General features: G+C 43.9%; 155 protein-coding genes, 7 tRNA genes, 2 rRNA genes, 1 pseudogene and 1 riboswitch (1 of these 166 cut by a window edge). Of the genes and pseudogenes, 70 read left to right on the forward strand and 95 right to left on the reverse strand.

What is annotated here, in order from left to right:
* The 3 genes from serA to F955_RS14480 all read left to right on the forward strand — a co-directional run.
* Positions 1-311, forward strand: partial view of a phosphoglycerate dehydrogenase gene (serA, locus tag F955_RS14470; protein ID WP_004809918.1) — the 3' portion only. It extends 922 nt beyond the left edge of the window; only the last 311 of its 1,233 coding nucleotides appear in the window; its start codon lies off the left edge, out of view; the stop codon is at positions 309-311.
* 123 nt (positions 312-434) lie between these two features.
* Complete coding sequence (locus F955_RS14475; protein WP_004896205.1) at positions 435-1,310, forward strand: EamA family transporter; 876 nt, start codon at positions 435-437, stop codon at positions 1,308-1,310.
* A gap of 245 nt (positions 1,311-1,555) precedes the next feature.
* A complete protein-coding gene (locus tag F955_RS14480) occupies positions 1,556-2,434 on the forward strand; it encodes an EamA family transporter (protein ID WP_004896206.1) in 879 nt (292 codons plus the stop codon).
* Positions 2,435-2,499: 65 nt separating this feature from the next.
* On the opposite strand, the gene F955_RS14485 is transcribed toward F955_RS14480, so the two are convergent.
* The 3 genes from F955_RS14485 to truB form a co-directional block, all read right to left on the reverse strand.
* Positions 2,500-2,967: a hemerythrin domain-containing protein gene (locus F955_RS14485; protein ID WP_004809925.1), complete on the reverse strand. Its 468-nt coding sequence runs from the start codon at positions 2,965-2,967 to the stop codon at positions 2,500-2,502.
* Positions 2,968-3,093: 126 nt separating this feature from the next.
* Complete coding sequence (locus F955_RS14490; RefSeq protein ID WP_004896209.1) at positions 3,094-3,861, reverse strand: sulfite exporter TauE/SafE family protein; 768 nt, start codon at positions 3,859-3,861, stop codon at positions 3,094-3,096.
* A gap of 22 nt (positions 3,862-3,883) precedes the next feature.
* Positions 3,884-4,789 carry a tRNA pseudouridine(55) synthase TruB gene (gene truB / locus F955_RS14495; RefSeq protein WP_004896210.1) on the reverse strand — a complete coding sequence of 302 codons (906 nt, stop codon included), beginning with the start codon at positions 4,787-4,789 and terminating at the stop codon, positions 3,884-3,886.
* Between the two features lie 156 nt (positions 4,790-4,945).
* Between truB and F955_RS14500 the strand changes: the two genes are divergently transcribed.
* The 7 genes from F955_RS14500 to F955_RS16905 all read left to right on the forward strand — a co-directional run bounded on the left by F955_RS14500 (position 4,946) and on the right by F955_RS16905 (position 9,663).
* On the forward strand, positions 4,946-5,977 hold the full coding sequence (locus F955_RS14500; RefSeq protein ID WP_004896211.1) for a lipase secretion chaperone: 1,032 nt from the start codon (positions 4,946-4,948) through the stop codon (positions 5,975-5,977).
* Between the two features lie 396 nt (positions 5,978-6,373).
* Positions 6,374-7,384, forward strand: a complete 1,011-nt coding sequence (locus F955_RS14505) for a lipase family alpha/beta hydrolase (RefSeq protein ID WP_004896212.1) — start codon at positions 6,374-6,376, stop codon at positions 7,382-7,384.
* Positions 7,385-7,650: 266 nt separating this feature from the next.
* Positions 7,651-8,619 (forward strand): esterase/lipase family protein, encoded by a 969-nt coding sequence (locus tag F955_RS14510; protein WP_005223425.1) that lies wholly within the window; start codon positions 7,651-7,653, stop codon positions 8,617-8,619.
* A 102-nt stretch (positions 8,620-8,721) separates the two neighbouring features.
* The gene (locus F955_RS16755) at positions 8,722-8,886 is read left to right on the forward strand and encodes a hypothetical protein (RefSeq protein ID WP_167539044.1); all 165 of its coding nucleotides are present in this window, start codon (positions 8,722-8,724) and stop codon (positions 8,884-8,886) included.
* A 28-nt stretch (positions 8,887-8,914) separates the two neighbouring features.
* A complete protein-coding gene (locus F955_RS14515) occupies positions 8,915-9,106 on the forward strand; it encodes a lipase family protein (RefSeq protein WP_004896215.1) in 192 nt (63 codons plus the stop codon).
* Between the two features lie 43 nt (positions 9,107-9,149).
* Positions 9,150-9,491 (forward strand): hypothetical protein, encoded by a 342-nt coding sequence (locus tag F955_RS16900; RefSeq protein WP_026056738.1) that lies wholly within the window; start codon positions 9,150-9,152, stop codon positions 9,489-9,491.
* Between the two features lie 13 nt (positions 9,492-9,504).
* On the forward strand, positions 9,505-9,663 hold the full coding sequence (locus F955_RS16905) for a hypothetical protein (protein ID WP_228127699.1): 159 nt from the start codon (positions 9,505-9,507) through the stop codon (positions 9,661-9,663).
* Between the two features lie 62 nt (positions 9,664-9,725).
* On the opposite strand, the gene rplS is transcribed toward F955_RS16905, so the two are convergent.
* From rplS to ispH, 12 genes are all read right to left on the reverse strand, one after another.
* Entirely contained in the window at positions 9,726-10,097 is a 372-nt protein-coding gene (rplS, locus tag F955_RS14525) for a 50S ribosomal protein L19 (protein ID WP_004787066.1), read from the reverse strand.
* 174 nt (positions 10,098-10,271) lie between these two features.
* Positions 10,272-11,021 (reverse strand): tRNA (guanosine(37)-N1)-methyltransferase TrmD, encoded by a 750-nt coding sequence (trmD, locus tag F955_RS14530; protein ID WP_004896218.1) that lies wholly within the window; start codon positions 11,019-11,021, stop codon positions 10,272-10,274.
* Positions 11,022-11,063: 42 nt separating this feature from the next.
* On the reverse strand, positions 11,064-11,612 hold the full coding sequence (rimM, locus tag F955_RS14535; protein ID WP_004896220.1) for a ribosome maturation factor RimM: 549 nt from the start codon (positions 11,610-11,612) through the stop codon (positions 11,064-11,066).
* Positions 11,613-11,640: 28 nt separating this feature from the next.
* Complete coding sequence (gene rpsP / locus F955_RS14540; protein WP_004809941.1) at positions 11,641-11,898, reverse strand: 30S ribosomal protein S16; 258 nt, start codon at positions 11,896-11,898, stop codon at positions 11,641-11,643.
* 138 nt (positions 11,899-12,036) lie between these two features.
* Positions 12,037-12,474: a type IV pilin protein gene (locus F955_RS14545; RefSeq protein ID WP_004896222.1), complete on the reverse strand. Its 438-nt coding sequence runs from the start codon at positions 12,472-12,474 to the stop codon at positions 12,037-12,039.
* A complete protein-coding gene (locus F955_RS14550; RefSeq protein WP_004896224.1) occupies positions 12,468-12,968 on the reverse strand; it encodes a type IV pilin protein in 501 nt (166 codons plus the stop codon). The genes F955_RS14545 and F955_RS14550 overlap by 7 nt, the downstream gene beginning before the upstream one ends.
* Positions 12,968-16,672, reverse strand: coding sequence for a pilus assembly protein (locus F955_RS14555; protein WP_004896226.1), 3,705 nt, complete (start codon positions 16,670-16,672; stop codon positions 12,968-12,970). Before F955_RS14555 ends, F955_RS14550 begins: the two co-directional genes overlap by 1 nt.
* Before the next feature lie 15 nt (positions 16,673-16,687).
* On the reverse strand, positions 16,688-17,431 hold the full coding sequence (locus F955_RS14560) for a hypothetical protein (protein ID WP_004896228.1): 744 nt from the start codon (positions 17,429-17,431) through the stop codon (positions 16,688-16,690).
* A 2-nt stretch (positions 17,432-17,433) separates the two neighbouring features.
* Positions 17,434-18,345, reverse strand: a complete 912-nt coding sequence (locus F955_RS14565; RefSeq protein WP_004896237.1) for a PilW family protein — start codon at positions 18,343-18,345, stop codon at positions 17,434-17,436.
* Positions 18,342-18,860, reverse strand: coding sequence for a type IV pilus modification protein PilV (gene pilV, locus F955_RS14570; RefSeq protein ID WP_004896239.1), 519 nt, complete (start codon positions 18,858-18,860; stop codon positions 18,342-18,344). The genes F955_RS14565 and pilV overlap by 4 nt, the downstream gene beginning before the upstream one ends.
* Positions 18,860-19,411, reverse strand: a complete 552-nt coding sequence (locus tag F955_RS14575) for a pilus assembly FimT family protein (RefSeq protein WP_004896241.1) — start codon at positions 19,409-19,411, stop codon at positions 18,860-18,862. Before F955_RS14575 ends, pilV begins: the two co-directional genes overlap by 1 nt.
* Before the next feature lie 163 nt (positions 19,412-19,574).
* On the reverse strand, positions 19,575-20,525 hold the full coding sequence (gene ispH / locus F955_RS14580) for a 4-hydroxy-3-methylbut-2-enyl diphosphate reductase (RefSeq protein ID WP_004896243.1): 951 nt from the start codon (positions 20,523-20,525) through the stop codon (positions 19,575-19,577).
* 133 nt (positions 20,526-20,658) lie between these two features.
* On the opposite strand from ispH, the gene gmk reads away from it, so the two are divergent.
* The 6 genes from gmk (at position 20,659) to bfr (ending at position 25,521) form a co-directional block, all read left to right on the forward strand.
* Positions 20,659-21,282: a guanylate kinase gene (gmk, locus tag F955_RS14585; RefSeq protein ID WP_004896246.1), complete on the forward strand. Its 624-nt coding sequence runs from the start codon at positions 20,659-20,661 to the stop codon at positions 21,280-21,282.
* A 74-nt stretch (positions 21,283-21,356) separates the two neighbouring features.
* Entirely contained in the window at positions 21,357-21,638 is a 282-nt protein-coding gene (rpoZ, locus tag F955_RS14590) for a DNA-directed RNA polymerase subunit omega (protein ID WP_004896248.1), read from the forward strand.
* 217 nt (positions 21,639-21,855) lie between these two features.
* Complete coding sequence (locus F955_RS14595; protein ID WP_004896249.1) at positions 21,856-23,961, forward strand: RelA/SpoT family protein; 2,106 nt, start codon at positions 21,856-21,858, stop codon at positions 23,959-23,961.
* 75 nt (positions 23,962-24,036) lie between these two features.
* Complete coding sequence (locus tag F955_RS14600) at positions 24,037-24,420, forward strand: RidA family protein (RefSeq protein WP_004896251.1); 384 nt, start codon at positions 24,037-24,039, stop codon at positions 24,418-24,420.
* 218 nt (positions 24,421-24,638) lie between these two features.
* The gene (locus tag F955_RS14605) at positions 24,639-24,833 is read left to right on the forward strand and encodes a bacterioferritin-associated ferredoxin (protein WP_004732422.1); all 195 of its coding nucleotides are present in this window, start codon (positions 24,639-24,641) and stop codon (positions 24,831-24,833) included.
* Between the two features lie 223 nt (positions 24,834-25,056).
* A complete protein-coding gene (gene bfr / locus F955_RS14610; RefSeq protein ID WP_004896252.1) occupies positions 25,057-25,521 on the forward strand; it encodes a heteropolymeric bacterioferritin subunit Bfr in 465 nt (154 codons plus the stop codon).
* Positions 25,522-25,568: 47 nt separating this feature from the next.
* Here bfr and F955_RS14615 read toward each other — a convergent pair whose 3' ends face one another.
* From F955_RS14615 to F955_RS14695, 17 genes and pseudogenes are all read right to left on the reverse strand, one after another.
* Entirely contained in the window at positions 25,569-27,206 is a 1,638-nt protein-coding gene (locus F955_RS14615; protein ID WP_004896254.1) for a PglL family O-oligosaccharyltransferase, read from the reverse strand.
* Positions 27,207-27,283: 77 nt separating this feature from the next.
* Positions 27,284-27,832: a hypothetical protein gene (locus F955_RS14620; RefSeq protein WP_004896256.1), complete on the reverse strand. Its 549-nt coding sequence runs from the start codon at positions 27,830-27,832 to the stop codon at positions 27,284-27,286.
* Between the two features lie 195 nt (positions 27,833-28,027).
* Positions 28,028-28,764: pseudogene (gene tfpZ / locus F955_RS14625) on the reverse strand (TfpX/TfpZ family type IV pilin accessory protein).
* A gap of 455 nt (positions 28,765-29,219) precedes the next feature.
* Positions 29,220-29,708 (reverse strand): pilin, encoded by a 489-nt coding sequence (locus F955_RS14630; RefSeq protein WP_004896259.1) that lies wholly within the window; start codon positions 29,706-29,708, stop codon positions 29,220-29,222.
* Between the two features lie 211 nt (positions 29,709-29,919).
* Entirely contained in the window at positions 29,920-30,480 is a 561-nt protein-coding gene (locus tag F955_RS14635; protein ID WP_004896260.1) for a TPM domain-containing protein, read from the reverse strand.
* On the reverse strand, positions 30,474-31,517 hold the full coding sequence (locus F955_RS14640; protein WP_004896263.1) for a TPM domain-containing protein: 1,044 nt from the start codon (positions 31,515-31,517) through the stop codon (positions 30,474-30,476). The genes F955_RS14635 and F955_RS14640 overlap by 7 nt, the downstream gene beginning before the upstream one ends.
* Before the next feature lie 30 nt (positions 31,518-31,547).
* Positions 31,548-32,138, reverse strand: a complete 591-nt coding sequence (locus tag F955_RS14645; RefSeq protein ID WP_004896266.1) for a LemA family protein — start codon at positions 32,136-32,138, stop codon at positions 31,548-31,550.
* A gap of 185 nt (positions 32,139-32,323) precedes the next feature.
* The gene (locus F955_RS14650; protein ID WP_004896267.1) at positions 32,324-33,745 is read right to left on the reverse strand and encodes an FAD-dependent oxidoreductase; all 1,422 of its coding nucleotides are present in this window, start codon (positions 33,743-33,745) and stop codon (positions 32,324-32,326) included.
* A 72-nt stretch (positions 33,746-33,817) separates the two neighbouring features.
* Positions 33,818-38,293 carry a glutamate synthase large subunit gene (gene gltB / locus F955_RS14655; RefSeq protein WP_171058628.1) on the reverse strand — a complete coding sequence of 1,492 codons (4,476 nt, stop codon included), beginning with the start codon at positions 38,291-38,293 and terminating at the stop codon, positions 33,818-33,820.
* Positions 38,294-38,755: 462 nt separating this feature from the next.
* Positions 38,756-39,574, reverse strand: a complete 819-nt coding sequence (locus F955_RS14660) for a hypothetical protein (RefSeq protein ID WP_004896269.1) — start codon at positions 39,572-39,574, stop codon at positions 38,756-38,758.
* 13 nt (positions 39,575-39,587) lie between these two features.
* Positions 39,588-40,667 carry a 3-dehydroquinate synthase gene (aroB, locus tag F955_RS14665; protein WP_004896270.1) on the reverse strand — a complete coding sequence of 360 codons (1,080 nt, stop codon included), beginning with the start codon at positions 40,665-40,667 and terminating at the stop codon, positions 39,588-39,590.
* A 27-nt stretch (positions 40,668-40,694) separates the two neighbouring features.
* On the reverse strand, positions 40,695-41,231 hold the full coding sequence (aroK, locus tag F955_RS16910; RefSeq protein WP_004896271.1) for a shikimate kinase AroK: 537 nt from the start codon (positions 41,229-41,231) through the stop codon (positions 40,695-40,697).
* A gap of 36 nt (positions 41,232-41,267) precedes the next feature.
* The gene (gene pilQ, locus F955_RS14675; RefSeq protein WP_004810005.1) at positions 41,268-43,433 is read right to left on the reverse strand and encodes a type IV pilus secretin PilQ; all 2,166 of its coding nucleotides are present in this window, start codon (positions 43,431-43,433) and stop codon (positions 41,268-41,270) included.
* Positions 43,434-43,449: 16 nt separating this feature from the next.
* Positions 43,450-43,977, reverse strand: a complete 528-nt coding sequence (locus F955_RS14680; protein ID WP_004810006.1) for a pilus assembly protein PilP — start codon at positions 43,975-43,977, stop codon at positions 43,450-43,452.
* A complete protein-coding gene (locus F955_RS14685; protein WP_026056744.1) occupies positions 43,977-44,696 on the reverse strand; it encodes a type IV pilus inner membrane component PilO in 720 nt (239 codons plus the stop codon). Before F955_RS14685 ends, F955_RS14680 begins: the two co-directional genes overlap by 1 nt.
* Positions 44,690-45,331 carry a PilN domain-containing protein gene (locus F955_RS14690; protein WP_004896273.1) on the reverse strand — a complete coding sequence of 214 codons (642 nt, stop codon included), beginning with the start codon at positions 45,329-45,331 and terminating at the stop codon, positions 44,690-44,692. The genes F955_RS14685 and F955_RS14690 overlap by 7 nt, the downstream gene beginning before the upstream one ends.
* Positions 45,331-46,389, reverse strand: a complete 1,059-nt coding sequence (locus F955_RS14695; protein WP_004810013.1) for a pilus assembly protein PilM — start codon at positions 46,387-46,389, stop codon at positions 45,331-45,333. The genes F955_RS14690 and F955_RS14695 overlap by 1 nt, the downstream gene beginning before the upstream one ends.
* A 169-nt stretch (positions 46,390-46,558) precedes the next feature.
* On the opposite strand from F955_RS14695, the gene ponA reads away from it, so the two are divergent.
* On the forward strand, positions 46,559-49,087 hold the full coding sequence (gene ponA, locus F955_RS14700) for a penicillin-binding protein PBP1a (RefSeq protein WP_034429812.1): 2,529 nt from the start codon (positions 46,559-46,561) through the stop codon (positions 49,085-49,087).
* Positions 49,088-49,158: 71 nt separating this feature from the next.
* On the opposite strand, the gene F955_RS14705 is transcribed toward ponA, so the two are convergent.
* From F955_RS14705 to F955_RS14745, 9 genes are all read right to left on the reverse strand, one after another.
* Entirely contained in the window at positions 49,159-49,962 is an 804-nt protein-coding gene (locus tag F955_RS14705) for a putative RNA methyltransferase (protein ID WP_004896278.1), read from the reverse strand.
* A 58-nt stretch (positions 49,963-50,020) separates the two neighbouring features.
* Positions 50,021-51,139 carry a phospho-N-acetylmuramoyl-pentapeptide-transferase gene (mraY, locus tag F955_RS14710; protein WP_004896280.1) on the reverse strand — a complete coding sequence of 373 codons (1,119 nt, stop codon included), beginning with the start codon at positions 51,137-51,139 and terminating at the stop codon, positions 50,021-50,023.
* Entirely contained in the window at positions 51,140-52,543 is a 1,404-nt protein-coding gene (locus F955_RS14715) for a UDP-N-acetylmuramoyl-tripeptide--D-alanyl-D-alanine ligase (protein ID WP_004896281.1), read from the reverse strand. It abuts the gene before it with no gap.
* Positions 52,544-52,555: 12 nt separating this feature from the next.
* A complete protein-coding gene (locus F955_RS14720) occupies positions 52,556-54,052 on the reverse strand; it encodes a UDP-N-acetylmuramoyl-L-alanyl-D-glutamate--2,6-diaminopimelate ligase (protein WP_004896282.1) in 1,497 nt (498 codons plus the stop codon).
* Between the two features lie 11 nt (positions 54,053-54,063).
* On the reverse strand, positions 54,064-55,887 hold the full coding sequence (ftsI, locus tag F955_RS14725; protein ID WP_004896283.1) for a penicillin-binding protein PBP3: 1,824 nt from the start codon (positions 55,885-55,887) through the stop codon (positions 54,064-54,066).
* 15 nt (positions 55,888-55,902) lie between these two features.
* On the reverse strand, positions 55,903-56,235 hold the full coding sequence (gene ftsL, locus F955_RS14730) for a cell division protein FtsL (RefSeq protein ID WP_004810026.1): 333 nt from the start codon (positions 56,233-56,235) through the stop codon (positions 55,903-55,905).
* A 10-nt stretch (positions 56,236-56,245) separates the two neighbouring features.
* Complete coding sequence (gene rsmH / locus F955_RS14735; RefSeq protein ID WP_004896284.1) at positions 56,246-57,157, reverse strand: 16S rRNA (cytosine(1402)-N(4))-methyltransferase RsmH; 912 nt, start codon at positions 57,155-57,157, stop codon at positions 56,246-56,248.
* Between the two features lie 190 nt (positions 57,158-57,347).
* Positions 57,348-58,367: a sulfate ABC transporter substrate-binding protein gene (locus F955_RS14740; RefSeq protein WP_004896285.1), complete on the reverse strand. Its 1,020-nt coding sequence runs from the start codon at positions 58,365-58,367 to the stop codon at positions 57,348-57,350.
* Positions 58,368-58,621: 254 nt separating this feature from the next.
* Positions 58,622-59,623 carry a sulfate ABC transporter substrate-binding protein gene (locus F955_RS14745; RefSeq protein WP_004896287.1) on the reverse strand — a complete coding sequence of 334 codons (1,002 nt, stop codon included), beginning with the start codon at positions 59,621-59,623 and terminating at the stop codon, positions 58,622-58,624.
* A gap of 388 nt (positions 59,624-60,011) precedes the next feature.
* On the opposite strand from F955_RS14745, the gene F955_RS14750 reads away from it, so the two are divergent.
* The 6 genes from F955_RS14750 to F955_RS14775 all read left to right on the forward strand — a co-directional run bounded on the left by F955_RS14750 (position 60,012) and on the right by F955_RS14775 (position 63,297).
* Entirely contained in the window at positions 60,012-60,341 is a 330-nt protein-coding gene (locus F955_RS14750; RefSeq protein ID WP_004896289.1) for a hypothetical protein, read from the forward strand.
* Positions 60,342-60,476: 135 nt separating this feature from the next.
* Complete coding sequence (gene gltX, locus F955_RS14755) at positions 60,477-61,985, forward strand: glutamate--tRNA ligase (RefSeq protein ID WP_004896292.1); 1,509 nt, start codon at positions 60,477-60,479, stop codon at positions 61,983-61,985.
* A gap of 57 nt (positions 61,986-62,042) precedes the next feature.
* Positions 62,043-62,118, forward strand: a tRNA-Ala gene (locus F955_RS14760).
* A gap of 34 nt (positions 62,119-62,152) precedes the next feature.
* Positions 62,153-62,228: transfer RNA gene (locus F955_RS14765), tRNA-Glu, on the forward strand.
* 165 nt (positions 62,229-62,393) lie between these two features.
* A complete protein-coding gene (locus F955_RS14770) occupies positions 62,394-62,735 on the forward strand; it encodes a hypothetical protein (RefSeq protein ID WP_004810038.1) in 342 nt (113 codons plus the stop codon).
* A gap of 175 nt (positions 62,736-62,910) precedes the next feature.
* Complete coding sequence (locus F955_RS14775) at positions 62,911-63,297, forward strand: SEL1-like repeat protein (protein WP_004896294.1); 387 nt, start codon at positions 62,911-62,913, stop codon at positions 63,295-63,297.
* 58 nt (positions 63,298-63,355) lie between these two features.
* Here the strand turns inward: F955_RS14775 and ettA are convergent, their stop codons facing one another.
* Positions 63,356-65,017, reverse strand: a complete 1,662-nt coding sequence (gene ettA / locus F955_RS14780; RefSeq protein ID WP_004810042.1) for an energy-dependent translational throttle protein EttA — start codon at positions 65,015-65,017, stop codon at positions 63,356-63,358.
* A gap of 317 nt (positions 65,018-65,334) precedes the next feature.
* Here ettA and F955_RS14785 point away from each other — a divergent pair, with 317 nt between their 5' ends.
* From F955_RS14785 to F955_RS14835, 11 genes are all read left to right on the forward strand, one after another.
* Positions 65,335-66,612, forward strand: a complete 1,278-nt coding sequence (locus F955_RS14785; RefSeq protein WP_004896295.1) for an O-acetylhomoserine aminocarboxypropyltransferase/cysteine synthase family protein — start codon at positions 65,335-65,337, stop codon at positions 66,610-66,612.
* 294 nt (positions 66,613-66,906) lie between these two features.
* Complete coding sequence (locus tag F955_RS14790; protein ID WP_004810045.1) at positions 66,907-67,794, forward strand: SDR family NAD(P)-dependent oxidoreductase; 888 nt, start codon at positions 66,907-66,909, stop codon at positions 67,792-67,794.
* Positions 67,795-68,011: 217 nt separating this feature from the next.
* On the forward strand, positions 68,012-68,794 hold the full coding sequence (gene hisIE / locus F955_RS14795; protein WP_004896299.1) for a bifunctional phosphoribosyl-AMP cyclohydrolase/phosphoribosyl-ATP diphosphatase HisIE: 783 nt from the start codon (positions 68,012-68,014) through the stop codon (positions 68,792-68,794).
* A 15-nt stretch (positions 68,795-68,809) separates the two neighbouring features.
* The gene (locus F955_RS14800; RefSeq protein WP_004896301.1) at positions 68,810-70,312 is read left to right on the forward strand and encodes a UvrD-helicase domain-containing protein; all 1,503 of its coding nucleotides are present in this window, start codon (positions 68,810-68,812) and stop codon (positions 70,310-70,312) included.
* A 37-nt stretch (positions 70,313-70,349) separates the two neighbouring features.
* Positions 70,350-71,732, forward strand: coding sequence for an AAA family ATPase (locus F955_RS14805; protein ID WP_004896302.1), 1,383 nt, complete (start codon positions 70,350-70,352; stop codon positions 71,730-71,732).
* A 423-nt stretch (positions 71,733-72,155) separates the two neighbouring features.
* The gene (locus tag F955_RS14810) at positions 72,156-74,993 is read left to right on the forward strand and encodes a monovalent cation/H+ antiporter subunit A (RefSeq protein WP_004896305.1); all 2,838 of its coding nucleotides are present in this window, start codon (positions 72,156-72,158) and stop codon (positions 74,991-74,993) included.
* A 4-nt stretch (positions 74,994-74,997) separates the two neighbouring features.
* A complete protein-coding gene (locus F955_RS14815; protein ID WP_004896306.1) occupies positions 74,998-75,363 on the forward strand; it encodes a Na+/H+ antiporter subunit C in 366 nt (121 codons plus the stop codon).
* Entirely contained in the window at positions 75,363-77,174 is a 1,812-nt protein-coding gene (locus F955_RS14820) for a monovalent cation/H+ antiporter subunit D (RefSeq protein WP_004896309.1), read from the forward strand. Before F955_RS14815 ends, F955_RS14820 begins: the two co-directional genes overlap by 1 nt.
* Entirely contained in the window at positions 77,174-77,692 is a 519-nt protein-coding gene (locus F955_RS14825) for a Na+/H+ antiporter subunit E (protein WP_004896311.1), read from the forward strand. The genes F955_RS14820 and F955_RS14825 overlap by 1 nt, the downstream gene beginning before the upstream one ends.
* Entirely contained in the window at positions 77,689-77,964 is a 276-nt protein-coding gene (locus F955_RS14830) for a monovalent cation/H+ antiporter subunit F (protein WP_004810060.1), read from the forward strand. The genes F955_RS14825 and F955_RS14830 overlap by 4 nt, the downstream gene beginning before the upstream one ends.
* Positions 77,965-77,974: 10 nt before the next feature.
* Positions 77,975-78,373, forward strand: coding sequence for a Na+/H+ antiporter subunit G (locus tag F955_RS14835; protein WP_004896320.1), 399 nt, complete (start codon positions 77,975-77,977; stop codon positions 78,371-78,373).
* 142 nt (positions 78,374-78,515) lie between these two features.
* On the opposite strand, the gene F955_RS14840 is transcribed toward F955_RS14835, so the two are convergent.
* The 11 genes from F955_RS14840 to tpiA form a co-directional block, all read right to left on the reverse strand.
* Positions 78,516-78,920 (reverse strand): ribosome-binding factor A, encoded by a 405-nt coding sequence (locus F955_RS14840; protein ID WP_004810065.1) that lies wholly within the window; start codon positions 78,918-78,920, stop codon positions 78,516-78,518.
* The gene (infB, locus tag F955_RS14845; protein ID WP_004896323.1) at positions 78,920-81,631 is read right to left on the reverse strand and encodes a translation initiation factor IF-2; all 2,712 of its coding nucleotides are present in this window, start codon (positions 81,629-81,631) and stop codon (positions 78,920-78,922) included. The genes F955_RS14840 and infB overlap by 1 nt, the downstream gene beginning before the upstream one ends.
* Before the next feature lie 10 nt (positions 81,632-81,641).
* Positions 81,642-83,126, reverse strand: coding sequence for a transcription termination factor NusA (gene nusA / locus F955_RS14850; RefSeq protein ID WP_004810069.1), 1,485 nt, complete (start codon positions 83,124-83,126; stop codon positions 81,642-81,644).
* Positions 83,127-83,161: 35 nt separating this feature from the next.
* The gene (gene rimP, locus F955_RS14855; protein ID WP_004896325.1) at positions 83,162-83,686 is read right to left on the reverse strand and encodes a ribosome maturation factor RimP; all 525 of its coding nucleotides are present in this window, start codon (positions 83,684-83,686) and stop codon (positions 83,162-83,164) included.
* 224 nt (positions 83,687-83,910) lie between these two features.
* A tRNA-Met gene (locus F955_RS14860) sits at positions 83,911-83,987 on the reverse strand.
* A gap of 196 nt (positions 83,988-84,183) precedes the next feature.
* Positions 84,184-84,260, reverse strand: a tRNA-Met gene (locus F955_RS14865).
* 62 nt (positions 84,261-84,322) lie between these two features.
* Positions 84,323-84,399, reverse strand: a tRNA-Met gene (locus F955_RS14870).
* 82 nt (positions 84,400-84,481) lie between these two features.
* A tRNA-Met gene (locus F955_RS14875) sits at positions 84,482-84,558 on the reverse strand.
* Positions 84,559-84,610: 52 nt separating this feature from the next.
* Positions 84,611-84,695: transfer RNA gene (locus tag F955_RS14880), tRNA-Leu, on the reverse strand.
* Between the two features lie 52 nt (positions 84,696-84,747).
* On the reverse strand, positions 84,748-85,077 hold the full coding sequence (gene secG / locus F955_RS14885; protein WP_004896327.1) for a preprotein translocase subunit SecG: 330 nt from the start codon (positions 85,075-85,077) through the stop codon (positions 84,748-84,750).
* Between the two features lie 13 nt (positions 85,078-85,090).
* The gene (tpiA, locus tag F955_RS14890; RefSeq protein ID WP_004896332.1) at positions 85,091-85,882 is read right to left on the reverse strand and encodes a triose-phosphate isomerase; all 792 of its coding nucleotides are present in this window, start codon (positions 85,880-85,882) and stop codon (positions 85,091-85,093) included.
* Positions 85,883-86,164: 282 nt separating this feature from the next.
* Here tpiA and pilB point away from each other — a divergent pair, with 282 nt between their 5' ends.
* Genes pilB through coaE form a run of 4 tightly spaced genes read left to right on the forward strand, consistent with a single transcriptional unit; the run spans position 86,165 to position 90,596 of the window.
* Positions 86,165-87,874 carry a type IV-A pilus assembly ATPase PilB gene (gene pilB, locus F955_RS14895; RefSeq protein WP_004896338.1) on the forward strand — a complete coding sequence of 570 codons (1,710 nt, stop codon included), beginning with the start codon at positions 86,165-86,167 and terminating at the stop codon, positions 87,872-87,874.
* 31 nt (positions 87,875-87,905) lie between these two features.
* The gene (locus tag F955_RS14900) at positions 87,906-89,135 is read left to right on the forward strand and encodes a type II secretion system F family protein (RefSeq protein WP_004896339.1); all 1,230 of its coding nucleotides are present in this window, start codon (positions 87,906-87,908) and stop codon (positions 89,133-89,135) included.
* A complete protein-coding gene (locus tag F955_RS17005) occupies positions 89,135-89,995 on the forward strand; it encodes a prepilin peptidase (RefSeq protein WP_004896340.1) in 861 nt (286 codons plus the stop codon). The genes F955_RS14900 and F955_RS17005 overlap by 1 nt, the downstream gene beginning before the upstream one ends.
* A gap of 1 nt (position 89,996) precedes the next feature.
* The gene (coaE, locus tag F955_RS14910; RefSeq protein ID WP_004896341.1) at positions 89,997-90,596 is read left to right on the forward strand and encodes a dephospho-CoA kinase; all 600 of its coding nucleotides are present in this window, start codon (positions 89,997-89,999) and stop codon (positions 90,594-90,596) included.
* A 14-nt stretch (positions 90,597-90,610) separates the two neighbouring features.
* Here coaE and F955_RS14915 read toward each other — a convergent pair whose 3' ends face one another.
* From F955_RS14915 to ppnP, 3 genes are all read right to left on the reverse strand, one after another.
* On the reverse strand, positions 90,611-91,534 hold the full coding sequence (locus F955_RS14915; RefSeq protein ID WP_026056745.1) for a DMT family transporter: 924 nt from the start codon (positions 91,532-91,534) through the stop codon (positions 90,611-90,613).
* 6 nt (positions 91,535-91,540) lie between these two features.
* The gene (gene rlmB, locus F955_RS14920) at positions 91,541-92,290 is read right to left on the reverse strand and encodes a 23S rRNA (guanosine(2251)-2'-O)-methyltransferase RlmB (RefSeq protein ID WP_004810085.1); all 750 of its coding nucleotides are present in this window, start codon (positions 92,288-92,290) and stop codon (positions 91,541-91,543) included.
* A 152-nt stretch (positions 92,291-92,442) separates the two neighbouring features.
* Positions 92,443-92,766 (reverse strand): pyrimidine/purine nucleoside phosphorylase, encoded by a 324-nt coding sequence (gene ppnP / locus F955_RS14925; protein WP_004810087.1) that lies wholly within the window; start codon positions 92,764-92,766, stop codon positions 92,443-92,445.
* A 418-nt stretch (positions 92,767-93,184) separates the two neighbouring features.
* On the opposite strand from ppnP, the gene recN reads away from it, so the two are divergent.
* The 3 genes from recN (at position 93,185) to ruvX (ending at position 95,952) form a co-directional block, all read left to right on the forward strand.
* Positions 93,185-94,846, forward strand: a complete 1,662-nt coding sequence (gene recN / locus F955_RS14930) for a DNA repair protein RecN (RefSeq protein ID WP_004896349.1) — start codon at positions 93,185-93,187, stop codon at positions 94,844-94,846.
* Between the two features lie 115 nt (positions 94,847-94,961).
* Entirely contained in the window at positions 94,962-95,516 is a 555-nt protein-coding gene (locus F955_RS14935; RefSeq protein WP_004810091.1) for a YqgE/AlgH family protein, read from the forward strand.
* Positions 95,509-95,952 carry a Holliday junction resolvase RuvX gene (ruvX, locus tag F955_RS14940; protein ID WP_004810094.1) on the forward strand — a complete coding sequence of 148 codons (444 nt, stop codon included), beginning with the start codon at positions 95,509-95,511 and terminating at the stop codon, positions 95,950-95,952. Before F955_RS14935 ends, ruvX begins: the two co-directional genes overlap by 8 nt.
* A gap of 93 nt (positions 95,953-96,045) precedes the next feature.
* Here ruvX and F955_RS14945 read toward each other — a convergent pair whose 3' ends face one another.
* Positions 96,046-96,669 carry an alpha-ketoglutarate-dependent dioxygenase AlkB family protein gene (locus tag F955_RS14945; protein WP_004896351.1) on the reverse strand — a complete coding sequence of 208 codons (624 nt, stop codon included), beginning with the start codon at positions 96,667-96,669 and terminating at the stop codon, positions 96,046-96,048.
* 150 nt (positions 96,670-96,819) lie between these two features.
* Between F955_RS14945 and F955_RS14950 the strand changes: the two genes are divergently transcribed.
* Positions 96,820-98,622: an ABC transporter ATP-binding protein gene (locus tag F955_RS14950; protein ID WP_004896352.1), complete on the forward strand. Its 1,803-nt coding sequence runs from the start codon at positions 96,820-96,822 to the stop codon at positions 98,620-98,622.
* A gap of 87 nt (positions 98,623-98,709) precedes the next feature.
* Here F955_RS14950 and F955_RS14955 read toward each other — a convergent pair whose 3' ends face one another.
* From F955_RS14955 to abuO, 4 genes are all read right to left on the reverse strand, one after another.
* Positions 98,710-99,666: a hypothetical protein gene (locus tag F955_RS14955; RefSeq protein ID WP_228127700.1), complete on the reverse strand. Its 957-nt coding sequence runs from the start codon at positions 99,664-99,666 to the stop codon at positions 98,710-98,712.
* A gap of 1 nt (position 99,667) precedes the next feature.
* A complete protein-coding gene (locus F955_RS14960) occupies positions 99,668-100,552 on the reverse strand; it encodes a glycosyltransferase family 2 protein (RefSeq protein ID WP_004896356.1) in 885 nt (294 codons plus the stop codon).
* 2 nt (positions 100,553-100,554) lie between these two features.
* Positions 100,555-101,004: a glycosyltransferase gene (locus F955_RS17010; protein ID WP_004896357.1), complete on the reverse strand. Its 450-nt coding sequence runs from the start codon at positions 101,002-101,004 to the stop codon at positions 100,555-100,557.
* A 483-nt stretch (positions 101,005-101,487) separates the two neighbouring features.
* Entirely contained in the window at positions 101,488-102,831 is a 1,344-nt protein-coding gene (gene abuO, locus F955_RS14970) for a multidrug efflux outer membrane protein AbuO (protein WP_004896359.1), read from the reverse strand.
* Between the two features lie 292 nt (positions 102,832-103,123).
* Here abuO and F955_RS14975 point away from each other — a divergent pair, with 292 nt between their 5' ends.
* The 7 genes from F955_RS14975 to F955_RS15005 all read left to right on the forward strand — a co-directional run bounded on the left by F955_RS14975 (position 103,124) and on the right by F955_RS15005 (position 109,884).
* Entirely contained in the window at positions 103,124-104,164 is a 1,041-nt protein-coding gene (locus F955_RS14975; RefSeq protein ID WP_004896362.1) for a hypothetical protein, read from the forward strand.
* A 92-nt stretch (positions 104,165-104,256) separates the two neighbouring features.
* Positions 104,257-104,387: riboswitch (TPP riboswitch) on the forward strand.
* Between the two features lie 86 nt (positions 104,388-104,473).
* A complete protein-coding gene (gene thiC, locus F955_RS14980) occupies positions 104,474-106,369 on the forward strand; it encodes a phosphomethylpyrimidine synthase ThiC (RefSeq protein WP_004896364.1) in 1,896 nt (631 codons plus the stop codon).
* 75 nt (positions 106,370-106,444) lie between these two features.
* On the forward strand, positions 106,445-107,068 hold the full coding sequence (locus F955_RS14985) for an NUDIX domain-containing protein (RefSeq protein ID WP_004896367.1): 624 nt from the start codon (positions 106,445-106,447) through the stop codon (positions 107,066-107,068).
* A gap of 5 nt (positions 107,069-107,073) precedes the next feature.
* A complete protein-coding gene (cpdA, locus tag F955_RS14990) occupies positions 107,074-107,886 on the forward strand; it encodes a 3',5'-cyclic-AMP phosphodiesterase (RefSeq protein ID WP_004896369.1) in 813 nt (270 codons plus the stop codon).
* A gap of 210 nt (positions 107,887-108,096) precedes the next feature.
* Positions 108,097-108,624, forward strand: coding sequence for an RNA polymerase-binding protein DksA (gene dksA / locus F955_RS14995; RefSeq protein ID WP_004810113.1), 528 nt, complete (start codon positions 108,097-108,099; stop codon positions 108,622-108,624).
* A gap of 2 nt (positions 108,625-108,626) precedes the next feature.
* On the forward strand, positions 108,627-109,574 hold the full coding sequence (gene gluQRS, locus F955_RS15000; RefSeq protein ID WP_004896370.1) for a tRNA glutamyl-Q(34) synthetase GluQRS: 948 nt from the start codon (positions 108,627-108,629) through the stop codon (positions 109,572-109,574).
* Between the two features lie 49 nt (positions 109,575-109,623).
* Positions 109,624-109,884 (forward strand): zinc ribbon domain-containing protein, encoded by a 261-nt coding sequence (locus F955_RS15005; RefSeq protein ID WP_004896373.1) that lies wholly within the window; start codon positions 109,624-109,626, stop codon positions 109,882-109,884.
* Here the strand turns inward: F955_RS15005 and ftsW are convergent.
* From ftsW to F955_RS15030, 5 genes are all read right to left on the reverse strand, one after another.
* Entirely contained in the window at positions 109,873-111,069 is a 1,197-nt protein-coding gene (gene ftsW / locus F955_RS15010; protein WP_004810120.1) for a putative lipid II flippase FtsW, read from the reverse strand. The two genes, F955_RS15005 and ftsW, sit on opposite strands and share 12 nt — an antisense overlap.
* Positions 111,070-111,089: 20 nt before the next feature.
* Positions 111,090-112,436 (reverse strand): UDP-N-acetylmuramoyl-L-alanine--D-glutamate ligase, encoded by a 1,347-nt coding sequence (murD, locus tag F955_RS15015; protein ID WP_004896375.1) that lies wholly within the window; start codon positions 112,434-112,436, stop codon positions 111,090-111,092.
* A 161-nt stretch (positions 112,437-112,597) separates the two neighbouring features.
* Complete coding sequence (locus F955_RS15020) at positions 112,598-112,849, reverse strand: DUF6587 family protein (RefSeq protein ID WP_004896377.1); 252 nt, start codon at positions 112,847-112,849, stop codon at positions 112,598-112,600.
* Between the two features lie 36 nt (positions 112,850-112,885).
* Positions 112,886-114,742, reverse strand: a complete 1,857-nt coding sequence (gene feoB, locus F955_RS15025; protein ID WP_004896379.1) for a ferrous iron transporter B — start codon at positions 114,740-114,742, stop codon at positions 112,886-112,888.
* Positions 114,739-114,999 carry a FeoA family protein gene (locus tag F955_RS15030; RefSeq protein WP_004810128.1) on the reverse strand — a complete coding sequence of 87 codons (261 nt, stop codon included), beginning with the start codon at positions 114,997-114,999 and terminating at the stop codon, positions 114,739-114,741. Before F955_RS15030 ends, feoB begins: the two co-directional genes overlap by 4 nt.
* A 174-nt stretch (positions 115,000-115,173) precedes the next feature.
* On the opposite strand from F955_RS15030, the gene xerD reads away from it, so the two are divergent.
* The 4 genes from xerD (at position 115,174) to thrC (ending at position 119,632) form a co-directional block, all read left to right on the forward strand.
* Entirely contained in the window at positions 115,174-116,091 is a 918-nt protein-coding gene (xerD, locus tag F955_RS15035; protein ID WP_004896382.1) for a site-specific tyrosine recombinase XerD, read from the forward strand.
* Positions 116,092-116,188: 97 nt separating this feature from the next.
* A complete protein-coding gene (locus F955_RS15040) occupies positions 116,189-117,004 on the forward strand; it encodes a DsbC family protein (RefSeq protein WP_004896384.1) in 816 nt (271 codons plus the stop codon).
* 127 nt (positions 117,005-117,131) lie between these two features.
* Positions 117,132-118,436 carry a homoserine dehydrogenase gene (locus F955_RS15045; protein ID WP_004810134.1) on the forward strand — a complete coding sequence of 435 codons (1,305 nt, stop codon included), beginning with the start codon at positions 117,132-117,134 and terminating at the stop codon, positions 118,434-118,436.
* A 56-nt stretch (positions 118,437-118,492) separates the two neighbouring features.
* Complete coding sequence (gene thrC, locus F955_RS15050; RefSeq protein ID WP_004896386.1) at positions 118,493-119,632, forward strand: threonine synthase; 1,140 nt, start codon at positions 118,493-118,495, stop codon at positions 119,630-119,632.
* Between the two features lie 64 nt (positions 119,633-119,696).
* Here thrC and F955_RS15055 read toward each other — a convergent pair whose 3' ends face one another.
* Entirely contained in the window at positions 119,697-120,752 is a 1,056-nt protein-coding gene (locus tag F955_RS15055; RefSeq protein ID WP_026056747.1) for a serine hydrolase, read from the reverse strand.
* Between the two features lie 222 nt (positions 120,753-120,974).
* Here F955_RS15055 and gacA point away from each other — a divergent pair, with 222 nt between their 5' ends.
* The 3 genes from gacA to F955_RS15070 all read left to right on the forward strand — a co-directional run bounded on the left by gacA (position 120,975) and on the right by F955_RS15070 (position 124,669).
* Complete coding sequence (gene gacA / locus F955_RS15060) at positions 120,975-121,610, forward strand: response regulator transcription factor GacA (RefSeq protein WP_004896390.1); 636 nt, start codon at positions 120,975-120,977, stop codon at positions 121,608-121,610.
* A 50-nt stretch (positions 121,611-121,660) separates the two neighbouring features.
* Positions 121,661-123,226, forward strand: coding sequence for a two-component system sensor histidine kinase NtrB (locus tag F955_RS15065; RefSeq protein ID WP_004896392.1), 1,566 nt, complete (start codon positions 121,661-121,663; stop codon positions 123,224-123,226).
* Positions 123,227-123,307: 81 nt separating this feature from the next.
* Entirely contained in the window at positions 123,308-124,669 is a 1,362-nt protein-coding gene (locus tag F955_RS15070) for a sigma-54-dependent transcriptional regulator (RefSeq protein WP_249297716.1), read from the forward strand.
* 26 nt (positions 124,670-124,695) lie between these two features.
* Here F955_RS15070 and F955_RS15075 read toward each other — a convergent pair whose 3' ends face one another.
* The 4 genes from F955_RS15075 to lptF form a co-directional block, all read right to left on the reverse strand.
* Entirely contained in the window at positions 124,696-125,868 is a 1,173-nt protein-coding gene (locus F955_RS15075) for a S41 family peptidase (protein ID WP_004810144.1), read from the reverse strand.
* 20 nt (positions 125,869-125,888) lie between these two features.
* A complete protein-coding gene (gene gpmI, locus F955_RS15080) occupies positions 125,889-127,439 on the reverse strand; it encodes a 2,3-bisphosphoglycerate-independent phosphoglycerate mutase (RefSeq protein ID WP_017401483.1) in 1,551 nt (516 codons plus the stop codon).
* Between the two features lie 124 nt (positions 127,440-127,563).
* Positions 127,564-128,634: an LPS export ABC transporter permease LptG gene (gene lptG, locus F955_RS15085; protein ID WP_004810149.1), complete on the reverse strand. Its 1,071-nt coding sequence runs from the start codon at positions 128,632-128,634 to the stop codon at positions 127,564-127,566.
* A gap of 2 nt (positions 128,635-128,636) precedes the next feature.
* Positions 128,637-129,737: an LPS export ABC transporter permease LptF gene (gene lptF / locus F955_RS15090; protein ID WP_004810151.1), complete on the reverse strand. Its 1,101-nt coding sequence runs from the start codon at positions 129,735-129,737 to the stop codon at positions 128,637-128,639.
* 162 nt (positions 129,738-129,899) lie between these two features.
* Between lptF and F955_RS15095 the strand changes: the two genes are divergently transcribed.
* Genes F955_RS15095 through blhA form a run of 3 tightly spaced genes read left to right on the forward strand, consistent with a single transcriptional unit; the run spans position 129,900 to position 132,368 of the window.
* Complete coding sequence (locus F955_RS15095) at positions 129,900-131,348, forward strand: leucyl aminopeptidase (protein ID WP_004896397.1); 1,449 nt, start codon at positions 129,900-129,902, stop codon at positions 131,346-131,348.
* Positions 131,341-131,748, forward strand: a complete 408-nt coding sequence (locus F955_RS15100) for a DNA polymerase III subunit chi (RefSeq protein ID WP_004896398.1) — start codon at positions 131,341-131,343, stop codon at positions 131,746-131,748. Before F955_RS15095 ends, F955_RS15100 begins: the two co-directional genes overlap by 8 nt.
* A 29-nt stretch (positions 131,749-131,777) precedes the next feature.
* The gene (gene blhA / locus F955_RS15105; protein WP_004896399.1) at positions 131,778-132,368 is read left to right on the forward strand and encodes a cell division protein BlhA; all 591 of its coding nucleotides are present in this window, start codon (positions 131,778-131,780) and stop codon (positions 132,366-132,368) included.
* A 59-nt stretch (positions 132,369-132,427) separates the two neighbouring features.
* Here the strand turns inward: blhA and F955_RS15110 are convergent, their stop codons facing one another.
* The 7 genes from F955_RS15110 to glnK form a co-directional block, all read right to left on the reverse strand.
* Positions 132,428-132,973, reverse strand: a complete 546-nt coding sequence (locus tag F955_RS15110) for a VTT domain-containing protein (RefSeq protein WP_004896401.1) — start codon at positions 132,971-132,973, stop codon at positions 132,428-132,430.
* A 109-nt stretch (positions 132,974-133,082) separates the two neighbouring features.
* The gene (locus F955_RS15115) at positions 133,083-133,742 is read right to left on the reverse strand and encodes a riboflavin synthase (RefSeq protein ID WP_004896402.1); all 660 of its coding nucleotides are present in this window, start codon (positions 133,740-133,742) and stop codon (positions 133,083-133,085) included.
* Between the two features lie 21 nt (positions 133,743-133,763).
* Positions 133,764-135,056, reverse strand: coding sequence for a DNA adenine methylase (locus tag F955_RS15120; protein ID WP_004810163.1), 1,293 nt, complete (start codon positions 135,054-135,056; stop codon positions 133,764-133,766).
* A complete protein-coding gene (gene ribD, locus F955_RS15125) occupies positions 135,053-136,141 on the reverse strand; it encodes a bifunctional diaminohydroxyphosphoribosylaminopyrimidine deaminase/5-amino-6-(5-phosphoribosylamino)uracil reductase RibD (protein WP_004896403.1) in 1,089 nt (362 codons plus the stop codon). The genes F955_RS15120 and ribD overlap by 4 nt, the downstream gene beginning before the upstream one ends.
* A gap of 2 nt (positions 136,142-136,143) precedes the next feature.
* Complete coding sequence (gene nrdR, locus F955_RS15130) at positions 136,144-136,611, reverse strand: transcriptional regulator NrdR (protein ID WP_004810168.1); 468 nt, start codon at positions 136,609-136,611, stop codon at positions 136,144-136,146.
* Between the two features lie 139 nt (positions 136,612-136,750).
* Entirely contained in the window at positions 136,751-138,160 is a 1,410-nt protein-coding gene (locus tag F955_RS15135) for an ammonium transporter (RefSeq protein WP_004896405.1), read from the reverse strand.
* A gap of 59 nt (positions 138,161-138,219) precedes the next feature.
* On the reverse strand, positions 138,220-138,558 hold the full coding sequence (gene glnK, locus F955_RS15140) for a P-II family nitrogen regulator (RefSeq protein WP_004281042.1): 339 nt from the start codon (positions 138,556-138,558) through the stop codon (positions 138,220-138,222).
* Positions 138,559-138,834: 276 nt separating this feature from the next.
* Between glnK and F955_RS15145 the strand changes: the two genes are divergently transcribed.
* Positions 138,835-139,062 carry an accessory factor UbiK family protein gene (locus tag F955_RS15145; RefSeq protein ID WP_004810171.1) on the forward strand — a complete coding sequence of 76 codons (228 nt, stop codon included), beginning with the start codon at positions 138,835-138,837 and terminating at the stop codon, positions 139,060-139,062.
* Positions 139,063-139,126: 64 nt separating this feature from the next.
* Positions 139,127-140,614, forward strand: coding sequence for a YifB family Mg chelatase-like AAA ATPase (locus F955_RS15150; protein WP_004896408.1), 1,488 nt, complete (start codon positions 139,127-139,129; stop codon positions 140,612-140,614).
* Between the two features lie 58 nt (positions 140,615-140,672).
* On the opposite strand, the gene F955_RS15155 is transcribed toward F955_RS15150, so the two are convergent.
* The 3 genes from F955_RS15155 to F955_RS15165 form a co-directional block, all read right to left on the reverse strand.
* Entirely contained in the window at positions 140,673-141,452 is a 780-nt protein-coding gene (locus F955_RS15155) for a TorF family putative porin (protein ID WP_004896410.1), read from the reverse strand.
* A gap of 372 nt (positions 141,453-141,824) precedes the next feature.
* Positions 141,825-142,163 carry a hypothetical protein gene (locus F955_RS15160; RefSeq protein ID WP_228127702.1) on the reverse strand — a complete coding sequence of 113 codons (339 nt, stop codon included), beginning with the start codon at positions 142,161-142,163 and terminating at the stop codon, positions 141,825-141,827.
* Between the two features lie 81 nt (positions 142,164-142,244).
* Positions 142,245-142,589: a TorF family putative porin gene (locus F955_RS15165; protein WP_004896420.1), complete on the reverse strand. Its 345-nt coding sequence runs from the start codon at positions 142,587-142,589 to the stop codon at positions 142,245-142,247.
* 506 nt (positions 142,590-143,095) lie between these two features.
* Here F955_RS15165 and F955_RS15170 point away from each other — a divergent pair.
* Complete coding sequence (locus F955_RS15170; protein WP_004810184.1) at positions 143,096-144,421, forward strand: OprD family outer membrane porin; 1,326 nt, start codon at positions 143,096-143,098, stop codon at positions 144,419-144,421.
* A 99-nt stretch (positions 144,422-144,520) separates the two neighbouring features.
* On the opposite strand, the gene ppa is transcribed toward F955_RS15170, so the two are convergent.
* The gene (gene ppa, locus F955_RS15175) at positions 144,521-145,057 is read right to left on the reverse strand and encodes an inorganic diphosphatase (RefSeq protein ID WP_004896422.1); all 537 of its coding nucleotides are present in this window, start codon (positions 145,055-145,057) and stop codon (positions 144,521-144,523) included.
* 120 nt (positions 145,058-145,177) lie between these two features.
* Positions 145,178-145,576, reverse strand: a complete 399-nt coding sequence (locus tag F955_RS15180; RefSeq protein ID WP_004810187.1) for an MAPEG family protein — start codon at positions 145,574-145,576, stop codon at positions 145,178-145,180.
* Positions 145,577-145,675: 99 nt separating this feature from the next.
* Between F955_RS15180 and F955_RS15185 the strand changes: the two genes are divergently transcribed.
* Positions 145,676-146,074: a hypothetical protein gene (locus tag F955_RS15185; protein WP_004810189.1), complete on the forward strand. Its 399-nt coding sequence runs from the start codon at positions 145,676-145,678 to the stop codon at positions 146,072-146,074.
* A gap of 51 nt (positions 146,075-146,125) precedes the next feature.
* Here the strand turns inward: F955_RS15185 and F955_RS15190 are convergent, their stop codons facing one another.
* The 6 genes from F955_RS15190 to F955_RS15215 form a co-directional block, all read right to left on the reverse strand.
* Positions 146,126-147,802 carry an AMP-binding protein gene (locus F955_RS15190; protein WP_008305159.1) on the reverse strand — a complete coding sequence of 559 codons (1,677 nt, stop codon included), beginning with the start codon at positions 147,800-147,802 and terminating at the stop codon, positions 146,126-146,128.
* 149 nt (positions 147,803-147,951) lie between these two features.
* Entirely contained in the window at positions 147,952-150,171 is a 2,220-nt protein-coding gene (gene parC / locus F955_RS15195) for a DNA topoisomerase IV subunit A (RefSeq protein WP_004896423.1), read from the reverse strand.
* Positions 150,172-150,336: 165 nt separating this feature from the next.
* Positions 150,337-151,656: a niacin transporter NiaP gene (gene niaP, locus F955_RS15200; RefSeq protein WP_004896424.1), complete on the reverse strand. Its 1,320-nt coding sequence runs from the start codon at positions 151,654-151,656 to the stop codon at positions 150,337-150,339.
* A 125-nt stretch (positions 151,657-151,781) separates the two neighbouring features.
* Positions 151,782-152,426, reverse strand: coding sequence for a trimeric intracellular cation channel family protein (locus F955_RS15205; protein WP_004810198.1), 645 nt, complete (start codon positions 152,424-152,426; stop codon positions 151,782-151,784).
* Positions 152,427-152,487: 61 nt separating this feature from the next.
* Entirely contained in the window at positions 152,488-152,964 is a 477-nt protein-coding gene (locus F955_RS15210; RefSeq protein WP_004896426.1) for a YchJ family protein, read from the reverse strand.
* Between the two features lie 74 nt (positions 152,965-153,038).
* A complete protein-coding gene (locus tag F955_RS15215) occupies positions 153,039-154,619 on the reverse strand; it encodes a TerC family protein (protein ID WP_004810201.1) in 1,581 nt (526 codons plus the stop codon).
* A 320-nt stretch (positions 154,620-154,939) separates the two neighbouring features.
* Here F955_RS15215 and F955_RS15220 point away from each other — a divergent pair, with 320 nt between their 5' ends.
* Positions 154,940-155,557 (forward strand): LOG family protein, encoded by a 618-nt coding sequence (locus F955_RS15220; protein WP_004810202.1) that lies wholly within the window; start codon positions 154,940-154,942, stop codon positions 155,555-155,557.
* Positions 155,558-155,614: 57 nt separating this feature from the next.
* On the opposite strand, the gene F955_RS15225 is transcribed toward F955_RS15220, so the two are convergent.
* The gene (locus F955_RS15225; protein ID WP_004810207.1) at positions 155,615-156,589 is read right to left on the reverse strand and encodes a hypothetical protein; all 975 of its coding nucleotides are present in this window, start codon (positions 156,587-156,589) and stop codon (positions 155,615-155,617) included.
* Positions 156,590-156,899: 310 nt separating this feature from the next.
* Between F955_RS15225 and mdtD the strand changes: the two genes are divergently transcribed.
* The 6 genes from mdtD to F955_RS15255 all read left to right on the forward strand — a co-directional run bounded on the left by mdtD (position 156,900) and on the right by F955_RS15255 (position 163,139).
* Entirely contained in the window at positions 156,900-158,291 is a 1,392-nt protein-coding gene (gene mdtD, locus F955_RS15230) for a multidrug transporter subunit MdtD (protein WP_004896427.1), read from the forward strand.
* Between the two features lie 62 nt (positions 158,292-158,353).
* Positions 158,354-159,127, forward strand: coding sequence for a glycoside hydrolase family 25 protein (locus F955_RS15235; RefSeq protein WP_004896429.1), 774 nt, complete (start codon positions 158,354-158,356; stop codon positions 159,125-159,127).
* Positions 159,128-159,170: 43 nt separating this feature from the next.
* Positions 159,171-160,187, forward strand: coding sequence for an MBL fold metallo-hydrolase (locus F955_RS15240; RefSeq protein ID WP_004896431.1), 1,017 nt, complete (start codon positions 159,171-159,173; stop codon positions 160,185-160,187).
* A gap of 18 nt (positions 160,188-160,205) precedes the next feature.
* Positions 160,206-161,261: a DNA polymerase IV gene (gene dinB / locus F955_RS15245; RefSeq protein ID WP_004896432.1), complete on the forward strand. Its 1,056-nt coding sequence runs from the start codon at positions 160,206-160,208 to the stop codon at positions 161,259-161,261.
* 221 nt (positions 161,262-161,482) lie between these two features.
* Positions 161,483-162,778: a shikimate transporter gene (shiA, locus tag F955_RS15250; RefSeq protein ID WP_004810221.1), complete on the forward strand. Its 1,296-nt coding sequence runs from the start codon at positions 161,483-161,485 to the stop codon at positions 162,776-162,778.
* 4 nt (positions 162,779-162,782) lie between these two features.
* Positions 162,783-163,139, forward strand: a complete 357-nt coding sequence (locus F955_RS15255) for a RidA family protein (RefSeq protein WP_004896434.1) — start codon at positions 162,783-162,785, stop codon at positions 163,137-163,139.
* A 70-nt stretch (positions 163,140-163,209) separates the two neighbouring features.
* Here the strand turns inward: F955_RS15255 and F955_RS15260 are convergent, their stop codons facing one another.
* The 5 genes from F955_RS15260 to F955_RS15280 form a co-directional block, all read right to left on the reverse strand.
* Positions 163,210-163,758 carry a DUF2726 domain-containing protein gene (locus tag F955_RS15260; protein WP_004896436.1) on the reverse strand — a complete coding sequence of 183 codons (549 nt, stop codon included), beginning with the start codon at positions 163,756-163,758 and terminating at the stop codon, positions 163,210-163,212.
* A gap of 397 nt (positions 163,759-164,155) precedes the next feature.
* Positions 164,156-166,552: a YgiQ family radical SAM protein gene (locus F955_RS15265; protein WP_026056748.1), complete on the reverse strand. Its 2,397-nt coding sequence runs from the start codon at positions 166,550-166,552 to the stop codon at positions 164,156-164,158.
* Positions 166,553-166,695: 143 nt separating this feature from the next.
* Positions 166,696-167,910 carry an MFS transporter gene (locus F955_RS15270; RefSeq protein WP_004896440.1) on the reverse strand — a complete coding sequence of 405 codons (1,215 nt, stop codon included), beginning with the start codon at positions 167,908-167,910 and terminating at the stop codon, positions 166,696-166,698.
* A gap of 159 nt (positions 167,911-168,069) precedes the next feature.
* Positions 168,070-168,184 (reverse strand): 5S ribosomal RNA (rrf, locus tag F955_RS15275).
* 206 nt (positions 168,185-168,390) lie between these two features.
* Positions 168,391-169,278, reverse strand: a 23S ribosomal RNA gene (locus F955_RS15280); the annotation flags it as partial.

A 169,278-nucleotide genomic window follows, 5' to 3' on the forward strand; every position in this document is an offset into this window, starting at 1 on the left:
AAGTTGCTGAAAAATTCGTGGCTTATTCTGACAAAGGTATGACACTTTCTGCGGTGAACTTCCCAGAAATTGCGCTTCCATTGACTGAAGGCAAACACCGTCTGCTTCACATCCACAAAAACATCCCGGGTGTTCTGTCTAAGATTAACAATCTGTTTGCTGAACACGGCATCAACATCTCTGGTCAGTCTTTAATGACCAAAGGTGATGTGGGTTACCTCGTGATGGATGTAGATGCGACTGCATCTAAAGAAGCACTTGATACGCTACACGAAGTTGAAGGCACAATTCGCGTACGCGTATTGTTCTAATTCAACTACTGAAAAAACCGCAGGCTTCGGTCTGCGGTTTTTTTATTTTTTAGGGATTTATTTTCCCTGAGTACAGTCCGCTCCTGTGCGCAGTATTCGATTACTTCGAAGCCAAATTTAGTCATGCCAGATTTTAAAATTGCACCGATGGTGCAAGCGCCACTGATTTTGCTGATCGCCATGATCAGCATGCAAAGCAGTGGCTCCTTTGCCAAATATCTGTTTGGCCAGTTTCCAATTCTGACGGTTTCCGCAATGCGCCTATTCTTAGGTGCAGCCGTGTTGGCGTTGATTTTTAAGATCTGGCAAATCAATTTCCGTCAGGTGAAATGGTCAGCGATTATCAGTTATGGCTTAGCTCTGGCTGGCATGAATATGCTGTTCTATCTGGCGATTGATCGCCTGCCACTCGGTATTGCAGTTTCTTTTGAATTTATTGGGCCACTCAGTGTGGCGCTATTTCATGCCCGGCAGAAATTTGATTTTATCTGGGTCGGGCTGGCAATTCTGGGACTGGTGCTGCTGTTTCCCTTTGATCAGGCCGCACAGCCACTTGATCCGATTGGTATTCTATTTGCCTTGAGTGCAGGTGCCTGCTGGGCACTGTATATCGTCGCGGGACAGAAGCCTTCCGGGGTTTCCGGCAACCATACCGTGTGCTTAGGCATGTTTGTCGGTATGCTGGTACTGATGCCAATTGCACTCTTTGCAGGAATGCCAGCTCATACTTTTGAACCAATCAGCCTGATGTACTTTTTAGCTCTGGCAATATTGGCCAGTGCACTGCCCTTTACCCTGGAAATGATTGCACTTAGAAATTTAACCGCTTTGAGTTTTGGAACCTTGATGAGTCTGGAACCTGCAATTGCAGCATTTTCCGGTTTTATCTTTTTGGGTGAAACTTTATTATGGACCGAATGGCTGGCATTAGGCACAATCATTAGCGCTTCAATTAGCTGTACGGTGACCATGCAAAAGCGCAAAAATAAAAATATTTAAATCATTGATCATTTTCTACTGTAGGAATTTTTAAATTCAAAGTTTTGCGCAGTGATTTTTACACTTTGAATTTAAAATTTTCTGGTCATTTATGGAGCTTAAAAATTTAAATTCATTTGCTTTAAATTTAAGGCAACTGTTCACAAAATATTCTCTCCGCCTACTCATCAAAAATTAACCAGTTTGCTATAATCTGCCTTTCTCCCTGACCTGAATTCTGTGCCTGCCTGGCATATCAAACTCCCATGCCAAACGCCCAACTCCTTGCTGTGTTGTACATGGTTTTATCCATGACTTCATACCAGATCAGTGCATCCTTTGCGAAGCAATTATTTACTGTACTGGACCCGCTGACAGTAACCATTTTGCGTCTATGTTTTGCCGCCATTATTGTCTGTGTGATGTTCCGTTCCTGGAAAATTATCTCGCGACTGCCCTATCTCAAATGGAAAGATTTACTCTGCTACAGCGCGGCACTTGGCCTGATGAATATCCTGTTTTATATGTCACTGGGCAGACTGCCTCAAGGGATTGCAGTCGGCCTGGAATTTGTAGGACCGCTAGGGCTGGCACTGTTATCGATTAAAAATCGCAGTGATTATATCTGGGTAATTCTGGCAATTTTAGGAATCGCATTGATGGTGCCATGGGGACAAGCTGCCAATCATCAGTTTGACCTGCTGGGTGCTGCCTGTGCATTAGGTGCTGGTCTATGCTGGGCCTTCTATATTTTCTTTGGTCAGCGTGTGGTACAGCAGAATATGGGTATGCATGCCCTGACCATTGCCATCAGTATTTCTGCGCTATGTTTACTTCCATTCGGACTATATCACAATGCTGCAGCAGTCCTCGATACCCAGCATTGGGGCAAAGCCATTACCATTGCAATTCTGGCAACAGCAATTCCCTATGCACTGGATCTGAAAGCACTTAAACAGCTGAACAAGATGAGCTATGGCACCCTGTCCAGCCTTTCTCCTGCGCTGGCAGCCTTAACCGGTTTTATCCTGCTTGGTGAACGTACCGGCGTATTACAATGGATTGCTTTGGCCTGTATTATGCTGGCTTCCGTCGGGGTCACATTGCGTGCTGCACGTCAGGCCAGAAAGGCAAAAACAGCTTAAATATCTCTTAAAAAAGATGGCTGAACAGCCATCTTTTTTTGCAATACAGTTTTTGAATTTAAAACTTAACTTTGTACCAGCATGTCTTTTTTCATGTCTTTATAACGCTGATATTCATTCTTGTACTGCACAGCTAAAGCGGTCTTTTGCTCTTCTCCAAGAATTTTACCTGCCTGCTGAAAGAAGCCATGTTCTTCTTCTTTTAAGTGATGATGAACCTTTTCTGAAAGTCTTTTGGCAATCGCAATCCAGCCCGGATTACTAAATTCGGTTGCAGTCAGCTCTTCAATCATCTCATCCATTTCATGATGTTCTGCCAAGGCATGACGGGTAATATTCAATCCCGAATCAGTCATCATCAATGGAATATAGAAATAGCGGTCTTCTGCAGTTTCATGGGCAAAGAGTTCGTTTTTAAGCTGCTTGAACAACTCACGGCGTTCTGCCGTATCCCCGGAAGTTTGTAATAGTTTTTCAGCGAGATCACGCTGAATTTCATGACTTTCCCTGAGTGCTTCAAAAATGGTGGTCATGTAATTTTTCTCCTGTTTTTGTCATGCCTTTTTGCATCATAAAGAGGAAATGGCAAGGGTTCAGGAGGTTTTATAAGTAGAAATTGTATAAAAAACTTTAATATCGAGAATGGTTTACATCTATTTTTAAATCAAAAACATCTGATAAGCCATCCGGCAGATCAGCAAACTGACCAATATGAGAAACAGAATCCGGATAAAACCACTGCCATATTTAAAGGCCAGTTTCACCCCAACAATCGAGCCTGCAATATTCGCCACCGCCATCATGGCACCGATCATAAACAGCACATGACCTGTTGGAATAAAGAAACTCAGTGCAGCCAGATTCGTAGTGAAATTGGCAATTTTCGAAAGTGCTGACGCATGTAAAAAATCCACGCTCAGATAACGGATAAAGAAAAATATAAAGAAACTGCCCGTGCCCGGACCAAAAATTCCGTCATAAAACCCGATCATCAAGCTACCAATGGCAGCGAACATCAGCATTTTCCGTGTCAATTTTTGCTCGACATGTACCCGGCCGAACTGTTTTTTCATGAAAGTATAGACCGCGATCACGATCAGCATGACCAGCACAAAAGGCTTGAGAATATCGACCGGAATTAGCGTGACGCTGGCCGCGCCAGCAAAAGAACTGATATAGCTACACAAGGCAACCACGCCGAGCAAAGCCCACGGCAATTTCACCTGTCGCAAATAGGAAAGTGCCGCGGAGGCTGTGCCGAAAATGGAAGCCAGCTTATTGGTACCGAACACGGTCGCTGGCTGCAGATACGGTAGGCTGCTCATAATCGCTGGAATCTGGATTAGACCACCACCACCGACGGCGGCATCAATTGCCCCTGCCATAAAGGCAAAGCCAATCAGACTGATGATGATCTCGATGTCCATATCAACTTTCTCTTAATATTTACTAGAGATTTAACACACGCTTCGGCACCAGACGCTTACGATCAGTAATTTCTGCCAGGCCCAGACATTTCTCACCCTCAAATACCAGCACTTGTGGCTCTGCCGGATGGTCAATATTACTTTCCATACCACGGCTAAAATATTCAGCACGGCCTTCTGGCGCTTGAACCTGCGGAAAATGCTGCACGGGCGCATAAGCCGGTAGCAATAAAGCTTCACGCTCTTCTTCGCTCAGGCTTTCCAGATATTCAATGGTATAACTTGGAATGATGTCAAAATGACCCGTTTGCGTACGATGCAAATAAGTCAGATGACCATAAGTACCCAATGCCTTGGCAATATCTTCACCCAGTACACGGATATACGTGCCTTTAGAACAGGTCACGTTCAGCGTGATGCTATTTTCAGTAAAAGATAAAAGTTCGATGGCATAAATGGTAATTGGACGCGCTTCACGCTCAATTTCAATACCTTTACGCGCCAGCTCATACAGCGGACGACCTTCTTTTTTCAGTGCTGAATACATCGGTGGTACTTGCTGGATTTCACCAACAAATTGGGCAATCGTATCCTTGATTAGCTGTTCATTCAGTTCAGGAACAGCTTGTTCAAGCAGGATTTCCCCCTCGACATCACCGGTAGTCGTGCTATGACCTAGAAAAATAGTCGTTTGATAACGCTTGGTTGAATCCAGCAGATAATGCGAAAACTTGGTCGCCTCTCCCAGACAGACTGGCAGTAAACCAGATGCCAGTGGATCCAGCGCACCTGTGTGTCCGGCTTTTTGCGCACGATATAGCCAGCGTACTTTTTGCAGTGCAGCATTTGAGCTGATGCCTAGAGGCTTATTTAACAGGAACACACCGCTGATATGACGACGCTGAATTTTAGGAGATGAAGATTTCATGGCAAAAAATCAGACAATTTTTAAGTTGGCGCAATGGTAAAACCCTGGTCAATGTTTTACAACTTTTCTATGCTATTCAATCTGTATTTATGGCATATTGAGCCGATTCATTTCTTGATAATAATTGAAGAAAAACAAAATAAAGGTGCATAGGACATGCAGAAATATAAAATATGGATCATTGTTGCTTTAGTGATCCTGTGTCTGGTCACGCTGTTACTGTGGCTTTCCCCTCAGGATGAAAAGCAGACTTCGAATGAACCAGGTAGCGCTCAGCCAGCCATACTAGATAGGGAAGCAAACGCCCTGAATGTCAGTGCCCAGAACAATACTTTTTTTGCCAGCGCCAGCCAGCAGGATACCGAAATCAACTGTCAGATGCAGCTGGATAGCAGTAATCGCCTGATCGTGAATGAACAGACCCGCAACTGTTTTGAATATTTCATTACCCAGTACGGTGAAAAAACTATTGAACAGATTCAGCAGGACTTTAAGACCTATATTTCTCAGAACCACAAAGAACCCGCCCTGTCCCAGATTCTGGATCTATGGGATCGCTATATGCAGTATCGTCAGAGTCTTGGTGAAATAACCCCACCTGCCGGTCTGAATCAGGAAGATCCTGCCTATTACCGCAGTATCTATACCAGTACCCAGAATCTGCGTAAACGATTTTTCTCTAATTATGAAATTGAAGGACTGTTTGGTACCGAAGATACTTATCATGAATATACGCTGGATCGTATGGCAGTTCTGGCAGATAAGAACTTAAGTGAAGCTGAAAAAGCACAGAAACTGAAAGAACTGTTTCAGCAGCTTCCAGAAGATTGGCAGGAAAATCTGGAGCAGCTCAATAAGCTAGAAGATCTACGCAAACTGACCGCAGATATTAAAGCGCGTGGTGGCTCGACTGAAGAAATCCGCCAGATGCGTTTAAATCTGGTGGGTCCTGAAGCCACACAGCGTCTGGAAAATCTGGATAGTAAACGCACGAGCTGGAAGTCCAGTGTGACCAGCTATTTAAATGAGCGTGATAGCATTATGCAAAGCGGCCTGAATGACAGTGCCAAGCAAAAAGCAGTTCAAGAGCTACGTGCGCAGCATTTCAAAAAACCGGAAGAACGTCTACGTGTAGAAACTTTTGAACAGGTACATGATCAGGGAGGTAAGCTACCCTTCGCAGATTAAGCCTAAAAGCCATCACCTGTTGATGGCTTTTTTATCACTGCCATTTGGACAATTTTGTATTTGAACTTCAAGGAGCTACTTCTATGATTGTTTCAAAATATTTTCTCTTACATAAATTTACTTAAGCAAATTATAAATATTTCAAAGACTTTTTATTTAAATACATGTGCATATAAAACATACACTTAAAATTAAACTTCCTTCTGTCAAACATGTCCCCAAATGACATGGTTTTAGACAGCTAAAATGAAAAAATACCGCTACTTACAAAGAAAAATGGCTCGGCCACTCAAGGCTAAGACTGTATTTTATTTTAAAACGTCTGATGGTGTGGGCTACATCACTCTAGAAAAGCAATGATTGCTTGAATAACGATAAAATTAAAAAGGGACGGTTATGCGTACTTTCAACAAGACAGCACAGTTACTGACTGTGACTTTAGCAGCGGCTTTGGGCTTAAGCTTTGCTGCACAAACCCAGGCAGCGGCAAGTGCCACACAAGTCATCGAAAAGACCAAGTCCGATTATGCCAAAACCAAATATCCGATCTTGATGGTACATGGCTGGCTAGGCTGGTCACGCATTGGTACCGATAGTATCGGACTGGATTACTGGTATCAGATTCTGCCGGATATGGCTCGTAATGGCTCGACCGTATTTGCTGCACAATTGTCTCCGGCAAACACAACGATGCACCGCGGTGAACAACTGATTCATCAGGTTGAAGATGTTCTGGCCATTACCGGCAAGAAAAAACTGAACTTGATTGGTCATTCCCATGGTGGGCCGACGGTACTCTATGTTGCAGCGACCCAACCGCAGTATATCGCTTCGATTACCGGCGTGGCAGGCACCTACCACGGTTCCAAAGTTGCAGATGATATCCAGAACAATAGCCTGAGCCGTACTGCCTTCAACATTCTAGGTGATTATATTGTTGGGCCTTTGATTGCACTCGGTCAGTTGAAGCCGGAACTGGAAATTGATTTTGATGCCTCCATGAAATCTCTGACCCAGACCGGTTCGAATACCTTTAATGCCACCGTGGCACAGCAAATGGTGAAAGATGGTGTACTGGCTTCGAACGAAAACTGTAATAAAAATTTAAAACAGAAAGACAGCAAAGGCATTCATTACTATTCCTGGACAGGCGTAGCCCAAGCTACCAATGCTCTGGATATTGATACGATCCTGATGCAGTTAAGTCCTTTATCATATGGCAATAAAGACAATGATGGCATGGTGTCACGTTGTAGCGCGTTCATGGGTAAAGTCATCCATGACCAGTACAAACTTAACCATACTGATCTGGCCAATATGATGTTTGGTCTGAAAGGAATGTTTGCACCAGATCCAGTTGCGCTCTATCGTCAGCACGCCAACCGACTCAAATTACAGGGCTTATAACGCGAGTGCCTATATTTCCAGTGAAATATAGGCTTTTTTTCTGATTCTTTTTTATTTGGCTTATCCGTGATCTAAAAGCTGTAATGGAAAAATAATAGATCACTTAAGTTTTTGCTGTGGGTTTCCCGATTGGCTGACCCTTATTTTTTAATCAAGTAGTACCTTTATAACCGTAACAGCATAGAAAACTGAGTTCCTGCGATAAGGGAACTTTGCACAACAGGATGAGGATCATCCGGTTAAAACAACAAAGTGAGGAAAATATGATGAAATGTGGAGTGTTAATCACTGGTCTACTGCTAGTGGGTACATGTCTCAGTACTCAGGCATCCACCCAAGCCAGTCAGGTCACTGCAAAAGCCAGTTCCAGCTATGCGAAAACCAAATATCCAATTGTTTTTGCACATGGCATGGCGGGCTTTATTCGGATTGGTACCGATCAGTTTGGCTTAGATTACTGGTACCAGATTCTGCCAGATCTGGCGCGTAACGGTGCCAATGTCTGGGCAACCCGTGTTTCACCATTCAATTCCTCCGAAATCCGCGGTGAACAACTTCAACATCAAGTTGAAGAAATTCTGGCGATTACCGGTGCAGAAAAAGTCAACTTGATTGGTCATTCTCACGGCGGTCCAACCATTCGCTATGTCGCAGGTGTAGCACCGGCGCTAGTTGCTTCTCTGACTTCAGTCGGCGCACCACATAAAGGTTCCCCTGTTGCAGACCTGATCCTGCAAGCAGAAGGAACACCTGTACAAGGTCCTTTAGTGGGAGGAATCAATCTGGTATCTAAAGCCATTACTTGGGCACAAGGTCTGGATCCAAACAGTTTCCCACATGACTCTCTGGCGGGTGGTAGCAGTCTAACCTTGGCAGGATCTGCGAAATTTAATCAGAAATATCCAATTGGTATGCCAACTACAGCTTGTGGTGAAGGTGCCTATCAACAGAAAGGCATTTACAACTATTCATTCACAGGTGTTGGTCAAGTCACGAACCTGCTTGATCCTGATTCAGCACTTAAAGTCACTGCCCTGCTCATTGATGGTGGCAAAGAAAATGATGGGCTGGTATCACGCTGTAGCGCCAAGTTCGGTAAAACCATTCGTGATAATTACAACTGGAACCATCTGGATGAAGTGAATATGGTGCTTGGCTTGAAAAACCTGTTTGCTCCAGATCCAGTGGATGTTTACCGTCAACATGCCAATCGGTTAAAACTACAAGGCTTATAAAGCAATTTGTATGATCAGCCCTAATCAACATGAGTAGGGCTTTCTCATATCTTCTTAAAATTGAATTTTATAAAACTTAATATTGCATTGATGCTGTTAGCCATGACATTAACCTTTAATGTTCAAACCAACACATCTCATCTCCAACAGGCAGAAACAAAATTCATCATATCAAGCTATGCAAAAACCCAATATCCGATTGTCTTTGCACATGGACTTCTCGGCTTTAATCGCTTAGCAACAGAAAATTTAGCAATGGATTATTGATATCAAATCCTGCCTGATTTGGCACGAAATGGTTCCACCGCTTTTGCAATACGTATGTCCCCATTTAAGCGAATTACGTGGCGAGCAATATGTGGCTCAACTTCATAAAGTCCTAGCCATTAGAAGTACGAAAAAACTTAATTTAATTGGGCATAGTCATGGTGCACATGCAGTACGTTATGCTGCGGGTGTGATGCCTAAAAAATTGCATCTGCACTAACGGTAGGCGATGCCAATCAAGGCACGGTTTTGCATCTGATGTGATGAAAATAGCGAATAGCACAGGCACTGCTGAACTACTGAATGTACTGATTAATCCCTTCGGAAATGTACTAATGTGGGGACAAAGGCTAGATGGGCAAACGTTCCCTCACAACGCATTGCCAGCCGGTCATAGTACCTCTATGGAAGGAACAGCCGAATTTAACCAACGTTTTAATACGGGACTATCTTTAAAGAAATGTGGTGAAGGTAAATATCAAGATCAAGGGATGGCGCTGTATTCAATCACCGGCAATCAGCCTGTAATCAATGCCTTAGATATCAGTGATGTGGCCATCAAAGCCTTAAATAGATTATCTGCCTATAAAAGAAGCTGCCAATGATGGCATCATATCGGTGTGTAGGGCAAAGTTTGGTAAAACTATCTGTGATGATTATCCATGGAATCATTTAGATGAAATTAATCTGATGTTTGGCATCAAAGGGACTTTTGCACCGGATCGTATCAATGTCTACCGCCAACATGCCAATCGTTTAAAGTTGCAAGGGCTATAAAATTCAAGTATAAAAAAATGCGCCAAGAGGCGCATTTTTTATGCTTTAAAGCAAGGCTAAAATTAACCTTGTTTACGAGCTGGCAACTTTTCACGAATACGTGCAGCTTTACCAGAAAGTTCACGTAGGTAGTAAAGTTTAGCACGACGAACATCACCACGACGTTTCACTTCAATCTTAGCAACGATTGGAGAGTGAGTTTGGAATACACGCTCAACGCCAACACCGCTAGAAATTTTACGTACTGTGAACGCAGAGTTCAGACCACGGTTTTTCTTAGCGATTACAACGCCTTCAAACGCCTGTAGACGTTCACGGTCGCCTTCTTTTACTTTTACTTGGACAACTACTGTGTCACCTGGTGCAAAAGCTGGGATGTCTTGTTTAAGCTGAGCATTTTCAACAGCTTGAACTAAAGGATGCTTACCGCTCATGGGGTATCTCCAATATTGTGGGTCAGAAGAGGTCTGAGATCCACTGGGGCTAGAGGCTAAAGCGCATAGACCCGATTGACTTTCCCTTTATGCTTGACCGCTTCAATGCATAAAGAGTCTATTTAAGTGTGGCAAAAAAGCGAAGCTTCTTGCCTTTTGCGCTCGGAGAATAAATTAAGATCTATTTCCTTGCAAATCTTTTAGCCATTTTTTTTGTTGCTTTGTCAGTTCGACTTGTTCGACCAATTCAGGTCGACGTTCAAGCGTACGCTGATAACGCTGCAAAAAACGCCATTTTTCAATATTGGCATGATGTCCCGATTTTAAAATGTCTGGCACATCCATACCCTCAAAATGGTCTGGCTTGGTATATTGTGGGCAATCTAAAAGACCATCCACAAATGAGTCTTGCACATGGGATTGTTCATCCGACATCGCACCCGGAAGTCTCCGGATAATACTGTCCAATAAAACCATCGCAGGGAGTTCACCACCCGACAATACGTAATCTCCAATCGACCATTCCTGATCAACATATTTCTGGATCAAACGCTCATCGACACCTTCATAACGTCCGCACAATACGATCAGTCCGTCATATTTAACGAAATCCTGTACCGCAGGTTCATTTAAGGTTTTTCCTTGCGGTGACATATACACCACAGGAACATGAACTGCACCCGCTTGCGCTGCAAGCTCTTTGGCACGATGAATTGCTTTCGCTAATGGCTCAGCCATCATCACCATACCTGGACCACCACCAAATGGACGTTCATCCACCCGTTTGTAATTCCCTTCAGCAAATTCGCGTGGATTGATGCAATGAATTTGCATCAAATCACGTTGTGCTGCGCGCCCGCTAATACCGAAACGTGTAATCGCTTCAAACATTTCAGGAAAAAGCGTAATGACTGCAAAAAACACCGCAGACTCCTCTATTTTCCTGCTCTGTGAATCCTGAAAGGATTAATAATCTACGCTCCAATTGACGTAGATGCGACCCGCTTCGAGATCAACACGTTGTACCACATCTTTATGCCATGGAATCATACGCTCTTCACCATCGACACTATCGGCAGTTGCGCGAACCACCATCACATCGTTAGCACCTGTTTCAAACAGCTCAAAAATTTGACCGAGGTTTACTTCTTGTTCGTCATCGTTCAGACCTAACACTGTTAGACCTTTTAAATCAGACCAATAATACTCGTCCACACCTGCTTGAGGCAGTTGCGCTTTTGAAATCCAGATATTTGCGCCAACCAAGTTGTCTGCTGCGGTACGATCACTCACACCTTTTAAGCTGACCACCAAGCCTTTGCCATGTGGTTTCCAACGTTTTACATCGACAGTTTGCCAACCTGCTTTGGTTTCAATGTACCAAGGCAGGTAGTCAAATATGTTGCTCATGGGTTCTGTATTGGAATAGACCCAGAGCCACCCATTTAATCCATAAGCTGAACGTAGCTGTCCAATCTGAATACGATCTTCGGGTACATTCTGTGTTGGTGTCATGGGCTACCTACTACTTAATTTGCAAAAATTATGCAGCAGCTGCAGCTTTCTTCGCTTGAGCAGCTAAAGAAGCAACACGTTCAGAAGGTTGAGCACCTTGCGCTACCCAGTGAGCAAAACGGTCAGCATCTAAACGAAGTTTTTCTGCTTTACCTTGAGCTGTTGGGTTGAAGAAACCGATACGTTCGATGAAACGACCGTCACGTGGATTGCGGCTATCAGTTACAACGATTTGATAGAATGGACGCTTTTTAGCACCACCGCGAGTAAGACGAATAACTACCATGATACAACCTTATAGTTTTTACGGATTATCCCTGTACCGACCATCGATACATTTCAAACCCCTTTCATAGAGGGCAGTATTTTACGTGAATTTCGCCCTGAATGAAAGATCAAATTTTAGGTTATCAACAGTTAGAATTTATTTATCGGACCAAGCAGAACAAGTATCTGTTAGCACAGGAGAATCTTTTCCTTTAAACCAGCATTGGCGCCCTGTAGAATCTATCGTCATAGCACCAGTCTTAGCTTGGGAACCAATAGGTTTAGCAGTCAATACCCAGTTATGGGTGGGATCTATTTCTGTACTTGATAATTCTAAGCTGTATGTTGCAGAACCAGATTTAGAAATACTACTACTGCCATACACCTTTGTTAAATTCGCTCCATAAAAAGAACCATTCGCTAATTTATAACTAGCCAATTTGTTCGCAATTTCCATTAGCTCAACTTGTGCTTCGACCCTCTTCGTTCTTTGCACATATTCCTGATATGAAGGGTAAGCAATAGCAGCTAAGATTGCAATAATTGCAACCACAATCATTAATTCAATTAAAGTAAAACCTTGTTTTTTTACCATTGTTCTACTCCACTTCCAGTACAAGCACTATACGACACATTTTCACTCGCCGTGGTTTTACAACGAACTCCCGTACTTGTTAACAATAATGTATATAGCTTTCCGTCTGATGAATCTAATGGAGTCGCTTTCATTGACCAAACCATTCCATTGTCTGTGGTCAGTAAATTTTCAGTAGTCGCGCGGCTAATATCTTTTAACTCAATTTTATATTTGGATGTGGCTACATTAAATATCCCTCCTGGTACAAATACTTCAGGCATAGCAACAGTCCCCGCATATAAATATTTGGGATCAAATTTTTTATAAGAGAAATTTTTAGCTTTATGTCTCTCTAATTGATCAGCTAATTTCAACATTTCTTGCTGAACTTGAGCCGTTAGATTTTTGCGAATAAAGCTTTGATAGCTTGGTATTGCTATCGCAGCTAAAATCGCAATAATCACCACTACGACCATTAACTCAATTAGAGTGAATCCAGATAATTTACGCATTACCCTCCCCCTTGCGCATATTTCTCATACCAACGATTTGGAATAAATTTTAAAGCACCGCCATAATTTTTGATTTGTCCTGATCCACTACCAGTGACACCGTCTTTTTTATCTTCATTTAATACAAAGATAGAGCGTTTATTTGGATCGCCATCACGACCACCACCAATAATAGGCTCACCAATACCTGCACCTAATGGAATATAAATATTGGTTTTACAAATACCGTATGGCAAACAAAAGCGCTGTAATGCTGTTTCTCCTGCTACACCTGCACTACAACTTCCCGTGGTACCAGGTTTAGAAGAATCAAAAACAGGAACATATAAATCACTTTCCATTGCAACTAATGAGCCCAAACTTTTTAAAATTTGCTTATTCTTAGTTGATGTTTCTGCTGTTCCAGTAGCACTAAGTGCCTCTTCCTTATTAAATAAATAGTACCAACCACCATTACCTAATGAAGAGTCTATTTTCGGACGTTTGCTATTAGTTAGCGAATCATTACTATCTACACGATTATCCAATAATTTTAACTGACTTATGGCTGTTGCATTGTTTGCACCTAAGGTACGAGTATCAAAAGCTGACGTAGGGTACTTACTTGAATAGACATCGTAGTCATAAATTGCAAACACGCCATCAAAATCATCAACTCCGGACACAGGTGTCGCATGTCCATGTAATGGTTGACTCTTATTACCAGAAGCAAAACTAACTACAGCAACCCCCTCCTTCGAATGAACCGTAAAAGTAGGAGCATTATAAAAACGCTTACGAGTCGCACTTAGATCTAATATTCGATTAACTTGTGATTTGAATCCACTTGTAGAGGGTGAAAAATCGACGCGGAATGCTTGGCCTCTTAAATCACCAAAATATAGATGATCAATTAAGCCATCATTATTACGGTCTACCGTTTTTATTTCACTAACGATACTGTAATTCATATTTACAGTACTACCATTACCAGCTAATTTCAGATTTTTTGTACCACTTGTAGTAGTAGCTGTATTATTACCACTTACCGACCAAAGTAAATCACCATTATCGGCATCAAACATATAGACCCCAGCACCAATTTTGTTGGTTTGGTCATAGTCCGCAGCTTCATAGCCACCATAACCATCACGCTTCTCTTTGACTAATTTATCACCAACTGTTTTTGTTTTATAAATTCCATCTCCATCAGCTTCTAAACCTGGTGTACTACCTGCATCATAGCCACCACCAACAATCATGACTAATTTTCGCTTACCAAACCAATTCACATACGCAAGCGTAGGCTTAGACCAGCTTTGCCCCATGTACTTCAATTCATCAATTGTTTTAGATTCAGTAGTACTTCCATCCAAATAGTGAACTTGTTTATTATTTGGATCAATGTGAAATTTAACTTTAGGTGAACTCATGTCTGTTAGGTCTAAAGAATAGTAACTTCTCCCCCCCATACGCAAACCACCATAAACCCATTGTTTTCCTTTAAGATTAATGGTTTCATCTTCACCAGCATCATTCTGAATTATGCGTGAGCCACCATCTACTGTAAGTTTCCCATTTGGGTCAGAAACATATACTGTATGTGCAGTCCATTCTCCATCTATACCGTAATACAGTTTATTTTTACCACCAGTATCAGCACCGCCATCAAGTAAAAAACCTTGATTCTGTAACTCAATCATTTCTTTAGGGACGAAAGCAAATACTTCATTACCTTTACCATTTTTAGCATCTAGCACATGCAATACACCTTGGGTGCTCCCAAACAAGATATAGTCATCTCGATTTGTTGTATCAATAGTTGCTGAAGTACTCGTTCCAGTAACTGTCGGTATGCCAGATTGGGTTAAAAGTACAGGTTTTGAATGTAATATTGCACCAATCTGCGGCAACTTACCTGTGATAGATTTAGTTGTTAAATCTTCACCTGCAACCGCACTCTCATAACCAAGAAGTCCCATCAATGCAGCACGATAAGGCGCAGAACTATTCAAATTGTAAGCTGTTGTAATTGCATTAAACTTAGTTTTTTTCTCAGAATCATCATACCAACTTAAATTTAAATTTTGAGAGACTTTTCCATTTTGATAACTAAAATCTGTAAGTAGGAGTCTTTCTTTTGGTGAACGGTCAGCAACATAGCCTTGAAGTAAATTACTTAAAGCCCCTCCTTGAAAAGCAGTTTCATTTGAAGTTGGTACATATGCCGAGTTCTTCCACAAGTCTGCTACATTCTTAATTTCGTTGTTTTGCATTACAGGATTTGAACCTGTAATCGTACCTGGATAAGATCCAGAGCGATTCCCATATAGTGACCCAAGAACAGCATGATATTTTTTTAAGTTGCCATACCAAGTCCGTTGTGATTCAGTTGTCGCAACTTTAGGTACAAATTGAGGAAAGTAACCGTATGGTTGGATCGCATTACTATTCAGTGCATCAATCGGTAAGGTAGCATTACCTGTGCTAATACCTGGTATATCTGTTTTGACAGTTGTTAAAAACTTTTTAAAACTCTCAACAACAGCTTTACTATCTAAGCCTGAGTAAGATCCTCCCTCTCCAAGCTCTCCCCACGACTTAGCATCCTTGACATCATCGCTCGGATCAGTAACTGCCGTATCGAAATCACGACCAAATCCTACAACGGCTGTTTTAATTTTAATACCTACGGGGTTTTTTTCAGGATCTAACAAGGCCTGATTAAATTTACCAGTACAATTCCAAGCATGCTGATCATCATAATATGAAGAAAGACGACCCAATACACTAGTTGCTGTTGCTTTACAGTCAAATAAACTCCCCTTTGTATCCAAAGCAGATTTCATTACTTTATACGCATCTCCACTTTTTCCATCATCCCCTGGTGCGGTACCATCAGGCTCTGGTCTACCATCCGTTAAAAAATAAATTCCTTGAGCACTACATTGTTTAGCAGTATCAGTCGTTTGAGCTGCGATAGATACTGGTTTTGAGTAATTAGTACTAGAATTACTGTAATTTCCTCCACCAGTTTTCGTACCCATTAATATTGCTGCAGCCTCTGCATATGCATATGGTGTGGGTGTACCTCCTGTAGCTGTTAAATCTAAGATTGTTTGTACTAAATTTGCTCTATGGGTATTATCTAACTTTTTTACATCTTGAATTTTCTGACCTTTATTGTCTGAAAAAACTGCTAAACCTATATAAAGATCTGGACTTAGAGGCTCTACAATATTATTAGGGTCTGATTTATCACCCAATAGTAACTGCAATAAGCCTATTTTTAATTGTGTTAAGCGTGTACTTTGACGATCAATTTCAGTTCCAAATGATGGGAATATTAGCCACCACGATGTAGTACCACGAATACATTCTTTATAACTTAGTGACTTTGTGCCATACCATTCACTTGCACCAAAGGTATGTACAATATTACTACTAGCTTGTTTATAAGAATACCCACCTGCGTCATTTGTATTGGAAGGACAGTTTTGCTTATCATAAGTAACAGTATTGCCATAGTCAGTAAAATTCATACTCCCCGATTTATCAAGCATGAATAATATTGTAGTTGCACCAGCACCAGTTGCTGGTGCCTTATATATATCAATATCACTTGCACCCACACTGCTACAAATCAGTGCTGTAATAGATGCCGAAAATATTGATAATCTTGCCTTAGCTAAGGCAGTATGATTTAAAATTTGCTTCATATTCATTTTATTTCTCCTACCTTAATTCACTTGGCGCAACTGATATTCCATTTCTTGACTACTATATGGAACATTCAATTTTGATAAACAATCAGCAACACTATCTTTGGTTACACCATCTACAACAACATTAAAACTTGGGTAATTCATCACACACTTATTAATTTCATCTGCAGACGCTGTAGATAAATTTGGTATAAAAGAAGTAGCATTTATAATAATGGTTCCGATATCTTTACCACCATAGGTCTCTGAGTCACTTCCTTCATACATATGACCCCAATCTTTACGTCCCTCGAGGATAGAACGCGCCCCGATACGAGTCACCACAGCACCACGATCTGAGGTAAAATCAGTAGCCTTATTCACCTTACAGTAACCATCCTGTCCCATCTCATTTTTTGAAATATTAGCCCCTTGCCAATAAACAAGACTCGCTTTCCCTAAATTATATTTATCGTCTTTTTCACTTTTTCTTAAACAATAAACCAACTCTTTGCCCTTATTTTCAGGTTTATTCACATATCCGATCATTCCGTTATCTAATTGAAGCTTTGCAATTTTAACTGCATGATCAGCATAAGATTCGAGCTGAAAAAATACAGCGTCCGAATTTTGTACCAATAAAGCTTGAGCCTGCGCATTCGTTGTAATATTAAGTGATGTTATTGCTCCACGAATAGCCCAAGTACCTATGATTGTGATGAGCAAAAGTATGATCAAAACAAAAATTAATGTATTTCCTGCTTGTTTATTTTTCATCATGTTCACTCCGCCCGATTTTCCACACCAAACCCATTGCGTAAAGCGACTGTTTGGGTAATAACTTGACGTAAATATTTACTTTTATCTGGATCAGTTAATAACTCTTTATTTTCCAAATCTAATAGCGTAAATTTAGTCAATTCTGTGCCATTTGCCACGGATTCAGGTGAGCGAACCAAAATACCCAATTGAATAGACACAATTTGTGGTTTATCAATTAGCTTTATATATTCAGATGGAGAAACATAAAGAAATTCATCCATCACACCATCTTTGACTGCATTATCGCGAGCAACCCCTAATAACACACGTAAATGATCGACATTTGGGATGAGCATTTCACCATCACCAGATAAATCTAAACTCGTAGCAGAATCACCTGTATATACCGTCGCTTTGCAACGCAATGAAAGTGGTCTATATTGACCAGCAGTTGCCGCTGCCTTTTCTTCCTTTAAAAAATAGCGTTGTACAACGAATTGATTTGGTAAAACTTTCACACCTTCACAATTAAATTGACTACCAATTGTATTTTTATATTGAATTACAATTTGATCACTCTTAAGGTTATTAAAATTACTAGGTCCAATGGAAGATTTAGTTAACAAAGCATTTATGGATTCAGCATCTGTCATTGTCGCCTTGCTTATATTTGTATTATTAAAAACAATACCACCATGCAATGTATCAACTGTCATAGCTGCACTATTTGAATCTATGTTCGCACGACGTAAATCTCTAACAATGTAATCCATACCAAATAATCCACTATTTTGAATATTCGCACTACTTTGTTGAAAGGCTAGGCTCTGATTTGCATTAATAAAAACTTGTATTGATGCCGCAACGATAAGTGAACCTAAAACCAAAGCGATCATTAATTCTATTAAGGTGAATCCTCGTTGAATATTCATGACCCATATGCCTCCATCACCAAACATTTAGCACCTGCAACATATACACCAGACACCATACAATTTGCCTGACTGGTCGCCGTAATCGCTGTGTCTCCCCAAGCGACATAAACACATTGACGATCCCCTCCGTGGCAATCGCTAATTATGATTGTCATATTCTTTTGTTTCGCTGCTCCTAATAATTGTCTAGCATCAAAAGTTGCCATTTCAGCTCGTGTACACATAGGTGTATTTGTAACAGAAGCACCACTATCATCCGCTCTTATGCAATTTTTAGTAGTCGCATTTCCAGGGGCATTAATTTCAGATTTATATTTACTAAGCTGTGTTCTATTTACGCGAATTTTTTCCGCAAGATCTCGTGCGAGTGTCATTGCTGCTGTCCTATCATTTGCTTCTTGTATCGCGTCGAGTGCTCTAAACTGTAAAGCAGCAAAGCCTAGAACAGCTATAGCTAAAATAACCAGGGAGACAAGAACTTCCATTAACCCAACGCCACGTTGACTTTTCATCACTTACACTCCCCAATGAGTGGTTTATTTTGAATACGATCAATCACTCCACTCTTAAAGATTTTTATAGATTTAATTTCTGTTAATTTTTCATGACAAACTTCAAAGACTAAATCTTCAGTATCTTCCCACTGCATAATTTGCTTTGGATTAGTCAATGGATCTTCGGGCAGATCCGCTTTATACCCTGGGTTATCAACTAATTTACGAATTGCTGTTGTGCGTTTTTTCGCCAAACCTGTTGGTGTAAAAGTAACCCCTTCTGGCAATCCTTTAGCAAGCACATGTACAGTTGACCTTGTCGTATCCCAATAGAACTTATCACCAGTATTTTCTTGATTCTTAAATTCTAAAGAAATATCTTTGCGAAGTGAAACGGCTGTTCCTCGAACATTTGACAATGTCATCGCCAAATCTCTTGCCTCTGTCTCTAACTGTTTCTTGTACACCAAAGGCATAAGATTCGGAGCCGCCATCATCGCGATAATCGCCAACACCGCAATGGTCACCATCAACTCAATTAAGGTGAACCCGTTTTCTTTTCTTTGCATACTCCCCCCAATACACAGACTTCGCCCTATTAAAAATAATAACCAACAACTTTACAAAACCCTCACACTTCAGGATAAAAGGCATAAAAAAGCAGATAATCGTTATTCAACGGTTATCTGCCTATTTTTCATCAATTTTTTAAAGTGTTATATGCTTCCAAGTTTAGGCCTGTGTTACAGGAATACGTAACTCTTTAGGCAAACTAAAGGTAATATTTTCTTCGCGGCCTGCCAGCTCTTCAGGTGCTTTAGCGCCCCAATCCTGCAAGCGTTGAATCACCTGTTTAATTAAAATTTCAGGTGCAGATGCACCCGCAGTCACACCAATTTTTGTATTTGCTTTAAACCATGCTTGCTCCAACTCGTCTGCATTATCCACCAAATAGGCGCGTTTCCCCATGCGTTCGGCTAACTCGCGTAAACGGTTAGAGTTAGATGAGTTTGGTGAACCGACCACCAACACCACATCACACTGACTGGCCAAGTCACGCACTGCATCCTGACGGTTTTGAGTGGCATAACAAATATCGTCTTTACGCGGTCCTTGAATGTTCGGATATTTTTGGCGTAAGGCATCAATCACTTTGGCAGTATCATCAATCGACAAAGTAGTTTGCGTCACAAAAGCCACTTTATCTGGATGCTGAACCGCAAGTGCAGCCACATCATCTTCATCTTCCACCAAATAAATTTCGCCACCATTTTTCTTGTCGTACTGTCCCATGGTTCCTTCAACTTCGGGGTGTCCTTCGTGACCAATTAAAATCGCCTCTGTGCCTTCACGGGCATATTTGGTGACTTCAATATGTACCTTAGTCACCAAGGGACAAGTCGCATCAAAAACCTTCAGACCACGACGCTCAGCTTCTTGCTGCACTGCTTTAGATACGCCATGTGCACTAAAAATCACAATATTGTCATCGGGCACTTCATCTAGCTCATCGACAAAAATTGCACCGCGTTGGCGCAAGTCATCGACCACAAATTTATTGTGTACCACTTCATGCCGCACATAAATCGGTGGGTTAAAGCATTCTAGGCCACGGTTCACGATCGCAATGGCACGATCTACACCAGCACAAAAACCACGCGGATTGGCTAAAACAATTTCCATAGAATCCTCAATACTCACACCATTTTTAGCGGTTCAATTGAAATAAATGTAAACAATCGACTGACAACTATTTAGTTTAAAGCCGCTCTACTCTAAAATAGAGAAGATATTTTATCATATCAGGAAAAATATCATGTCGGGTCTCTTGTTTGTCGTTTCTGCTGCGTCTGGAACAGGCAAAACATCCCTCGTTAAAGCATTACTTGAACGTGTCAACAATCTTCATGTTTCTGTTTCTCATACGACACGCGGTCAACGACCTGGCGAACTCGATGGTGTGCATTACCACTTCTCTACCAAAGAAGATTTTCTCAATCTGGTCAATGAAGGTGGCTTTATTGAATATGCTGAAGTCTTTGGTAACTATTATGGTACTGCGCAAGCGACTGTAAAAGAGCAACTGGCTAAAGGTCATGATGTCCTGCTCGAGATTGACTGGCAGGGTGCACAGCAGGTTCGTCGCTTATTTCCTGAATCTAAACAAATTTTCATTTTGCCGCCGAGCCAGTTTGACTTGCGTCAACGTCTATCTAACCGTGGTACAGACTCTGTTGATGTGATTGAGCATCGTTTGAGCTGCGCGGTAGAAGATATGCAGCAATATGTGAACTTTGATTATGTCATTATCAATGATGACTTCAACAAAGCGCTGCATGATCTGGAAGCCGTGATTATTGCCAACCGATTGGCACTTCATCAGCAAGCGAATCGTCATGAAAAACTGATTCAGGCTTTAATTACACCAAGCGAAGAGTGATTAAAACTTGAGTCTACAGGCAAAGCCTTTTATACTTCGCAGTCTGTTAAAATATTATTCAAACGAGAATTCTTATGGCACGCGTAACCGTTGAAGATTGTTTAGACCATGTAGACAACCGCTTTGAGCTTGTACTAGTGGCAAGCAAACGCGCGCGTCAATTGGCACGTCAAGGCATTGAACCAACTGTAGAATGGGACAATGACAAGCCAACCGTTGTTGCTCTACGTGAAATTGCAGTAGGTCATGTATCTAAAGACATCCTGAAACAACGTGACCAAGACTACCAGACTTCTAGTCTAGACCTTGCACTTTCAGCAAATAACCTGAATCTGGACGGTTTTTCTTTCCAGTAAGAAACCCTTCTTATAAAAAGCCTAGTTTTCAACTAGGCTTTTTTTGTTTTGTGACTTTTATATTCTGTCTAGAACGGTTATAACATAAGGTCGAGTTATCAAGTTTATGCAGTTTTTCCGTGAATAGAAACGGAATAAATTGACAAACTTTGCGATTTGCTTTTCATTAAAAGTATTCGCACATTTTTAGTAAAGAATTCAGTTTTAAAGGTGTTTTATGCCAGGCCCACAGGTCAGTCAAGCCAAGCAACAGCTTAATATCATCATCGACGCTTATTTGAGTGCCAGTGAAGTCGAGCGTGTGCTTGCCGCCTGTGATTATGCGGATATTGCCCATGATGGCATTACCCGTAAAAGTGGCGAACCCTATATCCTGCATCCGATCGCTGTGAGCAGTATTCTGGCGCATATGCGTTTAGATGCCGAAACTCTCATGGCAGCCTTACTCCATGATGTGATTGAAGATACGGATTTCAACAAGGACGACATTGCTGAAAAATTCGGCAAGACGGTAGCTGAACTGGTGGACGGCGTCACCAAACTAAGCCAATCCAGTGATAAGGAATATAATAAAGCCGCTTCTTTCCGGAAAATTCTTCAGGCTACCCTACAGGACCCACGTGTCATTATTGTGAAACTGGCAGACCGTTATCACAACATGACTACCTTAGATGCCTTACGCCCAGATAAACGTGCACGTATTGCCAAAGAGACTTTTGAAATTTTTGTACCAATGGCCCGGCTGGTTGGTATGAATGAGATGGCCGACAATCTGGAACATCTCTGTTACCAGAACCTGGATCTGGACATGTACAATAATGTCCAGACTGCCTTACAGCAAACCAAATCCAAACGCTGTGAATATCAGGCGATCTGGGAAAGAAAACTGAATGAATTACTCAATCAGTATAATATCCAGGGCCGAATCAAGAAGAAAAATAATAATATCGAGTTGCTACGTCACTTCGTTAAGAATGATATTAACCTGCAGGAATTGACCCATAGTCATGCCTTTGAAATCATTTTACAAAGCATTGCTGACTGTGACCGATTTGCAGAACTCCTGGAAGAGAGCTTCCAGGTGTTGAGTTTTGCCGATCATATTCGTCGCCCGTTGCCGGGTGGCAACCAGTCGCTGAGTATGCGTATCAAGGGTGAAAAGACGACACTTTCTCTGACCATTCAAACCGAACTGATGCGTAAGGCAGCACGTTTTGGTGTAGTACTGGGTGAAAATGCACCTCAAGCCTGCCGCTCTGCGATTCAGGCTTCCATGCAAAATCTGAATGTTCTGGTGGATGGTGATTGTGCCAAGACCACTTTTAATGAATTACTGGATTATCTGCATCAGGAAAAAATCTGGGTTTATACTCCTCATGGTCAGCTACATGAATTACCTCAAGGCGCGACTGTAGTGGATTTTGCTTATTCTGCCAGTCTATTTCTAGGTAATCACGCGATTGGTGCCAAAATTAATGGCGATACCAAACCGCTTTCTACACCTTTAAGTAGTGGTCAAGTCATTGAAGTGATCACCGATGTACTCGCCTCACCAAATCCAGACTGGCTCAGCTTTATTAATACCCAAAAAGCCCGTCGTGCGATTCAAAACATCCTGCGTGATCAGGATATTGACGAGCAGCGTATGGTCGGTGAACAGGCTTTAAATCGTGCTTTAAAATTATTTAATCGTTCTATTCAGGATTTAACTGACGCGGACTGGGCCAATATTCTGCAATGGCGTCATATTCCGACTCAGGAGCGTCTATATGAACAGATTGCAGTCGGTGATTTATTACCTCAATTGGTCGCCAATCACCTCTTTGCTCAAGATGCAGAAACTGGCTCCAACTCGACTCGTTTAATTCAGGGTACAGAAGGGGTCGATGTCAAATATGCGCACTGCTGCAATCCGGTACTGGGTGATCCGATTCAAGGTCATCTGACCCGCCGTGGTCTAATCGTACATCGTGCACGCTGCCATAACTTGCTACACGAACAAAATCTGCATCCAGAAAATATCATGCCATTGCAGTGGACCTCTGAGGACCTTGAAGATATCAGCTTTACCGCTTATCTCTGCATTGACCTGTCCATGGATGATGAACAGATTTCCGAACTGATCTATGAATGCCGCAAAGCCAAGTCTGGGGTAGAGTCGGTACGTAGTTATGAAGGTAAGACTTATGTCAACGTAGTCGTACATAACCGTAAGCAGATTGCCCAGCTGATTCGAGACTTGCGTATGCATTACGGCTTCCCGCGAATTATCCGCCTATCCCAGCCAATAAGCATTTCAGAAGCCACATCGAAGGCGAGTTAATCATTTAAAACGATAATGCTTTTGCCCATGGCAATGATCTAATATGATGTATGTTGATGATAAAAGGAGAAATTGATGTCCCGCCAAGTGATCCATACTGAAAATGCCCCTGCTGCGATCGGTACTTATTCGCAAGCGATTCTTGTTGGCAATACCTTGTATCTTTCAGGTCAAATTGGTCTAGATCCATACAGCATGGAACTGGTTGAAGGCATCGAGGCTCAGATTCGCCGTGTATTCGATAATTTAAAAGCCGTCTGCGAAGCGGCCGGTGGCTCTCTGGCAGACATCGCCAAACTGAATATTTATCTGACTGATTTATCGCACTTCCAGCTGGTGAACCAGATTATGGGTGAATATTTTGCCCAGCCTTATCCAGCACGTGCAGCACTCGGTGTTGCCAGCCTGCCAAAAGATGCTCTGGTCGAGATGGATGGCATTGTCATCATTCAGCAATAATTTTTAAAATTTATGTAACACCTAAGCTTCTATATTTCGTTTGCAATCATGAATCACTCAAGCAAAAACCCGAGCAATAATCGGATTTTTGCTTGAGTGATATTTTTTTATCTAAATCACCAATCACAATAAAAGCTATTTCAAATGATTTTTATTGACAAACGATAACAATTATCAATAATATTACTTATCTTATTTAAACACTGTGGTTGTGTCCTATGTACGTTTGTTTATGCCGTGGCATTACAGATCAAGACATTAAAGATGCTATTGCAAATGGCGCTGAAACGTATCGTGATGTGCGCGATATATTGGACTTGGGAACCTGCTGTGGCCGCTGTGCGCCAGAAGCCCGTATGATCATCAGTGATGAAGTTTCACAAATTGCGGCCCGTTTGGCTGTGGCCGCCTAAACCGAATAAAGATAATCATAAATCAATGATCTCAGATCATTCCTCCTCCCCCGCCTCTGACTCTGGCGGGTTTTTATTGCCGTTGATCTAAGCCTGGATCGATTTGATTGCGATTTTCATTTGCTGTTCTATAAATTACTCGCCATTGCCCCCTGACTTGCTTTACTATCATCCTTAGAGTGCTTTCTTAGAAAGATAAAACAGGTTCAAATGGAGTTATGTGATGAAAGGCAATCGTGATGTGATTAATCAGCTCAATCAGGTGTTGTATCACCACCTAACTGCAATTAACCAGTATTTCCTGCATTCACGCATGTTTAATGACTGGGGCATTGAGAAACTGGGCTCGGCAGAATATAAAGAATCGATTGTGCAGATGAAGCATGCTGATAAAATTATTGAACGGATTTTATTTTTAGAAGGTCTGCCGAATCTGCAACATCTGGGCAAACTGTATATCGGCCAGCATACTCAAGAAGTGCTGCATTGTGATGTACGTAAAGTTAAAGAAAACATTGAGACTATTCAGAAAGCTGTGGCACTGGCTGAAACGGAAATGGATTATGTGACCCGCGATCTGGTACAGGAAATTCTGGAAAAAGAAGAAAACTATCTGGACTGGACCACCACGCAAATTGATCTGATTGAAAGTGTAGGTATCGAAAACTATATTCAAAGTCAGCTCTAAGATTCGATTTAAAATCAAAAAGCCAGCAGATGCTGGCTTTTTTGTACTTATTGGCGTGGCATATCCCGAGTCACCTCTGCATAGCTCAGTTCAGTTTTCTGAATCGTATTTAAACGCTGCAGTCGATGCTGTGCTTCATCGACATAGCCGTTATACGCCAATAAACGAATATATTTTAAAAAGTTGTATTTGGTTGGATAGCTCACCACCAACTTTTCATATTGATGAATTTCATCTTCGCTCATCTTGCGATAAGGATTGACTCGAATCCAGTCAATGCGGTGATTAAACTCGGTCAGCAGATAGATAGGCTTTTCATTGGTGATGTTTTCAGGCTGCATTTCATAGCGAATACTTTCTCCGAGTTTTGGTACAGCAGTATCGTAATCTCGATAAATTACGACCAGCAAAAGCAATCCAAGACTGAAAGTCAGTTTCAGGCATATCGAAGGTAAAGTAATGGTTTTAATTTTTGGATTTTGCGCCAAGACCGTGCCCAAAATAAAACCGACTGGCAACAGAAAATAGGCATAATGTTGTGGAAACTCAAACATGGCATGTGTCACAAATGCCCCAATCATCAGAATCCCGATGACAGACTCTGGAGTATTGACCCAGCGTTGTAACTGATAACCCAAATAACCGAAATAGGCCAAGAAAGGCAGACCGATGAGCAGTCCATTCCAGATCAAAAAGTCCAGAATAAAATTATGCGCGCTACGAATCCAGACCGGACCTTGCACCGTATCGCTGATCGAAACAAAAGCCACACTGGTCTGATACCAGCCATAGCCAAACCATGGCTGCGCCTGAATTGCAGCCAGCATTTGTTGCCAGATCGCAAGACGCGACATATCTCCGGTGGCACGCGATACCACATCCCTGCTTTGTACGACGTCCGTGTCCATTGCCTGTGCAGCCAACTGACTGAGTAATGGAAAAGTGACAATACAGCAAATAAAGAAGATGAACCACGCGATACTGTAATGCCATTTCAGGCGGATAATGCCTTTATATTGGTAGAACGCCAGATACAGTATGATCGCGATCGCAGCAACCCACGCGGTACGTGACTGGCTTAAAGCCACACCAATCACAATCACAGCAGCGCAGGCAAATAACCATTTGCTCTGGATTTTTTTCTTTTCATACAGGTAGAGGCAGCTCATCAAGGCCATGACCAAGAAAGTCGCCATATTATTCGGTTGAGCAAAGTTGGCATAAGGTCGCTGGTTGCCGCTAATATTCACCATACCTGGCAATATTGCATCCAGATTTGTCCATTGGCAAATTGCGATAATGCCTGTGGCGGTACCTGAAGCCAGAAACACATAGCTCAGATTAATAAAGGTTTCTTCCCGGCTATAGTTTCCTGTTGAAAAGTTATAACCCAGTACACTGGCCAGCCAAAAACTAAATACGAAAATAAAGCCCATCATGGCGATGCTAAAGAAGAATACTTGTCCTGTCAGAAATTGAACAAGGGGAATAGAGGCAAGTAATAATAATGACAGACTGATCGCAGGAATTCTTACTTTTTCTTTTAAGCAAATTGCAGCCAAGGCGAATAGTGCAAAAAATGCGTATAGCTCACCGGTATAGGTCACCCACGGCCGATAATGAATCGGCATGAGCCACGCGAGGGAGATCAGGATTGCTGCGATAAGGGCAAGCGTGAATTTCATGGAAATATCAGGCGGTGGAAGTTTGGCACATGATAAACAAAAAGCAGTTTAAAGGGTAATCTGCTTTTTTTTGCATGCTATTTTTCAAATTCTTTATGACATATACATAAGAAGTTTTCAATTTCATAAGGTTCAAGATTTTCTCTGATCAACGATGGTAGCTGTTCCAGACTCACTCTTTTATTCTTCACCGTTAAGCCTAGTTTTTTTGCTCCTTCTTTGGAGCCAGATTGCACAATCAGCTCTTTAGGCAGGTAATTCAGTTTTGCGCCTATACGGAGTGCTGTATCAAAAATGAATAGATCGCCAATATCTTGAATAGATCTTAAATTTGAATCTAAAAGCTCATAAAGCTGTTCAAAATTTTGTGTTGCTTTTATTTCGGTTTTTATCTCGGTGAACTTTTTAAAAGCCTGTTCCGATGCCTGTTTCGGTAAGCGATATTGATGTGAGAATTTACGGCCATTTTTATTTTCTGCATAGGCTGCCTTTTTTAGAGCCTGATCAAAATCCATGTTTCTAAAATAGCTGAGTTCATTGTTTTTATCTTTACGATACTCGTTTTTATAGCCCTGCACTAAACTTGCTAACGAACCTGAAGTTTTAGGCTTGAATTGACACGACATTTTTCACCCCTTATTTATTAAAAAACATATAATTAGAAAATCTGAGTAAATCCATTTTATTCTAAATCATTTCATTATACTTTTTCTGTATATTTGTTTAATTTAATCAGGTGTTTAGTGTGATACTCTAGCAGACTATCCTCAAGAAGCAGACCATTGGCTAATCTGCTTTTTGACAATTTTTCTAAGACTGACTTAGTTCCACGGACGTAGATCGACGATTTTAATAACTTCAGCTGTTTCTTTATTAATTAAAACCACCATATCGACAGCATTGGCTTTTAAAGGCAACCAAGCATCTGCATTGGGATATTTTGCTAAAGTTTTATTAACTTCTGTTTTTGAGTTGTATTGTTCCAATTCTTCAACTGGCACTGCACGTTGTTGAATTTGGTTTTTGGCCTGAGTGAATTCTACATAGCGTTCTGGCTGTTGAGCAAGGGAAATACCACCCAATACCTCTGTAAACATGTCATCTTGACGTTGTTGTGTACTTGATGCTGATTTTACTGCAACAAACTGTGGTTTGCTCCATGAGACATGTTGAAATTGCGGCTGAGCTTGATCAATATTTTTCAAAATAATGTCATTTTTTCGTACTAATTCAAAACGGTCTGCATGAAGTACCAATCATGCTGGACAACCTTGCTCAATGCTAAATACACCATAACATAAAGCAGCAATTTGAATAATAATGATTACCGCAAGGTCAAATTTAAGCGTTTTTTTGCCTTCTTTATGACCAATAAATCGAAGACCGGCCCAACAATCATATCAACCGCCAGCATCATTAAAAAAAATTGGGTAACACCAACTGCGCTTGCAAGAGCGAATGGATACGAGATGAAAAATATAAGCCCACCTATGAATAAAACAATCAGAAATGAAATAGATAAATGGCTTAGGAAAAAAGGTGTTTGGACGTCTCTTATATCTACTGCTAAATCAATTAGATTCACAAAAAATTAAAGATCCTTTAACGGAAAGTATGTTTAGTTGAGTCAACAATTTTTTCTATTTTTCTAGCGTTAAAATCTTTGCAGCCGTATCATTGATAATTACAACTAGAGTTAACTTATTATTTTCTAACTTGTACTGAATACTAACTTTGAATTTATTTTTTATTTTATCTAAGCTATTGCACTCAAATGGTATATCAAATGAAATTTATTTTACAAAATCATTTCTTGAGAGAGAAAATATTCTTATCTTTGAGGACTTTCCAATTTTCTATAAAAATATTCTTTTTCCTATTTTTAAATTTTAACTTTAGTGATTACTCAAAAATTTCATTAAGGGTATTTAGTATAGGCATTCAATTTCCCCCGATATATTACTAATATATAAAAAAGACTGGTAAACCAGTCTTTTCTAATCTTAATATAAATTATCCGCGGCATGTACCTGGTAAATATTTAGCAGGAAGGCCGGCTGCACCAGCAGCAGGACCACACTTCCATGAAGCAATTACTGTACCACCATCTGTACGGGTAGTAATTGCCGCACCATTAGAATCAAGAGGTGTCATAATAATTGATTTACTTTGAGCAGCTGCTGGAAGAGATGGATCTGCTGTCGTTTTTACAGTGATAACACCTGTAGCTGATGTGGCAACAGACTGTACATATTTTGTTGAGGGAGTAGTGTTATCACCTACTTCACAACCCCATTGATTTGCACGTGGAAGTACTGAGCCAGATTGATACACTTCTGAAACAATAGTACGGCAGGTAGAGCCAGCCAACACTACTTCAGAAATTTTTGCCCGGACAGTATAATCTTGATAAGCAGGAAGGGCGACCGCAGCCAAAATACCAATAATTGCAACAACAATCATTAATTCAATAAGGGTAAAACCTTTCTGTACTGTATTCATAACATTCTCCACAAATGTTTTTTGTTTATTTATAAGCCTAAAGAAAAAGCTCATTTAGCTTAATTTTATATTTAGCACTAAGTGTGCCAAGTTTTATTATAATAAAATTGAGATAAAAAACAGCACTTTAAAAAAATATTTTTATTTTTGTAATTTATGTGTTTTATTTTGTGTAACTAACTGACAAATTTTGTCAGTTAGTTGACATAGTTCATCCCAGTATAATCGGTTTATTCCCTAATTCATTTTCTAAATCATCTATTTTACGATCGTAGTACTGATCTAATACTTCTCCAATCTGCTTTACACCCTCAATGACGCCCTCTTTAAACCTCTGCTGAGCCAGATTTTGAATGATGTTTTGACAGATTACATCCCAGACTTGCTGGGTCGTTGCATTCTTAATTCCCCGGTCAATCACAATTTCCACCTTGCGCTCGCACAGATTCAAATAGAGTAGTACTCCACTATTATATTCAGTATCCCAAACCCCAAGTTCAGCAAAGAGTTGTCGGGCGCGACAAAGCGTATCTTGATAATAAGCAGATCGTGAAGGTAGACAGCCTTCAATCACCACCTGAATCTCCCCGATATGCCCATGCTCGGCTTCTTCGACCGCAACTGCAATGGCATGTTGATCCTGCTTGGAGAAAAAACGCTTGGTCGCCGGCATATAAAAGAAATGCTTGAGCCAGCGCTTAAAACTCGGCTGTGCATGCTCTTCTAACTTCGGCTGCGTGACAATTTCTGTCGTATCTGTAGTTATTACCATGAGCCTGATGCTCCTCCCCCACCAAAACCACCACCGCCACCGCCGAAGCCGCCACCAAAACCACCGCGGCCGCTACCGCCACGACCAGCACCAGAAGCAAAGGCATACAAAAGTAGCTGCGCCAGTGAAGTGATTAATACAAAAAATACGCCTATCCCAATCATTAAACTGGCAATTAAACCCATGCCATTGACTAGGCCAGCAGCTGTGCCTGCAACTGCAGCAGTTGCAGCACTAAGTTTTTTACCAAAAATCATCGAAGCAACCACACCAGCGATGATGATAAAAATCACAGTACCAAAAGTTGCTTGAGAAGCTTGCTGGGCTTTATAAGCCTGTTCCTGACGCTCTTTTAGTTCATCAGCTGCCTGTGCTGCAATTTCAGGATCAAGATTTAAAATCCGTTCTATTTCAGCCAGTCCTGAGTCGATCCCCTGAGCATATTGAGCCTGTTTAAAATACGGCGTGATCTTGTCATTGATAATCCGGCCTGCCACGATATCGGGCAGTACACCTTCCAGACCATAACCGGTCAGGATCTGAATACGGCGATCATTGATGGCAATCGTCATCAATAAACCATTATCGCGTTTGGCCGAACCGAGCTGCCAGGCGTCAGCCACGCGCATGGAATAATCAAAAATATCTTCCTGCCCCGTGGTCGGAACAATCACGACACCAACCTGGCCTTTACCCGCATTATGCAAGTTTAAAATGCGTTGACTAATGGCCTGCTTTTCAGCTGGACTGAGTATATTGGCCTGATCAATCACCGGTTCATTTAGACTGGGTAAATCACGCTGACTCTGGCCTTCAGCCATATCATTGGCAATTTGTGGCTGCTGGGCTGGTGTTACTTCAGTATCCGTTTGGGCTGTTGGAGAATTAGTCACAGCCGGCTTTTGTAATATTTCGCGCGCCACAATGACTTCTTCAGTATCCGTAGCTGTGGCGGTTTCTGCTGATACAGGCACTACCATCCCCATGGCCAACATGAGGAGCAACCCGGCACAGTATTTCAGCAGCATCTCAGACATCTGATTTCTCGCTTATTTACAAGTCAGTCATTATTCAAAGGAAACCGTTGGAGCTTTTTGGGCACTTTGCTCAGCACTAAAGTTTGGTTTGGTATCCATACCAATTACTTTGGCGGTCATCACTTGCGGGAATTGACGCGCATAAGAGTTAAAGTCCTGAACCGTAGTGATATAACGATTACGTGCTACAGCGATTCTATTTTCAGTACCTTCGAGCTGTACCTGTAAATCACGGAACTGCTGATTGGCTTTCAGGTCTGGATAATTCTCGGTCACCGCCAATAAACGCGACAAAGCACTGGTCATTTGCGACTGCGCTTCCTGATAACGCTGGAATAATTCAGGATCTTCCAGCACTTCTCGATCTACTTTTAGCCCTGCGACATTAGCACGCGCTTGAGTCACCTCAGTTAAAACTTGCTCTTCATGCGCAGCATAACCTTTCACGACATTCACCAGATTTGGCACCAGATCGGCACGACGCTGATACTGGTTCTGTACTTCAGACCAGGCTGCCGTTACTGCTTCATCCTTGACTTGCAAAGTGTTATAGCCACAGCCACTCAGGGTTAAGGTACTGGCCAGCATCAAAGCTATGAGAGATTGTTTTAATACACGCATGATGTCTCATCCTCAATTCTTTATTGATATTTATATAATTAATTTGATTTTAAACAGTATTTTCTAAAGTTTTGTTACTTTTTATAATCTTTTTAATGCTTCCTATTTTAAGCTTGGAAATCATCAAAAATTTAAAAAACCCGCCGTAGCGGGTTCTTTAAATGATTTCAGTGAATTTTTAACTGTTAGATATCGAGGTAATCCAGGATACCTTCTGCAGCCTGACGACCTTCCCAGATCGCAGTGACCACTAGGTCTGAACCGCGCACCATATCGCCACCAGCAAAGATTTTTGGATTCGAAGTCTGGAATTTATATTGCTGCTGTTCAGCGGCAAGCACACGACCAGAACCATCGAGATTAATCTCGACATCTGCAAACCAGCCCGCTGGGCTGGTACGGAAACCAAAGGCAAGCAATACAGCATCCGCAGGCAAAATTTCTTCTGAACCTGGAATTGGTTCCGGGCTACGGCGACCACGACTGTCCGGCTCACTGAGTTGAGTCGTAACGAATTTCACCCCCGTCACTTTACCATTTTCACCGACAATTTCGATTGGTTGACGGTTAAACTGGAATTCCACCCCTTCTTCACGCGCATTTTTTACTTCACGACGTGAACCCGGCATATTTTCTTCATCACGACGGTAAGCGCACATAACAGACTCAGCACCCTGACGGATCGAGGTACGGTTACAGTCCATCGCCGTATCACCACCACCTAAAACGATGACTTTTTTGCCTTCAACGCTGATGTATTCCGATGGATCTTTTTCCCAGCCCTGACAACGATTGACGTTAGCAATTAGAAAATCCAGCGCATCATAAACACCATCCAGGTCTTCACCAGCAAAGCCACCTTTCATATAGGTATAAGTGCCCATGCCCATAAATACAGCATCGTAGTCAGCCAGTAACTGGTCGATGGTGACATCTGTACCGATTTCGGTATTCAGACGGAATTCAACCCCCATACCGGTGAAGATTTCACGACGGCGTTTCATCACATCTTTTTCCATCTTGAATTCTGGAATACCAAAAGTCAGCAGGCCACCAATTTCCGGACGCTTGTCAAATACCACTGGTTTAACACCATTGCGTACTAGAATATCGGCACAACCTAGACCTGCAGGACCTGCACCAATGATGGCAACTTTTTTATTGGTCCATTTTACTGAAGACATATCTGGACGCCAGCCCAATGCAAAGGCAGTGTCATTGATATATTTTTCTGCATTACCAATGGTGACTGCACCGAAACCATCATTTAAGGTACAAGCACCTTCACATAAACGGTCTTGCGGACAGACACGACCACAAACTTCTGGCAAAGTATTGGTTTGATGACACAGTTCAGCTGCCTGAAAAATACGGCCCTCTGCCAGCAACTTCAACCAGTTTGGAATGTAATTATGAACCGGACATTTCCATTCACAGTACGGGTTACCACAACCTAGACAACGATGTGACTGATTTGCAGCCACTTCAGTAGTGAAAGGTTTATAAATTTCCACAAATTCTGCTTTGCGGACGTCAATCTCTTTTTTCTCTGGATCTTGGCGTGCTACATCCAGGAATTGAAAGTCATTACTTAGGCGTTCTGCCATGTCTCTCTCCGTGGGTAGATGCAAGGGGTTCACAGTTGCCTTGCATCTGCTTTCATTTCTGCAGTAGTGGAATTATTGTGGATCAGCTTGAGTTGTTTTCAACAGCGTTTGCAAGTTGGCAGCTTTTGGTTTTACCAACCAGAACTTACGGCTATAGAAGTCAAACTCGTGGCGGATCTTGTACGCCCAAGCACTACCTGTTTCTTTAATATGTTCATCCAAGATACGACCCAGGAACGCTTTGTGCTCTTCCATCGCTTCCGTAGAAATACGGTTCAGCTCAATCAGTTCATGGTTGTAATGGTCAACGAAGTCGTTATCCAGATCAAGTACATAGGCAAACCCACCGGTCATACCTGCACCGAAGTTGTGGCCTACTTTACCAAGCACAGTCACAATACCACCAGTCATATATTCACAGCAGTGGTCGCCCGCACCTTCAATCACGGCGAAGGCGCCAGAGTTACGTACCGCAAAACGCTCACCCGCAGTACCTGCAGCAAACAGTTTACCGCCAGTCGCCCCATACAGACAGGTGTTCCCAATAATTGCGGTATTTTGTGTCTGGAATGGTGAACCTTTCGGTGGGAAGATCGAGATACGACCACCAGCCATGCCTTTACCGACATAGTCATTGGCATCACCTTCAAGGCTGATGTGCAGACCACCGGCATTCCATACACCCAGTGACTGACCTGCTGTACCCAGCAAGTTTACTTTAACCGGATGCGCTTCCATGCTCAGGTTGCCATAACGGCGGGCAATTTCACCGGATAAACGCGCACCAATCGAACGGTCACAGTTACCAATGCTGTAGTGATATTCGCCACCAGTACCTGCTTCAATCGCTGGCAGAATTTCTTCCACCATTTTCTCAGCCAGAATACCTTTATCAAACGGCGCATTGCCCTGAACTTCACAGTACTGTGCTTTACCTTCAGCTGCAGGATGTGACTCCAGCAGTTTGCTCAGATCTAGATGTGCATGCTTGTCAGTTTCACCTGGCAAGACTTCTAGCAGATCGGTACGGCCAATCAGGTCTTTCAGACTAGATACACCGAGTGCTGCTAACCATTCACGGGTTTCTTCAGCAATAAAGGTGAAGAAGTTGATCAGCATTTGTGGTTCGCCGATGTAGTGTTCTTGACGCAAGTGATCCTGCTGGGTTGCTACACCGGTTGCACAGTTATTCAAGTGGCAAATACGCAGGTATTTACAACCCAGTGCGATCATTGGCGTCGAACCAAAACCGAAGCTTTCTGCACCCAGAATTGCTGCTTTCACAACGTCCAAACCGGTTTTTAAACCACCATCGGTTTGTACGCGGACTTTACCACGCAGGTCATTTACGCGAAGGGCTTGATGCGCTTCACTTAGACCAAGCTCCCAAGGCGAACCTGCATGGTGAATAGAGGAAAGTGGAGAAGCCGCTGTACCGCCGTCATAACCAGAAATGGTAATGAAGTCAGCATAGGCTTTCGCTACACCTGCCGCAATCGTACCGACACCTGGTTCAGAAACAAGCTTAACTGACACCATCGCCTGTGGGTTAACTTGTTTTAAATCAAAGATCAACTGTGATAAATCTTCAATTGAATAGATGTCATGATGCGGTGGTGGCGAAATGAGGGTTACACCTGGTACAGAGTAACGCAAACGAGCAATCAGACCGTTTACTTTACCGCCCGGCAACTGGCCACCTTCACCTGGTTTTGCACCTTGCGCGACTTTAATTTGCAGGACTTCTGCCGAAGTTAAGTAAGCAGGCGTCACACCAAAACGGCCCGATGCAATTTGTTTGATTTTCGAGTTACGGATGGTGCCGTAACGCGCTGGATCTTCACCGCCCTCACCTGAGTTTGAACGACCACCAATCGTGTTCATGGCAATCGCAATCGCTTCGTGTGCTTCAGGCGACAATGCACCTAAAGACATACCCGCAGAGTCAAAGCGAGGCAGGATCTCTTCTACCGATTCCACTTGATCCAGTGCAATCGAATTGTCTGTTTTCAGTTTAAATAGGTCACGGATCGTTGCGATCGGACGGTTATTCACAAGTTCTGCATATTCTTTAAAGTCAGCATAATTACCAGAACGTACTGCTTTATGCAGTGAATTAATTACGTCCGGGTTAAATGCATGGTATTCCTTACCGAATACAAATTTCAGCAAGCCACCTTGATCAATGGGTTTACGGTTTTTCCAGGCAAGATCCGCCAGCTGTTTTTGATCATTTTCAAGATCAACAAAGGTTGCACCCTGAATACGACTCGGCACACCAATGAAGCATGTATCAACCACTTCATTCGACAGACCGACTGCTTCAAATAACTGACCGCCACGGTAAGAGGCTACCGTCGAAATTCCCATTTTCGATAGAACTTTGAGTAAGCCTTTTTCAATACCCTTACGGAAGTTGTTTTGCGCGTATACCGGATCACCCAGCAATTCACCTTTCGCGACCAGATCATTGATCACGTCATACGCCAGGTATGGATAAATCGCTGTCGCACCAAAGCCTAGAAGTACCGCAAACTGATGTGGATCACGAGCAAAGCCGGTTTCGATAATCAGATTCGCATCGGTACGCAGACCTGTATTGATCAGATAATGGTGTACTGCACCAGTGACCATCACAGCATTAGCTGGCAAGAAGCCTTCACGAATTTTCTTGTCTGAAAGCACCAGTAAAGTCTTACCATCACGAATCGCTTGGGCAGATTCTTCACAGATACGTGAGATCGCCGCTTCAAGACCTTCCGTTTCTGGATAGTTCAGATCGATGTCCGCAATTTCATAACCTTTACGGCCGATGGTACGGATCTGATGCATTTTTGAATTCGTCAGCACCGGGCTGGATACGATCAAACGGTCTGCATGTTCTGGGCTTTGCTCAAATACATTCTGTTCACGACCGAAACAGGTTTCCAGTGACATCACAATCGATTCACGTAGTGGATCGATCGGCGGATTAGTGACCTGCGCAAACTGCTGACGGAAGTAATCGGAAACGTGACGTACCTGACGTGATAATACGGCCATTGGCGTATCATCACCCATTGAACCTACAGCTTCCTGACCGCTTTCTGCGATTGGACGTAATAACTGGTCACGCTCTTCAAAAGTCACCATGAACATTTTCTGTGCCGCTTTCAGGCTATCGCCTTTTAAGCCTTGATCGCACAGATATTCTTCCAGCTCAGGGCTACCCTGTAGACGTACTGAATTTTCACGCAGCCATTCACGGTATGGACGCATACGTTTCAGGTGGTTATTGACATCCTGAGTATCTAATACTTTACCAGTCAATGTATCCACAACCAGAATCTGACCTGGACCTACACGACCTTTAGATACTACATCTTCAGGCTCATAACCCCAGACACCGATTTCAGACGCCAGGGTGATATAACCATTTTTAGTCACGACCCAACGCGCAGGACGCAAACCATTACGGTCCAGCATACAGATCGCATGACGACCATCCTGTATTACAAGTCCTGCAGGACCATCCCATGCTTCCATATGCTTAGAGTTAAACTCATAGAAGGCACGTAAGTCAGCATCAAGTGTTTCAACATTCTGCCAAGCGGGTGGAACCAGCATACGGAGTGCACGGAACAGGTCCATACCACCACCTACGAGGATTTCCAGCATATTATCCAGACTAGAAGAATCCGAACCAGTACGGTTAACAATTGGGTTCAGTTCAGTCAAGCCTGGCAGTAATGGATTTTCGAATTTAGGTGTACGTGCCAACGCCCAGTTACGGTTTGCAGTAATGGTATTGATTTCACCATTGTGCGCCAGGTAACGGAACGGTTGTGCCAACGGCCAGCGCGGCAAGGTATTGGTCGAGAAACGTTGGTGGAAGACCACAATATGTGACGCCAGACGCTCATCAGCCAGGTCAGTATAGAAATCAGCAATTGCTGCTGGCATCATCAGACCTTTGTAGCTGATCACAGTTGAGCATAAGGTAGTCACATAGAAGTATGGATCATTTGTCAGTTTCTGCTCGGCACGACGACGCGCCAGGAATAACTTACGGTTAAATTCAACCTCAGTGACACCGATTGGGCAGTTAACAATGACCTGTTCAAAAGCAGGTAAAGACTGCATCGCAATCTCACCTAATGCGCCATTGTTGGTGGGTACCACACGCCATGCGATAACCCGGCAACCTTCTTCTTCAATTTCTTTGGTTAATACTTGTTTTGCGTGTGCTGCCAGTGCAGGATCCAGGTTCAGGAAGATCGTACCTACAGCAAAAATTTCGCTTAAGGTAATATCACTTAAACGTTTTGCTTCTTCACGAAAGAATTCCTTTGGCATTGCCAAAAGCAAACCACACCCATCACCGGTCTTACCATCTGCGGCAATACCACCACGGTGGGTCATACAACTTAAACTATGAATTGCGGTCTTGACGAGATCATGGCTTGCATCACCCTGCATATGGGCGATCAAACCGAAACCACAGTTATCTTTAAACTCATCCGGTTGGTATAAACCTTGAGCGGGAGCTACATTATTAGGCGATGGCATGTGCATAGCGTACCCTTCTTATCACAAAGCCCTGGCGGGCTGTTAAACAATCTAAATCCGTCTTTGCGATGGCGTCCAATTTACTTTCGAGGAAATTTCTATTAGCAGAGTAAAACTTTTCTTCACACTTTGAAGATAAACCTTTTCAGATTAATACGCATGAAAAATAAAGTTTAAAAAACTCAGAAATCACATAAAAATAACGACTAAATATGACGCTTACGCATAATCATCGAATCATTTTCGCGCCAAAACAGGGAGATTAATTCAATTCATGCACCAATAAAGCAAAGAACATGCCAACTTTATGCACTAAGACAGAAACAATACCAATGACAAAGATTTAGCAAATATTAGATACAGAGTGATGATTTTTATTGTGTATTTTTTGCACCAAAAGCGCACATTTATAGCATTTTTTTCATACAGGGTGCGCTATTTTAGCCCGCACCCAAATTTGTATTAGTTAAAAGGATCACTTATCTCTTGTTCTTCAGCACGTGGCGTTGACGGTACAGTGCTTTCAGACTTCTGCACATCTACCACATTTCCCGATGGATCACGACGAACAATGGTTGTACTGGTGGTACTTGGCGTATTTGATGAGGGCTGGCTCTGCGGCTTAGGAACTACTATTTCCTCTATTTTTGGTAGAGGCACATTTTTTAATCGTACTTGATAGAGTTTCTGGTTAGACGTCAGCTCATCAGAACCTAAGTTATTCACATAAGGTTGATAATCCTGAATTTGCTGCACAGCTGGTTTGACTGATTTTGGCAAGTCCATATTCAGTTGATCCAGTGCCTGCTTTGCTTGATTGGCTGATTTATAAGCACCATAGAGTAAAACATATTGCTCAGGCATATTTTCGCCTGACAGACGTAAGTAGATGAAATTATTACGATCTATCTGTTTTCTTAAGAAGTTTTTAATAATAATTTCATCAGAGACCCGAAATAGCTCAATCGCATACTGATTTTTAAATTGAGTAACATATTTGGTACCACGAAACTCGGCTTCATGGTTTGCATTTACAATGGTGCGTGTGGTCATATCCAGCGGATGAACTTCCTCATTTAATGCACCAAGATGGGTCATTGAAGCAACTTTTTCTGGTTGAATCAGTAGTTCAACCTCTGTTTCAGGCTTTTTCTCTACAGGAGTGACCTGATCCTTATCTGTAATTGCCCAAAAAATGAGCGCAACAAAAAGACAGCCTACCGCAGTCACCAGCCAAAAATAATGCTGAATCTTTTGCCATGGCGTATGGAGTGCTGTCATTTTCTAAAATTACCTATGCCTGATTGACCAGAATGGCCTGCTTCATTAATTCTACATCAAAGTCTCGGGTGATAATCGCTTGTCCTAATTGTTCCAGCAATACCAGACGTAACTGTCCATTTAAGACTTTTTTGTCATGTGCCATATATCCCAGGAAATCATCCAGAGGAATTTTAGGGCAAACAATCGGAAGTTTGGCACGAGAAATGATTTTTTTTGTACGCGCGAGATCTGCTTCGGAAATCCAGCCCATACGCTGTGATAAATCAGCGGCCATGACCATACCGGTTGCTACCGCTTCACCATGCAGCCATTCACCATAGCCCAGATAAGACTCGATGGCATGACCAAAGGTATGACCGAGGTTGAGTAAAGCACGCTCACCTTGCTCTTTTTCATCATTCGCCACGATACGGGCTTTATGCGCGCAGGAACGATAAACAGCTTCAGCCAGCAACTGCTCATCACGAGCAATCAGACCTTCCATATTGGCTTCCAGCCAAACCAGGAAGTCCTCATCACCGAGTAATGCATATTTAATGACTTCAGCAAGACCTGCTGATAATTCACGATCTGGCAAGGTTGATAACTGGGACATATCCGCCAGCACGACTTGTGGCTGCTGGAAGGCACCAATCATGTTTTTACCAAGTGAATGGTTGATCCCGGTCTTACCACCGACACTGGAATCCACCTGCGAAAGCAAAGTTGTTGGCACTTGAATAAAGTACACACCACGCTGGAAACAGGCTGAAGCAAAACCGGCCATATCACCAATCACGCCACCACCCAACGCCAATACCGTACAATCCCGGTTAAACCCCGCTTCAAGCAATGCATCAAAAATCAGGTTTAAATGCTGGATATCCTTAAATTTCTCGCCATCAGGCAAAATACAGGTCGCTACCGTTTTGCCCAGTTTTTCCAAGGCTGTCTTATAATGTTCCAGATATAGTGGTGCCACCGTATCATTACTGACAATCATCACCTGTTTACCATGAATATAAGGTTCTAACAGCTGCTGAGGATTTAAATCGCTACCAATAAAAATTGGGTAACGACGTTCACCGAGTTCGACATGTAAGGTTTGCATGATGGGGTAACCACTTTTTTACTGAGCTTATTTTTTCGGAAGGATGAGATGCAGAATACGCTGTGCCAGATCACGTGCAGCGCCCTGATTGGTCTCAATAATATGGTGTGCGACTTCCCGATACAGCGGATCCCGAATTGCCAGCAGATCTTTAAGTTTCTGTTCCGGATTTTCAACTTGTAACAAGGGACGGTTTTTGTCGCGATAGGTTCGCTGGAGCTGGATTTCCACAGGAGTGTAGAGATAAACAACGATGCCTCGCTGTTTCAGATATTCACGGTTAGGCGCCTGAGTCACCGCACCACCACCTGTGGCCAAAACCAACTGTGGTCGTGAGGTTAACTCATCGATGACAACCGTTTCACGACTACGAAAGCCCTGCTCACCCTCTTTTTCAAAGATCCAGGGAATCGTTGCACCTGTTTTACGCTCAATTTCATGATCACTATCCAGAAATTCCCGTCCTAACAATTCTGCTAAATGCCGTCCTACTGTCGTCTTTCCCGCCCCCATCGGCCCTACCAAATAGATATTTGGCAGGGATTCAAACTCTTTGCTTGGCAAGGAGTCACCTATTCATTTTGTTAATTTCAAAATATATTAATGATTTCTTGAAACACTGTCATTAACAATTCGAGGTGTAACAAAAATCAAAAGCTCACGCTTATTGTCAGATTTAAGATCTCTACGAAATAAATGACCTAAATATGGAATATCTCCCAAGAAAGGTACTTTAGTTTGTCCATTCCGTGTTTCTTGCTCAAAAATCCCCCCCAAAACTACTGTTTCTCCATTATCAACCAGCACATTAGTGCTAATTTGATTTTTATTAATCGTTAATTGACCCGTTGGAGTCGGGTTTCCAGGAGTATCACTGGTAATATTGAGCAGCATCTGAACTTTACCGTCAGGTGTAATACTAGGAGTTACATCTAAGCTGAGGGTTGCATCAATAAATTCAGTAGTTGAAACTGCATTTGCACCACCCCCTTCTGAAGATTGATACGGAATTTGTGTACCTGATGAAACTTTAGCCGCCTGCTTATCTGCTGTTAAAACTTTAGGTGTTGAGATCACTTCACCATAACCATCTGCTTGTAAAGCAGAAAGCTCCAGATCTAACATAAAGTCAGATAAGCTAATCAAGCCAAAAGCAATTCGACCAGCAGGGTTTGCAACACCCAAGTCAACATTCAAATTATCTGGGCGTTGAATATCATAGGTATATCCACCTAAATCACTTTCTTGAGGATCACGCAAATCCCAAAGTGTAGTGTCACTTCCACCCACTAATAGATTATTATTATTAGTAATGCCCTGAGAAAGAATTCCCCATTTCACCCCGATTTCTTTGGTGAATTCAGTCGATGCACGCACAATACGTGCTTCAACCATGACCTGCTTTACCTGTACATCAAGCAGGTCAACCATATTACGGATTTTATCGATAAAAGGCTGAGTATCATTTACAATTAAAGTATTGGTACGTGCATCAATAGAAATAGAACCACGTGAACTCAGTAGACTCTCCTTATCATCTCCACTTGTACTGCCTGTATTAGAACCGGCACTTGAGGCCCCTTTATTCTGCGTGATGAGCTTTTCAATATCAGCCGCTTTGGCATAACTGAGTTGCATATACTCTGTCTGAATAGGAGCAAGCTTTACACTTTGTGCAAGTGCTTTAGCTTCTTCCTCTTCAGCTTTAATGAGCTCAGATACAGGCGCGATCCAGATTACATTCCCATTACGGCGCTTATCCAAATTCTTGGTTTTCAAAACAATATCTAAAGCCTGATCCCAAGGCACTTCCTTAAGACGTAAAGTAATATTGCCTTGTACGCTGTCTGCTGCAACCATATTAATGTCAGTAAAATCTGCTAGTAGCTGTAATACTCGGCGTACTTCAATATCCTGAAAATCTAAAGAAATTTTCTTACCAGTATAATGTTGAGCAGCTTTTGGACGTAATGGATTTTTCTCTTCTGGGCGCTTTAAACTAATTGTCAGTTTATTATCGGTTTGATAAGCCATGTATTCATAGCTATCTGAAGTTTGAATGGTAATCACTCCAGAGCCATTCTGGTTGACTGCATCTACTGTCGAAACAGGTGTAGCAAAATCATTCACATTCAGACGACGCGTTAAATGAGTAGGAATCTTGGAGCCTAATGCTCGTACAATAACTTTGGTGCCTTGCTGTTGCACATCAACCGGTGTATTACCACTCGCCAGATCAATCACAACCTGACCTTCACCTTTCGCTCCGCGCTGGAACCCAATATTGGTAATACCTTGAGTATTTTGTTGTAAGACTGGCTGTACAGGGATAACTGGATTGGTTGAATTGATTTTTAGAATAAAGGTATTGCCTTCAACACGCGTGGTAAATGCACCCGCATCTGCCAGATTAACAGTTAAACGCGCACGCTGGGCATCTGAAGTCACATCTACAGAACTTGCTTCTTTCGTTGCAACAGCAATACTGCTTTGTTTTAAATTCTGCTGTGCTTTATCAAAATCCAGAATCAGACGTGATGGTGATTCTAATTGATAAGCTTGTGGTTGAGGCGGCAAGCCATTAAACATAACGCGAATTTCAGTACCTTGTCCTGGAACCTGCATTGGTACCACATTGGTCATCGAAACCTGTGCACTTGCCGCCTGCATTACAGCAATGGCAACTGCCCCCATTGAAAACTGACGAAACACATGATTCATTGTATTAGCATCCCCAAAAATAAATTCTTTAAAACTTTTATTCATTGTTATTCCCTTTAACTTATGGCGCAGGCCCAATTAGGACCATACTGCGAGGGCGTTCCACATAGCCATCGCGTCCATCTGGAATAATCTCGATCAGATCAATTTGTGTCGGTGTGATATGGATCACCCGACCATGATTAAGTCCCATATAACTACCGCGCTGTACACGTTCAATTTCCCCATCTGGCGTATTAATTAAAGCCATAATCTGTCCAGCCTGATTTTTGAGACTTCCTTTCATGGTCAAAGTTTCAAGCGGATAACTTTCTAAGGGTTGCAATTGACGTGATAGGTTTGGATAAACCCGTTTCCCTGCCATAATCTTCAGTTCTGCTGCCAATGAACTTGGCAAGAAAGGACTTTTTAGCTGATGTGCTGCATAACTAAAAGTTTCAACCGGAGCAAAATCGGGTGCTGGCTCAATGGGCAATGCTGGTTGATTGCGGATATTGGCCATTTCCTGATTGACCACATCAATACGTGATTCACAACCTGCCAAGATTAATCCGGCAGTAAGTGCTGAAGCAATTTTGATCATCTTCATTACTGTGCCCCCTGACTATTCGCAGCTGTTGTATCTGCCGATGCTGAGTTGGCACTACCGACATAACGATAGGTTTTTGCCTTCAAGGTATAATCTACAACCGGGATATCTGTTTTCTTCTCTTTATTTTCAGTACCCGTAATCGTAAAGTCGTGTAGCGTCACGATACGAGACAATCCTGCAATACCGCTGACAAATGAACCAAAGGCATGATAATCACCCGTTGCTTCAATAGAAATTGGCTGTTCAATAAAGAACTCTTGCTTTACTTCAGGTTCAAGACGGATATTCTTAAACTTCAGTCCGGCATTGACACCACTCAAGTTAATATCTTCAACCAGGCCTGGGATTTCAGTTTCCTTTGGTAACTGTTCAAGCTGCTGGTTAAAGCTTGCTTCCATATCCTGAAGTTGCTGTTGGTATTGTTGCAAATTACGCAGTTTGGAATCTTTCTCACGAAATTCATTTAATAGATTCTGTTCTTGTGCATTGGCCTGAGTAATTGATTCAATCTTGCCTCGAATCAGACCGAAATAAGCCAGCATCAAAACCAGGAAAACAATAAATACCCAGCAGGTAATCTTTACAGCCAGTGGCCAGCTACCATAGTTATTTGGATCGAGGGTATTAAATTGCTGAAAAAACTTTTCTACCGTCATTTTATTTTTTGGTACAACAACAGCTTCCTGACCTAATTCATCAAATTGTTCGCTCATGATGTCGCCCCTCCTATTGCTGCAGCCGCTTGCGGCTGTTGTTCTGAAAGCACCGGTTGAGCAATCTGGTCTAGATCCACTGTCACTGTAAATGTGCCATAAGATTCTTCAACACGTGGAATAATAGAGCTTGGCGCCTTGTCCTTGTTCTCTTCCGCCACCAGGAATGCATTCATGAAAGCATTACGGTACCAGGTAGAAGCTTCGAGATTACGCAATAATTCTGCAACCGTATTTGGACTTGCTGCTTTCCCTTCAATGGTGAACTTATCACCGACACGGTCAAATTTGGTGATATACATATCACTTGGTGTCACACGTACAATCTCGTCAATAAGATGTACGGCAATTGGACGCTGGGTTTGTAAACCTTGAATCAGTTTCATGCGTTCCACAATCGCATTACGCTGTTCCTGTAAACCTTCCAGAGATTTTAGCTGTACATCCAGATTCTGATTGGTACTGATGATGAGTTGGTTGGCTTGTTCTTGATCCTGTAATTTTTGATCATAGTAGAACCAGCTTCCTCCAGCTGCTGTTACCCCTAGCAACAAGGCCCCGACGCAATATGCGACAAATTCGTTATTTCTTTTTATCCTGAGCTCATCACGCCAAGGAAGTAAGTTAATTTTTGCCATTAATCAAAACTCCTCAATGCCAAACCACATGCAACCATGAGTGAGGACGCGTCATTTTCAATTTTTTTAATATCAATTTGAGGAGAAAAGCCCATTTGTAAAAATGGATTCGCGATCGTGACACGGTAACCAAGCTTTTGCTGTAATAATTTTGCCAGACCCGGAATATTGGCATTCCCCCCTGCCAACAGGATATGGTCAATTTCATTAAACTGAGAAGATGAAAAGAAAAACTGCAATGAACGAGCCGCCTGTTGTACCACAGCATCCAAGAATGGTTCCAAGACTTCAATATCATAGTCATCTGGCAATGCACGTGTTTTCTTGGCACGTCCCGCTTCTTCAAAAGACAGACCATAACGATTCTGGATTTCCTGAGTCAGCTGTTTTCCCCCAAACACCTGCTCACGGGTATAAATAATCTTGTTGTTCCGCATGACTGATAGAGTTGTCATGCTATGACCAATATCCAGAATACCAACAGTATTTACGCCCATTGGTAAAGTATCAGCAAACACCCTGAAAGCATTTTCCAATGCAAAGCTTTCTACATCTGCAATCTTGGGTGTGATCCCCGCGATTTGCAGTACTTCAGAACGGGCTTCGACATTTTCAATACGGGTTGCGACCAACAGAACATTGACACGATTTGGATTAGACAATCGATCAGGCAAGACTTCAAAGTCAATGCTGGCTTCATCGAGCGGGAATGGAATGTATTGTTCGGCATCTTCACGAATTTGAACTTCCCGTTCATCACTTGTCATATCTGCATCCATTTCGATCGTTTTGGTGATCGCCATAGACGTAGGAATCGCAAATGCAGCCTGGTTAGATTGGGTATTGGCCAAGTTAATAGCACGAGCCAAAGCATCACCGACGGCTTCTGGATTTAAGATGTTTTTTTCAACAACACTACCTTCTGGTAATGGGACTAAAGCATAGCTTTCTACCCAGTACCGTCCGCTTTTCATAGAGAGTTCCAAAACTTTAACAGAAGTCGAGCTGATGTCGACGCCTATTAACCCCTTGTTTGGCTTACGATATAACCTGCGCACAATATCATTCCTATTATTTTTTTATCCCCAAAAATAAAGTAGCCTACTAGGTATAATCGGTCTAATAATTTTATCTAGATACAATAAGTCATCTAACATTATGTATATCTAAAGGATATACTGACCGCTCACTTAGTTTGCCATTAGCTCTTATTAAAACTTACTTGTTATGAAAAAGCTATCCAGTTCAGGCCTTGTTCATCCATTTTTTTTGATCATTATCATAATTATGATCTCAATTCCGATGGGCTTTTATGGCATGTACCTTTATATTGCCCCATCTTTGCCTGAAATGTCTATCCTTAAAAAGGCACCTTTACTTAAGCCTTTACAAGTATTTAGTTCCGATCAAGAATTGATTGCAGAATATGGCGGCAAACTTTCTGTGCCTGTGGAATATGATCAGATTCCACCAGAATTTATTCATGCCTTCCTCGCTGCAGAAGATTCCAGCTTTTTCGAACATAGTGGCATCAGTTTTAAAGGCTTGGGCCGGGCATTAAGTGAAAGCGTCACTGGTTCCGATGTACAGACCGGTGGTTCGACCATCACTATGCAGGTGGCAAAAAACTATTATCTCAGTCCAGAACGAACACTGAAGCGCAAACTGACTGAAATTTTCCTGGCACGTAAAATTGAGCAAAACCTGACTAAAGAAGAAATTTTAACCCTCTATGTCAATAAAATTTTCTTGGGTAAAAATGCTTATGGCATCGCAGCAGCGGCTAAAATCTATTACAACAAAAGCCTGGAAGAACTTTCTCTTGCCCAGATGGCGATGATTGCCGGTTTGCCGAAAGCCCCTTCCAAGTACAATCCGGTCGCCAATCCCAAACGTGCACTTGAACGTCGCAACTGGATTCTAGGACGTATGCTGCAGCTTGGTTATCTGAATCAGACACAGTATCAGCAAGCGATTGCGGAACCAATCAATCTGGATATGCCGGATCGTAGCACTCGCAATAAGTTTCCCTATGTCGGAGAGATGGTTCGCTCTGAACTGATCCAGAATTTTGGTGCACAGGCCATCGATTCTGGCTATAAAGTCTATACCACGATTAATAGTCAACGTCAGGCGTATGCTGAGCAATCCGTACAAGAAGGCCTTGAAGCTTATGACCGACGTCATGGCTGGCGCGGTGCTGAAGCAAATGATCAACCCTTAAAAAAATTCCAGCCTTTTGCCAATACCTACCCTGCTCAAGTCACTAAAATCAACCAAAATAGTTTTGAAGCCTTAATGCAGGATGGAACCACCGTCACCGTTCCCTGGTCAGGAATGTCATGGGCGCGCCGCTACCGAAACGCCAATAGTGTTGGCGCTGCACCCAAGCGTGCGGCAGATATTGTTAAACTGAAAGATATTGTCCGTTTACGTCCTAATGCACAAAAAACTTCCTGGGCACTGGTACAGATTCCTAAAGTCCAAGGTCAGCTGATTGCCATCAATCCAAATAATGGTGCCATTGAAGCAGTGGTGGGTGGCTATAATTTTTATCAATCGACTTTTAACCGTGCTATTCAAGGCTGGCGTCAGCCGGGTTCGACCATCAAGCCTTTTGTTTATGCACTGGCATTAGAACGCGGCATGAGTCCGCATACTATGGTCAATGATGCGCCTATTACGATTGGTAAATGGACTCCTCGAAACTCAGATGGTCGTTATCTGGGCATGATTCCTTTACGTCGTGCCTTATACCTTTCACGTAATACCGTTTCTGTGCGCCTGCTACAAACGGTGGGGATTGAGCGCACCCGACAATTATTAATGGATTTTGGCCTAGAAGACAAACAGATTCCACGCAACTACACCATTGCTCTTGGTACGCCGCAAGTACTGCCTATTCAGATGGCAACCGGTTATGCCACCTTCGCCAATGGTGGTTACCGTATCCAGCCGCATTTCATCAGCCGTATTGAAGATGCTTATGGTAAGACGATTTTTGAAGCAAAACCTGAATATGCCTGCATTTCCTGTATTAATCAGGAAGAACAAACGATTGCATCTGCTGACGTGGTGACGCCAGATGATGAAGTGATCGAAATGAATAACCGCTCACTGGAAACCAAAGCAGTAGCACCGAAAGTTTCGGCTGAACATAGCAATTACCGTCAGGCACAGCGTATTCTTAAATCCAGCTCTGCTTACGAAATGGCTAATATTTTACGTGATGTAATCCAGCACGGTACTGGCCGTGCAGCTTTACGCATTGGGCGTAGTGACCTAGGGGGTAAGACAGGTACCACTAACGATGCCAAGGATGCCTGGTTTGCCGGCTTTAATGGTAAGCTGGTAACAGTAGCCTGGGTCGGCTTTGACCAGCCAACAACTTTAGGTCGCCGTGAGTATGGCGGTGTAGCTGCCCTGCCAATCTGGACCGACTTTATGGCCAATGCGCTAAAAGGTACACCAGAATCCTGGGTGCGTCTGGATCGTAAAGCCAAAGCCCCAGTTAATCGTACTAAAGTCATCAATCAGGATTTAGAAGAAGTACAGGAAGACCGCTCTTCTCCGCCAATGGCCACCCCACTGTATCGTCCAGCCCCAGTCGTTATACCTAGACGTGAGCAAAATGATTTTGAAGATCTACCGGGTGAAGAATTGACTGTACCTGGTGAAACACCAGCAACGCAGGAACAACCATTGCAGCCAAAGAAAACGGATTCTCTTGATACTCTGATTGAACAGGTTCAGTAACTTTCCCGATTAAGCAGTCAAATATAAAGCCCTCAATTGAGGGCTTTATATTGTTTAGATAATAATCAGTATTATTTCTTTTGAAAAAGATAAATCTGGTATTGTGCCATTAATTCAAATTGTTCTTGCTGTTCAAGTGCCAGACGGCGTTCCGGCTTAGCCTTATAAGCATATGGCGTCATCGCAATCAGGTTTTTTAAGTCTGCTTGTGGCAAATTCATAGGCGCTTCAACAATCTGTTCACTCACTAAATCAAATGCATCTTGCAACTGCTCGACAAACTTTTGTGGCTCGTGTGGTTTCACTTCTTCAAATAGTGCTTCTCGCATGGCATACAAATGCTGTGGTGCAGGAGTCACAACCATTAAATAAGATTTCGGCTTGAGTACACGCAGAATTTCCTGTTTCGGAATCGGGCTAAACAGGCTGGTACATAGATCTATTGACTCATCTAATACAGGCAAAGTTGCGCCTGTACCTACTACCCAAGTAATCTCTTTATTCAGCTTCGCTGCTACCTGAATCGCATTTTTGGCAATATCCACGCCTACACACTGTAGTACTTCCTGTTGCATGGCATCAGTGTAATACCCTTCCCCACAGCCAATATCCAGCAGATTTTCAATACGCAGTTCACGAATCTTTTGTACCACTGCTTGTTGCAAAGGAGCATAGTGACCTGCACTTAAAAATGCACGACGCGCTTGTATTGATTCAGGCGTATCACCGGGATTTTTACTATGTTTATGCTGAACCACATGTAGATTCACATAGCCTTGCTTTGCTACATCATAGCTATGCTGATTGTCACAGCGCCAGGTCCGTTCATTTAGACGTAACTGCTCACGACACACCGGACACATGAGTAGGTTCATTTGATAATTTCTCCAAAACAAAAAAGCCGGCATGCGCCGACTTTTTCAAATGCATTTCTTAGCGTAATTTTAAGGTCATTAGACCCAAAACTACCAGCATAATCGTAATAATCCAGAAACGGATCACCACCTGGGTTTCACGCCAGCCTTTCTTTTCATAATGATGATGCAATGGCGCCATCAGGAATACACGTTTATTACGCATCCGTAATGAGCCGATTTGCAGGAAGACCGAAATCGCTTCTACCAGGAACACACCCGCCATGATCGCGAACACGATTTCCTGACGAACCATGACAGCAATCGTACCCAACATCGCACCTAATGATAAAGCTCCTACATCCCCCATAAACACTTGGGCAGGATGAGCGTTGAACCAAAGGAAGGCTAAGCCGGCACCAATCATCGCGGCACAGATCACCACCAGCTCAGATGAATATTTTACATATGGAATATGCAGGTAGTTCGCAAAACGTACATCACCGGCAAGATAAGCAAAAACACCTAGACCAGCAGCCACCAGTACGATCGGCATAATCGCCAGACCATCCAGACCGTCCGTCAGGTTAACGGCATTCGATGCGCCATTAATCACGAAATAAGTAAAGATAATAAAACCAATACCGAGTGGAATAATTGAGAGTGGAATCGTGTGATCCTTAAAGAATGGAATCAGCACATCCAGCATGTTGGCTGTCACGATCGGATTCGGTTGTTGCTGTGCAATCACATAAAGCGCAATACCGGCACCAATTGAACCTACAGAGGTCCAGAAAAACTTCTTGCGTGCAGGCAAACCGGCATTATCCTTATAACGGATCTTGATCCAGTCATCCGCCCAGCCGACGGCACCAAAAATCACCATCACTGCAAGTACAATCCACACGTATGGATTCGATAAATCTGCCCAGAGTAAGGTCGAAATACCAATTGAGAGCAGAATCAGCACACCACCCATGGTAGGTGTACCCATTTTTTTGGCATGATTTTCCGGTGCAAATGAGCTTACCGCTTGGCCGTATTTCAATGCCTGTAACTTGCGAATCATCACAGGGCCCAGCACCAAACCAATGGTCAATGCCGTCAAGACACTGAGCAAAGCACGTAATGTTAAATAACGAACCACCTGAAACGTGCTGTCATAGCCCGCCAGTTGTTCAAATAGCCATAACAGCATTTAGAGTTTCTCCATCAATGCAGCCATCAATGTTTCCATATGAGTAAAACGCGACCCTTTAAACAGGAATGACATCGGCTGAGGTTGATGTGTTTCAATCAAACGAATTAAAAACGGTAATGCCTGCTCCTGATTCAGGAAAGCCTGCATTTTCTTACCATATTGTGTACTACGCGCGCCTTCTTGTGCGGCAGGTGCAAATTCACCGACTGCCACCACAAAGTTCAGGCCTTTTACCGAAACCAGATCGCGACCCAGCTTATAATGCTCAATCGCGGCTGATGCACCTAACTCGCCAATATCCCCCATCACCATGACACGGATACCTTCCTGCTGTGCTAAAACGTCAGCGGCAACACGCATCGAGTTTGGATTGGCATTATAGGTATCATCAATAAACACAAATTCTTTGTGCTTGATGAAGTTCAGACGACCTTTGGCACCTACTGCCTCTTCCAGGCCAGCCACAATATCATCCAGGCTGATACCAAGGGCTAAAGATAAGGCCGCAGCAGCAGTTGCATTCTGCACATTATGCTCACCAGCAAATGGCAGGTTTACTGTTTTATTACCTTGAGGTGTATTCAAAATAAAGCTTGCAGACTGCGGATGTAATTCCACCTCAGTTGCGTAGACCTCTCCACCCTGACCAAAACTTAAGGTCTTTTCGGTTTTCACAGCAGCTCGAATCTGCTCGGCATAATCATCCGCTGCAGGAATAATAGAGGTTTCAGAAATATGCGAATAAATTTCTGACTTGGCACAGCAAATCCCATCACGACCACCGAACTCACCCAGGTGTGCCGTGCCGATATTAATAATACCGGCGACGTGCGGCTGTACCAGACCAGCAGTATAGTCAATTTCACCCTGATGGCTGGCCCCCAGCTCCATCACTGCATATTGATGCTCTGGGCGCAGCTCCAGCAACATCACAGGCACACCGAGATCATTATTCAGGTTACCGCGCGTCACCAAAGTTGGTGCCAGACGAGACAAGATACTACCCAGCATTTCCTTGGTAGTGGTCTTACCGCTACTGCCAGTCAGGGCAATGACTTTGAGTTGTGGATTTTGCTGACGGCGGAAAGCGCCTAGACGACCCAGCGCCTGACGGGTATCGTCCACAACCAATTGGCAGATTTCAGCATCAACCGGATGATCGACAATGACAATTTGGCAACCGTTTGCCGCCACTTGTGCTACGAAATCGTGTGCATCAAAGCGTTCACCTTTCAAAGCCAGAAAAGCATCACCAGCTTCAGCATCACGAGAATCCATCAGGATACGTTTAATTTCGCCTTCAGGCTGCTTGTCATTCAGCCAGTAACCTTGAGTCGCCTGTTGTAATTGTACTGCAGTCCAAGGTACCAAAGGCACAGTACTGGTAGTTGAAGTATGCATAAATTCGTCCTATTACTGCGCTGGATATGCTGAATCAGAGTTACAGTGCTGCGCATCAATGGCCGCCTGTACTTCGACAACATCATCAAACCAATGGCGAACGCCATCGATTTCCTGATAATTTTCATGCCCTTTGCCTGCAATCACGACAATATCACCCGCTTGCGCATGTTTCACTACAAACTTGATCGCTTCACGGCGGTCATGAATTTCCTGATAAGTTTTACCAGCGAAATCGATACCTTGCTTCATATCCGCGAAAATCTGTTCCGGGTTTTCAGTACGCGGATTGTCAGAGGTTAAAATCGCAATATCCGAACCATTGAGAGCCGCTTGTGCCATCAATGGACGTTTACCACGATCACGGTCACCACCACAGCCAAATACCGCCCAGAGCTTGTTATTGACATGGCGTTTTAAAGTCACCAATACCTGCGTCAAAGCATCTGGCGTATGGGCATAATCCACTACAAACAAGCGCTCACCATCACGCAGTACCTGCATACGACCCGGTGCGCCTTTTAGATTAGGCACAGTCTCAATCAAATTTGCTAAATCAAAACCAGCCTGTTCTGCAACAACCAGACTCGCCACTAGGTTTTCAACATTGAAATGACCCAAGAGTGGACTGTGTACGGTGAATGTACCCTGCGCAGTGATCAGTTTAAATTCTGCACCAGAAATCCGGTATTGAATATCCTGTACCTGATAGTCAGCAGCTTGCGACAATGAATAAGTCAAAATTTTCGGCTGCGCTAGATTAGCCTGAGCCGCCTCAATCATCACCTGAGCATGTGCGTCATCCAGATTAATGATCGCAACTTTCAGAGATTCAAATTTGAATAAACGTGACTTGGCCTCAGCATAAGCTTCCAGCGTACCGTGATAATCCAGATGGTCACGGCTCAGGTTGCTATAAGCTGCAATTTCAATATCACAGCCATTTAAGCGGCCTTGTTCAAGACCATGCGAACTGGCTTCAATCGAAGCAAATTCTGCGCCCGCTTGCGCATAACCATGTAGGGCATTTTGCAATTGCAGCGCATCCAGTGTGGTATGCGAAGAGGCTTCCAGATTTGGCAAAATTCCATTGCCCGTGGTGCCCATCACCGCACAAGGTTTGCCTTGCAGCATCAAGAGTTCTGCGACCAAGCGAGAAATGGTGGTTTTTCCATTGGTTCCAGTCACGGCCAGAATACTTGCAGCCTGTACTGGCTGGGTCGCTTGCAGATAACGTTTCTGCCACCCCCCCATTAGATGCCGTACATTTGTCACGACTAATGCAGGAGAGATTCCGAGATCCTGTTCAGAAATGACTGCCAGTGCTCCTAGAGATAGCGCTTTTTTCGCATATTCCACAGTTTTCTCAGGTTGAGACAGACTGGTCAGGGCAATAAAAATTTGCCCTAATTTTACTTTTCGGCTGTCCAGCTCAAAGCCCTGAAAGGATTGTCGCATCCATTCAGCACTATCTTGAACGGCGTAGAGATCTTGAAATGTTATCGACATTGATCACCTGTTTACTGGACTTGGGGAGATTCTAAAGGTTTGTCCAATGGGACATTCAGCAAGCGTAAAGACTCTTGCATTACACGCGCAAAGACCGGCGCAGATACCGTACCACCATAGTAGGTGCCTTGCGGGTTTTCTACCACCACCACCATAGCGATCCGTGGGTCACTGACTGGTGCCACGCCGGCAAATAAAGCACGGTATTCATTGGTCGAATAACCTTTACGGTCAGCACGCAATTTATGCGCAGTCCCTGTTTTACCTGCAACCCGATAACCTGGCACTGTCGCACGAGTAGCGGTACCCCCTGGCAAGGTTGCAGTTTCCATCATCAGCAGAACCTGGTCTGCAATTTTCGGATCAATCATCTGCTCGCCTTTCGGCTGCTCTTCTAATTTGTACAGGCTTAGTGGGACTTTTACGCCCTTGTTAGCCAGCATGGCATAGGCATCAGCCAGTTGTAGCACCGTCGCATTCAGACCATAACCATAAGACATAGTCGCCACTTCAGACACGTTCCATTTACTAGGTGGCAGAATCAGACCGGCACTTTCACCCGGGAATTTCACGGCAGAACGCTGACCAAAACCAAGGCGTTTATAGAAAGTCGGCAAGGTTTCATAAGGCAGTGATAACGCCAGTTTGGCGACACCAACGTTAGAGGATTTCTGGATAATACCACCCAAGGTTAATTGCCCATAATTGTGGGTATCCCGGATTGTGTGATTCCCGACCCGCATACTTCCCGGGGTCGTATTCACCACTGAATTGGCTGTGTATTTACCACTTTCCAGCGCCATCGCTACAGTCAGCGGCTTCATGGTTGAACCCGGCTCGAAAGAGTCGACCGCACCGCGGTTACGCATCGCATCTTTGTTCAATAATCCGTTTTTATCATTCGGGTTATAAGCTGGCCATGAAGTCATCGCCAGAATTTCACCCGTCTTCACATCCACCGCGATTGCGGTTGCAGAACGGGCATTATTTGCAACACCTGCTGCAGTCAGTTCACGATACATAATGTACTGCAAGCGTGAATCGATGCTAAGCGTGATATTTTCCCCTGCTTCAACTTCTTTAATAATTTCAGGGTCTTTAACGCGGTTGCCCTTCTTATCACGTACTATCTGCTGCTCGCCGTCTACACCTGATAGACGGGTATTCAGCTGCATTTCCAGGCCTTCAATGCCCACACTCTCACTGTTGGTCAAGCCAATAATCTGTGAGTTCGGTTGTGGCTGCGGATAGTAACGCTTATAGTTTTTCTCGGTGTATACACCCTGGAAATTACGCTTCATAATCAGCTCAGCCTGTTGAGGCGGAACTTCTTTTTTCAGGATCAGATAACGGGAACGCGGACGCGCTTCCATTTTCTTGCGCAGGTCGGCACGATCCATACCCACCGCATCAGCCAGTTCATCCAGGTTCAGGTTTTTATCCGGTAACTGACGTTTCAGCTTGCGGTTATTCGGATCCTTTTCCAAAGCCTGAATCGTTTCATCATAGAGTTTTTTATTATCAAAATAATCACGTGGATCAATCACCACCCGCATAATTGGAGTACTTATCGCCAGTGGCACGCCATTACGGTCATAAATCACACCGCGCATGGCTTTAATTTTGTCGGTTCTTAAAATCTTGGCATTGGCCTTGTTCTGCAGGAATTCTTTATTAATCACCTGTACATAAAAAGCGCGCCCGATCAAAGCCAGAAAGCACAGCAGTACCACGGCCCACATAATATAAAAACGGCTAATATCAACGCTTAAAGCATTTTTTGTCGTCACGGACTGTTTTTTACGTGCCACTTGCTTGGTTTTCTTGTCTACCATGTCTGAGCGCTAGCCTTATTTTTTTACATCTGAAGTTTGTGGCAATGAAATCACCACGGTCTGTGAAACAGGAGGAGAATACATTCTGAGCTGGGTCACGGCACGTGTTCCGATCTGGGCGGTTGCACCAAAGGTCTGCTGCTCGATCAGCAAACGCCCCCACTCCGCATTGAGATCATCACGCTCACGCAGATAGCTGCTCAGTTTTCGGTAATCCTGACGATATTCAAAGACTTGAAATACCACAAATACAGCACTGATGAAAACCATCATCAACAGAATGCCGTAAGTAATGGCTTTCTTCATCCCTGACTGATTCAACTTCCTTTCGACCACTTCAGTTTTCATTATTTGCCTATTAAGCTAAACGTTCTGCAACTCGGAGCCATGCACTACGTGAACGAGGATTGGCTTTCACTTCCTCATCACTTGCCTTGATACGGGATACTTTTTTCAGTCGACGTGTATCCTTGCGTTGTTGCGGCATCCCCCAGCCCGAGTCTTCCTCTAAGGTAGATTCTTTTTGAATAAATTGTTTAATTAAACGGTCTTCCAATGAATGGAAGCTAATAACCGCCAAACGGCCATGAGGTTTAAGTACTTCAACGGCTTGTGGCAGGAAAACTTCAATATCTTCTAATTCTTTATTAATAGCAATACGAATCGCCTGGAAAGTTCGGGTTGCCGCATGTTTATTTTTTTCCCATTTCGGGTGTGCCACTTTGACAATTTCTGCCAGCTTGGCTGTCGTATCAATATATCCGGCAGCCTTGATCGCTTTGGCAATCCGGCGGCTATATCGCTCTTCGCCATACTGGAAAATGATATTGGCCAAAGCTTCTTCTTCAATATTCACCAGCCACTCAGCTGCGGTCGGGCCTTGTGAATTGTCCATACGCATATCCAGCGGACCATCTTTCATAAAGCTAAAGCCACGTTCAGCCTGATCCAGCTGTGGAGATGACACGCCTAAATCCGCCATCACGCCATCCACGCTTTCTATACCATGCTCAGCAAGTGCTTCTTTAAGGTCAGCAAAGCTGGCATGAATAATTTTAAACCGGGGATCTTCCTGTTCCAGGATCGCCGCTGTTTCAAGTGCCTGAGGGTCTTTATCAAAGGCATAAACACGGGCATTTTCATCTAATTTAGATAATAAAAGACGCGTATGGCCACCACGGCCGAAGGTTCCATCCACATAAATTCCCGTATTTCGATCAGCCACCAGGGCATCAACGGTTTCGTGAAGCAATACAGAAATATGGGACATAAAAACTCAATCAATAGGGCGAAAAATTTAACTGCACATTATCACTCTGTTTAGCTAAAGCTCCAAACGACTTTTTGTAGATAAATATTATTTTCCATAGAGAAAACCGTTTTTATTTTTACTCAAACGATAAAAAAGCTTCCTTGGAGGAAGCTTCTTTATTTATAAAATTAAATTTTAAATCAACAAATTAACGTTTTGAGTTATAAATCTGATCAAAGAGCGCCCCATTCACGAAATGAGTTTTCTGTGCATTGGCCCAGCCACCGAATACTTCATCAATGGTAAAAGTTTTGATTTTCGGGAACTGCTTCGAGTATTTCGCTAAAACTTCCTGATTACGTGGACGGTAATAATGTTTTGCTGCCATTTCCTGACCGAGTGGAGAATATAAATAATTGATATAGCCTGTTGCTAACCATTTATTGCCATTTTTCTCGACAGTACGATCCACAATTGCCACAGAAGGTTCAGTCAGAATCGTCAGAGATGGGTAGATAATATCAAACTTGTCTTTACCCAGTGTTTTTTGCGTCACTAAAGCTTCATTTTCCCAGGTCAACAATACATCACCAATATTACGCTCTGCAAAGGTAGTCATCGATGCACGTGCAGCTGAGTCCATGACTTTTACGTTTTTATAAAGCTTGCCCACAAACTCTTGAGCTTTCGCCTTGCTGCCACCCGGTTGTTTTTCTGCATAACCCCAAGCTGACAAATACACCCAACGTGGCAGACCACCAGTTTTCGGGTTTGGTGTAATAATTTCCACGCCTGGTTTAGTCAGATCTTTCCAGTCTTTAATTCCTTTAGGGTTACCCTTACGCACCATAAATACAATAGTCGAGGTATACGGTGCAGAGTTATATGGGAATTCCTTTTGCCAACCCGCTTTGATCTGGCCCGATTTTACGATTTCTTCAATGTCATTGGCTAAAGCCAGCGTCACAACATCGCCTTTCAGACCATCAACAACCGAACGTGCCTGTTTACCAGAACCACCATGCGACTGTTTAAAGTTTACATTAATACCGGTGCGGCTTTTCCAGTAAGCACCAAAAGATTTATTGAATTCGTCATAGAACTCGCGGGTTGCATCATAAGACACGTTTAAAAAATCACGGTCAGCTGCTTGCGTGGCAGTTGCGGTAAATGTCAAACCTGTTGCCAATAAGGCAGCGCTAAATATTGATTTTAAATGAGTTTTCATGAGAGCACGGGAGGATTATCTTGTATTCATATAACTATATGAAATAAAGTTATTTTTCGCAATTCAGCAAACAAAGTGTATACAGGGTAATATTCAGTTATTTTTTGTTTTAATATTATGTTTTATATAATAAAAATTTTAACAATATAGAGCTATGCAGGTTTTATAGCATTTTATTCTTTAGATATGAAAAAAACGGATAAGCAATTTATCCGTTTTGCCGTCTTATCAAGTATTTAGAAAACCATGGCAAATTAGCGGTTTTCAGCAGAAATCTGGTCGTAGATTGCACCATTTACGAAATGAGTTCTCTGTGCCTTGGCCCAACCACCAAACACTTTATCAATTGTAAAGGTTTGAATTTTTGGAAACTGTTTTGCATACTTTGCAGCCGCTTTTTGGTCACGCGGACGGAAATAATATTTCGCTGCCAGTTCCTGTCCCTTCGGTGAATACAAGTAGTTCAAATAACCTTTAGCCAGATTCGCATTACCATTTTTCGCGACACTTTTGTCGACAATCGCCACCGATGGTTCAGCCAAGATCGAGATAGACGGATAAACAATTTCGTATTTGTCTTTACCTAAACCTTGAGTCGCCAGCAAGGCTTCATTTTCCCAAGACAACAACACGTCACCGATGCCACGCTCAGCAAAAGTGGTTAAAGATCCACGCGCACCTGAATCCAGCACTTTGACATTGCCATATAATTTTTTCACCAGTTCTTTGGCCTGGATATCATTACCACCCGGCTGTTTCAGCGCATAGCCCCAGGCAGACAGATAAATCCAGCGTGGTGCGCCACCGGTTTTCAGATTTGGGGTAATAATTTCGACCCCTGGCTTGGTTAGGTCATTCCAGTCTCTAATCTGTTTTGGATTACCCTTACGCACCAAGAAGACAATAGTCGAAGTATAAGGTGCTGAGTTATTCGGAAACTCTTTTTGCCAGCCTTTATGAATCAGACCAGCAGTGACGATTTCTTCAATGTCATTGGCCAGTGCCAATGTTACGACATCTGCCTGTAAACCATCCACTACGGAACGGGCCTGTTTACCTGAACCCCCATGTGACTGCTTAAAGTTAACCGTTTGTCCGGTTTTTTGTTTCCAGAATTTGCCGAATTCTTCATTATATTCCTGATAGAACTCACGGGTTGGATCGTAGGAAACATTCAGGAAATCTTTGGCTATTGCCAGCTGTGTACTTGTCCCCGAAAGCACTGCGAAAAATGCAGATACAATTATTTTTTTCATTACAATAGCTCTTTTGTTTATCTAAAAAACACTATATAAATTTGAAATATATTTAACAATCATATGCTTATAATAATAATTTTAAAGTTTTTCTTATTTTCAGATATCTTATAAATGACAATTCTCTGCATTTTTTATACTTATCGCCTATCAATTGATTACTTTAGGATATAATCTTCATAGTCTCTTCATAGTCCTGTGCTAAAAATAGCGCCGTTATGAGGTGATCTCTGATTTTTCTCAATTTTCCATTGTCATATTTATTTTTTTTGTAAATTTTGTGACTTGGTTCTACTTTTTAGAGGTTAAATGTGATTGAATTGTATTCAACACAACAAAAAACCTAAGACTATAAATCCAGCACCACAACAAGAGAGGGAGTTTGGACATGAAATTTGCAACGTTCAAGACCGGCATCCTGAGCCTATCCATTTTATTTACCGCACAATTCAGCAACGCTGTTGTTGCGCACCCTGAGCTAGTTAATAATCCGGCTGCACTAACAGCTGCTGCCTCTAAACCAGCAGTAACAGTGACTAAGTCATCTCCTATTGAAAAGGCAATTCAGCAGCAAAAAACTGAAAAATCTCTGCATCCTGAAGAAAACCTGAAAGTTTTGACTGCAATTAAAGTACGTCCATCACAAAACTTTTTTGCCGATCAAAACCAGAGTTTTACTCGTTTTCTGCAAAATTTTTTCTTTAGCAGCAATTCCTAATTATCAGCTGACAGCTCGCAACATTTAAAACTGCTTCTGATCTAAAGCCATATCATTCAATGTTGAATTAAGCATTAAGTGATGTGGCTTTTTCGTTATAATAGCCAGAAATTTATATTTAGATTCCATCCGACTATGACTGTTCGTACTCGTATTGCCCCTTCTCCTACAGGTTTTCCTCATGTAGGAACTGCCTATATTGCCTTGTTTAACCTGTGCTTTGCCAAGCAGCACGGCGGTGAATTTATTCTTCGTATTGAAGATACTGATCAGCTGCGCTCTACCCCTGAATCAGAGAAAATGATTCTGGATTCTTTGCGCTGGTTAGGCCTGAACTGGTCTGAAGGTCCGGATGTTGGCGGTCCACATGCGCCATACCGTCAGTCAGAACGTATGAGCATCTATAAAAAATATGCTGAAGAGCTGGTAGATAAAGGTCATGCCTTCTACTGTTTTGCGACTGCGCAAGAGTTAGATGAAATGCGTGCTGAACAGCAGGCACGTGGTGAATCACCACGTTACGATGGCCGTGGTTTGAAACTCTCTAAAGAAGAAGTCGCACGTCGTCTGGCAGCTGGCGAACCGCATGTGATTCGTATGAAAGTGCCAACTGAAGGTGTATGTACCTTCAATGATATGTTGCGTGGTGAAGTAGAAATTCCATGGGCGCAAGTCGACATGCAAATTCTGCTAAAAACTGACGGTCTGCCAACTTATCATTTGGCAAACGTGGTCGATGATCACCTGATGCAAATCACCCATGTGATTCGCGGTGAAGAATGGATTCCTTCTGCGCCTAAACATCAGTTGCTATACAAATATTTTGGTTGGGACATGCCAGTGCTGTGCCACATGCCACTACTGCGTAATCCGGACAAATCAAAACTGTCTAAGCGTAAAAACCCGACGTCTATTAACTACTATAAAGACATCGGTGTATTGCCAGAAGCCCTGCTGAACTACTTGGGTCGTATGGGCTGGTCAATGCCAGATGAGCGTGAAAAATTTACACTGACTGAGATGATTGAACACTTTGACATTAATCGTGTTTCTCTTGGCGGCCCGATCTTTGATGTTGAAAAATTAAATTGGCTGAATGGTCAGTGGATTAAGGCACTTTCTCCAGCTGAGCTTCTGGATACCTTGCTGACCTGGAAAGCTGATCGTGCCAAATTAGAAGAAATTGCTGCTGCGATTCAACCACGTATCAACCTGTTGTCAGAAGCGGTGAACTGGTCAGCGCATTATTTCAACCATTTCCCTACGCTGTCTAAAGAACAGTTTGAAAGCAAAAAACTGACTGAAGAACAGGTACGTCAAAGTTTGCAGTTTGCAATTTGGCGTCTGGAAAGCCTGTTTACCTGGAATAATGATACGGTCAGCCAAACTCTGATGGATCTTGCCAATCAGATGGGCATCAAGTTGCGTGACTTTATGCCAGCCTTCTTTATTGCCATTGCCGGTTCAACTGCATCTACACCCGTGATGCAAACCATGGTGACGATTGGACCGGACCTGACCTTTGCCCGTCTGCGTCATGCCCTGGAAATTGTCGGTGGTCCAAGCAAAAAAGAGCTGAAAGTCTGGGAAAAACTTAATGAAAGCTTAAAATTGCCGAAAAATGATGCAGTTGATGAAGCTTAATTAAATTTTTAGTTGACGTGTGAACGTTATATCCATAATATAGCGCTCACACAGACTGGGGTCATAGCTCAGTTGGTAGAGCGCTACAATGGCATTGTAGAGGTCAGGAGTTCGATCCTCCTTGACTCCACCAAAAGTCTTGCTTTACTTGTGTATTTGCCTCATTTGTCCCTATCGTCTAGAGGCCTAGGACATCGCCCTTTCACGGCGGTAACCGGGGTTCGAATCCCCGTAGGGACGCCATATTTAAGATCACCATAATATATTATGGTGATCTTAATAAAAAACCCAAGCATTGCGACTTGGGTTTTTTATTGTCTGAAATTTATTATGATAACTTTGAGCCACTTTTGGCTTTCTGTATGATTAAGATTAAAATAGACAAAATTGAAAAATTCTGGAGTTGCAATGCAATACCGTTGTCCGAAATGTCAAAGTCCTAAAATTATGCCGCTTGCACAACCAGGTCAGCCAGCAGCACGTCCAGTCGTGCCAAAAAGCTTGGTACTTCTTGTACCTGCCCTATTTGTCTTACTTCTGCTGGTGATCATCAGTATTGGTATGTGGATTTTTGGTGACGGCGCAGGCACTACCCTACAGACTGCGACAGTGATTGTATTCGTGATCTGTCTGATTGCAGGCTTTATGTTCTATAAAGACTTGCCTGACTTTAAAATTTCTATGCAGGCATTCATGCAAAGCCAGAAAAAATGGAAATGCCGTGAATGTAATCATGAATGGGAAATCTGATTTTTCTCTTTCGTATTTAAGGCTGCTTCGGCAGTCTTTTTTATGCCTTTCATTAGATTAGTTTTATCGGATTATCTAAAAATTTAAAAACATCATCAGACAAACTGGTGTAATTTATTCTTATAAAAAAGGATTCCAATTTATTGCAGGGATGCAACATAAAGGAATAATAAAAATGCTTAAAAAAATTATAAATTTTCTATTTTCTTGTAATGATCCACCTATTCCATTCATTGAGGAGCAGCCAAGTGAAGCAGATACTTATTATTTGCAGGCTTTGCAATATGAGTCACTTTGCATGACCCTGCAACAACTACAGGCTGTACCAGAGATTAGCCAACGCCTAACCCCAAAACACATCTATCAACGCAATGCTGTCTGGAACTACCTGAGTGCAGGGTTAAGAGGACATATGGAAGCACAATATCGACTTGGCGTGTATTATTTGCATGGGAAACTAGGTCTAGATCAAAATGATGAACAGGCCAGATTATGGTTAGATAAAGCCAGACAGCAAAATCATAGTAAGGCTGCACAACTTTTATCAGAAATAGAAAGCTGAAAAACTTAAGAATAGAGGATAAAAAACCAGCCCTAGGGCTGGTTTTTTTGCGCTTTAATTAAGCACCAATTTTGCGGTATTTCTGACGTTTCGCAACAAGGTCATCCCCATCCCGCTTACGACGATATTCTTCGAATTCTGCATAGTTACCGGTGAAGAATTCAGGTGTTTCACCTTCGAATGACAGGATGTGCGTTGCAATACGGTCAAGGAACCAACGGTCATGCGAGATCACCATCACTGTACCCGGGAAGACAAGAATCGCGTCTTCGAGTGCACGTAAAGTTTCGATGTCCAAGTCGTTCGACGGTTCATCGAGTAAGATTACGTTAGCGCCCATTTGCAGGATTTTTGCAAGCTGTAAACGGTTACGCTCACCACCTGACAACTGACCGACACGTTTTTGCTGATCTTGGCCTTTAAAGTTAAAACGGCCGATGTACGCACGTGATGCAATTTCGTATTCACCAATACGCAAGATATCTAAACCGCCAGAAACTTCTTCCCAAACAGTTTTGTTGTTATCTAAGGTGTCACGAATCTGCCCTACATAAGCAACTTTAACTGAATCACCTAAAGTTACTGTACCCGTATCAGGTTGTAATTCGCCTGTCATCATACGGAAGAGTGTGGTTTTACCCGCACCGTTTTCACCGACAATACCCACAATCGCAGCAGGCGGTACAACAAACGATAAATCTTTATAGAGCGTACGATCACCAAACGATTTGCTGATACCTTCAACTTCTACAACCTTGTTACCTAGACGTGGACCAGGTGGAATGTAGATTTCAGACGTTTCGTTACGTTGCTGGAATTCGCGCGAGTTAAGCTCTTCAAACCGTTCCATACGTGCTTTGTTTTTCTTTTGCTGACCTTTGGCATTAGAACGAACCCATTCAAGTTCTTTCTTAAGTGCTTTAGCAAAAGATTCTTCTTGCTTCTGTTCCTGCTCTAAACGGGCATTTTTCTGCTCTAACCAAGAAGAGTAGTTGCCTTGGTATGGAATGCCCATGCCACGGTCAAGTTCAAGAATCCACTCTGCTACGTTATCCAGGAAGTAACGGTCATGCGTGATCGCAACGATGGTACCCGGGAAGTCTTTCAAGAAACGCTCTAACCAGGATACAGATGATGCATCCAAGTGGTTCGTCGGTTCGTCTAGAAGTAACATGTCTGGCTTAGACAGAAGCAGACGGCAAAGTGCAACACGACGGCGCTCACCACCAGACAATTTAGTTACATCAGCATCCCAAGCTGGCAGGTTTAATGCAGCTGCAGCCTGTTCAAGCTGGTTGTTCAGGTTATGCGCATCCCAAGTCTGAATAATCGCTTCTAGCTTTTCTTGCTCTTTTGCAAGTGCATCGAAATCTGCATCTTCTGCTGCATATTCAGCGAAAACTTCATCCAAACGTGCCAAAGCATCAAGTGCTTCACGTACGCCATCTTCAACATTACCACGAACGTCTTTGGTTTCATCCAAAGGTGGTTCTTGCTCCAGATAACCGATTTTGATACCCGGTTGCGCACGAGCTTCACCAGAGAAATCTTTATCTACGCCCGCCATAATACGAAGCAAAGTAGATTTACCCGCACCGTTCAGACCAAGCACACCAATTTTTGCGCCTGGGAAAAATGATAAGGAGATATCTTTGAGGATTTCGCGCTTCGGCGGAACCATCTTGGATACTCGGTTCATCGTATAAATATATTGGGCCACGTAGGACTCCTCAATTGAAAAACCAGATGGGGAAAAAATGAATTTCCCCTGCTCAATCATGAGCGAAAAAATAATCGGCTATTATACGCAGAATGTCTCCAAAACATAAGCCATTCCGGTGAAGTTAATGCCTTGTTACAAGTTTAATCCTGTTTATTTTTCAAACAAAATTTTTAGTCCCTAAACTTGCATTATTTTATTGATGTTATATCGTTAATTAAGATATTCATCTGAATAAATATGCACTTTTCTTCATATTTCAAGTGCTAATATTTGAGCAACTTTATTAAAGCAAAACACAAAGAAGACTAACGATCATGACTTATAAAGCAGAAACTTTAGCAATTCACGCAGGTTATAGCCCGGAACCAACCACCAAAGCTGTTGCGGTGCCAATTTACCAGACTACCTCTTATGCCTTTGACAATACCCAGCATGGCGCAGACCTGTTTGACCTGAAAGTTCAGGGCAATATTTATACCCGTATCATGAATCCGACCACAGCGGTACTGGAACAGCGTATTGCTGCGCTAGAAGGTGGTATTGGCGCACTGGCATTGGCCTCCGGTATGGCTGCGATTACCTATGCGATTCAGACCATTGCTGAAGCTGGGGATAATATTGCTTCAGTATCTACTTTATATGGTGGCACCTATAACCTGTTTGCACACACCCTGCCAAAGCAAGGCATTGAAGTCCGCTTCTTTGACTATCAAAACCCGGAAGCACTGCGTGGTCTGATTGACGACAAAACCAAACTGGTTTTTGTGGAATCAATTGGTAACCCACTCGGCAACATTATCGACTTGGAAGCGATTTCAAAGATTGCGCATGAATACGGCGTACCCGTGATTGTCGACAACACTGTAGCAACTCCTGTCTTGCAGAAGTCTTTTGATTTCGGTGCAGATATCGTGGTGCACTCGCTGACCAAATATATTGGCGGGCATGGTAATTCAATTGGCGGCATTATTGTCGATAGCGGCAAGTTTCCATGGGGTAAACATGCAGCACGCTTCCCTGCCCTGAATACACCTGACCCAAGCTATCATGGCGTAAACTACGTTGAAGCTTTGGGTGAAGCAGCCTATATTGCCCGTGCCCGTGTCGTGCCATTACGTAATACTGGTGCTGCGATCAGCCCGCAAAATGTATTTTTAATTTTGCAAGGCCTGGAAACTTTAAGTCTACGTATGGAACGTCATACTGAAAATGCACTTAAAGTTGCGGAATATTTGCAGCAGCATCCGAAAGTAAAATGGGTCAATTACGCTGGCCTGAAAGATCATCCTCAACATGCTTTGGCACAGAAATATGTGAAAGGGAAACCGTCTGCAATCTTAACCTTTGGGGTAGAAGGCGGTCGTGAAGGCGGTGCGCGTTTTATTGATGCTCTGCAGCTGTTCACCCGTCTGGTCAATATTGGAGATGCCAAGAGTCTGGCCTGCCATCCGGCCACTACGACTCATCGCCAGCTTAATCCAGAAGAACTTAAATCGGCTGGCGTGAGTGAAGATATGGTTCGTCTTTCTATCGGGATTGAACACATTGATGACCTGATTGCTGATCTGGAACAGTCACTCGCAGCCGTTTAAGCCCTCTTTTAAAGCAAAAAACTCCATCATTTCTGATGGAGTTTTTTTATCTGGCTTTACTTTTCATGAGCTTTATCTTATGGTTAGATCACAATAAAAATTAATTGAAACGTAGTTTAAAAATAGAGCAATTACTCTAAAATTTCTCTTATTTTCAATAACTTAATCTCTGGATTTTCCTGCATAATTCGTTATCATATACAGACTTCATTGTGTACGAACTTTCGTGCATACCTACGTACAAACCAAATAAGAAAAAACGTAAACCTACAGCATATTTCAGGAATAACAAACGTGAAATCCAGACTACAGAAACATCTACTGAAACGAGTTCAAGGCAAAACCATCCTCATTACGGGTGCATCCAGCGGCATTGGCCTGACAGCAGCACACCGTCTGGCAGATGCAGGTGCACATGTCCTGCTAGTAGCACGTACCAAAGAGACTCTGGACCAGGTAAAAGAAGAAATTGAAGCAAAAGGCGGCATGGCAACAGTTTTTCCGTGTGACCTGAATAATCTGGACGCCATTGATGAAGTATCCAAACAGATTCTGGCTTCTGTTGATCACATTGATATTCTGATTAACAATGCCGGTCGCTCGATCCGTCGTGCGGTACATGAATCTGTAGACCGCTTCCACGATTTTGAACGTACCATGCAGCTGAACTATTTCGGTGCTGTGCGTCTGGTGATGAACATCCTGCCACATATGATGATTCGTCGTCAGGGTCACATCATCAACATCAGTTCGATTGGGGTATTGGCAAATGCGACCCGCTTCTCTGCTTATGTGGCATCGAAAGCAGCCTTGGATGCATTTAGTCGCTGTCTGTCTGCAGAAGTCAATTCACATAAGATCGCAATTACTTCTATCTATATGCCATTGGTACGTACGCCAATGATTGCACCAACTAAGATCTATAAATATGTTCCGACGCTTTCTCCTGAAGAAGCATCTGATCTGATTGCACATGCAATTGTGAAACGACCGAAAAAAGTTGCTACCGGTTTGGGCCGTCTAGCTTCAATTACTTATGCAATTGCACCAGACATTAACAATAAACTGATGTCAATCGGCTACAACCTGTTCCCAAGTTCATCTGCCTCTGTAGGTCAGCCACAGAAGCTGAACTGGGTACAGAAAGCATATGCACGTATCTTCCCGGGTGAGCACTGGTAAGTTCAGGCGAAAATGCACTTTGAACAAAGCCGCCTGCTGGCGGCTTTATTATTTTGATCGGCTAACAATCAAGATACCCTGAATTATCACGACAGATCCTGTCATTTCAGATGCAGATTTTTGCCGCAAATGATCTCAGATCACGTACACTATCGGACGGATATTTGATCCGCATGTATTAAACATTTAGATATTGATTCAACAGATGGACACCCTTATGAATAACCTGCAATGGCTCGATGAAGTAAAATTTAACGAACAAGGACTTGTACCTGCCATTGCCCAGCATCATCAAACCGGTCGTGTATTGATGGTGGCGTGGATGAATCGTGAAGCACTGGCGCTGACTGCAGAAAAGAATCAGGCCGTGTATTTCTCTCGTTCCCGCAATAAGTTATGGCATAAGGGTGAAGAATCAGGTCATTTTCAGACGGTGCATGAAATCCGTCTGGACTGTGATGCTGACGTGATTGTGCTGCAAATCGAACAGCATGGTGGGATTGCCTGTCATACTGGTCGTGAATCTTGTTTCTATCGCAAACTGACGCCGAATGGCTGGGAAATTGTCGATGTACAAATTAAAGATCCTGCAGCGATCTATGGTGAAAAATCTGCAAACCCGCATACCATGGCGATGAATGCATCTAATGCCCAATCAGAACAGGTTGAGGTCTTGTCTTATCTGGGTCAGATGATGGCTGAACGTAAGCAGGCTGATCCCGATTCATCTTATGTTGCCAAGCTCTATCACAAAGGCTTAAACAAAATTCTGGAAAAAGTCGGTGAAGAAAGCTTTGAAACTGTGATTGCTGCCAAAGACTTTAAAGCTGAAGCAACCGAAGACAATAAAAATGACCTGATCTATGAGGTGGCAGATCTGTGGTTCCATACTATCGTGATGCTGGGCTATTTCGACCTTGATCCACAACTGGTTTTAAATGAACTGGCACGTCGTCAGGGCTTATCTGGTCTGGTTGAAAAAGCCAACCGTTCACACTAAGTTTTCAATTTAACTGTGTCTGAGCCAATTAAACCGACCGCAACCTATGAGCAGGCCACTGCCATTGATAACGCACGTCTGGGCAAATCTTTTAAAGTGATTGCCTATGCCGGCACAGGTAAAACCACAACTTTACAAATGATCAGCGATGCCATGCCGCAGCGGCGTGGCATGTATCTGGCATTTAACAAATCCATTGCTGCGGAAGCACAAAATAAGTTCCATCGTGGTGTGGACTGCCGGACTTTCCACTCACTGGCCTATCGCAGTGTTCCACGTGGAGTCACGGATAAACTGCGCCTGCCCCGTCTCAGTCCAAGCTTCATTGCCAAGGAATATCGCCTTGAGCCGATGACCCTGCGCCGCATGATGGGTGGCCGTTATGAAAAATATGTCATGATGCCTTCGCGTCTGGCCAGTCTGGTCGCGAATGCGGTCGGTTATTTCTGTTCAACCAGTTCACAATACCCTGCTCCACGGCATATTCAGGCACCAAGCTGGTTACATCCGGACGATGTCGAAGCCCTGCAAAAGAAACTCTATCCTGCGGTTGAGCGTCGCTGGCTGGAATCGATTGATCCGAATCATCAGGCCGGAATCGGACATGATATTTATCTGAAACTCTGGGCATTATCAGAACCGAATATTCCAGCGGATTATGTACTTTTTGATGAAGCTCAGGATGCTGACCCCCTGATGTTGGGTATTTTGCTAAAACAGCGCAGCACCCAGGTGATCTATGTCGGGGATGCGCATCAGCAGATTTATGCCTGGCGTGGTGCAGTCAATGCCATGCAGCAACTGCCATTACCAGAATCCCGCCTAACTACCTCATTCCGTTTTGGTCCTGAAATTGCCCTGAATGCCAATGCAATTTTGGGAGCCTTGAATGAAACCGTGCCCTTACTCGGTAATCCGCATCTGAACTCTAAAGTAGTGAATAAACCACATACCAAAATGCGTGATGCGATTTTATGCCGTACCAATGCCCGAGCCATGGAACTGCTGCTTGCTGGACTTGTGCGTGGTGAAAAGGTCAGTTTGCAGGCCGATCATGTCAAGCTGAACCGTTTTGTCGAAGCGGCTGCCATGCTGAAACAGGGCAAACGCGTGGTGGATGTACCTGAACTGGCTTGGTTTAACTCCTGGCATGATGTACATGAATATTGCGAGACCAATGAAGGCAGTGACATTAAACCTTTGGTGAAACTGGTTGATGAGCATGGTACTGATCCGCTGAAAACTGCGCTGGCCAAGATCACGCCAATCGGACAGGCCGACTACATCATCTCCACCGCCCACAAAGCCAAAGGACTGGAATGGGACCGGGTCCATATTGAAGATGACTACCAGTTTAAATTAAATGAAAAAGATCACAAGATTAGTGATGAAGAGTTAAGACTGCTTTACGTGGCTTGTACACGTGCTAAAGTAAGCTTAAATATTCACCACATTTATGACCTGATTCAGCAGCTAAAAATTAAAATGCCTCTATCATTACGGCAGGCAACAGGCTAGTACGGCATGGATGTAGGCATCACGATACAGGTGGTCTATGCAAGTCGAATCCATACAACTCAAACATACCCTGCATTTTTCTGATATCCAGCTTGAATTTAAATATCATAAATTGCCTGTTACCTTAATTCTCGGTGATCAGGGTTCGGGTAAAACGGCGCTGCTGCGTAGCACCTATCAGGCACTGACCTGGTTCGCTGCGCGCTATCGTGACCTGCGTACTGCCGGTATGGTGATGCTGGATCAGGACATCATGCAACATCGTCTGCAATCCAAGATCAATATTCAGGTCCGTTTTCCTGAAGAAATTGGCTCTTTTGCAGAAAGTAGCGATCAACAGCAATCTGCTACCCAGCAGTGCAGCTGGCAGCTTTATAAAACTTTAAATAGTCAGGGTGTGGGACTGAGTAAGGTAGATACATCGCAACTCGAAGCGATGGTCACGTTGTATCAGAAAGCCCTCGCCAAAGATCCAATGCTGGGCTTACCGCTGATTGCCTATTATCCGTCTGAGCGTTTTGTAAATGAAATCAATCTACTCAGTAAAAACAATCCGGCGATTTTACAGACGGTGTATGCCTATGAAATTGCAGCTATTCCCTTCACGACTTTTACCCGTTTTTTTGAATGGTTTCGGGAAATCAGCGACATTGAAAATGCGCAAAGTGCGCAGATTCTAGAGCAGATCCTGAGCCGCGCTTCGCAGCAGGATAAAAAACACAATATGGATGAACTGGTCAAACATATTGAACATGCCCAGATCCAGGTGAATACTCCAAGTTTAAATAGCCTGCGTGAAGCTTTGTCGATCGTTCTGCCTGAAGTCAGCAATCTCTATTTGCAGTACCAACCTAAAATGCAGCTGATGGTGAGCTACCAAGGACAAACCCAGACTTTACAGCAATTACCGAATAGCATCCGCAACTGGATTGCCTTAGTCGGAGATATTGTGCGTCGCCTATGTCTGCTCAATCCGAAAAGCCTGTTTCCATGCAAGGAAGGCAGTGGCATTCTACTGATTGATGCGATTGATCATCAGCTGGATCAGGACATGGCAGCAGTCATTCTGTCTCGTCTGCATCAAGCCTTTCCTGAACTGCAAATCATTGTGACAGCTAACCGTCCTGAGTTACTGGAACAGGCAGCGGATTTTCAATGTCTGTGTCTTGAAAATAAACAACTCTCCCCAATTCAAGTTGATACAATCCCAGCGCAATTTGATCAACTCTATGCCAATTTAGGCTTGGGTCAAGAAACACTGAATACTGAGGAAATCGTGCTGCTCGAGCCCGAGCTTGAACAAGTAACACCACTTTCAATCTTGCAACTGATTCAGCAAACATTGAATGAAGAGCAGCAACAGGAGTTGCTACGTTTACTGAATCAGAATGACCGGAAAATTCCCCAAATTCCGTTTTAAGCGAATAAGCTGGCTCTTGAATTAACCTGATTTAATTTTTCTGAATGGCTCCTTATCGAAGCAGACCTTCAAGGCTGTCCATTTTTTTCAATAGAATCTTCAAATTTGATCTTTATTTTCAGTTCAATCTAGTCGATGTGCTCAAGCATGCACCCCATGTTTTTATGGGGTCATCGTATAATTGTTAAGTCGTACACAAAAAGATTGATGTTGTTGTTATCCTGTAATATGATCGGAATTACTTGCATTTTTCATTGTAAAATCGGAATTTGCTATGGTTTATAAGTTGCGCAATACAACTGTTTTTATTCTTTGAATACGATTTGGCTTTCAAGATTGAGAAATTTGGGCTGCTCCTTGCATTCCTGTAATCCTTGAAAGATAAAGATTCACCCTAGGTTCATGACGACCTAACTCACGACAATGGATACGAGTGTGCTGCCGATTATTATATTGTTACCGTTAGTATTAGGCACAACCCTTGTCTCGTGGCTGAAAAGATTTTCGCGCGGGGTAACGGCCTTAGGGGCCATTGGTGTCAGCCTCAGCAGTTTTGCATTATTACTCAGCCAAGCGCCTGCGGTGCTAGATGGCGCAGTCATTAGCGAAAGCTGGTCATGGCTGCCTCAACTTGGTATTGATTTCAGTTTCCGCCTGGATTCTCTGGGGCTATTATTTGCTCTGCTGATCAGTGGCATCGGCACCCTGATTTTTATTTATGCCTACTATTATTTAAGTCCGAAGAACTCGCTCAGCAAACTTTATATCCTGCTGATGCTGTTCATGGCAGCGATGCTCGGCATTTCCTTGTCGAATAACCTGATTATTTTATTAATTTTCTGGGAACTGACCAGTATCTCCTCGTTCTTGCTGGTTGGTTACTGGAGCAATTATGAAGTGGCCCAACGTGGCTCACGCATGGCGTTGACCATTACCGGCATGGGTGGTCTGGCAATGCTCGGTGGTTTCGTTTTACTGGGTGAGATCACAGGAACTTATCAGATTGATCAGATCCTTGGGATGACCGAGCTGATCCAATCGCATAGCCTGTTTGTACCTACCCTGCTGCTGATTTTGCTTGGTGCCTTTACCAAAAGTGCGCAGTTTCCTTTCCATTTCTGGCTGCCAAATGCCATGGCAGCACCGACACCGGTATCTGCTTATCTGCATTCTGCCACGATGGTAAAAGCGGGCTTATTTCTAGTCGCACGCTTGCTGCCAATTTTTGCTGGCGCGGCACTTTTTCATAATATTGTTACCTTTATCGGTCTATTTACCCTGTGCATGGCAGCCTTTTTTGCCATCTTTAAGGAAGACCTGAAAGGCTTGCTGGCCTATTCAACCATCAGTCATCTTGGCCTGATCATGTGTCTGCTGGGGATTGGTTCACCACTCGCGGTGGCTGCTGCAATTTTCCATATCATTAACCATGCAACCTTTAAAGCTGCACTGTTTATGATAGCCGGCATTATTGACCATGAATCGGGTACACGCGACTTACGCAAGTTGTCCGGCTTATGGCAATTACTGCCTTTTACTGCAACCCTCACCATGATCACTGCTGCCTCAATGGCAGGTGTCCCATTGACCAATGGTTTCCTGTCCAAGGAAATGTTCTTTACTGAACTGCTGGCCAACCTAAGTGGTCCAGTAATGATTGGCTCTGCCATTGTCGCGACTTTAGCCGGTATTTTCGCGGTAGCCTATTCGATTCGTCTGGTTCACGGCGTATTCTTCGATGGTCCAATTGGACGCCATGTACCGAATAAAAATGCACATGAACCCGCATTTGGCATGCGTGCGCCAGCAACTTTACTGGCAACCTTATGTATTCTGGTCGGTATTTTGCCTGCCTTACTGGTTGAGAAAATTGTTAATAGCACTGTCCGGGCTGCCACACAAAACCTGGCGTTTGAAGGCACCCACCTTGCTATCTGGCATGGTTTTAATGCACCACTCTTAATGAGTGTGATCGCCCTGATTGGCGGAATCCTGTTCTATTTCTCGCTGGCCAAAGGCGGCTTGATTCGTGAAATTGATCTTGATCCGAGCTTGGGCAAATTTCAGGGCCGGATTTTATTTGACCTATTCTTAAAATCATTATTGCTAAATTCACGTCGTTTTCGCCGTGCCACTGAAAATGGCAAACTGCAAAGCTATCTGCTGTGGATTGTGATCTTTACCATCGGTCTGGTTGCTGTACCTTTGCTGACTCATCAGATTGGTACTGGCGCACGTGAGCTGACCCATGCACCGGCTTTAGCGATTATCTTATGGCTGCTGTTATTCTCAGCCTGCTGGATGATGCTGTGGTTCCATCATGAGCGGATTAAAGCCGTACTGATCAGCGGTGCAGTCGGTCTGGTCGTGACCATGATCTTTATCGGTTTCTCGGCACCAGATTTGGCCCTGACCCAGATTACCGTCGATGTAGTTACCACAGTATTGCTGCTGATGAGCCTGTCTCTATTACCACAGCTTACCCCTTATGAATCCAGCCCGACCCGACGCTGGCGCGATGCCATTATTGCAATTACGGGTGGTCTGAGTATTGCCTGGGTAGCCTGGCTCGTCATGACCCGAGATCATAATTCAATTTCCTGGTTCTTTGCCCAGCAGTCAATTCCGCTCGGCGGCGGCACCAATGTGGTGAACGTGATTCTAGTGGATTTCCGTGGTTTCGATACCTTCGGTGAAATCACCGTACTCGGTATTGCGGCGATTGGCGTATTGAGCCTGATGGATGGTATGCGTGCCCATGGTACTACCATTACTCAGGGTTTGACTTATCGTTTTAACCCCTCCCCGCTGATGCTGCGAATTACTGCTTCCTGGATTTTGCCAGTTGCACTGGTGGTGAGCCTGTATATTTTCATGCGCGGCCATAACCAGCCTGGCGGTGGTTTTATCGCAGGTCTGGTGACTTCTTTAGCCTTGATTATTCAGTACATTGCCATCGGTCAGGATCATGCAGAAAAAATGCTTGGTGCTAAATCTGGTCGTCTCTATGAAATCTGGATTGGTAGCGGTTTGATGTTTGCTGGCCTAACTGGTGTTGCCGCCTGGTTCTGGTCACGTCCATTCCTGACCAGTGCACATATTTATGTCCATCCACCAATACTGGGCGATATGCATCTGGCTTCTGCAGCGCTGTTCGACGTCGGGGTTTATGTCACCGTGGTCGGCGCGACCATGTTAATGATTTCTGTGCTTGGGGATTCACGTCACTCGTCTATGACTGGCCCGGTACCAAGAGGATAATGCAATGATCAGTCTAGAATTTTTATTGGTCTCTGCAATTGGACTCCTGACAGCAACCGGGATCTACCTGATCCTGCGTGCCCGTACCTTCCCTGTAGTATTGGGTCTGGCAATGATCGGTTATGCCGTCAACCTGTTTCTGTTTGCCATGGGACGTATTCAGCTCAATGCACCTGCAGTCCTTACAGAAACCACCAAAACTACGGACCCACTGCCACAGGCATTGGTACTGACTGCTATTGTAATCGGATTTGCCACCACGGCATTCATTGTTCAGCTGGCACTTCGCAGCCGTTATGAATCAGGGACAGACCACGTTGATTCCAAAGAAGAAATACCAAACCATGACCCACGTGAGGATGAGCCTTAATGACTGATCTTTATAATTTCTGGGTCCAACATACACCTATTTTCAGTATTCTCCTGCCAGCATTCACTGCATTCATTCTGCTGTTATTAGGCAATCCTGGTGCAGGTTCACTGGCGACAGACTGGCGTCAACCTTGGCGTCGTGGCATCAGCCATGTCTCAACGCTGCTGGGCCTGGTGGTTTCGATCAGTTACTTGATAAGCACCAGTCAGGGACAAATCAGTGTTTATACCCTAAGTGAATGGTCTGCTCCATTCGGAATTGTACTGGTTCTGGATCAGCTGTCTGCCTTGATGCTGGTATTGACCTATGCACTGGCTGTGCCGATTATCTGGTATGCCAGTCGTGACTGGGACATGCGCGGGCGTTATTTCCATGCCATGATGCATTTCCTGCTGATGGGACTCAGTGGAGCTTTCCTCACAGGTGACTTGTTCAACCTGTTTGTATTCTTTGAAATCCTGTTGATGGCATCTTATGTCCTGCTTCTGCATGGTCAAGGCAAGGCTCGTTTCCAGCTGGGTATTCACTATGTCACAATTAACCTACTGGCTTCTGCCCTGTTTCTGATTGGCTTAGGCATGATCTACGGCAGTGTTGGCAGCCTGAATATGGCCGACGTTGCCCGACTGATGCCAACGCTGGAAAATGATCAGCATAAAATTGCAGTCGCTGGTGCACTGCTGTTATTTGTAGTGTTTGGGATCAAGGCTGCCATGCTGCCTGTCGGATTCTGGCTCCCGAAAACGTATGCTGTGGCAACAACACCGGTAGCAGCCCTGTTTACCATCATGACCAAGGTGGGTATTTATGCCATCCTGCGAGTCAATGGTACGGTCTTTGATGATGAATACAGCCATCAGATTCTGATGAACTGTCTGATGGTCATCGGTCTGATCACCTCCTTATATGGTGCTGTGGCAGCTATTGGCACAGATCGTTTGCGCCGCTTTATTGGTTTTATGCTGCTGTCTTCAGTGGGTACTATTCTGATTGCGATTGCCTTGAATAATTCAGCAGCTTGGGCAGGCGGTTTGTACTATATGGTGCACAGTACCGTGATTGCTGCCGCTTTCTATATGCTTAGCGGCTGGATCACCTCTCAGCGTGGTGAATTCAAAGATCATTTTAAAAGCGCACCACAGATGAAACAGAATACCCTGGTATCGATAGTCTACTTTATCATTGCCTTGATGATGGCGGGTCTGCCACCATTTAGTGGCTTCTTCGGTAAGGTCTTCATCTTGCAGGCTACGACAGGCTCGCCTTATCAGATGATCATCATCATTACGGTGCTACTGGTCAGCTTGCTGAGTATTCTAGCCTTTACCCGGGTTGGTTTTATCCTGTTCTGGCGCGCCAGCAAACCGGATGATAATGTCCATTCTGAAGCCTTTACCCAGTACGAAACCCTGCCAAGCCGGGCACCTTTGCGTAATGATAAGGTGATTTACCTGTTGCTCGCTGGACTGACAGCCTATGTGGTATTTGCTTCACCTGTCTATAATTATGTGTATCGCACTGCGGTACAAATTAAAGATAATCCAGTCTATGAAGCGGCATTATTGAAACGTGATGCCGAAGGCAAGGTCATTAGCGTGCAGCCATTTGATCCGGAATATTTGCCTGAAACCAAATATGGTGGGGAAAATCCAGATCCAAATGCACATCTGATTCCATATGTAATTTCACCGGCAACTTTAGAAGGTGAAAATATTTCTGAATTCAAACAGCGTCAGATCAATGAACAGTATATTGAACAGAAAAATGCGCCAAGCGATAACCAGCTTAAACCGCAGGAGGGACCATAATGAAAGCATCGTTCTTACGCCGCTGGTTCCCTCATCCACTGGTTTCCGTCATTGTCGGAGTAAGCTGGTCTTTACTCAATCATAGTCTAGATGCCGGTACACTCGTCACCGCCTTAGTCCTTGCAGTACTAATCCCACGAATGGTATTCCGGTTTATTGACTACACACCGAATATTCACTGGCTACCCGCCATTCGTCTGTTCTTTGTGGTGATCTGGGACGTTATTGTTGCCAATATTAAAGTCGCTATTCTGGTCTTAGGGCCAACCAAGAATTTACATCCCAAATGGTTCCGTGTTCCTTTGGATACTGAACATGAAGAAGTAAATGCCTTACTGGCAATGATCATTACCACAACGCCAGGTACGGTATCTGCCGGAATTGATCAGGATCGTGGCGACATTCTGGTGCATGCCTTAAGTACCGACGATGAAGCTGCTGAGATTGAAGTTATCAAACAGCGCTATGAACGTCCACTGATTGAGATTTTTAGCGCTCAGACTGGAGAAAATGCATGACGATTTTGCCTTATGCCTTACTGATTTGTCTGGGTGCCGTGACCATTTCCATGTTCCTGTGTCTGGCACGTCTGGTCATAGGACCCTCTATTGTGGACCGACTATTGGCTCTGGATACCCTGTTCCTGAATGCTACCTGTCTGGTCGTCATCCTCGGTATTTACTGGGCCAGTACCTTTATGTTTGAAGGTGCCTTACTCGTGGCAATGTTAGGTTTCGTCTCTACGGCTGCGCTGGCACGTTACTTTACCACTGGTCATGTGATCGATTAGGAGTTCTCAGATGCAATTATACCTAGAAATTCTGATCTCGATTTTCCTGCTGATCGGTTCATTCTTTATGCTGGTCGGCGGGGTTGGTATGGTTCGATTACCTGACCTGTTTATGCGCCTGCATGCACCGACCAAGTCCAGTACCTTGGGCCTCGGTAGCTTCCTGATTGCTGCGATGATCTATTCTGCAAGCTTTGGTCGTTTTGGTTTTGCTGAAGTGCTGATTACCCTGTTTGCCTTTATTACAGCACCAGTTTCGGCCAATCTGATGGCTCAGGCAGCACTGCACTTACGTTTGCGCTCAATGAGTGGTGAAGTACCGGAAGCACTGGAACGTCCCCTACCCTGGCAGAAAACCCGTCGTCGTGCTTTTTTTGAAAAGAAAAACTGCGATGATGATTTAAAATAGTAAGCGCTTTCATTTCCCTCTATTTTCCTTCTGGGAAAAAATAAAAAGAGGGTATAAATAAGCGAAACTCCTTTTTCTTTATTCCTCATGCCCAATAAAAAAGCCACCCGAAGGTGGCTTTTTTATTACACTTGATCAGTGTTTATTCTTCATCTTTCTTGTCTTCAGCTGGAGGTAAATCCTTCACAGCTTCAGCAATCAGACCAAACATATAGTTACCATATGCATTGGTTTTGTCGTAATGGAAACGCAGACGTGGCGTAATACGTGTCTTGATCCGACGGCTTAGTTCGTGGCGCAAGAAACCAGACGCTTTGTTTAACACATCCAGCGTTTCTTTATTTGCCGCTTCACTTTGCTCATCACCCAGTTCACGACCCATTACAGTCACATAAACTTCAGCATAGCCTAAATCAGGGCTGACTTTCACCGCCGAGATGGTCACTAGACCACCCAAACGTGGATCTTTAAGCTCCTGACGAATCAGTTCAGAGAGTTCTCTCTGAACTGTATCAGCCATACGCTTAAGACGCTGACTACCCGCCATTAAAGACTCCGTTTAATCAGTTGAACATCATACACTTCGATCTTGTCGAGAGGTTTGATGTCTTTATAGCCTTTCACTGCAAGACCACATTCCATACCGGCACGAACTTCTTCAACCACTTCTTTATAGCGACGTAGAGATTCAAGTTCACCCTGGAACACAACCACGTCATCACGTAATACGCGAATCGGTTTGTTACGGTGTAATGTACCCTCAAGTACCATACAGCCCGCAGCTGCACCAAATTTACTAGAGTGGAATACTTCACGTACTTGCGCAACACCAAGAATTGTTTCACGGTGTTCAGGTGCAAGCTTACCGCTCATGGCTGCTTTCACATCGTCGATCAACTGGTAGATTACTGAGTAGTAACGGATATCGATACTGTCAGCATCTGCTTTTTGACGCGCAGTGTTGTCGGCACGGACGTTAAAGCCTAGAAGTACAGCTTCAGAAGATTCAGCAAGTGTTACGTCAGACTCGGTGATTGCACCGACACCTGAACCAATAATACGTACTTTAACTTCGTCGGTTGCCAGGTCAGCAAGCGCAACGTGTAATGCTTCCAATGTACCACGTACATCAGTTTTCAGAACCACATTCACAATCGGCACATCTTTCTTGCCCATTGATGCCATGATGTTCTCAAGACGCATTGCAGATTGACGCTCAAGACGTTTTTGACGTTCACGATCCATACGCGCATCAGCAACTTCACGTGCTTTCTTCTCGTCATTTACCACAAGAACTTCGTCACCTGCCATTGGCGCTTCTGGAAGACCCAAGATTTCCACTGGAATCGAAGGACCTGCAGATTGAATACGTTTACCGTTTTCATCTGTCATGGCACGAACGCGGCCGTATGATGAACCTGCAAGAACAAGATCACCTACTTTCAAGGTACCGTTTTGTACAAGGATCGACGTTACTGCACCACGAGAGTTATCAACACGTGCTTCAATAACTACACCTTGTGCAGCACCTTCTTCAGAAGCTTTAAGCTCTAGAAGTTCAGCCTGAATTAAAATCAGATCAAGAAGCTCGTCGATACCGGCACCTGTGTGCGCAGAAACCATAGCTACAGGAACGTCACCGCCCCACTGTTCAGGCACGATTTCTTTGGTCGTCAATTCATTCAATACGCGATCTGGATCAGCAGATTCTTTATCCATTTTGTTGATCGCAACGATGATTGGCGTACCCGCAGCACGCGCATGGTCAATTGCTTCAGCAGTTTGTGGCATTACACCATCATCTGCCGCCACAACTAACACCACGATATCTGTCGCTTTCGCACCACGTGAACGCATTGCTGTAAATGCTGCGTGTCCCGGAGTATCCAAGAAAGTGATGATGCCTTTATCAGTTGTTACGTGGTAAGCACCGATATGCTGTGTGATACCACCCGCTTCACCCGCAGCCACTTTGGCACGACGAATACGGTCAAGCAGCGATGTTTTACCATGGTCAACGTGACCCATGATGGTAACAACAGGTGCACGTGTAGATTGCACACCACGCGCCTCTTCAGCTTGTTCCATCAGCGTATCTTCTGCTGCAGTTTCAGAAACCAGTACCGGATGATGGCCCATTTCTTCAACGATCAGCGCAGCAACTTCCTGGTCAATCGCTTGGTTCTGAGTAACCAGTTCACCCATTTTCATCAGTGATTTGATGACTTCACGAACTTTAACTGCCATTTTCGCAGCTAGGTCAGCAACGACAATCGTTTCACCGATTTCAACGTCATAAACTTGTTTCTTAACAGGTTTTTCGAAGCCATGTTTGTTCGATTGACTTGTTTTCAGACCACGTTTATGTGAGTTATCACGGAAAGATTGCTCTTCACCACGACGACCGCCTTTCTTAGATGAGCGAGTATTATTCGTGTTCGTACCACGTTTAATTTCACGGTCTTCTTTTGCGAAAGAGTCTTCGTATGCTTGACCAACCAGCCCAGCAGCAAGAGGAGAATCATCAACAACACGAATCGTTGCTGTTGTATCTTCCGCTGTGTACTTAGACGCCATTTGACGCATTTGTTCAAGCGTACGTTGTTGCGCTTCTTCAGCAGCCTTACGACGTGCAGCTTCTTCAACAGCTTTGAGTTGTGCTGCTTGCGCTTCACGTGCTTTTTTCTGTTCAGCAGTTTCAGTCGGTTTAACAACCTGCTTCACAATTGGTTTGTTTGTAGATTTGCGTTTTACAACTACAGCCGCTTTAGAAACTTCTTGCTTGTCGCTGGTTTGCTTTGCAGCAGCACGCATGGCTTCTAAAGCTTTACTCGCGTTATTGACGCCAGTTTTTGGAGCTTCAGCAGAAGAAACGGTTTGCGCTGTATTCTGCTCAGGCGCAGCTTTGGCCTGTTGTTCAGCCTTGGCTTTTGCCAATGCTTCTGCTTTGATCTGTTCTGGATCAGGCTTAGTAAATGTATGTTTCTTGCGAACTTCTACATTAATGGTTTTTGCCTTACCCGAAGTACTGGCTACTTTAGCCGTACTGGTCGTTTTACGTTTCAACGTGATTTGTCCTGCATGACCATCCGAACCTTGTGATTTTTTCACATGGCTCATCAGGTGATCTTGTTGTTCGGCGGTAATAATTTCGTCAGATTTGCTCTGTGGTAAACCTGCCTCACGAACCTGTTCCAGGAGCTTCTCAACTGGGCGACCCAATTTGAGGGCTAACTCTTTAATCGACTTGTCCGTCATATACTACCTCCTAGTTAAACCATGATTCGCGCGCTTTCATAATGAGCTGACCCGCTTTTTCAGCGCCTAAACCTTCAATATCTGCGATATCGTCAGTTGCCTGATCTGCAAGGTCATCCACTGTTACCACACCACGAGCTGCTAGAGCTTGCGCGATCTCTGCTGTCATGCCATCCATTGCAACAAGTTCTTCACTTGGCGCTTGTACGTTTTCTTGCTGTTGTAATGCATCAGCAAGTGCAACTTCTTTTGCACGGCTTTGCAGTAATTCAACCAGTTCCGCATCCAGTTCGATTTCATCAAACGTTTCTGCAGGTACGTATGCAATTTCTTCAAGCGAGGTGAAGCCCATTTCTACCAACGCCATAGCCAAATCTTCAGCAATATCCAGACGTGTTACAAACATGTCCAGGTATTTTTGTGCTTCGCTTTGTTGACGCGCGTAGTATTCTTCTTCCAGCATCATATCCAGCTTGTAGCCAGTCAGTTCTGATGCCAGACGAACGTTCTGACCCTGTGAACCAATCGCACGAGCCAACTGATCACTCGTTGCGAAAATGATGTCTGCAGTACGTGCATCTTCATCGATAACAATACTGGATACATCTGCTGGTTCAAGTGCGCTTGCGATGTACTGAGCAGGATCATCTGACCATACTACGACATCAATACGCTCACCATTGAGTTCCTGTTGTACTGCCTGGATACGTGTACCACGCATACCAATACAAGCACCAACCGGATCAATACGGTGGTCATTTGTTTTCACTGCAATTTTGGCACGTACACCTGGCTGGCGTGCGGCTGCCTTGATTTCAATGATTTCTTCCGAGATTTCTGGAATCTCTTTTTTCATCAATGCGATCAGCATTTCAGGTTTAGCACGAGAAAGCTGTAGCTGAGCACCACGACCTTCACGGTTGACATTGAAAAGAATCGCATTCACGCGTTGTTTCGGGCGAAGGATTTCCTTCGGAATCATTTCTTCACGTGCAAGATATGCTTCAGCATTGTCCCCTAAGTCAATAATGAAACCGTCTTTGGTTTGTTTTTTCACTTCACCGTAGATCAGCTCACCGACTTTAGATTCATAAGCATCAGCAACCAGTGCACGTTCTGCTTCACGAATCTTTTGTACAATCACCTGTTTAGCAATCTGTGCAGCAATACGACCGAAATCGATTGACTCAACTTCCAGCTCACGAATGTCACCGATTGACCATTTCGCCGGATCAACATCAGAGATCGCATCCTGACAGGCTGGCATTTCATGATCTTCGTCTGCAACCACTTCCCACTGACGGAAAGTACGGTAGTCTCCAGTTTTACGATCGATTTCTACACGTAAACGTGCTTCTTCTGAGTTAGTTCCTTCGTAGAACTTTTTCTTGGTCGCTGCAACTAAAGCTTGTTCTAGTGCTTCAAAAATTGCTTCACGAGGTACACCTTTTTCGTTACTAACCGTTTCAACGACGGTAAGAATTTCACGTGCCATATGTCACCTATTCGTTCAGATTCTTATTGATTTAGTTAATCTTGATAGACCAAATTTGCTTTATCGATATTGTGACTGTCGATGTCCAGAACCTGCTGCTTTTCTACTTCTACCTGAATCATTTCATTTTCAAGGTCGACTGCAACCAGTTTTGCCTGGAATTTACGACGGTTGTCCACCGCACTAATCAGACGTAAGGCAACGGTCTGACCGATATAATCTGCCATTTGCTGAAGCTGGAAGAATGGACGGTCCCAGCCTGGAGACGACACTTCAAGTGCATATTCACCTGAAATCGGATCATGTACGTCTAGCATCGCGCCCACCTGTTGGGTAACGCGTACGCAGTCCTGCACACCAATTCCGCGGCCCTGCTCCACTTCACCGTCTTCATTGATGACCGGTTCAGCAGTTGCATCGACTGGCTTGTCGATATAAATACGTAATAGAGAACGTTTACCCTGAGGAACAAATTCGATTCCCCAAAGATCTACATCACAGGCTTCAACTGCAGGTGCAATCAAGTCCTGAAGTGCTTGAGTTTTATTTGATAGCTTCATTTACTCTCGTCATCTGGTGCGATTTTATGATCTATTTGACCACTACAAACCAATACAAACTATAGTAGTAGTGAAACATGGAGATATGACCAAATTTTGTCGACACTACACGATAGCCAATAAAAAAGGGCGTAAATCGCCCCAATTAATGCACAATTTCGGATTTTTTCAAATCCCACTGTGCAAAAAGGCCCACCATAGTTGTGAGCCTCTTTTAAGAAACTTGGTAGCGGGAGCTGGATTTGAACCAACGACCTTCGGGTTATGAGCCCGACGAGCTACCAGACTGCTCCATCCCGCATCAACGTGCAAAAATTATATACAAAAGACGATAAGTTTTCAATCAAAACTATCTCTATCGATATGTTGGTCTTTTGTCGCTGAAAAATTGGTAGCGCTCACTGGACTTTAATCCAACGATCTTCGAGATTTTATAAAGAGTTGAGCCCGACGAGCTTGCAACTGATTAAAATAACGAAATCACACTTTCCAAAAAGTGGTAGCGGGAGCTGGATTTGAACCAACGACCTTCGGGTTATGAGCCCGACGAGCTACCAGACTGCTCCATCCCGCATCAGCATACAAAAAACTTTTCAGTTCATAGAACTGCCTTTAAAGTTTGCATCTTTAAAGGATTGGTAGCGGGAGCTGGATTTGAACCAACGACCTTCGGGTTATGAGCCCGACGAGCTACCAGACTGCTCCATCCCGCAACAACATGCAAATAACTCTTCTCAACTTAAAACTAGTTTCAAGTTGCCTCTTTAAAGTTTGCGTCTTTATAAAAGGATTGATTGGTAGCGGGAGCTGGATTTGAACCAACGACCTTCGGGTTATGAGCCCGACGAGCTACCAGACTGCTCCATCCCGCAACAACAGAAGTTTTTTAGCTGCATACACTAACTTATGTTCTGGATTATAAGTTGGTGCGGAAGGGGGGACTTGAACCCCCACGCCCGAAAGCACTACCACCTCAAGGTAGCGTGTCTACCAATTCCACCACCACCGCAGCTGCAGGCATTCTATTCGCATCATGCACAAAAAGAAAGCCTTTGGCGAAATTATTCACCAGTTTTTGGTGCAGTTGGTGAAGTTTCAGCCGATTGAGCAGGTGCAGTCTGAGTCGTTGGAACGCTATTCAGAGTATAAGCATCTGTGGTCTGCTTTTTGGCAAATACCGCTAAAGTCAAGCTGGTAATAAAAAACAATGCCGTAAATACTGCAGTCAAACGGGTCAGGAAATTACCTGAACCTGAAGCACCAAAAACAGTCGCAGCACCGCCACCACCGAAAGATGCACCAGCATCTGCACCTTTACCATGCTGAACTAAAATCAAGACAATCATCAAAATCGCTAAGATAATATGTACTACCAGCACAAAAGTTTGCATGCTGAACTCCTAATTATTGTGTATTTGCAAATGCCTGGGCAATTTTATGAAATGACTCGGCATTGAGTGATGCACCACCCACCAGTGCCCCATTGATATCAGGACAGGCTGCCAACTCTACTGCATTTTCAGGTTTAACACTACCACCATACAAAATTGCAGTGGTTTCACCATAGCCAGTAATCTGTTTTAGACCTTGACGGATCTGGGCATGCATCGCTTGTGCATCTTCCGGAGAAGCAGTTTTACCAGTACCAATCGCCCAGATCGGTTCATAGGCAATTACAATATTCTTCCATTGCTCTGCTTCAACTACAGCCGCGATATCACAGATTTGCTGCAATACCACAGCTTCCGCCTGACCGGCTTCACGCTGTTCCAGACTTTCACCTACACAATAAATCACAGTCAAACCGGCATTTAAAGCATTTTTGATTTTGGTATTGAGAATCTCTCGTGACTCACCAAAGATTTCACGACGCTCAGAGTGTCCTACCAGAACATAACCAATACCACTGTCTGCCAGCAGTTCTGCACTCACTTCGCCCGTATAGGCGCCCATGCCTGCAATACGAGATACATCCTGAGCAACGGCATAAACCGGACGAACGGCGGAAGCCATTTCAGCCTGAACCTGAGTGAGTGCAATTGCTACAGGGGCTACGCCTAAATGACACTTTTCTGCTGAAATCGGTGTAGATTCAAGTAAATCTTTCACCCCACGAAGCAATGTCTGCGCATCTGTCTGCAGCGGGTTCATTTTCCAGTTACCCACTACCCATGGGGTAATCGTCGACAACGACATAAACAACCTATTCTGAATACCTATCTTTAATTGGGCACATTCTACACGGAATTAGAAAATTTGAAGAAGAGTTTTCTTGCGGCATTTTCAGTGCCAGGTCTGTTCAAACTGCTCATTTTTTGTTATCACTTAAGATTATAGGGATCACTTCTTAGGATTCATTCAGTATTTTGAATATTAATGCGAAGAAGGCAGCATTTTACGCTATGGTAATTTTACGCAAGCAACGTATAATTTTGATAAAGCAATTAAAACAATTTTGATTCACGGGCATATTAGAGCATGACAGCAATTCAGGGATCTCCAAGATTTACGGGGTTTATTCGTCGACTTGTCGATGAAGGGGTTATATCTGCAGAAGATATGCAGGGTGCTTTGAGCAGTGCCAAAAAAGATAAAATTGATATTGTTCCCTATCTGATTGAACATCACCGCCTCTCGCCAACCAAAATTGCAGAAACGATTTCTCTTGAATTCGGTGAACCGCTATTTGATATCAGTGCCTATGATCCTGCCCTGATCGTACGCGAAGATTTTGATGAAAAGATTATTACCAAACACCGCGTGCTACCAATCTTTAAAAATAGCAATATTCTGTTTATCGCGACCAGCAACCCGACCAATATAGAAGCAATTGACGCCGTTCGTTTTGCGACCAAACTCAATATTGAAACCATCATTGTTGAACATAATAAACTCGAAAAACTGATCGAGCAGAATTTTACTGAAGAAAGCACCTTTGACTTTGATGATGATTTTGATCTAGATATTGATATCGATAACTCTGACCCGAATAAAGATGATGAGGATGATAATAAAGGTGATGAAGCACCCATTGTTAAATATATTAATAAGTTACTGATTGATGCAATCCGTATGGGTGCATCTGATTTACACTTTGAACCTTATGAAAAAATGTACCGTGTGCGTTACCGTGTCGACGGGGTCTTGCGTCAAATCGCCACGCCACCTTTACAGCTTGCAACACGTCTGGCTTCACGTCTTAAAGTTATGTCACAAATGGATATTTCCGAGAAGCGTGTGCCTCAAGATGGCCGGATCAAGTTAAAACTCTCTAAAAATAAGGCTATCGATTTCCGTGTCAACTCACTCCCAACCCTGTTTGGGGAAAAACTGGTACTGCGTATTCTGGATCCATCGAGTGCCATGTTGGGTATTGATGCTCTGGGGTATGAGCCTGATCAAAAAGCCTTATTTATGGAGGCACTAGATAAGCCTCAAGGTATGCTCTTGATCACCGGTCCGACAGGCTCTGGTAAAACTGTATCTCTCTATACCGGTTTAAATATCCTGAATCGTGAAGACACGAATATTTCAACTGCTGAAGATCCAGTCGAAATTAACCTGCAAGGGATCAACCAGGTTAACGTCAATAATAAAGTTGGCCTAACCTTCTCTGCTGCATTGAAATCATTCCTGCGCCAGGATCCTGATATTGTCATGGTCGGTGAGATCCGTGACTTGGAAACTGCAGAGATTGCAATCAAGGCAGCACAAACAGGTCATATGGTGATGTCAACACTACATACCAACAGCGCACCAGAAACCCTGACCCGTTTACGTAATATGGGTGTGCCATCATTTAATATTGCCACCTCGGTGAATTTGGTTATTGCTCAGCGTTTGGCGCGTCGCCTTTGTCCACATTGCAAAAAACCGGCAGATATTCCACGTCAGAGCCTGCTTGAAATGGGCTTTAGCGATGATGATTTACAGAATCCGGAATTTAGTATTTTTGAACCTGTCGGATGTAACGAATGTCGTGAAGGGTATAAAGGTCGAGTCGGTATTTATGAAGTCATGAAAGTGACACCAGAGATTTCACGTATTATTATGGAAGATGGCAATGCAATTGAGATTGCCGAAGCTTCCGCACGCGCAGGTTTTAACAATTTACGCCGATCAGGGTTATTAAAGGTAATGCAGGGGGTGACTTCCCTTCAGGAAGTCAATCGTGTTACCAGCGAATGATCAGGTGCTGCTATAAAATAAGGATAAACTCATGGCTTCAGTGAAAAAAGGTCAAATGATGCCGACCTTCACCTATGAAGGGGTAGACCGTAAAGGTATAAAGATTAAAGGGGAAATACCTGCACGTAACCTCGCCTTGGCCAAGGTCACGTTGCGTAAGCAGGGTATCAGTATCAAGAGTATTCGAGAAAAAAAGAAGAATATTCTTGAAGGCCTGATGAAGAAAAAAGTGACCACACTGGATATCACCATTTTTACCCGTCAGCTTGCTACCATGATGAAAGCCGGTGTACCACTCGTACAAGGCTTTGAAATTGTGGCGGAAGGCCTTGAAAATCCTTCAATGCGCGAGGTTGTACTCGGGATTAAAGGTGAGGTTGAAGGCGGAAATACCTTTGCAGGTGCACTGCGCAAGTATCCTCAATACTTTGATAAGCTATTCTGTTCGCTGGTTGAATCCGGTGAACAATCGGGTGCTTTAGAGACCATGCTGGATCGTGTTGCGATTTATAAAGAAAAAAGTGAACTGTTAAAGCAGAAAATTAAAAAAGCAATGAAATACCCAGCAACAGTGGTTGTTGTTGCAATTATTGTTACGATTATTTTGATGGTTAAAGTCGTTCCAGTTTTCCAGGATCTCTTCTCGTCATTTGGTGCAGACTTGCCAGCATTTACAAAAATGGTAGTCAATATGTCTGAATGGATGCAGAAATACTGGTTTCTATTAATTATCTTTATTGGTATTGCAATTACAGCATTTTTAGAAGCTAAAAAGCGTAGTAAAAAATTCCGTGACTTTTTAGACAAGGCTGCACTAAAAGCACCTATCTTCGGTGATCTGGTTTATAAAGCGATTATTGCTCGTTATAGTCGTACTCTGGCAACGACTTTTGCTGCTGGTGTTCCATTAATTGATGCACTGGAATCAACTGCAGGCGCGACCAATAATGTAGTTTATGAAGATGCGGTAATGAAAATTCGTGAGGATGTTGCTACTGGCCAACAACTGCAATTCGCCATGCGTGTTACCAATAAGTTTCCTTCTATGGCCGTGCAAATGGTCTCGATTGGTGAAGAATCTGGTGCACTAGATGCCATGCTGGATAAAGTCGCGACCCATTATGAAAATGAAGTCGACAATGCCGTTGATGGTTTGACCTCCATGATGGAACCATTAATTATGGCCGTTCTTGGTGTGCTTGTAGGTGGTCTTGTTATTGCAATGTACCTGCCGATTTTCCAGATGGGTTCCGTGGTTTAATGCAAGATCTTATTTTATATTTCACTCAAAACCCGACTGCGCTCTATATTGCAGTCGGGCTTTTTAGTCTCTGTATCGGTAGTTTCCTGAATGTCGTAATTTACCGCACCCCTAAAATGATGGAACAGGAATGGCGTAACGACTGCCAGCTGTTTTTACACCCTGATCAACCGATCATTGATGAAAGCAAGCTTACATTAAGTAAACCTGCGTCGACCTGTCCAAAATGTCATACATCAATTCGCTGGTATCAAAATATCCCCGTGATCAGCTGGTTAGCCTTGCGTGGTAAATGTGCGAACTGTCAAAATCCAATTAGTGCCCGTTATCCATTCATTGAAATTCTAACAGCAGTTTGTGCATTGACCGTTTTGGCTGTATTTGGTCCTACAATACAAATGTTGTTCGGTCTGGTGCTGACTTATATTCTGATTGCACTAACCTTTATTGACTTTGATACCCAGCTGCTTCCAGATCGCTATACCCTTCCACTTGCAGCTTTAGGCTTAGGGGTGAATAGCTATGCAATTTACACCTCACCAACTTCAGCCATCTGGGGTTATATCATCGGCTTCCTGTGTTTATGGGTCGTGTACTACCTGTTCAAAATAGTAACTGGTAAAGAAGGCATGGGCTATGGTGACTTTAAATTGCTGGCTGCTTTAGGTGCCTGGATGGGACCGTTAATGTTGCCACTAGTTGTATTATTGTCATCACTCGTTGGTGCAATTATTGGCATTATTCTGTTAAAAGTACGTAAGGAAAATCAGCCTTTTGCTTTTGGTCCTTATATTGCCATTGCCGGCTGGATCGCTTTCCTGTGGGGCGAGCAAATTATGAAAGTTTATTTAGGTCAATAATTTGAAATTTATACTAGGTCTGACAGGTGGTATTGGCAGCGGCAAATCTGCTGCCAGTCAATGGTTTGAACAACATGGTATTGTGGTCGTGGATGCTGATGTTGTGGCACGCGAGATTGTCGAAGTCGGTCAGCCAGCACTGCTACAAATTCAGCAAGCTTTTGGTGACTGGGTATTACAGGAAGATGGAACCTTAAACCGTCGTGCTTTACGCGAACATATTTTCCAATCCAATGATGCCCGTAGAATCTTAGAAAGCATTACTCATCCCGCAATTCGCCAATCGATTATTCAGCAATTACAGGATGCACAAAGTCCTTATGTGATTCTGGTGTCTCCCCTGCTGTTTGAAACCAATCAGCATGAACTTACCGACCATACCTTATTGATTGATGCTTCGATTGAGTTGCAGATCCAGCGTGCTGCACAGCGTGATGGTCAAAATATTGAACAGATTCACCGTATCATTGCTACTCAGATGCCTCGTGAACAAAAACAGCAACTGGCGGATGATATCGTATTAAATGATGGCCATCTGGAACACTTATATGCGCATCTACAGCCTCTACATGAACAATATTTGCAAAGAGCTCTGAATTAATAAAAAAGCAGTCATCAAGACTGCTTTTTTTGTTCTTCAAGTTTGATGGCCAAACTGTCCTGATGTTGCAGCCAGCGCCATGGCTGCAAGGCACCGATTGCCATCCCGATCAGACCACAAACCATCGCCAGACTCAGCGTTTCATTCAACAAGGGCACTGCCAGAATAGCCGCAATAAAAGGTGCCAGATTGGTAATACTGCCTGCTTTAAATGCGCCAAGCCGCTTAATCGCTTCTACATAGGTTAGGGTTGCAATGATGACTACAAACACCCCGTGGAAAAGTGTTTGAAACAATAAATGTTGTGGCTCAGGTACAGTTAAATTTTTAGGTAACAACAGTAAATAAATCGGTACATACACCACAGCCGACCAAATTGCCACGCCACACATGGCTTGCCAGGCAGACAGTTGATATTTACGTAACAACACCGTAAATATCCCCCATAAAATCGCACTGATGAAAAACAGGACATCCCCTGCCCCAAAGGCCACACCTGTTTCCTGATACATCAGTACGCTCATCAGACACAGCACCCCGATCATAATGCTCAGACTGATCCAGGTATGTTTATCAAAAGCCTGATTCATCAGAAAATAAGCCATCACTGCAGTACACAACGGTATGCAGCCATTCAAAAAAATGGCGGCATGGGCAGTCGGTGCGTAATGGAATGCGCTATAAGCAAACAGGCAATACACCACTCCACCGATCATAGCCAGGATAAAAGATTCTTTTTTCAGTAAAAAAGAAGCCTCTTTACGATAGATTAAAATCGGCATGAGAATCAGAAAAGCCAGAGAGAAGCGTAGTGCGACGATATCCCAGGCACTGATCTGCCAGATTGCATTCAGGCGAGCGGTTAAAGTAAAACCGCCCCAGATACACATGGTCGTTAAGAGGAAAAAATAACCTTGTGCACGTGTGGATAATCTCATCAGGGATTAAGCATTACGCTGACGGCAAGCTTCATATAAAGCCATACCTGTTGCCACACTGACATTTAAACTTTGCAAGTTGCCTGCCATCGGAATATAAACCGTTTGATCACACTGACTTTGCGTAATTGGACGCAGACCGGTATCTTCCGCCCCCATTACCACGCAGACACCAGTACCAGTAAAATCAAATTGCTGAATTGGTAATGCTTTCTCATCCAGCATAGTCCCCACAACGCGGACATTAAAGTCATCTTTGATCTGACCCAAAGTACGTGCTAGATTGGTCACCTGAATAAATTTAACTTTCTCGGCACCACCGGCTGCGACTTTACGCGCTGTCGGTGTCAAACTTGCAGAACGGTCACGTGGCACGATTACAGCCACGACACCCATGGCTGCTGCCGTACGGATACAGGCACCGAGATTATGCGGATCGGTGACTTGGTCAAGCGCTAATAAAAGTGCTTGCGAATCTTGTTTTAAAAGCTCTTCTAAATCTTTTTCATTTAAAGTTGGATGCGGACGCACTGCTGCTACCACCCCCTGATGGAACGGCAAACCTGCCAGTTTTTCCAGTTTGTCGCGACTAGCCTGTTGCACACTAATCCCAAATGGCTCAGCAAGCTCTAATACACGCTTTAAGCGTTGATCATCACGACCTTTCAGAGTAAACAGCGTCAGGACGCGTTCAGGCTCAAGCTCCAGTAATGACTCAACTGAATGTACGCCATAAAAATACTCAGGTTTAGCCATGAACGACCTCTAAATTAATTTGGGAAATATGCTGCAAAAGAAAAATCCTGCAAAGCCAGCTTCACAGGATTTCTGTATAAATTAAGTTTAACCGATTCGGCAGAAAATTTCCTGATCAGCTTCAGTCCGGTTAGGGAGATGAAATAATAAAATCAGCCTTCAAAATGACAAACGTAATCTAATACATCATCAGTTTCGATTTTAAAACGGCTATTGCCTGGCACGTAGAAAGACTGGCCAGCACGGAACAGTTCGCTTTCTTCGCTATCTGCAATCTGCACACGGCACTCACCGGAAATGATTTCCATACGCTCAGGCACATGTGTTTCAAATGTAAGTGGGGTTTCAGTCGGTAGAATGACTCCCAGGGTTTTTTTCGTACCATCTTCAAACTGAACCACATGGCTGATGCACAGACCGCCAAAATATACATTTGATTTCTTAAGTACTGAAACATGGTCAAACTGAGCTGACATCCGTTTATCTCCAGAGCACGGGTTTTATAATATTGGAATGGCTGTAGTTTAAATGCGCATTCCTAACTAATCAATCGAAGTTTGCCTAGCTCAGCTTAAAATTTTCTGTATATATTTTGTACATATATTCAATAAGCAAATATATAAAATAAAGTGATTTAAAGGAGGATGAACAATTCTGCAATGCAAAATCAAATTTAGCAGGATTCGCTGAACTATAGGGAGTAATCAATTTTGTGGGAAGATTGACCTGCTTTAGTCGTGCATACTGACAATACTACAAAATCTGCTTGTATCATTGACCGTAATATAAGATAGAATCAAAGGGTTTCATCCTGATTTATAATGACATACATGATCTGATGCATATCAGATCCTACTTGATTTCAATCAAACTTTTCGCAGCTTGGATGCGTGTATGCTGACACATTTAACTCTGATCAATTTTGCCTTAGCTGACCACCTGGCCATTGATATTCATCAAGGTTTTAACGTGCTCACCGGTGAAACCGGCGCTGGTAAGTCTTTGTTGCTGGATGCCCTTTCGGCCTGTTTGGGTGAACGCACCGACACCAACTATGTGCGCTATGGTTCAGAAAAGGCCGATGTGACAGCAACCTTCAGTTATCAGGACAATAGTCCCGAAGCGCTTTGGCTAAAAGAACATGAACTGGATGATGAGTCGGGTGAAATCCATCTACGTCGGGTGATTTTTGCTACGGGACGTAGCAAGGCATGGATTAATGGCCGTCCTAGCAGTCTGTCTGAACTGAAAGAAATTGGCCGTTTGCTGGTACAACTGTATAGCCAGCACAGCCAGCAACAGCTACTGGAGCCGCCTTACCCGAAACACTGGTTGGACCGTTATTATAATTTTTATGAGCCCGCCCAGGCAGTTCGTGATGCATACAGTATCTGGCATAAAAATATCCGCCAGCATCAGGCAGCACTTGATGCTCAAGCCACCCGTAAACAGCGCATGGAAACACTGGAACTGCAGCTCGAAGAACTTGAAGATGTAGTACAGATTGATTATCAGGAAATTGAACAGGAATTTGATCGTCTCTCTCATCATGAAGCGATCATGCAGGACTGTGTCTATAGTCTGAATGGCCTGGATGAAGCGGAACAGAATATTAATCAGGAGCTTTCCTCTATCCTGCGTCGTGTAGAATCCCATGCTGGTCGTAGTGAGCAGCTTTCTGAAATCCACACTTCTTTGCTCAATGCGCAGAGTGAAATTGAAGATGCTACAGCCAACCTGCGTCATTTTATGGATCGTCAAAGTTTTGATCCTGAACGTATGGAAGAGCTGAATTCACAACTTGAAGTGTTTCACCGTCTGGCACGTAAATACCGTACCCAACCCGAATTATTGAAGGAAGAGTATGAAACCTGGCAGGCTGAACTAGCACAATTGCATCAACTCGAAGATCCAGAAACATTGGCGGAACAAGTCGAATTGTCTTATCAGGAGTTTCTGGCCAAAGCACAGCATCTGGATGAGATTCGTCGTGAAGCAGCTGGTCCATTGGCGAAACAACTGACGGAACAGGTCAAACAGCTTGCCCTGCCAGAAGCCTATTTTGAATTTAAATTTGAACCGCTCGATGAACCAAACAGTGAAGGCTTGAGCTTTATTCAGCTGCTATTTACTGCCAATAAAGGTATTCCGGCACAGCCACTGGCACGCGTGGCATCCGGTGGTGAACTGTCCCGTATTGCACTGGTAATGCAAGTGATGAATGCTGAAAAAACTGAAGCTGAAGTTCTGGTCTTTGATGAGATTGATGTCGGCATCAGTGGGGGTACGGCGGAAATTGTAGGACGTCTGTTGGCCGATCTGGCGCAGCATGTACAAATTCTGTGTATCACCCATCAGGCACAGGTCGCAGCACAGTCTGATCAGCATCTGCTGGTGAAAAAGCAGCAAACCGATCCGGCTAGCAGCACAATTCTTGATTTGAAAGAAGACGAACGTATTCAAGAGCTTGCACGAATGACAGGCGGTGTGGAAATTAATGAAACAACACTGCAACACGCGCGTCAATTACGTCAGCTAAAGTTTCAGCATGTTTAAAAATATTACAATGCTCACAAAAAACTGTTGGTGAATTAACAAAGCTCTAGTAAGTTAAAGGTGAAGATCACACGATTTCTTTGCCAAGAAATTGATTTTAAGGAGAAGCTTTTCGGTGAACAAACAATATTTGACACACCGTTGTCTGATTGCTCCACCAGAAATGCGTGACGATTTTTTTGCCAACACGGTCATTTATCTCGCACGACATGACGAAGATGGAGCGCAAGGCATCATTATTAATCGACCTGCAGGCATTCAGATTAAAGAATTATTGAATGATCTTGAAATCGAAGCAGATAATGTCAATCCTCATGAAGTGTTGCAAGGGGGCCCATTGCGACCTGAAGCCGGTTTTGTGCTGCACACCGGTCAGCCTACTTGGCATTCTTCAATTGCCGTCGGTGAAAATGTCTGTATTACCACATCCAAGGATATTCTAGATGCCATCGCCCATAACCAAGGTGTCGGACGTTACCAGATTGCACTTGGCTATGCCAGCTGGGGTAAAGGCCAGTTGGAAAAAGAAATTGCCAAAGGTGAGTGGCTGATCTGTGAATCTGATATGGATTTAATTTTTAATTTACCTTATGACGACCGTTGGGATGCTGCCTATAAAAAGATGGGCGTAGATCGGAACTGGTTGTCTTCTGAGATTGGACATGCCTGATGTAAACGCGCCACAGATGATTATGGCGTTTGACTTTGGTACACAAAAAATGGGCATGGCGGTTGGACAATCCCTGATTGAAAGTGCCAATCCTCTTGCCTTGTTCCCGATGAAAGATGGAATCCCCAACTGGGATACATTACTGAAAATCGTCAAGCAATATCAACCGACTTTATTTTTAGTCGGTCTACCGCTGAATATGGATGATACAGAATCTGAACTTTCTGCGCGTGCACGCAAATTTGCCCGCCGTTTACGTCATCAAACCAATATTGAAACCTTGATGGTCGATGAACGTCTCACTACACGTGAAGCGCGGGATGAATTAGAGAGTTATCAGACTCAAGGTCGAGCTAAAAAGTTAGCGGCTGACAGTATTGCAGCAGCGCTATTTATTGAAAGCTGGTATCGGCATCCGGTCGGAGTGAATCCTTAAAATAAAAAGCATCCAGATGGATGCTTTTTTAATGGGTAGGCGAAACAAGAAATCTTAAATAAATACGCATGTAATCTTGCTCCTTATATATTTCTAATTTTCGGGATAAAAATAGCGAAAGGTCAGATTGATCCTTGGTGTAATGACTTTCGTGGTCTTGCTAATCTGATGTTTCCAGCACTGCTGGGTTTGCCCACGCATCACAATCAGCTGCCCACTTTGAAGCAGCAACTCTACCAGATCCCCAGTATAGTTATGTTTAAAACGCATTTTGCGGGTAGCACCAAAACTTAAAGAAGCAATGACAGTTTCATGCCGTTTTGACATCAAGCTGGCTTCATTATCACTATGCCAGCCCATGCCTTGCTGACCATGTTCATACAGGTTGGCCAGACAGGAATTAAAGGGATGACCTACCTGCTGTTCAATATGCTGTTTCAATCTCAATAGTGCTGGCTGCCAGATATGGGCTTTCTTCAAGCTGCCCGAATAATGGTATTGGTAATTTGCATCACCATACCAGGCAATTTTACGGGCAGTAACATGGTGCTTGCCAAAAAGGAAAACCTCATCCTGCTCCCAAGCCAGATGCTGCAAAAAATAGTCGAGATATTTCTGACTTTGCTCTCCATTTAAAATCAGACCATGGTCTTCTACTACCCCGTCACAGGGCAAAAGATTGGTTTGAGGCTGGGGTGAAAACAAATCCAGTGTCATGTCAGTTTCATTCTTTTTAGAGCTTTTATCCTGTCATTTTCGCTTTCTGCACACAACTAAAATTGCACAAATCAATACAAATCAGCTTCTTGTGAATGATCATTCAGGGGCATAAACTTGTTTTAACTTTCACAATAAAAATAATACTGCATGGATCTTTGGCAACTCTTTCACAAGCTGCGTCCCTTTGTCCGTCCTTACCGGCTGCTGGTGATTGCGACCCTGATATTGACCCTGATCGGTTCATTTACCGCTCAGGTCAACGCGATCACTTTGCAATATGCGGTCGACAGTATCAATAAGCTGCTTGAAGCAGGTGAAGGACTGAATGAGGGTTGGCATATCCTGATTACCATTTCAGCGATCTTGCTGGTGAAAGAAGTGATTAATGCTTTTGTGCAGTTTGGACAAAAATTCTATGGGGAAAAGTTGCGAATTTTTGTATCTCAGGATCTGGCACAAGGCATTATTGAAAAGTTTCTGGCCTATCGATTGGCTTTTTTTAATCAGGACAATAACCAGGCCGGTAAATTGCAAACCCGTATTGACCGTGGCATTGGCTCACTGACGCGTCTGGTGCAGATCTTCTTTATTGATATCCTGCCGCTATTTACCAGCGCGATTGTAGCTTTGGGCCTGATGTACTATGCCAATATTTATGTGGGGATGGTAGCCACGGCGATTGTACCAATTTACTTCTGGCTGACCTACAAACAGGCACAAAAACTGGGCGGCTGGCGCCGTAGTTTAAGAGATGGTCGCGAGAAAAAGAGTCAGGGCATTCTCAGTATTATTAACTCGATAACCGTAATTAAATCCTTTAACCGTGAGTCGATTGAGTCCGAAAAGCAGCTCGGCCTACAGCGTGAACTGACCGATAATCAGATGAAAACCCGTCAAACCAGTTTTCTGTTTGATGGTCTGAAAACCTTTATTGAGCAGATTGGCATCGTCCTTATCATTATTCTGACCGCTTATTTTGTGCTTGCTGGTCAGATGAGTATTGGCATGATCATGTATCACGTGCTGCTGTTTAATAATGTCTCGGCACCGATCCGTTCATTGCACCGGATTTATGATGAAGTTAATGATGCCATGATCTATTCCGAGAGCTTCTTTAATATTCTGGAAGCAGATCATGAAATTGAATCCAGTGGACAGCAGAAGCCACCTGTTCAGGGTAAATTTCAGCTGAGCCATGTCGAATTCTATTATCCGAATGGACACCATGCGCTGAAAGATATCAATATGGAAATCCGCCCTAACAAGATCACTGCGCTGGTCGGTTTATCTGGTGCGGGTAAATCCACTTTGATTAGTTTACTGGATAAATTTTATGAACCACAGCAAGGCAAGATCACCTTGGATGGTATTGATCTTCAGGATTATGACACCCAGTATTTACGTGATCATATTGGCTTGGTTCTACAGAAAAATCATATTTTCCAGGGTACGATTTTTGACAATATCCGTTATGGCAAGACCAGTGCCAGTATGCAAGATGTCATTGAAGCTGCGCAGAAAGCTTCGATTCATGAACAGATCTTACAGTTGCCCAATGGTTATGATTCCGATGCCTTGCAGCTTTCTGGTGGACAGCAGCAGCGCATTGCCTTGGCACGCATGTTCCTGAAAAATCCGCCGATTATTTTTCTGGATGAACCGACTGCCAGCCTGGATGCCATTGCTGCTGAACAGATTAAGCAGAGTCTGGATCAGATCAAGCAAGGTCGTACCGTGATTATTATCTCGCATAGCCTGTCGCAGATTATTGATGCGGATTATACCTACGTGATGAAAGAAGGCGCGATTGCTGAACATGGCGAGCATGATCAGCTTTATCATCAGGACGGCGTGTATAAGCAAATCTTTGACGCGATGGCAAAGAGCCTCAATATCGAAAAGATTGCCAAGACCTTTGAGGAGGATTCAGAAGAGGAAACACATAGTTAAGAAGCTGAAAAAGTTCTATTCCCTCAAACATAGATCTAAAAAAAAGCGGCCTAATAGACCGCTATTCAGCGAACCAGTTCAATTTGCCTAAAAGCGTAAAATCCACTCACCTCGAACATAACGATAGTTATAATCTGGCCCATAGAAAGAAGCACTGCGGTTATATCCAGCATTCAGGCGCAAAAACTGCTCACTACGTACAGGACTTTGTAAGTTCAATTCAAATAATCGTGTGTTCTGACTAGCATCATCATTAATTTTTTCACGGCCCAGCCCGGCAGTAATACCGGTGGTCCATCCGGAAATACGTTTACGCCAGCCAATAGCAAACATGCTTTCTTGATAATCTTTCGGATTGAAGTACTCACCCCCTACATCCTTCTCACTACTGCGATAAGTGCGATATCGGGCTTGCAATGTCAGGCCTAGGTCAAGTGAAGGCTGATAGATAAGCCTAACTCGTCCATGATCACGGCGGTTATCATCTGAAAAGAGCTGTGAACCCGCTACTCCTACTACGGTGACATGATCTCCCAGACCTTGATCCAGTGCAGCACCCACAAAAGTAAAATGTGTTCCATATTCTAAAGCAGCTTGGGTTTCAATCCAATCTCGGTTAGCAAAAACTTCAATAGCTGTCTTTTCTGCAAGAAGCGTACGATAACTACCATCGAAGGCTAATAAAGTATGATCACCTTGCTCGAATAGCCCCGCTTCTAAAACCCAGCCATTAGCGGTAGCAGATTCAATATCACGTCCAATAAATGAGATCTTCTGACCATCTTGTTTCCAGTCATCAGCTCTATATTGATAAGCACTGCCACGCACCCCTAAATAATGATCAGCATCTTCATATTGAGGCAAAAATTCTGCTGATAATTTACGAGTCTGGAAACCTTCGCTATCGTCACTGAAAAAGAATTCAGTTCCAGCCGCATGCTCTTTTCCAGTTTGCTGTTCTTGTAATACATCTGCATAATTACTGGTACTCGTCATACTAATGATTAAAGCAACACCATATAGACTGATTTTATAACTTCTCATTTTATTTTGTCCCCCAGGTTTTTCTTGTTCTGAAGACTTCATCCAGATATCCTAAAATACTGGCGGGTTGTAGCAAAAAACTATAGGTCAGCACATACAGTAAGAAACCAACAAAATTTTTTCTTACTTTGAGATCTAAATCTTTAAACATGCTCCGCTCAATCTTGTAATTAAGTAGACCAAGTAGAAATGCCAGTGGCAATAGTGCAAGAGTCATAATCCCAACGATCCAATAGTGTCCAAAGCATGCCAAGATGAGCCCCGGGATAAAGCCAAAAGTAAAAGCAATATCTAACCAGGGAAAAAATAAATTCCAATGAATAAAAAATGTAGACAATCTTGGTTTAATTAAAATAGCGGGATGTTTGATAAAGGCTTCGATCATACCACGTGCCCAACGCTGACGTTGTTTGACAAAGACTTTAAGAGTCATGGGTGCATTGGTAAATAAACAGGCGTCCTCACAATGCCCAACACGATAGCCTGCTTTTAATAAAGCCCAGGTCAGCACAATATCCTCACCTACACATTCAGGCCATCCTCCCACCTCAATTAATGCATCACGGTCATAAATAGAAAAAGCACCTTGAGCAACCAGGGTTCCTTGATATAAAGATTGCAAACGTTTAGTAGCAGCGATGCCCAGAAAATAATCCCATTCCTGCACCTTGGTAAGCATATTCTCACGAGAATTACGCACCAGAATCTTGCCAGCCACAGCACGTGTATTAGGGGGATCTAACTTGTAGCGCTCAACAATATTAATTAATGCCACTTTATGTAAGTAAGAGTCAGCATCAACAGTAATGATAAGATCATGCTCAGCAATTTTTAAACCTTGATTTAATGCATTGGCTTTACCTGCATTTTTCTTTAAATCCAGCAAGGCTAGCCAAGGATATTGGCTTCAGCCTGTCGAACAATATCTGCTGTATTATCTTGGGAGCCATCATTGATAACGATTACTTGTAATGGTCCTGGATATTTTTGCAGAGCAATACTGACCAGCGTATCTTTAATTGAGGCAGCTTCATTATAGGCAGCAACCAGCATTGTAATCCCAGGATAAACGGGTAAAGGTTCTCGCTTCGGTCTTCGATCCATCAACAGACTAAAAGCTGCAAATGAATTCATAAAACCAGGAATAATAGCTATACCATATACGAAAAAAATAGCCGCAAATTGACCAATATAGTTACTCAGATCATCTATCCAATCTTGAGCGATCCATATTGAAAATCCTGCCCAGAAGCAGGCACCAATAAATGCTACAACGAACTTAAGCTGTACAGTAAAGTAAAGCCCAGACCCTGCTTTTTTATTTTCATCTATGATCATAGATTTTTTCTTCAATACGTGAATTTGCTTAATAGGATGCCTAAACCATCCTAAATAGAATTAATTATGTGATCAGAAGAAATGCGGATATTTTCTTATATAAATATCTGTTGCATTAAATATGCCTGCGGGAATTCAAGAACTACTTCACACTTTCAAGGGAGATTGGATCACATTTCGCACAATTGTACGCTTTTTTGTATTATTTTTTTATTAAAAAATATATTTTTTGTAACTTTTGCATTAGTTTATTGCTTAAAAATTATTAACATTTAAATGATTCACTATCTTAAACAAATAATTAGGATTTCATTTTTGTTAATTTATAATAAAAATTTACTATAAATCGGCGTGTCTTTATAGCTTTATTTACCTAGAAAATTAACGCTGCATCGAACCGTATTAGAGAGAAATCCCCCCTGTCCTAAAGCACTGCAATAATGAAAGTAGGGTGGCAATCTATTCAAAAGAGCTTGCTAGATTTTAGTTATATTCTACTAGCCAGGCATTCATTTCCGCTAGCTGCCGTTCATTGAGCTGCCCTACTGAGGCCTGCAACTGCAGCACATGAATCAGGTAATCATACTTAGCATTCAGATAATCAGTTTTGGCAGAAAAAGCATTACGCTGTGCCAGCAGCACATCGACCATAGCTTTCAGCCCTTCCTGATATTGTGCTCGGGATGCTTGGGAAACAATTTCTGCTGATTCCATTGCCGCCTTGCGGGCATTCAGCTTGGCTTCATCTGTTTCCACCTGTAGATAAGACTGCTTCACATCGGTATTAGCTTTACGCATCGCAGCATCCAGCTGGGCATCGCTACGCTGCACCAGCACCCCTGCTTTTTGGATATTCTTACTGGTACGGCCACCGCTAAACAGATTCCAGTTTACCTCTACTCCGACCTGATCAAAGTCTCCATTGGAAGATAAAACGGTTTCTGGCGTCTGTTTCAGATAACCATAAGTTGCCACTGCTTCAACTTGCGGATAGCGTGCTGCTTCTTCAACACGTTTGGCATCTTCGGAATAACGCTTTTGCAGACGAGCCTGTAGAATTTCCAGGTTCTGAGTTTGTGCCAGTTCGGTCCAGGACTGGATATTGGCTGGTAATGGTTTCTGGAACTGGAAATCATTGCGTAGGACCGCCAGATTGTCCTGATAAGGACCAATTAACTGCGCCAGTTGCTCCTGTGCCAACACCAACTGTACTTGGGTAGCGATTCGGTTAGCTTGGGCACTCTGATATTGGGCATTGGCTTCGCTGACATCACTGCGTGCGACCAGACCTTCTTTGAGTTTGGCATTCATCATGCGCAACTGTTCAGCCAGCGCCTGCTCTTCCTGCAAATAAGCACCGGTCAGGGATTGCTGACGTAATACATTAAAATAAGCTTCCGCTACCTGCAAAATATGCTGCTGCTTCTGCAGACGCAAATTGACTTCACTCAGTTCTACTGAGGTTTTGACCTGCTTGTATCCCTGCCAGGCATCCCAGCGAAACAAAGGTTGACGCGCAGTCACAGCAATCTGTCGGGTGGTTGTACTTGAACCCTGTAATTCCCCAAATTCCGCAGGCAAGCCTTGTGTTCCAGAATTATCAGTCGACTGGTTTTTTCGGGTCACATTTCCCGACAGGCTTACAGTTGGAAGTAAATTGCCGCTGGCAATTCCAAGATTCAGCTGGTCGGCTTCATATTGCAGTACATTGGCCTGCCAGTTTGGATCATTTTGTTTGGCACGCTCATACGCCTCAACCAAGTCCAGTGCCCATACGGCAGAACTTGAACACAATAGGCTGGCACTAAGGATGAATTTTATCTTCATTTATAATGTGAATCCCTAACTGCTGCATCGTCATACATAACAAAATATAGCCAAATGCTTGAATCTTAAAGTGATACAAATATTACTTGTCTATTCCTAAACTTACGTATGATTTTTATTAATTTTTTAATTCAAATAAGTGAATTTATCCTATATTGATTCACATTTTTGAGTCGATGACAACAGCTTAACAAACAGCTTCACAATACTAAACAGTCTGTTGGCACAAGATGTATACAATAGGTGCATTCCCCGCTGTTATTCATTATTTGTATCAGAGCATAGAGTTATAGTGTCTACACGTTTTTCCTCAATTTTAGTTGCCAGCTGCCTTGCCCTGCTGCTGTTGCTGATGCTTGCCTGTCAGCAGCCCAAACAGCCGCAGGTCGAAATTGAGCCTGCTGAAACTAGTGTCAAGAAAAATACTGCAACTCAAGATTTTAGCCTGATGTGCCAGAATATTGAAAAACAGATGGCTGAAATTGATGACCAGCGCACAACTTTTGCACTTGAGCAGATCAATCAGAATCTTAAAGTGTGTCTGCCACTGTTAGAGCATAAACAGCAAAAAAACCTGATGCGTCATGCCAATGCCATGTATAGCCGTTTCCTGAAAGTTGAAAGAACACCAGCCCAGCAACGTGCATTTGAACAATATGCGCTGGAAATGGCTCAACATCCGACCATTCAGCAAAGTCATTTTGTTGAACTGACTGCCCGTGACCAGTACCTGCTTAAACATAAGGGACAAGCATATGTCGAAGTGGTGGAGCAAGGGGAACAGCAACTGACTTATCGTCGTAGTCCTGAATATTTGGCTCGTATCTTTGCACCTTATCTCCCGGCAGCAGAACGTGCTTTTATTGAAACCTTGTCTCAGCAGAATCTTGAACCGGTATTCACGCAACAACGCTTAATGATTGAACCTGCTGAAATTGCTGCGCGTATTCTGGATTGGGAGGATTATCTCAAGCGTTTTCCGCAAAGCCCTTACCAAAAGGATGCTGAATATCTGCTACAGCAATACAGCTACTTCCTGTTTCATGGCATGAATAGTGCGCCAATTTCCCAGGATTACCGGGATCGTTATGCCGTTGATCACAGCCATCTGGAAACCATTATCGGTCTGTCTAAAGGAAATGAAGGTGGTATCACTTCCAAGGCACAACGCTTTCTAGAATTTCTGGATATGAATGAAGAGCAGCGCAAACAGGTGCTTGACAGCGAATATCAGAACCGTTCAGCCTGGGAACAGATTGCCCATTATTCCGGAATTCAGATGCCAGCCCAAGACTATAAAAAAGACTGTTTCAGGGACGCCATCTGTTTATAACAACCCTGTTTCCCTGAAATCTTTACTGCATATTTCTGCTAGAAAGTAGCGAATCACGTCTACTTTTTATTCCCTAACTATTATATGATCGCCTGAGCTTGACGGAGCGCGAGTAATCACTCGCTGAGATCACCAAAATAGCCTTTTAGAGTGCAATTTGATGGTGAGTACCGTTGAACCTGATCAGGTTAAGACCTGCGTAGGAATCAAGCCTCTAAAAACTTAAAGCCCTCTTTCTATCTATAAGATAGATCCGCCTGCGTTTTTGGTCGTGCTTGATTCGTTGATGTCATTCTAAGGATCATTGCCATGAACCAATTAACGAATCTCTCCACTCCCGCAACCGATGCTCATCATGAGCAGGAAGCTCGAGATCTCACCCGTATTTTACCAGCTTCCCGCAAAGTCTATATTCAAGGTTCACGCCCTGATATTCAGGTGCCAATGCGTGAAATCTCACTGACAGATACTCCCACAGGTTTAGGCGGTGAAAAAAATCTACCTTTAATGGTGTATGACACGTCTGGTGCTTATACCGATCCTGCAATCACGATTGACCTGAACAAAGGTCTGCCGCATGTACGCGAAAGCTGGATTGAACAGCGTGGTGATAGCGAAGTACTAGAAGACTTAAGTTCCGAATTTGGTCGCCAGCGCCTACGCGATATCCGTACTGCCAATATCCGCTTTGCGCATATTCAAAAACCCCGTCGTGCCAAACGCGGTCACAATGTCAGCCAGATGCACTATGCCAAGCAAGGCATTATTACACCGGAAATGGAATACATCGCCATTCGTGAAAATCTGCGCCAGCGTGAAGGTGTCGATATGCGCCAGCATGCCGGACAGAACTTTGGTGCGAAAAACCTGACTGAAATCACGCCTGAATTTGTGCGTCAGGAAGTTGCAGCGGGTCGTGCCATTATTCCAGCCAATATCAACCACCCTGAATGCGAACCGATGATCATCGGGCGTAATTTCCTGGTCAAGATTAATGCCAACATCGGTAACTCGGCACTGGGTTCATCCATTGAAGAAGAAGTTTCAAAAATGACCTGGGCGACCCGCTGGGGTGCTGACACGATTATGGATTTGTCTACAGGTCAGAATATTCATGAAACCCGCGAATGGATTATCCGTAACTCCCCTGTGCCAATCGGTACTGTGCCAATTTATCAAGCGCTGGAAAAAGTGAATGGTGTAGCCGAAGACCTGACCTGGGAAATCTTTAAAGATACCCTGATTGAGCAAGCCGAACAGGGCGTGGATTACTTTACGATTCATGCTGGCGTGTTATTACATTATGTCCCACTAACTGCGAACCGTCTAACCGGGATTGTATCCCGTGGTGGTTCAATCATGGCGCAATGGTGTCTGGCCCATCATCAGGAAAACTTCCTGTATACCCATTTCGATGAGATCTGCGAAATCATGAAAGCCTATGACGTCTCGTTCAGTCTGGGAGATGGCCTGCGTCCGGGTTGTATTCAGGATGCCAATGATGAAGCACAATTCTCTGAGTTACGTACTTTAGGTGAACTGACCCATCGTGCCTGGGAGCATGATGTACAGGTGATGATTGAAGGTCCAGGCCATGTGCCAATGCATATGATCAAGGAAAATATGGATCTGCAACTGGAAGTCTGCAAAGAAGCGCCTTTCTATACATTGGGACCACTGACCACCGATATCGCTCCGGGATACGACCATATTACTTCCGCCATTGGTGCCGCGATGATCGGCTGGTATGGCACCGCGATGCTGTGTTATGTGACGCCAAAAGAACATTTGGGTCTGCCAAATAAAAAGGATGTGAAAGACGGTATCATCACCTACAAGATTGCCGCACATGCAGCGGATCTGGCCAAAGGCCATCCGGGTGCACAGGCACGTGACAATGCCCTGTCCAAAGCCCGTTTTGAGTTCCGTTGGGAAGATCAGTTTAACCTGAGTCTGGATCCGGATACGGCGCGCAGCATGCATGATGAGACCATGCCGAAAGAGGCACATAAGTCAGCGCATTTCTGTTCGATGTGCGGTCCGAAATTCTGTTCGATGAAGATCACCCAGAATGTGCGGGATTATGCGAATAATCAGAAAAATGCACAGCAGGCAGCAGAGCTCGATCCAGAGGTTGAAGCAGGTCTTAACAGCATGAAAACCAGCTTCATTGAAAGTGGTCGAAATTTATATCATAAAGTCTAATTCCCACTGAAAATCAGTTGTTTTTGCTAAAAACTCAGATAGGATGAAATAAATATTTTCATCCTTTTCTGATTTATGAAGATTATTCAGCAAGCGTCCTATAACTATAATGATGTCGACCTGCAACAGCGCGAATATCTGTATCAAGGATTCGTGAAAGTCGAAAAAGTGCAGCTGAGTCATCGTCTTTTTGAGAGCAAGGAATATATTCCTCCGATTCAGCGTGAACTGATTGCGCGGCGTCCTGCAGCTGGGGTGCTGATTTATAATGACCAACAACAAAAATTTGCCTTGATCGAGCAGTTCCGTATTGGTGCACTGGATGATACCGATTCCCCATGGCAGCTGGAAATTATCGCCGGGGTTTTAGATGGTGATGAATCTCCAGAGCACTGCATCCGTCGTGAAGCACTGGAAGAATCTGGCTGTGAAATCCAGGAGCTGCAACATCTGTATAGTTTCTATCCTTCAGCGGGTGCCTGCTCTGAACTGTTCCACCTTTATGTGGCTCAGGCAGAACTACCTGAACATGGCGGTGTACATGGCATGCCGGATGAAGGGGAAAATATCCAGCTGCATATTTTTGATTATGCCCACCTTCCAGAATTATTCCGTTATAACCGCCTCAAAAATGCGCCCGTCATTATGGCATTACAGTGGTTACAGCAACATATCTCAACAGCCTATCCAAAGGAGTAGATCAGATGACACAGACCTCTACTCCTGCATCTGAAAAAGTCTGGACGCTCATCCAGATTTCAGACACGCATCTGATGGACCAGCCTGAGCTTGAATTTGCCCGCATGAATCCGGAGCAGAGCTTTTTAGAGGTCGTACACGACATTCAGCAGCGTTTTCCGCATATTGATGCGGTGGTACATACCGGAGATCTGGCCCAGGTTGCAGCAGAATCTACCTATCAACGTTACATACAATTTATGCGGGCGTGGAATGTGCCGCATTATCAGATTCCAGGTAATCATGATGATTATCTCACTATTTTCCCTTTCTATAAAAATAGTGATGAAGCGCATGCGATTAGCTTTGGTTGCTGGACTTTAATTCTGCTCAACAGTGCTGTAAAAGGTCGGGTCGATGGCTGGGTAGAACAAAAACAGCTGGATCAGCTGGAACAGTTATTGCTTGAGCATAGCAAGCAGTATGTGATCGTGGCCTGTCATCATCATCCTTTTGCGATGCAATCACACTGGATTGACCAGCATCGGCTGAAAAATTCGGAAGCATTGAAAGATGTGATTGCACGGCATACCAATGTCAAAATGGTGCTATTTGGACATGTGCATCAGGATTCTGAAAATGAATGGCAGGGCGTGCGCTATCTGTCCACTCCTTCAACCAGTGTACAGTTCAAACCCTTGAGCGAAAATTTTGCCTTAGACCAGGCACAGCCCGGCTATCGCGTATTACAATTAAAAGACAATGGTGAGTACCAGACTTACATTCAAAGGGTGGTTTTAAAGCAAGCTAAAATTAATACTGAAATTTCAGGTTATTAACTTTTCAATTTGTTTTTTTTGCTTTACTTTATTGCTCTTAAAGGAAACGTGATATCTACAATCCCGCCATCAAAGACTATCAAAACGCATAAAAAGTCTATATGATGACGACCCCCATAGGAGGATAATCCTTCTTCAGGGTGGATAAAAATTTGCATATCACCATATTTTTTGCGTAGTTACCTACGCATATGATGAGGAATGCCCTAAATGGCGAATGACAACCAAAATCAAGTCTTAGATGAACAAACTGATGTGGTAGATGAAAAAGCTACAAAACGTGTGCGCAAATCTAAGCCAAAAACGACTGAAGGTGGTTCTACTGCTAGCTTATTTGGTATCGAACCTTATCAACCGAAAAAAAATGAAGAATACATGTCTGAGGGTCAGCTTGAACACTTCCGCCAGATTTTGCTGGCTTGGAAAGCTGAGTTGATGACTGAAGTTGACCGTACGCTGAATACCATGCAAGACGAAAATACGGCACTTCCAGATGTAAACGACCGTGCAACACAAGAAGAAGAATTTGCGATTGAACTACGTACCCGTGATCGTGAACGTAAACTGATCCGCAAAATCGAACAGTCTATCGAAGCAATCAAAAATGATGACTACGGTTTCTGTGAAACTTGTGGTATCGAAATCGGTCTGCGTCGTTTAGAAGCGCGTCCAACTGCGACTTTATGTATTGACTGTAAGACTCTTGCTGAAATCAAAGAGAAGCAAAATAACGGTTAATCGTGACTGTTGAGAATTCCTCAGCCGAGCACAGCTCCCTTGCGGAGCATGCTCCTCATGCGCAGCGGCGAAACGATGTTTCGCTAACTCGCTACTCAGGTCGGTTCGCGCCATCGCCAACCGGCCCTTTACATTTTGGTTCCCTCATTACTGCAGTCGCCAGCTACTGCGATGCCCGTGCCCATCAGGGTCAATGGCTGGTTCGTATTGAAGACACCGATATTCCCCGCATTTATCCCGGTAGTGAAGATCATATTCTTCGTGCCATGGATGCCTTTGGTTTCGATCCCGATGCCGCAATCATTTTTCAAAAAGACCGCCTAGACATTTATGATGCTGTGATTGAACAGCTACGTCAGCAGGGTCTGGTCTATGCCTGCCAATGTACGCGCAAGATGCTCGGTTCCAATCATATCTATCAGGATACCTGCCGTGATTTAGGCTTAGCTTTCGAACATCAGGCGATTCGCTTAAAAGTTGAAGATGTCGAAATCTGTTTTGATGATCCGTTGCAAGGTCATCATTGCTCTAATCTTAAGCATGATCTGGGAGATTTTGTCCTGAAGCGCCGTGATGGCATCATTAACTATCAGCTGGCAGTCGTGGTGGATGATTACCTGCAAGGTATAACTCATGTGGTACGTGGCGCGGACCTGCTGGATAATACCGAACGTCAGATTTATCTGGGCCAATTGCTCGGCTACCCTCGTCTGCAGTATATGCACCTGCCACTCGCAATGAATGATCAGGGTCAGAAACTCTCTAAACAGAATCTGGCGCAAGCACTGGATTTAACTCAGGCGCCGCAATTATTAAAACAGGTACTTAAAGCTTTGCATCAGGCTGAAGTTGAACTGGATACTCCGGAAAAAATGCTGAAACAGGCGGTGGCACAATGGAATATCGAACGGATTCCACACACAACTGAGCTACAAGGCTACTATTTATAAAGGGCTGTTTTGGCTTAAGCTAAAGAAAAATTCAGGTGGAAGTCAGTCTATGTTTTTTATTTTTGGTGTTGGACCGAAAACCAAAGTCATTGAGAAAAGTCAGTTCTTGTGTCCAGTGTGCCGAACCCGAGCCGGTTACGAACTGAGACAGCAGCGTAATTATTTTTCCTTATTCTTTATTCCCTTGATTCCCCTGTCGAAAGCCAAGGATGCTTTTGTGCGCTGTAATCACTGCGGTACGGTCATGCCAAGCACAGTTCTCGACCATGCCCAGCCTGACTCGAACCGTCAGTCTAATCTAGAAGCTTGATTCCTCACGGCTTGGATTACTTTCACGAGTCGTGGCATCAATCTTGAGAATCAGGCTGATCATCATGGCACACATAATCAGCGAAGAACCACCATAACTGATAAATGGCAGGGTCAAACCCTTGGTTGGCAGCATGCCCATGTTCATGCCTGCATTCACCAAAACCTGTAACAGGAAAATAATACTAATGCCATATGCCAGATAACCGGCACGCAGGTAATGGTTTTTCAGGGCACGATGACCAATGCGAATACAGCAGACAATCATGCTGAAAGACAGAATCAGAACGATCGCAATGCCCAGAAAACCGAATTCCTCACCCAGAATTGCCAGCATAAAATCGGTATGCGCTTCAGGTAGGTAAGACATTTTCTGAATACTGTGTCCCAAACCGACACCCGTCCATTCTCCACGACCAAAAGCCATGAGCGCATTGGATAGCTGATAACCCGTACCCAGCGGATCTTCCCAAGGATTCGAGAAAGACAGGAAACGCTGCAGACGATATGGCTCAAAAGCAATTGCAGCGATCAACGCGCCAATAATGACGCCGAAAGCCAGACCAAACTGGTTCCACGGCGCACCCGCCAGGAAGAACACTCCAAGCATGGTTAGCGTGATGACTACGGTTGCCCCCAAGTCCGGCTCAAGCATGACCAACAGGATGGTTGCCCCCATGATGATACTTAAGCGTCCCAAACCGGAAATCTTGTTGCGTACCTCTTCAGCACGGCGCACTACGTAATCTGCAGTGAAGATTGCCATCATTACCTTCGCTACTTCGGAAGCCTGTAAGGTAAAGCCAGCAAGACGAATCCAGCGCTTGGAACCATTGACTTCAGTACCGACCAGCAATACTGCCAATAGCAGCAGAATAGTCACAAACCATAAAAAGAAAGTACTGTTAAACCAGCGATTTAAAGGAATCTTATAAGTAGCATAGGCGACTGCTGCCCCAGCCCCGATCGAGATGGCATGTCGGGTAATGTAGTGAAAGGCATTGCCATTAATTCGTTCTGCATACGGCATCGAAGCCGATGCCACCATGATTGAACCAATACACAGCAAAGCCAATACACAGAAAATCAGCACATTACGTGGATTAACTTCAGCGGGTAACTTGGGTAGCCACTGCTCGTAGATTTGAGTAATTTTATTGATCGCAGTCTGAGCAAACTCAGCCATATCACGAATCCTTGTTGTTCTTAATTAAGTGCGTTGACATACGCAACGAACTGACGGCCACGCTCAGGATAGCCTGAGAACATATCAAAACTTGCACATGCCGGAGACAATAGCACGACATCATGTGGCTGGGTATTGCTCTGGCAGATTTCTACTGCTTCCTGCAGGCTTTCCGCATGCACAAGTGTCGTGGTTCCTTCAATTGCTGCCTCAATGATTGGACGATCTACACCAATCAACACCGCTACCTTCGCGTATTTAGACAATGAATTACGTAAAGCAGTGAAGTCCTGGCCTTTGCCCTCGCCACCAAGAATGATTGCCACTTTCCCACCTTGTGCTTCGATCGCCGCACCTAGACCGTCTAAAGCTGCCAGAGTCGCACCGATGTTGGTACCTTTAGAGTCGTTATAATAACGCACACCATTAACTTCTTTGACAAATTCACAGCGATGCTCCAGCCCTTTGAAGGTTTTTAGTGTTTCCAGCATACTATCTACTGGCAAGCCAATCGCTTCACCTAAAGCCAAACAGGCCAAAGCATTCGCGACATTGTGCGTGCCTTGAATATACATCTCAGAACTTTTCAATAAACGTTCGCGTCCACGCGCTAACCAGATCGTGCCATCCGTGTCACGTAACACGCCGTACTGGTTTATATCAGGTGCATTTAAACCAAAGCTTTGCATTGGCGTTACATCCGGAACCAGTGGACGAGTCAGTGAATCATCGCGGTTATACACCACTTTTTTGACACCCTGGAAAATACGGTGTTTTGCTGTGTGGTAGCCCATCATGTCACCATGACGATCCAGATGGTCTTCGCTCATATTCAGCACGACTGCCACTTCAGCATTCAGATTCGACGTGGTTTCCAGCTGAAAACTTGAAAGCTCTAAAATATAAAGTTCAGGATTATCTTTGGTCAGATCCAGCGCAGGACGGCCAAGGTTGCCACCAACGGCCACTTTCTTACCTGCATCTGCGGCCATCAGGCCAATTAATGTGGTGACGGTACTTTTGGCATTTGAACCGGTAATCGCAACAATGGGTTTATCGGTAGAACGGCGCAGAATCTGGATTTCACTCACTACCGGAATACCTTTGGCAATCGCTGCCTGAATTTCAGGAAGTTTCGGATCAAGCCCCGGACTGATGACGATTTCTTCTGCTGATAGCAATAATTCCTGGTCAAATTTACCAAAGCTGGTTTGTACTTCGGCAGGAATCTGGTCATGCCCCGGTGGATTTGCCCTGGAGTCTGTTACTGCAACGCGGTAGCCCTTGTCATGTAAGAAATTGACTGCTGCAACACCTGAAATTCCAAGTCCTGCAACGACCTTAAGTCCACCACGTTGTATTAACATTTTTGCCTCATGTTCTGGTCTAATTTGAAACTTTTGAAATGTTAGCACTTTGCCGTTTTGAATGCTTTTTCTGTTTCATCTTTCTGCAGATTTTTTTGTATATTGCATAAAAAAGCCATCATAAAAATGATGGCTTTTTCACTTTTAAGTTTGCTAGAAAATTATTTCCATTTCACTGCTTGCTGAGCAGGCTTTTTCTCTGCTGGTTGCTCGGATGCCGGACAGGCACAATTGCCTCCACAACCACTGGCCATCGCAGGTTTTAACCATTTCGCCAGCTTATGCCAGCCTTGGGCTTCACAAGCATTGGACAGCTTCAGGAAGACCGAGCGTGAAGTATTCGGAAATACCTTCTTAAATACCACCACTGCACTCCAAAGCACCAGTGCCGTCACAATCAGAATTTCAATCATTTCAATCTCCCCTTCATTGTACTATTTCAGTCAGTATTAACCGAAATAGTGTGAAGCAATCTGATAAGTCAGGAATGACATGATATATGCCAGACCAAACAGATAAACTGTCATAAAGCCCACAGTTTTCCATGAACCTGTTTCACGTTTTACTGTTGCCAGAGTTGCCAGACAGTGTGGTGCATAGATAAACCAAACTAGTAACGATAAACCGGTTGCCAGTGTCCAGCCTAATTCACCGCCACCGCTAATCAAAGCTGCAAGCCCTTCAGACATCGCATCTTCATCAACTGCTGACAAGGCATAAACTGTACCCAGTGCGGCCACAACCACTTCACGAGCTGCCATTGCTGGAATCAGCGCAATACAGATCTGCCAGTTAAAGCCCAACGGTGCAAAGATTGGCTGGATAAAATGACCAATCATCCCTGCAAAGGAATAATCAATATCTGGTAACGTGGCCCCTTCAGGCGGTTGTGGGAAGGTACACAGGAACCACAGCAGAATCGACAATGCGAAGATGATGCCACCCACACGCTTCAAGAAGATCTTGCCGCGATCCAGCAAACCAATCCAGACGTTCTTGATATCTGGAAAACGATAACTTGGCAGCTCCATTAGCAGCATATGCTCTGATTTGTCTTTGCTGAAAAACTTCAACACAAACGAAACAATCAGCGCACTTAGAATGCCTGCCATATACAGAGCAAACAGCACCAAGCCTTGCAGGTTAAAAATACCCCAGACCGACTGTGATGGAATGAATGCAGCAATCAGCAATGCATATACCGGCAGACGAGCCGAACAGGTCATCAAGGGTGCTACAAAAATTGTGGTCAAACGGTCACGTGGATCACTGATGGTACGTGACGCCATGATGCCCGGAATTGCACAGGCAAAGCTTGACAACAATGGAATGAAGGCACGACCAGAAAGACCGGCTTTGTACATCAATTTATCCAGCAGGAATGCAGCACGTGGCAGATAACCGGATTCTTCCAATACCAAGATAAAGAAGAACAGGATCAGAATCTGTGGCAAGAACACTACAACGCCGCCGGCACCGGCAATAATCCCATCTACGAGCAGACTATTCAGCAAAGGATGGGCAATGTTGTCTCCCACTACCTCACCAAGCCAGCCGAAGAAGGTTTCAATCCCATCCATGAAGGGTGCCGCCCAGGCAAATACCGCCTGGAAGATCACGAACATCATCACCGCCAGGCTAAGCAGACCGAGTACCGGATGCAGGAAAATTTTATCCAGAAAATCGGTGCGCTTGTCTTCCTGATCCACAAAGTTCACCACATCTTTCAGGATACTTTCAACTTTGTGATGACCGTCACCGCTTAAGCCGGTCATTTCAGTCTCTGGAACAGCATATTTTCCCTGATCCAGTGCATTCATCAGGTTTTCAACACCGGACTTGCGCACTGCAACCGTTTCAACGACGGGTACACCTAAACGCTCGGACAATTTCTGGGTATTGATCTGCATCCCACGACGGCGTGCTTCATCCATCATGTTCAGAACGAGTAACACCGGACGGCCGAGCTGGATCATTTCCAGAACCAGACCGAGATGCAGTTTCAGATTGGTGGCATCGACCACACATAGGAATGCATCCTGCTGTTCTTCATCTGCAATTTTGCCCTGTACAACATCACGGGTAATCGCTTCATCCGGACTGGTAGCATCCAGACTATAAGTCCCCGGCAGATCCAGTACACGCACAGCCTTGCCCGATGGCAAAGTAAAGTGACCTACTTTACGTTCTACTGTCACTCCGGCATAGTTGCCGACTTTTTGACGTGTACCTGTTAAATGGTTGAATAATGAGGTTTTACCACAGTTAGGGTTACCGACAAGGGCAATACGTAAGGCATCACTCATGCCGACACTCCAGCTTCAATTTCAATTTTGGCTGCCTCTGACTTACGCAGGGCAAAACGGGTAAAACCGACCTGAATTAAAATCGGATCCCCACCAAAAATACCTTTGGTAATGACCTGCACTTCTGTGCCAGGCACAAAACCCAACGTTTCCAGGCGACTCGCCACGACATCGTGTTGAGCGCCCTCGCCATCAGTAGTTCGATTAACCTTTCGAATGATAGCTGTTTGCTTCACTTTCAAATCCGACAAACGCACCGCGAAAATTCCTAAACTATTTTGTACAGTATACAAACAAATGAGAATAATTAACAAATAAGATTAATTACAAACCGATTTAGCTTATATCACATCGACACTGTAATAAAATTAAACTACATTGGAGAATATCAATACTCATTATCGCTTTTTTAGATCAGATTCTTTCATCCTATGTTGAATAAAAAACCCCGTATTCCCGCTCCTGTCCAGATTCCGGAAAATGCCCAGTTTCTGCACGGTTATCGTGACTATCTGATTGCACAAACCGTAAGTCCTCATACGCGGAATGCCTATTTATCTGATTTAATTCAATGCAATAGTTGCCTAACTAAAGCCTTACCAGAATGGAATCATGATGATGTCTCGGATGTATTGATTGAGCTGACCAAACAGCAAAAAAGTCCACGTTCAATTGCACGCTGTTTGTCCGCCCTGCGCTCATTTTATAAATTCTTGCGTGAACAAAAGCTGAGAAATGACAATCCGGTTGCTGCACACAAGACACCAAAACTGGGACGTGCCCTGCCCAAAGATCTTTCTGAAGCCGATGTTGAAGCACTAATCAATGCACCGGATATCAATACTGCCTTGGGTTTACGTGACCGGGCGATGCTGGAAGTGCTCTATGCCTGTGGATTACGTGTGACAGAACTACTCAACCTGCGACTGGAACTGATTAACCTAAAACAAGGCTATCTGCGTATCGTAGGTAAAGGCAACAAAGAACGATTAGTACCCATGGGGCAGGTCGCCTGCGAATGGATCGAGAAATATCTGAATGAAGCACGTCCGCAATTGTACAAGACAGCAACCGACTATCTGTTCCTGACCCAGCATGGTGGCATCATGAGCCGACAGAATTTCTGGTATGCGATCAAGCGTTATGCACTACAGGCCGGTGTCCAGGCAGAGCTTTCCCCCCATACCTTGCGTCATGCCTTTGCCACCCACCTGTTGAATCATGGTGCAGATCTACGTGTCGTGCAGATGCTGTTGGGACATAGTGACCTGTCGACCACCCAAATTTATACCCACGTGGCACAAGTGCGTATGCAACAGCTGCATGCGTCACATCATCCACGGGCCTGAACCTGAACTGACAACGTGTACAGAGAAGTTCAACCTGCAAACTATTTTTTTGTTATGCTAGGCATCTATTTTTATCTAAGAACAAAAAGGGTTATCCATGACATTTGCCCGCTCCAGTCTGTTTATCGCATGTATGCTTGCTGCAGGTTTCAGTCTTACTGCTTGCTCCAACTCTAATCAAAACGATAAAAAGTCAGATACTTTAACTGCAAGTGCACCAGCGACGGGTGAAGCATCTACCGTATCAGAACGTAATGCTCAGCAACGCCTGATCTCAACCCTGGAAGGTCACTTCAAAAAGGCTGGTATTAAGGCAAAAATCACTGGCGTTAAAACCACTGAAGTACCCAATCTGTTCTGGGTCAGCTTGGAAGGCATGTCGTCTGTCTATGCGACCAGTGATGGTAAATATATCATTCAGGGTGATGTGATCCGCCTGGGTGACAAACAGCTGTATAATGTCAGCGAAACCCTGCAATCCGATGTAAACAAGAAAATCTTTGCAGCACTAAAAGCCGAAGACCTGTTGATTTACCCTGCCAAAGGCAACAAAGCCAAGCATATTATCTATGTCTTTACCGATGTTAGCTGCCCGTACTGCCATAAATTCCACGAACAGATGGATGAGATGAACAATAAAGGCATTGAGGTACGTTATATCGCATGGCCACGTGGTGAGCAGCATATGCCAGCCATGGAAGCAATCTGGTGTAGTGCCGACCGTCGTGCTGCCTTTGATACCGCTATTGCCGGTGGATCAATTACACCAGCAACCTGTCAAAATCCTGTGAAAGATCAATATCAAATGGGTCTGAATATCGGTGTGAACGGTACCCCGGGTGTCTATAGTTCAGAGGGTGTTTACCTGGGCGGATACATGTCGACCGCTGAACTTTTGGACCGTCTTAAATAACTCATTTTAATAAGTTATTTTACTTTATGTTATACATAAAGATATTCTGAGATCACCCTAGAGTCAGCGCGTTTTTTTAGCTATGATTTAGGCTCTCGTAAAAAACTGTTTATATTTGGAGTGTGACGTGAAACCAGTTCGTCTGGCAATCCTCGGTCTTGGTACTGTGGGTGGTGGTGCCCTTAAACTATTAAAACAAAATGCTGCTGAGATTAAACGTCGCACCGGTCGTGAAATTCAAATTACTTATGTGGGTACCCGTCGTCCGCGTCCTGACCTGGAACTTGATGACAGCATCAAGCAAAGTGCTGACCTGCTAGAGATCGTACGTCAGCCAGATGTTGATGTTGTGGTTGAAGTGATGGGTGGTATTCATCCTGCCTATGAAGTCATTAAAGAAGCCATCCTGCATGGCAAACAGGTTGTGACTGCGAACAAGGCTTTGCTCGCTGAACACGGTAATGAACTGTTCAAACTTGCTGATGACAACGCTGTGCAAATTGCTTACGAGGCAGCGGTGGCAGGTGGTATCCCGATTATTAAAGTCATGCGTGAAGGCTTGGCTGCCAACAAAATTGATTGGCTGGCGGGCATCATTAACGGTACAGGTAACTTCATCCTGACTGAAATGCGTGACAAAGGCCGTGCCTTTGAAGATGTACTGAAAGAAGCACAAGAACTGGGTTATGCTGAAGCAGATCCAACTTTTGACGTTGAAGGTATCGATGCCGCACATAAACTAACGCTACTTGCATCGATTGCATTTGGTATTCCGCTTCAATTTGACAAAGTCTTTACCGAAGGCATCAGCAAAATCACGGCACAAGATGTAAAATATGCTGAAGACTTAGGTTTCCGTATTAAACACCTTGGTATTGCTCGTCGTACAGAAACAGGGATTGAACTTCGTGTTCACCCGACCCTGATTCCTGAGGAGCAACTGATTGCCAATGTAAATGGCGTGAAAAATGCAGTCTTGGTACAAGCCAATGCCGTTGGTCCTACACTGTACTATGGTGCCGGCGCTGGTGCTGGTCCTACAGCATCTGCTGTAGTTGCTGACGTGGTAGATATCGTGCGTGACATCTCTTACACTGAAGATGGCGCAGGTACCATTCCACAACTGGCTTTTGAAAGCTTAAGCGACTTGCCAATTCTTCCTCGTGAAGAAATGACCACAGGCTACTACATCCGTATTAACGCTGAAGATCAAACCGGCGTTCTTGCAGAAGTGACCTCTATTCTGAGCCGTAACGGCATTAGTATCGATGCCATCATGCAGCAGTCTCGCTTAAAAGACCTTATTCCTATCGTGATCCTGACTGATCCAGTTAAGGAAGCGAAAATGGATGAAGCGTTAAAGCAAATTCAAGCTCTTCCTGTCATTCATGGCGAAATTGTGCGAATTCGTTTAGAATCGCTTGATAATTAATCGGGTTGAGGGGTTTACGCTCCTCACCAAGCTCTACACACAATTGGAACATCATCATGTCGAATGCCAATCGTTATACTGGTTTAGTTGACCGCTATCGCGACCGTTTACCAGTGTCTGCAACTACCCCTGCTGTTTCTCTAGGCGAAGGTAATACACCACTGATTAAGCTTGCGAATATTCCGCGCATTATTGGCAAAAATGTTGAAATTTATGTGAAGTACGAGGGCTTAAACCCGACTGGTTCATTTAAAGACCGTGGTATGACCATGGCGGTGACCAAAGCCGCTGAAGAAGGCTCAAAAGCCATTATCTGTGCCTCTACAGGTAACACCTCTGCTGCTGCGGCTGCCTATGCTGCACGTGCAGGCATGAAAGCATTTGTGTTAATTCCTGAAGGCAAAATTGCCATGGGTAAAATGGCACAAGCGATGATGTATGGCGCAATCACCATGCAAATCCGCGGTAACTTCGATGACGGTATGCGTCTGGTGAAAGAAATCGCGGATAAAGCTCCGGTGACGATCGTGAACTCAATCAATCCATACCGTTTGCAAGGTCAAAAAACCATTGCTTACGAAATCGTAGATGAGCTGGGCCGTGCGCCTGACTACCACTGCCTACCTGTCGGTAATGCAGGTAACATCACTGCACACTGGATGGGTTATACCGAAGCCGTTGCCAACCAACCTGCTGATGAGTTTGAGCAAGTGGTTTATGACCCTGCAACTGATGCGTTCACTGGTCCTAAACCTGAAGGCCTTCCGACAATGGTCGGTTACCAGGCGGCTGGTGCTGCACCGTTCCTACGTGGTGCGCCAGTAGAAAACCCTGAAACTGTGGCAACTGCAATCCGTATTGGTAATCCACAAAGCTGGAACCATGCCAAAGCTGTGGTTCGTGATTCTCAAGGTTGGTTCGACGAACTGACTGATGCTGAAATTCTTGAAGCACAACGTCTACTTTCCATGTACGAAGGTGTATTCGTAGAACCTGCTTCTGCAGCGTCTATCGGCGGTGCAATTCGTGACATTAAAGCTGGCAAGATTGCTGAAGGCTCAGTAATTGTTTGTACTGTGACAGGTAACGGTCTGAAAGATCCCGATACTGCAATCAAACAATGTTCTGATGCAGTAATGCTATCGATCGATGCAACATTGGATCAAGTACGCGATTCTATTCTGTCTAATATGTAAGAGACAGAATCAAAAAGCCCTGCATCTGCAGGGCTTTTTTATGACTTAAATATTTTATAAAAGCTTAAACACGCTGTTTCGGCAAACTAGACACCCAAGTCATGAGACGTGTTGCATCATTGGTACGTGCAGCAGATGAATCTGCTCCAAGCAACACTACGACTACTGGACGGTTATTTAAGGTGGTATGCATCACTACACAACGTCCAGCTTCATTGATGAAACCGGTTTTAGAAATATTAATGTTCCAGCCACCATTACGTACCAGCGCATTGGTGTTATTCGATTTCAACACACGGTAACCCAAGTTAAAGTCATAACTTGCTGTGGTTGAGAACTGTCGGATCAAGCCGTATTGCGAAGCGGTGTTTACCAGAATCCCCAAGTCTCTTGCAGATGACTTATTGCCCGGATGCAATCCGGTAGATTCCAGAAATTTACTTGAATTCATACCCAATGCTTTGGCTTTACTATTCATGGCAGAAATAAAAGCACTACGACCACCTGGATAGGTACGTGCCAACGCTGCTGCAGCCGGGTTTTCAGATTTCATCAGTGCAAACAATAAAGCTTCAGCACGATTCATCGTGTCTCCGACACGTAACGTCGAGCTTGAACTCTTACAACCTGAACATGAAAAATCACCCTGTTGTAGTGTGATTTTTTCATTCATGTTTAAACGTGCATCAGAGATCACCACTGCTGTCATCAGCTTGGTAATCGATGCAATCGGCACTGCTGTATTACTGTTCTTGCTATACAGCACTTCACCGGTCTGCGCGTCCATTACCAGCGCTGAACGCGCATTGACAGATGGCTGCGTGCCATAGGTCTTGGTATCCAGAATCTGTACAGTTTTGGCAGGTTCTTGTACTGCTTGACCATTCTGACTACGGATGGTCGTGGTGACTGTCGTAGAGCCAAGCGGAGAAGGCTCATCATCGGCATCCGATCCATCACTCAAGAACTGGTTGGCCTGTTCAGAAGACCAGCTCAGGCTAGACTGAGGGGCCGCTGCTGACGAATTCATGATAATTTCAGCAAAACTCGTCGTCGTACTCATGCTGACTGCCAGCGACAGACCCAGTACATGCATCAAAGACTTATGTGTTTTCTTCACTATTCCTTCACCCAACTTACGAGGTAAGATTGATTTGCGTATTACCTCTAATATGGCTTACATTACATTTACCACAATGCAGAACAATTATTGATCTCTACACTGCGTGATACAGTTCAATATGACATGTCTGTAGGATTGCTAATTTTGTAGTTTCATTGCAAGCTTATTTTGCGTTGTGTAACAAAAAAAATGATTTTTTTCATCTGAGGGAGAGTATACGTGATCACAGTTTTAGTTGTAGATGACCATGAATTGGTGCGTACTGGCATCTGTAGAATGCTTGAAGACCACACTGATGTTCAGGTCATTGGACAAGCTGAATCTGGTGAAGAAGCAATTACTCTGGTGCGTCAGCATCATCCGAATGTAGTGCTCCTGGATGTGAATATGCCGGGCATTGGTGGTGTTGAAACCACGCGTCGACTGCTACAGACAGCCCCAGATACGAAAGTTGTCGCTGTCAGCGGCCTTGCTGAAGAACCTTATCCATCGCTGTTACTCAAAGCAGGTGCCAAAGGCTATATCACCAAAGGTGCACCTGTTACCGAGATGGTACGTGCTATTAATAAAGTCATGCAGGGCGGCAAATACTTTAGTGCAGATATTGCCGAGCAATTAGCGAGTTCTTATTTATCTGACACACAGCAATCTCCATTTGACTCCCTGTCCGAACGCGAAATGCAAGTTGCTATGATGGTTGTCAACTGCATTAGTGCCCAGGAAATTGCGGATAAACTTTTTGTGAGTGTTAAGACTGTAAATACCTACCGTTACCGTATTTTTGAAAAACTTAATATCGACAGCGATGTGAAACTGACCCATCTAGCAATGCGCTATGGTCTGATTAAACCTTAATTGTTTCATGCTCTCTATTTAATAAAACTTAAAAAAACAAAAAAGGTTCTATGTCGCAGCGATCTTCTTATTCAGAGCTTAACCAATATTTGCTGGGCACCTGGTATGCGGCATACCGCCTGATCATCAGTACTGGTTTACTGCTGATTTTCGTGCTCACTTATCCTGAACACACCAGCGATTTAGAATATCCCAAGCTGTACCATTATGTACTGAGTAGCTTCATTGCTATCGCCTTGATCCAGCTTTTTGTTCTGAAGTATTTTAAGAAATTTGTTCAGCAACAGCTGACCGGTATTTTTATTGTCGATGTCTGTGCACTCAGCCTGCTGACCTTGGCCACGAATGGCACCAATCTACAGCTCAGTATGCTATTCGTGATTACTATCTTTGCCGCTTCCATTTTACTGAATGCACAAAAAGCGCTGGTGATTACCTTGATTGCGGTCATCAGTGTGATTTACCAGCATTTCATCACCAGCCTGTTTACCCTTTCCTCTCTGGGTAATATCGGCAATAGCGCCATACTGGCTTTCATGTTTTTTGTGGTCTATGGCATCGGGCAAATTGCAGTCCGACGTTTCCAGATCTTGGAAAATGTCAATTTTTCCCAGTCCATGGAACTTTATCGTCTACAAAATATTAACCGTTATATTCTGGAACAGATTGAAACTGGTTATCTGGTCCTCGATGAAAACTGTCATGTGGTGCTGAGTAATCCTGCTGCCTGCCATTTGCTTGGCATCCAGCAAATGTATGCACATGACACGTTTCCATTGTACCAGTCACAACCAGATCTGTTTGAGCTGATCCGCTTTGAAGATCTGGAAAATGGCGAACGCTTTCAGTTTGAATCCCAGCAGAGCCGTTTCAATATTCACGTTCAGGTACAAAAACTGATTGTACCGCATCAAACTTTAATGTTGCTGGTGCTACAAGATGCGCGAAAACTTAATCAACAAGTTCAGCAATTAAAACTGGCGGCACTCGGGCAACTTTCTGCCAGTATTGCCCATGAGATTCGTAATCCGCTTGCAGCGATTGTTCAAGCCAATGATCTGTTACCTGGTTGTGAACAGGACCAGCAGCAGGTGTTGCATGGCATGATCAGCAAGCAGGCAACACGAATCAACCGGATTATTGAAGACACGCTGAATATGGTGAAGAATAAAGAGACTCATCCAGTATCTATTCAGCTGAATGAATTTATTCCACAATGTATCCATGAGGATTTGGCTGATATTGCTGATCAGATTAAGTTGAATATTGATATGCGACTGGATATCCAGTTTGATGAAGCCCAGCTACGTCAAGTATTGGTCAATTTATTGCGTAATGCCGTGCGGCATAACGATCCAGCCGTAGGCTATGTAGAATTAAAAGTTCATCCTTATGAACATAAAGTCTGGATTGATGTACGGGATTTTGGTCAGGGTGTTGCGCCTGCCGATCAGAGTCTGCTGTTTAAGCCATTTTTCAGCACTTCAATTAATGGTACAGGACTAGGGCTATATTTATCCCACAGTTTCTGTGAGGCCAATCAGGCCCAGCTGAATTATATACAACAAGAACAGGGTGCCTGCTTCCGGATTAGCTGCCAGCGCATCACTGTTTAATTTTTAAATTTAAGGGGAAAGAGTGTGGAACAACAACCACTGGTACTATTGGTCGATGATGAAGAAGATCTCTGTACGCTCATGCAGATGTCGCTTATGCGTATGGGAATTCGCACGCATATCGCCCATCGTCTGGAGGATGCTAAAAAACGCTTGGCAGATCATCAGTATGACGCTTGCCTTACGGACTTGAATCTGCCTGATGGCAATGGCTTGCAGTTACTGGAATTTATCAGTGAGCATCATCCTTCCCTACCGGTTGCTGTGTTAACTGCCTATGGCAATATGGATATTGCTATTGCTGCACTCAAGGCAGGTGCCTTTGACTTTGTCAGTAAGCCGATTAATCAGAAACATCTGGAACAGTTACTGCAAAAAGCACTAAATAAGCCAGTAGATTACCAATCCAATCAGCAAGATACCCTAGAATATAAAATGCTGATTGGCCAGTCCAAGCCGATTCAGCAATTACGTACTACCTTGCATAAAATTGCCCGCTCTCAAGCCCCTGTATTTATCACCGGTGAATCTGGAACTGGAAAGGAAGTAGTGGCAAATCTGGTCCATCGCCTCAGTAACCGGAGTGAAGGACCCTTTATTGCCATTAACTGTGGCGCAATTCCAGCTGAACTGATGGAAAGTGAGCTGTTCGGGCACAAGAAAGGCAGCTTTACTGGCGCCATGCAGGACAAACAGGGGCTGATCCAGTCTGCGCATGGCGGCAGTTTATTTCTGGATGAAATCGCAGAACTTCCACTTAGTATGCAGGTCAAACTGCTACGTGCAGTACAGGAAAAACGGATTCGCCCTTTAGGTTCAGATATCGAAATTGATGTGGATTTTCGCGTCATCAGCGCCAGTCATCAGGACCTGGAAGCACAGGTACAGCAAGGTAAATTCCGTCAGGATTTATTCTTCCGCATTCATGTGATGGATCTGGTGTTGCCACCATTACGTGAGCGTGGTAATGACATTCTGCTGCTGGCTGAACACTTTATTCAGAAGATCTGTCAGGAATGGCAAATCCCTGTGAAACGCCTGACTGAACGTAGCAAAGAGCAGTTACTGACTCAATACTATCCAGGAAATGTCCGGGAATTGCGTAATATCATCGAGCGAGCAATTACCCTCAGCGATGAAGACACAATTGATATCCAGCATTTGCAAGCTGCACCTTTACGCCAGAGTTTTGTGACTTCCGAAATCACATCGAATATAGCATCCGAGTCGAGTAACACTACTGACACTTTTATCGTACCGAAAAAACTGCCTGAAGAAGGTCTTGAACTGTATATGGAGAAAATCGAGAAAGAAATTTTGCTAAATGCATTGAATCTGACTCACTGGAACCGTACGCTTGCCGCAAAAAAGTTGGGCATGTCTTTCCGCTCGCTGCGTTATCGTCTGAAGAAATTTGGGCTCGATACCGATGAAGAAGAATGATTGATGAGGGGGCTATGCTCCCTTCATTATTTTTGTAAAAGCAATAATTCAGTGATGTGATCCAGATAACTTTCTTCCCTCATCTCAACGCCAAGCGGATAACTGAGGTGAGGCTGCACACCAAGACCCTCAATACGCTGACCACTGGGGCTGAAATATTGCGATACCGTCATCTGTAATGCAGCCCCATTGCTAAGAGGAAACAGTTTCTGCACTACACCTTTACCATAGCTTTTTTCACCGACCACCCAGGCACGGTTATGCTCTTTCAAAGCAGCGGTAAAGACTTCAGCTGCCGAGGCAGAACGGTTATTAATCAAAATTCCAATTTTCAGATTCTGAAATTCAAATCCAGGTAAAGCCTGAAACTGCTGATCCCCTTCTGCCCGGCTTTTGGTTGAGACAATAATGCCCTGATTCAGGAATAGATCCGCAGACTCTACCGCTGCCGAAAGCAGGCCACCCGGATTATTACGCAGGTCAAATAACACGGCTTTTAAACGTTGACTGGAATAGCTGTCAATAATTCGTTTAATTTCGTTGGCTGTGTCCTGCTGGAAGACCTTTACTTGCAAGACCAGCACCTGATTATTATGCAGGGTCGATTTAATCTCGGTATCTACTTTGATATTACGAACCAGCGTCACCGGCGTACTTTGCGCAGAAAGCTGAATGCTTAAAGTAGAGCCTATCGCGCCACTGAGCAAATCCCGAACCTGCTCGCGCTTCAGCGTATTTAAGATCTGATCATCAATCTTGTAAACTGTCACGCCATTACGCAGCCCCTGCTTGGCAGAGTCGGCATCTGGACTGAGTCCCTGTACCATCCACTGCTTCAATTGCGGATTAAACTGCAGGTCAAAATCGATACTGGCTAGATCGCCTTCGGTATATTGACGGAGCTGTTTGAAGTCTTCTGGAGAAAGATAACGGGAATAGCGGTCTAAACCACCGACCAGACCACGAATTGCCTGTTGGAATAATGCATCGTCATTTTTATCTTGAATATAATTATCTTTGACAATGCCATAAATCTGCACAAATTCCTGAATCGAAGAAACCGGAATTTCGCTATAGGTTTGCTGGTCCATGACCATATCATCGAGTACCGGACCCTGGGAACCAGCACTCCATGCCGAATGGCTCAAACACATCAGTAAGCTTGCGAGTACAACTGACTTCTGCTGTGATTTTGCCATTCTTTATCCTATTGATATTTTTATGAAGCGTTCAGCTCAATTAAGTTACGGCCCTGCATTTCTGCCGGCACTGGAAGTTGCATCAGACTTAACAATGTTGGCGCCACATCCGCCAGTACACCGCCTTCTGCAATCGCTGCCGAAGTTGGACCCACATAAATAAACGGAACCAGTTCAGTCGTATGTTGGGTATGTACCTGACCACTTTGATAGTCCTGCATCTGCTCAACATTACCATGGTCTGCAGTAATAATCATATGGCCTTTTTGCGCCATCACGGCTTCATAAACACGACCTAGGCAAGTGTCTACTGCTTCCACTGCTTTGACTGCTGCATCAAATACGCCAGTATGACCGACCATATCACCATTGGCATAGTTCACCACCAGCAGGTCAAACTCACCTGAGTTGATCGCTGCAACCAGTTCATCGGTCACTTCGTATGCACTCATTTCCGGTTTGAGATCATAAGTTGCTACATTTGGAGATGGAATCAGGATACGTTTTTCACCTGGATATTCATCTTCACGACCACCGCTGAAGAAGAAAGTCACGTGTGCATATTTCTCAGTTTCTGCGATACGTAATTGGGTTTTGCCTAAGTCTGACAGGTATTCGCCAATAGAGTTCACTAGCGCTTCTGGCATATATGCTACAGGCGCATCGATCGTTGCCTGATAACGGGTCAACATCACATATTTCGCCAGATTTGGCATAACTTTGCGTTCAAAACCGGTAAAATCTTTCTCAACAAAAGCACGGGTTAATTCACGCGCACGGTCAGCACGGAAATTCATGAAGACCACGCTGTCGCCATCCTGAATCGCAGCTATATCACCGATACGGGTCGCTTTCACGAATTCATCGGATTCATCTGCTGCATACGCCTGTTCAAGACCTTCTACTGCAGTGGCTGCCGTACGAACTGCTTCACCTTCAGTCAGCAAACGATACGCCTGTTCCACGCGATCCCAACGGTTGTCACGGTCCATGGCAAAGTAACGGCCAATCATGGTGGCAATACGGCCTTGACCTGGATATTGAGCAAAAACAGCGTCTAATTTTTCCAATGATGGTTGTGCACTTTTCGGCGGCGTATCACGGCCATCCAGGAAAGCATGTAGATAGACTTTGGCACCACGTTTTAATGCCAGCTCTGCCATCGCGACGATATGGTCTTCATGTGAGTGCACACCACCTTCAGATAACAGGCCCAGAATGTGTACGGCACCATTTGATGCTTTGGCTTTTTCTACCGCATCAATCAGTACTTCATGCTCAAAGAACGCACCGGTACGGATGTCTTTGGTAATACGAGTGAAGTCCTGATATAACACACGGCCAGCACCCAGGTTCATATGACCGACTTCAGAGTTACCCATCTGACCATCAGGCAGGCCGACATCTTCACCAGAACCAGAGATCAAACCATGCGGATGCTTTTCCTGCATAGCAGTTAAATGAGGTCGTTTAGCCGCTAAAAACGCATTGTCTTCGACCGCTTCGCGATGACCCACACCATCCATAATTACCAATACGTGAGGGATTTTGCCAGCAGTTGCATCCGTCATAATGAATACTCTTGTTCGTTTACGAATTAATCGTTCTATTTTAACTAATTTTGCAGTGAGAGGCCATGACCACACCATGGTTTAAGCCTCTCACTGCGATTGATTTCTTCTATTTTCTTGTGGTTTAGCGTGCCCGATGCAGTAGATAACCACCAATTGCAAACATGATGATAATTGGAATAAATACAAACCATGCGGGCGACGGCGCATAGACTAAACTCGCATAACCCAAGAAGTCCTGCAGATAGAAGAAGCCTAAACCTGCAAATAATGCGATCACCAAGCGAAAGCCCATGGATTGTTGACGTAGCGGTCCAAAAATAAAGGAACAGGCAATCACCACCAGTGCAATCAGGGCAAATGGCGAGCCGACTTTCTGCCAGAAAGCCAGTTCATACGTCTTTGGTACCTGGCTATACTCATGCATATAGCTCATGAAACTGACCAGTTGACTAGGCGATAGATCCTCCGGGTCAATGGTTACCATATGCACATACTTCGGTTGCAGCGCTAAGGCCAGCGGCTGTTCGGAATGTGTTATCAGCGTGGCATTACCATTCTGCAGAATATTCATTTCCTGCGTATTCTGTAGAGTCCACGCACCATCCTTGATAAAATCACCCTGCTCGGCTTTTAGCGTCCCGCGCAGACGATAATCTTCATCAAAGTCCAGCATCTGTACGTTTTTTAGCTCACCTTTGGCATTAGCATAGTCAATATAGATAAAACGCTGACCTTCACGGGTCCAGTAGCCTTTAACCTCACCAATTTTTACAGGCTTGTTGTAACTCTTCACTGCTTTGGCCTGCTCATTGGTATACGGAATTACCCATTCACTTAAAGCAAAAGATAAAATCACCAGGAGTAATGCCGAACGAATTACCCAGCCGACAATCCGCCACAGGCTGACCCCGACCGAACGCATCACAATCAGCTCACTGTTAGAAGCGAGTGTACCTAAGCCGAGAACAGCACCAATCAGTGCAGAGATTGGCAGGATTTCATACAGATAATTTGGCGCGCCCCACAGCACATATTTTAATGCCTGCCAGGCACCATAGCCTTCTTTTAATGAACCCAGTTCGCCCAAGTAAGTAAATAATACCTGTAGACCGGCCAATACGGCTGTTGCACCGAGCATAGCAAGTGCAGTGGTTCCGGTCACATGTTTTGCAACGATACGACGTGCCAGCATGATTAAGACCTCGCTCGTTGAATCTGTTTCTTGATTTTCGGCGCCAGCTTTTGCTTACGTGCAAATAGAGCCGCAGCAATACCATAGAAAATCAGGACCATTGGATAAGCCCAAATCCCCATTTCCTCTTTACTGACGCGCGTTTTTACTGCCATTAAAGCCACAATCAGGCTGGCAAAGATCAAGAGTGCTGGAAACAGTTTAAGATAACGCCCCTGACGTGGACTCACTTCAGACAAGGCATTGGCCAGCATCAGCGCCGCAATAATCGCAAATGGTACAAATACTCGCCAACCGAGCTCACTGGCGACTACAGGATCCTGACGGTTTTCCCAGAGTTTCGAAGTCGGCAAGGCTTCGACTTCAGCACTTTCAAACTTGGCTTCTTTGTCATTTTCCAGACGCAGACGATAAGTCTCAAATTCCGCTTGGGTATATTTCGGCATGCCGGCAAAGATTTCATAACGGCGACCATTGACCAGATCCACCACATTGGCGGTGTCCCCTGCCACTTCTACACGGGTCGCTTCTTGCGCCAGAATCATGACATCTGGTTTGCCTTCACGTTCTGCACGTTGATAGAAAAAGATATCTTTCAGGTTTTTACGGTCTTCCGACAGATCACCTGCATAGATGGTATAGGGTCCCGAGGAAATAAATTCTTTCGGCCTTACCAGATCAAAACCCGTCCGTACTGCCTGCTCATTGGTCAATGCTTCAAACTGACGAATACCCCACGGTGCCGCCCAGAGCATTAAAAATGCCTGAACGACTAGAAATACCAAAGTCATCGGAATGAGTAATCGTGCCAGCTGATTGCGACTGACCCCGCTACCATTCATGACTGCCATTTCATGATCGACATAGAGCCGGCCAAATACCAGCATCAGACCAATAAAGAAACCTAAAGGTAAAATCAGGGTCAGGAATTCAGGCAAACGATAACCAATAATACTGAACAGAATGCCTGCATCCAGACGTCCTTGTGCTGCCACACCGAAGTACTTGATCAGTCGACCACCCATCATGATCAAGGTCAATAAGGCAATCACAACCAAGGATGTTGATACAACTTGCTTGACCAGATAACGCCGAATAATCAAATTAAATCTTCCAGAATACAGGGTAAAAACTTGTCATAGTTTACCCGAATGTTAAGCTTAAAAATATAAAACCGATACTTGAGTTGAACATTGAAACCCTGTTCAGGAAATTGTTTCAATGGTTTAATGGTTGCAAATTTTATAAGGCTTAAATAAACGCATATGAAACTGACAATTAATACGTCATTCCAAGAGAATGCATCCAGCCAATATCTGTTAATTCTTGTGGATTCTGAGCAACTTCAGCAGTCAGCTGCCAGTTATCAGATTAACAAGTTCGAAGAAATCACCACAGCGACACAATATAAAGCAGGTTTAAATGAAACCTTGGCATTAGTTGGTAATGTTCCAGCGAGTGCCAACGCCTGTCTGGTTGGCTTGGGCAAGACTGCTGAACTACAGCCGGGCAAACTGACGAAAGTTGCGCAAACCATCGTAAAAGCAGCACAGAAAAAATTCCAGCAGATCAGCGTAGACATTTCTGCCCTGCCAGCCCAATTTCATAACGTTTTTGCACTATTGCTGACCCAGGCTGCGTATGCCTTTGATGAATTCAAATCCAAGAAAAATGAATTTGTACTTGAGCAAATCAACCTGATTGCAACTGACAGTCCAGTAACTGCAGAACAGCTGCAATTGCTTCAGGCAGTGCAAACCGGCCAAAACTTAGCACGTGACTTGGGTAACCGTCCAGGCAATATTTGTTTCCCGGAATACCTGGCGGAACAGGCCCTGGCTTTAGCGGCTGAATATCCAAAACTGCTTAAAGTGAATGTACTGGATGAACAGCAAATGGCTGATCTGGGAATGCACTCTTTCCTGGCGGTGAGCAAAGGTTCAGACCGTCCAGGACGTATCATTACCATCGAATATCATGCAGAACGTAGTGAAGCACCCGTCGTTTTAGTCGGTAAAGGGATTACCTTTGATACCGGCGGTATTTCCCTGAAACCAGGTGCTGGCATGGACGAAATGAAATACGACATGTGTGGTGCAGCTTCAGTGCTGGGTACCATGCGTGCATTATGCGAATCTGGTTTAGATATTCATGTTGTGGGTACCATTGCCGCTGCTGAAAACATGCCATCTGGCAAAGCAACCCGTCCAGGCGATATTGTCACCACGATGAGCGGTCAAACGGTTGAAATTCTGAATACTGATGCAGAAGGTCGTCTGGTACTTTGCGATACTTTAACTTACGTAAAACGCTTTAACCCTACTCTCGTGATTGATATTGCAACTTTGACCGGGGCCTGTGTGGTTGCACTAGGTTCAGTCCTGACTGGCATGTTCACGCCGGATGATGAACTGGCCGCTGAACTCGAAGCTGCTGGTCAAACTTCATTTGACCGGGTATGGCGTATGCCAGTATTGGATGATTATCAGGAACAGCTGGATTCTCCATTTGCAGATATTGCCAATATTGGTGGTCCTAAGGCCGGCTCTGTGACTGCAGCTTGCTTCCTGCAGCGTTTCACCCGTGACTACCGCTGGGCACACCTGGATATCGCAGGTACAGCCTGGAATTCAGGCACCAATAAAGGTGCAACAGGTCGTCCAGTGCCATTATTAATGCAATTCCTGGCGAACCGTGTTCAAAAGAATGGCTAAAGTCAGCTTTTATTTATTTGAAAAAAGCCCTGAACGGCAGGTCGAAAGTACCTGCCGTTTATGCCGCAAGATTCTGCGTCAGCCGGAACGGATCTGGTTACTCTGTGGCGATGCTGACTTGCAGCAACAGCTGGATGAACATCTGTGGACGTTTGATCCTACCGCTTTCATCCCGCATGGTATTGACCAGCCACAGGCCAGTGTCTGTATCTCTGCAAGCTTGCCTGAGCAACAAGACTGGATTATCTTTAATTTTACTCCTGAAGCACTTGAACCTTACGCTAAATTTAGTCACATTATTGAGATTATTGAAAACAACGAAACGGCCAAGCAACTCGGCCGCGAGAAGTTTAAGCAATACCGTCGACTGGGTATTGAGCCGAAAACTTATAAACTGTAGCCCTACTTAAACCTCATAAGGAGATGCCCGTGGCATTAAATGTTGGTCCAGATTTCAAACAGCGCTGGTTAAATGTGCCTGAAGCTGTGCGTCAGACCTTTATTGATGACCTCGCGCGTATCTGCGACGTACTTCAGCCAGAGACGTCATTGCAGGAATGGCTGGCACATGACCAGCAACTGCAAAAAGAATCCGAGCGTAAAATTGAGGAAGCTTATGCACAACGCAAAGCGGAACTGATTGAAGAAGCACGGATTCGCAAACAGCAGGCCCTTGAAAAAGCGCTGGCAGATAAGCGTGCTCAGGAGCAGGCGTATATCGAGCAAATGAAGCTGGATGAAGAACGTAAATATGCAGAACAGACACGTACCCTAGAATTATTACGGGACAGCCTGAATGCTGAAGTCCTGAATTATGCGGCACGTTTTGAGCAAAATCGCATTTTAAATTCCGCCCAAATCAAAATTGATGATACTGAGATTCTGTCAGAGCTAGAAAGTACCCGATTACGTCTGGAACTGGAAGCCGAAACTGCGATCGAGGAAACTTTGGCACAGCTGCGTAACCGCTTACGTGCTGCAGCCCGTGAAGAAATTGATTACATTCTGCAAAAGCGTTAATTCACTTAGAAATAAGCCTAGAAAAGCCCACAAAAGTGGGCTTTTCTATTTATTCACATCTAGAAAAAATCTGCCAGCATAAAGGCGGCATTACCTGCCATATAACCTATGCCCAGTAAGCTTACAATCCACAATACGCCTCCAGCCAGATTGTAAAGCGTAAAAGTCATAAAACTCATATGACCCGAACCGGCAGCAAATGGAGCAAACGAACGTACAAAAGGAATGAAACGTGCAATCAAGATGGTTTTGCCGCCATGCTTCATAAAATAATGATTGGTCTTGGTCAAATATTCGGGTTTAAAGAAACGCGAATGTTGATTGAAATATTTTAAGCCTAACACTTTACCAGTGTAATAATTGACGGTATAGCCCAGCACTGCCGCAGTAAATAGCAGTAATCCCATAGAATGTAGCGTAATCAAATCGCTACTAGAACAGAGCGCACCGACTGCAATTAACAGGCTATCTCCCGGCAGGAAAAAGCAAAATACAGATCCCGTTTCTGCAAAAATCACCAGGAATAAAATGGCATAGATCCACACCCCATATTGCTCAAGCAATATTGGCAAAGACTGTTCCAGGTTTAGTAAGAAATCGAGCATTCGACCTGTCCGCTGGGGTTAAAATCTTAAAGTGAAGTCAGGATTATCCCGAAAAATAAAAAAACAGTCTAATTTTTCAATTAGACTGTTGAGTCTTTAGGCAGTTTAGTTATTTTAAAAAGCCATTTTCAGCTAAAAAATCCATACTGATTTTTGACTCTGGTGTGGTTTCAGCAGCCTTGTCACCCAGCAACAAACGCTCGATATAACGTGCTAGCACATCGACTTCCAGATTGACTTTGGTCCCGACTTTCCAGGTGCCAATATTGGTTCGTTCAGCGGTATGCGGAATCAGGTTTAAACTGAGAATATTGCCACGCAGATGGTTAATCGTCAGGCTGATACCATCTACTGTGACTGAACCTTTCTCTGCCAGATACTTGGCAATTTCAGCAGGTGCTGTCACTTCAAAATAGATGGAACGGGCATCGGAACGCACTACCGTGATTTCGCCCACCGCATCGACGTGACCAGAAACAATATGCCCGCCAAAGCGTGTGGTTGGCAGCATGGCTTTTTCAACATTTACAGGTTGACCCGCTTTCCAGTTACCGAGTGTGGTTCGATTTAAACTTTCTCGAGACACGTCTGCAGCATACCAGTTGTCGCCCCAGTCAATTACAGTCAGGCAAATGCCATTGGTGGCAATTGAATCGCCCAGATGGACATCGGTCATATCCAGATCAGTCTGAATACGTAAGCGTACATCACCGCCGACATTTTGCAGGCTTTCGACCTTACCGAGGCTTTCAATAATACCTGTAAACATTTTCTATTCCTTTTTATGCTTTTACCAGAGAGCTAGCTGCGTACTCACACTGGTCGTATCGACACCACCCAGTTCTGCATAATGGTGTAACTGACCCAACAATTGACGGATCGGTGGCCCAGACTTGGCATGCGTGTCGGTAATCACAATAAATTCCAGTACACGTGCACGCTCGGACTGGCGCTGTTTGCTGACACGGTAACGTGGCACATCTTGAGTTAGCAAGGTCACACGGCCACGTTTCAGATTGGCCTGCAACAGATCTGTCGCACTAATATTACCATCGGTTGAATAACTGGTCAGAATAAAACGTGCGTTGATAGTTGCCAACAAGGTTTCATAGGCTTCCTTGGCATGCTTGGACGAGTTGTACTGACTTGGGCGCTCTTTACGCCAAGCACGGTCAATCCCGCTCTTAAAGCCTTTGGTATCGGGTGTCGGTAGATCAACCTGATCCCAGAGGGTTAAAGCATTCAACACATGATAGTTACTGCTATAGGCATGCTGGTTATATGGTGGATCGAGATAAGCAACATCCACTTCAAAGCCACTCATCTGATTCGCCAGATGCTGGGCATCGACACACCACATTTCAGCTGCGGGACCTTTATGCTTGTTATCCTCACAGAAACGGCTCGGTGTTAACCAAAGCAGCGATTCAATGCGTTCCAGCGCAGTCTGGGTTTTACCGCCCCAGCCATGATGGAAGCTCTTAAATACGCCTGAAGTATTGCTGACAAAACTGGCTGAATATAGAAGTGGTGCCAATAAAGCACTCATTTCCACATCATCAATTGCGCCTTGGGCTTGCCAGGTGGCAATCTGCTGGCGTATCGCATCAATACGCATACCATTACGGCGTTTGAAGAATAAACGGTCACGGGTCGGATCATAAATTTCATCATTGCGTGGACACAGGTTATGTGTCACCCAGCCTTTGACTTCTGGTAAACGGTTCAGATAATCAATCGCTTTTTGATAGCCACCGAGCTCTTTAAAGGCAGGTGCTTCGGTACAAGCTAAAACTGCATGATTGAGTGCATGACTATACGGTTCCCAGTCATTGGCAATCACCCGATAGCCATTCTGACGGGCCAGACGTGAAACCACCCCCGAACCTGCAAAAAAATCGGCAAAAATCGGCGCACGGCCATCTTCACGTTTTAGGGTTCCCGTGCTCTCAAGTGCTTCCAGAATTAAGTGTAGTAAACGGCGTTTGTTCCCCAGATAAGGAACCAGCTGATGGAAAAGATATTCATCTGTGGTACGTGCCGCATGGCGACGTTTGTGGTAAACCGTAGACTCTGAATTCATAGTGTCTCTTGAGAAGGAATTAACCTGAAGCGCACGTCATCACCCAAACGGGTCACGTCCTGCAATTTGAATCGAAGTTGTTCTGCCATTTGGCTGAATTCTGCATTAAACATACTACGCGCAGTTTGCCCCAATAGAGTCGGTGCAACATAACTGATGAGTTCATCCACCAGTTTTTCCTGTAAAAATGCGCTAGATAAAGTCGCTCCTGCTTCCACCAGCACGTCATAAATCTGATGCTGCTGAACCAGGTACTGTAATAATTCTTTTAAAGGCTGAATCTCAAGCTGGATCACACCGAGATCCGCCAGTTCCTGACGATAAGGTCCCATCACCATCACCGTTTCTGGTTGTTCCAAAATCTTGGCAGTGAGTGGCAAACGACCTTGGCGATCCAGAATAATCCGTTTTGGCTGAACAATCCTGCTGATGTCATCAACGCCTTTCAGGCTACGGACATTGAGCTGGCAATCATCGGCCAATACCGTTTCAATCCCGGTAATCACCCCACCAGAAATCGCACGCCAGTGCTGGACGTCCTGTCGAGCCTCTATACCGGTAATCCATTTCGATTCACCCGAAGCCATGGCTGTACGACCATCTAAACTCGATGCAATTTTCACACGCACATAAGGCATCCCAGTCGCCATGGCTTTCAGAAAACCATAATTGAGTGGATGTGCTTCATCTTCACAGATGCCCACTTCAACGTCGATACCAGCATCTTTCAGGATCTGTACACCTTTTCCGGCGACCAGTGGATTTGGATCAGGACAAGCCACGACGACTTTAGCTACGCCAGCTTCAACCAGACCTTTGGCACAAGGCGGGGTCCGCCCATAATGCGCACAGGGTTCCAAAGTCACATAAGCGGTTGCACCATGGGCCTGCTCACCGGCCTGACGCATTGCAAAGACTTCAGCATGTGGTTGACCCGCTTTGGGATGAAAACCTTCGCCCACTACTACGCCATCTTTAAGTATGACACAGCCAACGTTTGGATTCGGTTTGGTGGAATACTGGCCCTGACGTGCCAGTTCGATGGCACGGCGCATCCAGATTTGATCTTGAGTTATTTCAATCATGCTTATTCTTGTAATTCGCCGCGTTGCTGCATCTGTTCGATCTGACGACGAAAGGCTTCGACATCCTGAAAGTCCTGATACACCGAAGCAAAACGTACATAAGCAACATGATCGAGGGCAAACAAAGACTGCATCACGATTTCACCAATAGTGCGTGACTTGACATCACGTTCACCGAGACGGCGAATCTGCAATTGGATATCGCTAAGCACCGTTTCAATCTGTTCTTGTGTCACTGGACGTTTTTGTAAGGCATGCATCAGTGAGCGGCGTAATTTGGCTTCATCAAAGGGTTCATTCTTGCCATCGGATTTGATGACCCGCGGCATCACCACTTCATAACTTTCAAAGGTGGTAAAGCGTTCATTACAACTGACACATTCACGACGACGGCGAATCTGGCAACCTTCAGCGGCCAGGCGTGAATCGATCACTTTACTGTCTGGTGTATTGCAAAATGGGCAATGCATAGCGGTTTAATTGAACAAATCCTGATGATTTCCGAGTGTAGCAAAAATTCTGAAGTTTGTAGAGCTTTACGCAATATATAGAAAAAAAACAGCCCTGACGGGCTGTTTCACACAATATATTGATTATTGTTTTAGCAGATTATTCGACACGTTCGCCGTGTTGGCTCAAGTCCAGACCCATGCGTTCATCATCAGAAGAAACACGGATACCAATGATCAGATCGATCACTTTCAGGATAATAAAGGTCAAGATTGCAGAGTAAGCGATTGTTGCCAGTACCCCTTCAATTTGTACCCATAATTGATGCATTACATTGGTTGGTGCACCGTCGCCCATGATAAATTCGCTGGCAAAGAATGCAGTCAGAATCGCACCGACAATACCACCTACACCATGCAGACCAAAAGCATCTAGAGAGTCATCAGCCTTAAGCATACGTTTCAGTGCAGTAATACCCCAGAAACATACTACACCACCGATGAGACCCATCGCTAAGGCACCACCTACAGTCACGAAACCAGCTGCTGGAGTAATCACCACCAGACCTGCAACCGCACCCGATGCACCACCTAATACAGATGCTTTACCACGTGCAATTTTTTCAGTAATTAACCAAGAGATTGTTGCTGCTGCTGCTGCCACTTGTGTAACCACGAGTGCATAACCTGCTGAACCGTTTGCACCCAATGCTGAACCACCGTTGAAACCGAACCAGCCCACCCATAGTAAGCTTGCACCGACTACAGTAAGTGTCAGATTGTGTGGTGCCATAGATTCGCGTCCTAGCCCCATACGCGAACCCAGCATGTAAGCTGCAACCAGACCTGCAACACCTGAGTTAATGTGTACGACTGTACCACCAGCGAAGTCAAGTGCACCGTCACTGCCTAACCAGCCGCCGCCCCATACCCAGTGAGTAATTGGCGCATAAACCAGAATCACCCAAAGTGTGATGAATGCGATGAAAGCACCAAACTTCATACGTTCAGCAATAGAACCGCTAATGATGGCAACCGTAATAATCGCAAAAGTCATTTGGAAAATGACGAACAGGATTTCAGGAATGGTGCCTGACAGCGCTTCAGTCGTAATACCGGACAGCATAAATTTATCTAGGCTACCGATAAAGGCATTACCTTCACCAAATGCCAGGGTATAACCAATCACGACCCAGACAATGCTAACTACTGCGGCTGCTACAAAGCTATGTGCCATAGTACTCAGTACGTTTTTCTTACGTACCATACCACCATAGAACAGGGCTAAACCTGGAATGGTCATGAGTAAAACTAGGGCTGTTGACGTTAAAATCCAGGCAGAGTCACCTGTATCGAGTGTGGCTTCTTCTTCTGCAGCTGCCGCTTCTTCAACCGGCGCTGTTTCTACTGCTTCCACAGCAGTAACTTCTGTAGTATCTGGAGTTGCAGTTGCATCAACTAAAGCAACTTCCTCGGTAGGAACGGCTGCTGATGCGGCTTCTTCAGCCCAGGCAACAGAACCGCCCAAAAGTGCGCTGGACAGACCCAACGCGAGTAGTATTTTTTTCATTCGTATCCCCCAACCAAGTTTTTGTGAGTTATTCGCTACTCAGCAAACTTTGTGCCAAATTAAACGGCGTCTGCACCTGTTTCACCTGTACGAATACGGATGACCTGTTCCAGATTTGTTACGAAAATTTTTCCGTCACCAATTTTGCCTGTGCTTGCTACACGCGTAATTGACTCGATTACCGCGTCAACCATTTCGTCGCTGATCGCGATTTCAATTTTGACTTTTGGTAAGAAATCAACAACGTATTCAGCGCCACGATAAAGTTCAGTATGGCCTTTTTGACGACCGAAGCCTTTGACTTCAGTCACAGTGATGCCTTGAACGCCAATTTCAGACAATGCTTCACGTACATCGTCTAATTTGAAAGGTTTTACAATTGCAGTTACGAGCTTCATGTTTGTTTTCCTTCGGCTTATTTCACCAGTAAGGTTTTATGTTCAAATTTCATGCCAAGATTTCTAAGGTCGGGGGAAATTAGAAAGCTCGACATGTGGTTTCCCTGAACATTATTTTATACTTATAAATCTTTTGAATCTTCAAATTTTAGTCATTTTTATGTGGTCTTTTATGATAATAATTATCGATTAATCCCATATTTTGTCTGAAATACTATAGTCTTGATTCTTGCGGTGTTAAACTGTGCGCTTATTTCCATCTCTATGGACCACACAATGATTGAAACTTTATTACAAGCAATCTTGCAGCAAATCGAAGAACCAAAAAAAGATCTGGAACATAATCTTCGGGCTTTATTAAACGAAGCAGTAAGTAAAATGGATCTGGTTTCAAAAGAGGAAATTGAACGTCAGCGTACAGCCTTAAATCAGGCCAATCAGCGTTTAAATGAGTTGCTCAAACAAGTCGAATCACTTGAAGAAAAGATATCGAACAAAAAATAAGCACCAGTGAAGTGCATAAAAGACAAATAATGAACAATAATAACGCACCAAAATGGAACAATAAATGTCTTTTGCTAAAATCCATACCCGGGGATTGCTGGGACTGCATGCCCCTTTAATAGAAGTTGAAGTTCATGTCAGTCAGGGCATGCCCTCCTTAACTATTGTTGGACTGCCCGAAGCGGCGGTTCGGGAAAGTAAGGATCGGGTTCGTTCTGCTATTTTGAATAGTGGCTACCAGTTCCCGACCAAACGCTTAACTATTAACCTGGCTCCTGCTGACCTGCCCAAAGACGGTTCACGTTTAGATCTGCCAATTGCTTTAGGGATTCTGATGGCATCGGGGCAATTACCTGAAAACTGTACTGATGGAATGGAATTCATCGGTGAACTTGCTTTAGATGGTCAACTCCGCCCCATCACTGGTACGCTTAGTATTGCGATTGCCTGTCAACAATCGCAGCATGAACTGATTCTACCTAAAGAAAATGCTCAGGAAGCCTGTCAGTTACCTGATTTTCGGGTATTTGCCGCTGCTCATCTAAAAGAAGTTTGTGATCATTTAAATAGACTCGCACCTTTAGTCCAGATGCAGGCCCGACCACAGGTGAATCACTCAGATTCTCGCTTTGATTTAGCCGATGTCAAAGGTCAGCTGCGCCCAAGACGGGCTTTGGAAATTGCTGCTGCAGGTGGACATTCTTTATTATTTAGAGGACCTCCTGGAACCGGTAAAACTTTACTGGCTTCGCGGCTATCCAGTATCTTGCCGCCTCTCAATACTGAAGAAAATCTTGAAGTCGCCAGTATTTATTCTATTGCCAATAATAGTCATACTTTTGGACAACGTCCTTTCCGCGCGCCACATCATACCGCGTCTGCAGTTGCCCTGGTCGGTGGAGGATCGCATCCTAAACCAGGTGAAATTACGCTGGCACATCTAGGTGTATTATTTCTCGACGAACTGCCGGAATTTGACAGGAAAGTCCTTGAAGTATTACGTCAACCTTTGGAATCTAAGGAAATTGTAATTTCGCGTGCCTCTCGACAAATTACTTTCCCAGCCAACTTTCAGCTGGTTGCAGCGATGAATCCCTGCCCTTGTGGTTATGCTTTTAATCAGGATATTCGCTGCCAGTGTTCTCCAGAAATGATCAAGCGTTATCAGAACCGGATTTCTGGGCCATTACTGGACCGGATTGACCTGCATATCGATGTACCACCTCTGCAAGCCCATGAATTACAATCTACACAACCGGTAGAAGATTCTGCAACCGTTAGGGAGCGTGTGATAACTGCCTACGAACTGCAAATGCAAAGACAGAACAAGCTGAATATGGCATTAAACCCAAAAGAATTAGAGCAATTTGCGCCACTAAATGCTCAGACCAGTAAAATGTTTGAACTTGCCCAACAAAAGTTAAATTTATCTGCCCGTGCTTATCATCGAGTATTACGAGTAGCACGAAGCATAGCTGATTTAGCTGAGAATTCAGAAATTCAGCCTCAGCATTTATCGGAAGCTTTATCTTATCGAGGTCAGCAAAGCTAAACGATGGGACAATAAAAATAAAAAAAGGCGACATTTGTCGCCTTTTTTCTATAAGAGATTAGAAGCTATAACCAAGCCCGAATACCACTTTATTCTTTTGTTTTTCATCAAAACGGTCATAACCACCAATGATGTAGTTCATGCTGGCAGTGACACCTGTATCACCCAGTGGTTTACTTAGACCGATGTCAAAATGGCGGAAACTAAATGTATCAGCAGCTTCAATTGGTCCATTCTTATCATATAGATATAAACCAAGTGCTGTATCTAAACTAAAATCTTTAGGTAAAGCATAGCTATAAGATGCTTTTAGATAAGTATCACCTGCATTACCCCAATCAAGATCTTCAAGTAATGTTTGCGCAGTGATACCTAAATCTTTATAGGTCAAACCCAACATGGTTTCAAAACCGTTTGATCCAGAATTACCAATATCATAGTAATAATAGTACGTTAAACCTGCTGTATAACCCCAGTCATCATTGATTGAACCACTATAGCCTGCATAGAAATTATTTTCGAAAGCATTAGTGACTTCCCCTGTTTCAACTTCTACTAATTCACCTGCTGCATTTTCAAAAAGATCTGTACCCGCAGAATATCTTAAAGTTGATCCCCACCATCCAGCATAAAAACCTGAAGCATGGTTATAATCTATACCACCATTAATTGTGGCATCTTTATTTTCAGGTGTATTTGTAATACCACGCAAGTTATAGCTCGATAACACACCGATATTGCCAGATACTGAGTGCGGAGATGTAGGCTCATCTGCAAAAGTAAAACTGGATGCTGAAGCTACTGCTGCAACTGCTAAAGCTTTTAAAGTGAATTTCATTGTTAGATTCCCCCAACCGTCCGCAGACGTTTTTAGTTGTGTTTTTAAACTCAACTTAGGCTTTGCAATAGCTATGCCAACCCATAAAAAGGAAAATCCAAATTAGCTATAAAAGTTTTTTTATTTATATAAATATTTGATTTTAATCATATATATTAAAAATTAAAATTTAAATTGTTTTAGGTTAAAAGATAAAATCAAGAAAAAACTGAAAAATAAAGTACTTGCGCTATTCCACTGTATGTCTAAATATTCGCTTACAACTTGCTACTTTTTGAAGCTATATTTTATATAGATAAATTTTTATGCATAAAAAAGGTGCATAATATTTAATCAATATGACATACCTTGCAATCACTGTTTCAGCAAAACCTAGAAATTAAAGTTTGTACCTACGACAATATGATTATCAAAATCCATTTCATCACAACCTTTGCCGCCATAGACATAGTCCAGACTTAATTCAATTCGTTCTGCGACTGTTTTACTTAGTCCAATCTGTGTTTCATTAAAACTAAAGCTTTCTGTGGTCTGAATCAGTTGATCATCACGGCTAGCATTATACAGAGAAGCACCTACTGACGTATTCAGGTTAAAGTTTTGCGATAATGGATAGCTATAAGCTGCACTGAGATAAACATCTTCTGCATTTGCATAGTTAAGATCTGTCAGCATGACATCTAAACCTAAGCTCAGGTCGTTATAAAACACGTCATTCAATATCTCAAAGCCAGTAGTACGACGCTGATCTGGGCCACCTTCGCTATAAACTGTCCCATCATTTTGATAGTACTAAGATACGATCTGAGACTTGTAGCTCCAGTTCTCATTCAGCGCTCGGCCATAACTAATATAAAAGTCATGTTCAAAACCATGATCCTGATTTGCATCAGAAGAATCATAATTTAAGGTTGAGCCCCAATAGCCCAGAAATATCCCGCTGTTGTTTGTATATTCCAGTCCAAACTGTACCGATGGATCATCACTTTTCTCACCACCACGATAAATATATTTGTTCACGACACCAATAGTTGCGCTAAGTTCACCCCTAGATAGATTTTGGGTATCTTCAGCAAAAGTATCTGAAGTCATGCTAACAAGCAGCACAAGCAAATCGAGTTTCGGCAGCTGAGACATATACGTTCTCATTTACCACGTTTAAATAAAGGGGGCAAGAATATGAAAAACGTGAATAATAAAGTTTTACCAAAAGGTTTAAAAATGAAAATGGATGACTGTGAACTATTCTAAATAGTGAATTGCAGCATAAAGGAAGAATTTAAAGTGTTGTTAGAATGGAAAAAACAACTTATAGAATCTTTTAAGCAGTTTTAACCTTACATAACATCAAATTAAAAAAAATCAATATGAGCTCTGAAACATGCCCTTCATTATTAAAAATATTACATTATAAAAACTTTATTTTTATCTTATTGTTTTCAATATTAATTTTACCTTATGGAAAAAAATAATACTAAAAACTATAGCGTGATTGTGAATAATAGGTTAAAAAAACTCAACTTTAGTTTAAAGAATGTCATAAAAACGATATTTTTTATCAGATTAATTATACAATTTGGTTAATTTCTGCGTGTGCTTTAAGCAGATGCAGTACAAAAAAACATATATGAGGCTCTCTCCCCATGTTAAACGCAAAGAAACTTACATTAGCAGTGTTGGTACAAGCTGCTCTGATCTCTACAGCTTATGCAAGCGAACAAAGTGAAGCAAAAGGCTTTGTAGAAGATGCTGAAGGCACAGTTCTATTCCGTACGGGTTACTTAAGCCGTGATAAAAAAAATGGTGTTGATGATACAAGCTCTGCAGCTCAAACAGCAATAATTAATCTAGATTCTGGCTTTACCAAAGGTATTGTTGGTTTTGGTGCAGGTATCATTGGTGATGCTTCATTTAAACTCGGTAAAAATGGGCATACTGGTAACCAAATGATCCCAACGCATAGTCAAGATAATGCCGATGGAACTAAAGATGCCTATGATCATTGGGCACGTGGAGGTGCTTATGTCAAAGCACGCGTATCAAACACAACGGCTAAATATGGTACGCAAGTATCTGAAATTCCAGTAATTGCAAGTAATACTGCTCGTTTAACCCCTGAGTACTACACTGGTCTTTATATTGAAAGTAACGAAATTAAAGACTTGACGTTAATCGGTGGTAAATTCACTAAAAATCAATGGTCTAATGATATCAGCTCAGACCAACAAAATTTGGACAGTGCTATTTTCTGGGGCGCGAAATACAAGTTTAACGACCAAGTTAATGCCTCTTATTATGGGGTAGACGTTAAAGATAAATTAGATCGTCACTATGGGAATGTAAATTACAGCTTTCCTACAGCAAATGGTGCGACCGTAACTTTAGAGGCAATGGGTTACAATACTAAATGGAAAGTTGGAGCAGCAACCACTGATCCACGCAGTGCAACTGAAGAATTGACTAACTCAATTTGGGGTGTATCTGCAAGCTATAACAGAGATGCACACAATTTGATGCTTGCATACCAAGATAATGCGGGCAACATAGGTTACGACTATGCTTACAACGCAGATGGTCTACAAAGCATTTATGTACCAAACTCATACTTATCCGACTTTAAGGGTAACGATGAAAAATCTGTTGGCTTACAGTACAACTATAATTTTAAAAACCATGGTCTTCCAGGTCTAAACTGGACAACAGCATTCGTTTATGGTTGGGATATTGATGTAGCCGAAATAAATAATCCAGCACAAATTATCGACCAAGCTGAAGAACATGAATTCTTTAACCAAGTGAAATATACGGTTCAATCTGGTGCATTCAAAGATGCAAACTTACGCTTACGTCACTCATACTTGCGCGCAAGTGATACTTACAATAATGCTTCTGGCAACTATGTAAGTAATGCTATCAGCTCAACAAATGAATGGCGTATCTGGTTAGACATCCCGGTGAAATTATTCTAATGTCCTGACGATGCTTTAAATCAAAAAAACCTGCACATTGTGCAGGTTTTTTTATTTAAGCTTTAAAAGTTTAAAGACTTAAATGGAAAAGCAAAGCAATTATTTGTTTGCTTCTGCATAAGCAGCAATTGAGTCTAGTACTTCTTGTTTCGCAACATCTGCACCTTCCCAACCACTTAACTTAACCCATTTACCTGGTTCCAAGTCTTTGTAGTGCTGGAAGAAGTGTTCGATCTGGCTGATCAATAATGGAGGGAGATCAGTATATTCCTGAACATCTTTATAGATCGGTGTCAATTTTTCATGTGGAACTGCAACCAGTTTCGCATCAACACCACCGTCATCTTCCATGTTCAGTTTGCCCACAGGACGGCAGCGAATAACAGAACCCGGCTCTACTGGGTGTGGTGTCACAACCAATACGTCTAGAGGGTCACCATCTAGAGATAAAGTGTTTGGAACATAACCATAGTTTGCTGGGTAGAACATTGCTGTACCCATGAAACGGTCTACAAATAGCGCATCAGAATCTTTGTCGATTTCGTATTTGATTGGTGCTGCGTTTGCAGGAATTTCAATAATTACATAGATGTCATTTGGTGCATCTTTACCCGCTGGGATATTGCTGTAGCTCATAGCATCACTCTTTAACAAGTTAAATCTTTTAAAAACCGCGACAATTATAACGGTTTTTGCAGATTTTTTTCGGTTTAAAAATATCGAACAATCAATCAGGCGCTTGATGACTGGACTGACCTAAATTAATTTAATGATCAGTAGCAATAACGCAATCGGACATAACATGGAAAGCAACCACATGATGGAACGCAATGTCGCCCAGTTTGCCAGATAGCAAATACCGTACAGCACCCGGAAAATCAGATAACCAATACCAAAAGTCATAATCAGACTTTGCGGCATGACCAGATATTCAGCCATCAGGACAGCTGCAATAAACAGCGGCAAGCTTTCAAAACTGTTCTGCTGAACAGCATGAGCACGTTTTGCAACACCGGTAGACTGTTCTAAAAAATCACGCGGATTCTGGTTATCTTTGGCCTTAAAGCCTCCAGCTTTTTTAGCAATCATGGTAAACACATAAGGTAGCAGACAAGCCGCTAAAATGAGATAAATGATCCCACTAATGCTTTGCATCTGATTTTTCTCATGAAAATTTTATCTGTATCATAGCATGGCATTTCGTGAATAAATTTTGTTAAATAGGGTGTTTTAGCAACCACATAAGGATTCACGATGGTCAGTCCCGATCAAAAAGAAATGTTGGATGTCCTGGAACGCCAGCGTCAACATCAGCTGCAAGTGGATCGCGTCCTGAAAATTGTATTGCCGATCGTGGCATTTTTACTCAGTGTCATCGCTGCCAATATGAATATCTGGTCGGCTCTGTTCACCTTTGTGATGTTATGGATTGCCTTTTATGCAGTGGGCATCAAGCGCTATACCCTGTGGCATTGGCTGACGATTATTTTAGTATATTGCCTGATTGATAATGTGCTCAGCTATGGCGAGTTCTACCGCCCTGGCTTCAACCGTCACTTCATTAGCCTGTTTATCTTCGTCGGGATTGTAGGCGTTGGTCGTCGCTACTTCGACCGCTGGTGGATGGAAAAGAATAAATCTGCCCAACTTTAAAAAGATTCCATAAAAAAAGCGCCTATCAAAGGCGCTTTTTTTACACAGCTTTTAAGCTGTTTTGCGTAGATCTTTACGCAGGATTTTACCTACGTTAGATTTTGGCAATTCATCCAGGAATTCTACATAACGCGGACGCTTGTAACCTGTCAGATTTTCTTTTGCGAATGCCAGAACTTCTTCAGTTGTTAAAGATGGATCTTTTTTCACCACGAACAGTTTAGGCACTTCACCTGATTTCTCATCTGGTACACCAATAGCAGCCACTTCCAGCACTTTTGGATGTTTCGCAACGATTTCTTCAATCTCTGAAGGATAAACGTTGAAACCAGATACCAGAATCATGTCTTTTTTACGGTCTACAATCTTCACATAACCACGATCGTTCATCACACCGATATCACCGGTACGGAAGTAACCATTAATCATGACTTTGTCAGTTTCATCCTGACGGTTCCAGTAACCCTTCATCACCTGAGGACCACGGATCGAAATCTCGCCCTGCTCGCCCAATGGTACTTCATTGCCATCGTCATCTAAAATTGCAACTTCAGTCAACGGCAATGGAATACCAATGGTGCCGCTAAATTCTTCAGATGCAGGCGGGTTTGCAGTTGCAACCGGAGAAGTTTCTGATAAACCATAACCTTCGATGATGTTAGTGCCTGTAACTTTCTTCCATGCTTCTGCAGTAGAAGGCAGCACTGCCATACCACCACCCATCGCCATTTTCAGACGACTGTGATCCAGCTGTTTGAAGTCTTCATTATTGATCAATGCATTGAATAAAGTATTTACTGCCGGGAAGAACGTCGGCTGGTATTTACGTAATTCTTTAATTACCGCAGGCAGATCACGCGGATTTGGAATCAGAACATTGGCTTGACCTTTATACATACCGTACAGTGCACACACCATGAATGCAAAGATATGGTACAACGGTAGAGCACAGAAAATACGGTCATCTGGCTGGCCATCTTGTGCACCGAATTTGCTCTGGAAAATACCATCACATTGCAGCATGTTTGCAACCAGGTTGCGATGTGTCAGTTCAGCACCTTTAGAAACACCTGTCGTACCACCAGTATATTGCAGTACAGCAGTATCACTTAAAGTCAGTTCAGGACGTTTATAGTTCGTTGGGCTGACTTTGTTCAGCGCAGCATTGAACTTGATGTGACCTGGAATATCCCATGCTGGAATCTGTTTACGTACAGAACGTAGCACAAAATTAACTAGCGTACCTTTAAGTGCACCCAGCATATCACCTACAGAAGCAACAACGACGTGCTTCACTGGTGTTTTGCCAATAATTGCTTGATATACAGAAGCGAAGTTTTCAATGATCACCAGTACTTCTGTACCAGAGTCATTTAACTGATGTTCAAGTTCACGTGAAGTATAAAGTGGATTTACATTGACCAATACCAGACCAGCACGGAATACGCCCAATGCCACGACCGGATATTGCAACACGTTTGGCATCATCACTGCCACGCGTGTACCTTTTGCAAGCCCCAAGCTCTGTAAATATGTTGCAAATTTACGACTAGCTTCTTCCAGCTCGTTAAACGTCATTACTTTATCCATAAAGATAAAGGCATCACGTGAGCCAAACTTCTGGAAATTACGCTCAAAAATATCAACTAATGAAGTGTTTTCTGGTGGCAGTTCTACAGTGCGTGGAATCCCTGTTTTCTCGTATTCAGCGAACCAAATCTTTTCCATAATGCCATTCTCTCCAATCATAATCCTTAGAATCTCAACTGTTTTTTTCAATATTGCGCTAATTTTTTAACTTGTTTATGCGCAATAATGCATCCATCTTGTCGAATCGTTGTTCATATATAACGTATTTCGATTGATGGATGCTAGTCTTATCTTTGAATCAACAGTTTATTTGCTTTTTGATATCCGCGTGGTAAAAGCTGTCCTTTCGAACCGCGTTTGCCGATGTACTTTTGCAGATCATCCCCTTTTAATTTTATTTGCTGTTGTCCTGCAAGCACTTGAATTATTTCATCTAAACTCAAGGCTGTCATGGACAAAATCTGATCTTTATCTTCAAGTTGTATCAATTTATTACCTTTGCCTTTATTCAACACAGGTAATTCAGTCAAATCAACAATTAATAGACGACCTGCAGAGCTGAGCAATGCCAGATGAGTTTTGTCTTCAAGTGGCTGCAGATTCATTGCCTGCGCACCTTCCGGCACAGTCAGGAATGCCTTGCCCGCCTTGGCATTGGTATCCAGCTGCTTGGCTTGGGTCTTGAAACCATAACCTTTGCTGCTGATTGCCAGGATTTCTGCCTCATCTTCGGCAACCAGAACCTGTTTAAAACCGACGCCACTTGCAGGAGAAAGTTTTGAACTCAGTGGTTCACCTAATCCTCGCGCAGACGGCAGACTGTTGATGGCCAAGGCATAACTGCGCCCCGTATCATCCAGTACATAAACACGCTGATTAGATTTGCCTTGGGCATGACTCAAGTACTGATCCCCTGCACGGAAGTTCAGGTTTTCGGCATCCACTTCATGGCCTTTGGCACAGCGGATCCAGCCTGCTTCAGACAGGACTACGGTCACCGGATCAGCAGGCAGCATTTCAGTTTCATCAATTGCCGCAGCTTCAGCACGTTCAACAATTGGTGAGCGACGGTCATCACCAAATTTCTTGGCATCATCTTTGAGTTCATTGATGATCAAATTCTTTAAAGATTCTGGATTGGCCAGTTGCTCACGGATTTCAGCTGCCTTGGCTTCTAACTCTTCCTGCTCACGGCGCATTTCCATTTCTTCAAGCTTAGCCAAATGACGCAACTTGAGTTCTAAAATGGCTTCTGCCTGAATTTCATCAATACCGAATCGTTGCATCAGCACCGGTTTAGGCTGATCTTCTTCACGGATGATCTGAATCACTTCATCAATATTCAGGTAGGCAATGATCAAGCCACCCAAAATATGTAAACGTTTCTCGATTTTATTCAGATGGAATTGCAGACGACGGGTCACAGTGGTCTTACGGATTTCAATCCATTCCAGCAAAATACGACGGATCGATTTCACTTGTGGGCGACCATCCGCACCAATCATATTCATATTGACGCGATAGCTGGATTCCAGATCGGTGGTTGCGAACAGATGACTCATTACCGATTCAGCATCGATACGATTTGAACGCAACACAATGACCAGACGGGTCGGATTTTCATGATCCGATTCATCACGCACATCCGTCACTAAAGGCAGTTTTTTTGCCTGCATCTGGTCTGCAATCTGGGTAATGATTTTGGAACCAGACACCTGATAGGGCAGTTCAGTAATCACGATCTCGTTTTTTTCAACCGTATATACGGCACGCATACGGTAACTACCACGACCTGTCGTTTGCATTTTCAGCAATTCAGCCGGTGGAGTAATAATTTCTGCTTTGGTTGGTAAGTCCGGTCCCGGAATATATTCAGCTACTTTGACATCGGTCAGGTTCGGATTACGAATCAGTGCAATTGTACCTTTGACCACTTCACGCAGGTTATGTGGTGGAATATCGGTTGCCATACCTACAGCAATACCCGTGGTACCATTCAATAAGATGTTCGGTACGCGTGCCGGCAAGTTTACTGGTTCTTTCATCGAACCGTCGAAGTTGTCCTGCCAGTCACAGGTGCCTTGACCCAACTCGGAAAGCAGTAATTCACTATATTGTGACAGTTTGGCTTCGGTATATCGCATCGCCGCGAAAGACTTTGGATCATCCGGTGAACCCCAGTTGCCCTGCCCCTCAATAAACGGATAACGGTAACTGAACGGCTGTGCCATCAGCACCATCGCTTCATAGCAGGCTGAGTCGCCATGTGGATGGTATTTGCCCAGTACATCACCCACAGTACGTGCAGATTTCTTCGGTTTGCTGGTCCACTTGAGCCCCAACTCACTCATAGCATAAACAATACGGCGCTGTACCGGTTTCAGACCGTCACTGATGTGTGGCAGTGCACGATCCATAATTACGTACATGGCGTAGTTGAGGTAGGCCTGTTCGGTAAATTCTGCTACGGAACGGTTTTCTGTCGCATGATGCGCAAGGCTTGTCATAACAACCTATAATCCTAAAAATTTCGTTTTTGTATCAATGTTTCTTATGCTAAGTCGCACTGCCTGACTGCACAAGGGCAGTACAGTACACAGTGCGACAAATCGTGTCTTATGGCGTAAAAATATCCACTTTAAACGCCCTAAGCAACTAAAAAATCACCACCTTTATTGACTCAAGGATTCTAAAGTCCGACCTTTAGTTTCTTCACCCAGTACCAAGATCACCACAGCTACAGCAATCAGAACCACGGTAAACATGGTAAAGACATAGCTGAAGCCGCTCGGCATGACCATCAGATGGGTGACTGCAAATGGCGCAACAATACCACCAATCCGGCCGATTGCCCCTGCCCAGCCCGAACCAAAAGCACGGATATTGGTTGGGTACTGTTCTGGCGTATAGGTATAGAGCACACCCCAAGCACCGAGGTTAAAGAAGGACATCAGACAGCCCCAGATCACGATTTCGGTGACACTGCCGGACTGACCAAAGAAATAGGCAGATACGGCACACATGCCAATAAAGCCGGCCAGTGTTGCCTTACGTCCAAGTTTTTCTACCAGCCATGCTGCAACCAGATAGCCTGGCAACTGCGCCAGAATCATGATCAGTACATATTCAAAAGACTGGACAATGGTATAGCCTTCCTTCACTAACAGACTTGGCAACCAGGTGAAAATACCATAGTAAGAGAAGATGATGCCGAACCAGATCAACCACAGCATTAAAGTACGGCGGGCAAATATGCCTGACCAGAGCTGAACAAAAGAAATCGTCTGTTTTTCGGCCACAGGTTGAACCTGGAAGATTTCCAATACCTCTACCCCACACTTGGCTTCAATCTTTTTCACCAAGGCATGCGCTTCATCGATACGGCCACGGTTGATCAGGAAGGGAATCGACTCCGGAACGAATTTCCAGATCACAATTGCATACAGTGCAGGAATACCACCGATTAAAAAGGCGGTATGCCAGTCAAATTTCGGAATCACAAAATAAGAAATCAAGGCTGCACAGAGCCAGCCCAATCCCCAGAAACTTTCCAGTAAAACAATAAAACGGCCACGTACCTGTGCCGGAATATATTCACTGACCAGCGTTACAGCAACCGGTAACTGACCACCCAACCCCAGGCCGACAATAAAGCGGAAGACCAGTAGCCAGGTCAGGTTCGGTGCAAAGGCACAAGCCGCGGTTGCCAGACTATAGATCACCAGCGTTAAAGCGAATATGGTTTTGCGGCCATAACGGTCTGCCAGACCGCCAGAACAGATTGCCCCAATTGCCATCCCGATAAAACCGATTGAAACTACCCAGCTTTTCTGGTCAGGGGTCATCTGCCAGTCTTCTGCCATTTTAGCCAGAATGAAGGAAATCAGTCCGGTGTCCATGGCATCGAACATCCAGCCTAAACCAATCACGACCAGCAACATATAGTGAAACCTGCCTACAGGTAAGCGCTGAATCCGGGAAACTAGGTCCATAAGTAAATCTCTGATATGTGATTTGGGAGAAACTGCAGGGAAAGCAGAAGTCTTCATCCTATTTTTATACTACGATTGAATGCAGAAACGAGGCTATTTTGCCTCGCTCATCTGAAAATCGTGTTTTATGATTCATCCTTAGATGAGGCGGATTGTTCATCATCATCTTTATAGATAAATTTCGGCATTTCCAGGCCAAAGTAAATGGCGATCAGGCGCAGGGTAAAACCGAAGATCAAGGTAGAAATGATGGTCAGCTCAAGCGACAGACCTGCGTGGCTACACAGCCAGTAGAAGATTACCGCAACGAAGGAAATACTGGCATACAGTTCACGACGGAACACCAGCGGCACATCATTACACAGAATGTCACGCAGAATACCGCCGGAGACACCCGTCAGGACACCAGCTACGGCACTGACCACAAAACCATGCCCCATTTCTAATGCGATCTGGCAACCGATAATGGTAAAACCGATGAGCCCCAAGGCATCTAGTACCAGGAAGATGTTACGTAAATGACGCATCCATTTGGCAATCAGAATGGTGACAAAAGCCGCACAGCAGGTCAGCACCAGATATTCAGGATGCTTGACCCAGGTTAGTGGATAGTGACCAAGCAGCACATCGCGAACCGAACCACCTCCCAGTGCCGTAACACAGGCAATGATCACGACCCCAAACCAGTCCATGCTGCGCCGTCCAGCGGATAAAGCACCGGTCATCGCTTCTGCGGTAATGGCAATAATATAGATTACGGTCAACAACATCGCCCTGCTTCCACCTGAGGCTTTGAGATGGCGGCTATTCTAAGGCAAATCTATGTGAAAGTTACAAAAATTGCGCACAACATAGCTTAAATTTTTTCCCTGAACCGCAAATGCAGGCTTGCTTCATTGTAAATTGTTGATCTGTGGTCGGATCGAGAAAATACCAGCAGCCTTCTACTTTGACGAAATGGGACGCTTCATGATGAATTTGTGCCTGTGTACCATCATGAAAATGTGCCTTGAAATCGACCAGTGCATGACATTTATCTAATTTTTCATTGGTTTGTACGATTTCCAGTTTCAGCCATTGATTGGCCCTGCTCCACTCGGCAATTGCTGGCATATCTAAAAACCTTTGCTGTCCCAATGCGGTCGTCTGCTGGATATAGTTAATTTCCTGTTTGGCAAAGGCGCTATAACGTGAACGCATCAACTGTTCGGCTGTCTGTGCAGTTCGCTTGCCTTGATGCAATGCCTGACAACAGCTTTCATAAATGCCCAGTCCACATGGACATGCTTCTGAAGTGGTAAGTTCCAAAAATGAATTCCAAAAAAAATAGCCCGACGATGCGGGCTATTTTAGCAAAATTCAGCGCATGCCTGAGGCAGAACTCAATTCTTGTTTTGCTCTTGCGGAATAATATGGACTTTTTCGATCTTATGGCCATCCATTGTCACGACTTCAAAGATATGACCATCGGCTTCGAACTTCTCACCATTTTCAGGCAGACGGCCAAGGTGGAATAAAATATAGCCCGACAGCGTCGAATATTCTTCTGATTCATCCACCAGATCACGGCCAATCAGCAAGGATACATGACGAATATCGGTTGAACCTTCCAGCAACAGACTACCGTCATGCAGACTTTCAGCTGCAGTTTCCATTTCATCTTCATCCGGGAATTCACCGGCAATGGCTTCAAGCACATCAATCGGTGTTGCAATCCCTTCGATCGAACCATACTCGTTCAGCACAATCGCCATTTGTAGCGGCGCCTGACGCAACTGGTCCATCACCATCAGTACCTGAGCATTTTCATGCACAATTACCGGTTCACGTAGATGTTTTTCGAAATCAAGTACACCCGTTTCGATATATTCGTTTAAAACTTTATGCGTCAATACTACACCAGCAATATTGTCCAGCTCACCACGTGCCACGATCAGACGTGAATGGCTCATCTGTAACAGATGAGCCTTAATGATAGCTTCATCTTCATCCAGATCAATCCATTCCAGTTCAGGACGCGGGGTCATCACCGACTTCACCGGACGTTCAGACAGGCCGAGTACGCCCTGCACCATCACACTGTGATAAACGCCATTTTCATCATCATTAAACACTTCGTCAGCAAAGGCACGCGTTGCCAGTACATCTACCGGCTCAGAAGCAGCATTATCCTGAGCAGGTTTACCACCGAGCATACGCATCACGGCTGAAGCAGTGCGATAACGCAGATCTGTAGTTGTCACCATTTTTTCCTGATTGCGTTTCATGGTCTGGTTAATAAATTCGACAATGACCGAGAAACCAATCGCTGCGTACAGGTAGCCTTTTGGAATATGGAAGCCGAAACCTTCAACCACCAGCGAGAAACCGATCATCATCAGGAAGCCGAGACAAAGGATGACCACAGTAGGATGACGATTCACAAAATCCATCAAGGCCTTGGAAGCCCACAGCATGATACCGACAGCGATAATCACTGCAATCATCATTACCGACAGGTCTTTGACCATACCCACAGCGGTAATCACACTGTCGAGTGAGAACACGGCATCCAGCACCACGATCTGAACGATCACCATCCAGAACACGGCATGCACCGGATTTTCTTCTTTGACCACTGGCTTGGCTTCAAGGCGCTCATGTAATTCCATGGTGCCCTTAAATAACAGGAATACCCCACCAAACAACAGAATCAGGTCACGCCCGGAAAATGGATGATCAAAAATATAGAAGAACGGTTCAGTCAGCGTGACCACCCAGGCAATAGAAGCCAGTAAGATCAGACGCATGACCAAGGCCAGGGTCAAACCTACAATTCGGGCAGTATTACGTTGTTCTGGCGGCAGTTTTTCAGCAAGAATTGCAATAAAAACCAGGTTATCGATGCCCAGAACAATTTCCAGCACAATCAGAGTCAGCAGGCCAATCCAGGCAGAAGGATCTGACATCCATTCGAAAATCATTGCATTCTCTCCTGCAGATCAGTGGAAAGACATGCAATGCTGCTGCGTAGCGCGGAACTATGTCCAATTTTATTTAAACACTTGATATGGTGACGTTTTATCTGGTTAAAGCGCCAACTTCGACTACCCATGTGATTTCTATTGTAGTAAGACAGATTTTCAGTATAGCAAGTTCAAAATGAAATTCACCAGTTTTCATGCTTTGGTTTAAGCTTACCGACTCTTGACTTTAAGATTGGCAAGAATGATGCATAGAATTGTCATATTTTTAATATATGTTGTAGTAACAAAATTAAAAAATGATAAGGTGAAAGAGAGACATGACTAGCGTAATTAAAATGACTGAACATAAAAACAAATCTCCCCGTACTACCCGCCCGCTCGTTGCCCTATATTGTGGTTCACGTGCTGGCAATAATCCTATTTATCAGGAAAAAGCTATTCAGCTTGTACAGAGTCTGGCACAGCAAGGTTTTGGTCTGGTCTACGGCGGTGCCAGCATCGGCCTGATGGGTCAGGTCGCTGATGCCATGATTGAACATGGCGGTGAAGCTGTAGGTGTGATTCCCGAGTTTATGCTGGATTATGAAATCGCGCATAGCAAGCTGACTGAACTGCATATTGTGCGGTCCATGCATGAACGTAAAGCGTTAATGGCAGAACGTGCCTGTGCCTTCGTTGCTCTGCCAGGTGGACTAGGTACCTTTGAGGAAATTCTGGAAATTGCGACCTGGGGACAGTTGAACCAGCACCAGAAACCAATGATGCTATACAACGTGAATAACTTTTATGATCCACTCATTGCCCAGCTGGATCATGCCGTGAATGAAGGCTTTTTGCCGCCCCAGCATCGTGCCAAACTAATTGTCTGTGAACATTCTGCACATATCTTTAATGCCCTGAAAAATCTGGATAGTCCAAAACAGTTTGCAATTTAAATGCTGATCTAAAAAATAAAAAAGCGAGCCGAAGCTCGCTTTTTTATTTTTTAACTCTTAAGAAGCCAAATTAGTCACCAGGTTATAGAACCAAGGTAGTGTTGTCGCCAAAATCACAGACATTGCCAAACCAAACATCAACTTCATTGCATCTTTGCTGACGTTCCGTGAAGTACGGTGTTTGCTCACACCATTGACGATCATCGAGATGGCAAACTCACGACCGGCCAATAGACCCAAGAACACCCATGTGGTACTCATTGGGATGTTGCTCCACTCTTTGAAGATCAACAAGATAATGGCATAGATAAAGTCAACAATGGTTGCTGCACGAACATCGGTTACATCGGTTTTGGTATCGACGATCTTCTGGATTGCACCACCACGTTGGTACAGAATCACACCCAGCAAGACCACGAATACCGCAATCGCAAACATCAGGAATTCAAATGGAACCTGACGTGGCACATACACAAAGATATTGGCTAAGTCTTGGATCAACCATTGGCTCCATAAGAAACCGGTTGATAACCATTGTAAGATCATCCATTTGGTCGAATGCTCTTGGTCTTTGGTTTGGTTAAAATAAACCGTCATTTTGTTGGCAACAAAACGGTAAATCACCAAAGCTGAGATGAAGGCTACAGCATAACCCATCATCGATTTCACCATCATCGAACCTAAGCTCGCTGGAGAGAAAATGGTGAGCACCAAGAATGTAGTACTGACTGGAATACCATATTTGGTTAATAACAAGAGTAGAATTGGCGGTACAATATACAGCCAAGTAATCCCACCCTCAGGGAATGGAATCGTTTCGAGACGGCCATAAGAGGCATCTCCTACCCCTGATGCATACCAGCCATAGACCAAAACCACCACAAGGATGACGCTGATATAAATCCACAGCAGCCACCAAGGTCGATGTGAATTTGATGAGATAAAGGTTCCCAATGTCTGAGGCACATCATTGCCGACAATGGAGTAGGCTGCTAGACAGAAGCCGATAACCATCAAGATTTCGATAGACATAAAACATACCTGCTGAGGGAGATCAGCATTACTGTAAGATGTGGCCAAGATTATGACGTTTTTATTGCAGTTTCATGACAGAAACGTCATATATTCTTGTAACACTAGCCAGTTTCAAGACATTTATTACTTTTCAGCAAGCAGTTGCTATTTCTGCAAAATCCTACTTAGACAACTGATATTAATCAGTTTTCACGGTTCTATTTCATGTCATGAATACCAGAATAAGACACTGATTTAGTACAACGGATGGGGGGAATTGATTTAAACTGAGCTCACATTCAAAATTATATGACTTTCTAAATATCACATGAATGCCACGCCCACCCATCAAGCACTGCAACCCGAATTTAGACTGCTGGTCTTATTGGTATCGATCGGCTTTTTCATGCAAGGTCTGGACACCACGATTATCAATACTGCCCTGCCTGCGATTGCTCTTAGCCTGCAGGAAGATCCGTTGCGGATGCATAGTGTGGTGGTGGCTTATGTGCTTTCGGTTGCAGTCTGTATTCCCTTGAGTGGCTGGCTGGCAGATCGATTTGGTGTACGTAATACCTATTTTAGCGCCATCATTATTTTTACGCTTGCATCAATAGGTTGTGCTGTCTCAAACAGCCTGAATGAACTCCTGCTCTATCGGGTTTTGCAAGGTATTGGTGGTGCTTTGCTGTTACCAGTCGGACGTCTGGCAATGCTGAAGATCATTCCACGCACCCAGTTTCTGGCTGCAATGAGCCTGATGAGCCTGGCCGGCCTGATTGGTCCCCTGATTGGCCCGACGCTAGGTGGCTGGATGGTCGAATACCTGTCCTGGCAATGGGTATTTCTGATTAACCTGCCGATCGGCCTGCTTGGCACCCTGATTACCTTCAAAGCCATGCCGAATGTTACTGAACCGGATGTGGCGAAATTTGACTATGCCGGTTTTGTTATGCTGGTGGTGGCGATGGTCGGGCTATGTCTGGGCATTGAGAACTTTGCCAATCCGCAATATCCATTGTGGTGGAGTCTCAGCTTAGTTGCAGCTGGGTTCCTGTTTTCGCTGATCTATGCCTATCATTCACATACCCATAGCAATGCCCTGTTCCGCAGCAAGCTGTTTAAAAACCGGATTTATTCTATTGGGATTCTGGGCAATTTCTTTGCCCGTCTTGGCGGTAACTCCATTCCTTTCCTGTTACCACTAATGTTGCAGGTCGCGTTTGGTTTTGAACCTTTTATTACCGGTTTGCTGATGATTCCAACTGTATTAGGCTCGTTGGCTTCCAAACCCATTATTCGCAAGATCATTCAGCACTTTGGCTATCGCCAGGTGTTACTGGTAAATGCTTTGCTGGTGGGGCTATGTATTGCCAGCTTTGCCCTGACTACGGCGGATACACCGATCTGGCTACGTGCGATTCATTTCTTTATTTTTGGTATCCTGAACTCACTGCAGTTTGTTTCCATGAATACTTTAACCCTAAAAGACTTAAGTCAGCAGGATGCCAGTAGTGGCAACAGTTTTCTGTCCATGATCATGATGCTATCGATGAGTATTGGGGTCGCACTGGCAGGTACGCTGGTAAATATGTTTAGTGCCTACTTTGGCGCTGAACAGCTGGATAATGCATTCCATCTCGCCCTGATCTGTCTGGGCTGTTTGAATATTATTGCCGCCTATATTTTCTGGCATATTCCCAAGGATACGCCAGTATGATCATCATCCCGATACAAGACAAATCGGTATAAGCTAGATAGAGTCAAATTTTGAAGAACGTGATGAAAAAGCCAGACAAGCATTATCCACCTCTTTGGGCAACAATCATGAGTGTCATTCTGCTGCTTGCTGTGGTCTGTGCAATCTGGTGGCTATTGCTGAAACCGCTACCTGCCAACGCTTCCGAATATGACATTCATGGTTTTGATGTTTCGCATCATCAAAAAGAGATTAACTGGCAGCAGATTCCCAAAGATAAATACCGCTTTGTTTATTTAAAATCAACCGAAGGCGGTGACTTTAAGGACAGCAAATTTCAGGAAAACTGGTTTAAGGCTCGCGAACAGGGTTTGCTGGTCGGTGCCTATCATTTTTATCGCCTCTGTCGGGAGGGTAAGATTCAAGCGCAGAATTTTATCGAAACCGTACCGAATAAAGCGGATGCCTTACCTCCGGTAATCGATCTTGAATATGACAGTAACTGTATCAATACCTATTCCAAGGAACAGTTACTCAAAGAAATCCAAGTCATGCATGACCTGCTCAAACAGCACTACGGCAAGCAGCCGATATTCTACACCTCGAAAGCTTTCTATAATATTGTGCTGGCAGGACAATTTACTGATGTCCCTCTCTGGATACGTGAATACAAGGGTCTGCCTGAGCTCAAAGATAATCCGAAATGGCATTTCTGGCAGCATACCAGTCAGGGTCAGATCAAAGGTATTGCAACGGCTGTAGACCTGAATGTGTTTTATGGTTCGGAAAAGGACTGGCTGAATTTTTTAAAACAGAATGGTATTAAGACTGCACCTGCACAAAAATCGGCAAAATAATTCTACAATTGCAATGTAATCAAAAATAAAAGGATAAATAGCTGTGAAGCTTGGAAAAATTATCGTGACTACCATTCTGATAGTGGTAGTCATACTGGGGGGAATAAGCACTTATTTAGGCCAACCTTCAGGTCAGCTGCGTGACTTTGACGCGTGGCAAGCTAAATCTAATACAACCTCAGAAGGCTTAAATGTCCGCTTCTTTGGGGTGTCGACCTTGCTATTTGATAATGGTGAGGAGCAGATTTTAATTGATGGCTTCTTTAGCCGTCCCAGTCTTTGGCAGGTTCTCAGTTCTAAGGTTTCCAGCAATTCTAGGTTACTTCAGAAGCTTATTCAGGAGGAAGAGCTGGATCGGACACGGGCGATTTTAGTGACCCATAGCCATTATGATCATGCTCTGGATATTCCTGAACTGGCCGCCCTGTTACCTCAAACCCAGATCATCGGATCGAATAGCACCCTGAATATTGCACGCAGTCATCCAGAGGTAAAAGCATCCCAGCTACGGCCTGCTGTATCAGGGCAATCGCTCCGATCGGGACAGTTTAAAGTCACTCCACTTGCTTCTGCACATACGCCTCCAACACCCGTAAATGATGATCTCGGTGAAGAAATTACAGCACCACTGAAACTGCCTGCCAAGTTTTCCGAATTTAAAGAAGGCGGCAGTTTTGACTATCTGATTGAACATGACAGACAACGAATTCTGGTTAAAGCCAGCACAGGGTTTATTCCGGGACAGTTCAAGAATGTTCAGGCCGATATTTTATTTTTAGGCATAGCCCAGCTATCGCGACAGCCTGAGGATTATCAAAAATCTTATCTGCAACAAACACTGGCAATGGTAAAACCCAAGATTGTCATTCCGATTCACTGGGATGATTTCTTTCAGCCGCTAGATCAACCCTTACAATTTTTGCCACGCTTTGCCGATAATGCTCCCGAGAGTATGCGAATTCTGATCAAAGCGGCTGAAGCGCAACAGATTCAGGTTGTGCTACTGAGTAATAGTCAACCCTATAATCTTTTGAAATCAGCATCTTCCCAAGTGCCTTAAAGCCTTTTAAGATGGCATATGCGTAAAATTATCCATATCGATATGGACGCCTTCTACGCCTCGGTAGAACTGCGTGAACGTCCGGAACTAAAACATTTGCCTGTGGTGATCGCGTCGCATCATCCACGGGCTGTGGTTGCGGCTGCCTCGTATCCAGCTCGGGAATTTGGTGTGCATTCTGCCATGCCAATGAGTCAGGCACGAAAACGCTGTTCGCAGCTGATTGTGATTGAACCGGATTTTCAGAAATACCGTGAGGTTTCCTCACAGATCCATCAGATTTTTCAAAAATATACACCTGTCATTGAGCCGCTGTCACTGGATGAAGCCTATCTGGATGTGACTGATAATCTGCTGCAAATCCCCAGTGCGACAGAAGTCGCGATGCGTATCCGTGAAGACATTTTCCAGCTGACTAGACTCACCGCTTCTGCGGGTGTTGCACCAAATAAATTCCTGGCCAAAGTTGCTTCAGACTGGCACAAACCGAATGGCATTTGTGTGATCAAGCCTTCACAGGTACAGGCCTTTATCCAAGATTTACCGCTTAAGAAAATCCCCGGGGTCGGCAAGGTTACACAGGAAAAATTGAAAAGTCTCAATCTGGAAACTCTGGGTGATTTGCAACAGATGGATGAAGCTGTCCTGATTCAGCATTTTGGCAAATACGGCAAGCGGCTGTATCTCTATGCACAAGGCATCGATGAACGCCCGGTCGAAACCGAACGTGAACGCCAGCAGATTTCCAAAGAAACCACCTTTGGTGATGACCTGCTACTTAGCCAGTGCAGCCCTTACTGGGATCAACTGATTCAGCAGGTCTGGAACAGTCTGGAAAAGAAACAGCTGACTGCACGTGGCATTACCGTGAAACTCAGGCTAAAAAATTTCCAGATCATTCAACATAGCCGCAGCTTCCGTTCCGTGCTTAAAAATCCGCTAGAGCTACATCAGGCGTTACAGTTCTTGCTGCAGGATATGCATCTGGATCCAGCCCTGCAATTTCGCCTGATTGGTGTCGGGGTGTATCAGCTGTCACCTCGCCAGCAAGAAGCACAACTATCCCTGCTTTAAAGTAAACTGAGCAAGAAGTAGTCATTAGTTTAAAAAGCCAACAACTTTATTTTTACCATTGTATGTTTTTAGAGTAATCTATCCGCGCAATGCATTATCCATGTATATGCTGAGATGCTGAAAATCACCTTTACTTTCAGCATGCTGTCCTGTAATTGGCGTGACGATCAAATCCGAATATTACAGGGCAACTCTGTTGTCCCCATGGAATCCTATCCTGCATGTCTTCTGCAAATTCAATTTCTTTTCAAGAACAACGCGCGCGAAAAGCAGCGCTTTCCAGTTTTATTGGTGCTGTTGTCGACTGGTACGATTTTCTTCTTTACGGCATTGTCGCAGCCCTGATTTTTAAAGATCAATTTTTTCCCAGTATTGGCAACAATATGGGCACATTAGCCGCCTTGGCAACCTTTGGTGTTGGCTTTCTGTTTCGTCCACTTGGTGGTGTGGTGTTTGGTCACTTCGGTGACAAACTTGGCCGTAAAAAAATGCTGGTACTCACTGTCATCCTCATGGGGATTTCTACTGTCGGGATTGGCCTGTTGCCGAATTTCGAAGCCATTGGCTGGTGGGCACCGGTATTATTGGTGACTTTACGTGCCATTCAAGGCTTTGCGGTTGGTGGTGAATGGGGCGGTGCTGCCCTGATGGCAGTGGAAAATGCGCCAAAAGGCAAAAAGGCTTTTTATAGTAGTGGTGTTCAGGTTGGTTATGGTGTCGGTCTGGTGCTGGCGACCGGTGCAGTGTCGTTAATCATTGCTACTTTGGGTGAAGAGGCATTTTCGGACTGGGCATGGCGTATTCCGTTTATTGCCAGTATTGTGCTGATCGGCATTGCCATGTGGATTCGGCGTGATCAGGAGGAGTCACAAGAATTTGTCGAAAAAGTGGTTAAAGCCAAGCAACATCCAACCAAACTGCCAATTTTTCAGGCGATCAGCAAGCATCCTAAAGCATTCCTGTACATTATTGCCCTGCGTATGACCGAGCTGCTCACCATGTATCTGGTGACCAATTTTGCACTGAATTATTCCACCAATAATCTGGGCATGGACAAGCAATTCTTCCTGAATATCACCCTGATGGTCGGTGCGATTAGTTGTGTCAGTATTCCGTTCTTTGCCTGGATCTCAGACAAAATTAACCATAAAACCATGTGTGTTTGGGGCGGTTTAATCGGTGCCTTGTCGGCTTTCCCGTTCTTTATGGCGCTGGATGCTCAAAATACCTGGATGATTATTGTTGGCTCAATTCTACTGGCCAATATCGCGCATGACATGGTAGTGAGTGTGCATCAACCCATCTTTACCTCACTGTTTGGTACCGAGTATCGTTATAGTGGCGCCGGTGTGGGTTATCAGGTGGCGAGTATTATTGGTGGTGGTTTTACCCCAATGATTGCGGCTTCCTTAGTGATTTGGGGTGATGGTTCATGGCATTATGTAGCCATCTATCTTGCTGTGGGCTGTCTACTAACTGCATTGGTTGCTGCCCTGATGCCAAAAACCCAGGATTAAACTCATGACTATTCAACGTTTGCATGTGTCTCAACGCTTCTCTGAAATCGCGATTTCAGGCAATCTCGTTCATCTGGCAGGTCAACTGGCCAGTGATTTTGATCTGGATATTAAAGGTCAGACACAGCAAACTTTGGACATTATTGATCAGTTTCTCGCAGATGCGGGAACAGATAAGAGCCACATCATGTCAGTTACCATTTATCTCAAAGATATTGAGCGTGACTATGCAGCTTTTAATGAAGTGTGGGATGCATGGGTAGCTGATATTCAAGCCCTACCGCGGACCTGTGTAGAAGCCAAGTTGTATGATCCACGGGTATTGGTCGAACTGACCGTCGTCGCAGTAAAACCGGAATAATGCCGATAGAACTTGTCTTCCAGTAAAAAAGCATGCGATCTGCATGCTTTTTTTATTTATGCCAGCTGTATTAACTCACTGTCTTTACTTTAGGCCGCTCCAGAGCGGAGTAAAGTGGAAACTTCTTTAGTGTAGTCAGGTTATTCGGATTGACTAGACTGTCCTCCTCACCCTGTTCATTCAGGAAGTCACGACGCAGGTGATGATATTCCGGAATATCTTCATAACGGATTACCCGATAGCCTGCCATAGTCAGCAAGGCATCCTGATACTGGGATTGTTGTGGGCGTTTCAAAATCATTGGATCGTCCACGGCCACGATGGCAACGACCAGATGATCCTGATCTAGAACCACAAAGTCCGCAACCAGATTGCGATATTTGTTACGGGTACGAAAAAATTTGGTAGTCAACAGCGCATCATAGGAGACATGGGCCAAAATAATGTTCTCTGGCAGAATTTCCTTTAGACGGGTGTAAGTCAACTGTTGATTCAGGTTAAAAATGGCGCGCTGCTTCAGCACACTGTCTTGCTGCTTGCCGCTATTCTGTACTCTCTTATATGCCATTAGGATGGTGCACAAGAGCAGAAAACTGCCAATTATGATATAGGTGGCCATGCGTTAGTCCTTTCTGCATTCTTATAATCGTTTTTGTTTTATTGTTGTCAGTATAGATCGATTTTCATCCGAAAATCACGGTACAACCAATTTGCTTAGATACTGCAACATCCGGTATCAAAACTTATATAAGGGCATTACATTTCGGGAGATTAAAAAATTCCGTGTACTGGAAATGTAATGTGTTCCTTACTCACCCCCACTCTAAATCAGCCACTCAAATTTAAGCAAGAGCATTTTCCTCTTTTTGTCTTACAATTCCGATAAAGTGTAATTTTTAAACAGTTTTTTCTAATGAATATCTTAGTTTAATTATTTTTTAATTGAGATTTGACTTCTTTTAATAAAAAATCAGTAGAAAAATAAAAAAGACACCGAAGTGTCTTTTTTAAGTGATTTAGGCACGACTTTTTGGTTTGGTTTTGCCTTTAGCTTTAGAACCGCCAAAAGGCTTTTTCGCATCACCGGTTTCACGTGGTGGTAAACCGGTGTGCTGGGTCAAGATCTGCCCTTTCTTCGGGCGATTGTTCTGTCCTTGGCTTTGACCTTGCCCACGATTGCCTGCCTGACCGGTACGTTTCTGTGAATCGCCTGCAACAGTCGAGTTCTTCTTACGTGCTGACTGATACTGACCATCCACACCTGCAGGTTGATAGGTCGGAATCAGATGCTGTTTTGAATTACCAATCAGGTCCTGACGGCCCATTTCGCGCAAGGCATCACGCAGTAAAGGCCAGTTATTTGGATCATGGTAACGCAAGAAAGCTTTGTGCAGACGACGACGCTTTTCACCTTTCACAATGTCGACATTTTCAGTGTAACGCGCCACTTTCGCCAGTGGGTTTTTACCAGTGTAGTACATGGTGGTTGCAGTCGCCATTGGTGATGGATAGAAGGTCTGTACCTGATCAGCACGGAAACCATTCTTCTTCAGCCAGATCGCCAAGTTCATCATGTCATAATCCGTGGTACCCGGATGCGCCGCGATGAAATAAGGAATTAAATACTGTTCCTTGCCTGCTTCTTTACTATAACGATCAAACATTTGCTTAAAGCGGTCATAAGTCCCAATGCCCGGCTTCATCATTTTATTGAGCGGACCTTTTTCGGTATGCTCTGGCGCAATCTTGAGGTAACCACCCACGTGATGCGTCACCAATTCTTTGACATATTCTGGGTTTAAGACTGCAAGGTCATAACGCAGACCTGAACCGATCAGAATCTTTTTAATGCCTGGTAATGCACGTGCCTTACGATATAACTGTGTCAATGGCGCATGGTCGGTATGCAAGTTTTGACATACACCCGGAAATACACACGATGGTTTACGACAGTTCTTTTCAATCTCAGGATCTTTACACGCCAAACGGTACATGTTGGCTGTTGGACCACCCAAATCCGAAATGATGCCAGTAAAGCCTGGTGCAGTATCACGAATCTTTTCCACTTCACGCAGAATCGATTCTTCCGAACGGTTCTGAATAATACGACCTTCATGTTCCGTAATCGAACAGAAGGTACAACCACCGAAACAGCCACGCATGATGTTCACAGAGAACTTGATCATGTCAAACGCTGGGAAACGTGCATTACCGTATGATGGATGCGGTAGACGTGCATAAGGCAGGTCAAACACATAGTCCATCTCTTCTGTAGTCAACGGAATTGGCGGTGGATTTAACCATACGTCACGCTCACCATGCTTCTGGACTAAAGCACGGGCATTCCCTGGATTGGTTTCCAGATGCAAAATACGGTTGGCATGTGCATAGAGCACCGGATCATTCACCACTTCTTCAAAAGCAGGCAAACGAATCACAGCCAATTCACGCGGTGGTAATTTATGTTTAATCGCTTTCGATGCCGGTTGTAACTGCACGATTTGTGTATTTTCGTCCAAATTGTCGCCTTCACGTATAATCGGATTAGCGACATGTTCTTTTTGGAAACCCTGGTACTGGCTCGAGTCCTTCCCTTGTTCAATCTCACAACCTTCAATATCTTCAGTCATGACATAAGGGTTAATAATTGGATCGACACGGCCAATCGCATCGACATCATTCGATGCGATTTCAACAAATTTGGCTTTCGACGGGCGGTTGTGTTTATTGACAATAAACGCTGTACCACGAACATCGGTAATATCTTGGATTTTTTCACCACGCGCCAAACGGTGCATGATTTCAGTAATTGAACGCTCACCATTACCGTACATCAAAAGATCGGCTTTAGAGTCCATCAACACCGAACGACGTACCTTATCTGACCAGTAATCATAGTGTGCAATACGACGTAGTGAAGCTTCGATCCCACCTAAAAGTACAGGCACATCTGGATAAGCTTCACGCACACGCTGGCAATACACGGTTGCTGCACGGTCTGGGCGTTTATTTGGCTGATTGTCTGGTGAATAGGCATCATCTGAACGAATCTTGCGATCCGCCGTATAACGGTTAATCATCGAGTCCATGTTGCCCGCAGTCACACCCCATGCAATATTGGGTTTTCCCAATACACGGAAGGCTTCAACATTGGTCCAGTCTGGCTGCGCAATAATCCCGACACGGAAGCCTTGCGCTTCTAGGGTACGGCCAATAATGCCTGAACAGAATGAAGGGTGATCGATATAGGCATCGCCACAGACTAAAATAAAGTCACAACTGTCCCAGCCGAGTTGATCCATCTCCTCGCGTGACATCGGCAAAAATGGCGCAGGTTCAAAACACGACGCCCAATATTTGTCGTAATCAAACAACGCTGTAGGCGCTGTCTGCATGGTATAAGCAGTAGACATGGCTAGCAATTCTCGGCTGGCAGATGGAAGATCAAAAAATAGATCAAAGATGAAAGCCGAGCATTTTAGCATGAATTCAGCTGAGGTTGCTTGATTATAATTTATACAATACTGGCTTTAAGACCTTAATCAGGAATATATGCTTATTCTGTTTCTAGCTTGCTTATTTGAGGTTTTAACTGCTGAGCTATCAATAAACCAATTACCAAAATAATACCGATGAATAAACTGAAACCGAGCCATCCGGTATTTTCCCAGACCAGACCACTCGAGCTGCCAAGGACACTGGACCCAAGATAGTAGCAGAATAAATAGAGTGATGATCCTACAGCACGATACTGTAAAGATTGCACAGACACCCAACTACTGGCCGTGGAATGTGCAGCAAAAAATGCAAAGGTAAAAATGAGCAGACCAATAAAGATCAGCATCAAGCTGTTGACCAGCATCAATACTAATCCTAGTAGCATGCTGGCAAGCATGGCCACCAGCACTTGAAAGCGTCCAAACTTCTGGCTCCATGCCGCCGCACGAGGTGAGCTATAGATTCCTGCCAGATAGGTGACCGAAATTACCCCAATCCAGACATGCGACAGCTCAAAAGGTGCCTGAATCAGGCGATAGCTGAGATAATTAAAGACTGAAACAAAACAGCCCATCAGGATGAAACCTTGTAAGAACAAGATTCGTAGCTTGGGATCACTCAGATTGTGCTCAAATGCAGTAAGGAAGCGGCTGAATTTAATAGGATAAGCTTGAAAATTCTTGGATTTAGGCAATAAGAAATAGAAGGTTGTCGCAATACAGAGATTAATTAGTCCAATGATTAAAGTCGCTGACTGCCAGGAAATAAAGTCTACCAATACCCCAGCAATCAAACGGCCACTCATACCGCCAATTGCAGTTCCAGAAATATAGAGTCCCATGGCAAAACCAACATCTTTCGCAGCCACCTCTTCCCCAATATAGGTCATCGCCACTGCGGCCACGCCACTTACGGTTAAGCCTATTAATACCCGGGTCGCCAGAAACACTGACCAGACTGGCAATACAGCACTCAGCAATAACAATACTGCAACCGAAAATAAAGACCAAACCATAATCGGCTTACGGCCAAAACGGTCAGAAATGAGTCCAGTAAAAATCAGGCCAACAGCTAATGCAATGGTAGAAAATGAAAGTGGAAAACTGCTTTGCGTAGGAGAGATATGAAAATAGTCTGCCAGAATCGGCATCATCGGCTGTACACAATACAATGATGAAAAAATTGCAAATCCAGCCAGAAACAAGGAAAACAAGACCGCTTTAAAGGCAGATGAACCATATTCAATATGGCTTGAAGATGAATTTGGGGACATATAAGCTCCAGAGACTCAGCTAGTATATGCCTATTATTTTATTAAGAGCTGATTTTTTAGCCTAAATCCTGCTCTATTTTAATCATTTTCTACAGTTTTCTTTTTCCCACGCATAAAAAAACACCCCCTGCCATTTGACAGAGGGTGTTTAGAATAATGAGCTGGCGATGACTTACTCTCACATGGGAAACCCCACACTACCATCAGCGCTAAGAGGTTTCACTTCTGAGTTCGGGAAGGGATCAGGTGGTTCACTCTTGCTATGGTCGCCAGCACAACTGTTTATGACTTTGCGTTTGGTCTTATTTAGATGCCAATGCTTGGTCAAATCTTGCACTCGTTCAAAACAGTGTTTTGAACATCGTTCATTAATAGAAATATCTGAGTTGCTGTAGTTTGTTCTTTAGCAATCACTAAATCAAGCTGTTTTGCTTAATATCGAATCAATTGAGCGTTATACAACAACTGTTTGGGTGTTGTATAGTCAAGCCTCACGAGCAATTAGTATTGGTCAGCTTCATGTATCGCTACACTTCCACATCCAACCTATCAACGTCGTAGTCTTCAACGGCTCTTTAGGTGACATAAAGTCACAGGGAAATCTTATCTTGAGGTAGGCTTCCCGCTTAGATGCTTTCAGCGGTTATCCCTTCCGAACATAGCTACCCGGCGATGCGACTGGCGTCACAACCGGTACACCAGAGGTTCGTCCACTCTGGTCCTCTCGTACTAGGAGCAGATCCTCTCAAATTTCCAGCGCCCACGGTAGATAGGGACCGAACTGTCTCACGACGTTCTAAACCCAGCTCGCGTACCTCTTTAAATGGCGAACAGCCATACCCTTGGGACCTGCTTCAGCCCCAGGATGAGATGAGCCGACATCGAGGTGCCAAACACCGCCGTCGATATGAACTCTTGGGCGGTATCAGCCTGTTATCCCCAGAGTACCTTTTATCCGTTGAGCGATGGCCCTTCCATACAGAACCACCGGATCACTAAGACCTACTTTCGTACCTGCTCGACTTGTGGGTCTCGCAGTTAAGCGCGCTTTTGCCTTTATACTCTACGCGTGATTTCCGACCACGCTGAGCGCACCTTCGTACTCCTCCGTTACTCTTTAGGAGGAGACCGCCCCAGTCAAACTACCCACCAGACATGGTCCTCGTCCCGGATAACGGGACAGAGTTAGAACCTCAATATTACCAGGGTGGTATTTCAAGGACGGCTCCATCGCAACTAGCGTCGCCACTTCAAAGCCTCCCACCTATCCTACACAAGTAAGATCAAAGTTCAATGTCAAGCTGCAGTAAAGGTTCACGGGGTCTTTCCGTCTAGCCGCGGGTACACCGCATCTTCACGGCGATTTCG

This window comes from Acinetobacter schindleri CIP 107287, from assembly GCF_000368625.1.
Lineage (GTDB): Bacteria > Pseudomonadota > Gammaproteobacteria > Pseudomonadales > Moraxellaceae > Acinetobacter > Acinetobacter schindleri.

Coding starts and splice junctions, on each gene's coding strand:
- F955_RS15135 (WP_004896405.1), bottom strand. CDS start 138,160: ATGAAAAAAATACTACTCGCGTTGGGTCTGTCCAGCGCACTTTTGGGC.
- rimM (WP_004896220.1), bottom strand. CDS start 11,612: ATGACACCAACACAGAATGTACCCGAAGATCGTATTCAGATTGGACAG.
- F955_RS14660 (WP_004896269.1), bottom strand. CDS start 39,574: ATGACAGCACTCCATACGCCATGGCAAAAGATTCAGCATTATTTTTGG.
- F955_RS14805 (WP_004896302.1), top strand. CDS start 70,350: ATGCAAGTCGAATCCATACAACTCAAACATACCCTGCATTTTTCTGAT.
- cpdA (WP_004896369.1), top strand. CDS start 107,074: ATGACACAGACCTCTACTCCTGCATCTGAAAAAGTCTGGACGCTCATC.
- F955_RS14750 (WP_004896289.1), top strand. CDS start 60,012: ATGAAATTTGCAACGTTCAAGACCGGCATCCTGAGCCTATCCATTTTA.
- F955_RS15100 (WP_004896398.1), top strand. CDS start 131,341: ATGGCTAAAGTCAGCTTTTATTTATTTGAAAAAAGCCCTGAACGGCAG.
- shiA (WP_004810221.1), top strand. CDS start 161,483: ATGTCTTCTGCAAATTCAATTTCTTTTCAAGAACAACGCGCGCGAAAA.
- F955_RS15145 (WP_004810171.1), top strand. CDS start 138,835: ATGATTGAAACTTTATTACAAGCAATCTTGCAGCAAATCGAAGAACCA.
- F955_RS15225 (WP_004810207.1), bottom strand. CDS start 156,589: ATGTCTATCGAAATCTTGATGGTTATCGGCTTCTGTCTAGCAGCCTAC.
- ruvX (WP_004810094.1), top strand. CDS start 95,509: ATGCCTGATGTAAACGCGCCACAGATGATTATGGCGTTTGACTTTGGT.
- ftsL (WP_004810026.1), bottom strand. CDS start 56,235: ATGAAAACTGAAGTGGTCGAAAGGAAGTTGAATCAGTCAGGGATGAAG.
- F955_RS14705 (WP_004896278.1), bottom strand. CDS start 49,962: ATGAACCTACTCATGTGTCCGGTGTGTCGTGAGCAGTTACGTCTAAAT.
- secG (WP_004896327.1), bottom strand. CDS start 85,077: ATGCAAACTTTTGTGCTGGTAGTACATATTATCTTAGCGATTTTGATG.
- F955_RS15065 (WP_004896392.1), top strand. CDS start 121,661: ATGTCGCAGCGATCTTCTTATTCAGAGCTTAACCAATATTTGCTGGGC.
- tpiA (WP_004896332.1), bottom strand. CDS start 85,882: ATGTCGTTGTCGACGATTACCCCATGGGTAGTGGGTAACTGGAAAATG.
- F955_RS14690 (WP_004896273.1), bottom strand. CDS start 45,331: ATGGCAAAAATTAACTTACTTCCTTGGCGTGATGAGCTCAGGATAAAA.
- gltB (WP_171058628.1), bottom strand. CDS start 38,293: ATGCCATCGCCTAATAATGTAGCTCCCGCTCAAGGTTTATACCAACCG.
- lptG (WP_004810149.1), bottom strand. CDS start 128,634: ATGCTGGCACGTCGTATCGTTGCAAAACATGTGACCGGAACCACTGCA.
- rplS (WP_004787066.1), bottom strand. CDS start 10,097: ATGAGCGGTAAGCATCCTTTAGTTCAAGCTGTTGAAAATGCTCAGCTT.
- F955_RS14680 (WP_004810006.1), bottom strand. CDS start 43,977: ATGAAGATGATCAAAATTGCTTCAGCACTTACTGCCGGATTAATCTTG.
- F955_RS15255 (WP_004896434.1), top strand. CDS start 162,783: ATGACTATTCAACGTTTGCATGTGTCTCAACGCTTCTCTGAAATCGCG.
- gltX (WP_004896292.1), top strand. CDS start 60,477: ATGACTGTTCGTACTCGTATTGCCCCTTCTCCTACAGGTTTTCCTCAT.
- F955_RS14955 (WP_228127700.1), bottom strand. CDS start 99,666: ATGAGAAGTTATAAAATCAGTCTATATGGTGTTGCTTTAATCATTAGT.
- F955_RS15235 (WP_004896429.1), top strand. CDS start 158,354: ATGAAAAAGCCAGACAAGCATTATCCACCTCTTTGGGCAACAATCATG.
- F955_RS14915 (WP_026056745.1), bottom strand. CDS start 91,534: ATGAGATTATCCACACGTGCACAAGGTTATTTTTTCCTCTTAACGACC.
- F955_RS14500 (WP_004896211.1), top strand. CDS start 4,946: ATGCAGAAATATAAAATATGGATCATTGTTGCTTTAGTGATCCTGTGT.
- nrdR (WP_004810168.1), bottom strand. CDS start 136,611: ATGCATTGCCCATTTTGCAATACACCAGACAGTAAAGTGATCGATTCA.
- rlmB (WP_004810085.1), bottom strand. CDS start 92,290: ATGGCTAAACCTGAGTATTTTTATGGCGTACATTCAGTTGAGTCATTA.
- ribD (WP_004896403.1), bottom strand. CDS start 136,141: ATGATTGAAATAACTCAAGATCAAATCTGGATGCGCCGTGCCATCGAA.
- F955_RS14810 (WP_004896305.1), top strand. CDS start 72,156: ATGGATACGAGTGTGCTGCCGATTATTATATTGTTACCGTTAGTATTA.
- F955_RS14555 (WP_004896226.1), bottom strand. CDS start 16,672: ATGAATATGAAGCAAATTTTAAATCATACTGCCTTAGCTAAGGCAAGA.
- F955_RS14640 (WP_004896263.1), bottom strand. CDS start 31,517: ATGTCTGAGATGCTGCTGAAATACTGTGCCGGGTTGCTCCTCATGTTG.
- F955_RS14985 (WP_004896367.1), top strand. CDS start 106,445: ATGAAGATTATTCAGCAAGCGTCCTATAACTATAATGATGTCGACCTG.
- rpoZ (WP_004896248.1), top strand. CDS start 21,357: ATGGCACGCGTAACCGTTGAAGATTGTTTAGACCATGTAGACAACCGC.
- glnK (WP_004281042.1), bottom strand. CDS start 138,558: ATGAAGCTCGTAACTGCAATTGTAAAACCTTTCAAATTAGACGATGTA.
- F955_RS14900 (WP_004896339.1), top strand. CDS start 87,906: ATGGCTTCAGTGAAAAAAGGTCAAATGATGCCGACCTTCACCTATGAA.
- F955_RS14620 (WP_004896256.1), bottom strand. CDS start 27,832: ATGTCGTGTCAATTCAAGCCTAAAACTTCAGGTTCGTTAGCAAGTTTA.
- F955_RS16900 (WP_026056738.1), top strand. CDS start 9,150: ATGAAAATAGCGAATAGCACAGGCACTGCTGAACTACTGAATGTACTG.
- dksA (WP_004810113.1), top strand. CDS start 108,097: ATGGCGAATGACAACCAAAATCAAGTCTTAGATGAACAAACTGATGTG.
- bfr (WP_004896252.1), top strand. CDS start 25,057: ATGAAAGGCAATCGTGATGTGATTAATCAGCTCAATCAGGTGTTGTAT.
- F955_RS14720 (WP_004896282.1), bottom strand. CDS start 54,052: ATGTCGATAACATTTCAAGATCTCTACGCCGTTCAAGATAGTGCTGAA.
- truB (WP_004896210.1), bottom strand. CDS start 4,789: ATGAAATCTTCATCTCCTAAAATTCAGCGTCGTCATATCAGCGGTGTG.
- pilQ (WP_004810005.1), bottom strand. CDS start 43,433: ATGAATAAAAGTTTTAAAGAATTTATTTTTGGGGATGCTAATACAATG.
- F955_RS14745 (WP_004896287.1), bottom strand. CDS start 59,623: ATGAAAAAAATAATTGTATCTGCATTTTTCGCAGTGCTTTCGGGGACA.
- F955_RS15110 (WP_004896401.1), bottom strand. CDS start 132,973: ATGCTCGATTTCTTACTAAACCTGGAACAGTCTTTGCCAATATTGCTT.
- aroB (WP_004896270.1), bottom strand. CDS start 40,667: ATGCAAACCTTACATGTCGAACTCGGTGAACGTCGTTACCCAATTTTT.
- F955_RS15040 (WP_004896384.1), top strand. CDS start 116,189: ATGACATTTGCCCGCTCCAGTCTGTTTATCGCATGTATGCTTGCTGCA.
- F955_RS15120 (WP_004810163.1), bottom strand. CDS start 135,056: ATGAATTCAGAGTCTACGGTTTACCACAAACGTCGCCATGCGGCACGT.
- xerD (WP_004896382.1), top strand. CDS start 115,174: ATGTTGAATAAAAAACCCCGTATTCCCGCTCCTGTCCAGATTCCGGAA.
- F955_RS15265 (WP_026056748.1), bottom strand. CDS start 166,552: ATGTCTACTGCTTATACCATGCAGACAGCGCCTACAGCGTTGTTTGAT.
- F955_RS14740 (WP_004896285.1), bottom strand. CDS start 58,367: ATGAAAACTCATTTAAAATCAATATTTAGCGCTGCCTTATTGGCAACA.
- F955_RS14575 (WP_004896241.1), bottom strand. CDS start 19,411: ATGCAAAGAAAAGAAAACGGGTTCACCTTAATTGAGTTGATGGTGACC.
- F955_RS15005 (WP_004896373.1), top strand. CDS start 109,624: ATGTTTTTTATTTTTGGTGTTGGACCGAAAACCAAAGTCATTGAGAAA.
- F955_RS17005 (WP_004896340.1), top strand. CDS start 89,135: ATGCAAGATCTTATTTTATATTTCACTCAAAACCCGACTGCGCTCTAT.
- ppnP (WP_004810087.1), bottom strand. CDS start 92,766: ATGTCAGCTCAGTTTGACCATGTTTCAGTACTTAAGAAATCAAATGTA.
- F955_RS14510 (WP_005223425.1), top strand. CDS start 7,651: ATGAAATGTGGAGTGTTAATCACTGGTCTACTGCTAGTGGGTACATGT.
- F955_RS14505 (WP_004896212.1), top strand. CDS start 6,374: ATGCGTACTTTCAACAAGACAGCACAGTTACTGACTGTGACTTTAGCA.
- F955_RS15115 (WP_004896402.1), bottom strand. CDS start 133,742: ATGTTTACAGGTATTATTGAAAGCCTCGGTAAGGTCGAAAGCCTGCAA.
- feoB (WP_004896379.1), bottom strand. CDS start 114,742: ATGAGTGATGCCTTACGTATTGCCCTTGTCGGTAACCCTAACTGTGGT.
- F955_RS14835 (WP_004896320.1), top strand. CDS start 77,975: ATGCAATTATACCTAGAAATTCTGATCTCGATTTTCCTGCTGATCGGT.
- F955_RS17010 (WP_004896357.1), bottom strand. CDS start 101,004: ATGATCATAGATGAAAATAAAAAAGCAGGGTCTGGGCTTTACTTTACT.
- F955_RS14820 (WP_004896309.1), top strand. CDS start 75,363: ATGACTGATCTTTATAATTTCTGGGTCCAACATACACCTATTTTCAGT.
- F955_RS14490 (WP_004896209.1), bottom strand. CDS start 3,861: ATGGACATCGAGATCATCATCAGTCTGATTGGCTTTGCCTTTATGGCA.
- F955_RS15020 (WP_004896377.1), bottom strand. CDS start 112,849: ATGATTGAAATTCTGATTGTGACGGCACTGGTGCTTTGGAGTGCAGTG.
- ftsW (WP_004810120.1), bottom strand. CDS start 111,069: ATGGCTGAGTTTGCTCAGACTGCGATCAATAAAATTACTCAAATCTAC.
- F955_RS14545 (WP_004896222.1), bottom strand. CDS start 12,474: ATGGTAAAAAAACAAGGTTTTACTTTAATTGAATTAATGATTGTGGTT.
- gmk (WP_004896246.1), top strand. CDS start 20,659: ATGTCGGGTCTCTTGTTTGTCGTTTCTGCTGCGTCTGGAACAGGCAAA.
- F955_RS14815 (WP_004896306.1), top strand. CDS start 74,998: ATGATCAGTCTAGAATTTTTATTGGTCTCTGCAATTGGACTCCTGACA.
- F955_RS15185 (WP_004810189.1), top strand. CDS start 145,676: ATGGTCAGTCCCGATCAAAAAGAAATGTTGGATGTCCTGGAACGCCAG.
- F955_RS14645 (WP_004896266.1), bottom strand. CDS start 32,138: ATGCGTGTATTAAAACAATCTCTCATAGCTTTGATGCTGGCCAGTACC.
- F955_RS14945 (WP_004896351.1), bottom strand. CDS start 96,669: ATGACACTGGATTTGTTTTCACCCCAGCCTCAAACCAATCTTTTGCCC.
- ispH (WP_004896243.1), bottom strand. CDS start 20,525: ATGGAAATTGTTTTAGCCAATCCGCGTGGTTTTTGTGCTGGTGTAGAT.
- gpmI (WP_017401483.1), bottom strand. CDS start 127,439: ATGACGGATGCAACTGCTGGCAAAATCCCTCACGTATTGGTAATTATG.
- F955_RS15095 (WP_004896397.1), top strand. CDS start 129,900: ATGAAACTGACAATTAATACGTCATTCCAAGAGAATGCATCCAGCCAA.
- F955_RS14565 (WP_004896237.1), bottom strand. CDS start 18,345: ATGAATATTCAACGAGGATTCACCTTAATAGAATTAATGATCGCTTTG.
- F955_RS14480 (WP_004896206.1), top strand. CDS start 1,556: ATGCCAAACGCCCAACTCCTTGCTGTGTTGTACATGGTTTTATCCATG.
- F955_RS15165 (WP_004896420.1), bottom strand. CDS start 142,589: ATGTCTCAGCTGCCGAAACTCGATTTGCTTGTGCTGCTTGTTAGCATG.
- F955_RS14785 (WP_004896295.1), top strand. CDS start 65,335: ATGACTTATAAAGCAGAAACTTTAGCAATTCACGCAGGTTATAGCCCG.
- pilV (WP_004896239.1), bottom strand. CDS start 18,860: ATGAAAAGTCAACGTGGCGTTGGGTTAATGGAAGTTCTTGTCTCCCTG.
- niaP (WP_004896424.1), bottom strand. CDS start 151,656: ATGGACCTAGTTTCCCGGATTCAGCGCTTACCTGTAGGCAGGTTTCAC.
- F955_RS14770 (WP_004810038.1), top strand. CDS start 62,394: ATGCAATACCGTTGTCCGAAATGTCAAAGTCCTAAAATTATGCCGCTT.
- thrC (WP_004896386.1), top strand. CDS start 118,493: ATGTCGAATGCCAATCGTTATACTGGTTTAGTTGACCGCTATCGCGAC.
- F955_RS14715 (WP_004896281.1), bottom strand. CDS start 52,543: ATGCATACTTCAACTACCAGTACTGTGCCTTTGGTACCTTGGACTGCA.
- F955_RS14595 (WP_004896249.1), top strand. CDS start 21,856: ATGCCAGGCCCACAGGTCAGTCAAGCCAAGCAACAGCTTAATATCATC.
- F955_RS14950 (WP_004896352.1), top strand. CDS start 96,820: ATGGATCTTTGGCAACTCTTTCACAAGCTGCGTCCCTTTGTCCGTCCT.
- abuO (WP_004896359.1), bottom strand. CDS start 102,831: ATGAAGATAAAATTCATCCTTAGTGCCAGCCTATTGTGTTCAAGTTCT.
- F955_RS15205 (WP_004810198.1), bottom strand. CDS start 152,426: ATGTTGTTGACCGTAATCTATATTATTGCCATTACCGCAGAAGCGATG.
- murD (WP_004896375.1), bottom strand. CDS start 112,436: ATGTTAATACAACGTGGTGGACTTAAGGTCGTTGCAGGACTTGGAATT.
- F955_RS15155 (WP_004896410.1), bottom strand. CDS start 141,452: ATGAAATTCACTTTAAAAGCTTTAGCAGTTGCAGCAGTAGCTTCAGCA.
- F955_RS14615 (WP_004896254.1), bottom strand. CDS start 27,206: ATGAAATTCACGCTTGCCCTTATCGCAGCAATCCTGATCTCCCTCGCG.
- F955_RS14550 (WP_004896224.1), bottom strand. CDS start 12,968: ATGCGTAAATTATCTGGATTCACTCTAATTGAGTTAATGGTCGTAGTG.
- F955_RS14635 (WP_004896260.1), bottom strand. CDS start 30,480: ATGGTAATAACTACAGATACGACAGAAATTGTCACGCAGCCGAAGTTA.
- recN (WP_004896349.1), top strand. CDS start 93,185: ATGCTGACACATTTAACTCTGATCAATTTTGCCTTAGCTGACCACCTG.
- F955_RS15190 (WP_008305159.1), bottom strand. CDS start 147,802: ATGGAAAAGATTTGGTTCGCTGAATACGAGAAAACAGGGATTCCACGC.
- F955_RS14600 (WP_004896251.1), top strand. CDS start 24,037: ATGTCCCGCCAAGTGATCCATACTGAAAATGCCCCTGCTGCGATCGGT.
- infB (WP_004896323.1), bottom strand. CDS start 81,631: ATGACGGACAAGTCGATTAAAGAGTTAGCCCTCAAATTGGGTCGCCCA.
- hisIE (WP_004896299.1), top strand. CDS start 68,012: ATGAATAACCTGCAATGGCTCGATGAAGTAAAATTTAACGAACAAGGA.
- thiC (WP_004896364.1), top strand. CDS start 104,474: ATGAACCAATTAACGAATCTCTCCACTCCCGCAACCGATGCTCATCAT.
- F955_RS14825 (WP_004896311.1), top strand. CDS start 77,174: ATGAAAGCATCGTTCTTACGCCGCTGGTTCCCTCATCCACTGGTTTCC.
- F955_RS14515 (WP_004896215.1), top strand. CDS start 8,915: ATGGTTCCACCGCTTTTGCAATACGTATGTCCCCATTTAAGCGAATTA.
- F955_RS15220 (WP_004810202.1), top strand. CDS start 154,940: ATGACTAGCGTAATTAAAATGACTGAACATAAAAACAAATCTCCCCGT.
- parC (WP_004896423.1), bottom strand. CDS start 150,171: ATGACAAGCCTTGCGCATCATGCGACAGAAAACCGTTCCGTAGCAGAA.
- F955_RS14485 (WP_004809925.1), bottom strand. CDS start 2,967: ATGACCACCATTTTTGAAGCACTCAGGGAAAGTCATGAAATTCAGCGT.
- ppa (WP_004896422.1), bottom strand. CDS start 145,057: ATGAGCTACAGCAATATCCCAGCGGGTAAAGATGCACCAAATGACATC.
- pilB (WP_004896338.1), top strand. CDS start 86,165: ATGACAGCAATTCAGGGATCTCCAAGATTTACGGGGTTTATTCGTCGA.
- F955_RS16755 (WP_167539044.1), top strand. CDS start 8,722: ATGACATTAACCTTTAATGTTCAAACCAACACATCTCATCTCCAACAG.
- F955_RS14475 (WP_004896205.1), top strand. CDS start 435: ATGCCAGATTTTAAAATTGCACCGATGGTGCAAGCGCCACTGATTTTG.
- F955_RS15075 (WP_004810144.1), bottom strand. CDS start 125,868: ATGGCAAAATCACAGCAGAAGTCAGTTGTACTCGCAAGCTTACTGATG.
- mdtD (WP_004896427.1), top strand. CDS start 156,900: ATGAATGCCACGCCCACCCATCAAGCACTGCAACCCGAATTTAGACTG.
- rsmH (WP_004896284.1), bottom strand. CDS start 57,157: ATGTCCCATATTTCTGTATTGCTTCACGAAACCGTTGATGCCCTGGTG.
- mraY (WP_004896280.1), bottom strand. CDS start 51,139: ATGCTGTTATGGCTATTTGAACAACTGGCGGGCTATGACAGCACGTTT.
- F955_RS15150 (WP_004896408.1), top strand. CDS start 139,127: ATGTCTTTTGCTAAAATCCATACCCGGGGATTGCTGGGACTGCATGCC.
- dinB (WP_004896432.1), top strand. CDS start 160,206: ATGCGTAAAATTATCCATATCGATATGGACGCCTTCTACGCCTCGGTA.
- F955_RS15270 (WP_004896440.1), bottom strand. CDS start 167,910: ATGTCCCCAAATTCATCTTCAAGCCATATTGAATATGGTTCATCTGCC.
- F955_RS14605 (WP_004732422.1), top strand. CDS start 24,639: ATGTACGTTTGTTTATGCCGTGGCATTACAGATCAAGACATTAAAGAT.
- F955_RS14560 (WP_004896228.1), bottom strand. CDS start 17,431: ATGATGAAAAATAAACAAGCAGGAAATACATTAATTTTTGTTTTGATC.
- rpsP (WP_004809941.1), bottom strand. CDS start 11,898: ATGGTAGTTATTCGTCTTACTCGCGGTGGTGCTAAAAAGCGTCCATTC.
- ponA (WP_034429812.1), top strand. CDS start 46,559: ATGAAAAAGCTATCCAGTTCAGGCCTTGTTCATCCATTTTTTTTGATC.
- F955_RS14650 (WP_004896267.1), bottom strand. CDS start 33,745: ATGGCAGAACGCCTAAGTAATGACTTTCAATTCCTGGATGTAGCACGC.
- F955_RS14775 (WP_004896294.1), top strand. CDS start 62,911: ATGCTTAAAAAAATTATAAATTTTCTATTTTCTTGTAATGATCCACCT.
- F955_RS15215 (WP_004810201.1), bottom strand. CDS start 154,619: ATGATTTTCGAATGGATGTCAGATCCTTCTGCCTGGATTGGCCTGCTG.
- F955_RS14840 (WP_004810065.1), bottom strand. CDS start 78,920: ATGGCGGGTAGTCAGCGTCTTAAGCGTATGGCTGATACAGTTCAGAGA.
- nusA (WP_004810069.1), bottom strand. CDS start 83,126: ATGGCACGTGAAATTCTTACCGTCGTTGAAACGGTTAGTAACGAAAAA.
- F955_RS15180 (WP_004810187.1), bottom strand. CDS start 145,576: ATGCAAAGCATTAGTGGGATCATTTATCTCATTTTAGCGGCTTGTCTG.
- F955_RS15070 (WP_249297716.1), top strand. CDS start 123,308: ATGCAGATGTCGCTTATGCGTATGGGAATTCGCACGCATATCGCCCAT.
- F955_RS14830 (WP_004810060.1), top strand. CDS start 77,689: ATGACGATTTTGCCTTATGCCTTACTGATTTGTCTGGGTGCCGTGACC.
- F955_RS14630 (WP_004896259.1), bottom strand. CDS start 29,708: ATGAATACAGTACAGAAAGGTTTTACCCTTATTGAATTAATGATTGTT.
- F955_RS15170 (WP_004810184.1), top strand. CDS start 143,096: ATGTTAAACGCAAAGAAACTTACATTAGCAGTGTTGGTACAAGCTGCT.
- ftsI (WP_004896283.1), bottom strand. CDS start 55,887: ATGGTAGACAAGAAAACCAAGCAAGTGGCACGTAAAAAACAGTCCGTG.
- F955_RS15260 (WP_004896436.1), bottom strand. CDS start 163,758: ATGGCCACCTATATCATAATTGGCAGTTTTCTGCTCTTGTGCACCATC.
- rimP (WP_004896325.1), bottom strand. CDS start 83,686: ATGAAGCTATCAAATAAAACTCAAGCACTTCAGGACTTGATTGCACCT.